The 227,487-nt window shown below is 69.6% G+C and carries 208 protein-coding genes, 4 tRNA genes and 2 pseudogenes (2 of these 214 only partly in view); 114 read left to right on the top strand and 100 right to left on the bottom strand.

The genetic code is table 11. The features are described from left to right. The 3 genes in view from BLT44_RS05520 to BLT44_RS05510 are tightly spaced (at most 35 nt apart) and all read left to right on the top strand, a layout consistent with a single transcriptional unit that may run on beyond the window. Positions 1–1,196 carry the 3' portion of an acyl-CoA carboxylase subunit beta gene (locus BLT44_RS05520; RefSeq protein ID WP_010157866.1) on the top strand. It extends 397 nt beyond the left edge of the window, so 1,196 of the gene's 1,593 nt are visible here — the last part of the coding sequence; its start codon lies beyond the left edge, outside the window; it ends in the stop codon at positions 1,194–1,196. Then, positions 1,193–1,609 (top strand): hypothetical protein, encoded by a 417-nt coding sequence (locus BLT44_RS15860; RefSeq protein ID WP_010157865.1) that lies wholly within the window; start codon positions 1,193–1,195, stop codon positions 1,607–1,609. Before BLT44_RS05520 ends, BLT44_RS15860 begins: the two co-directional genes overlap by 4 nt. A gap of 35 nt (positions 1,610–1,644) precedes the next feature. Then, positions 1,645–2,331 (top strand): NUDIX hydrolase, encoded by a 687-nt coding sequence (locus BLT44_RS05510; RefSeq protein ID WP_010157864.1) that lies wholly within the window; start codon positions 1,645–1,647, stop codon positions 2,329–2,331. A gap of 238 nt (positions 2,332–2,569) precedes the next feature. Here the strand turns inward: BLT44_RS05510 and BLT44_RS15570 are convergent, their stop codons facing one another. The 3 genes from BLT44_RS15570 to BLT44_RS05495 form a co-directional block, all read right to left on the bottom strand. Further along, entirely contained in the window at positions 2,570–3,661 is a 1,092-nt protein-coding gene (locus BLT44_RS15570; protein ID WP_155818991.1) for a hypothetical protein, read from the bottom strand. A 331-nt stretch (positions 3,662–3,992) separates the two neighbouring features. Further along, positions 3,993–4,631, bottom strand: a complete 639-nt coding sequence (locus tag BLT44_RS05500) for a class II aldolase/adducin family protein (RefSeq protein ID WP_010155058.1) — start codon at positions 4,629–4,631, stop codon at positions 3,993–3,995. After that, positions 4,624–6,243, bottom strand: a complete 1,620-nt coding sequence (locus BLT44_RS05495; RefSeq protein WP_010155060.1) for a deoxyguanosinetriphosphate triphosphohydrolase family protein — start codon at positions 6,241–6,243, stop codon at positions 4,624–4,626. Before BLT44_RS05495 ends, BLT44_RS05500 begins: the two co-directional genes overlap by 8 nt. Before the next feature lie 143 nt (positions 6,244–6,386). Here BLT44_RS05495 and BLT44_RS05490 point away from each other — a divergent pair, with 143 nt between their 5' ends. Continuing rightward, positions 6,387–6,941: a hypothetical protein gene (locus tag BLT44_RS05490; RefSeq protein ID WP_010155061.1), complete on the top strand. Its 555-nt coding sequence runs from the start codon at positions 6,387–6,389 to the stop codon at positions 6,939–6,941. 165 nt (positions 6,942–7,106) lie between these two features. Then, positions 7,107–7,844, top strand: coding sequence for a YceI family protein (locus BLT44_RS05485; protein WP_010155062.1), 738 nt, complete (start codon positions 7,107–7,109; stop codon positions 7,842–7,844). Positions 7,845–7,898: 54 nt separating this feature from the next. On the opposite strand, the gene BLT44_RS05480 is transcribed toward BLT44_RS05485, so the two are convergent. Continuing rightward, on the bottom strand, positions 7,899–9,092 hold the full coding sequence (locus BLT44_RS05480) for a RimK family alpha-L-glutamate ligase (protein WP_010155063.1): 1,194 nt from the start codon (positions 9,090–9,092) through the stop codon (positions 7,899–7,901). A gap of 25 nt (positions 9,093–9,117) precedes the next feature. Between BLT44_RS05480 and BLT44_RS05475 the strand changes: the two genes are divergently transcribed. Continuing rightward, positions 9,118–9,597, top strand: coding sequence for an ATP-dependent zinc protease family protein (locus tag BLT44_RS05475; protein ID WP_074689993.1), 480 nt, complete (start codon positions 9,118–9,120; stop codon positions 9,595–9,597). A 51-nt stretch (positions 9,598–9,648) separates the two neighbouring features. After that, entirely contained in the window at positions 9,649–10,743 is a 1,095-nt protein-coding gene (locus BLT44_RS05470; protein ID WP_010155065.1) for an N-formylglutamate amidohydrolase, read from the top strand. On the opposite strand, the gene BLT44_RS05465 is transcribed toward BLT44_RS05470, so the two are convergent. Then, positions 10,740–11,162: an META domain-containing protein gene (locus BLT44_RS05465; protein ID WP_081473284.1), complete on the bottom strand. Its 423-nt coding sequence runs from the start codon at positions 11,160–11,162 to the stop codon at positions 10,740–10,742. The genes BLT44_RS05470 and BLT44_RS05465 overlap by 4 nt on opposite strands. A 320-nt stretch (positions 11,163–11,482) precedes the next feature. Between BLT44_RS05465 and BLT44_RS05460 the strand changes: the two genes are divergently transcribed. From BLT44_RS05460 to BLT44_RS05450, 3 genes are all read left to right on the top strand, one after another. Further along, positions 11,483–13,642, top strand: a complete 2,160-nt coding sequence (locus BLT44_RS05460; RefSeq protein WP_143025995.1) for a S1 family peptidase — start codon at positions 11,483–11,485, stop codon at positions 13,640–13,642. A 630-nt stretch (positions 13,643–14,272) separates the two neighbouring features. Then, positions 14,273–15,688, top strand: coding sequence for a MalY/PatB family protein (locus tag BLT44_RS05455; RefSeq protein ID WP_010157780.1), 1,416 nt, complete (start codon positions 14,273–14,275; stop codon positions 15,686–15,688). After that, positions 15,685–17,067, top strand: a complete 1,383-nt coding sequence (locus BLT44_RS05450; protein ID WP_010157781.1) for an O-acetylhomoserine aminocarboxypropyltransferase/cysteine synthase family protein — start codon at positions 15,685–15,687, stop codon at positions 17,065–17,067. Before BLT44_RS05455 ends, BLT44_RS05450 begins: the two co-directional genes overlap by 4 nt. Positions 17,068–17,153: 86 nt before the next feature. Here the strand turns inward: BLT44_RS05450 and panB are convergent, their stop codons facing one another. From panB to BLT44_RS05420, 6 genes are read right to left on the bottom strand one after another with little or no spacing between them, the layout of a single operon-like run. Further along, a complete protein-coding gene (panB, locus tag BLT44_RS05445) occupies positions 17,154–18,002 on the bottom strand; it encodes a 3-methyl-2-oxobutanoate hydroxymethyltransferase (RefSeq protein ID WP_010157782.1) in 849 nt (282 codons plus the stop codon). A 1-nt stretch (position 18,003) separates the two neighbouring features. Further along, complete coding sequence (gene panC, locus BLT44_RS05440; protein WP_040505568.1) at positions 18,004–18,876, bottom strand: pantoate--beta-alanine ligase; 873 nt, start codon at positions 18,874–18,876, stop codon at positions 18,004–18,006. After that, positions 18,873–19,592: a DUF2520 domain-containing protein gene (locus BLT44_RS05435; protein ID WP_244887466.1), complete on the bottom strand. Its 720-nt coding sequence runs from the start codon at positions 19,590–19,592 to the stop codon at positions 18,873–18,875. The genes panC and BLT44_RS05435 overlap by 4 nt, the downstream gene beginning before the upstream one ends. A 14-nt stretch (positions 19,593–19,606) precedes the next feature. After that, entirely contained in the window at positions 19,607–20,794 is a 1,188-nt protein-coding gene (locus BLT44_RS05430) for a UDP-N-acetylmuramate dehydrogenase (RefSeq protein WP_010155069.1), read from the bottom strand. Continuing rightward, positions 20,794–21,219 carry a MaoC/PaaZ C-terminal domain-containing protein gene (locus tag BLT44_RS05425; RefSeq protein ID WP_010155070.1) on the bottom strand — a complete coding sequence of 142 codons (426 nt, stop codon included), beginning with the start codon at positions 21,217–21,219 and terminating at the stop codon, positions 20,794–20,796. Before BLT44_RS05425 ends, BLT44_RS05430 begins: the two co-directional genes overlap by 1 nt. Continuing rightward, positions 21,216–21,671 (bottom strand): FAS1-like dehydratase domain-containing protein, encoded by a 456-nt coding sequence (locus BLT44_RS05420; RefSeq protein WP_040504920.1) that lies wholly within the window; start codon positions 21,669–21,671, stop codon positions 21,216–21,218. The genes BLT44_RS05425 and BLT44_RS05420 overlap by 4 nt, the downstream gene beginning before the upstream one ends. Positions 21,672–21,792: 121 nt before the next feature. On the opposite strand from BLT44_RS05420, the gene BLT44_RS05415 reads away from it, so the two are divergent. Then, positions 21,793–23,559 carry an acetyl/propionyl/methylcrotonyl-CoA carboxylase subunit alpha gene (locus tag BLT44_RS05415; protein WP_010155073.1) on the top strand — a complete coding sequence of 589 codons (1,767 nt, stop codon included), beginning with the start codon at positions 21,793–21,795 and terminating at the stop codon, positions 23,557–23,559. A gap of 70 nt (positions 23,560–23,629) precedes the next feature. Then, positions 23,630–24,616 carry an LLM class flavin-dependent oxidoreductase gene (locus BLT44_RS05410; RefSeq protein ID WP_010155075.1) on the top strand — a complete coding sequence of 329 codons (987 nt, stop codon included), beginning with the start codon at positions 23,630–23,632 and terminating at the stop codon, positions 24,614–24,616. A gap of 227 nt (positions 24,617–24,843) precedes the next feature. Here BLT44_RS05410 and BLT44_RS05405 read toward each other — a convergent pair whose 3' ends face one another. The 6 genes from BLT44_RS05405 to BLT44_RS16110 form a co-directional block, all read right to left on the bottom strand. Further along, positions 24,844–25,959 (bottom strand): FUSC family protein, encoded by a 1,116-nt coding sequence (locus tag BLT44_RS05405; RefSeq protein WP_010155076.1) that lies wholly within the window; start codon positions 25,957–25,959, stop codon positions 24,844–24,846. Positions 25,960–26,048: 89 nt separating this feature from the next. Beyond that, positions 26,049–26,351, bottom strand: a complete 303-nt coding sequence (locus BLT44_RS05400; RefSeq protein WP_010155077.1) for a biopolymer transporter Tol — start codon at positions 26,349–26,351, stop codon at positions 26,049–26,051. Further along, positions 26,351–27,916 (bottom strand): MFS transporter, encoded by a 1,566-nt coding sequence (locus BLT44_RS05395; RefSeq protein WP_010155078.1) that lies wholly within the window; start codon positions 27,914–27,916, stop codon positions 26,351–26,353. Before BLT44_RS05395 ends, BLT44_RS05400 begins: the two co-directional genes overlap by 1 nt. Positions 27,917–28,078: 162 nt before the next feature. Beyond that, positions 28,079–28,576, bottom strand: a complete 498-nt coding sequence (locus tag BLT44_RS05390; RefSeq protein ID WP_010155079.1) for a MarR family winged helix-turn-helix transcriptional regulator — start codon at positions 28,574–28,576, stop codon at positions 28,079–28,081. Positions 28,577–28,639: 63 nt separating this feature from the next. Beyond that, positions 28,640–30,244 carry an SDR family oxidoreductase gene (locus BLT44_RS05385; RefSeq protein ID WP_010155080.1) on the bottom strand — a complete coding sequence of 535 codons (1,605 nt, stop codon included), beginning with the start codon at positions 30,242–30,244 and terminating at the stop codon, positions 28,640–28,642. After that, positions 30,150–31,181, bottom strand: coding sequence for an esterase/lipase family protein (locus tag BLT44_RS16110; RefSeq protein ID WP_331270900.1), 1,032 nt, complete (start codon positions 31,179–31,181; stop codon positions 30,150–30,152). The genes BLT44_RS05385 and BLT44_RS16110 overlap by 95 nt, the downstream gene beginning before the upstream one ends. 131 nt (positions 31,182–31,312) lie before the next feature. Here BLT44_RS16110 and BLT44_RS05375 point away from each other — a divergent pair, with 131 nt between their 5' ends. The 3 genes from BLT44_RS05375 (at position 31,313) to BLT44_RS05365 (ending at position 32,633) form a co-directional block, all read left to right on the top strand. After that, positions 31,313–31,552 (top strand): hypothetical protein, encoded by a 240-nt coding sequence (locus tag BLT44_RS05375; protein WP_010155082.1) that lies wholly within the window; start codon positions 31,313–31,315, stop codon positions 31,550–31,552. A gap of 10 nt (positions 31,553–31,562) precedes the next feature. Continuing rightward, complete coding sequence (locus BLT44_RS05370; protein ID WP_029608054.1) at positions 31,563–32,018, top strand: BLUF domain-containing protein; 456 nt, start codon at positions 31,563–31,565, stop codon at positions 32,016–32,018. Positions 32,019–32,138: 120 nt separating this feature from the next. Beyond that, positions 32,139–32,633 (top strand): MarR family winged helix-turn-helix transcriptional regulator, encoded by a 495-nt coding sequence (locus BLT44_RS05365; protein ID WP_010155085.1) that lies wholly within the window; start codon positions 32,139–32,141, stop codon positions 32,631–32,633. 105 nt (positions 32,634–32,738) lie between these two features. On the opposite strand, the gene BLT44_RS05360 is transcribed toward BLT44_RS05365, so the two are convergent. Together BLT44_RS05360 and BLT44_RS05355 are read right to left on the bottom strand one after the other, a co-directional pair. Next, entirely contained in the window at positions 32,739–32,957 is a 219-nt protein-coding gene (locus BLT44_RS05360; RefSeq protein WP_029608055.1) for a hypothetical protein, read from the bottom strand. A 331-nt stretch (positions 32,958–33,288) separates the two neighbouring features. Beyond that, on the bottom strand, positions 33,289–34,548 hold the full coding sequence (locus BLT44_RS05355; RefSeq protein ID WP_010155087.1) for a ferrochelatase: 1,260 nt from the start codon (positions 34,546–34,548) through the stop codon (positions 33,289–33,291). A gap of 202 nt (positions 34,549–34,750) precedes the next feature. Here BLT44_RS05355 and BLT44_RS05350 point away from each other — a divergent pair, with 202 nt between their 5' ends. Continuing rightward, on the top strand, positions 34,751–34,921 hold the full coding sequence (locus tag BLT44_RS05350; RefSeq protein ID WP_010155088.1) for a CsbD family protein: 171 nt from the start codon (positions 34,751–34,753) through the stop codon (positions 34,919–34,921). Between the two features lie 105 nt (positions 34,922–35,026). On the opposite strand, the gene BLT44_RS05345 is transcribed toward BLT44_RS05350, so the two are convergent. The 5 genes from BLT44_RS05345 to BLT44_RS05325 all read right to left on the bottom strand — a co-directional run bounded on the left by BLT44_RS05345 (position 35,027) and on the right by BLT44_RS05325 (position 43,030). Further along, complete coding sequence (locus tag BLT44_RS05345; RefSeq protein ID WP_074689989.1) at positions 35,027–36,421, bottom strand: aldehyde dehydrogenase family protein; 1,395 nt, start codon at positions 36,419–36,421, stop codon at positions 35,027–35,029. Positions 36,422–36,534: 113 nt separating this feature from the next. Beyond that, entirely contained in the window at positions 36,535–38,337 is a 1,803-nt protein-coding gene (locus BLT44_RS05340) for a thiamine pyrophosphate-requiring protein (RefSeq protein ID WP_176783271.1), read from the bottom strand. Then, positions 38,334–39,539: a baeRF2 domain-containing protein gene (locus BLT44_RS05335; RefSeq protein ID WP_143025993.1), complete on the bottom strand. Its 1,206-nt coding sequence runs from the start codon at positions 39,537–39,539 to the stop codon at positions 38,334–38,336. Before BLT44_RS05335 ends, BLT44_RS05340 begins: the two co-directional genes overlap by 4 nt. A gap of 153 nt (positions 39,540–39,692) precedes the next feature. Further along, positions 39,693–42,071: a glycoside hydrolase family 65 protein gene (locus BLT44_RS05330; RefSeq protein ID WP_074689985.1), complete on the bottom strand. Its 2,379-nt coding sequence runs from the start codon at positions 42,069–42,071 to the stop codon at positions 39,693–39,695. Beyond that, positions 42,068–43,030, bottom strand: a complete 963-nt coding sequence (locus BLT44_RS05325; protein WP_029608057.1) for a TIGR03885 family FMN-dependent LLM class oxidoreductase — start codon at positions 43,028–43,030, stop codon at positions 42,068–42,070. The genes BLT44_RS05330 and BLT44_RS05325 overlap by 4 nt, the downstream gene beginning before the upstream one ends. Before the next feature lie 354 nt (positions 43,031–43,384). Here BLT44_RS05325 and BLT44_RS05320 point away from each other — a divergent pair, with 354 nt between their 5' ends. After that, positions 43,385–44,026 (top strand): PepSY domain-containing protein, encoded by a 642-nt coding sequence (locus BLT44_RS05320; protein ID WP_010155096.1) that lies wholly within the window; start codon positions 43,385–43,387, stop codon positions 44,024–44,026. A gap of 190 nt (positions 44,027–44,216) precedes the next feature. On the opposite strand, the gene BLT44_RS05315 is transcribed toward BLT44_RS05320, so the two are convergent. Together BLT44_RS05315 and BLT44_RS05310 are read right to left on the bottom strand one after the other, a co-directional pair. Further along, a tRNA-Met gene (locus BLT44_RS05315) sits at positions 44,217–44,293 on the bottom strand. Positions 44,294–44,322: 29 nt separating this feature from the next. Further along, positions 44,323–44,394, bottom strand: a tRNA-Thr gene (locus BLT44_RS05310). Positions 44,395–44,524: 130 nt separating this feature from the next. Here BLT44_RS05310 and BLT44_RS05305 point away from each other — a divergent pair. Beyond that, positions 44,525–45,049, top strand: coding sequence for a hypothetical protein (locus BLT44_RS05305; protein ID WP_176783270.1), 525 nt, complete (start codon positions 44,525–44,527; stop codon positions 45,047–45,049). A gap of 198 nt (positions 45,050–45,247) precedes the next feature. Here the strand turns inward: BLT44_RS05305 and BLT44_RS05300 are convergent, their stop codons facing one another. The 4 genes from BLT44_RS05300 to BLT44_RS05285 all read right to left on the bottom strand — a co-directional run bounded on the left by BLT44_RS05300 (position 45,248) and on the right by BLT44_RS05285 (position 49,268). After that, the gene (locus BLT44_RS05300) at positions 45,248–46,093 is read right to left on the bottom strand and encodes a sugar phosphate isomerase/epimerase family protein (protein ID WP_010155097.1); all 846 of its coding nucleotides are present in this window, start codon (positions 46,091–46,093) and stop codon (positions 45,248–45,250) included. An 11-nt stretch (positions 46,094–46,104) separates the two neighbouring features. Further along, positions 46,105–46,989 carry a carbohydrate ABC transporter permease gene (locus BLT44_RS05295; protein ID WP_050803081.1) on the bottom strand — a complete coding sequence of 295 codons (885 nt, stop codon included), beginning with the start codon at positions 46,987–46,989 and terminating at the stop codon, positions 46,105–46,107. Next, positions 46,986–47,873 (bottom strand): carbohydrate ABC transporter permease, encoded by an 888-nt coding sequence (locus BLT44_RS05290; protein WP_010155099.1) that lies wholly within the window; start codon positions 47,871–47,873, stop codon positions 46,986–46,988. The genes BLT44_RS05295 and BLT44_RS05290 overlap by 4 nt, the downstream gene beginning before the upstream one ends. Before the next feature lie 69 nt (positions 47,874–47,942). Beyond that, positions 47,943–49,268, bottom strand: coding sequence for an ABC transporter substrate-binding protein (locus BLT44_RS05285; RefSeq protein WP_231291482.1), 1,326 nt, complete (start codon positions 49,266–49,268; stop codon positions 47,943–47,945). 293 nt (positions 49,269–49,561) lie between these two features. Between BLT44_RS05285 and BLT44_RS05280 the strand changes: the two genes are divergently transcribed. The 3 genes from BLT44_RS05280 (at position 49,562) to BLT44_RS05270 (ending at position 52,727) form a co-directional block, all read left to right on the top strand. After that, the gene (locus tag BLT44_RS05280) at positions 49,562–50,557 is read left to right on the top strand and encodes an SIS domain-containing protein (protein WP_010155102.1); all 996 of its coding nucleotides are present in this window, start codon (positions 49,562–49,564) and stop codon (positions 50,555–50,557) included. 120 nt (positions 50,558–50,677) lie between these two features. Then, on the top strand, positions 50,678–51,598 hold the full coding sequence (locus BLT44_RS05275) for a PfkB family carbohydrate kinase (protein ID WP_010155103.1): 921 nt from the start codon (positions 50,678–50,680) through the stop codon (positions 51,596–51,598). A 31-nt stretch (positions 51,599–51,629) separates the two neighbouring features. Further along, positions 51,630–52,727, top strand: coding sequence for a LacI family DNA-binding transcriptional regulator (locus BLT44_RS05270; protein ID WP_010155104.1), 1,098 nt, complete (start codon positions 51,630–51,632; stop codon positions 52,725–52,727). 55 nt (positions 52,728–52,782) lie between these two features. On the opposite strand, the gene BLT44_RS05265 is transcribed toward BLT44_RS05270, so the two are convergent. After that, the gene (locus tag BLT44_RS05265; protein ID WP_010155105.1) at positions 52,783–53,553 is read right to left on the bottom strand and encodes a GntR family transcriptional regulator; all 771 of its coding nucleotides are present in this window, start codon (positions 53,551–53,553) and stop codon (positions 52,783–52,785) included. Between the two features lie 141 nt (positions 53,554–53,694). Here BLT44_RS05265 and BLT44_RS05260 point away from each other — a divergent pair, with 141 nt between their 5' ends. Further along, on the top strand, positions 53,695–54,711 hold the full coding sequence (locus tag BLT44_RS05260) for an SIS domain-containing protein (RefSeq protein WP_010155106.1): 1,017 nt from the start codon (positions 53,695–53,697) through the stop codon (positions 54,709–54,711). Positions 54,712–54,868: 157 nt separating this feature from the next. On the opposite strand, the gene BLT44_RS05255 is transcribed toward BLT44_RS05260, so the two are convergent. Further along, positions 54,869–56,167, bottom strand: a complete 1,299-nt coding sequence (locus tag BLT44_RS05255; protein WP_231291588.1) for a nucleobase:cation symporter-2 family protein — start codon at positions 56,165–56,167, stop codon at positions 54,869–54,871. Positions 56,168–56,527: 360 nt separating this feature from the next. On the opposite strand from BLT44_RS05255, the gene BLT44_RS05250 reads away from it, so the two are divergent. From BLT44_RS05250 to BLT44_RS05205, 9 genes and pseudogenes are all read left to right on the top strand, one after another. Continuing rightward, complete coding sequence (locus tag BLT44_RS05250; RefSeq protein WP_074689983.1) at positions 56,528–58,696, top strand: glycosyltransferase; 2,169 nt, start codon at positions 56,528–56,530, stop codon at positions 58,694–58,696. After that, positions 58,693–59,997, top strand: coding sequence for a glycosyltransferase (locus BLT44_RS05245; RefSeq protein WP_010155109.1), 1,305 nt, complete (start codon positions 58,693–58,695; stop codon positions 59,995–59,997). The genes BLT44_RS05250 and BLT44_RS05245 overlap by 4 nt, the downstream gene beginning before the upstream one ends. A gap of 224 nt (positions 59,998–60,221) precedes the next feature. Then, a complete protein-coding gene (locus BLT44_RS05240; protein ID WP_010155110.1) occupies positions 60,222–60,821 on the top strand; it encodes a hypothetical protein in 600 nt (199 codons plus the stop codon). Between the two features lie 46 nt (positions 60,822–60,867). Then, a complete protein-coding gene (locus BLT44_RS05235) occupies positions 60,868–61,356 on the top strand; it encodes a hypothetical protein (protein ID WP_010155111.1) in 489 nt (162 codons plus the stop codon). Positions 61,357–61,959: 603 nt separating this feature from the next. After that, positions 61,960–63,213, top strand: a pseudogene (locus BLT44_RS05225) (IS3 family transposase). A 215-nt stretch (positions 63,214–63,428) separates the two neighbouring features. Next, on the top strand, positions 63,429–64,595 hold the full coding sequence (locus tag BLT44_RS05220; RefSeq protein ID WP_029608062.1) for a glutathione-independent formaldehyde dehydrogenase: 1,167 nt from the start codon (positions 63,429–63,431) through the stop codon (positions 64,593–64,595). 1 nt (position 64,596) lies between these two features. Then, on the top strand, positions 64,597–65,166 hold the full coding sequence (locus tag BLT44_RS05215; RefSeq protein ID WP_010155116.1) for a type 1 glutamine amidotransferase domain-containing protein: 570 nt from the start codon (positions 64,597–64,599) through the stop codon (positions 65,164–65,166). After that, a complete protein-coding gene (locus tag BLT44_RS05210) occupies positions 65,163–65,465 on the top strand; it encodes a putative quinol monooxygenase (protein ID WP_010155117.1) in 303 nt (100 codons plus the stop codon). The genes BLT44_RS05215 and BLT44_RS05210 overlap by 4 nt, the downstream gene beginning before the upstream one ends. 141 nt (positions 65,466–65,606) lie before the next feature. Continuing rightward, complete coding sequence (locus tag BLT44_RS05205; protein ID WP_176783269.1) at positions 65,607–66,737, top strand: NAD(P)/FAD-dependent oxidoreductase; 1,131 nt, start codon at positions 65,607–65,609, stop codon at positions 66,735–66,737. Between the two features lie 174 nt (positions 66,738–66,911). On the opposite strand, the gene BLT44_RS05200 is transcribed toward BLT44_RS05205, so the two are convergent. Continuing rightward, positions 66,912–69,572, bottom strand: coding sequence for an excinuclease ABC subunit UvrA (locus tag BLT44_RS05200; RefSeq protein ID WP_029608063.1), 2,661 nt, complete (start codon positions 69,570–69,572; stop codon positions 66,912–66,914). Between the two features lie 531 nt (positions 69,573–70,103). Here BLT44_RS05200 and BLT44_RS15195 point away from each other — a divergent pair. Then, entirely contained in the window at positions 70,104–70,769 is a 666-nt protein-coding gene (locus tag BLT44_RS15195) for a sigma factor-like helix-turn-helix DNA-binding protein (RefSeq protein WP_143025992.1), read from the top strand. Between the two features lie 209 nt (positions 70,770–70,978). Then, positions 70,979–72,097, top strand: a complete 1,119-nt coding sequence (locus tag BLT44_RS14895; protein ID WP_176783268.1) for a site-specific integrase — start codon at positions 70,979–70,981, stop codon at positions 72,095–72,097. Positions 72,098–72,243: 146 nt separating this feature from the next. Here the strand turns inward: BLT44_RS14895 and BLT44_RS05185 are convergent. The 3 genes from BLT44_RS05185 to serS all read right to left on the bottom strand — a co-directional run bounded on the left by BLT44_RS05185 (position 72,244) and on the right by serS (position 74,583). Beyond that, positions 72,244–72,331, bottom strand: a tRNA-Ser gene (locus BLT44_RS05185). Positions 72,332–72,434: 103 nt separating this feature from the next. Then, the gene (locus BLT44_RS05180; RefSeq protein WP_010155122.1) at positions 72,435–73,307 is read right to left on the bottom strand and encodes an HAD family hydrolase; all 873 of its coding nucleotides are present in this window, start codon (positions 73,305–73,307) and stop codon (positions 72,435–72,437) included. A 4-nt stretch (positions 73,308–73,311) separates the two neighbouring features. Then, on the bottom strand, positions 73,312–74,583 hold the full coding sequence (gene serS / locus BLT44_RS05175) for a serine--tRNA ligase (RefSeq protein ID WP_010155124.1): 1,272 nt from the start codon (positions 74,581–74,583) through the stop codon (positions 73,312–73,314). A gap of 58 nt (positions 74,584–74,641) precedes the next feature. Between serS and BLT44_RS15855 the strand changes: the two are divergent. Together BLT44_RS15855 and BLT44_RS05170 are read left to right on the top strand one after the other, a co-directional pair. Beyond that, positions 74,642–74,973, top strand: a pseudogene (locus BLT44_RS15855) (diacylglycerol/lipid kinase family protein); the annotation flags it as partial. Positions 74,974–75,096: 123 nt separating this feature from the next. Next, positions 75,097–75,639: a diacylglycerol/lipid kinase family protein gene (locus BLT44_RS05170; protein ID WP_331270921.1), complete on the top strand. Its 543-nt coding sequence runs from the start codon at positions 75,097–75,099 to the stop codon at positions 75,637–75,639. 58 nt (positions 75,640–75,697) lie between these two features. Here the strand turns inward: BLT44_RS05170 and pheA are convergent, their stop codons facing one another. The 7 genes from pheA to BLT44_RS05135 form a co-directional block, all read right to left on the bottom strand. After that, the gene (gene pheA / locus BLT44_RS05165) at positions 75,698–76,657 is read right to left on the bottom strand and encodes a prephenate dehydratase (RefSeq protein WP_010155125.1); all 960 of its coding nucleotides are present in this window, start codon (positions 76,655–76,657) and stop codon (positions 75,698–75,700) included. A gap of 29 nt (positions 76,658–76,686) precedes the next feature. Continuing rightward, positions 76,687–78,327 carry a phosphoglucomutase (alpha-D-glucose-1,6-bisphosphate-dependent) gene (pgm, locus tag BLT44_RS05160; RefSeq protein ID WP_010155126.1) on the bottom strand — a complete coding sequence of 547 codons (1,641 nt, stop codon included), beginning with the start codon at positions 78,325–78,327 and terminating at the stop codon, positions 76,687–76,689. A gap of 75 nt (positions 78,328–78,402) precedes the next feature. Further along, positions 78,403–78,786, bottom strand: coding sequence for a RidA family protein (locus BLT44_RS05155; protein ID WP_050803082.1), 384 nt, complete (start codon positions 78,784–78,786; stop codon positions 78,403–78,405). Beyond that, the gene (locus BLT44_RS05150) at positions 78,783–79,778 is read right to left on the bottom strand and encodes a dipeptidase (RefSeq protein WP_029608065.1); all 996 of its coding nucleotides are present in this window, start codon (positions 79,776–79,778) and stop codon (positions 78,783–78,785) included. The genes BLT44_RS05155 and BLT44_RS05150 overlap by 4 nt, the downstream gene beginning before the upstream one ends. After that, entirely contained in the window at positions 79,775–80,521 is a 747-nt protein-coding gene (locus BLT44_RS05145; protein ID WP_010155129.1) for a hypothetical protein, read from the bottom strand. Before BLT44_RS05145 ends, BLT44_RS05150 begins: the two co-directional genes overlap by 4 nt. Continuing rightward, positions 80,518–82,233 (bottom strand): hypothetical protein, encoded by a 1,716-nt coding sequence (locus BLT44_RS05140; RefSeq protein WP_010155130.1) that lies wholly within the window; start codon positions 82,231–82,233, stop codon positions 80,518–80,520. The genes BLT44_RS05145 and BLT44_RS05140 overlap by 4 nt, the downstream gene beginning before the upstream one ends. A gap of 26 nt (positions 82,234–82,259) precedes the next feature. Next, positions 82,260–83,018 (bottom strand): IclR family transcriptional regulator, encoded by a 759-nt coding sequence (locus BLT44_RS05135; RefSeq protein WP_010155131.1) that lies wholly within the window; start codon positions 83,016–83,018, stop codon positions 82,260–82,262. 315 nt (positions 83,019–83,333) lie between these two features. On the opposite strand from BLT44_RS05135, the gene BLT44_RS05130 reads away from it, so the two are divergent. The 6 genes from BLT44_RS05130 (at position 83,334) to BLT44_RS05105 (ending at position 89,629) form a co-directional block, all read left to right on the top strand. Further along, positions 83,334–84,935 carry an ABC transporter substrate-binding protein gene (locus BLT44_RS05130; protein WP_081473286.1) on the top strand — a complete coding sequence of 534 codons (1,602 nt, stop codon included), beginning with the start codon at positions 83,334–83,336 and terminating at the stop codon, positions 84,933–84,935. Between the two features lie 19 nt (positions 84,936–84,954). Continuing rightward, complete coding sequence (locus BLT44_RS05125) at positions 84,955–86,046, top strand: ABC transporter permease (RefSeq protein ID WP_231291488.1); 1,092 nt, start codon at positions 84,955–84,957, stop codon at positions 86,044–86,046. Further along, positions 86,043–86,924, top strand: coding sequence for an ABC transporter permease (locus BLT44_RS05120; RefSeq protein ID WP_010155135.1), 882 nt, complete (start codon positions 86,043–86,045; stop codon positions 86,922–86,924). The genes BLT44_RS05125 and BLT44_RS05120 overlap by 4 nt, the downstream gene beginning before the upstream one ends. Continuing rightward, on the top strand, positions 86,921–87,727 hold the full coding sequence (locus BLT44_RS05115) for an ABC transporter ATP-binding protein (RefSeq protein WP_010155136.1): 807 nt from the start codon (positions 86,921–86,923) through the stop codon (positions 87,725–87,727). The genes BLT44_RS05120 and BLT44_RS05115 overlap by 4 nt, the downstream gene beginning before the upstream one ends. Beyond that, a complete protein-coding gene (locus BLT44_RS05110) occupies positions 87,724–88,557 on the top strand; it encodes an ABC transporter ATP-binding protein (RefSeq protein ID WP_010155137.1) in 834 nt (277 codons plus the stop codon). Before BLT44_RS05115 ends, BLT44_RS05110 begins: the two co-directional genes overlap by 4 nt. Positions 88,558–88,840: 283 nt before the next feature. Further along, positions 88,841–89,629: an HAD-IIA family hydrolase gene (locus BLT44_RS05105; protein WP_010155138.1), complete on the top strand. Its 789-nt coding sequence runs from the start codon at positions 88,841–88,843 to the stop codon at positions 89,627–89,629. A 198-nt stretch (positions 89,630–89,827) separates the two neighbouring features. Here the strand turns inward: BLT44_RS05105 and BLT44_RS05100 are convergent, their stop codons facing one another. The 6 genes from BLT44_RS05100 to BLT44_RS05075 all read right to left on the bottom strand — a co-directional run bounded on the left by BLT44_RS05100 (position 89,828) and on the right by BLT44_RS05075 (position 96,803). Next, entirely contained in the window at positions 89,828–90,622 is a 795-nt protein-coding gene (locus BLT44_RS05100) for a FadR/GntR family transcriptional regulator (RefSeq protein WP_010155140.1), read from the bottom strand. Between the two features lie 81 nt (positions 90,623–90,703). Beyond that, positions 90,704–92,167, bottom strand: a complete 1,464-nt coding sequence (locus BLT44_RS05095; protein ID WP_010155141.1) for an APC family permease — start codon at positions 92,165–92,167, stop codon at positions 90,704–90,706. Positions 92,168–92,395: 228 nt separating this feature from the next. Further along, entirely contained in the window at positions 92,396–93,256 is an 861-nt protein-coding gene (locus BLT44_RS05090; protein WP_010155143.1) for a nitrilase-related carbon-nitrogen hydrolase, read from the bottom strand. A gap of 382 nt (positions 93,257–93,638) precedes the next feature. Then, complete coding sequence (locus BLT44_RS05085; protein ID WP_010155144.1) at positions 93,639–94,415, bottom strand: sulfite exporter TauE/SafE family protein; 777 nt, start codon at positions 94,413–94,415, stop codon at positions 93,639–93,641. A gap of 136 nt (positions 94,416–94,551) precedes the next feature. Next, positions 94,552–96,081, bottom strand: coding sequence for a gamma-glutamyltransferase family protein (locus tag BLT44_RS05080; protein ID WP_010155145.1), 1,530 nt, complete (start codon positions 96,079–96,081; stop codon positions 94,552–94,554). Continuing rightward, positions 96,078–96,803 (bottom strand): FadR/GntR family transcriptional regulator, encoded by a 726-nt coding sequence (locus BLT44_RS05075; protein WP_010155146.1) that lies wholly within the window; start codon positions 96,801–96,803, stop codon positions 96,078–96,080. The genes BLT44_RS05080 and BLT44_RS05075 overlap by 4 nt, the downstream gene beginning before the upstream one ends. 250 nt (positions 96,804–97,053) lie before the next feature. Between BLT44_RS05075 and BLT44_RS05070 the strand changes: the two genes are divergently transcribed. The 4 genes from BLT44_RS05070 to BLT44_RS05055 all read left to right on the top strand — a co-directional run bounded on the left by BLT44_RS05070 (position 97,054) and on the right by BLT44_RS05055 (position 101,447). Continuing rightward, positions 97,054–97,947 carry an ABC transporter substrate-binding protein gene (locus tag BLT44_RS05070; RefSeq protein ID WP_010155147.1) on the top strand — a complete coding sequence of 298 codons (894 nt, stop codon included), beginning with the start codon at positions 97,054–97,056 and terminating at the stop codon, positions 97,945–97,947. Positions 97,948–98,007: 60 nt separating this feature from the next. Then, positions 98,008–98,844 (top strand): amino acid ABC transporter permease, encoded by an 837-nt coding sequence (locus BLT44_RS05065; protein ID WP_010155148.1) that lies wholly within the window; start codon positions 98,008–98,010, stop codon positions 98,842–98,844. Further along, positions 98,841–99,647 carry an amino acid ABC transporter ATP-binding protein gene (locus BLT44_RS05060; RefSeq protein ID WP_010155149.1) on the top strand — a complete coding sequence of 269 codons (807 nt, stop codon included), beginning with the start codon at positions 98,841–98,843 and terminating at the stop codon, positions 99,645–99,647. The genes BLT44_RS05065 and BLT44_RS05060 overlap by 4 nt, the downstream gene beginning before the upstream one ends. A gap of 288 nt (positions 99,648–99,935) precedes the next feature. Next, positions 99,936–101,447: a peptide MFS transporter gene (locus BLT44_RS05055; protein ID WP_010155150.1), complete on the top strand. Its 1,512-nt coding sequence runs from the start codon at positions 99,936–99,938 to the stop codon at positions 101,445–101,447. A 53-nt stretch (positions 101,448–101,500) separates the two neighbouring features. On the opposite strand, the gene pyrE is transcribed toward BLT44_RS05055, so the two are convergent. From pyrE to lysA, 5 genes are all read right to left on the bottom strand, one after another. Continuing rightward, positions 101,501–102,055: an orotate phosphoribosyltransferase gene (gene pyrE, locus BLT44_RS05050; RefSeq protein WP_010155151.1), complete on the bottom strand. Its 555-nt coding sequence runs from the start codon at positions 102,053–102,055 to the stop codon at positions 101,501–101,503. 102 nt (positions 102,056–102,157) lie between these two features. Continuing rightward, complete coding sequence (locus BLT44_RS05045) at positions 102,158–102,976, bottom strand: amino acid ABC transporter ATP-binding protein (protein WP_010155152.1); 819 nt, start codon at positions 102,974–102,976, stop codon at positions 102,158–102,160. Then, complete coding sequence (locus BLT44_RS05040) at positions 102,973–103,962, bottom strand: amino acid ABC transporter permease (RefSeq protein WP_010155155.1); 990 nt, start codon at positions 103,960–103,962, stop codon at positions 102,973–102,975. Before BLT44_RS05040 ends, BLT44_RS05045 begins: the two co-directional genes overlap by 4 nt. Then, complete coding sequence (locus BLT44_RS05035) at positions 103,959–104,885, bottom strand: ABC transporter substrate-binding protein (RefSeq protein WP_010155156.1); 927 nt, start codon at positions 104,883–104,885, stop codon at positions 103,959–103,961. The genes BLT44_RS05040 and BLT44_RS05035 overlap by 4 nt, the downstream gene beginning before the upstream one ends. Positions 104,886–104,950: 65 nt before the next feature. After that, positions 104,951–106,249: a diaminopimelate decarboxylase gene (lysA, locus tag BLT44_RS05030; protein ID WP_010155158.1), complete on the bottom strand. Its 1,299-nt coding sequence runs from the start codon at positions 106,247–106,249 to the stop codon at positions 104,951–104,953. Positions 106,250–106,334: 85 nt separating this feature from the next. Here lysA and BLT44_RS05025 point away from each other — a divergent pair, with 85 nt between their 5' ends. Together BLT44_RS05025 and BLT44_RS05020 are read left to right on the top strand one after the other, a co-directional pair. Continuing rightward, positions 106,335–107,948, top strand: coding sequence for a PucR family transcriptional regulator (locus BLT44_RS05025; RefSeq protein ID WP_231291489.1), 1,614 nt, complete (start codon positions 106,335–106,337; stop codon positions 107,946–107,948). Continuing rightward, entirely contained in the window at positions 107,945–108,853 is a 909-nt protein-coding gene (locus BLT44_RS05020) for a Sir2 family NAD-dependent protein deacetylase (protein ID WP_010155160.1), read from the top strand. Before BLT44_RS05025 ends, BLT44_RS05020 begins: the two co-directional genes overlap by 4 nt. 156 nt (positions 108,854–109,009) lie before the next feature. Here the strand turns inward: BLT44_RS05020 and BLT44_RS05015 are convergent, their stop codons facing one another. The 3 genes from BLT44_RS05015 to BLT44_RS05005 all read right to left on the bottom strand — a co-directional run bounded on the left by BLT44_RS05015 (position 109,010) and on the right by BLT44_RS05005 (position 112,698). After that, positions 109,010–110,410, bottom strand: coding sequence for an FAD-dependent oxidoreductase (locus BLT44_RS05015; RefSeq protein WP_010155161.1), 1,401 nt, complete (start codon positions 110,408–110,410; stop codon positions 109,010–109,012). A 90-nt stretch (positions 110,411–110,500) separates the two neighbouring features. Then, positions 110,501–111,514 carry a polyprenyl synthetase family protein gene (locus tag BLT44_RS05010; protein ID WP_081473372.1) on the bottom strand — a complete coding sequence of 338 codons (1,014 nt, stop codon included), beginning with the start codon at positions 111,512–111,514 and terminating at the stop codon, positions 110,501–110,503. A gap of 41 nt (positions 111,515–111,555) precedes the next feature. Continuing rightward, positions 111,556–112,698 carry a class I SAM-dependent methyltransferase gene (locus BLT44_RS05005; protein ID WP_143025991.1) on the bottom strand — a complete coding sequence of 381 codons (1,143 nt, stop codon included), beginning with the start codon at positions 112,696–112,698 and terminating at the stop codon, positions 111,556–111,558. 107 nt (positions 112,699–112,805) lie between these two features. Between BLT44_RS05005 and BLT44_RS05000 the strand changes: the two genes are divergently transcribed. Continuing rightward, positions 112,806–114,131, top strand: coding sequence for an isochorismate synthase (locus tag BLT44_RS05000; RefSeq protein ID WP_010155164.1), 1,326 nt, complete (start codon positions 112,806–112,808; stop codon positions 114,129–114,131). Between the two features lie 32 nt (positions 114,132–114,163). Here the strand turns inward: BLT44_RS05000 and BLT44_RS04995 are convergent, their stop codons facing one another. The 3 genes from BLT44_RS04995 to BLT44_RS15775 form a co-directional block, all read right to left on the bottom strand. Beyond that, positions 114,164–115,036 carry a PPK2 family polyphosphate kinase gene (locus tag BLT44_RS04995; protein WP_010155165.1) on the bottom strand — a complete coding sequence of 291 codons (873 nt, stop codon included), beginning with the start codon at positions 115,034–115,036 and terminating at the stop codon, positions 114,164–114,166. 109 nt (positions 115,037–115,145) lie between these two features. Then, positions 115,146–116,975 carry a 2-succinyl-5-enolpyruvyl-6-hydroxy-3-cyclohexene-1-carboxylic-acid synthase gene (gene menD, locus BLT44_RS04990; RefSeq protein WP_010155167.1) on the bottom strand — a complete coding sequence of 610 codons (1,830 nt, stop codon included), beginning with the start codon at positions 116,973–116,975 and terminating at the stop codon, positions 115,146–115,148. Beyond that, a complete protein-coding gene (locus tag BLT44_RS15775) occupies positions 116,972–117,754 on the bottom strand; it encodes a PLD nuclease N-terminal domain-containing protein (RefSeq protein ID WP_218130074.1) in 783 nt (260 codons plus the stop codon). Before BLT44_RS15775 ends, menD begins: the two co-directional genes overlap by 4 nt. Before the next feature lie 85 nt (positions 117,755–117,839). On the opposite strand from BLT44_RS15775, the gene BLT44_RS04980 reads away from it, so the two are divergent. Then, positions 117,840–118,241: a DUF4229 domain-containing protein gene (locus tag BLT44_RS04980; RefSeq protein WP_010155169.1), complete on the top strand. Its 402-nt coding sequence runs from the start codon at positions 117,840–117,842 to the stop codon at positions 118,239–118,241. 182 nt (positions 118,242–118,423) lie between these two features. Here BLT44_RS04980 and BLT44_RS04975 read toward each other — a convergent pair whose 3' ends face one another. The 6 genes from BLT44_RS04975 to BLT44_RS04950 form a co-directional block, all read right to left on the bottom strand. Next, positions 118,424–120,253, bottom strand: coding sequence for an ABC transporter ATP-binding protein (locus tag BLT44_RS04975; RefSeq protein WP_010155170.1), 1,830 nt, complete (start codon positions 120,251–120,253; stop codon positions 118,424–118,426). After that, the gene (locus BLT44_RS04970; RefSeq protein WP_010155174.1) at positions 120,250–122,247 is read right to left on the bottom strand and encodes an ABC transporter ATP-binding protein; all 1,998 of its coding nucleotides are present in this window, start codon (positions 122,245–122,247) and stop codon (positions 120,250–120,252) included. Before BLT44_RS04970 ends, BLT44_RS04975 begins: the two co-directional genes overlap by 4 nt. A 291-nt stretch (positions 122,248–122,538) precedes the next feature. Beyond that, positions 122,539–123,495: a 1,4-dihydroxy-2-naphthoate polyprenyltransferase gene (locus tag BLT44_RS04965; RefSeq protein ID WP_010155175.1), complete on the bottom strand. Its 957-nt coding sequence runs from the start codon at positions 123,493–123,495 to the stop codon at positions 122,539–122,541. Continuing rightward, a complete protein-coding gene (locus tag BLT44_RS04960) occupies positions 123,492–124,751 on the bottom strand; it encodes an AMP-binding protein (RefSeq protein WP_143025990.1) in 1,260 nt (419 codons plus the stop codon). The genes BLT44_RS04965 and BLT44_RS04960 overlap by 4 nt, the downstream gene beginning before the upstream one ends. 287 nt (positions 124,752–125,038) lie before the next feature. Further along, positions 125,039–125,953: a 1,4-dihydroxy-2-naphthoyl-CoA synthase gene (locus BLT44_RS04955; protein ID WP_010155178.1), complete on the bottom strand. Its 915-nt coding sequence runs from the start codon at positions 125,951–125,953 to the stop codon at positions 125,039–125,041. Positions 125,954–125,957: 4 nt separating this feature from the next. After that, a complete protein-coding gene (locus BLT44_RS04950) occupies positions 125,958–127,427 on the bottom strand; it encodes a purine-cytosine permease family protein (RefSeq protein ID WP_010155179.1) in 1,470 nt (489 codons plus the stop codon). A gap of 219 nt (positions 127,428–127,646) precedes the next feature. Between BLT44_RS04950 and BLT44_RS04945 the strand changes: the two genes are divergently transcribed. Then, positions 127,647–128,657, top strand: coding sequence for an o-succinylbenzoate synthase (locus tag BLT44_RS04945; protein WP_074689979.1), 1,011 nt, complete (start codon positions 127,647–127,649; stop codon positions 128,655–128,657). A gap of 101 nt (positions 128,658–128,758) precedes the next feature. On the opposite strand, the gene BLT44_RS04940 is transcribed toward BLT44_RS04945, so the two are convergent. The 4 genes from BLT44_RS04940 to BLT44_RS04925 all read right to left on the bottom strand — a co-directional run bounded on the left by BLT44_RS04940 (position 128,759) and on the right by BLT44_RS04925 (position 135,484). Next, positions 128,759–129,958 carry a cobalamin-independent methionine synthase II family protein gene (locus BLT44_RS04940; RefSeq protein ID WP_058592742.1) on the bottom strand — a complete coding sequence of 400 codons (1,200 nt, stop codon included), beginning with the start codon at positions 129,956–129,958 and terminating at the stop codon, positions 128,759–128,761. A 109-nt stretch (positions 129,959–130,067) separates the two neighbouring features. Further along, positions 130,068–131,801: an AMP-binding protein gene (locus BLT44_RS04935; protein WP_029608073.1), complete on the bottom strand. Its 1,734-nt coding sequence runs from the start codon at positions 131,799–131,801 to the stop codon at positions 130,068–130,070. Positions 131,802–131,806: 5 nt separating this feature from the next. Then, positions 131,807–134,905 carry a DUF2207 domain-containing protein gene (locus BLT44_RS04930; protein WP_010155183.1) on the bottom strand — a complete coding sequence of 1,033 codons (3,099 nt, stop codon included), beginning with the start codon at positions 134,903–134,905 and terminating at the stop codon, positions 131,807–131,809. Positions 134,906–134,956: 51 nt separating this feature from the next. Then, positions 134,957–135,484 (bottom strand): adenine phosphoribosyltransferase, encoded by a 528-nt coding sequence (locus BLT44_RS04925; RefSeq protein ID WP_010155184.1) that lies wholly within the window; start codon positions 135,482–135,484, stop codon positions 134,957–134,959. A gap of 113 nt (positions 135,485–135,597) precedes the next feature. Here BLT44_RS04925 and BLT44_RS04920 point away from each other — a divergent pair. From BLT44_RS04920 to BLT44_RS04910, 3 genes are all read left to right on the top strand, one after another. After that, positions 135,598–135,674: transfer RNA gene (locus BLT44_RS04920), tRNA-Arg, on the top strand. Positions 135,675–135,755: 81 nt separating this feature from the next. Further along, on the top strand, positions 135,756–136,613 hold the full coding sequence (locus BLT44_RS04915; RefSeq protein WP_010155185.1) for a CPBP family intramembrane glutamic endopeptidase: 858 nt from the start codon (positions 135,756–135,758) through the stop codon (positions 136,611–136,613). Between the two features lie 97 nt (positions 136,614–136,710). Then, a complete protein-coding gene (locus tag BLT44_RS04910) occupies positions 136,711–137,271 on the top strand; it encodes a GNAT family N-acetyltransferase (RefSeq protein ID WP_010155186.1) in 561 nt (186 codons plus the stop codon). Here BLT44_RS04910 and BLT44_RS04905 read toward each other — a convergent pair. Then, positions 137,198–138,415 (bottom strand): MFS transporter, encoded by a 1,218-nt coding sequence (locus BLT44_RS04905; RefSeq protein ID WP_074689975.1) that lies wholly within the window; start codon positions 138,413–138,415, stop codon positions 137,198–137,200. The two genes, BLT44_RS04910 and BLT44_RS04905, sit on opposite strands and share 74 nt — an antisense overlap. 60 nt (positions 138,416–138,475) lie before the next feature. Here BLT44_RS04905 and BLT44_RS04900 point away from each other — a divergent pair, with 60 nt between their 5' ends. Both BLT44_RS04900 and BLT44_RS04895 read left to right on the top strand, forming a co-directional pair. Then, positions 138,476–139,060, top strand: coding sequence for a TetR/AcrR family transcriptional regulator (locus BLT44_RS04900; RefSeq protein ID WP_010155190.1), 585 nt, complete (start codon positions 138,476–138,478; stop codon positions 139,058–139,060). Between the two features lie 132 nt (positions 139,061–139,192). Then, on the top strand, positions 139,193–139,387 hold the full coding sequence (locus tag BLT44_RS04895; RefSeq protein WP_010155191.1) for a hypothetical protein: 195 nt from the start codon (positions 139,193–139,195) through the stop codon (positions 139,385–139,387). A gap of 64 nt (positions 139,388–139,451) precedes the next feature. On the opposite strand, the gene BLT44_RS04890 is transcribed toward BLT44_RS04895, so the two are convergent. Then, the gene (locus BLT44_RS04890) at positions 139,452–140,246 is read right to left on the bottom strand and encodes an SDR family NAD(P)-dependent oxidoreductase (RefSeq protein ID WP_010155192.1); all 795 of its coding nucleotides are present in this window, start codon (positions 140,244–140,246) and stop codon (positions 139,452–139,454) included. A 70-nt stretch (positions 140,247–140,316) separates the two neighbouring features. Here BLT44_RS04890 and nhaA point away from each other — a divergent pair, with 70 nt between their 5' ends. After that, positions 140,317–141,654 (top strand): Na+/H+ antiporter NhaA, encoded by a 1,338-nt coding sequence (gene nhaA / locus BLT44_RS04885; RefSeq protein ID WP_010155193.1) that lies wholly within the window; start codon positions 140,317–140,319, stop codon positions 141,652–141,654. Here the strand turns inward: nhaA and BLT44_RS04880 are convergent. The 5 genes from BLT44_RS04880 to BLT44_RS04860 form a co-directional block, all read right to left on the bottom strand. After that, positions 141,639–142,190 carry a DUF488 domain-containing protein gene (locus BLT44_RS04880; RefSeq protein WP_010155195.1) on the bottom strand — a complete coding sequence of 184 codons (552 nt, stop codon included), beginning with the start codon at positions 142,188–142,190 and terminating at the stop codon, positions 141,639–141,641. The two genes, nhaA and BLT44_RS04880, sit on opposite strands and share 16 nt — an antisense overlap. Beyond that, positions 142,177–143,025, bottom strand: coding sequence for an alpha/beta hydrolase (locus tag BLT44_RS04875; RefSeq protein ID WP_010155196.1), 849 nt, complete (start codon positions 143,023–143,025; stop codon positions 142,177–142,179). Before BLT44_RS04875 ends, BLT44_RS04880 begins: the two co-directional genes overlap by 14 nt. Further along, positions 143,025–143,825 (bottom strand): nitroreductase family protein, encoded by an 801-nt coding sequence (locus BLT44_RS04870; RefSeq protein WP_010155197.1) that lies wholly within the window; start codon positions 143,823–143,825, stop codon positions 143,025–143,027. The genes BLT44_RS04875 and BLT44_RS04870 overlap by 1 nt, the downstream gene beginning before the upstream one ends. 69 nt (positions 143,826–143,894) lie before the next feature. Continuing rightward, a complete protein-coding gene (locus tag BLT44_RS04865; protein ID WP_010155198.1) occupies positions 143,895–144,233 on the bottom strand; it encodes a hypothetical protein in 339 nt (112 codons plus the stop codon). A 30-nt stretch (positions 144,234–144,263) separates the two neighbouring features. Next, positions 144,264–144,593: a DUF7882 family protein gene (locus BLT44_RS04860; RefSeq protein ID WP_029608074.1), complete on the bottom strand. Its 330-nt coding sequence runs from the start codon at positions 144,591–144,593 to the stop codon at positions 144,264–144,266. A gap of 311 nt (positions 144,594–144,904) precedes the next feature. Between BLT44_RS04860 and BLT44_RS04855 the strand changes: the two genes are divergently transcribed. Further along, complete coding sequence (locus BLT44_RS04855; protein ID WP_010155200.1) at positions 144,905–145,264, top strand: hypothetical protein; 360 nt, start codon at positions 144,905–144,907, stop codon at positions 145,262–145,264. A 12-nt stretch (positions 145,265–145,276) separates the two neighbouring features. Here BLT44_RS04855 and BLT44_RS04850 read toward each other — a convergent pair whose 3' ends face one another. From BLT44_RS04850 to BLT44_RS04840, 3 genes are read right to left on the bottom strand one after another with little or no spacing between them, the layout of a single operon-like run. Continuing rightward, positions 145,277–146,182, bottom strand: coding sequence for an SMP-30/gluconolactonase/LRE family protein (locus tag BLT44_RS04850; RefSeq protein ID WP_010155201.1), 906 nt, complete (start codon positions 146,180–146,182; stop codon positions 145,277–145,279). Then, a complete protein-coding gene (locus BLT44_RS04845) occupies positions 146,179–147,075 on the bottom strand; it encodes an SDR family oxidoreductase (RefSeq protein WP_010155203.1) in 897 nt (298 codons plus the stop codon). The genes BLT44_RS04850 and BLT44_RS04845 overlap by 4 nt, the downstream gene beginning before the upstream one ends. Positions 147,076–147,125: 50 nt before the next feature. Next, the gene (locus tag BLT44_RS04840; RefSeq protein WP_050803084.1) at positions 147,126–148,970 is read right to left on the bottom strand and encodes a glycoside hydrolase family 15 protein; all 1,845 of its coding nucleotides are present in this window, start codon (positions 148,968–148,970) and stop codon (positions 147,126–147,128) included. Between the two features lie 68 nt (positions 148,971–149,038). Here BLT44_RS04840 and BLT44_RS04835 point away from each other — a divergent pair, with 68 nt between their 5' ends. The 6 genes from BLT44_RS04835 to BLT44_RS04810 all read left to right on the top strand — a co-directional run bounded on the left by BLT44_RS04835 (position 149,039) and on the right by BLT44_RS04810 (position 153,038). After that, a complete protein-coding gene (locus BLT44_RS04835) occupies positions 149,039–149,545 on the top strand; it encodes a metallophosphoesterase family protein (RefSeq protein ID WP_010155205.1) in 507 nt (168 codons plus the stop codon). 124 nt (positions 149,546–149,669) lie between these two features. Continuing rightward, positions 149,670–150,548 (top strand): hypothetical protein, encoded by an 879-nt coding sequence (locus tag BLT44_RS04830; RefSeq protein ID WP_010155206.1) that lies wholly within the window; start codon positions 149,670–149,672, stop codon positions 150,546–150,548. Beyond that, a complete protein-coding gene (locus BLT44_RS04825; protein ID WP_010155207.1) occupies positions 150,526–150,939 on the top strand; it encodes a phage holin family protein in 414 nt (137 codons plus the stop codon). The genes BLT44_RS04830 and BLT44_RS04825 overlap by 23 nt, the downstream gene beginning before the upstream one ends. Continuing rightward, a complete protein-coding gene (locus BLT44_RS04820; protein ID WP_010155208.1) occupies positions 150,936–151,532 on the top strand; it encodes a DUF3618 domain-containing protein in 597 nt (198 codons plus the stop codon). The genes BLT44_RS04825 and BLT44_RS04820 overlap by 4 nt, the downstream gene beginning before the upstream one ends. A 217-nt stretch (positions 151,533–151,749) precedes the next feature. Continuing rightward, entirely contained in the window at positions 151,750–152,313 is a 564-nt protein-coding gene (locus tag BLT44_RS04815) for a TspO/MBR family protein (RefSeq protein ID WP_010155209.1), read from the top strand. Positions 152,314–152,534: 221 nt separating this feature from the next. Then, positions 152,535–153,038, top strand: coding sequence for a CarD family transcriptional regulator (locus tag BLT44_RS04810; RefSeq protein ID WP_010155210.1), 504 nt, complete (start codon positions 152,535–152,537; stop codon positions 153,036–153,038). Positions 153,039–153,132: 94 nt separating this feature from the next. Here the strand turns inward: BLT44_RS04810 and BLT44_RS04805 are convergent, their stop codons facing one another. Beyond that, a complete protein-coding gene (locus tag BLT44_RS04805; protein ID WP_010155212.1) occupies positions 153,133–154,002 on the bottom strand; it encodes an SDR family oxidoreductase in 870 nt (289 codons plus the stop codon). A gap of 99 nt (positions 154,003–154,101) precedes the next feature. Between BLT44_RS04805 and BLT44_RS04800 the strand changes: the two genes are divergently transcribed. Next, positions 154,102–154,503 carry a winged helix-turn-helix transcriptional regulator gene (locus BLT44_RS04800; RefSeq protein WP_010155213.1) on the top strand — a complete coding sequence of 134 codons (402 nt, stop codon included), beginning with the start codon at positions 154,102–154,104 and terminating at the stop codon, positions 154,501–154,503. Between the two features lie 65 nt (positions 154,504–154,568). Here the strand turns inward: BLT44_RS04800 and BLT44_RS04795 are convergent, their stop codons facing one another. The 4 genes from BLT44_RS04795 to aztA form a co-directional block, all read right to left on the bottom strand. After that, a complete protein-coding gene (locus BLT44_RS04795; protein ID WP_010155214.1) occupies positions 154,569–155,408 on the bottom strand; it encodes an aldo/keto reductase in 840 nt (279 codons plus the stop codon). Between the two features lie 240 nt (positions 155,409–155,648). Continuing rightward, entirely contained in the window at positions 155,649–156,116 is a 468-nt protein-coding gene (locus BLT44_RS04790; protein ID WP_010155215.1) for a DoxX family protein, read from the bottom strand. Between the two features lie 338 nt (positions 156,117–156,454). After that, complete coding sequence (gene alr / locus BLT44_RS04785; protein ID WP_010155216.1) at positions 156,455–157,573, bottom strand: alanine racemase; 1,119 nt, start codon at positions 157,571–157,573, stop codon at positions 156,455–156,457. A 155-nt stretch (positions 157,574–157,728) separates the two neighbouring features. Continuing rightward, positions 157,729–158,430, bottom strand: coding sequence for a zinc ABC transporter ATP-binding protein AztA (aztA, locus tag BLT44_RS04780; RefSeq protein WP_010155217.1), 702 nt, complete (start codon positions 158,428–158,430; stop codon positions 157,729–157,731). A gap of 61 nt (positions 158,431–158,491) precedes the next feature. Between aztA and aztB the strand changes: the two genes are divergently transcribed. From aztB to aztD, 4 genes are read left to right on the top strand one after another with little or no spacing between them, the layout of a single operon-like run. Next, positions 158,492–159,421, top strand: a complete 930-nt coding sequence (gene aztB / locus BLT44_RS04775) for a zinc ABC transporter permease AztB (protein WP_176783267.1) — start codon at positions 158,492–158,494, stop codon at positions 159,419–159,421. Positions 159,422–159,429: 8 nt separating this feature from the next. Beyond that, on the top strand, positions 159,430–160,683 hold the full coding sequence (locus BLT44_RS04770; RefSeq protein WP_010155219.1) for a hypothetical protein: 1,254 nt from the start codon (positions 159,430–159,432) through the stop codon (positions 160,681–160,683). Then, complete coding sequence (gene aztC, locus BLT44_RS04765) at positions 160,680–161,648, top strand: zinc ABC transporter substrate-binding protein AztC (RefSeq protein WP_074689974.1); 969 nt, start codon at positions 160,680–160,682, stop codon at positions 161,646–161,648. Before BLT44_RS04770 ends, aztC begins: the two co-directional genes overlap by 4 nt. 29 nt (positions 161,649–161,677) lie before the next feature. Continuing rightward, positions 161,678–162,904, top strand: a complete 1,227-nt coding sequence (aztD, locus tag BLT44_RS04760; protein ID WP_010155221.1) for a zinc metallochaperone AztD — start codon at positions 161,678–161,680, stop codon at positions 162,902–162,904. 46 nt (positions 162,905–162,950) lie between these two features. On the opposite strand, the gene BLT44_RS04755 is transcribed toward aztD, so the two are convergent. Continuing rightward, on the bottom strand, positions 162,951–163,583 hold the full coding sequence (locus tag BLT44_RS04755; protein WP_010155222.1) for a MarR family winged helix-turn-helix transcriptional regulator: 633 nt from the start codon (positions 163,581–163,583) through the stop codon (positions 162,951–162,953). Positions 163,584–163,618: 35 nt separating this feature from the next. Between BLT44_RS04755 and BLT44_RS04750 the strand changes: the two genes are divergently transcribed. The 13 genes from BLT44_RS04750 (at position 163,619) to BLT44_RS04695 (ending at position 173,589) form a co-directional block, all read left to right on the top strand. After that, complete coding sequence (locus tag BLT44_RS04750; RefSeq protein WP_231291491.1) at positions 163,619–164,755, top strand: polyprenyl synthetase family protein; 1,137 nt, start codon at positions 163,619–163,621, stop codon at positions 164,753–164,755. 38 nt (positions 164,756–164,793) lie between these two features. Further along, on the top strand, positions 164,794–165,660 hold the full coding sequence (locus BLT44_RS04745; protein WP_010155224.1) for a phytoene/squalene synthase family protein: 867 nt from the start codon (positions 164,794–164,796) through the stop codon (positions 165,658–165,660). A 25-nt stretch (positions 165,661–165,685) separates the two neighbouring features. After that, a complete protein-coding gene (gene crtI / locus BLT44_RS04740) occupies positions 165,686–167,347 on the top strand; it encodes a phytoene desaturase family protein (protein WP_010155225.1) in 1,662 nt (553 codons plus the stop codon). A gap of 1 nt (position 167,348) precedes the next feature. Then, complete coding sequence (locus BLT44_RS04735; protein ID WP_010155226.1) at positions 167,349–167,696, top strand: lycopene cyclase domain-containing protein; 348 nt, start codon at positions 167,349–167,351, stop codon at positions 167,694–167,696. Beyond that, positions 167,693–168,052, top strand: coding sequence for a lycopene cyclase domain-containing protein (locus BLT44_RS04730; RefSeq protein ID WP_010155228.1), 360 nt, complete (start codon positions 167,693–167,695; stop codon positions 168,050–168,052). Before BLT44_RS04735 ends, BLT44_RS04730 begins: the two co-directional genes overlap by 4 nt. Further along, positions 168,039–168,935, top strand: a complete 897-nt coding sequence (locus tag BLT44_RS04725) for a prenyltransferase (protein WP_010155229.1) — start codon at positions 168,039–168,041, stop codon at positions 168,933–168,935. The genes BLT44_RS04730 and BLT44_RS04725 overlap by 14 nt, the downstream gene beginning before the upstream one ends. A 181-nt stretch (positions 168,936–169,116) precedes the next feature. After that, positions 169,117–170,310 (top strand): carboxylate-amine ligase, encoded by a 1,194-nt coding sequence (locus BLT44_RS04720; protein ID WP_010155230.1) that lies wholly within the window; start codon positions 169,117–169,119, stop codon positions 170,308–170,310. 85 nt (positions 170,311–170,395) lie between these two features. After that, positions 170,396–170,707, top strand: coding sequence for a hypothetical protein (locus BLT44_RS04715; protein ID WP_010155231.1), 312 nt, complete (start codon positions 170,396–170,398; stop codon positions 170,705–170,707). Between the two features lie 88 nt (positions 170,708–170,795). Further along, positions 170,796–171,050 carry a hypothetical protein gene (locus tag BLT44_RS04710; RefSeq protein WP_010155232.1) on the top strand — a complete coding sequence of 85 codons (255 nt, stop codon included), beginning with the start codon at positions 170,796–170,798 and terminating at the stop codon, positions 171,048–171,050. Between the two features lie 12 nt (positions 171,051–171,062). Further along, positions 171,063–171,362, top strand: coding sequence for a ribbon-helix-helix domain-containing protein (locus BLT44_RS04705; protein WP_010155233.1), 300 nt, complete (start codon positions 171,063–171,065; stop codon positions 171,360–171,362). 39 nt (positions 171,363–171,401) lie between these two features. Beyond that, the gene (locus tag BLT44_RS15190) at positions 171,402–171,617 is read left to right on the top strand and encodes a hypothetical protein (RefSeq protein ID WP_143025989.1); all 216 of its coding nucleotides are present in this window, start codon (positions 171,402–171,404) and stop codon (positions 171,615–171,617) included. A 258-nt stretch (positions 171,618–171,875) separates the two neighbouring features. Beyond that, positions 171,876–173,168 (top strand): MFS transporter, encoded by a 1,293-nt coding sequence (locus BLT44_RS04700; protein WP_074689972.1) that lies wholly within the window; start codon positions 171,876–171,878, stop codon positions 173,166–173,168. A gap of 88 nt (positions 173,169–173,256) precedes the next feature. Then, complete coding sequence (locus BLT44_RS04695) at positions 173,257–173,589, top strand: hypothetical protein (RefSeq protein ID WP_010155240.1); 333 nt, start codon at positions 173,257–173,259, stop codon at positions 173,587–173,589. On the opposite strand, the gene BLT44_RS04690 is transcribed toward BLT44_RS04695, so the two are convergent. The 3 genes from BLT44_RS04690 to BLT44_RS04680 all read right to left on the bottom strand — a co-directional run bounded on the left by BLT44_RS04690 (position 173,590) and on the right by BLT44_RS04680 (position 176,001). Then, positions 173,590–174,099, bottom strand: a complete 510-nt coding sequence (locus BLT44_RS04690) for a DUF6328 family protein (RefSeq protein ID WP_010155241.1) — start codon at positions 174,097–174,099, stop codon at positions 173,590–173,592. Beyond that, a complete protein-coding gene (locus tag BLT44_RS04685) occupies positions 174,032–174,958 on the bottom strand; it encodes an alpha/beta fold hydrolase (RefSeq protein WP_176783266.1) in 927 nt (308 codons plus the stop codon). Before BLT44_RS04685 ends, BLT44_RS04690 begins: the two co-directional genes overlap by 68 nt. Before the next feature lie 62 nt (positions 174,959–175,020). Further along, complete coding sequence (locus BLT44_RS04680) at positions 175,021–176,001, bottom strand: diacylglycerol/lipid kinase family protein (RefSeq protein WP_010155243.1); 981 nt, start codon at positions 175,999–176,001, stop codon at positions 175,021–175,023. Positions 176,002–176,137: 136 nt separating this feature from the next. On the opposite strand from BLT44_RS04680, the gene BLT44_RS04675 reads away from it, so the two are divergent. Together BLT44_RS04675 and BLT44_RS04670 are read left to right on the top strand one after the other, a co-directional pair. After that, positions 176,138–176,611 carry a transporter substrate-binding domain-containing protein gene (locus BLT44_RS04675; protein ID WP_010155244.1) on the top strand — a complete coding sequence of 158 codons (474 nt, stop codon included), beginning with the start codon at positions 176,138–176,140 and terminating at the stop codon, positions 176,609–176,611. After that, positions 176,608–177,606, top strand: a complete 999-nt coding sequence (locus BLT44_RS04670; protein ID WP_010155245.1) for a cation diffusion facilitator family transporter — start codon at positions 176,608–176,610, stop codon at positions 177,604–177,606. Before BLT44_RS04675 ends, BLT44_RS04670 begins: the two co-directional genes overlap by 4 nt. Before the next feature lie 14 nt (positions 177,607–177,620). Here BLT44_RS04670 and BLT44_RS04665 read toward each other — a convergent pair whose 3' ends face one another. Continuing rightward, positions 177,621–178,091 (bottom strand): PRC-barrel domain-containing protein, encoded by a 471-nt coding sequence (locus BLT44_RS04665; RefSeq protein WP_010155247.1) that lies wholly within the window; start codon positions 178,089–178,091, stop codon positions 177,621–177,623. A gap of 44 nt (positions 178,092–178,135) precedes the next feature. Beyond that, positions 178,136–178,819, bottom strand: coding sequence for a hypothetical protein (locus tag BLT44_RS04660; RefSeq protein WP_143025987.1), 684 nt, complete (start codon positions 178,817–178,819; stop codon positions 178,136–178,138). A 173-nt stretch (positions 178,820–178,992) separates the two neighbouring features. Here BLT44_RS04660 and BLT44_RS04655 point away from each other — a divergent pair, with 173 nt between their 5' ends. Beyond that, positions 178,993–179,658: a LysE family translocator gene (locus BLT44_RS04655; RefSeq protein ID WP_010155249.1), complete on the top strand. Its 666-nt coding sequence runs from the start codon at positions 178,993–178,995 to the stop codon at positions 179,656–179,658. A gap of 335 nt (positions 179,659–179,993) precedes the next feature. On the opposite strand, the gene BLT44_RS04645 is transcribed toward BLT44_RS04655, so the two are convergent. Next, positions 179,994–181,196: an ROK family transcriptional regulator gene (locus BLT44_RS04645; protein ID WP_074689968.1), complete on the bottom strand. Its 1,203-nt coding sequence runs from the start codon at positions 181,194–181,196 to the stop codon at positions 179,994–179,996. Positions 181,197–181,347: 151 nt separating this feature from the next. Between BLT44_RS04645 and BLT44_RS04640 the strand changes: the two genes are divergently transcribed. The 7 genes from BLT44_RS04640 to BLT44_RS04610 all read left to right on the top strand — a co-directional run bounded on the left by BLT44_RS04640 (position 181,348) and on the right by BLT44_RS04610 (position 189,326). Further along, a complete protein-coding gene (locus BLT44_RS04640; protein WP_010155251.1) occupies positions 181,348–182,235 on the top strand; it encodes an N-acetylglucosamine kinase in 888 nt (295 codons plus the stop codon). A gap of 28 nt (positions 182,236–182,263) precedes the next feature. Then, positions 182,264–183,565 carry an extracellular solute-binding protein gene (locus BLT44_RS04635; protein ID WP_010155252.1) on the top strand — a complete coding sequence of 434 codons (1,302 nt, stop codon included), beginning with the start codon at positions 182,264–182,266 and terminating at the stop codon, positions 183,563–183,565. A 156-nt stretch (positions 183,566–183,721) separates the two neighbouring features. Then, on the top strand, positions 183,722–184,492 hold the full coding sequence (locus BLT44_RS04630) for a carbohydrate ABC transporter permease (RefSeq protein ID WP_244887465.1): 771 nt from the start codon (positions 183,722–183,724) through the stop codon (positions 184,490–184,492). After that, positions 184,489–185,349 carry a carbohydrate ABC transporter permease gene (locus BLT44_RS04625; RefSeq protein WP_010155255.1) on the top strand — a complete coding sequence of 287 codons (861 nt, stop codon included), beginning with the start codon at positions 184,489–184,491 and terminating at the stop codon, positions 185,347–185,349. The genes BLT44_RS04630 and BLT44_RS04625 overlap by 4 nt, the downstream gene beginning before the upstream one ends. A 56-nt stretch (positions 185,350–185,405) precedes the next feature. Further along, a complete protein-coding gene (locus BLT44_RS04620) occupies positions 185,406–186,440 on the top strand; it encodes an SIS domain-containing protein (protein WP_010155256.1) in 1,035 nt (344 codons plus the stop codon). 19 nt (positions 186,441–186,459) lie between these two features. Then, entirely contained in the window at positions 186,460–187,566 is a 1,107-nt protein-coding gene (locus tag BLT44_RS04615) for an ABC transporter ATP-binding protein (protein WP_010155257.1), read from the top strand. A gap of 737 nt (positions 187,567–188,303) precedes the next feature. Next, positions 188,304–189,326, top strand: a complete 1,023-nt coding sequence (locus BLT44_RS04610; RefSeq protein ID WP_143025985.1) for a hypothetical protein — start codon at positions 188,304–188,306, stop codon at positions 189,324–189,326. Positions 189,327–189,357: 31 nt separating this feature from the next. Here BLT44_RS04610 and BLT44_RS15185 read toward each other — a convergent pair whose 3' ends face one another. Together BLT44_RS15185 and BLT44_RS15180 are read right to left on the bottom strand one after the other, a co-directional pair. After that, positions 189,358–189,819, bottom strand: a complete 462-nt coding sequence (locus BLT44_RS15185) for a zinc-binding metallopeptidase (RefSeq protein ID WP_143025984.1) — start codon at positions 189,817–189,819, stop codon at positions 189,358–189,360. Positions 189,820–189,862: 43 nt separating this feature from the next. Continuing rightward, on the bottom strand, positions 189,863–190,864 hold the full coding sequence (locus BLT44_RS15180; RefSeq protein ID WP_143025983.1) for a hypothetical protein: 1,002 nt from the start codon (positions 190,862–190,864) through the stop codon (positions 189,863–189,865). 60 nt (positions 190,865–190,924) lie between these two features. On the opposite strand from BLT44_RS15180, the gene BLT44_RS04600 reads away from it, so the two are divergent. The 8 genes from BLT44_RS04600 (at position 190,925) to BLT44_RS04575 (ending at position 201,222) form a co-directional block, all read left to right on the top strand. Then, a complete protein-coding gene (locus BLT44_RS04600; RefSeq protein ID WP_143025982.1) occupies positions 190,925–191,218 on the top strand; it encodes a hypothetical protein in 294 nt (97 codons plus the stop codon). 191 nt (positions 191,219–191,409) lie between these two features. After that, positions 191,410–192,567 (top strand): hypothetical protein, encoded by a 1,158-nt coding sequence (locus BLT44_RS15175; protein WP_143025981.1) that lies wholly within the window; start codon positions 191,410–191,412, stop codon positions 192,565–192,567. A gap of 337 nt (positions 192,568–192,904) precedes the next feature. Continuing rightward, positions 192,905–193,942, top strand: a complete 1,038-nt coding sequence (locus tag BLT44_RS04595) for a ParB N-terminal domain-containing protein (protein ID WP_074689966.1) — start codon at positions 192,905–192,907, stop codon at positions 193,940–193,942. Next, a complete protein-coding gene (locus tag BLT44_RS04590) occupies positions 193,935–194,720 on the top strand; it encodes a hypothetical protein (RefSeq protein ID WP_010155264.1) in 786 nt (261 codons plus the stop codon). The genes BLT44_RS04595 and BLT44_RS04590 overlap by 8 nt, the downstream gene beginning before the upstream one ends. Positions 194,721–194,722: 2 nt before the next feature. Next, positions 194,723–194,872 carry a hypothetical protein gene (locus BLT44_RS15565; protein WP_155818997.1) on the top strand — a complete coding sequence of 50 codons (150 nt, stop codon included), beginning with the start codon at positions 194,723–194,725 and terminating at the stop codon, positions 194,870–194,872. Further along, positions 194,872–195,675 (top strand): hypothetical protein, encoded by an 804-nt coding sequence (locus BLT44_RS04585; protein WP_010155265.1) that lies wholly within the window; start codon positions 194,872–194,874, stop codon positions 195,673–195,675. The genes BLT44_RS15565 and BLT44_RS04585 overlap by 1 nt, the downstream gene beginning before the upstream one ends. A 28-nt stretch (positions 195,676–195,703) precedes the next feature. Further along, entirely contained in the window at positions 195,704–197,686 is a 1,983-nt protein-coding gene (locus BLT44_RS04580; protein ID WP_010155266.1) for an S-layer homology domain-containing protein, read from the top strand. Between the two features lie 170 nt (positions 197,687–197,856). Continuing rightward, a complete protein-coding gene (locus BLT44_RS04575) occupies positions 197,857–201,222 on the top strand; it encodes a DUF7507 domain-containing protein (protein ID WP_081473293.1) in 3,366 nt (1,121 codons plus the stop codon). Between the two features lie 79 nt (positions 201,223–201,301). Here BLT44_RS04575 and BLT44_RS04570 read toward each other — a convergent pair whose 3' ends face one another. Then, complete coding sequence (locus BLT44_RS04570) at positions 201,302–201,967, bottom strand: DUF6349 family protein (RefSeq protein WP_010155268.1); 666 nt, start codon at positions 201,965–201,967, stop codon at positions 201,302–201,304. A gap of 112 nt (positions 201,968–202,079) precedes the next feature. After that, positions 202,080–202,394, bottom strand: coding sequence for a hypothetical protein (locus BLT44_RS04565; RefSeq protein WP_010155269.1), 315 nt, complete (start codon positions 202,392–202,394; stop codon positions 202,080–202,082). Positions 202,395–202,767: 373 nt separating this feature from the next. On the opposite strand from BLT44_RS04565, the gene BLT44_RS04560 reads away from it, so the two are divergent. From BLT44_RS04560 to BLT44_RS04550, 3 genes are read left to right on the top strand one after another with little or no spacing between them, the layout of a single operon-like run. After that, positions 202,768–203,310 (top strand): hypothetical protein, encoded by a 543-nt coding sequence (locus BLT44_RS04560; protein WP_231291494.1) that lies wholly within the window; start codon positions 202,768–202,770, stop codon positions 203,308–203,310. Further along, positions 203,307–204,170, top strand: coding sequence for a hypothetical protein (locus BLT44_RS04555; protein ID WP_010155271.1), 864 nt, complete (start codon positions 203,307–203,309; stop codon positions 204,168–204,170). Before BLT44_RS04560 ends, BLT44_RS04555 begins: the two co-directional genes overlap by 4 nt. Continuing rightward, a complete protein-coding gene (locus tag BLT44_RS04550) occupies positions 204,113–205,297 on the top strand; it encodes a M23 family metallopeptidase (RefSeq protein WP_244887464.1) in 1,185 nt (394 codons plus the stop codon). Before BLT44_RS04555 ends, BLT44_RS04550 begins: the two co-directional genes overlap by 58 nt. Positions 205,298–205,359: 62 nt before the next feature. Here BLT44_RS04550 and BLT44_RS04545 read toward each other — a convergent pair whose 3' ends face one another. Further along, the gene (locus tag BLT44_RS04545) at positions 205,360–205,860 is read right to left on the bottom strand and encodes a GNAT family N-acetyltransferase (protein ID WP_029608084.1); all 501 of its coding nucleotides are present in this window, start codon (positions 205,858–205,860) and stop codon (positions 205,360–205,362) included. Between the two features lie 153 nt (positions 205,861–206,013). Here BLT44_RS04545 and BLT44_RS04540 point away from each other — a divergent pair, with 153 nt between their 5' ends. Genes BLT44_RS04540 through BLT44_RS04515 form a run of 6 tightly spaced genes read left to right on the top strand, consistent with a single transcriptional unit; the run spans position 206,014 to position 213,069 of the window. After that, a complete protein-coding gene (locus BLT44_RS04540; protein ID WP_010155275.1) occupies positions 206,014–206,328 on the top strand; it encodes a hypothetical protein in 315 nt (104 codons plus the stop codon). A gap of 14 nt (positions 206,329–206,342) precedes the next feature. Continuing rightward, a complete protein-coding gene (locus BLT44_RS15560) occupies positions 206,343–207,737 on the top strand; it encodes a hypothetical protein (protein ID WP_010155276.1) in 1,395 nt (464 codons plus the stop codon). A gap of 6 nt (positions 207,738–207,743) precedes the next feature. Beyond that, positions 207,744–209,231: a PrgI family protein gene (locus tag BLT44_RS04530; protein WP_010155277.1), complete on the top strand. Its 1,488-nt coding sequence runs from the start codon at positions 207,744–207,746 to the stop codon at positions 209,229–209,231. After that, entirely contained in the window at positions 209,231–210,724 is a 1,494-nt protein-coding gene (locus BLT44_RS04525; RefSeq protein WP_231291496.1) for a P-loop NTPase family protein, read from the top strand. The genes BLT44_RS04530 and BLT44_RS04525 overlap by 1 nt, the downstream gene beginning before the upstream one ends. Beyond that, positions 210,721–211,209, top strand: coding sequence for a hypothetical protein (locus BLT44_RS04520; RefSeq protein ID WP_010155279.1), 489 nt, complete (start codon positions 210,721–210,723; stop codon positions 211,207–211,209). The genes BLT44_RS04525 and BLT44_RS04520 overlap by 4 nt, the downstream gene beginning before the upstream one ends. A 27-nt stretch (positions 211,210–211,236) precedes the next feature. After that, a complete protein-coding gene (locus BLT44_RS04515; protein ID WP_010155280.1) occupies positions 211,237–213,069 on the top strand; it encodes a TraM recognition domain-containing protein in 1,833 nt (610 codons plus the stop codon). Between the two features lie 484 nt (positions 213,070–213,553). On the opposite strand, the gene BLT44_RS04510 is transcribed toward BLT44_RS04515, so the two are convergent. Continuing rightward, positions 213,554–213,979, bottom strand: coding sequence for a hypothetical protein (locus BLT44_RS04510; protein ID WP_176783265.1), 426 nt, complete (start codon positions 213,977–213,979; stop codon positions 213,554–213,556). A 362-nt stretch (positions 213,980–214,341) separates the two neighbouring features. Between BLT44_RS04510 and BLT44_RS04505 the strand changes: the two genes are divergently transcribed. Next, complete coding sequence (locus tag BLT44_RS04505) at positions 214,342–215,118, top strand: hypothetical protein (RefSeq protein ID WP_010155283.1); 777 nt, start codon at positions 214,342–214,344, stop codon at positions 215,116–215,118. A gap of 66 nt (positions 215,119–215,184) precedes the next feature. Here the strand turns inward: BLT44_RS04505 and BLT44_RS04500 are convergent, their stop codons facing one another. Next, positions 215,185–215,808, bottom strand: a complete 624-nt coding sequence (locus tag BLT44_RS04500) for a hypothetical protein (protein ID WP_143025977.1) — start codon at positions 215,806–215,808, stop codon at positions 215,185–215,187. A gap of 150 nt (positions 215,809–215,958) precedes the next feature. Between BLT44_RS04500 and BLT44_RS04495 the strand changes: the two genes are divergently transcribed. The 5 genes from BLT44_RS04495 (at position 215,959) to BLT44_RS04475 (ending at position 224,400) form a co-directional block, all read left to right on the top strand. After that, a complete protein-coding gene (locus tag BLT44_RS04495) occupies positions 215,959–216,336 on the top strand; it encodes a hypothetical protein (protein WP_010155285.1) in 378 nt (125 codons plus the stop codon). A 216-nt stretch (positions 216,337–216,552) separates the two neighbouring features. After that, on the top strand, positions 216,553–217,170 hold the full coding sequence (locus BLT44_RS04490) for a hypothetical protein (RefSeq protein WP_010155286.1): 618 nt from the start codon (positions 216,553–216,555) through the stop codon (positions 217,168–217,170). Further along, positions 217,110–222,023, top strand: coding sequence for a DEAD/DEAH box helicase family protein (locus BLT44_RS04485; protein ID WP_143025976.1), 4,914 nt, complete (start codon positions 217,110–217,112; stop codon positions 222,021–222,023). The genes BLT44_RS04490 and BLT44_RS04485 overlap by 61 nt, the downstream gene beginning before the upstream one ends. Positions 222,024–222,179: 156 nt before the next feature. Next, positions 222,180–222,962: a cysteine hydrolase family protein gene (locus BLT44_RS04480; protein WP_010155288.1), complete on the top strand. Its 783-nt coding sequence runs from the start codon at positions 222,180–222,182 to the stop codon at positions 222,960–222,962. Between the two features lie 100 nt (positions 222,963–223,062). Beyond that, positions 223,063–224,400, top strand: coding sequence for a Fic family protein (locus BLT44_RS04475; RefSeq protein ID WP_010155289.1), 1,338 nt, complete (start codon positions 223,063–223,065; stop codon positions 224,398–224,400). A 3-nt stretch (positions 224,401–224,403) separates the two neighbouring features. Here BLT44_RS04475 and mobF read toward each other — a convergent pair whose 3' ends face one another. Further along, positions 224,404–227,487 carry the 3' portion of a MobF family relaxase gene (gene mobF, locus BLT44_RS04470; RefSeq protein ID WP_010155290.1) on the bottom strand. The gene runs 846 nt beyond the window's last position, so only the last 3,084 of its 3,930 coding nucleotides appear in the window; its start codon lies beyond the right edge, outside the window; it ends in the stop codon at positions 224,404–224,406.

The following is a 227,487-nucleotide window of genomic DNA, read 5'->3' as shown; positions in this document are numbered from 1 at the left end:
TCGGCATCCTCGACTCCGGCGGGGCGCGCATCCAGGAGGGCGTCGTCGCCCTCTCCAAGTACGCGAGCATCTTCCGCCTGAACACCATGTGCTCCGGTGTCATCCCGCAGATCTCCATCGTGATGGGCCCGTCGGCCGGCGGCGCCGTCTACTCCCCCGCACTCACCGACTTCGTCATCATGGTCGACAAGACGAGCCACATGTTCGTCACCGGCCCCGACGTCATCAAGACCGTCACCGGCGAAGAGGTCGGCTTCGAGGAGCTCGGCGGCGCCCTCACCCACAACAAGACCAGCGGCGTCTCGCACTACCTCGCGAGCGACGAGCACGACGCGCTCGACTACGCGCGGGCGCTCATCAGCTACCTCCCCGACAACAACCTGGCCGAAGCGCCGATCTACGACACCGACACGGCGCTCGAGATCACCGACGCGGACCGGCGCCTCAACACGCTGATCCCCGACAGCCCGAACCAGCCCTACGACATGCTCACCGTCATCGAGGCGATTCTCGACGGCGGCGACTTCCTCGAAGTCCAGCCGCTGTTCGCGCCGAACATGCTCATCGGGTTCGGTCGCGTCGAGGGCCGCACGGTCGGCATCGTCGCCAACCAGCCCAGCCAGATGGCGGGCACCCTCAACATCGACGCGAGCGAGAAGGCGGCCCGCTTCGTGCGGTTCTGCGACGCGTTCTCCATCCCGATCCTCACCCTCGTCGACGTGCCCGGCTACCTGCCCGGCACCGACCAGGAGTTCCAGGGCGTCATCCGCCGCGGCGCGAAGCTGCTCTACGCCTACGCCGAGGCCACCGTGCCGCTCGTCACCATCATCACCCGCAAAGCCTACGGCGGCGCGTACATCGTGATGGGGTCGAAGCAGATGGGCGCCGACTTCAACATCGCGTGGCCCACCGCCGAGATCGCCGTCATGGGCGGTGCGGGCGCCGTGAACATCCTCTACCGCAAGGAGCTCGCCGCAGCCGCAGAGCGCGGCGACGACGTCGAGGCGCTGCGCGCGGAGCTCACCGCCCAGTACACCGCCGACGTCACCTCCCCCTTCCTGGCGGCGGAGCGCGGCGAGCTCGACAACGTGCTCGAGCCGGCCGGCAGCCGCCTCGCGGTCATCAAGGCCCTCCGCGGCCTGCGCGGCAAGCGCACCGAGCAGCCCGCGAAGAAGCACGGCAACATCCCGCTGTGAGCGGGATGCGCCAGACCCCGAGCACCGGCCCCAGCACCCATCCGAGCACCGAACCGAGCACCGACCCCATCACCGAACCGAGCACCGAGAGCGAGCACACCGTGGCCAAGCACGCTGCACCGCCCGCCGACGCCGAGACGCGCGCCGGCGGGGCGATCCTGCCTCCCGACGCCGCCGCGCGCGACGCCGCGAAGCGCGAGACGGTCGTCGACGACGTGCTCCGCGGAGACGACATCCGCTTCATCACGCGGGGCGTCGACGACGCCGAGCGCGCTGCCGTCGTCGCCGTGCTCACCCAGGTGCGCACGGAGGAATCGGAGCAGGTCAAGCGAGTCGCACGTCGCGATCGCGAGCCGTGGGCGCGCTCCCAGCGCGTGCCCGACAGCATCTACGATCTGCTCGCAGACGCCTGAGCCGCCGGCGGCGCTCGGCTTGTAGGGTGTCGGGTATGCCCCGAACCGTCGCCGACGCCGAACGCGAGCTGCGAGCGCTCGCGAGCGGCCGCGCAGCCGTCGCGTTCACCCCGCAGGCGCCCCGCACCGACCGGCCGCTGCGGCGATCGGCCGTGCTGATCCTGTTCGGAGCCCTCGACCGGCACCCGGCCGAGCACGGCGCCCGAACGGTGCCGCCGCAGCTCGACGTGCTGCTCACGCGCCGCGCCGACGGCATGCGGCACCACGCGGGGCAGATCGCGTTCCCCGGAGGCGGCACCGAGCCGCACGATCGCGACGCCGCGCACACCGCACTGCGCGAGGCCGCGGAGGAGACGGGAGTCGAGCCGAGCGGCGTCGAGGTGCTCGGCTCCCTGCAGCCCGTGCACATTCCGGTGAGCAACAACCTCGTCACCCCGGTCGTCGGATGGTGGCGCCGTGCGAGCCCCGTCGCCGCCGACCACGCCGAATCGGTCGAGGTGTTCCGCGCGCCCGTCGCCGAGATGCTCGACCCCGCGGCCCGCGGCACCTCGGTGCTGCGGCACGGCGCCTCCACCTACCGGGGCGCCGCCTTCGCGCTCGGCCCCCACCTCGGCGGGCACCTCGTCTGGGGCTTCACCGGCATGACCCTCGCGAGCCTCTTCGACGAGCTCGGCTGGTCGGTGCCCTGGGATCCGCGACGGGAGTTCCCGGTCTCCCCGTAGCGGGCTGCCGGGCTGCGCGGCCCTGCCGCGTGCCGGGGCGCTGCCTGCTGGCTGGCCCGCCGCCCCGCCCGCTCGCTGGCCCGCCGCCCCCTCTCCTCCCGCCGAGCCCCTCCCTGCGCGCCGAGCCCCTCCCTGCGCGCCGAGGCCCTGCCTCGCGCACGCCCTTTCGGCAGGGACTCGGCGCTCGAGCAGGGCCTCGGCACGCGGGCAGCGGCTGAGCGCGTCAGCAGCACTCCGCTCACAGCCTGTCTCCTCCCCGGATCGCCATGACTCGTCCAGAGTTCCGCTCTGCCGCGACTCTCACGTTCGGCGATCGGTATTGACTACCTCCATGCACCATCCCGACCACGTGACCCGCGTCGCCACGGCGCTCGAGCACACCGACCACCAGCGCCACGGGATGCAGCGGCGAGCAGTTGCTGCGAAGTTTCGCTCCGGCGCGTGGCAGCGCGTCGGCAGAAACGGATGCGTCGAAGCGAGCACCTGGCAGCGGTGGTACGCGCAGGACCGTCATCTCGCGTCGGTACTCGTTGCTCACCGGGAGTCGCACGGTCACAGCCCACCGGTGTTCTCTCATGTGTCCGCGGCGGTACTGCTCGGTCTGCCGCTCTGGGGATTCCGCAACGATGCGGTCCACGTGATCGCGACGACCTCGCACGCCCGCAGCCGCACCCTCATCCGGCACCAGCTGCCGCTCGACGAGCGCGACATCGTCGAAGTCGACGGGATGCGGTGCACCGGGCCCGATCGCACCCTGATCGACCTTGCGGCCACCGAGAGCGAAGAGCTTCTCGTCGCGTACGCCGATGCGCACCTCCGTTCGCAGGCCCGCTCGGAACGGACGGTCGATGCAGCCGCCTGCAGCGCCTGGCGGGAGCACCTGCGCTCGCATACGCGCAATGCTCCCGGCGCGCGTGGCGTGCGTCGGCTGCGTCGCGTCATCGAATTCGCAGATGGACGCGCCGATTCTCCGCTCGAGAGCATCAGCCGCCTGCACTTCGATCGGCTCGGTATCGAAGTCGAACCGCAGTTCGCGGTGCCCGCGCCTGGCGGAGGCCGGTACTTCGTCGATTTCCGGTTGGTCGGGCTCGGCGTTCTCGGCGAATGCGACGGCGCGCAGAAGTACCTGGATCCTCGCATGCTCGGCGAACGGTCCCCCGGCGAAGCCGTGCTGCGCGAGAAACGCAGAGACGACTGGATCACGGGAAGCAGTGGAAGCCGAATGATCCACTGGGGGCACCGCGACACGAGCACCACCGAGCATTTCGCGGCGATGCTGCGCGCTTTCGGAGTGCCGCTGCCGCTCCGCCATCGGTGAGACATTGCGCACCGTTCGGTCCGCGCGCCGGAATCTCGCCGGCGCGCTGCACCCCTGCCGGTGCGCCTGCCAGTGCGCCTGGCGGTGCACCGAACCCCTGCCGATGCACCGAGACCCTACTGAGAACGCGCGCGTTCGGCAGGACCTCGGCGGGCGAGCAGGGTCTCGGCGGGCGAGCGGGAGCTCGCCGGGCGAACGGGCGGGCGGGGCCTCGGCGGGCGAACGGGCGGGCAGGGCCTCGGCCGGCAGGCGGGGGTTCGGCGAACGAACGGGCGGGCGGGGCCTCGGCGGGCGAACGGGCGGGCAGGGCCTCGGCCGGCGGGCCTTCCGCGGGCGGGCGAGCCTACGCGTGCGCCGCCGCGTCGTCGGGGAAGACCGTTCCGGTATCACCGAGCTGCACGGCCAGGGCGGTCGCCTGCGCCGCATCCTCGAGGTTGAGCGCGCGCCGGTACGCCATCTGCACGGTATCGGCGACGACGGAGCAACCGTGGTGCTGCATCACGACGCAGTCGTGGTCGCGCAGCGCCTCGGCGGCCGTATCGGCGAGCTCGTCGGTGCCGTTGTGGTAGAACGGCACGACCGCGATCTCCCCCAGATAGTAGGCGTGATCGAGGGTGAGCCTCCGGATCGGCGTGCCGATGCTCGCCAGCACCACCGCCGTGCGCGGGTGCAGGTGCAGCACGCACTCCGCATCGGGCCGGGCGCGGTACGCGCGGTGGTGCAGCTTCCATTCGCTCGAGGGTCGCGGCCCCGACGGGCGGGCGTCGCCCGTCTCCGCCGCGTCGACGGAGAGCACCGCGAAGTCGTCGGGCGTCAGGCGATCGAGCCACGTGCCCGACGCCGTCACCGCGAACTCGCGCTCCGAGATCCGCGCGGAGAGGTTGCCCGCACTCGCGAGCACCAGACCGCGCCCCACCGCATCGCGGCCCACCTCGATCAGCTCCGCGATCACGCGGTCTCGATGCCGCCCCTGCTCACTCACTCGTCACTCCTCCGGTCAACGCCCGATACGTCGTCACAGCCTGCTGGTCGCTCAAGGACGCCACGTAGTCGAGGATCGCCCGGCTGCGCCCCTGCCGCCGCAGCCCGGCGTCGCTGGTGTCGCCCATCAGCAGCTCGGGGCGCTCGCGGCGCACCGCGAACACGGCCTCCGTCGCGTCGTCGGCCCACTCGAGCAGGCGCCGGGGCGCGCGCCCCGCATCATCGGGGTCCGCCAGCCAGGCGTCGAACCCCAGGGCGAGCTGCTCCACCACGCGCGCCCGCCCCCGCTGCGGCTGCGCGAGCTCCGGCCGCTCGAGCACGAAGTGCGCGTGCACGAACTTCAGCACCATCACCTCGTGCCACGCCTGCGTGTTCAGGCGCACGTGGCCGCTGCGCACGTGCGGGCGCTCCTCCACCACGATCGACGTGCGCAGGTGGTCGATCCAGCGCCGCGTGAAGTCGGAGACCGACCGCTCGCTGTCGATGCCGCCGTCGTACGGGGCGGCCAGCAGGGTCTCCCCCACCTCCTCGCTCACCCGACGCACGGCGGTGCGGAACGCATCGCGATCCGCGATCCAGCCGTCTTTCGCGTGGAGTCGCCGCCAGAGCAATTCGAGCGACCGACCCGGGGTGCGCCACGCCGATCGCACGGCGTCGTCAGGCTCTCCGGCCAGTGCTCCTGCATGATCGAGCCAGGCTCGGAACTCGCCGGCGACCGACGACTGCTGCAGCACCCCCGCCCGCGTGAAGTCGTCGAGATCGTGCACCGCGTAGGCGATGTCGTCGGCGAGATCCATGACGGCGCACTCGACCGTCTGCACGCCGTCCGCGATATGCGGGAAGGGGGCGAGCGCCGTCTCCATCTCGACGACGTCGAGCGCGTACACCGAGAACTTCTCCGCGCCGTTCTCCGTATCGACCCCGACGCCGCGGGGGCGATCGGGTGCCGCGCGGTCATCGGTCGAGACCCCGACCCACGCCCCGCGCGTCCACGGGTACTTCAGCGTCGCCGCGCGCGTCGCCGCCGTGAGGTTCAAGCCCGGGAAGTCGCGCCCGAGCGTGTCGAGCTGCGTCAGAATGCGGAAGCTCTGCGCGTTGCCCTCGAACCCCTCGGCGAGGCCGAGCCGATCCCGCGCCACCCGGTCGAGCACCCGTTCGCCGAGATGCCCGAACGGCGGATGCCCGAGATCGTGGGCGTGCGCCGCCGCCTGCGCGACGATCGTGTCGCAGCCGCCGAGGCGGGCGATGATCGCGCCGACCCCGTCGTCCTCGGGGAGATCGCCGCGCACGAAGTCGGCGTGGCGGGCGGCGCGCCCGGCGAGCTGGGCCGCGATCACCCGCGCGACGGCGCTCACCTTGAGCGAGTGGGTGAGCCGGTTGTGCATGACCGGGCCCACGCCCGTCTGCGGCACCACCTGCGTCACATCGGAGAGCCGGGCGAAGTACGAGGAGAAGCGGATGCGCTCGAGGTCGACCCGGTACTCCTGCGGCTCGGGCGCCGACCCCGCGACGTCGGCGGGCCACTGCGAGTCGGCGATCCCGGCGGGCCGGTGCTGCGACGACACGTGCTCGACGTGGCGTCGCCCCTCGCGCCCCGCCCCCGATGCCTCCATGCCTCTTATTCAAGCATGCACCGCGCCGCTACACTGAGCGCAACGCGCAGCGCGGGGCGGCGCACGGCAGCGCGGGCAGCGCGGGCAGCGCGCGGCGCCCCTCCCCCGCGCAGTGCACCACGGCGAGCAGCGAAAGGCGGCCCATGAACGAGGCGAACCGCACCAGACCCGAGAGCGTGGCCGCGATCGAGCGGGCGTCGGGGCGCGAGTGGAGCGCCTGGGTGGCGCTCTTCGAAGCGCAGGGCGCGCCCACGCTGCAGCACCCCGCGATCGTGAAGATCGCCCGCGCCGCCCTCGCCGACGACCTCCGCAACCCCGACTGGTGGGCGCAGGCCATCGCGATCGCCTACGAGCAGCACGCCGGCATGCGGGTCCCCGGGCAGTCGTCGGCCGGAACCTTCCGCGTCAGCGCGAGCCGCACGCTGGCGACCGACCGCGACGCCGCGATCGAGGCGTGGGGCGCAGCGCACGGCTCCAGAACCGAGCACCTCGGCCACACCGTGTCGGCGACGCGCACGTCGCGCACCGAGAAGCGCAGCTTCCGACGATTCGACCTCGAGGGCGCGGGCCGGGTCGAGGTGTCGGCCACCCCGAAGGGCGACAAGACGACCCTCGCGGTCAGCCACGACGGCCTCGCCGACGGCGAGCGCATCGAGGAGTGGCGCGCGCACTGGAAGGCGCTGCTCGCGGCGCTCTGACGCGCACCGCTCCCAGCATCCTCCCGGCCTTCCCCGGGCGTCCTCCGGGCGCGCGCTGCCAGGGTGGACGTCAGAGGGTCGGGTTCACCGCAGCGGGCAGCCGCCGCGGTGGGGTTCGGCCGACCGCAGCGCGAAGCCCCTCCGCGCCGACCCCCGGGAGACACCGTGAAGCAGTCCCAGAAGATCCTCATCGGCGTCGGCGCGGGCGTCGTCGTGCTCGCCGTCGCCGCGGCCATCGCCGGGCCCGTGATCTACCGCGACCTGATCGCCGGGCCGGCGGCCGACGCGCCGTCGCTCGCCTCCGAGCCGTCGTCGCCCGGATCGCCCGATCAGACGGCGGAGAGCGACGCGGGGGTGGCGGAGCTCGACCCCCGCTTCCTCGTCGGCGGCTGGAGCGTGACCGACGGCTCGGAGGCCGGGTACCGCGTCGACGAGGTGCTGAACGGCACCGACGTCACCGTCACCGGGCGCACCGACGACGTGACGGGCACCTTCACGATCGACGACACCGGGCTCACGCTCACGGCCGCCGAGCTCACCGTCGACGTCGCCAGCATCGAGACCGACAGCGCGAACCGCGACGCCTACTTCCGCGATGAGGCGCTGCGCACCGACGAGTTCCCCGAGGCCGCGTTCGTGCTCGCCGAACCGGTGACGCTCGAGCGTGCTCCCGCCTCGGGCGACGTCGTGCAGACCGAGGCCACGGGCGAGCTCACCATCGCCGGCCAGACCCGCACCGTCACCGCCGCGATCGAGGTGCGCAGCGACGGCACCACCGCCGAGATCGCCGGCTCGATCCCCATCACCTTCTCCGACTTCGGCGTCGAGGCGCCCGACCTCGGGTTCGTGTCGGTGGAAGACAGCGGCGCCGTCGAGTTCCAGCTCACGGCGGCGAAGTCGTAGCCGTCGAGTTCCAGCTCGCAGCGGCGAAGTCGTAGCCGACTCGGATCGGAGCGCTCAGCCGTCGGCGAGCTCGCGCGCCGCCTTCGAGAGCTTGCGCACGCGCGCCCGGCGCCGCCGACGCTCGGGGAGCATCGAACGCATCTCCTCGAGCTTGCCGAAGCACAGCAGCCGATCCTCGGCCTCGAGCACGAGGCTCTTGCGCGGGTTCGGGATCACCTGCACGCCGCGGTGCAGCGTCAGCACCGTCACATCGCGCTCCCAGAGGCCGAGCTCGCCGAGCGTCTTGCCGACGTATTCCGATCCGTGCATGGTGAGCTCGGCGACCCCGTAGGCCGTCGAGACGCTCAGCCGCTGCCGCAGATCGATCTCGGGGAAGTTGACCTGGTTCGCGATGAAGTCGATGATCGCCCCGGCGATGTCGAGGCCCGTCGCGCTCTCGATGCCCTGCAGGCCCGGCGAGGAGTTGACCTCCATCACCAGCGGGCCCTCCTCGCCCTCGAGCATGTCGACGCCCGCCACGCGCAGCCCCATGATCTGGGCGGCCCGCACGGCGGTCTGCTCGTAGTCGGCGTCGAGCTCCACCGGCTCGACCGTTCCACCGCGGTGCACGTTCGAGCGGAACTCGTCTCCGCCGGCCGTGCGGCGCATCGCGGCCACCACGCGGTCGCCGATGACGAGGGCGCGCACGTCGCGACCTCGGCTCTCCGACACGAACCGCTGGATGAGCACGTTCTGCCGGGTGGAGTGCAGGGTCTCGATGATGGCCTCGGCGACCTTCACCTGCGGCGCGAGGATCACGCCGATGCCCTGCGTGCCCTCGAGCAGCTTGATCACGACCGGGGCGCCCCCGACGCTCTCGATCGCCGGGCGCACGTCGGCGCGGTTGCGCACGAACGCCGTAGCCGGCATCTCGATGTTGTGGCGCGACAGGATCTGGTTCGCGCGCAGCTTGTCGCGGGCGTTCGCGATGCCGTTCGACGTGTTCGGCGTGTACACGTCCATCTGCTCGAACTGGCGCACCACCGCCGTGCCGAAGTAGCTGATCGAGCTGCCGATGCGCGGCAGCACGGCGTCGTAGTCGCTGAGCTGCTTGCCGCGGTACAGCAGGTCGGGGGCCTCGCCCGCGAGGTCGATCGCAAAGCGCAGGGTGTTGAGCACGCGCACGGTGTGCCCGCGCTCGAGAGCGGCGGACTGCAGGCGCTGGGTGGAGTACGCCTGCGGGGCGCGCGAAAGAATCGCGAGTTTCATCGTGATTTCCTGCCAAAATAGATGCGTGACCGTACCCGACCATTCAAGCACTCTCACCGGGTGGCGTGAATGGGTGAAGCTGAATGGCATCGGCGTGCCGTGGATCAAGGCGAAGATCGACACCGGCGCCCAGACTTCGGCGATGCACGCGACCGACATGGTCGAGTTCGAACGCTCGGGCGCGCCGTGGGTGCGCTTCCTCGTGCAGCCCTGGCAGGCCACCGATGACGATGCCGTCGAGGTGGAGCTCCCGGTGCACGACCGGCGCACCGTGCGCAGCTCGTCGGGCCACGCCCAGCTGCGGCCCGTCGTGCTCATGACGATCTCGCTCGCGGGGCGCGAGATCGAGGCCGAGGTAACGCTGACGGATCGCGAGGAGATGGTCTTCCGCATGCTCATCGGCCGTGAGGCGCTGCGGCAGGGGTTCATCGTCGACTCGAACGCCTCCTTCCTCGGCGGCCGGCCCCCGCGCGGCACCCGGCGCCGCAACCGCGGCCGGGCGTGACGCCGCTGCACGCGTCTTCTCGGCCGGGCACCCGGCCAGTACGCTGGCTCCATGAGCGCGCATGATCTCGACCTGATCCCCGCCGGAACGGTCTTCGCCCCGTCCGAGGTCATCCACTACGCCGACCGCGACATGCGCGATCTCGCCGAGGCGATCTCGGACGCCGACGTGCTCGTGACCGTTCCGCACGCGGAGGCGGCGATCCCCGAGGAGCTCGCGGGGTTCCTCGCCCCGGGTCTCACCCGCCGTCTGCAGCGGGACTTCTCCGATGCCACCGCGGCACGGGTCATGCGCCGGTGGGCGCAGATCGATCCGCGCGTCGTCGCGGTCGTGAACCCGCATCCGCGCCTCGTGCGCGACCCCAACCGAGCGCGCCCCGACGACCTGCGCGACCAGCTGCGGCAGGCCTTCGATCGCGTGCGCGCCGCCGAGGGCGCCGGAGCCGCCGACCTCGACGGCGTCGACGCGATCCGGCCCGTCTCGTACTCGAACATCGCGATGCTCGACGCGCCCGCGACGCCCGAGCGGCTCGACGAGCTGGTCGGCGCGCTGACGTCGGTCGCCTCGCAGGGGCTCGACGTGTACGAGGCTATGCGCGAGGAGCTCACCGAGCTCTTCATCACGAAGGGGCTCGCGCACGGCGGCGCCTTCACGCGGCTCTCGTTCCACGACACCATGCACCTCGGAATGCGCCCCGACGGCTCCCTCGAACCCGAGGCGCCGGCGGGCGGCCCGCCCCGCGTCGTCACGCTCTCGAACGGCGGCGACGCGGAGGGCGAGCAGCGCACCGCCGACCAGCCGGTGACGATGCCCCCCGCCGATCTGCGCATGCTCGCAGACGCCCACCGTGCGGAATTCGAGCTCGTCGATCACGACGCCGTCGCGCTCAACCGGCCCTACCGCGGCGAGCACGAGATCTTCGCCGCCGCCGCACGATTCCGCGGCATCGCCGGTGACGCCGAGGCCGCGGGCTTCTCACCGGCGGCAGCGCAGGTCGAGTTCTCGCGCGCCTACCTCCTCGGGCCGCACGCGATCGGCGCGCTGCGCGATCCCGGGACCGACTGGGTCGACGAGGATCCGGAGCGCATCGACTTCTTCGCGTACGCCTGCAAGCGCGCGTGGGATGCGTTCCGGGATCGCGACTAAACCTGGCGCTGCAGCGTGCCGATCTCGTCGCCCGAGTCGTTGAACACCTGCAGCTCATCCCCCGAGAGCTGCACCTCGCTCACGCCGCGCAGCCAGTCGTCGACGCCGGGGCACGCCATCATCGTCGAGACGAAATTCTCGATGCGCACGCGATCGCCCTCGATCGTGTACGTCGACCCGATGCCATTGCACCCGTCGGTGCCCGACACCTTGCCCGATTCGTCGAACGTGAGCGTCGGCTTCCCCTGCTCATCCGAGAACCAGGTGCCCACCACATCGGCCTGCTCGATCATCTCCGCATCCCCCGTCTCTCCGTCGGTACCCGATCCGTCGGCGCTCAGCGAAGCGCACCCCACCAGCAGGGCAGCGCCGCCGACCACCGCGGCGATTCCCGCCGCCCACCTCATGCGTCGCTTCATCGCTCTCCCCCGTCGTCGCCGTCGTAGTACTGCATCGCTGCGAGCGCCCGTGCGGGCGTCTGACGCCATCGTAACGAGGGGAGATGCACACACGATCCAAATTTCTCGAATAGGCAGTGCATCGGGGTTTTCCGACGAAACGCCCGGCCGCCCAGGGGTCTCACCCCTTGCATGGTGCTAATTATCAGGTTACCGTTTTCCTGGCCTCTGGTGTCGCGCCGGGGTGTTCGCGTGTGGGTAACGAGAACACCATCGAACCGGCGTCGACGTGTACGGAATCAGAGGCCGATTTCAATCATTTGAACGCTAGGGGAAAACACGTGACACAACGTCGCCCAATCGCGCTCGGCGCGGCCGCGGTGCTCGGTCTCGGCAGTCTCTTCGTCGCCACGCCGGCGATGGCAGAAGACGGCACCGGTGCACAGCTCGACACCACTGCATCGGCAATGGTCGCTTACGACGTGATCAACGACAAGGTCGCCGGTGATCCGGCGATCGGTGTCGGCACCACGACCGACAACGAGCGCGTCGTATTCGTCAAGGACGACGAGAAGATCGGCGAGGGCGTGCTCGACAGCATCTCCGACAACGTCGACAAGGTCGTCGTCGTCGGCGAGATCACGAGCGATGCCCGCACCGACGTCGTCGCCGGCGCCGGGTACTACGGAGAGGTCGCAGGCCAGGAGGAGGGAACCGTCGGCAGCTGCTCCGTCGGCTTCACCGGCTTCGACGCGCAGGGCGATCCCGCCCTCATCACCGCCGGGCACTGCTCGAGCGACGGCGCCGTGACCCAGGTCGAGCTCTCCGACCCCTCGAACGACGTCACGAGCCCCAACACCGTGCAGCCCGACGGAAACGGCATCGCCGGCGCCTTCGGCTTCAGCCAGTTCGGCGGCCCGGGCCACACCCCCGGCGCGGAGAACGACCCCACCTCCACCGACATCGCCGTGATCGACATCACCAACGATGCGCTGAACCTGAAGCCCGAGGTCACCGACTGGACGACGGCTCTCGAGGACGACCTGTCGCTGAGCGCCACGCCGATCAAGTCGGTGGGGCTGCCCCAGTCGGGCACCGTCTCGAAGTCGGGCGCCACCACCGGCCTGACCAGCGGCTCCACGAAGCTCAACCTGCCGGTGCGCTACACCGACGGAACCTCGGGTGTCGAGGAGATGGAGATCCTCGACGGCTACATGCAGGTCTCCGACCGCTGGGTGCACGGCTTCATCGGCGGCGCACTCACCAGCCCCGGCGACTCGGGCGGCGCCGTCTTCCAGGGCGAGACCGCAGTCGGCGTCGTCAGCGGCGGCCCCAAGACGCCCCCGCCCGTCGGCGATGACTACGCCTGGTACACCCTGCTGCAGCCGGCCCTCGGCCTCACCGACGGCTACACCGTCGCGCTCGACATCGACGAGCCCGTCGTGAAGACCGACCTCTCGCAGGGCGTCGCCGGCGGAAGCGACATCGTCGTCACCGTTCCGAGCAACGCCGCCGAGCTCGCCATCAGCCAGGGCAACGCGGGCGACACCATCCCCGTCGAGGGCACCGAGGTCTCCTTCCCCGCACCGAACGAGCCGGGACAGTACACCCGCACGCTCACCGCGCTCAACGGCTTCAGCGCCTCCGAGCCCGTCGAGATCAACTTCGAGGTCGTGCTCGCCGCGCCCGTCGTGAACGACATCACTTCCGAGGAGTCGGCCGTCACGCTGACCGGCTCGGGCGTTCCCGGCGCCGAGGTCGCGATCACGCTGACCCCCGCCGCCGAGGGCGCCGAGCCCGTCTCGCTCACCGCCACGGTGAACGAGGACGGCACCTGGTCGGTTCCGACCGAGCTCGACTACGGCACCTACGCCGTCTCCGCCACGCAGACGTTCGAGGGTCAGACCTCGGCCGCCGGCACCGGCACCGTCTCCGTGGTTCCCGCGGCCCCCGCGATCACCTCGGTGAAGCCCGGCGCGACCTTTGAGGCCGCTGACGCTCCCTCCTCGATCTCGGGCACCGGCATCGAGGGCGCCACGGTCGTCGTGAAGCTCAACGGCGAAGAGGTCGGCACCGCGACCGCCGGTGGCGCAGCATCCGAGTCGGGCGTGGCGGCTGACGCCGCGGTCGTCGGCGCGGACGGCACCTGGACGCTCGACCTGGGCGCACAGCTCGGCGCGGGCGCCTACACTGTCGAGGCCACGCAGGCCATCAACGGTGCGACCTCGAGCCCGGCGAGCCTCGTGTTCAACGTCGCGGCTGCACCGGTCGCCCCGGTCGACCCGGTGGATCCGGGCAACCCCGGCAACCCGGCCGATCCCGCCAACCCGGCCAACCCGGCCGCACCCGGCCAGGGCGGCGCCGGCGGAGCCGAGCTCGTCAACACCGGTACCGGCTTCTCGATGCTGCCCTTCGGGCTCGCAGCACTCGGCATGCTGGTGCTCGGTGGCGGCGCGATCGTCTTCACCCAGCGTCGTCTGCAGGCCAGCGCTGCGGAGTAATCCGCACGCCGGCTGACTGCCGCATCGCACCGCACAGCGGGCCCCGATCTTCGGATCGGGGCCCGCTGTCGTTGTGCGGGGTGCTTCGGGTTCCGCCCGGGCCCCGTTCGTCGAGACCGTGCCCCTGTGCCGCAACCGGCCCATTCCGGCGAACGCGAGGGTTGCCGCCGAAACCGAGGGCTGCCGCCGAGCACGAGGGTTGCCGCGTGCCGCAACCATCCCCTCCCGTCCCGTGCCGCCGAGCACGAGGGTTGCCGGCGAAACCGAGGGATTCTGCGCCGCACAAACCCTCGCCTTCGGGCGGAACCCTCGCTTTCGGCGCGATCACGCGCGGGGCGGCGGAACACGGGGCGCGCGGGGCGCGGGGCGCAGCCGCCCCCTCCCGTCTCGTATCACTGAACCCGAGGGTTGCCGCCGAAACTGAGGGATTCTGCACCGCACGAACCCTCGCCCTGAGGCGGAACCCTCGCTTTCGGCGAGATCAGGCGCGGGGCGCGGGGCGCGGGCGGCGCGGGGCGGGGCGGGGCGGCGCGGCGCGGCGCGGCGGGCCGGGCGCACCCGCGGGCGCCAGATGACGGCCCGTTACCTCGCGGTTCGCGCCCGCCGACGCTCGCGCGAGACCATGGGGGCATGAGCGACGCAGACTGTGCACCGAGCCCGACAGCGCTCACTGCTCGCGCGCTCGCGCACGATCCCAGCACCGCCCAGCACCCCGACGCCGCCCAGCACCCCGACGCCGCCCAGCACCCCGGCACTGCACCGCAGGCCGAAGCGACCGCCGACCCGTCGGGCGTTCCGTTCACCGAGCTCGATCCGCGGGTGCTGCGCAAGCAGCGCACGAGCATCAAGTGGTCGCGCTTCGCGGAGGACGTGCTCCCGCTCTTCGTCGCCGAGATGGACTTCACGGTCGCGCCCGAGATCCGGCGCGCGCTGATCGAGCGCGTCGACGCGTCCGACATCGGGTACGTCGACGGCCCGGGCGAGCTCGCGGCCGCCTTCGCGGGCTTCGCGGCGGATCGCTGGGGCTGGCGCGTGCCGCACGACCGGGTGCACGTCGCCACCGATGTCGCGACGGCCGTGGTGGAGGCCCTCCGCGTGGGTCGGCCGCGCGGGGGCCGGCTCGCCCTCGCCACCCCCACGTATCCCGGGTTCTTCGAGATGCTCGAGGAGGTGCCGTTCGAGGTCGTCGAGATCCCGCTCGCCTCCGAGCCGGAGCCGGAGGCGGGGGCGCGGCTCGACCTCGCGGCGATCGAGCGGGAGTTCGCGAGCGAGCCGGGAATCGATGCGTTCGTGCTCTGCAACCCGCACAACCCGCACGGCCTCGTGCACTCCCCCGACGATCTCGCCGAGCTCGCCCGGCTCGCCGCCGCCCACGACGTCTTCGTGGTCTCCGACGAGATCCACGCGCCGCTCACCTTCTCGGGCGTCGCCTTCACGCCGTTCGCCCCGCTGGCGGCCGCGGCGGGCGCGCTCTCCGTGTCGGCGCTCTCCGCGAGCAAAGGGTGGAATCTGGCGGGTGCGAAGTGCGCGGTGCTCGTCGCCGCCGATGGGCGTGCCGACGAGCTGCTCCGCGGGCTTCCGCCCGAGACCGTCACCCGCGTGAGCATCCTCGGCCTGCACGCGAACACGGCGGCGTTCACGGGCGCCCGCGGGTGGCTCGACCGCGCGGTCGCTCAGATCGAGGCGAACGTCGAGCTGCTGGCCGACCTCGTCGCGCGCCGTCTCCCGGGCGTGCGAGTCGTGCGCCCCCGGGCCGGGTACCTCGTCTGGCTCGACTTCCGCGAGGCGGGGCTCGGGTCCGATCCGTACCTGCGCATCCTGCACGACGCCCGGGTCGCGCTCAACGACGGCTCCGCGTTCGGCGCCGGCGGTGCCGGCCACGTGCGCATCAACGGGGCCTGCGCGCCGCAGACCCTGCGCGAGGCGGTGGATCGCATCGCGTCGATCCTGCCCGCCGCCGAACGCCCTGCAGCACCGGCACCGGCACCGGCACCGCCCGCCGCGCCCGCCCCCACGCCCGTTCCCGACCCGGAGGCCTCCCGATGAGCGATTCGACCCCCGCACCCCGCCGCCCCGCAGCGGCGCCGCCGATCACGGACTGGGACGGCTTCGCGTTCGACACCCGGCAGGTGCACGCGGGCGAGTACCCCGACCTCAACACGGGCCTTCGCGTGCCGCCGATCGCGATGTCGGCGGGCTACGTGTTCGACGACTTCGACGACCAGGTCGATCGCTTCGCCGGCCGCTCGGTCGATCCCATCTACTCGCGCCAGGGCAACCCGACGAACTCCGTCGCCGAGGAGCGGCTCGCGTCGCTCGAGGGCGGAACGGGTGCGGTGGCGGTGTCGAGCGGGCAGGCGGCCATCTCGTCGGCGCTCTTCGCGCTCGCGCAGCAGGGCGACCACATCGTCTCGACGGCGTCCATCTACGGCGGCACCCGCATCCTCTTCGGGCGCAGCTTCAAGCGGTTCGGCATCTCCTTCGACTACGTGTGGGATGCGGACGACGACGCCGAGTGGGATCGCGCCATCCGGCCGAACACGAAGGCGATCTACACGGAGACGATCCCGAACCCGCGCAACGACGTCACCGATCTGCGCCGCATCGCCGCGGTCGCCGCCCGCCACCGTCTTCCGCTCGTCGTCGACAACACGGTCGGCACCCCCGCGCTCATCCGCCCCTTCGAGCACGGCGCCGACATCGTGGTGCACTCGACCACCAAGTTCCTCACCGGCCACGGCGCGGCCGTCGGGGGTGCGGTCGTCGACGGGGGCTCGTTCGACTGGGATGCGGCGGAGCGCGCCGGGCGCGCCTATCCACTCATCACGGCGTCGCCGCGACCCGGCCTGGGCTCGATGCTCGACCGGTTCGGTGCGGGCGCGTACGCGCGCACCGTGCGCGAAGCGGTGGTGAACGACATCGGCCCGTCGCTGTCGCCGTTCAACGGATTCCTGCTGCACCAGGGCATGGAGACGCTGTCGCTGCGCATGGAGCGCCACGTCGACACGTCGCTGGCGATCGCCGCCTGGCTCGAGCAGCAGCCCGAGGTGGAGTCGGTCGACTACGCAGGGCTCCCGTCGAACGAGCTGCACGACATCGCCGTGCGCGACTACGCGGGCCGCACGGGCTCCGTGTTCGGCGTCACGGTGCGCGGCGGCGTCGAGGGCGCCCGCGCCTGCGTCGACGGCCTGCGCGTGTTCTCGCGCATGACGGGCATCGGCGACACCCGCTCCATGGTGATCCACCCGCTGACGTCGACGCACGCGACCTTCCCCGACGAGATCAACGACCGACTCGGCATCACGCCGGGGCTGCTGCGCCTCTCCATCGGCCTGGAGGCGGTCGGCGATCTGCAGCGCGACCTGCGGGCGGGTCTGGATCGCGTCGCTGCGCTCGCCGAGCCCGCGGGCTCGCTCGCGCGCTGACCGCCGCTCGGCGGGAGCTCGGCGCGGCCCGGCGGGAGCACGGCGCGAGCTCTGCGCGGCTCAGCTCGGCGCGAGCGCGGCGCGGCTCAGCTCGACGCGAGCTCGGCGCGGGCGGCCTCCAGAGCTTCGGGGGTCGCCGCGTAGCGGTGCTCCGGGGCGGGGAACGCTCCGGAGCGCACCTCGTCCGCGTAGGCGGCGATCGCTGCGGCCGCGTCGTCGCCGATGCTCGCGTAGCGCTTCACGAACTTCGCCGTGCGCCCCTCGGTGATGCCGAGCAGGTCATGCGCCACAAGCACCTGCCCGTCGGCCTCGCCTGCGCCGATGCCGATGATGGGGATGCGCAGCTCTTCGCGCAGCAGCGCCGTGAGCTCGGCGGGCACGGCCTCGACGACGAGGCAGAACGCGCCGGCCTCCTGCACGCCGCGCGCCTCCCGCACGAGCCGCGCGGCGGTGGTCCCGGTGCGGCCCTGGGCTCGCAGCCCGCCGAGCGCGGTCGCCGTCTGCGGGGTGAGCCCCAGGTGCGCGACCACGGGGATGCCGGCCGCGACGATCGCGCGGATGCGGCTCAGCCGCGGCGCCGACCCGCCTTCGAGCTTGACCGCGTCGGCACCCGCCTCCTTCGCGAAGCGCACGGAGGTCTCGACGGCCTGCGCATCCGACACCTCGGTCGACCCGAAGGGCACATCGCACACGAGGAACGCCGTCTCGGTGCCGCGGCGCACGGCGCGGGCGAGCACGAGCATCTCGTCCGTCGTCACGGGAACGGTCGAGCCGTAGCCGAGCACGACCTGCGCGGCGGAGTCGCCGACGAGCACCATGTCGACCCCGGCTCGCTCGGCGGCGCGCGCTCCGGGGTAATCGTAGGCCGTGACCATCACGATCGGCTCGCGGCGCTCGCGCTTCTGCTCGAGTGCGGGAATCGTCACCTGCGGCATGTCAGTGCTCCTCGGTCGGGTCGGGCAGGGTCAGCAGCGCGTTGTCGATCAGGCGCACCGATCCGACCCGCGCCGCGATCGCGCAGAGCACCGGATCGGCGATCTCGCTCACGGGGCGAACGGTGCGCTCGTCGACGAACGCCACGTACTCGGGCGGGATGCCCGCAGCGGTGAGCACCGCCGCGGCGCGCGCGTGCAGCGCCTCGACGGAGGTCTCCCCCAGCGCGAGGGCCGCCTCGACCGCTTCGAGTGCGCGCGGGATCGCGGTCGCCCGCGAGCGCTCCTCGGCGCTCAGGCGCACGTTGCGGCTCGAGAGCGCGAGCCCGTCGCGGTCGCGCACGGTCGGGCACGCGACGATGCGGGTCGGGATGCCGAGATCCGCGACCATGCGGCGCACGACCATCACCTGCTGCGCGTCCTTCTGCCCGAAGTAGGCCGCATCCGCGTCGGAGACGAGCAGCAGCTTCGCGACGACCGTGGCGACGCCGTCGAAGTGCTCGGGCCCGCGGCCCGACGCCTCCAGCGTCTGCGTCAGCGGGCCGCCGACGTGCACCGTCGTCGCGAAGCCGTCGGGGTAGAGCTCGGCGGCGTCGGGGGCGAACAGCACGTCGACGCCGGCGGACTCGGCGAGCACCGCATCGGCCGCCTCCTGCCTCGGGTACCCGGCGAGATCGGCCGTCTCGGTGAACTGCTTCGGGTTCACGAAGATCGACATGACCACGACGTCCCCGTCGCGCCGCGCGGCGCGCACCAGCGAGAGGTGGCCGTCGTGCAGCGCCCCCATCGTCGGCACGATCCCGACCCGCTCCGCCCCGCGGGCGCGCGCCCGGCGCACCTCCTCGCGGAGCTCGCCCAACCTCCGTACGATCTTCATCCGACCCCCTCGGCCGTCGCGCCGCGCGATCCGATCAGCGCTCGGCTCGCCTCCACCATCGCATCGTACAATGCCGCGCTCGCCGCATCGCGCTCGACGAGCGCCTCGCGCTGCAGCTCGATCGTCGCGAGATCGCCGCGCACGACGGGGCCGGTCAGCGCGGCGGTCGGCCCGAGCCGCTCCCAGTTCGCGAGCGCTCCGCGCGCGAGCGGGGCCAGGGCCTCGCGCGGCACGCCCGCCGTCGCCGCGATCCGCTCGGCCGTCGCCTCGAGCACGACGAGGAAGTTCGCGGCGATCGACGCCGACGCGTGGTAGGCCGCGCGATCCTCGTCGCGAACGCGGAAGGTGCGCATGCCGAGGCGCGCCGCGACGCCGGTCGCCGCATCCAGCGCCGCCGCGGTCGAACCGTCGACCGCCGCCCAGGCGCCGTCGAAGCGGGCGGCGTCGTCAGCGGCGGAGAGCAGCGGGTGCAGGCTGCACGACTCGCGCGCGCCCACCGCCCCGAGCGACGTGATCCCCGAGAGGTGCCCCACGATCGGCCCGGGTGCGACGCGCGCGGCCGCGTCGGGGATGGCCGCGTCGGGCACTGCGAGGAGCACGAGGTCGGCCCCCGCCCCGTCGGCGCCCCGGCCGCCGATCGGCAGCACGTCTGCCCCCGCATCCCGCAGCGCGCGATCGATGGCCCGGCCCATGCGGCCGGCTCCGACGATCTGCATGCGCATCGCCGCGGCTACAGCTCGAGACCGTACAGGTTGGGCTCGGGGGCGAGGATCACCCCGAACTCCTGCTGCACGCGCTGCACGACGAACCGTGCGAGCTCCGCGACCTCGTCGGCGGTGGCGCCCCCCTGGTTCGTGATGGCGAGCGTGTGCTTCGACGAGATGGCGGCCCCCGAGCCGGGCAGCCTGAAGCCGCGCCGCACCCCGGCCTGGTCGATGAGCCACGCGGCGGAGAGCTTCACCATGCGCTCCGGCTCCGGCTCCGGCACGCGCACCGGGAGGCCCGCCTCGAGCTCGGCGAAGGTCGTGACGGCGTCCACCGGCTCCGGCACGGGTTGCGGAAACCGGGGGGCGCTCTCGGGCAGATCGCGGGCGAACCGCTCCGTCACGATGGGGTTCGTGAAGAAGGATCCGCAGCTCCAGCTGTCGCGATCCTCGGCGTCGAGCACCATGCCCTTCGAGGCGCGCAGCCGCAGCACCGATTCCCGCAGCTCCCGGATGGGCACCCGGTCGCCCGGCTCGACGCCGAGCGCGCCCGCGAGCTGCGCGTACGCGATGGGCTCGGAGAGCACCTCGGGGGCCGCGTGGCGCCCGCCCCGGCTCGGCTCGCCGACCGCGAGCACGATGTCGATCGACAGGACGACGCCCTCGAGCCCCTGCTTGATGGCCGAGTCGCGGTAGGCGAGGCCGAGCGCATCGGCGGGGATGCGTCGCGCGTGCCCCCGCTCGCGGTCGAGGAACTCGATCGAGTGCAGCACGTCCGACAGCTCCTGCCCGTACGCGCCGATGTTCTGCACCGGAGCCGCGCCCGCGAGGCCCGGTATGCCCGAGAGCGCTTCGACTCCCGACCAGCCGTTCTCGACGCAGGTGGCCACCAGATGATCCCAGTCGTGGCCGGCCTGCACGCGCAGGCGGATCCGCCCCTCGGGCAGCGCGTCGTCGGCGACCGGGGCGATGCCGGTGGTGCGCACGAGCAGCACCGTGCCGGGGAATCCCCGGTCGTTCATGACGGTGTTCGAGCCGCCGCCGAGCAGCATCCACGGCTCGTCGGTGTCCCAGAGCCCCTGCGCGTACGCGACGAGCTCGTCGGTCGCGTGCGCGACGAGCACCCGCTCCGCCGGCCCGCCCACGCGCATCGTCGTGAGGTCCGAGAACGGGGTGCCGTCGCCCGCGGGTTCGGGTCCGATCTCGGGGAGCATCAGGCGAACGCCGCCACGAGCTGCGCCTTGCCCAGCACGGTCGCGCCGTCGAACGTCACCTTCAGGTCGATGCGCGCCGTACGCGCATCGGCGTCGAGCGCGCCGATCGTCGCCGTCACCGTGACGCGCGCGCCCTCCGAGGCGTCGACCGGCACCGGGCGGGTGAAGCGGGACTGGAAGTCGCGCACGCTGCCCGCGGCGCCGAGCCAGTCGGTCGCGACCGAGCCCGCGACCCCCATCGTCAGCATGCCGTGGGCGAGCACGCCGGGCAGCCCGACCGAGACCGCGACGTCATCGCGGTAGTGGATCGGGTTGAAGTCGCCCGAGGCGCCCGCGTACCGCACGAGACGGTCGCGGGTGAGCACGAGATCCCGCTCGGCGACGACGTCGCCGGTGGCGAGTGATGCGAAATCGGGGGCGGTCATGCGTTCTCCTCCTCGGCAGCGCGCACCACGAGCGTCGAGATGGCCGTGACCACGTGCTCGCCCTGCGCATCGACGACATCGCTCGACGCGGTCACCATCGAGTGGCCGCCGAGCTGCTTGACGGCGGCGATGGTGAGCGTCGCGGTGAGCTCGTCGCCCGCCACGATCGGCCGCGTGTACGTGAACCGCTGATCGCCGTGCACGACGCGCGAGAAGTCGACCCCGGCCTCGTCGTCGGCGAGCAGCTGCGCGAGCGTCGCCTCCTGCACCACCACGGCGAAGGTGGGCGGCGCCACCACGTCGGCGAAGCCCGCGGCGCGCGCCGCCTCGGGATCGACGTGCAGCGGCGACGCGCTGAGCACGGCCCGCGCGAACTCCCGCACTTTCTCGCGCCCCACGAGATACGGAGCGGTCGACGGATACACCCGGCCTTGGATCTCTGGATTCACCACGCTGCCAGTGTACCGAGGGGCCCCTGCGACCGGCGTGCAGTTCGATTCGGGTAACGATTCGGGAAAAGGTTTGTGCGATATATCCAAGGCTGGGCCGCAGCGCTCGAATAGGCTGTACCTCATGTCGCGCATCCGTAAAGTGCTCATCGCCAACCGCGGTGAGATCGCCGTCCGTATCATCCGAGCCGCCGCAGACAGCGGAATCGCCTCGGTAGCCGTCTACGCAGACCAGGATCGGGACGCGATGCACGCCCAGCTCGCCGATGAGGCGTACGCGCTCGGCGGCACGACGAGCAGCGAGACGTACCTCGTCATCGAGAAGATCCTCGGCGTCGCCCGCCGCTCGGGCGCCGACGCGGTGCACCCCGGCTACGGCTTCCTGGCCGAGAACGCCGAGTTCGCCCGGGCCGTCATGGACGCCGGGATGACGTGGATCGGGCCCGGCCCCGACGCCATCGAGCGCCTCGGAGACAAGGTCTCGGCCCGTCACGTCGCCGAGAAGGTGGGCGCCCCGCTCGCCGCCGGCACGAGCGACCCGGTGCAGAACGCGGAGGAGGTGCTCGCCTTCGCCGACGAGGTCGGGCTGCCGATCGCCATCAAGGCGGCATTCGGCGGCGGCGGCCGCGGGCTCAAGGTCGCCTACGAGCGCGACGAGGTCGCCGAGCTCTTCGAATCGGCGACGCGCGAGGCCGTCGCCGCCTTCGGTCGCGGCGAGTGCTTCGTCGAGAAGTACCTGGAGAAGCCCCGCCACGTCGAGACCCAGTGCCTCGCCGACCAGCACGGCAACGTCGTCGTCGTGTCGACGCGCGACTGCTCGCTGCAGCGACGCCACCAGAAGCTGGTCGAGGAGGCGCCCGCGCCCTTCCTCACCGACGAGCAGAACGCGCAGCTGTACGCCGCGTCGAAGGCGATCCTCGCCGAGGTCGGCTACGTCGGCGCCGGCACCTGCGAGTTCCTCGTCGCGAAGGACGGCACCGTCTCCTTCCTCGAGGTGAACACGCGCCTGCAGGTCGAGCACCCCGTCTCCGAGGAGGTCACCGGCATCGACCTCGTGCGCGAGCAGTTCCGCATCGCCGAGGGCGGCGCGCTCGACTACGCCGACCCCGAGCCGCGCGGCCACTCCTTCGAGTTCCGTCTCAACGGCGAGGATCCGGGCAACGGATTCCTCCCGGCGCCCGGGCCCGTCGCACTGTTCAAGCCCGCCGCGGGCCCCGGCGTGCGCATCGACACCGGCGTCGCCTCGGGCGATGTCGTCTCCGGCGCGTTCGACTCGATGCTCGGCAAGCTGATCGTCACCGGCGCCACGCGCGAGGAGGCGCTCGAGCGCTCGCGTCGCGCACTCGACGAGTTCGAGATCCAGGGGCTGCCCACCGTGCTGCCGTTCCACCGCAAGATCGTGCGGGATCCCGCCTTCACCGCGCCCGACGGCGCGTTCGGCGTCTACACGCTCTGGATCGAGCGCGAGTTCGACAACGACATCGAGCCCTGGGAGGGCGAGGTGCCGCCCATCGGGCAGGACGACAAGCGCCGCAGCGTCACCGTCGAGGTCGAGGGCCGCCGCGTCGAGGTGACGATGCCCGCCACGCTCCTCCCGCTCGTCGACCAGGAGGTCACCCGCGGCCCCGCCCCGCGCCGCGCGAAGAGCGCCGGCATCGCAGCTGCGGCGGGCGACGGCGTCGCCGCGCCGATGCAGGCCACCGTCGTGAAGGTGTCGGTCGAGGAGGGCCAGGAGGTCGCCGAGGGCGATCTGCTGCTCGTGCTCGAGGCCATGAAGATGGAGCAGTCGATCTACGCGCACCGCTCGGGCGTGGTCGCGGGCGTCGACGCGCCCGTCGGGCAGACCGTGCCGAACGGGCACCTGCTGCTCTCCATCATCGACCCGGCCTGATTCCGCCGACGGCGTACCGGCCCCGCGCGCGCCGCGGAATAGCCGCCGATCGGGCGGGGTTGCACTCTCCATGACTGCAACCCCGCTCTCGATCCTGGATCTCGCGACCGTCGAGGCGGACGGCACCATCGCCGACGCCTTCCGTCACTCCGTCGACGTCGCGCGTCTCGCCGAATCGACCGGGTACCGCCGCATCTGGTACGCGGAGCACCACAACATGCCGTCGATCGCGTCGAGCGCCACCTCGGTGCTCATCGCCCACATCGCCTCGCAGACGTCGACCATCGGCCTCGGCGCCGGCGGCGTCATGCTGCCGAACCACTCGCCGCTCGTCATCGCCGAGCAGTTCGGCACCCTCGCCGAGCTGCATCCGGGCCGCATCCACCTCGGGCTCGGCCGCGCCCCCGGCACCGACGGCGCCACCTTCCGAGCGCTGCGCCGCACCTACGAGGCGGCCGACGCGTTTCCGAACGACGTGGCCGAGCTGCAGCGCTACCTCTCCGACGAGCTGCCGCGCACCGCGGTGAACGCCTACCCGGGGCGCGGCACGCGCGTGCCGCTCACGATTCTCGGGTCGAGCCTGTTCGGCGCGAGCCTGGCCGCGCAGTACGGTCTCCCCTACTCGTTCGCGTCCCACTTCGCCCCGCAGTCGCTCAAGGCGGCGATCGAGCACTACCGCTCCCACTACGTGCCGAGCGAGGCGCACCCCGAGCCGTACGCGAGTGCGGGCATCAACGTGGTCGCCGCCGGCACCGACGCCGAGGCCGAGACGCTCTTCGCGCGCGCCGAGGTCGATCGCGTGCGCCGCTTCCTCTCGCGCGGCCGGGATCGGGAGCTCACGTTCGACGAGGCCTCCCAGCTCGTCGACACCCCGGCCGGCCGGGAGATCCGCGGGATGATGCAGTACACCGCCATCGGCGGGGCTCGGCGCGTGCACGACGAGCTCGAGGCGTTCGCGAGGTTCGCCGACGTCGACGAGCTCGTGACCGTGCACATCGCGCCGACGCGCGCCGAGCAGCTCGAGTCGGTGCGGATCGCGGCGGCGCCCACCGCCTGAGCTCGGCGGCGCCCACCGCCGTCGCTCACCGTCGCCACCACCCGCCCGCACCGCCCCCGCACCGCCCCGCCGACCGGCGCCGGCCCCGCACCGTGCCCCGCCGACCGGCGCCCTGCGAGCGGGGTCGCTTCGGGAGGGTGTCGCGCGGCGAACGCACTGCGACACCCTCCCGAAGCGACCCCGCTGCGGGATGGGAGGCGGGGTGGGGGGTGGGGCGGGGCGGGGCTTCACGCCTCCGCGGCCTGCGCGTCGGCGATGCGCTCGTCGACGCGGCCGAGCATGCTGCGCAGCGCGAAGACGATTGTGCCGAAGCCCGATTCCGTCGCGGATCGCTCGAACACCTCGCCGACCTCCTGCACGGCGGCAGCGCAGCGCTCGCGCGTCTCCTCCACATCGACCCCGGTGTTCCAGGCGCGGATGTACTCCGCGAGCTCGCCCAGCGCCCGGCCGAGCGACTCGATCGACTCGTCGGGAATGGTCACCGCGACCGGCTGGTGCCAGATCGCGCCGCCGAGCGCGTCCGAGATGTCGGCGACGCGCAGCCCGATGTAGCGCAGCGCCTCGATGTCGGCGTCGTCGCTCGAGGCGTCGTACCGCCGCCACATGGCGCGCGGGTTGCCGCGGCCGCTCTCTTTCGCCTCGCGCACGAGCTCCTCCGCCTCGTCGACGGAGCGCTGCCGTCTGCGCGCCTCGTCCAGCCAGTCCGCGCGATCCGGCGGCCACTCGGTGGAGAGCACGGTGGCGAGATCCTCGATCGCCGAGGCGAAGTCGCTCTTCAGGTCGGCGATGCGGGAGCGGGCGTACCCGTACATGAGCGGCGGGATGAACACGAGGTTGACGAGCGTGCCGATGCCGAGACCGATGCCGAACTGCGCGATGTACCCCGCCGCGTACGAGTCGGGGTCGCCCGCGCCGATGATCACCACGAACACCGCGGCGATCGGCACGTAGACGCGCCCCTCGCCGAGCCGCCGCACGCCGGCGATCAGCATGCCCACGCCGGCGGCGAGGGGGGCGCGGACGTACCAGGGCGTGCCGCTCGCGACGAGCGCCCAGCCGATGCCGAGCCCGATGCCGATGCCCGCGATGAGCTCGATGCTCGTGCGCACGGAGCTCACCACCGTGGGCGCCACGCCGAGGAGGGCGCCGAGCGGCGCGTAGTACGCGTACTCGTTGAGCTCCCCGGGCAGCAGCCGGCCGATGAGCCAGGCCGCGGTCACGCCGATGGCGGCCTTCAGCGCGAGCAGCAGGCGGTACCGGGTGACCAGCGGTCGCACGCGGTTCATCCCGCGCCTGAGCACGACCGTCACGGGCGACGTCTCGTTCTGCTTCGCGTTCTCCACCCTCCGAGCCTGCCGCACCGGGGTTCACCCGTCACAGGCCCTTGGGCTCGCCCCGCGGACGTGGTAGCGGGGCCCGCTCAGGGGCCGGCTCAGCGGGCTGCGCCGGTGAGCCGGCGCAGCCGATCCTCGGCTCGGGCGATGCGATCGCTCTCGTCCATCTCCCACCACGCGGTGCCCCGCTCCCCGAGACCCTCCTTCGCCAGCTGCACGCGATCGCGCAGCGCGCGGCGCGCCGCGTCGTCGGGCGCGGTGCGGATGCGGGAGCGGGCGCTCCCGAGCTCCGACTTCAGCGGCGCGACGAGCCGGTCGGGCAGCTGCGGATCGGTGGCGCGCCACCGTCGGCCGTTGACGATGATGTAGCGGCCGTCGGGAGTGCGCTCGGGAGCCGGCATCAGGTCGATGCGGGATCGCGTCGCGTGGAGGCGTCGTCGTCGCCCGACTGCGTGCGCTCGGGGAACAGCTCGTCGAGGTCGAGATCGGGGTTCGTGTCCTGCGTCTCGACGAGCGCCTCCGCCTCCGCCGCGGTCTCGACGCTCGGCATCGCGCCGGGCAGCGGCCGACGCGCCGACTCCTTGAGCAGCACGATCGCGATGAAGCCCGCGACGGACGTGCCGATGACGTAGAACGCGGGGGCGAGCGACGAGCCGCTCGCCTGCACGAGCGACTCCATGATCACGGGCGCGGTGCCCGCGAAGAGCGCGACGGAGAGGTTGTAGGAGATGCCCATGCCGCCGTACCGCGACGAAGTCGGGAAGAGTGCCGGCAGCGACGATGCGAGGTTCGCCACGTAGAACGTCACCGGCACCGCGAGCAGGGCGAGGCCCAGCAGCGTCGACCAGATCTCGCCGTGCATCATGAACAGGAACGCGGGGATGGAGAGCACGATCGCGGTGATCGAGCCGATGAAGAGTACCTTTCGGCGCCCGATGCGGTCGGAGAGCTTGCCCGTGAGCGGGATGCAGGCCGCCATGCCGACGAGCACCGGCAGGGTGAGCAGGTTGCCGTGCACCGGGTCGTAGCCGAGCGTCTGCGTGAGGTAGGTCGGCATGTACGAGGTGAGCGCGTAGCCGACGGTGTTCGCGGCCGCGACGAGCACGAACGCGGTGAGCAGCTCGCGCCAGTACGCCCGCACGAGCGCGATGACGCCCTTCGGCGCCTCCGCCGAAGACTCGGCCTCCTCGGTGGCGCGCTCCGCGGCATCGCGGGCCTCCTGGAACGCCGGCGTGTCCTCGATCTTGAGGCGGAAGTAGATCGCGATGAGCCCGAGCGGCAGTGCGACGAGGAAGGGGATGCGCCAGGCGAAGCCCTCCATCGCCTCCTCGGAGAGGGTCAGCTGCAGGATCGACACGAACGCCGCGCCCATGGCGAAGCCCAGGTACGAGCCCATGTCGAGCAGTGATGCGTAGAAGCCGCGCTTGCGGTCGGGCGCGTACTCGGTGATGAAGGTGGTCGCCCCCGCGTACTCGCCGCCGGTCGAGAACCCCTGCGCGAGCTTCAGCACGATGAGCAGGATGGGCGCGAAGACGCCGATCACGGAGAAGTCGGGCAGCACGCCGATCAGGAAGGTCGCGGCCGCCATCATGATCAGGGTGAAGGCGAGCACCTTCTGCCGGCCCATGCGGTCGCCGAGCTGGCCGAGCACGATGCCGCCGAGCGGGCGGGCGACGAAGGTGACGGCGAAGACGCCGAGCGAGAAAAGCGCCTGCGCTCCGTCCGATGCGTCGGGCAGGAAGACCCGGCCGATGATGACGGCGAGGTAGCCGTAGATGCCGATGTCGTACCACTCCATGAGGTTGCCGACCACGGTGCCCGCGATGGCGCGCTTGAGCATCGGGCGGTCGACCACGTGCACATCGTCGACGGTGAGGCGGCGGGGCTCGCGCCGCTTCGGCTGGAACCGGGAGAGCCAGCCGCGCCAGAACGCGGCGGCGCGGTGCGGCTCGAGTGGTGAGGACATTCGGTGCTCCTTCGGATTCCGCATCGGTCGGAGGCGAATGCGAGACCACTGGGTCGGGGACTGGGGGTTGGGGGCTGAGCGGGGATGGGGGGGGCGGGTCGGACGGACGGGGCGCCGGCGGGCCGGGCGCGCGGGGCGGCGGATCGGTCGGGGCGGCGGAGGTCAGTCGAGCGCGTCGAGGGCGCGGGTGAGCCGCTCCAGCACGCGAGCGGCCGCTCCCGCCTCCTCCGCGTCGATGACGTCGATCTCGGAGACCAGCGCAGCGTGGTGCCGCATGAAGATCGCATCGACGTCGCTGAACGCCGCCTCCGTCGGGCGCAGGTGGTGCGCGCGCCGATCGGTGGGGTGCTCGACGCGCGCGACCAGCTGCCGCTTCACGAGACGGTCGACGACGTTGGTCACGTTCGCGCTCGACGTGCCGAGCATGCCGACGAGGTCTTTCGGCCCGAGGTCGCGGCCGTCGCGGTCGGCCTGCACGAGGTAGCGCAGCGCCCGCAGGTCGAGGCCGGAGAGCCCGGACCGGCCGAGGGATCGCGCCTCCTGCCTCTGCTCGGCTCGGCGCATGCGGAGGAGGGCGGCGGAGAGGCGCTGCCCCGCCTCGGTGGCCGGCCCTGCGGCGTACAGGTGCTCGGCCTCATTGGCGATGATGCTCTGCGGCATGGTCTCCCCCCTCCGGCGCGCTGCCACTGCAATACACGGTATTTTACACAACTCGTGTGCAATCTACTCGCCTGCAGACACCCCCGCCTCGGCGCGCGCCGCACGGACGGGGCGCTCCCCCTCGGCGAGCCCCACGATGCGGGCGACCATCCCGCTGAAGATCAGGCCGTGGAACGGCAGCATCGCGAGCCAGTACAGCCGCCCCGCGAGCCCGCGCGGGAAGAACACCGCGCGCTGCCGATAGATCGACCCCTGCGCGGTCGGCTCCACCGACAGTTCGAGCCAGGCGAGGCCCGGCACCCGCATCTCGGCGCGGAAGCGGAGCAGCCGGCCCGGCTCGATCGTCTCCACCCGCCACACGTCGACCGCGTCGCCGACGACGAGCCGCGTGCGCGAGCGCCGCCCGCGCTGCAGCCCGACGCCGCCCGTGATGCGGTCGTACCACCCGCGCAGCGCCCAGAGCCGCGGCGACGAGTACCACCCGGTCTCGCCGCCGATCTGCGTGATGACCGACCACACCGCCTCCGGCGACGCCGTCGTCTCGCGCTCCCGCTGATCGGTGAAGACGGTGCGGCCCGCCCACTCCGGGTCGCTCGGCAGCGGCTCGCTGGGGGCGGTCACGCGGGCGTCGACCCAGCTCGTCTCGACCCGGTCGAGCTCGATGCGCCCGAGCGCGAGCCGCACCGCCTCCCGGTACGACGTCAGCCCGTGCTCGGGCTTCGGCAGGAGCGCGTCGACATCGTGGTTCTGCATGACGCACCGGTGCTGCAGCGACTCGACGAGCGGGCGCGCGATCGAGGTCGGCACGGGAGTCACGAGGCCCACCCAGTGCGAGGCGAGCCGCGGCGTCAGCACCGGCAGCGACGCGATGCCGCGCTGCGGCAGCCCCGCCTCGACGGCGTACCCGTTCATCATCTGCCCGTACCGCAGCACATCGGGGCCGCCGATGTCGAGCGCGCGGTTCACGTCCTGCTCGACGCGGGCGGCGGCGAGCAGGTAGTGCAGCACGTCGCGCACCGCGATCGGCTGGATGAAGTTGCGCACCCACTTCGGCGCGGGCATGTAGGGCAGCACCTCGGTGAGATGCCGCACCATCTCGAACGACGCCGATCCCGATCCGATCACGACGCCGGCCTGCAGCTCGAGCGTCGGCACCCCCGAGGCGAGCAGGATCTCCCCCACCTCCGCGCGAGACGCGAGGTGCGGCGAGAGGCGCACCCCCTCGGGGTGCAGGCCGCCGAGGTAGACGATGCGCGACACCCCGGCGTCGCGCGCACGGGCGGCGACGTTCTCGGCGATCTCGCGATCCTTCTCGGCGAACTTCGCCCCGCTCGACATCGAGTGCACGAGGTACACGATGATGTCGACGTCGCGCACCGCGCGGGTCATCGCCTCGCGGTCGCTCGCGTCGCCCACCTCGATCTCGGTCTCATCCGACCACGGGTACGCGCGGATGCGCTCCTCGGAGCGCGAGAGCGTGCGCACCCGGTAGCCGGCGTTCAGCAGTCGCGGCATGAGTCGGCCGCCGAGGTAGCCGGTGGCGCCCAGTACGAGCACGCGCGGCATCGTTCCGTCATCGCGAGGGATCGCGCGGAGCGCCTCCTCCTGCCCCGTCGGCGCGCTGAGCCCCTCGTGGTTCTCCTCGGACCGATCTGCACTGCTGTTCATCCGCACCCCCGCAGGTTCCGCCCGGGGCACTGCACCCCGGCGCACCCCACCCATGATCCGCTGCTTCGCGCACAGCCGCGACGGTCTTGACATTGGCGAGAATGCGGAAGTGCCCGCCGGTGTCGACCGGCACGTTGCGCGCCCCGGCGAGTTCGCTGCCCTCGGGGATGTGCGGGTCGAACCGCGCGTAGACGGAGACGATGCGGCTGTTCGCGTCGGGCGCCTCGGCGAGGAGCACGATCGTCGGGTCGACGGGCGAGAAGGCCCGCAGCGTGCGCCCCAGCAGGTAGCGCGCGTACCGGGAGCCCCCGAAGGGCGCGGCGACGGCCACCATGCCGCGCACCCGCTCGGCCTGCCGCCCGAACGCCATCACGTGCTTGCCGATGAGGCCGCCCTTGCTGTGCGCGAGCAGCACGACGTCGGCGAGCCCGGCGGCGGCGAGGTAGTCGTCCACGATCCGGGCGCCCTCGACGACCGGAACGCGATTGTTGCGCAGCGGGTCGAGCACGTGCACCGGGTGCCCGTCGCGGTGGAGGCGGCGGATCAGCGGAAGCATGAACCGCCACGGCTCGTAGACGCCGGGGATCACGACGACGGGGCACCCCGACCCGCTCAGGAAGTCGCGCGGACCGGAGCGGTCCCAGAGCGCACGGGCCTGCCAGCGGAGCGCGTAGGCGTAGTCCGCGATCCACCACCCGAGGCGCCGCAGCAGCCCGCCCCGCCGGGGCCCGGCATGGAGCTGCGCCGCATCCGCGCTCTCCGGAGTTGCCGCTCTCGCGTTCGTCGTGTCCCCCGAACTCTCGGCGGCGCGGTGCCGCGCCCTGCCCGACGGCGCTGCGCCGCCCGGTGTGATGGTGCTCGTGAGCGACGGTATCGCGCTCGCGCGCGCGTCACAAGCCGGGTGCCGGAGTACGATCGCGACCCGACCGCGGAGCACGCCGCCGGTTCTCGCCCCTGTGCGCGGCGGGATGCCGCCGTTATGATGGCGGCAGACGCGTTCCGTCGTCTCCTCGCCGCCCATCGCGTTCTGTGCGACCTCGTGTCGATGGCATCTGTGAAAGGCAAGCAATGAGCGTCACTACGAGCGGTCTGCCGGGTGCGATCACCTGGGCGCGGATCGAGGACGACTTCTTCGTGGGGAGCCGCGATGGCGAATTCCTCGGGTTCATCGATGTCGAGTCGTCGGGCATGTATGTGGTCTGCAACCAGTTCTCGCGCCCCATCGGGCAGTTCGCGGAACTCGACGGCGCGATGGCGGCGCTGCGCGACGGCGCGGTGCCCGTGCTCGAGCAGGACGGAGCTGCGTGACGTGGACGGCATGACTGCGACGCCCGAAGCGGGCGCGGAGACGGTGCGTTCGGTGGTCTACACGAGCGTCGCCGCCCGCCCGTTCACCGACGACGAGCTCGACGCGCTGCTGCAGCAGGCGCGCGCCCGGAACGCAGCGCTGGGTATCACCGGCATGCTGTCGTACCGCGACGGCAGCTTCGTGCAGTTCCTCGAGGGCCCCGAGCCGCGGCTCGCGGAGCTCATGGCCGACATCTCGGCCGATGCGCGCCACACCGACGTGCGCGTGCTCATCGACGAGCCCATCGCGCAGCGGCAGTTCTCCAGTTGGACGATGGGATACCGGCGCATGCGCCCGACCGCGGGGCCGGTGCCCGAGGGGTTCCGCGACACGTTCACGGATCTGGAGCGGGGCGCCGACGATGCGACGACTGCGCGAGCCGCGCGCGAGCTCGTCTTCTGGTTCAAGGTGCGCACGGAGAGCTGAGGGCCGCGATCCCTACGGCGCGCGAACCGATTCTTGCGCATCCTGTACTTGTCGCGAACTGTATTAAAATCTGACCTAAACTGGTCGGGGGGCCAATCTCAGGCGCGGTAAGGAAGTGTTGTGAAGAACATCGTCAGCAGCGAAGAGGAGCACCTGTACTCCGCCGAGCCCATCACCGAGTCCGCCCGATCGCTCATCACCGCGATGCAGCAGCTCAGAGGGGCGCAGCAGCGCCAGGAGGCTCGCTCCCTCGACCACTCGGGGCTGCACAGTCAGGATCTGCGGGCGCTGCGCTACATCGTGCAGGCCGACCGCAGCGGGCAGCCGATCAGCCCCAAAGACCTCATCACCATGCTGAACACCTCGAGCGCGAACGTCACCAACGTCATCGATCGCCTGGTGAAGAAGTCGCTGGTGACGCGCGACCCGCACCCGACCGATCGCCGCGCGCGCTTCCTGAAGCCGACGGGAGTCGCGATCAACGAGGTCGATGCGGCGTTCGAGGAGCACCATGCGGCGCTGATCTCGGCGGCGAACAGCATCTCTCGTGCAGACGCCGAGACGACGAGTCGCGTGCTCGCCAGCCTCACGGCGGCGCTCAACGACGTCGCGTAGGGCGCGAACGCGCCCCGCACGACGGCGCTTCAGCGTGCCTGCACGTGAGCGCGTCCGCGCGTGAGCGTGCGCTTCCGCCCGTCGGCGCGTTCGCGTTTCAGTGCGTCAGCGGTCGAGCAGGCGCGGGCGGCGACCGGCGCGGCGGTCGAAGTGATTGCGCACCTCGAAGTGCGCGCGCACCGCGTCGGCCATCTCCTTGTCGAGCAGCCAGGGCTGGTGACTCGGGTGGTCGGGGTAGCGCAGGCGCAAGAACTTGCGGACTCGGTGCCCGGGGTGCACCCCCGGGTTGTGGCCGAGTTCTTCGGCGAGCTCGCTCGGGCTCATCGGGTACTGCAACGCTGGTCTCCCCTCGTGCGCGCGGCTCGCAGAGGTCTGCCGGTGCGCCATTGATCGGGCGCCGCGATCCCGAATTCCGGGTCCACGGACCGAAGTCGCCGTCACCGACTCCCCACGTAGCGTGACACATGGTAGGGCGCACGTCGCGCGACGCGCCGAGAAAGGTCAGAAGTTGACTTTAATTCTATCTTAAACGCCGTCCAAACTTGCGCCGATCGCCGACACGGCAGCGGATACGGCGGAGCGCCGCCGCACTCGCCTCAGCGAGCACGACGGCGCTCCTTCCCACGCACGATGGGCCGGCGCGGCGGCCGCGCGATCAGGGCTGCAGGCCCGCGATCGCCGGCTTGAACCCGAGGCGCGGGTTCTCGCAGCACCCCGGCCTGCACACGTCGAACCAGGGCCCGATCGAGGTGGCATTGGCGCGCTCGCTCGCGGGCCGGCCCTCGATGCGCTCCTGCACGAGATCGACGAGCGCCCCGACGAACGCGGGGTGCACTCCGGGAGTGGGCACGCGCGTGACCCAGAGGCCGCGCTCCGTCGCCGTCTCGGTCGCCTCCTCGTCGAGATCCCACATGACCTCCATGTGGTCGCTCACGAAGCCGAGCGGCACGATCACCACCGCGGATCGGCCCTCGAGCTCGCCGATCGCGTCGTTGATGTCGGGCTCGAGCCACGGCTGCGAGGGCGGGCCCGAGCGCGACTGGTACACGAGCTGCCAGGAGATCTCGGGTGCGGCCTGCTCGATGATCTCGGCCGCGGCGGCCAGGTGCTGCGCGGCGTACCCGCCGCCCTCGGTGTCGGCGAAGAGCCCCGCGCCCGAGAGCGCGGCATCCGCCGTCGGGATGCTGTGCGTCGTGAACATGATCTCGACCTGCTCGGCGCCGTGGCCGGCTGCGAGCGCCTGCGCGACGCCGGCGCGCACGCCCTCGACGAACGGCTGCAGGAATCCGGGGTGCGAGAAGAACTGACGCACCTTGTCGATGCTCAGGGTCTGCTGCAGACCGGCGCTCTCGAGAGCATCCGCCCAGTCCTCCCGGTACTGGCGGCACGAGGAGTACGACGAGTACGCACTGGTCGGGATCGCGAGCATCGTGCGCACCCCGTCGGCGGCGGCCTGCTCGAGCGCCTCGTCGAGGTAGGGCGCCCAGTTGCGATTGCCCCAGTAGACCGGCAGGTCGATGCCCGCCTCCTGGAGCCGGGCGCGGAGCGCCGCGAGCAGCTCGCGGTTGTGATCGTTGATGGGGCTGACGCCGCCGAAGTGGCGGTAGTGGTGCGCCACCTCCTCCAGACGCTCGTCGGGGATGCCGCGGCCGCGGGTCACGTTGCGCAGGAAGGGGAGCACGTCGTCCTGCCCCTCCGGCCCGCCGAACCCGGAGAGCAGGATCGCGTCGTAGGCGAAGGGCTCCGTCGTGTGCTCGGGCCCGTCTTGCGTCGCGGGAGTCGCATTCGGCACCCGCGCGCCCGGCGCGAAGTGCACCGAGGTGGCTGCGGCCGGCTTCGTCTCCCGGCGCCCCGTGGGCCGGTACCCGGCTGCCGTCGAGGTGCTTCCGCCTCCAGGTGCGTCAGTGCTGTTCATGTGGATTCCTCCCGTCAAACCTGCTCCCCTCAGCATAGATCTGATCTATGGCCGATCCTGGCAGCCGTCCCAGCCGCGCGCCGCGCCGACCCCGATTGCACTGTGAATTACACAGTTAGTGTGTTACAAAGTAATTGTTGGAACGTGATGACGGCATCGCGCTCGAGCTCGTGCTCGATCCAACCGACGAAAGGGGAACATCGTGGGACTCGACGACAAGATCAAGAACGCGGCCGAAGAATTCACGGGCAAGGCCAAGGAGACGGTCGGCAAGGCGACGGGCAACGAGAAGCTCGAGGCCGAGGGCCGCGCCGATCAGGCGAAGGCAGACCTCAAGCAGGCCGCCGAGAAGGGCAAGGACGCGCTGAAGTAGCCAGCCCGGCGATACGCACGACCGCGCCCCGAGCGGCGCACCCGACCCCGATGGGGAACCGGATGCACCGCTCGGGGCTCGATCGTCTCGGGAGGGCCCTCCGGCTCACTCCATGCCGGGAATGGCCTCCAGATGGGCCACCTTCATCGTCGACATCTCGTCGAGCAGCTCCGGCCCGTACCCGAACCCCGCGCCGCTCCGGCCGCGCGGCTGCGCCGCTCCGCCCGGTGCGCCGCCGAAGACGTGATTGATCTTGACGGTGCCCACCGCCAAGCGGTCGATCGCCTCGTGCGCGTGATCGAGCCGAGGGGTCAGCACCGACGCCGACAGCCCGTACTCGTCGGCGGACGCGCGCTCCAGCGCCTCCGCGAAGTCGGCGACGACCATCACGGGGGCGACCGGCCCGAACGTCTCCTCGCGCATCACCGTCATCTCGGGCGTGACGTCCACGAGCACCGTCGCCGGGTACGCGCTCCCCGCCCCCTCCGGCACGGCACCGCCCACGAGCGCCCGGGCGCCCCGATCCACCGCGGCCCGCACCTGGTCGTGCACGGACTCGCGCATCCGCTCATCGACGAGCGGCACCACGCGCCCCTCCGCCGTCCAGCGCTCCGCCTCTGCGGCGAGCGCGTCGATGAACGCCTCGGCCACATCCCGGTGCACGAAGATCCGCTCCACCGACGTGCAGATCTGGCCGCTGTTCGTGAAGGCGCCGATCGCCGCCTGCTCGGCGGCCCACTGCACGGGCACGCCCGCGTCGACGATGAGCGCGTCGTTGCCGCCGTTCTCGCGCACCAGGTGCGCGCCCGTGAGTGCGACGCTGCGCGCGATCCGCTCGCCCGCGTGCGTGGAACCCACGTGCGCGACGAGATCGATCTCCGTCGAGGCGACGAGCATCTCCCCCTCGCGGGCGCCGCCCGTCACCGTGGCGAGCACGCCGGCGGGCAGGTGCTCGCCGAGCACGGCCCCCAGCAGGGCACCCAGGTGCGGGCACCGCTCGCTCGGCTTGTGCACGACGGTGTTGCCCATCGCCAGCGCGGCGCCGATGAGACCGGCGCTCACCGCGACGGGATCGTTCCACGGCGTGACGATCGCGGCGACACCCCTCGGCTCGGGGCGCATGACGTCGAGCGCGGTTCCGGGCCCCAGCAGGCTGCGCCCGCGGTGCACCGGCGCGAGCTCGGAGTACTGCAGCAGCGTGTCGACGGCCGCCCGCACGCCCCCGAGGGCGCCCTCCAGGTCGCGGCCGGTCTCGCGATGGTGCAGATCGGCGACCTCGCCCTCGTGCTCGGCGAGGGCGCGCGCCGCCGCACGCAGCGCCTGGCCGCGCTGCGCCGGCGCCGTGGCGCGCCAGGCCGGGAAGGCCTCGCGGGCACCCTGCACGAGTGCGCGGATCTCCCGCTCGCTCGTGATCGCGGCGCTTCCGACGCTGGTGCCGTCGCTCGGGTTCGTGATGTGCAGTTCGCTCTCGCTGGTCGCGCTCGTGTTGCTCTGGTGCACGCAGGTCCCTTCCGTCGTCCGTCGCTGACTGTCTATCGGTCCGCCCGCCCCGGGCGCAGGAGGGTTGCGCCCGGTGATCGTTCGATGCAATGGGGCGGCGGCGCGGCCGCGCGTCACTCCCGCGGGCGCGCCGCGATCCGCTCGTACTCCTCGAGCAGACGCAGCGCCTCCTCGCCGCGCTCGCCCTCGGCGTGCAGGCCCTCCCGCATGGGGCTCAGCTTCTGCCGCGCCCCGGGGAACGGCGGCAGCAGCGGCACGTGCTGCGACACGATCGCCTCGACGACGACCGGCCGCTCGGCGGCGAACGCCTCGTCGAGCGCCGCGGGCAGCTGCTCGGCGGCGTCGACGCGGATGCCGTGCAGACCGAGCAGCTTCGCGTATTCGGCGTAGCCGAACTCGGGCAACCGCTGCGACGGCACGAACCGCGGCTGCGCCCCCATCTCGCGCTGCTCCCAGCTCACCTCGGCGAGATCGCGATTCTGCAGCACGAGCACGACGAACTGCGGGTTCACCCATGTGCTCCAGCGCTGCGCCACCGTGATGAGCTCGGCGTTGCCGAGCATCTGCATGGCGCCATCGCCGGCGAGCACCGCCACCGGGCGTTCCGAGTCCGACTCCTTCGCGGCGATCCCGTACGGCACCCCGCACCCCATGCTCGCCAGCGTGCTCGACAGGTGGGCCTGCAGCGAACCGGGCAGCCGGATCTGCCGCGCGTAGTGGTAGACGCAGCTGCCCACGTCGCTCGCGAGGCGCACCTCGGGCGCGAGCCTCGCACCGAACTCGCGCACCATGAGCTCCGGGTTCAGCGGCGGAGCGGCGACCTCGGAGCGCAGGCGGGCGGTGTCGCGCCACTCCTGCACGCTCCGCTCGACGCTCTCGCGCCACGGCGTCGCGCCGCGCGCGTCGAGCCGGGCGAGCAGCGCTTCGAGCGTGTCGCGGGCATCGCCGACGAGCCCCACCTCCACCGGGTAGCGGTTCGCGATCACCGCGGGATCGATGTCGATCTGCACCGCTCGGGCCTGGCCGGGTGCGGGGTAGAACTCCGTCCACGGATCGTTCGAGCCGACGATCAGCAGCGTGTCGCAGTGCTCCATCGCGTACGCGGACGCGTCGGTGCCGAGATGCCCCATCGTTCCGGCCGACAGGGGCAGCCGCTCGTCGACGTAGGGCTTGCCGAGCAGACTGGTGGTGAGCGCGGCGCCGAGGTGATCCGCGAGACGCTGCACCTCCGCGCGCGCATGCGCCACGCCGCGGCCGGCGAGGATCGCGATGCGCTCGCCCGCCGCGAGCACGTCGACCGCCGCATCGAGATCCTCGGAGAGCGGCCGCGGCACGCCCCGCGCGGCGAGCGGGGCCGTGACGACGTGGCCGTGCTCCTGACCGAGCTCCGGGGCCGGGGCGTCCTGCACGTCGTGCGGCAGGATCACGACGGTGGGCTGCTTCCGCGCCAGCGCGGAGCGGAAGGCGCGATCGAGCGCCAGATAGATCTGCTCGGGCGAGCTCACGAGCTGCACGAACGGCGCCGCGACATCGTGGAAGAGCGTCTGTAGATCCACCTCCTGCTGGTAGTCGGAGCCGAGCACGCTGCGGTGCTGCTGCGCGACCAGGGCGACGACCGGAACGCTGTCGAGCTTCGCGTCGTAGAGCCCGTTGAGCAGGTGGATAGCGCCGGGGCCCTGCGTCGACGTGACCACGCCGACGCCGCCCGTGTACTTCGCGTCGCCGACGGCCATGAACGCCGCGCTCTCCTCGTGCCTCGCCTGGACGAACCGCGGCGCCGCCGTGGCCCGGCCGAGCGCCCCGAGCAGCGGATTGTTGCCGTCGCCCGAGTATCCGTAGAGGCGCTCGACGCCCCACTTCGCCAACCGGTCGACGATCGCATCCGCCACCGTGCCCCGCTCCACTCCTCCGCTCATGCGAACGACCTCCCGTCTCCCTGCACCTGCGTATCTCCCGGGGCGCCGCGCTCCCAGCGCAGCAGCGCGAACGGAGGCTGCGCATCGCGCTCCTCCCGCGCCGCGTCGGGCGCCTGCGGTTCGTCCTCGCAGATGCGCACCCGCGCATCGGTGAGCACTGCGGCGCGCGCGAGAGCCTCGGCGAGCGGCTGGCGGGCGACCTCGCCCGCCGCGTCGAACGCCTCCCCGTCGGCCGCGATCCACGGCTCCGCATCGAGCGCGACGAGCGCGCCCGGCGCATCGGCGTCGTCGGCGTCGGCGGCGGCGGGCGCTGCGATCAGGCGCGCGTCGAGGAAGAGCTCGGCCACCTGCGCCTGCTGCAGCGCCGCGACGACGGCCTCGGCGCCGTCGGCCCGCAGGCGGCCGCCCTCCGCGTGCGAAGCGTCGATCGCCCCGGCGAGGTCGCGCGCGAGCGCGCCGTCGAGCGCCTGCTCGATCGCGTGCCGCAGCGCGGCATCCCCCGCACCGTCGGCGCGGGTGTTCGCGTCGACCTCGACCACGAGGCTCGCGCTCTCGGGGGCGAGCTGATCGCGGAGCAGCTGACGCGCCCGCACGTCGCCCGCCAGCGCGATGAACGCGGGCGCGGCTTCGCGCGTGAGGCGATCCACCACCTCGGCGACCTCGGACTGCGTGTGCTTCCAGATCTCCTCCGAGTGGCGCTGCCAGCGCGGCTGCGACCACCCGCCGGCCTGCACCTTCGGCAGCGCATCGGTGCGCCCCTCGACGCTCTCCGACGACTCCGCCTCGCGCTGCCCCGCGGTCTCGAGGCAGACGTCGGCGCCGTCGCGGGAGGTCTCGACGACGAGGTAGCGGAGCATGCGGCCCCGGTGCCGCAGCAGGGGCACGAGCACCGGGAGCGGGCCGTGCGCGAGCACCTCCGGACCGTGCCGTGGCCCCGCGAACTCCTCGTGCACGACGATGCGCCCGTCGCGCACCAGCAGGAAGCGCGTGGTCGGGTCGGCGGCTCCGTTGCGCTCGCGCAGCGCCTCGCGGATCACGGCCACGTCGCCCTCGGGGGCGCCCGCATCGGCCAGTCGACGCAGCGACCGCCCCTCCCGCGCCTCCTCCACCGACTGCGGCTCGTCGCTCGTTCCATCCGTATACGCCGTCGTCCACGGCCCGGGCGTCTGCAATGCGTTCCGGAGATCTCTTCCTGTGGTCATCGCGTGCGCTCTCCCCTCAGTCGTCGGATTCGTCCGCAGCGAAGCTGCACCTCCAATCTGGGGCGTGCGGGCCGAGCGCGCGACGGCCTTGAAGGCGGGCGCGCGGGCACCTACACTCCGAACCCGCCCGGTCGCGGAAGCCTCACCCGCCGGTCACTGCTCCCCGAGCGCCCGGCCGGCCGGGCGCGGCGCCCGGCTGCGCGGCTGCACGGGCGTCGCGCTCGCCGCCGGCTGCGCCGGGGTCGGCAGGCGCAGGGCGCGATCCGGCCCCAGCGCGACCTCCTCCCCGAAGTGCCGGAAGCGCACCGCGTCGCCCTCGCGCAGCCGGTACGTCGTCTCGGTCGGCGCGATCTCGAGCTCCACCACCGAGCCGTGCACGCGCACCGCGAACGTCAGGCGGCTCAGCCGCGAGGGGAGCCGCGGCGCGAACCCGAACCCCGAGGAGCTGTCGCGCAACCCGCCGAAACCGCAGACGAGCGCCAGCCAGACGCCGCCCAGCGCGGCCACGTGCAGCCCCTCCTCCGTGTTGCCGTGCAGGTCGTCGAGATCGAGCGTCGCCACCTCCGCGAGATAGTCGTACGCGAGGTCGAGATGCCCCACCTCCGCGGCCACCACCGCCTGGGCCGCTGCGGAGAGCGAGGAGTCGCGCACTGTGATCGCCTCGTAGTAGGCGAACGCGCGATCCTTCTCCGCGAACGTGAACGCCTCGTGCGCGAAGAACAGGGCGAGCACGAGATCGGCCTGCTTCACGACCTGCTTGCGGTACAGATCGAAGTAGGGGAAGTGGTCGTGCAGCAGGTACTGCTCGGGGTGCGTCGACTCGAAGTCCCACCGCGCCAGATCCGTGTAGCCCGCCGCCTGCGGGTGCACGCCCCGGGCCGAGTCGAACGGGATGTGCATCGCGTCGGCCGCCGCCTCCCAAGCCGAGACCTCCTCCGCCGCGATGCCGAGGCGATCGGCGACATCGGCATGGGCGCGAGCCGACGCCGCGGCGCCCCGCAGGTTCAGCTGCACCATGAGGTTGGTGTACACGTTGTCGTTCATCACGGCGGAGTACTCGTCGGGCCCCGTGACGCCGTCGATGTGGAAGGCGCCGCGCTCATCGCGGCGGCCGAGCGAGAGCCACAGGCGCGCCGTCTCCATCAGCATCTCGATACCGCACTCCCGCTCGAAATCGGTGTCGCCCGTCGCGCGCACGTACTGCGTCACGGCCACCGCGATGTCGGCGTTGACGTGGAACGCCGCCGTGCTGGCCGGCCAGTACCCCGAGCTCTCGCGGCCGTCGATCGTGCGCCAGGCGAACGCGGCGCCCTCGAGACGCAGCAGCTTCGCACGATCGCGGGCATGATCGAGCGTCGCGTAGCGCCAGCGCAGCGCCTGCTCCGCGGCGCGCGGCGATGTCGAGATGAGCACCGGCAGCACGAAGGCCTCGAAATCCCAGAACGTGTGCCCCTCGTAGCCCGACCCCGTGAGCCCCTTGCCCGGGATCGAGCGCAGCTCCAGCCGCGCCGAGGCCTGATGGGTCTGGAATAGCGCGAAGCGCACCGCCTGCTGCAGGCGCGGCTCCCCCTCGACGCGCACGTCGGCGGAGCTCCAGAACGCGTCGAGGTGTCGGCGCTGCGCGGCCGCGATGCCGCCCCAGCCGTCGCGCACCGCGGCCGCCACACCCGACACCGCCTGCTGCTGCAGCGCCGCGACCGAGGCCCGCCCCGACCACTCGTGACCAACGAACTTCACGAACTCGAGGGCCTCCCCCGCCCCCAGCGACGCCCGGATCGTGGTCCGGGCGACATCGCCCTCGGCGCGGGAGCTCACGGAGGCGCTCGGCCCATCGGGCGCGTCCTCCCCCATGAGCACGTGATCCATCGCCGTCGCGACCGTCAACCCGCTCTCCCGCGTGCGGTGCACGACGACGGCCGACGCCCCCGCCGCCTCGCCGGCGAGACCGACCAGCGGCCGCGCCAGCAGATCCTGCACCCGTGGATCGCCGTGCTCCGTCGGCAGCGGCTCGTTCGCGCGCACCTCCGACTCGACGACGACCTCGACGGGCGACGCCACCGCTCGCACCGAGTAGCGCACGGCCGCGATCGAGCGGTGCTCGAACGACACCAGCCGCGTGGAGCGGATCTCAACAGCATCCCCCGAGGGCGTCGTCCAGGTGAGGCTGCGCTGCAGCGTGCCGGCGCGGAAGTCGAGCCGCCGCACGTGGCCGTCGACCGCGCCGTGGCGCACCGTGAAGGGCTCGCCGTTCACCTGCAGCCTGATGATCTGCCCGTTCGGCACGTTGATCACGCTCTGGCCCGTCTCGGGGTAGCCGTAGCCGTCCTCCGCGTACGGCATCGGGTGTTCCTCGAACACGCCGTTCAGGTAGCTGCCCGCGAGCCCCCGCGGATCCCCCTCGTCGAGATTGCCGCGCCAGCCCACATGCCCGTTCGAGAGCCCGAACACCGACTCCTCGTGCGCGAGCTGCGCCGCATCCAGCCCGCCCGTGCTGAGGCCCCACGGTTCGACGTCGAATTTCGGTGCGGTCACAGGATCCTCCGGAGTTCGGGCAGCAGTTCGGCTTCGCACCGCCGCAGAAACGTCTGCTGGTCGGGGCCGACGTGGTGCAGGTAGACGTGATCGAAGCCGGCGGCGAGCTCCGCGATCCGCTCGGCCAGGTCGACCGCGGAATGGGAGATCACCACCTCGCGCCCGAGCGCCTCCTCCGACACCCGCGCGGCCGCCTCGTAGTCCTCGGGTTCGGGGAGCTCCCACATGAGCTCGCCCGGCACGGTGCTGTGCGCCCACTGATCCGCCGCTTCGCGCACCGCCTGCTCCGCCGTCTCGCCGAGGCTCACGTGCACCTGCAGGCGGGCACTGCCGGCGCCGCCCGCCGCACGGTACCGCTCGAGCATGGCCCGCGTCTCCTCGGGCGTGGATGCGACGGTGATCAGGCCGTCCGCCCACCCCGCGACCCACTCCGCCGTGTCGGCGCTCGCGGCCGCGCCGAGCAGCGGCACGCGCTCCGCGGGGCGGCTCCAGATGCGCGCCCGGTGCACGCTGACGAGACCCTCCGGCTCGTGCACCTGCTCACCGTCGAGCAGTCGGCGGATCACGTCGACGCACTCGCGCAATCGCCGCTGCCGCGCGGGCTTCTCTGGCCAGGGGTCGCCGGTGACGTGCTCGTTGAGCGCCTCTCCGCTGCCGAGGGACGCCCAGAAGCGGTTCGGGAACATCTCGGCGAGCGTCGCGATCGCCTGCGCCACGATGACCGGGTGGTAGCGCTGACCGACCGCATTCACAATGCCGAAGCTCAGCGAGGTGGTGGCGAGCGCCGCGCCCAGCCAGCTCCACGCGAACCCCGACTCGCCCTGCCGCCGCGTCCACGGCGCGAGGTGATCGGAGCACATCGCCGCCTCGAAGCCGGCCCGCTCGGCGAGCTGCACCGCCTCGAGCAGCTCGCTCGGAGCGTGCTGCTCGTGCGACGCGTGGTACCCGATCACCGTCATATCTCCGCCCCTCTCTCGCGCGTCGGCCCCGCGTGCGCGGTGCGACTCGTGCGCGCTGCGCGCCTCGTACGCATTGCGCACCTCGTGTGCATTGCGATCGAGGCTACCGATCGCGACCCCGCCGAACCATCGGCTTGCGCCCGGCGCCGCCGATTTCGTATGGGCCCCGCATGCGTATCGAGGCTCGATCCACTGCGCAACCCGGCCCGCACTACCTAAAAACGCTCGCTCGCATACGTAAAAACGCGGAAAGGCGCGTACGGACGCGGATCACGGCTCACAATTGCGGATGCGCAGGCACACGCGCAGCCCTGCACCCACCTCGTCACGACCGAATCAGGAATCGAGCCCCTCATGCACCGTCGACCATTCACGTCCGTCTCGATCGCCCTCGCGATCCCCGCCGTTCTCGCCGCCGGCCTCATGCTCACCGGCTGCGGCGACACCAGCGGCGACACGGCGCCCACCGAACCGACCGCCACGAGCGCGGCCCCCGATTCGACAGCGTCGCCCGGCGACTCGTCGTCGACCGCCGACGAGTCGCCGCAGACCACCCCGTCGCACCCCGACCTTCGGGAGTTCGTGCCCGACATCGCGCCGCAGGAGGCGGCGGACGCCGCGCTGCACGCCGCCCCCGGCGACCTGCAGTCGATCGAGCTCACCCCGCGCCGCTCGCGCCTCGTCTACCGCGTCGAGATCATCACCGCGACCGAGGAGGTCGACGTCGACGTCGACGCCGCAGACGGGTCGGTGCTCGACCAGCGCACCGAGCGCATTGAGCACGACGAGGTACCCGACCCCGCCATCTCGCTGTCCGACGTCGTGCCCGTCGCTGAGGCGATGGTCTCGGCGACCGCCGAGATCGACGAGCCGGTCGGCAGCTGGAAGCTCGGCTTCTCCGACGGCCGGCTCGTCTACCAGTTCGAGTTCGCGAGCACCGACCGCGAGGCCGTCGTCGACGCGTTCACCAGTCAGCTGGTCGACATCGACGACTGACCGCGGCGGCGGTGCGGCCGGGCGGCGGTGCGGCCGGGCGGCGGCTTTGCGACTGCGCCGCGGCGGCGCAGCGGTGCCGCGGTGCCGGTGCGGCCGCGCAGCGGCCGGACCCGCCGCCCGCCGGCCCGACCGCACGACCGGCCCCGAACGCGAAGAAACCCCCTCGCAGGAGGGGGTTTCTTCGTGACTCTGGTAGCTGAGGCGGGGCTCGATCCCGCGACCTCACGATTATGAGTCGTGCGCTCTAACCAGCTGAGCTACTCAGCCAAACCTGATCGGAAGACCAGCAGAGTCAGAGCCCCGAGCCAGGATTGAACTGGCGACCCCTTCCTTACCATGGAAGTGCTCTACCACTGAGCTATCGGGGCGCGGCCACCGTGCGATGACAACCGTTAGAGAATAGCACTGTTGACCGCCTAAAGTGAAATCTGGTGGGCGCGAATCGTGCGCCCGGGCGGGTCCGCAGCCGGAAGCGGGGCGGACGGATGAGGAGCAGGTGTGCGGAGCCCGATCGTGGTGGTCGTCGGAGTGGTGCTGGCGCTGTGGATGTCGGTCGGCCGCTGGCCGTTCGGCATCGGCGGCAGTCTGACCTGGTGGTACGTGCCGACGATCGGGTTCGTGTTCGCCGGGCTGCAGCTGTGGCTGGCGCACCGGCTGCGGGTGACGGCGGCGCGTGGGCGGCGCACGAGTCGCAGCACGATCGTCTCGCTGATCCTGGCATGGCTCAGCGCCGTCGGTTTCGGGCTGACGGTTCCGGATCGCGTGGGCGACGATCTCGTCTCCGTGCTGAGCCTGGCCTCGGGATCCGACTTCTCCGTGGAGATGTCGCTCGCGCTCTGCAACCCCCTCGGCATCCTCGCGTTCGCGCTCGCCATCGCCGCCCTCGCGTTCGCGTACGCCGACGCCCGCGATCCGAAGCCCGAGGAGGACGAACTCGCCGAGCGCTCAGATCTCGCCGAGCACTCAGAGCTCGCGGATCGCTCGGAACACTCAGATCTCGCCGAGCGCGAGCGTTTCGTCTGAGACCGAGGGAATCTTCGGCGCCGAATCCCTCGGTCTCGCGGCGACCCCTCGGTCTCGCCGCGTCGGGGCGTCGGCGCGGGCGTCGGGGCGTCGGCGCGGGCGTCGGGGCGTCGGCGCGGGCGTCGGGGCGGCGGGGCGTGCGGGCAGCGCCGGCAGCGCGCGGGCAGCGCGCCGGCAGCGCGCCGGCGCACGGGCGGATCAGCGCGCGGGCGACGGCAGCGCCGCCTCGATCGCGGCGAGCGACCGCGCGAGCGCGGGGCGGGGGTCCAGAGCGTAGCTCCCGTCGCCGAAGAGCTCGACCGTCATCCACCCCGGGTAGCCGTGCCGATCGAGGGAGGCGAGAATGCCCCGCAGATCGAGCGATCCGTCGCCCCAGGCGAGGTGGCCCGTGGGCGAGCCGTCGATGAGGTGCACGTGCCGCACCCGGTCGCCGAGCACGGCGAAGGTCTCGTCGACGGTCTCCCCCGCCGCCGACATCGCGACGGTGTCGAGCGCGACGCCCAGGTTCGACGCCCCGATGTCGGCGAGCGCCCGGGCGGCGTCGCGGGCCGTGTTCACGAGATTCGACTCCACGCGCTGCAGCGGTTCGAGCAGGCACTCGACCCCGAGCGCCGCCGCGCGGCCGGCGATCTCCCCGATCGCGTCGACCGACCGACGCCACGCCGCCTCGCGCGGCTCGCTCTCGAACCCTCGCCCGGGCGTCAGGAACAGCTTCGGCGAGCCGAGTTCGACGGCCAGCTCGGCCGCGCGACGGAACATCGCGATGCTCTCGGCGCGCAACCGGCGATCGGGCGAGGCGATGTTCACGGGGTACATCACCTGCTCGGGCGTGAAGCAGACGATGTCGAGCCCGCGCTCCGAAGCAGTACGGCGCACCCGGCGGGCGTCGTCGTCGCTCGCCCACGGCACGTGCAGGTGCGGGGCGATGCCCCACAGCTCGACGGCGGCGCGGCCGAGGGTCGCGAGGTCGTCGAAGCACCGCTCGAGCGGGTGGTGCTGATACGAGAAGTTGGATCCGGCGACCCGGGCGAGCTCGATCGTCATGGCGCGCCCCCTCACTTCCCGACCCCGTCGGCGAGGCCCTTCACGAAGTAGCGCTGGCAGACGAGGAAGAGCACGACGACCGGCACCGCCGCGATCACCATGCCCGCGAAGACCACGGGGTAGTCGGTGCCGTGCTTGCTCATGAGGCTCGTCAGGCCGACCGGCAGCGTCTGCGCACCGACGCTGCTCGTGAACACCATCGCGAAGAGGTACTCGTTCCACGCGAAGAGCACGTGCAGCAGCACCGTCGAGACGAGGATGGGCTTGCACATGGGCAGGATGATCCGCCAGAACGTCGTCCAGCGGCTCGCCCCGTCGATCTGGGCGGCCTCGTCGACCTCCATCGGCAGGTCGATCATGTACGAGCGGATCAGGAACGTGGTGAAGGGGATGCGGAACGCGGTGTAGAGCACCATCAGCGCCCAGAACGTGTTGTACAGCCCGAGCGCCTGGAACATCTTGACGAGGGGCACCAGCGCGACCGCCGGGGCGAGCATGAGCCCGCCGAGGATGATGCCCGACCAGAGCGCGCTGAACGGGATCCGCACCCGCGTGAGGCCGTACGCCGCCCAGGCGCTCACGAGCACCGTGGTGATCGTCGACACGACCGTGACGAGCAGGCTCGTCGTGAGGAAGTCGCTCACCCCGCGGTTCCACGCGTTCGCGTAGTTCTCCCAGCTCCACTGCTGCGGGAGCGCGAACGGGTTGCCGAAGAGCTCGGTGTTGGTCTTGAACCCGTTGAAGATCATCCACAGCAGCGGGTAGATCACGATCACGGCGAGCCCGATGAGGAACGACCAGGCGAAGACGCGCCCGATGATCCCGAGGAACCCCGCCTTGCCGATGCGCGGCCGCTGCGGGCGCACCGTCAGCAGCACTGCAGTCTCAGTACTCATACCTCGACCCTCCGTTTCCGCGTGTACCACAGCTGCGCGAGGCCGATGCCGAGCGAGAGCACGAAGATCACGACGGCGATCGCCGCCGCGTATCCGAAGTCGTTGCGCACGAACCCGTTGCGGTAGAGCCAGGTGCCGAGCACCTGCGTCGAGTTGTTCGGCCCGCCGCTCGTCATCACCATCACCTCGTTGAACACCTGGAACGCCCCCGAGATCGTGACGATCATCATGAGGCCCGACATCTCGCGGACGAGGGGCAGCGTGATCGTGAAGAAGCGGCGGAAGGGCCCCACGCCGTCGAGTTGGGCCGCCTCGTACAGCTCGGACGGGATGCGCTGGATCGCGACCGTGAAGAGGAGGGCGGAATAGCCGAACCCCTGCCACTGGCTCATCGCGATGATCCCGAGCATCGCCGTGCTCTCCTGCCCGAGCCACGGCTGGGCCAGGGCGTCGAGCCCGAAGAAGCCGAGCGCGCTGTTGAGCATGCCGATGTTCGGCTCGTAGATGAAGTAGAAGAGGAGGCCGGAGACGGTGATCGAGATCGCCGAGGGGATGAAGTAGATCACCCGCAGCGAATTGCGCACGCGTGCGTTTCTGACGCTCTCCACCATCGCGGCGATGACGAGGGCCCCGCCGACCTGGAAGACGATCGACATGAGCGCGTAGAGCAGGTTGTTGCCGAGCGAGCGCCAGAAGACCGGGTCGTGCAGCAGCTTCTCGAAGTTCTTCGCTCCGACGAACTCCTGGGTGCCGGAGTAGATGTCCCACTCGCTCGTCGCGAACCCGAAGTTCTGCACGAGCGGGAGGTAGACGAATGCGATGAGGATGAGGATCGCCGGAGCCAGCCACAGCAGCCCGCGGAGCGATGCGAGGCGCGTTTGCATATCAGGTCCTGTTCGTTCGGGATCGGGCGGGGCGGTCGAGCACTGCGGGCTCGACCGCCCCGTTCCTGATCACTGCGCCATCGAGTTCGCGTTCTGCACGCTGGCGAGAATCTCATCGGGGGTCGAGTCGCCGCTGATGAGCGCCTCGCCGCCGGCGAGCCAGGCGTCGGCGACCTCGGGAACGGTGACGGTGTCGAGCCACACCACCAGCTGCGATGCGTCGTTGACCTGCTCGATGCCGCTGAAGACGGCGGCGCTCGAGGTCTCCTCGGTCACGGCGCCCACCACGGTGCTCGGCTGCCCGTAGGGAGGTGACGAGAGCGTCTTTGCGTTGGCCTCCTCGGTCACGAACTGCATGAAGTCGACGGCGAGCGGCGCGCGCGGCGACTTGGCGTTGATGAGGTACCCCTCGGGGGATCCCTGGATCGCGTCGGCGTCGCCCTGGGCGCCCTCGGGCACCGGCAGCTTGAAGATGCCGAAGTTCTCGGGGGTGAGCTCGGCGCCCTCGGCGGTGACGGTGTCGAATTCGAGGATCTCCTGGTAGTACATGGCGGCACGGCCGCCCGAGAGCGCCTCCTGCGCGGTGGTGTAGAGCACGCCGTTGGTGCCGCGGCCGGAGTCGGTGCACTCGGAGACCAGCCGGTCGAACTGCTCGAGCGACTCGATGTAGCCGGGGTCGCTCCACTCCGCGGTCGCGGGGTCGAAGTCGGCGTGCAGCGTGTCGGCGGGCACGTTGTAGCCGAAGAGCTGCTGCAGGTAGTGCAGGGCGGGCCAGCCGTCTTTGTTGCCGAACGCGATGGGCTCGTAGCCGGCGTCGCGCAGCGGGCCGCAGGTGTCGATGAGCTCTTCGAACGTGGTCGGCACCTCGACGCCCGCCTCCGCGAACGCCGCGGTGTTGTAGCCCATGAACTTGCCGTTGTTGTAGAGCGGCACTCCGTAGTACTGGTCGCCGAACTTGAAGGCGTCGAGCGAGGCCTCGCCGAATGTCGCGCCCCATTCGGTGTCGGGCGCGATCACGTCGGTGAGGTCTGCGGCGAGCCCGCCCTCGACGAAGTTCTGCGCCCAGGTGCCGGCCCAGGTGAAGTAGATGTCGGGCAGCGCGCCCGAGGCCGTCAGCGTCTTCGTCTTGTCCTTGACCGACTGGTCGGTCTCCTGGATGAACTCGATCTCGACGTCGGGGTGGAGCTTCTGGTACTCCTCCGCGATGTCGAGGAAGTAGGGTTCGAGCGGTTCGCCGGCGAACTTGGTGAGCACGCTGAGCGTGCCCGAGTACTCGGGCTCGGCGGTGACGTCGACGGCTTCGCCGCCGCCTCCGCCGCCCGCGCAGCCGCTCAGCGCGATGGTCGCCGCTGCGGCCAGCACGATGACCGATCTTGTCTTCCGTTGCATATTCATGCCCTCCTCTTCGAGAGCGCCGCAGGTGCGCGACGGCCCGCCAGGTGTGGTGTTCGGCGCCGGGAGGCTGCGATTTCGCGAAGCCTGATACCGGTCCCACCTGCCTGAAAAGTATTGTGACCGAACGGGGGCGGCACCGCAAGGCCTGTCGCGAATCTCCTCCGTATTTGTAGGCGAAATCGACGATCGGACGCGATTCCGTATTGACGGCCGCGACGCAGCCGTGTCACGATACTCGGACGTGATACCGGTATCAGACCGGAGCACTCGACCGCCACGAAAGGACAATCACCATGCTCGGTTTCAACGAGGAAGAACTCCGCGAGCAGCTCAGCAGTGCGGTCGCGCTGCGCCCGCAGATCGAAGCGCTCGTCGATCAGCTCGAGAACATCGACAACGTGCTCCTCATCGGCTCGGGCGGCACCTACGCCCAGATGTGGCCGTACGAGTACCTCGCCCGCCGCCACTCGAAGCTCCCCGTGCGCGCCGCGATCTCCCGCGAGCTCATCGAATCGGGCGACGCCTGGCTCGGCACCGGCACCCTCGCCGTCTTCGCCTCCGCATCGGGCACCACCGAGGACGTGCTGCTCGCCATCGACTACGTCACGAGCAAGGGCGCCACCACCGTCGCCTTCACCGGCATCGCCGACTCCCCCATCGCGCAGAACGTCGACCACGCACTCGTCTGCGCCCCGAAGACGTGGCCCTTCGACCCGCAGCTGCTGCTGCTCGTCGGCCGCATCATGCACGCCCGCGGCGAGTTCGACGGCTACACCTCGCTCGCCGACGAGCTCGTGCACCTCCCCGACGCCGTGATCGAGGCCGCGAAGGCGACCGAGGATCAGGCGAGCGCCTTCGCGGAGGCGCACGCGGATTCCGACTACTACTTCCTCATCGGCGGCGGCCCGCTGTGGGGCCTCACCTACCTCTACTCGATGTGCGTGCTCGAGGAGATGCAGTGGCTCCGCACCACGCGCGTCAACGCCTCGGAGTTCTTCCACGGATCGCTCGAACTGCTCGAAGCCGACACTCCCGTGCTGATCTTCCAGGGGGAGGACGAGACGCGGCCCCTCACCGATCGCGCCGAAGCCTTCGCCAAGCGCATCTCGAACGACGTCACGGTGCTCGACAACCGCAACTACGAACTCGCCGGCTTCAGCCCCGAGAACCGCGCGCTCATCGCACCCATCGTGCTCGACATCGCGGTCGGCCGCTTCAGCAAGCACCTCGAGCGCGTGCGCAATCACTCGCTCGACCTCCGCCGCTACTACCGCGTCATGGAGTACTGAGCCCCCGAGCCCCGCAACGGCCGGGTGCTCGCGTCGCGCGACCGACGCGAGCATCCGGCCGCCCCTCCCCCGGTGCGCGACGCCCGTCGCGCACCGACTTCGCGCTTGAGAGGAACGCCCGTGAAGATCCTCGGCTTCGGCGACAACATCGTCGACCGCTTTCTCGACCGTCGACTCGACTACCCCGGCGGCAACGCGGTCAACGTCGCCGTCTACGCCCGCCGCCTCGGCGCGACCGCCGGATATCTGGGGGTCTTCGGCGACGATCCGCTCGCCGGCTTCCTGCGCGCGGCGGTGGCCGCGGCGGGCGTCGACGATGCGCACTGCGTCGTGCGACACGGCGAGACCGGCATCTCGACCCTCAACGTCGTCGACGGCGAGCGCGTCTTCCTCGAATGGAACGACGGCGGCATCACGGTGCGGGAGCCCATCGATCTCGACGACGGCCGCCTCGCCTACGCGGCGGGCTTCGACCTCGTGCACTCGAGCGTCTACTCGCGCACCGAACCCGAGCTGGCGCGGCTGCGGGAGACGGACGCACTCGTCAGCTTCGACTTCTCATCGGAGCCCGAGTTCCGCACCGATGCTTACCTCGCGCGCGTCGCCCCCCACCTCGACCTCGCCCTCCTCTCGTGCTCCGAGCAGAGCGTCGAGGAGACCCATCGCCTGCTCGACGCGGCGCTCGCCGCGGGCGCCGGCATCGCCCTCGCCACACGGGGAACGGACGGCGCCATCGCAACCGACGGCGCGCATCGCGTGCACGCCGACACCCTCCTCATCGCGGACCCCGCCTCGATCGTCGACACCATGGGGTGCGGCGACGCATTCGTCGCCGGGTTCGCCGTCGAGCTGCTCCGCCGCGGGTGGAGCCGCCGGCGCCGACCGGGCGCCGAAGACCTGCTCGCGGCGCTGAGCGCCGGCCACCGCTCGTCGCGCGAGCAGTGCTTCGTGGAATCCGCATTCGGCGGGGGCCGCGCGATCCCCGCAGACGAGCTGCGCCGGTACACCGCCCCCGAGGCGGCCGCCCCGCGCGGGCTCTAAACTGGAGGCTCCGGCATCGAGGAGGTAGACCGTGGGCAAGCCTCGCCCTTCCGCCCCGACCATCTCGGAGGTCGCAGCGGCCGCCGGAGTGGGGCGGGCCACCGCCGCCCGCACCCTCGGCGGGTACGGCTACGTCAGCGCCGAGATGCGGGATCGGGTGCTCGCCGCCGCCGATGAGCTCGGCTACCGCACCAACCAGCTCGCCCGGAGCGTGTCGACCGGGGTGAGCCACACGATCGGCGTCGTCGTCGCCGACATCTCGAACCCGTTCTTCGGCGGCGTCGCACTCGGCATCTCGGAGGTCGCCAGCGCGCGGGGATTCGACGCCCTGGTGCTCAGCACCGCGGAGCACCTCGATGAGGAGATCAGCGCCGTCAACGTGCTCGTCGACAAGCGCGTCGACGGCATCATCCTCTCCTCGGCCGCCTGCGCCGCCGACTCCACCGCGCACCTGCAGCTCCCGAACGAGCAGGGCATCCCCCTCGTCCTCCTCGACCGCCTCATCCCCGGGCTCGACCTCGACGCCGTCGTGATCGACAACCGCGCCGCGGCCCGCCACGCCACCTCCGAGCTCATCCGCGCCGGCCACACCCGCATCGGCTTCATCTGGGGTCCGCCCGTCGCGGGCCGCATCGAGTACCGGCGCGAACTCGTCGAGGCCGCGCGGCGCAACCTCTGGTCGGACGGCGAGCGCCTCGCGGGCTACCTCGACGCGCTCGACGATGCCGCGCTCCCCCTCGACCTCGACCACGTCATGCTCGGCGAGAAGACCGAGGCGCGCGCGTACGAGGCGGTCACTCGCATGATCGCGCTCGACGCGGCGCCGACGGCGTTCTTCTGCACGGAGACCGACGCGCTCACCGGAGCGCTGCACGCACTGCGCGACGCCGGGCTCTCGATTCCGCAGCAGGTCTCCATCATCGGCTTCGACGACAGCTCGTGGGCGGCCGTCATGAACCCGCCGCTGACCATGGTGCGGCAGCCCATGCTCGAACTCGGCAGGCAGGCGGCGGAGCTGCTGCTCAGCCGCATCGACGCCGCCGGCGAGGCGTCGCACGCCGTGCAGCGCGAACTCGCAGCCGAGTTCGTCGAGCGCGCCTCCGTCGCACCCGCCCCCGACCAGCGCTGAGGCGGCACGCTCGGCGCCGCCGCAGCGCCGCTGAGGCGGGGGCTCCGCGCCGCCGTCAGCGCTGTCGCAGCACGGTGAACGAGATCTCGCTGCCGCGGTGGTAGTCCTTCGCGTGCAGCACGCGTCGGCCGGTGATGCTGAGCCCCACTTCGGTGACGAGCAGCCACGGCCCCATGCCGGCGAGGTTGTGCGGCTCCTCCCACTCGGCCGGCAGATCCACCGCAGACACCGTGGCGAGCGCGGTCTGCACGTACTCGCCGTGCGCGGCGAGCGCGGCCGTCAGCGAGCCGCCCCAGTCGCGGTGCGCGATGGGGCCGGGGAGCAGCTCGCGCGGCACCGTGTTCTCGCTCACCACGAGCGGGCGGTCGTCGCCGAAGCGGATGCGGACGAGTCGGATGACGGGCGCGCCCACCTCGATCTCGAGGGCGGCGGCGGCCTCGGGCTCGGCGGCCGCCTCGGCGACGCTGAGCACGGCGCTGGTCACGCGGTACCCGCGCGCGGTGAGCACCTCGGTGATGCTCTCGTACTGCGTCATGGGCCGCTCGACGCGCAGCCCGCCCGTCGCGGAGAGGAAGCGCCCCTGCCCCTGCACCGCGACGACGAGGCCGCTCTGCTCAAGCTGGCGGAAGGCCTCGCGCACGGTGGACCGCGAGGTCTGCAGGCGCTCGGTCAGGGCGGCTTCGGTGGGCAGCCGGTCGCCCGGGCGCAGGTCGAGCTGTTCGACGATCGCGGTGATCCGCCTGCGCGCCCGGTCGACCGCGCTCTCGCGCCCCGCGGGGTCCGTGGATGTGTCAGACAGCGTTCCGCCTCCTGCGCCTCGATGCATACGCGCCTCTGCCCGGCCGGCGCTCCTGCCGCCCAGCATAGCGACGGTGCACCGATCGCCGGCAGAACCGGCCCTTGCACCGGGGTTGTCTGCTCTTTACGATAGTTGTCAGACAATGAGTGTCGCACACAGACAGGAGCAATGATGCTGAAGTTCGATCCCGAGGCGTACCTCGCCGTGCAGCGCGGGGCCGTGGCCCTCGCCCCCGCCCTCCGCGACACCGCCCGCTCCTGGCTCGACGCCGGCGGCGGCAACCTCTTCTTCATGGGGGCGGGCGGAGTCAACTTCCTCATGCTGCCGGCGGCGCGCCTGCTGCAGACCCGATCCTCCCTGCCCGTGCACATCGAGATGAGCGCAGAGATCGTCCACTCCGGCAGCGCGCACCTCGGGCCGCAGTCGCTCGCCGTCTTCCCCTCGGTCTCGGGCACCACCAAGGAGGCGCTCGCCGCAATCCGATTCGCGCAAACGCGGGGGGCCACCGTACTCGGCCTCACCGCAGACCCCGGCACGCCCGTCGCCGAGCTCGCCGACATCTCGTTCTCGAACCACTGCGCCGACCCGACCTCCAGCGAGAACTTCGGCCTGCAGTCGCTGCTCCTCGCACTCGGCGTCATGGATGCGAGAGGCGAGATCGACGACTACGAGGCCGTCGTCGCCGAGCTCGCCGCCCTGCCCGAACTGCTGGTCGACGCGAAGCGCGCATTCGAGCCGCGAGCGGAGGCGCTGGCGGCCGAGATCGCGGACGAGCAGCACCACATCATCACCGGCGCGGGCGGCTCGTGGTACGAGGCGATGTACTACGGCATGTGCATCCTCGAGGAGATGCAGTGGATCTGGACGCGCCCGGTGCACGCCTCCGACTTCTTCCACGGCACCCTCGAACTGCTCGAGGCCGACACGAGCGTGTTCATCCTCGCCGGCGAAGACGAGCAGCGGCCGCTCACCGATCGCGTCGAGCGCTTCGCCCGCACCGTCACCCGCAAGGTCCGCATCATCGACACCCGCGATTTCGCGCTCGCAGGCCTGAGCGACCGCGTGCGCGCCCTCGTCTCGCCGATCGTGCTGGCCGCGGTGCTCGAGCGGCTCAGCACGCACCTCGAGCGGGTGCGCGACCACGACCTCACGATTCGCAGGTACTACAAGAAGGGCGACTTCTGAGGCTGCGCGCGAACGCTCGCGCCCGGTCGGAGCACGTGTCGCCCGCGCCCCGATCGGCGTGACGGCGCCGACGCCGGCGCCGACGCCGACGCCGGCACGCCGAGACCGAGGGGTCGCCGCGAGACCGAGGGATTCGACGCCGATGATTCCCTCGGGTTCAGGCGAAACGCTCGCGCTCGGCGTGCCTGCGCCGGCGCCCGACCTCGGTGAAGAGCAGGTTGAGCACGACCGCGGTGATCGCCGCCGAACTGATGCCCGAGTGGAAGATGGTGCTGAACCAGGTGGGGAAGGCGTCGAAGAAGTCGGGCGCGACCACCGGGATGCAGCCGACCGCGAGCGAGGCGGCGACGATCAGGAAGTTGCCGGTGTTCTCGTAGTCCACCTTGCCGAGCGTGCGGATGCCGGAGGCCGCGACCGTGCCGAAGAGCAGGATGCCCGCGCCGCCGAGCACCGCCATCGGCAGCGTGGCGATCACGCGCCCGAGCACCGGCAGCAGGCCGAGCACCACGAGGATCGCTCCGCCGGTCGCCACGACGAAGCGGCTCTTCACGCCCGAGATCGCGACCAGCCCGACGTTCTGCGCGAAGGCGCTCTGCGTGAACGTGTTGAACACGGGCGCGACGGCACTCGACAGCATGTCGGCGCGCAGGCCGTCGGCGATGCGGCGGGAGTCGACCTTGGAGCCGGTGATCTGAGCCACGGCGAGCATGTCGGCGGTCGTCTCGGTGAGGATGACGAGCACGACGATGACCATCGCGATGATGCCGCTGATCTCGAACACGGGCAGCCCGAAGGCGAACGGGCTCGGAAACGCGAAGACGGCCCCGTCGCCCACGGACGAGAAATCGGTCTTGCCCGCGATGCCGGCGATCAGGGTGCCCAGCAGGAGCCCGAGCAGGATCGCCATTCGATTGATGCCGAAGGCTCGCACCCGCGAGAGCACGAGTGCGATGAGCAGCGTGGCGGCGGCGAGCGCGATGTTGCCGACACTGCCGTAGTCGTCGGCCGTCGCGGATCCGCCCATCGCCCACCGCGCCGCGACGGGGATGAGGGAGACCCCGATCGTGGTGATCACGACCCCGGTGACCACCGGGGGGAAGAACCGCACGATCCGGGCGAAGAAGGGGGCGATGAGCAGGCCGATGAGCGCGGCTCCGAGCACGGCGCCGAAGACGGCCGGCATTCCGCCGCCCCCGCCCACGATGGCGACGAGAGTGGCCACGGAGGCGAACGACGTGCCCTGCACGAGCGGCAGCTGACTGCCGAAGAACGGCAGACCGACCGACTGCAGGATGGTCGCGAGCCCGCCGACGAAGAGGCAGCTGGCGATGAGCACGCCGATCTCGGCGCTGCTCAGCCCCGCGGCGGTGCCGATGATCAGCGGCGGCGCGATGATGCCGCCGTACATGCTGAGCACGTGCTGCATGCCGTGGGCGAGGTTCTTCGACCAGTGCAGGCGCTCGTCCTCGGGCCGGGGCGCATCTGAGGCGGGTGCTGCGGCGCCCGGTGCTGCGGCGCCCGGTGCTGCGGCGCCCGGTGCTGCGGCGCCCGGTGCTGCGGCGCCCGGTGCTGCGGCGCCGGAGGTACGGGGATCGGTGCCGCGCCGGCTGCGGCCGCGCCGCGCCGCCCTGCGTTCGATTCGGGGGTTCACGGTCGTTGACTCAACTCTCGGTAGAGACCGATCGAAGGCGACCTCGCCGCTTGCCGACCCGTCGTGGGATGTTCCGCAGAAAGAATAACTCAGAACTTGTGTAAAACACATATATGCTTAAAAATTGAGAAACATCCGCAACGACCTCCAGATCGTAGGTGCCGCATGGCAGTCGCAGAGCAGGTGCGGGAGATGCTGCACACCGGTACGCTCACGCAGGTGATGCAGCACGAGGAGCGGCTCGCGCACGCCGCCGCGCACGACCCCGACGGTCTCGAAGCGTTGCGCGCCGCAATCGCGGGCGACGACCAGGCCGTGGCGATCGCGGCCGTGCACGCAGCCTCCCACGTCGACGACGAGCGCGCGTCCGATGTGCTCGACGCTGCGCTCCGCGACGCCCGCCCCTTCCTGCGGGAGCACTCAGCATGGGCCTTCGCGCGCCGACGCCCGCGCACCGCGGCGATCCCCCCGCTCGTCGACCTCGTCATCGCGGGGGGATTCGGCGGCATGATCGCCCAGCGCACCCTCGAGGCGTGGGGCGACGATGCGCCCGAAGCCGTCGTCGCGCACCTGAGCGAAGCACTGCGCACGCATACCGCCGCGCCCGTGCGCAGGCGGCTCACCGAGACACTCGGCCTGATCCGCGACCCGCGAGCACTGCCCCACCTCGACCGCGCGGCGCACGACCCGAGCGAGGAGGCAGTGGTGCGCGACGCCGCTCGCGACGCGCTCGACGACGCCCGCCACCGCGACGCCCGCGAGCGCGACGCCCGCGAGCGCGACGCCGTCGCGACGGCGGAGCCGGGCAGCGCGGCGGATACCGAGCTGACCATCGCCCAGCTGTTCCTCGGAGCCGACATCGACGCCGGTCTCCGCACCGTGGGCAGCGACAACAACGGCGGCATCGCCACGCTGCTCGTGCGCCTCGGCGACGCCCTCATCGGCGACGCCCCCAGCTGCGGCGGCCCCATCGGCGGTTCCATTGGCGGCGGCCGGAGCGACCGCAGCGGCGCCGCACCTGCGACCGTGGGCCGCGTGCTCACCCTCTCGCGCGGAGCCGACGTCGACTGCACCCCCGCCGCCACTGCCGCGGCCGACCAGCCGAGCCGGCACGCGTACGCGCCGATCCACCTGCCCGTCGCCGCCGCGAGCGTCGAAGACACGTGGTCGAACTTCGTCGCCGCACGCCGGGGCATCGCCCGCGCGCTCGTCGAGCACGGCCCGGTGCACGCCATCCACCTGCGCATGGCCGACGTCGGCACCTTCGCGGCGTGGGACGTGGCCAACGCGCTCGGCATCCCCGTGATCTTCACCGCCGCCCCCGACCCGCACGCGCTCATCGAATCGCTCGAGCACTCCGGGGTGCTCACGCGGCAGAACTTCGGCGAGCACGACGCGCGCGACCGCTACTGGTTCCGCGCCCGCCTGGTGCGCGACCTCGCCCGGCGCGCCGACCACACGGTGCTCATGCCGCGCGAGCGGCTGCGCGCCGACCTGCAGCGACTCGTCGGCATCGAGATCGACGACGCCGCGCAGTACACCCCGGTCGCCGAGGGCATCGACGTCGGCGTCATCGACGCGGCGGTCGACGAGGCCCGTGCCGTCGCGCAGGGCGCCGACCCCGAGCCCCTGCTCGCCGAACTCGCCGAGCTGCTCCGCGGGCTCCCGGCCCACCGCCGGGGGCTGCCCCTGCTCATCAGCGTGGGGCGGCTGCACCGCGTGAAGGGCATGTCGTCGATCGTCGAGGCGTGGGCCGACCCCGAGCTGCGCGAGCACTGCAATCTGCTGATCGTGGGCGGCAACCTCGCACGACCCTCCGCCGACGAGGCCGAGCAGATCGCGCGCATCGACGCCCTCGTGGATCCGGCCGAACGCGCGGCGCAGGGCCTGCTGCTCGTCGGCCACCGCCCCAACGAGACGGCGGCGCGCTGGGTCGCCGCAGCGCGCTTCGGCATCCCCGGGCTCGCAGCGCCCCACGGCGTCTACGTCTGCGGCAGCATGAAGGAGGAGTTCGGGCTGGCGATCCTCGAAGCCATGGCCGCGGGCGTCTTCGTCATCGCGCCCCTGCGCGGCGGCCCCGCCACGTACGTCGAATCGGGCCGCACCGGCGTGCTCGTCGACACCTCCGACGTCGGGCAGCTGCGTGCCGCGATCGCCACCGGCCTCGCCCGCGCCGCCGACGAGCCCGACGCCCGCGCCGCCGCATCGCGCGCCCTCGTCTCCGAACGGTTCTCCATCCACACCATGGCCCGCACCCTCGCCGGCATCTACCGCGCCGCGCACGGGCGCCGCCGCACCGCACCGCTCAGCACAGAATCGGATCAGCACGCATGACCCTGCTCATCATCAGCCCCGACTACGCGTCGCACCTCTACCCGCTGGCGTCGATCGGGCAGGTCTGGCGCGGCCACGGCCACCGCGTCGTCGTGGCCACCGGCCCGGCCACCGCGCACATCGTGGAGTCGTTCGGCTACGAGCAGGTGCCGCTCAGCCTGGGCAAGGGCTCCAACCCGGGCACCATCCGCGCCGAGCAGCAGCCCCGCGGCGAAGACGACGTGCTGCGCGGCTTCTTCGACGCGACGCGCGCGGGCATGGTCGAGACGCTCGCGTTCCAGGCGCGGGCCCGACTGCACGATCTCATGTGGCGCCCGGTCGACACGGCCCGGCGGGTGCTCGACATCGTGGCCGAGGTGCAGCCCGACGAGATCGTGGTGGATCACCTCGCGTTCAGCGCCCGACTCGCCCTGCGCGCGGGCGGCATCGACCACATCGACATGGTGCTCGGCCACCCCACCGCCCTGCCCCTGCCCGAGGCGGGAGAGCTGTACGGGTATCCGTCGGCGTGGCCCGCGGCCTTCGACCCGAGCGCCGAGCAGCTCGACGATCTGCGAGCGCTCTGCGCGCGCGTCAGCGCCTCGTTCACCGACGAGTGGAACCGCGCGCTCGCCGAGCTCGACCCCGCGACGCCGCCCACGACCGACGCGTTCGCGGAGCACGGCGACCACCTCGTCTACAACTACCCCGAGCAGCTGGTGCCCGAGTGGCGCCGCGCGATGCTGCCCCCGCACACCTGCATCGGCTCGTCGCTGCGCCCCGAGCAGGCCGACGACGCGGTGCGGCGCTGGCTCGACGCGGGCGAGACGCCGTTCGTGTACGTCAGCTTCGGCAGCTTCCTCTCGGTGCGCGCCGACGTGCTCCGCACGGTGGCCGATGCCCTGCGCGAGCTCGGCGTGCGGGCCGCGATCGCCCACGGGTCGTCGGATCGCGCGGCGCTCGGAGAGATTCCCGCCGACTGGCTCGTGCAGGAGTTCCTGCCGCAGGTGACGCTGCTCGAACGCGCCGCCGTCGCCGTGACGCACGGCGGCAACAACAGCGTGACCGAGGCGCTCTCGTTCGGCGCCCCGCTCGTCGTGCTCCCCTTCTCCACCGACCAGTTCGCCGGCGCCGAGGCGCTCGAACGGGCCGGCCTGGCCGTCGCGCTCGCACCGAACGAGGCGACGGCGGCCGAGGTGCGCGACGCGGTCGCGGCGATGCTCGAACGGCGCCCGGAGCGTCGCACCCTCGACGAAGCGCTCGCCGAGAGCCGGCGCAACGCCGAGGCGGCGTACGCCGCTCGGCAGCGGGTGCGCGCGTAGTCTCGCGCGCGGCGGCGCGTCGATGGGGTGGTGGTCGGTCGGTCGGGCCGCCCGATCCTCGTCGCGCCGGCGCGATCCTCGTCGCGCCGCTCGTCAGGGGTTCCGAGCCGGCCCGGCCCGGCGCGGCCCTGTCCCGCCCTGCGAGCGCACCGGCGCCGAGACGCTCCGGCCCACTGACTGGGAGCGGACCGGAGATGCGAGCCGCCTTCCGTTAGCTTCCCCTCATGCGCATCCACGTCGAACCCGGGCACCTCGCCGCGGAGGGCGCGCGCATCGATGCGGCGGCGGATGACGCCGATTCGGGGATCGAGCGGGCCGCGACACGCGTGGGGGAAGGGGACGCTGAAGATCTCCCGGTAACCCCCCACAATGTCGTGGTCATGCTCCGACCGGACGGCCGCGTATTCATCGAACCGTACTCACGCCCGATACAAGGCACCTGGACTCTGGACGGCATTCCTGAGGTGGTTCCCGATATCCAGGACGCAAAAGCTCTGGGCACGGCGATTCTCAATGCCCTGGAACGATCCTCCTGGCGCGTCATTCCCGAACCCGATCCGCGCGACGATCCGGTCGTTCGGGAGGTGCTGAAATGGGCCGGAGCGCGGAACTGGAAGCAATACACGAAAGGGTCGAAGGCCGTTTCCGTGTACGCCCGATACGCGGTCGGGCCGCCCACCTCGGCGAACATCTCCCCCAAGGAGCGGGAGCGAAGCGGCGCGTACGCTCCGATCGACGACGCGTACCGCGAAGGCGTGCACTTCGAGAGCGCAGAAGCACTCGGGCGACTGGTGCAGGAGGCGATGAAGGTCGCCCGTGCCTGACATCGCACGAAGCATCAATTCACCAAGCAAAGCAGAAAGGTGTCACATGGACGCCGGAAGTCTCCCCGTACACCCCCACAACGCCTCGATCATGCTCCGACCGGACGGCCGCGTGTTCATCGAAACGTATTCGCAGCCCCATACGGGAGCGTGGATTTCCGACGGCTTTCCCATCGTGCTGGCCGGCCTCGAGGGCCCGGTGGTTCTCGGGGAAGCCATTCTCGATGGGCTCGAACGATCGACATACGATGTGTACTCCGCGGATGAACTCCGCAGCCGGCCGACGCTCGACGAACTCTACGCATGGGCGGGCGTCCGGAACTGGAAGCAATACACGAAAGGGTCGAAGTCGGTTTCGGTGTATTCCCGATACGCGGTCGCGCCGCCCACCTCGGCGAATATCTCCCCCGAAGAGCGGGAGCGAAGCGGCGCGTGCGCTCCGATCGACGACGCGTACCGCGAAGGCGTGCGCTTTCAGAGCGCGGAGGAACTCGGGCGCCTGGTGCAGGAGGCGATGAACGACGCCCGAGCCTGACGCCCGGATGCGCCGCGCACGCGCCTCAGGCCTCGCGCGCAAGCCCGCAGAACGGGCCCGCCGCTCGGCGACGGGCCCGGGAAGATGGCGGAGGGTAGGGGATTTGAACCCCTGACTGGGGGTTACCCAGTGCTTGTTTTCAAGAGCAGTTGGCGCTCCCTCTACAGTCCGGTTTCACCTGGTTTTTTCCTCCGTACAGGATCCACCGACCAACGTGGACCAACCTATTGGCCTTTCACCTGTTGCCGTTTGTGAGAAGTTTGTGATCTGCCCGTGATGGACACGGACACTACAAACACCGAAAGGAAACTGTCAAGTGATTTCATGAGCTACAAACGCAATCTGCTGCAGCACCAAGCAGACCTCTCAGAGACGGAGAGCCAAAGTGGGCGCGCCCCTAACATGAGCAGCAGGCATCAAACCGTCTCGCCACGGTAGTACGCATCGCGCTGACTCAGGTCTTCGGTCACTTCCCCCTCACACACGTAATTTCGCTTCCTGGGAAGCGAGTACATCGAGCCGAAGTCCGAAGTATGAGTCTGATGCACGTGAACCGCTCTGAGTTTGTTGGAGGCTCTTGAGCTTGGAAACGAGGATGGAGTCATGGTGTCGAAGCAGGGATCTGGTGGGTCGACGGGGCGTAGGTATTCGCCGTAGGAGAAGGCGTCTTCGGTGCGGATGGTCAGGACGTTGCGCGCGGAGCTCGGAACCGATCACGGGACGGTGCGGCGCGTGGCGACGCAGCTCGGTTACGGGCTCGAGTCCGTCCGGAGTTGGGTCAAGCAAGCGGATGTTGATGACGGTCACGTTGCCGGGGTGACGGCGGGGGCCTGTCGGGTGCGAGAGCTGGAGCAAGAGGTTCGTGAGTTGCGGCGAGCCAACGAGATCTTGAAGAGAGCGGCGTCTTTCTTCGGGGCGGAGCTCGACCGCCAACATCGGAAGTAGTCGCGTTCATCGTCGCGAACAAGAACAACGTCATCGAGGGTCGCCCGCTCGGAGTCGAGCCCATCTGCAGCCTGTTGCGCGTAGCTCCGAGCACGTATTACGCCGCGAAAGATCGTGCTCCGTCAGCGCGGGCGATCAGCGACGCTGTCCTGATCCCTGAGCTTGTCGAAGTCCGGGAAGACAATTACCGCGTCTATGGGGTCCGGAAGCTCTGGAAGGCGGCTCGGCGCGCCGGGAGCGAGATCGGTCGGGACCAGACGGGCCGGTTTATGCGGGCGGTAGGTATCGAGGGGGCGATTCGGTCGAAGCGGGTGAAGACCACACGGCCCGATCCGACCTCGGCGCGGCATCCTGACCCGGTGAAGCGGGAGTTCACCGCGGTCGCGCCGAACCGGCTCTGTGTCACCGACCTGACGTTCGTGCCGGCCTGGGCCGGGGTCGCATACGTCTGCTTCATCATCGACGCGTTCAGCCGGATGATCGTGGGGTGGCGGTGCGCGTCACATATGCGTACTGAGATGGTCCTCGACACGATTGAGATGGCCCGCTAGTCGAGAGGCCGCCATCACGAGGGTTTGCGATGTCACAGCAACGTAGGGGCTCAATTCACGTCGATCCGCTACGGGAACGCCGCGCAGCGCGACACCATCGATTGGAACCGTCGGGGATTCGTATGACAACGCCCTGGCCGAGACGGTGAACGGCTACTACAAGACCGAACTGGTCCGCGGGCCCGGCAGATCCGGACCCTGGCGAACAGTCGAAGATCTCGAACTGGCGACCCTCGGCTGGGTGCACTGGCACAACACGCAACGCCTCCATGGCTACCTCGGCGGCGTCCCACCAGTCGAGTTCGATGAAGCGTTCCATGCTGGCCAAACAGCCGCCGATCGGCGGCTGGGAATCAAATAAAGTGAGTCTCCATCACACCCAGAGCGGTTCAAACGTGCTTTAGAACCTGGTTTCGGTGGACGTTTCAACGACAAGGAGTCGGGCGATCGTCAGGTAAACCTCCTTGACATGTGGCCTCTAGGAGCGTTGTGTGTATCCCGGAGGGACCGACATCGTTAGCGCCCCCCCCCCCCCCTGGAAGAACTATCGAGCAACACCAGCGGATCGGAGCAGACATGAAAGCAGTGGTGTACGAGGGACCCCGTCAGGTCAGCACGAAGGACGTCCCGGACGCGAAGATCGAGCGACCCACCGATGTCCTGGTCAGGGTAACGACGACGAACATCTGCGGCTCGGACCTCCACATGTACGAGGGGCGGACCTCCTTCGAAGCAGGCCGGACGTTCGGTCACGAGAACATGGGGGAGGTCATCGAAGTCGGTAGTGGCGTGGAGAAGGTCAGGGTCGGAGACCGGGTTGTGCTGCCGTTCAACATCTCGTGCGGGTTCTGTAAGAACTGCGAACGCGGTCTCACGAATTACTGCCTGACCACGCAGCCTGACCCGTCCGCCGCCGGTGCGGCATACGGATTTGCGGACATGGGCCCGTACGGCGGAGGCCAAGCGGAGCTGCTCCGGGTTCCCTTCGGCGACCACAACGCACTGCGCCTGGGTGAAGATGCGGAGGAGAAGGAGAACGACTACGTCATGCTCTCTGACATCTTCCCCACCGGCTACCACGCCACCGAGATGGCCGGCGTGATGCCCGGCGACAGCGTTGTGATCGCTGGGGCGGGTCCGGTCGGATTGATGGCCGCCCTGTCCGCGACGATCAAGGGCGCAGCAAAGGTGATGGTGGTCGATCGCCATCCTGACCGGCTCGCGCTGGCCGAGCAGATCGGTGCGATTGCCATCGACGACTCCAAGGTCGACCCCGTGCAGGCTGTGCTGGACGAGACGATGGGGCTCGGAGCTGACCGTGGTTGCGAATGCGTGGGCTACCAGGCCCACGATCCCCAGGGCAACGAGGACACCGCCGCCACGCTGAACATGCTCATCAACGCGGTGCGCTTCACCGGACGAATCGGCACCGTCGGCGTGTTCGTCCCCCAGGACCCCGGAGCCAAGGATGACCTCGCCAAGCAGGGAAAGGCGGCCATCGACTTCGGCACTCACTGGTTCAAGGGGCAGACCATGGGCAACGGTCAAGCCCCGGTCAAGCGGTACAACCGCCAGCTGCGAGACTTGATCGCCGCCGGCAAGGCCACCCCTTCCTGGATCGTCTCCCACGAAATCTCGCTGGACCAAGCCGCCGACGCCTACAGGAACTTCGACGCCAGGTCCAAGGGTTGGACCAAGGTCCTCATCAAGCCCGGCATGTCGACCGAGAAGAAGGCGAACTGATATGGCCGAGACGCTACAGAGCAAGAGAGTCGCCATCCTCGCCGCCGACGGAGTCGAACGCGTCGAGCTCGAGCAACCCCGCGAAGCACTGGAACGGGCCGGCGCTCAGACCGAGGTCCTCTCGATCCACGACGGCGAGATCAAGGCCCGTAAGAACGACCTGGATGAAGCGGGCACGTTCACCGTCGACGGGTTGATCGCCGACGCCTCGGTGGGCGACTACGACGCCCTGCTGCTTCCTGGCGGCACGGTGAACCCCGACCAACTCCGGGTCGACAAGGACGCCGTTTCCTTCGTCCGCGACTTCGTCGAAAGCGGCAAGCCCGTGGCGGCGATCTGTCACGGACCGTGGACGTTGATCGAGGCCGGCGTGGCAACCGGTCGCACCCTGGCGTCCTTCCCGAGCATCCGCACGGATCTGCGCAATGCCGGCGCGAACGTCGTCGACCAGGAGGTCGTGGTCGACAAGAATCTCATCACCAGCCGCTCGCCGGAGGACCTGTCGGCGTTCTCCGAAGCGATCGTGTCCCAACTCGCGGGCAGCACAACAAAGGAAGAGGAGACATCATGAGTGTGACCAAGGGATTACTGGTCAGGTTTGACGCGTTGCCCGGCAAGGAGGACGACGTGAAGGAGTTCCTTGACAGCGGCCGCGCGCTTGTTGAGGAAGAGCCGGCGACCACCGCGTGGTTCGCGATCCGTCTCGGCCCGTCCTCATTCGGGATCTTCGACGTGTTCCCCGATGACGCCGGCCGCGACGCGCACCTGTCCGGCGCAGTTGCGACCGCTCTCGGCGAGCAGACCGGCAAACTGTTCAGCGAACCGACGATCGAGAAGCTCGACGTTCTGGGGTCCAAACTCCCCGCCTGACACCACAGACCGGGAGAACTGGCCCAGAAATGAGGGGTCGCTGCGCGCGGTGACTTCGGGCTTACACAGCCCGCTGACGTCGTGGCAGCGGCCCCTTCTCTTGCGGCCTATCGCTAATCACCAACAGATCGGGGAACCGCGATGACAGGAACTGACGACGGCGTTGCCACGACGCGTTCACCCGAGGTAGCAGTGATCGGGGGCGGGATCGTCGGTCTGTCGACGGCGTACGCGCTGCGGGAGCAGGGCGTGCCGGTGCGCTTGTACGAGGCTGGTTTGCCCGGGACGGGTCAGTCCGCAGGCGAGTCGCGGATCTTCCGGCATGCCCACGACGACCCGCGACTCGTCGCTTTCGCGCGCGAAAGCCGCGGCGTATGGGATGAGTGGGCCGAACACTTCGACGCCGAGCTGGTCTCATCAGACGGTGTCCTGGCGATCGGAGACAGCGCCCTGGCGCGGCTGCGGGTGCTCGACCAGGTCGGCGGCGTGGAAGCGCACGAGATCGACGCGGCCGAGGTCGCCCAGCGGATGCCGCTGCTCGCTGGGTACTCGGGGCCAGCGGTGCTCGACGAGTCGGGCGGCGCGATCCGCACCCGCGCCGCGATCACGGCACTCACGGGTGCCCTCGCAGATGCGGTCACCACCGGTGAGGTCATCTCCATCGACACCCGCGCCGACGGGACGGTCGAGGTGCGCAGCGTCACCGACCGGGCTGTCTACTCCAAGGTGGTCGTGTGCGCCGGCCGCGAAACCGCCCGCCTGGCACGCAGCGTCGGCCTGTCGCTGCCGGTTCGCCTTGCCGCACACGTCAGGCTGACTTTCGACGTGAAAGCCGCCGCCCCGGCACGAGTCGCGTGCCTGCAGGACAGCAGCGGCGTCTTCGGCGAAGTCGGCGTCTACGCGACGCCGCTACCGGGCAACAGCAACTATTCGGTCGGACTCAGCGACACCGTCGGCGTCCGCGACGACGGAACTTTCATCGACCCGGCGGCGATTCGATCGTTGGACGAACGCGCACGCGAATACGTGACACGGGCGCTGCCCGGTCTCCACCCAGAGCCGCGCGAATTCCTTCACTGCTGGGTGACCGACCTCCCGTGGAGTGAGGACGGCATGGCCGTGTGGGAGGCAGGCTCTGTCCTTTTTGTGGCCGGTCACAATTTGTTCAAGCAGGCACCTGCGCTGGGTCGCGCTCTTGCCTGGGCTGCGACCGGCGGCGGTCTCCGCGCCGAGCTCACGCCCGAAGCGCGCCTCGGCGAGGCCCAGAGCTAGGGCGTGTCTCCCAATCGCGGGCGGGGGGGGTGAGCCGCGATTCTGGCCGGCAAACTGTTCATCGATCCCACGATCGAGAAGTTGGACGTCCTGGCCTCTAAGCTCCCCGCCTGAGACTACGACCTCGTCGAGTGTGTCGCTGTGCGATGTTCAGATCGCACAGCGACACACTCGTCACATTGGGGTCACGTTGGGGCCTGCCTGCAGTGCGGCGGCAAGGTAGCCCGCGGAAGCACCGACGCCCTTGTCCGCGACGTAGGCGGGCGTACCGGCGGCAACCACGGTCCCGCCGGCGTCGCCCGCGCCGGGTCCAAGATCGATCACGTGATCGGCCATCGCGACAACGCGCATGTCCAGCTCCGCGGCGACGACCGTGTTGCCCGCATCGACCAGCGTCTGCAGATGCGCGATCAGACGATCCGTGTCGGCGCAGTGGAGCCCGGACGTTGGCTCGTCCAATACGTACAGCGTGTCCCCACGCTGCGCACGCTGCAACTCGGTCGCCAGCTTGACTCGCTGGGCCTCACCCCCCGAGAGTTCCGTTGCCGGTTGACCCAGTCGGAGGTAATCGAGTCCAACGTCCGACAAAGCGGCCAGCGATCGCGTGATCTCCTCATCGCCCACGAAGAACAGGTTCGCCTCCTCGACGCTCATCGACAACACGTCAGCGATCGTGCGCTCCCGCCACGTGATCTCGAGCGTTGACGCCTTGTATCGGGTGCCGTGGCAGTCGGGGCATTCGGCGTACACGGAAGGCAGGAAGAGGAGCTCGACCATCACCGATCCCTCGCCCTCGCAGGTCGGGCAGCGCCCACCGGCGACATTGAAGGAGAATCGGCCGGGCTTGTACCCGCGGGAACGAGCTTCCGGGGTATCTGCGAATCGACGACGGACATGGTCGAACAGCCCGGTGTAGGTGGCGACGTTCGACCGCGGCGTCCGGCCGATGGGCCGCTGGTCGATGACGATCAGCCGGCGTACACCGGTGACGGGCCCGGCGACGCGTCCATCGAGACGTTCCGGCGCATCCGCGAGCAGTGACTCGTCGCTGACCGGCTCGTCATCGGCCGGGACGGCCTGGCCAAGGCGATCGCCAAGCAGCGACGGAAGCGCCTGGCTGACCAGACTCGACTTGCCGGACCCGGACACGCCCGTAACCGCGGTGAAGACACCCAACGGGATATCGACCGTGAGGTCGTGCAGGTTGTTCCGCGTCACGTTCTCCAGGCGCAGCCAGCTGCGTGCCTCACGGGGTGTGCGAAGAGGGAGACCGCGGCCGCCGAATAGGTATCCGCGTGTCACCGACTCCGTGATATCGGCGAGCCCGTCGGGCGGGCCGCTGTAGAGCACTCGGCCGCCGTGTTCACCGGCACCGGGGCCGATGTCGACCAGCCAGTCCGCGTGCCGCATCACAGCCACGGAGTGTTCGACGATAAACAGGCTGTTCCCGCGCCCCTTGAGCCCATCCAGGATCCCGAGGAGCGCCGTCACATCCTGCGGATGCAGCCCCGCCGATGGTTCGTCGAGGACGTAGACCACCCCGAACAGATCAGAGCTGAGTTGTGTCGCGAGCCGTATCCGCTGTAGCTCACCACCAGACAGCGTCGGCGTCGTCCGACTCAATGAAAGGTAGCCCAGCCCCAAATCGACCAGTGGACGAAGCCGCTGCAGCACCCCTGATGCGAGCTGGACCGCAGCGGCACGCTTCTCTGGCGCGGGACGCACTGTGGGTCGCACATCCGACGCCGAGGCCTGCGGCGACTCGCCACCAGCGATTCGCTCTTCCCGTGCGGCTCGTGGAGAGACCGCCCCAGAAGAAGCGGCCTCCTGCTCCTCCGTGCGTGCGATGACACCCGAGAGCGTCGTGACAAGTTCCCGAAGCGGCAGTTGGGAGAACTCGGCGATGTCGAATCCTTCGAACGTGACGGACAGCGCCTCGGGCTTCAGCCGTTTGCCATGACAGACCGGGCAGATCGCAGCGGTGAGGAACTGCGCGACGCGCCGCTTCATCGATGCGCTCTTTGTGTTCGCGAACGTGTCCAGAATGTACCGACGAGCCCCGACGAACGTGCCCGAGTAGCTCGGCTCCGCACCTGCTTCGATCGCAGCTTTGGACTCGGAGAGGGTGAGCCGGGAGTGGACCGGAACGAACGGGGTCTCGTCGGTGTATAGGATCCAGTCCCGGTCCTTTCGCGGCAGGTCCTGCCACGGCACATCGACATCGTAACCGAGAGCAACCAGTACATCGCGCAGCTGATGACCGTGCCACGCGGTCGGCCAGGAAGCGATGGCGCGTTCGCGGATGGTGAGCGATGGATCCGGGACCATCTGCTGCTCGCTCACCGTGTACACGCGGCCGATGCCGTGGCACTCCGAGCAGGCTCCTTGGACCGTGTTCGCGGAGAAGTCATCCGAATACAACATCGGCTGCCCATCCGGGTAGTCCCCCGCTCTCGAGTACAGCATTCGTATCAAGCTCGACAACGTGGTGATGCTGCCCACGGTCGATCGTGCGTTGCCGGCACCGCGCTGCTGCTGCAGCGCAACGGCAGGCGGCATCCCCGTGATCGAGTCGACATCGGGCACTCCCGCCTGATCGATCAGACGGCGGGCGTACGGTGCCACCGACTCTAAATAGCGTCGTTGCGACTCGGCGTAGAGCGTCCCGAACGCCAGCGAGGACTTTCCCGATCCAGACACCCCGGTGAACACGACCGTTGCATCGCGCGGTACAGAGAGACTGACATCCTGCAGATTATGTTCGCGGGCCCCGAGAACGCGAACATCGGGCTGCACGGAGACCTTCGTCGGCACGATCGCAGAGGGTTCAACCACGGTTGAAGCTTAGCCGAAGACGGAAGGGTGGATGGCCTTCGGCCGTCGGAAAGGTCTCTCGCACCAACAAGGGAATGGAGTGCGGCTGTAAGGCACGCCCCATACCAGTCGCCAAAAGCGGCAAGGCAATAGAGACGCTCAGTAGGTGGCCCCAACTTCACACGTCGCACTTCTCAGTTCCGGCGAAACGGTCGCCTTCTTAACAGAGCCAGTCAGGTGCGCGTAGCGAGGATAGCGCCATGCGATCGGCATAGTCGGTCCGGTCCGGTTCAGCGTGGGTGACCATAAGCCCTGCCGCCCCGCCTCAGAGGTTAATAGATTGATAGGCAAGTAGCACCCCGTGGTGACCGCGTGCTCGAACGGAACCAACTTTGAGCAGGTAAAGAACCCCATTACCGGCTCGCCATCCGGCGGGATACAACGAGCGAACTCGGTGAGCGCAGCGCCGATGCGCGGTGGCTCGGTATGGATGAGTGAATAACATGCGAGAACTCCGCCCAGCGAACCATCGTCAAGGCTCGGGGATTCAGCTTGGCACACCCGGAATTGAGCTCCTATATAAAGTATTGCGCCATTGATCTGAACTCAGTCACCGGATCGGCGCCTCCTGCATCCAATCAGAGCTCGGAAAAATACTGCTTCCGCTGCCCGGGTCGCCGCCAGATTCTTGACATCGCCGTCGAGCGTCTCCCGGACGCCGAGCCCGTAGCGCTCACAGGCGAGCGGCTCGGGAAGTTGCCCCTGCGAGCGCTCGCGGCATTCGCGATCTCGCAGAGGCACGATTCCGGTCCGAGGTCAATGAAACTCTTTCCGGCCCTGGCCGCGCTCGGCCAAGCTAACCCCGACAGCTCAGACCTGACGCGCCAGGTTGAGCGCGCCGCGGGCGTCTGGATGCGGCTACGCGACGAAGGCACCCGCCCATTGCGCAGCCGCGCAGCCGAAGAACTGAATGTGTCGGTTGCTACGCTCGACCGGCACCTGCGGCGGGCGCGCGAGCTGAACTTGATCGCGACCCCAGAGCGCCCGAGCCCGGAGGAATTGGCCCGGCTCAGGCGGGAGGGCCTCGCAGCCAAAGATATCGCGGAGCGGTTCGAGCGGAGCGTCGCGACCGTCAACTCATGGATCTATCGCGCACGGCAGGAACGCCCGGACCTCGATTTGTCACGGGCGGCATCTGCGCAACGAGAGGATAGCTGAATGGCCGGTAGACGCCACACGATCCCGGCAGGGATCGACGCTATAAAGCAATGCCCGAGCTGCGGCGAGCGCCGCGGCAACAGGCGCGAAGGATGGACCCCGATCCACGAAGGCGAGCGCGTCGTCGGGTTCGCCTGCCCCAGGTGCCCGCATGGGGCGAACCCACCCGCCGAGTCGAGGCGAAGCAAGGCGCACGGTTTCGGGCCGTCGTGGACGCGACACCGCGGGGGGCGTTGCAGCGGCGACAGCTCACCAAGACGTTCGGCAGCGTCGAGGCTGCCCGCGCATGGGTCTCCGAGGTGCGCGCCGCAGTCGCCGAAAGGGGCGCACGCGAGCGCGACGAAACCGTTGCCGAGCTATGCGAGCGATGGCTACGGTCTCGCACCGACGTGCGCGAGGTCACCGTGAACGGCTACCGAGATCAACTCGCGCCCGTACTCAGAGCCATAAGGTCGCGTGCAGCCGTTGACCTCCGCCCCCGAGATATTCGCGCTCTGATCGAGCATCTCGCGACGAGCGGACGCAAGCGGGATAACGGACCGCTATCGCCCCGGTCGATCCGAGCGGCTCTGGGTGCGCTCTCACAGGCGCTCGATTTCGGCGTCGCCGACGAGACCCTGACACGGAACGTGACGAAGGGTGTACGGCCACCGCGGCAGACAACGAAGGTCGGCGAGTCCCTGGAGCACTGGCCGACGACTGGCCGGGGCACTGAGGCCCGATGCGAGGCCCTGGAGCAGTTCCGGGCGCACACAGCAGATGATCGACTCGGTGGGGCATGGTGGTTGTCATCGCTCGGTCTCACCCGCGCCGATATCTGCGGGCTGCGTTGGAGCGACGTGGACATGGAGGCCGGTACGGTAACGGTCCGTCAGGGACGTGTGGCTCTCGGGTCAAGCAATTATGCGGTCGATGATCCGAAGTCTCCGCAGCGCCGCCGCACGCTGCCGGTCGAGGAGGTGCTGCCGGGAACTGTGGGGCTTCTCCGTCGCATGAGGCGACGGCAGGCCGAGGACCGACTGCGGGCCGGTTCGGCGTGGAGGGAGACCGGTCTCGTGCTCGTGGACGAGGTTGGCACCCCACTCCGACCAGACACCTACAGCGAAAGGTTCCGGCAGCTCTGCGCATCCGCGTCTATGCCGAAGATCCACCTCCACTCGCTCCGCCATACGAACGCGTTTTTGTTCATCGCGGCGGGGGTGGCACCGACCGATGCCGCGGCCTGGCTCGGCCATACCGTCGAGACCTTCTTGGGCGCGTACCTGCCTGAAGGTGGAGCAAGCGGCATCGCGGCGGTAGCGGCGAAGGTGGGGAAGCGTTCGGAGTGAGAGTCAGATGTACCGGAGGCGGCGGCGGGCAAGGTCTAGACGCTGCATTCCTCGGGTTGTGATTGATTTTGTGAGAGGCAGAATGAAAGCCCCGAACCTGGGTCTAGACGGGTTCGGGGCTTTCGGCCTCTGATCTTGGGTTTCAGCGGAGGGTAGGGGATTTGAACCCCTGAGACGGGGTTACCGCCTGCTTGTTTTCAAGACAAGTTCCTTCGGCCGCTCGGACAACCCTCCGCGCACGAGCTTAGCAAACGGGGCACGGGCGAACCGACGTCGGCGCGGGCGAACCGACGGCGCGGCTGGCGCAGGCAGCCCCCGGGATCCGCGCTCCGATCCGCTACCCGAGCACCGGGAACCGGTCGCGCAGCGCGGTCAGCAGCCCGCCCTCGTCGATCGTTCCCGTCACGCGACTCGCGACGGCCCGCACATCGTCGACGGCCTGCCCCATCGCGACCGCATCGCCGCGCTTCGCCGCCCACTGCAGCATCTCGATGTCATTGCGACCGTCGCCCGCGGCGAAGACGCGCGATCCGTCGATGCCGAGGTGCGATGCGACCACCTCGAGCGCGCTCGCCTTCGTCACCCCGTGCGGGGCGATGTCGAGCCACGAGGTGCTGCCGACGGCGTACGAGACGTGGGTGAGGCCGAGCGTGCTCACCACGTCGAGGAACTCCTCGAGCCGGTGGTCGGGCGACACGACGACGACGCGCGACGCCTGCACGCCGAGCAGCTGCTCGAACGGCACGCGCCGCTGCCGCGCGGGCAGGGTGCCCGTGGGGATGTCGTCGGTGTAGAGGAACCCGCCGTCGGCGAGCTCGACGGCGAAGCGCGCCGTGACGAGCTGGGTGCGGATCTTCCGCAGCGCGTCGCTCGGGTCGAAGGCCTCCACGAACTCGCGGCGGTACGCGCGGTGGGCGAGCGGGTCGCGGCGCAGCGTGACCGCCCCGTTGGCCGAGACGACCCACTCGGGACGGATCCCGAGCCGCTCCACGATGGGCAGCGTGGCGTCGACGGAGCGGCCGGTCGCGATGACGACCTCGTGCCCCATCTCGTGCAGGGCGAGGATCGCGTCGGCCAGTTCGGGGTCGATGTGCCCGCCGTCCGCGTCGTCGCCGGCGCCCTCGCCGAAGCCGTGGCTGAGCACGGTGCCGTCGATGTCGAGCGCGATGAGGTGCCGCTCGGCCACGGGGATGCGGGTGGAGGCGCTCACCGGCTCACGCCCCCGCGATCGGGGTGAGCACGTCGAGCCCGCCGAGGTAGGGGCGCAGCGCCTCGGGCACGATCACGCTGCCGTCGGCCTGCTGGTGCGTCTCGAGGATGGCGACGATCCACCGCGTGGTGGCGAGCGTGCCGTTCAGCGTCGCGACGGCGGCGGTCTTGCCGCTCTCGGTGCGGTAGCGCGTCGAGAGGCGTCGCGACTGGTAGGTGGTGCAGTTGCTCGTCGACGTCAGCTCCCGGTAGGCGTCCTGCGTCGGCACCCACGCCTCGATGTCGAACTTGCGCGCCGCGCTCGACCCGAGGTCGCCGGCGGCGACGTCGATGACGCGGTAGTGCAGGCCGAGGGCCTGGAGGATCTCCTCCTGCCAACCGACGAGGCGCTCGTGCTCGGCCTCCGCCTCGGCCGGGTCGGTGTAGACGAACATCTCGAGCTTGTTGAACTGGTGCACGCGGAGGATGCCGCGGGTGTCCTTGCCGTGCGAGCCGGCCTCGCTGCGGTAGCACGTCGACCATCCCGCGTAGCGGATCGGGCCGCCCGCGACGTCGATGATCTCGTCGGCGTGGTAGCCGGCGAGGGCCACCTCGCTGGTGCCGGTGAGGAAGAGATCCTGCGCGGGCAGGTGGTAGACCTCGTCGGCGTGCTCGCCCAGGAACCCGGTACCCTGCATGATCTCGGGCTTGACCAGGGTGGGCGTGATGAGCGGGGTGAAGCCGTGGTGCAGCGCCCGGTCGAGCGCCAGGTTCATGAGCGCCAGCTCGAGACGTGCGCCCACGCCGCGGAGGAAGTAGAAGCGCGCTCCCGACACCTTGGCGCCGCGCTCCATGTCGATCGCGCCGAGCATCTCGCCCAGTTCGAGGTGATCGCGGGGCTCGAAGTCGAAGTCGGGCCGCTCGCCGACCTCGCGCAGCGTGACGAAGTTCTCCTCGCCGCCCGACGGCACGCCCTCGATCACGAGGTTCTCGATGCGCAGCGACACGGCCTCGAACTCGGCCTCCGCCGCCTTCGCGCGGGCATCGGCCGCCTTCACCGAGGCGGCGAGCTGCTGCGCCCGCTTGATCAGCTCCGGCTTCTCCTCCTTCGAGGCCGCCTTCACCTGCTTGCCGAACTCGTTCTGCTCGGCGCGCAGCGACTCGAACTCGCCGAGGGCCGCGCGGCGACTCGCGTCTGCGGCGAGCGCCTCGTCGACCACCGCCTCGTCGTTTCCTCTGGCGCGCTGCGAGCGCTTCACGGCTTCGGGATCGTTGCGGAGGAGGACTGGATCGATCACGCGCTCCAGCTTACCCGCGCCCAGGCTGCGGCGGGCCGCCCGGCGTTACGCTGGTCGCATGCCAGGCACCCGGTCGCATCACATCCCGTGGGCCGCGGTCGTGTACCAGCCGTTCAAGACGGACCTGCCGGCGCTCCGCGCGGCCGTCGCGCAGCACGAGCGCGCGGCCGCGTGGGGGGCGACGCGCTGGTACGAGACGGCGGCCGAAGACGCGGGGGTGACGGCCGCCCGCCGGGCGATCGCCGACGGTGCGAACGTCGTGCTCGCGAGCGGGGGCGACGGCACGATCCGGGCCGTGGCCGAGGCGCTCAGGGGCAGCGGGACCCCGTCGCCATCGTGCCGCAGGGCACCGGCAACCTGCTCGCGAGAAACCTGGGCGCACCGCTGAACCGGCTCGACGAGGTCGTGCGCGCGGCGTTCACCGGCCGCAACCGCGCCATCGACCTCGGCATCGTGCGCATCGTGCGCGCAGACGAATCGGAGAGCGAGCACGTCTTCCTCGTGCTCGCGGGAATGGGCCTCGACGCGCGCGCCATCTCGGCCACGAAGGCGACGCTCAAGAAGCGGCTCGGGTGGCTCGCCTACGTGGACGCCGGGGTGCGCACCATGATCTCCGACCGCCCGCTGCAGATCCACTACTCCGTCGACCGCTCGCCCGTGCAGCCGCTCTCGGTCTACACGGTCATGATCGGCAACTGCGGGCTGATGCCCGGCGGCGTCCTGCTCATCCCCGACGCCCGCCTCGACGACGGCAAACTCGACGTCGTCGCCCTGCACCCGCTCGGCCGATTCGCCTGGCTGCGCATCTGGCGCAAGATCGGGTGGGAGAACGGGGTGCTGCGCCGCACGCGGGCCGGGCGCCGCATCATCGACCTCGTGCGCGACACGCGCAGCGTCTCGTACCTGCGCGCCGAGCGGTACGCGCTGGCCGTGGCGAAGCCCGAGCCGGTGCAGCTCGACGGCGACGACTTCGGGGTCGCCCTCGCCGTGAGCGGCGACGTGGACCCGGGCGCCCTCGTCGTGCGCGTGCTGCCCGAATGGCGGGCGCGGGCGTAGCTCGGGCTCGGGCGTAGCTCGGGCTCGGGCGAAGCTCGGGCGCAGCGGCGGGAGGGCGTTACGCGTCCCCGTCGCGCGTGCCCTCGATGACGCCGCGCAGCCAGTCGCGGGCGTCGCGGAACGTGTCGTCGTCGTGCAGATCTCGGATCGTGGCCGCCACGCGGTCGGCCCGCGGATACGAGCCGAGGAACACGACCTTGGGGCTGAACCGCTTCACCCCGAGCAGCGCATCGGCGACCCGCTCGTCCTTCACGTGCCCCTCGGCGTCGATCACGAAGCGGTAGCGCCCCATCCGATCGCCGATCGGGCGCGACGCGAGCAGGGTGAGGTTCACGCCGCGCGCGGCGAACTGCTCGAGCAGGTCGAGCAGCGCACCCGGCCTGTCTTCGGGCAGCTCGACCATGAGCGACGTCTTGTCGGCGCCGGTCGGCTCCCCCACCGGCACGCTGCGGCTCACCAGCACGAACCGGGTCACGGCGTCGGGGTTCTCGGCGATGCCTTCGGCGAGCACCTCGACGTCGTAGTGCGCCTCGATGCCGGGCGGCGCGATGGCGGCGTCGATGCCCTTGGCCGGGTCGAAGAGATCGGCTGCCGCCTGCACGTTCGACGTGGCGACGAGGTGCCGGTGGGTGGGCGCCGCCCCGTCGAGCCAGGCGCGGCACTGGGCGTACGCGACGGGGTGACCCGACACCACGTTCACGTCGGCGAGCGCCGTGCCCGGTCGCGCCACGAGCACGAAGCGCACGGGCACGAGGTACTCGCCGATGATGCGCAGGCCGGGCATCGTGGCGAGCGCGTCCTGCGCGACCGTCACTCCGCCGTCGATCGAGTTCTCGATGGCGATCATCGCGGCGTCGCTCGCGCCCGAGACCACATCGCCGAGCGCCTCCCCGAGGTTCTCGACGGGGCGCCACTCCTGCCCCTCCGCCTCGGGCACCTGCCGCAGCGCCGCCTCGGTGAAGGTTCCCGCAGGCCCCAGGTAGGAGTACCGACGGGGGGCGGGCGAGGCGTGCGACATGCCTCTTAGCGTACCGGCGCGGCAGCCCGTCAGTCGGCGAGCACGCGCCCGACGAGCGCCTGCGCCGCCGCCTGCACCTCGGCGAGGTGCTCGGGGCCGCGGAACGACTCGGCGTAGATCTTCATCACGTCTTCGGTGCCCGACGGCCGCGCCGCGAACCATGCGTGCTCGGTCTGCACCTTGAGCCCGCCGATGGGCGCCCCGTTGCCGGGCGCCTCGGTGAGGATCGCGGTGATGGGATCCCCCGCCAGCTCCGTGTCGTCGACGTCGTCGGGCGAGAGCGCGCCGAGCCGCGCCTTCTGCGCGGGCGTCGCGGCGGCGTCGACGCGCGCGTACGCGGGGTCGCCGAAGCGGGCGGTGAGCTCGCGGTATCGCTCGGAGGGCGACTGGCCCGTGACGGCCTGGATCTCGGCGGCGAGCAGGGCGAGCAGGATCCCGTCCTTGTCGGTGCTCCACGCGCTGCCGTCGCGGCAGAGGAAGGACGCCCCGGCGCTCTCCTCGCCGCCGAACACGACGCTGCCGTCGGCGAGGCCGGGCACGAACCACTTGAAGCCCACGGGCACCTCGAGCAGTTCGCGGCCGTGCGAGGCGACGACGCGGTCGATGATGCCCGACGAGACGAGCGTCTTGCCGATGCCGGCGGCGGGCGACCAGTCGGGCCGGTGCGCGAGCAGGTAGTCGATCGCGACCGCGAGGTAGTGGTTCGGGTTCATCAGCCCGTCGGCGGTGACGATGCCGTGCCGGTCGGCGTCGGCGTCGTTGCCCGCGATGATCGCGAACGGGCCCCGGTGCGCGTCGACCGTCGACATGACGTGCGCCGACGACGGATCCATGCGAATCCTCCCGTCCCAGTCGAGGTGCATGAACCCCCACCGCGGGTCGACGCCGGGGCCGAGCACGGTGAGCTCGATGCCGAGCCGGTCGCGGATCGCCGCCCAGTACGCGACGCTCGCCCCGCCCAGCGGGTGCACCGCCAGCGGCACGCGCGCGGCGCGGATCGCGTCGAGGTCGATCGCCTCGCCGAGGGTGTCGACGTACGCGTTCAAGAAGTCGAAGCGCTCGACCGACCGCACGGCCGCCTCGTCGGCGCGCGCGATGACGGCCCCCGATTCGAGCAGCGCGTTCGCGCGGTCGGCGATCCAGCCCGTCGCGTCGCCGCCCGCCGGGCCGCCGTGGGGCGGGTTGTACTTGAAGCCGCCGTCGCTCGGCGGGTTGTGGCTCGGCGTCACCACGATGCCGTCGGCGCGGCCCGGGTCATCGGCGTCGCGGCCGCGGTTGTGGCGCAGGATCGCGTGGCTGAGCGCGGGCGTCGGCACGAAGGCGGCGTCGCCCTCGCCGGCCGCCGCGAGCACGCGCACGCCCGCCGCGATCAGCACCTCGATGGCGGTGCGCTCGGCCGGGGCGGAGAGCGCGTGCGTGTCGGCGCCGATGAAGAGCGGCCCGGTGATGCCCTGCGCGGCGCGGTACTCGGCGATGGCGGCGCTGATCGCCGCGATGTGGGCCTCATTGAAGGAGCCGTTCAGCGCGGAGCCCCGGTGCCCCGACGTGCCGAAGACGACGCGCTGGGCGTCGACCGACGGGTCGGGAACGATCTCCGCGTACGCCTCGAGCAGCGCGTCGAGGTCGATCAGGTCTTCGGGGCGTGCAGCGGCACCGGCTCGTTCGTGCATGGTTCCAGTGTGCCATTCGCCTGCCGACCGTGGGCCGGGCTTGACGCGCGCGCTTCGCTCCCCGCCCCGCCGCCGTCAGCCCCGCGGCACGGCGGCGATCGCCGTCAGCTCCACCAGCATCGTCGGGCGGGCAAGTTCGGCGACGCCGACGGCGCACCGCACCGGCACGCGCTCGCCGAAGCGCCGCGCGTAGACCTCGTTGAACGCGGGGCGGTGCTCCGCGAGGTCGCGCAGGTAGATGGTGAGATGCGCGATGTCGGCCAGGCCGGCGCCCACGGCGGCGAGATCCGCCTCCAGTGCGTCGATCACGGCCTCCGACTGGGCGGTGATGCCCTCCACGAGCCGGCCCTCCGCGTCGAGCGGAATCACCGTCGTGTACGCGGTCTCCCCGATCACGGTCACGCTCGACGAGAGCGCCCCGTGCGACTCCGCGGGCACGCGCCGCACGCCCGCGCTCATGCGCTCGCCCCGGCGGGCGCGAAGCCCGCGTCGTACATCCGCTTCCAGTTGCCGTAGAACACCTGATCCGCCTCCTCTGCGGTGAGCAGGCCGCGCTCGGCGATCCGGTCGCGCACCTCCCCGAATTTGTGGAAATCGAAGTCGTCGATCCACGCCGCCGGCGGCGGCGCGACGTCGGGCCGCGATGCGCCGTGCTGCACCTTCCGGCTCCAGCGCCCGTTGCGCATCCACGCGAGGTTGCCGGGCGGCGAGTTCGGATCGAGGTCCGACCCGTACGCGACGTGGTCGATGCCGAGCATCTCGACGTGCCGGGCGACGAGCTCGGCCGAGCCGTCGAGGGTCGCGGCGTACTCGCCCGCGATGTTGTTGTAGGTGCACACGCCGAGCACACCGCCGTGCGCGACGAGCGCGCGCAGCACGTCGTCGCCCTTGTTGCGGGGGTGGTCGTAGACGGAGCGGGCGTTCGCGTGGTTGATCGCGACGGGCCGGCCCGAGGCCTCGATGGCGTCGAGCGACGTGCGCTCCCCCACGTGCGAGAGGTCGACGATCATGCCCACCCGGTTCATCTCCTCCACGACCTCGTGCCCGAAGCGCGAGAGCCCCGTGTCGACGGGTTCGTAGCAGGAGGATCCGATGGCGTTCTGGATGTTGTACGTCAGCTGCACGATGCGCACGCCGAGGTTCCAGAAGTGCTCGACGAAGCCGATGCGGTCGTTGAAGAGCGACGAGTTCTGCGTGCCGAGCACGATCGCGACGCGATCCGACGCCACCGCCGCGTCGATGTCGGCGCCGCTGCGGGCGATGAGCGCGACGTCGGCGTGCTCGCGCACCGCGTCGTTCCAGCCGGTGAGCACGTCCATCGTCTCGAGCGCGTCCTCCCAGAACGACGCGGTGATGGTCACCGCCCGCACTCCGCCGTCGCGCAGCCGCTCGAGCGCGTCGCGGTCGTAGCGCCCGCACTGCAGGCCGTCGATCACGGGCGCCCCGCTCATGCGAGCACCGCCCGCTCGGGGTCGTTCTCGTCGCGGCGCAGGTGCAGGTACGTCTCCTCGCTGACCTCGCCGATCAGATCGCCGTTCTCGTCGTAGAGCTGCGATCCCGCGTGCCGTCGCGACAGCTCGGAGTCGGGCGTGAGGGCCTCGTTCGACTCGTGGAAGAGGCGCCAGAACTGATCGGCATCCATCACGTACCCCTCGAGCAGAATGCGGCGCATCGCCGGCCCGGCCGCCGACTCGGCGGGGCGCACGGGGGTGCGCTCGATGCGGCGCGGGGCGAGGATCGCGCGGTCGCCCGCATCGCCCTCCGCGTCTTCCGCGGCGTCGTCGCCCGCCGGCGGCTCGATCTCGAACGCCACACCGCGCACCGCCGCGTACTCGCCGAGGGCCGCCGCGATCCCGACTCCTGGAGTGCCGACGACGTGCACCCGCGCGACGCCGTCGACGGCGGCGAGCGACAGCTCGTCGATCAGGGCGGGGGCGAGCAGGATCGCGGGCGTTCCGCGCCCGTCGAGCACGATCCCGTCGCCGTCGCGGCGCACGTCGAAGCTCGTGCGGGCGCCGGCGTACCGGTCGCGCACCCGCTCCATCTCGGTCACGGCGTCGGCGCCCTCGGCCTGCGCCGCCATGATGGCGTCGCGGATGGCGTTGACGGCGTAGGCCGGGCAGGAGCGCGCGTGCAGGTAGCGGCCGACCATGTGGCGCATCTCTCGTGCGGATGCCCGCATCTGGGTGGTCATCGAGCGGCTCCGATCGTGGTCGCGGGCATCTGGGGGTAGCGGGTCTCGAGGGCGAGGCCCTCGTTGAGGTCGGCGGCGGTCGGGGCGCCGAGGTAGATGAGTCCGAGCACGTTGCGGTCGTCGCCCTCGTCGACGGTGCGCAGCAGGCCGTGCACCGCCGAGTTCATGAAGCGCACGATCGAGACGGGCACGAAGTCGGCACCGAGCATGTTCATGTGCGGCGAGTGGTAGCGGAAGTCGCGGAGCGACTGGATGCGTTCGACGGTCGCCCGGAGCTCGGGGTGCTCGCGCAGCAGCCCGCCGACGTGCTCGTGGGGCGTCGCCCGCAGCGCGGCGTCGAGGGCTTGCACGTCGCTCGGCAGGTCGAGCGCCCAGTTGCGCCCGCCGTCCACCTCCGACGCCGGTCCGCGCCGGGGCTCCTCCGCGTCGGCCGACTTGTACCAGACGTACTCGCGCGCGCCGGGCGCCGCCATGTCGATGCTCAACGCCCAGCGGTAGTCGCGCTCGATGGTCGCCCGCAGCTCGGCGAGGGGCATGTCGGCCTCGGCGACGAACTGCTCCGAGCGGATGCCGCCCTCGATCGCCTCCACGATGCGCTCGTACGGGAGCAGCTCGAGCAGGTTGGCGGCGACGAGCTCCCAGGCCTCGTCGCCGATGGCGCCGTCGAGCCGGTTCAGCAGCTCGGCGCCCGTGGTCGCCCCGCGGGCCACGAGCTCGTCGAGCGCGTCGATCGCCGTCGCCAGCTGCTCGGAGACCCGGTGCGGGTCGTCGAAGCGCGCGTAGACGTACGGATCGACGCGGGTGAACTCGGCCGCGCGCTCGAGCAGCGCCCGGTACTGCTCCGTCTCCTCGGCGTGCTGCAGCAGGGGCAACTGCGTGGCCTCGGCGAGCAGCGTCTGCCGCTGCTCGAGCCAGGTGCCGATGAGCATGGGGTGGGTGTTGACGAAGAACAGCAGCCCGAGCGCGGAGCCGTTGCCGATGCCGATCATGCGCCGCACCTCGCGGTCGAGCGGCACGGCCTCGGGGTCGCGGTGCTTCGCCATCGCCTCGACGAGGTCGGCGGCGAACTCGCGCATGATGAATGCGGAGAGCAGCTGCGCGTGCAGCGGCAGCCGCAGCGGATGGTCGTGCTCGAGGGTGAGGAAGGAGCGCGTGAGGAAGGTGCCGTTGCCGTCGAGACCGGTGTTGCGCATGAGGTACCCGACCTCCCAGAGCGCGCGGGTGTCGGGCTGGCGGCCGTCGGCGAGCGCCTGCACGGCGTGGTCGAACGCGCGGAAGCTGCGGTTCGACCGGGCCCAGGTGAGCGTACCCGGCACGGCGCGGCCCGCGTAGAGCTTCGGCAGCTCGGCACGGGTGACGGCGCGATCCTCCGCCGTCGTGGGCCCCTCGATGAGGGCGCCCATCATGTCCCAGTTCTGGCCGGTGATGCGACCGGTGCGGCCGTCGAGCGTGGGTTCGAAGCTGAACACCGCGAAGTCGAAGACGCGACCCTCGCCGGCGTGCACGCGGTACAGCGCCTCGCCGTCCGCCCGTTCGTCGATGTCGAAGTGCACGAGTTCGAAGGTCCACGATTCCCGCTGCATCTTCTCGAGCAGGCTGCGCCCCGCCGAGATCCGGCTCGCGGGCAGCGACTGCAGGCGGGTCGGCTGCAGCAGCAGATCGGGGTCGAGGATCCGTCGAGGGACCTCGGCGATCGGGGGCGTGGGGGACATCGGCACTCCTTCGTGGTGGGGGTGGTTCAGGTGAGGAGGATTCCCGCGCTCTGCACGGTCAGATCCTCGATGGCGCGGGCGCCCGCTTCGAGGGTCGAGATCACGTGATCCGGCTTCGTGCGGCCGTGCGGCCAGTGCGCGGAGAGGGCGAAGCGCACCCGGCCGGGTGCGCGGCCGACGGGCACGGCGACAATCTCGATGGGATCGAACTCGTCGTCGACGAGCATCGCGTAGCCGGCGCTGCGCACCCGGGCGCGCTCGGCCGCGGAGGGGAGCTCCACGTTCGCGCGGCGGAAGCGCTCGACCTCTTCGTCGGGGAGGTAGCTCGCGAGCACCGAGCCGAGGGCGCTGCCGGCGATGCCGAAGCGCTGCCCGTGCTCGAGCGATACGTGCACGTTGCGCGGCGGCAGCCCGCGGCCGACGATGGTGACCGAGTCGCCGTCGAGGGTGCCGAGCGAGGTGCCCTCGCCGAGCTCGCCCGCGAGACGCGTGAGCTCCTCGGCGATGCGCTGATCGACGCTCGCGTGCCGCAGTGCGGCCTGGGCCACCCGCACCGGCGAGAACGTCAGCGAATAGGCGCCCTGCGAGTCGGTCTGCAGCCAGCCGGCCGCCACGAGGGTGACGAGCTGCCGGTGCACCATCGAGCGCGAGCCGCCCGCGCGGCGGGCGATCTCCGAGACGCCGAACGGCGCGCTCGTCTTCGCGATCTCCTCGAGCAGGCGCAGCATCTTGAGATTCGAGGTCAGCGGAGCGGTGCCGCCGGTTCCCGGAACGCTCTCAGCCATGATTTCTCCATTCGTCTGTCAACACATATGTGACAGAACCGCGCATTGAATGACATGAAGTTAGCCAGTCTCGTGCGATTCGTCAACTTCCAATTTCCCGGCTTCCTGCTCGCCGACTCACGGAGAACCCAACGTTACGATTCGAAGTTTTCTCTTGACGGCGACGTACCGACCGGTAATATCGCTCTCACTGCCTCGCAAAATCGAAGCAGTTGTCACGATATGGTTGACACTAGTTTGGACAACGAGGTCTGACAAGCCCTCACGCCGAATCGGTGCAGCTCAAGGCAACCCGACACCGAAAGGAATCGCGTCATGGCACCGAAGCCAATGCGAAGAGCAGTGGGGGCATGCGCTCTCCTGCTGACCGGAGCTCTCGCCGTCACCGGCTGCTCGAGCAGCACCCAGGGGGGCGGAGGAGCCGCACCCGAGAAGACCGGCACCCTCGTGATCGACCAGGCCTTCACCGCCCAGTCGATCGACCCGGCCACCATCTTCCAGGTCACCGACGCGATCACCGCGAGCGGCCTGTACCAGACCCTCTTCACCTACATCGACAACGTCGCCGACCCGCAGCCGCTGCTCGCCGAATCGATCACCGCGAACGACGCGGCGACCGAGTTCACGATCACCCTGCGCGACGACGCGACGTTCGCGAACGGCAACCCCGTCACCGCGGCCGACGTCGTCTTCTCGCTGAACCGCCTCAAGCACCTCGCCGCGAGCCCCGCCTACCGCATGGAGGGCATCACCGTCGCCGAGGTCGACGAGCGCACCGTGCAGCTCACCACCGAGAACCCCGCACCCTACATCGAGCACACCCTCACCGCACCGCCCCTCGCGATCGTCGACGACGAAGCCGTACGCGCAGCCGGAGGCACCGACGCCGAAGACGCCGCCGACGCCGACACTGCGGGCCAGTTCTTCACCCAGCCCGCCAACGGAGCCGGCAGCGGACCCTACGCGCTCGAGAGCTACGACACCAACGCGCAGATCGTGCTCGTCAAGAACGAGAACTACTGGGGCGAAGCGCCCGCCTACGACCGCATCGTGATCCGCAACGTGAACAACGCCCAGCAGCAGAAGGCGAACATCGAGGGCGGCGACAGCCAGATCGCACTCGACATCCCCGGCCGCATCGCCGAGGGCATGGAGTCCGAGGCGCTGCAGGTGCAGTCCTCCTCATCGCCCGAGGTGCTGTACCTCGCGCTCTCCCAGAAGGAGGGCGCAGCCACCGCCGATCCCGACATCGTCGAGGCCATCAAGACCGGCATCGACTACGAAGCGCTGCGCACGCTCGTCGGCGCCGGCGCGAAAGAGGCGACCGGCATCATCCCCTCCATGATGATCGGCGCCCTCCCCGAAGGCGAAGGCCCCGAGTCGGATCCGGAGGCCGCGAAGCAGCTGCTCGCCGATGCCGGGAAGACGGGCACCGAGGTGACGCTCGACTACGCCAACGACTACACCCGACTCGCCGGCATCGACTACAACACCCTCGCCCAGGGCCTCCAGACGCAGCTCGAGGCCATCGGCCTGAAGGTGACCCTGAACCCGACGCCCACGTCGACCTCGCTGCAGCGCTACGTCGACGGCGAGACCGAGATGGCGCTGTGGTCGTGGCCGCCCGACACGGCCGACGCCTCCGACGAACTCGTCTTCGCCCCCGGCGGGCTCATCGGCGAGCGCGTGCACTGGCCGGCCGAGGCCGCCCCCGAGACCGCCGAGCTCGCCGAGGCGGCGCGCGTCGCCACCGGCGACGACCGCGAGGCCGCCTTCACCGCGTGGAACGAGTCGATGAACGAGGAGGCGCCGTTCGCCTTCCTGCTCGAGCCCTCCTTCTTCCTCGTCGCGTCGACGAGCGTCGAGCACGTCAGCCACGACCCGCTCGCCGCCATCAACCTCTCCCAGATCGACTAGACGCACGGGACATCGCATCGTGACTCACACCCTTTCCGAGACCGGGGCGGACGTGCAGGCGCCCGCCCCGGCGCCGGGCGGAGGCGGAGGCGGAGGCTACTTCCGCTTCGTGCTGCGCCGTCTCGGCACCTCGCTCGTCACCCTGTTCGGCATCACGCTCGTCTCCTTCGGGCTCGGCGTGCTGGTGCCGCTGCGCCCCGAGACCGCGAACCTCAGCCAGCAGGCGCTCTCGAACCCGGAGGCGGTCGCCGCGTTCCGCGAGAAGTTCGGGCTCGACCTGCCCATCTGGGAGCAGTACCTGCGCTACCTCGGCGGGCTCTTCCGCGGCGACCTCGGCATCTCGCAGCAGACCGGCCAGCCGATCGCCGCCGACCTCGCCAAGTACGCGCCGGCGACGCTGGAGCTCGTGCTGTGGGCCACCGTGCTCTCCGTGCTCATCGGCGTCTCGCTCGGCATCGTCGCCGCCTACGCGCGCAACCGCTGGCCCGACCACCTCGCCCGCGTCGTCTCGCTCATCGGCGTCAGCCTCCCCACCTACTGGCTCGCCCTCATCGGGTCGAGCTTCTTCTTCCGCCAGCTCGGCTGGCTCCCCGGCAGCGGCAGGCTCGACGCCTCCGCGACGCCCCCGCCGCGCGTCACCGGCTTCATGACCGTCGACACCCTGCTCGCCGGCGACGTGCACGCGTGGGGCTCCGCCGTCGCGCACCTCATCCTCCCCGCCATGATCCTCGCGCTCTCGAACCTCGGCATGGTGCTCCGCTTCACCCGCAGCGCAGTGCTCGACGGGCTCAACACCGACGCCGTGAAGGCGGCGCGCGTGAAGGGCCTCCCGGGCCGCCGCGTGCTCATGCGCTACGCGGTGCGCAGCGCCTCGAGCCCCATCATCACCGTGACCGCGCTCTCCTTCGGGTTCCTGCTCGCCGCCACCGTCTACGTCGAGCAGATCTTCGCGTGGGGCGGCCTCGGCCAGTACGCCTACCGCTCGGCGACGAACCTCGACGTCACCGCCATCACCGGCATCTCCGTCGTGATCGCCGTGATCTTCCTCGCCGTGAACTTCATCGCCGACCTGCTCGCGTCGGCCTTCGACCCGAGGATCCGACTCCAATGACCCGCACCGACGTCATCTCCATGATCGCCGCCCCCGAACGCGCGCGGCGACGCATCCCGGCAGGGCTCCGCACGCCCTCGGTGATCGCCGCGGCCGCCGTGCTGATCGCCTGGCTCGCGGTGATCCTCATCGCCGCGCTCACCCCGCAGGATCCGCTCGCCACCGTCGGGCCCGCCCTCGCACCGCCCGACTCCACGGCGCTGCTCGGCACCGACGCGCTCGGCCGCGACAACCTCAGCAGAACCCTCGCCGCAGCGCGCACGTCGATCCCGAACGGCCTCATGATCGTGGCCGCGGCCGCCCTCATCGGCACCGCGATCGGCCTCGTCGCCGGGTTCTTCGGCGGCTGGATCGACGAGATCCTCATGCGCGTCGCCGACCTCGTCTTCGCGTTCCCCGGCATCATCCTCGCGATGGCGATCGCCGCGGCCCTCGGCCCGAGCGTGCAGAACGCCGTGATCGCCGCCGCGATCAGCTGGTGGCCGGCCTACGCCCGGGCCGTGCGCTCCATCGTGCTCGCCCTCCGCGAATCCGAGTTCGTGCTCTCGAACCGCCTCTCCGGCATCGGCCCCTTCCGCTCGATCGTCGTCGACCTGCTCCCCGCGGTGAGCGGTTCCGTGCTCGTGCTCGCGATGCTCGACATCGGCTCCGCGATCCTCTTCCTCGCCGGCCTCTCCTTCCTCGGGCTCGGCGCCGTGCCGCCGACACCCGAATGGGGCTCCATGATCTCGGGCGCCGTGCAGTACTTCGACCAGTGGTGGCTCGCCGTCGCCCCCGGCCTCGCGATCGTCTCGGTCGTGCTCGCCTTCAACATCATCGGCGACGCGATCCGCGACAACCTCGAACCCCGCCTGAACGAGAACGGAGCCGGGTCATGACCCTCCTGCACGTCGACCATCTCACGGTCGCCCGCGCCAGCGGCGCCGGATCCCCGCTCGTCGACGGGGTCTCGTTCACGGTCGAGGCCGGCGAAGTGGTCGGCGTCGTCGGCGAGAGCGGATCGGGCAAGACCCTCACCGGGCTCGCGCTGCTCGGACTGCTGCCCGACGGGCTCGCCGCCTCCGGCTCCATCCGCTTCGACGGGCGCGAACTGCTCACCCAGACGAAATCGGAGTGGGAGCGCACGCGCGGCACCGACATCGCCATGGTGCTGCAGGATCCGTCATCGAGCCTGCACCCCATGCTGAAGCTCGGCGAGCAGCTCACCGACCACGTGCGCCAGCACCTCGGGCTCTCGAAGCCGGCCGCCGAGGCGCGCGCCATCGAGCTGATGGAGCGCGTCCACCTGCGGGAGCCCAAGCGCCTGCTCGGGCAGTACCCGCATCAGCTCTCCGGCGGCATGAAGCAGCGCGTCTCCATCGCCATCGCGCTCGCGTGCGACCCGAAGCTGCTCATCGCCGACGAGCCCACCACCGCGCTCGACGCGAACATCCGCACCGGCATCATCGCGCTCCTCAACGAGCTGCGCCGCGAGTCGGGCATGGGCATCATCTTCGTCACCCACGACCTCGCGATGCTGAGCACCATCGCGGATCGCCTCAACGTGTTCCGCACCGGGGAGATCGTCGAGGCGGGCGACTCCGACCGCATCTTCCGGTCACCCCAGCACCCCTACACGCGGGTACTGCTCGACGCGGTGCCGCAGGTGCCGTGGCCCCTTCCCGAGGAGGTTCTCTCATGACCGCACGCCCAGTCGCCGCGGGTGCACCCGATGCTCAGCCGCTCATCGAGGCGACCGACGCCGTCGTCAGCTACCGCGTCAAGGGCAAAGGGCGGTTCGTCGCCGTGCACGGCGTCGACCTCGACGTGCGCCCCGGCGAGATCGTCGGCATCGTCGGCGAGAGCGGCTGCGGCAAGTCGTCGCTCGCGCGGGCGCTCGTCGGCATCAACAAGCTGTCGGGCGGCAGCATCCGCTTCCTGGGCGAGAACGTCACGCCGCTGCCGATCCGACGGCGCCCCGCGCGCCTCGTGCCGCTGCAGATGGTGTTCCAGGATCCCTACGCCTCCCTCAACCCGCGCCGCCGCATCGACCAGCAGCTCGCCGAGGTGTGGAACGCGGCGGCCCGCGCCCGCGGCGACGCGCTCGGGGCGGAGGCGCGCCTCGCCGACATCACCGATGTGCTCGAACGGGTCGGCCTCGACCCGGCGCTGCGCACCCGCTACCCGCACGCGCTCTCCGGCGGCCAGCGGCAGCGCATCGCGATCGCGAAGGCGCTGCTCGCGAAACCGCAGGTGATCGTCGCCGACGAGCCGATCTCCGCACTCGACGCCTCGTCGCAGAAGCACGTCGGCGAGCTCCTGCGCCGCCTCGTCGACGAGCTGCAGATCGGCATGGTCATCATCTCGCACGATCTCGCCGTCGTCGCGACCATCGCCGACCGCACCGCCGTGATGCGCGCCGGCGTCTTCGTCGAGCAGGGCCCGACCGAACGGGTCTGGACGGCGCCCGAGCACCCGTACACGCGCGAACTGCTCGGAGCCGTGCCCGCGCTCGTCGGCCGAGAGGGGTAGCGCTCGGCGATCCCTCCCGCGGTCCGCTCCGGTCCTCTCCGGCCCCGGTCCGATCCCGCCCCGATCCCGCGCCCGCCCCGTTCCCGCGCCCGCCCCGTTCCGCCTCTCCGTCCGCCGAGAGGCGACAGAACGTCCGTCTCAGGAGCGCTCTGACGCGGACTCTCCGTCGCATTTCTCCTCGGCGGGCGGAGCGGGGTGGAGCGGGAGCCGGAGCCGACGCGGGCCGGGACGCGGGCGGGGCGGGTGAAACGGCACGTTCACACGCGCGGGCTACGCTGAACGCATGACCCAGAACGAACCGCACCCTCGCCGCGCCGAGATCGAATGCTGGCTCACCGACATGGACGGCGTTCTCGTTCATGAGAACCGCGCGATTCCGGGCGCGGCCGATCTCATCGCGCGTTGGCGCGAGCAGGAGATCCCCTACCTCGTGCTCACCAACAACTCGATCTTCACCGCCCGAGACCTGAGCGCGCGGCTCGCGGCCTCCGGCATCTCCGTGCCCGAGGAGCGCATCTGGACGAGCGCACTCGCCACCGCGGCCTTCTTGAAGCAGCAGCAGCCGGGCGGCTCGGCGTTCGTGATCGGCGAGGCCGGGATCCTGACCGCCATGCACGACGCCGGCTACGTGATGACCGAGTCGAACCCCGACTTCGTGGTCGTCGGCGAGACCCGCAACTACTCGTTCGAGGCGATCACGAAGGCGATCCGGCTCATCAGCAAGGGGGCGCGATTCATCTCGACCAACCCCGACGCGACCGGTCCGAGCCCCGAGGGCCCGCTGCCCGCGACGGGCGCGATCAACGCGCTCATCACGGAGGCGACCGGCAAGCACCCGTACATCATCGGCAAGCCCAACCCGATGATGTTCCGCTCGGCGCTCAACCAGATCGGCGCGCACTCGCACAACACCGGCATGATCGGCGACCGCATGGACACCGATGTGGTGGCGGGCATCGAGGCGGGCCTCCACACGGTGCTCGTCATGACCGGCATCTCCGATCGCGCCGAGATCGAGCGCTTCCCCTTCCGCCCCGACGAGGTGCTGGGCTCGGTCGCGGATCTGCTGTAGTCGGCGCCGCGCGCCGTTCGCCGCTGCCGCGCGCCGCTTCGCTCCGCTCGCCGCTCCCCGGCCCACCCCGCAGCGGGGTCGATTCGGGAGGGTGTCGCGATCCCTCACGGCCACGACACCCTCCGAAAGCGACCCCGCTGCGCGCGGGGGGGGGCGAGGGGGGGGCGAGGGGCGAGGGGGCGGGGGCCGGGCGGCGGATCACCCGGCGTCGGTCAGCCCCACGTACATCGAGTGGTGCAGGCCCTGCACGTGGGCGGCGGTCAGCCGTGCCGCGGCGCCCGCGTCCCCGCGCTCGAGCGCGTCCACGATCTGCTCGTGCTCGCGGTTGCTGTCGCGCAGCAGCCCCATGCTGTACGGCAGGAAGTAGGGGTCGAGGTCGGCGTTCACGCGCGCCGCGAGCGATTCGGCGAGCGGAGCGCCGGCCGCCGCGACCACTCCCCGATGAAACGCGCGGTCGAGATTGCGGAACTCCGCCCAGCTCTGGGTCTCCGCCATACGCTCCACCAGCGCGCGCAGCTCCCCCACATCCTGCGGCGTGCACGCGTGAGCGGCGAGCGCCGCGAACCCCGCCTCGAGCACGGCCCGTTCGTCGATGAGGGTGTGCACGTGGGAGTCGTCGTCGAGGAACGACTGCACTGGCGCATCGTCGACACTCCGAGCGTCGCCGACCCGCCGCGCGCGCCGCTGCGCACCCCGTTCGACCCCGCGCACGTAGCTGCCGCCGTAGCGCCCCGCCTTCCGCACGATCACGCCCTCGTCCTGCAGCAGCGCGAGGCCGCGGCTCACCGACGTCGTGCTCACGCCGAACGACTCGGCCATCTCGTCCGCGGGAGGCAGGCGCTCGTCGGGCTGCAGCAGGCCCAGGTCGATCGCCATCGTGATGCGCGCGCGCACCGTGTCGATCGCGCTCAGGCGCGCGATCGCCGCCACACGCGGCGCCCGCAGGGGGTCGGCGCGATCCGGCACCTCCTCGCGCGGCTTCGCACCAGTCATCCCATCAGCTTAGATGACCGCCGGAGCACCCGATCCGGCACCCGCGCCCCGCGCCACGACCCGCGCCGCGACCCGCCCCGCTCACTCGCGCGACTCCGCCTCCAGCACCCGGTCGAGCTGGATGTCGACGGTGCGCCCGCCGTCCTTCCGATTCACGATCGCCCCCGCGACCAGCGCCGCGGGCGGGATGAGCGCGAGCACGATGCTCACGGCCAGACTGCCGCCCGTCACCATCGTGAAGTTCGAGAGCACCAGCCACGCGGCGAGGCAGAGGGCGGCGACCGCGACGACCGGCAGCACCGTGCCCGTCCAGATGCTCTTCCGCAGTCGCGGATTGCGCACGAAGAACACGACGACCGCGACAGTGGTGAGCAGCATCATCATGACCATGCCGATCGTCGCGACGCCGGCCATGTATCCGAACACCTCGACGAGCGGATCGAGACCGATCACCACGAACAGCCCGATGATCACGAGAGCCGTGACGCTCTGCACCAGCGACGAGAGCGCGGGGCTCTGATGCCTGCGGTGCACCCGGCCGAGCGGCGCCGGCATGGAGCCGATCTTCGCGAGCGCGAACTGGTAGCGGGCCACGATGTTGTGGAAGCTCAGCACGCACGCGAACAGGCTGGTGATGAGGAGGATCTGCATGACGTTGCGCGTGAGCGAACCGGCGAAATCCCCCGCGGTGTCGAGCAGCATGTTCTTCGACCCGAAGAGGGTCTGCTGCGCCACCTCGGTGACGTTGCTCGCCCCCGCCGCCACCACGAGCACCCACACCGAGAGGGTGTAGAAGACGCCGATGATCGCGACCGCGAGGTAGGTCGCGCGCGGAATCGTGCGACTCGGGTCGCGCGCCTCATCGCGGTAGATCGCGGTCGATTCGAACCCGATGAAACCGGTGAGGGCGAAGAGGATCGCCACCCCGATGCCCGATGTGAGGAAGACCTGCGGGTCGAACGACTGCGGGGCGAGGCCCTCCGGGCCGCCGTTCACGAGCACGGCGACGTTGACGATCATCATCACGAGGATCTCGAGCAGCAGCGCGACCCCGAGCACTTTCGACGACAGATCGATGTGGCGGTAGCCGAGCAGCCCGACGACGACGAGCGCGAGCACCGCGAAGACCGACCAGTGGATCTCGGGGCCGCCGTAGTAGCGCACGAGGTCCATGACCGCCCAGCCCATGTAGCCGTAGATGCCGGCCTGGATCGCCGTGTACGCGATGAGGGCGACGTACGCCGTCCCCATGCCGAGGCGGCTTCCGAGACCCACCGTGACGTAGCTGAAGAACGCCCCCGCCTCCTTCACGAACGGGGTCATGGCGACGAAGCCGACGGCGAAGAGCAGCAGCACGATCGACGCGATCAGGAAGCCGACGGGAGCGCCGGCGCCGTTGCCCTGGCCGATGGCGAGGGGTGCGTTGCCACCGATCACGGTGAGCGGCGCCGCGGCGGCGATCACCATGAACGCGATGCTGCCGGTGCCGAGATTGCCCGAGAGGCGTGCCCGCTGCGGGGCGTCGGGAGTTGTGGGATGTGCCATGGAACTTCCTCGTTCGGTGGGATGTGCTGGGGCCGGGGCGGCGGTGCGCTTCGGTGCGATTCGGGTGGGTTTGGGCGGGATCGGTGGGTTTCGCTGAACTCGGGTGGGTTTGGGCGGGATCGGTGGGTTTCGCCGAATTCGGTAGGTCTCGGTGGGATCGATGGGTTTCGGCGCGTTCGGTGGGTTCCAGCGCGTTCGGTGGGTTTCAGCGCGCGATGACCCGTTGCGTCAGGTGCGCTCGTCGGAGCGAAACAGCGCCGTGCGCACCTCGTCGAGGTAGGGGTTCTGCCGACGGGCCCGCTCGCGCGCAGTGCGGTCGACGTCACCGAAGATGAGCGCCTCGCCGGAGGGGTCCGCCTGCGCGACGTGCACGCCGAACGGGTCAGCGATGACGCTGCGACCCACGTAACGCAGCTCCCCGTCGGGGCCGTGCTGATTGGCGTAGGCGACGTACACCGAGTTCTCCCACGCTCGCACCCGGATGACGTGCTCGTTGACGAACCCGTACGGCTCCATCTGCGCGGTGGGCACGGCGACGAGGTCGGCACCCGCGAGCGCCGCAGCGCGCACGGTTTCGGGGAACTCGACGTCGAAGCAGATGAGGATCGCGATGCGGTGCCCGCGGAACTCGGCGATCGTGAGCGGTGCGTCGCCGGCGACGAAGAGATCCCGGTCGAGTTCGCCGAAGAGCTGGATCTTGCGGTGACGGGCGAGCACCTCGCCCGTGTCGTCGATGAACCAGGCCGCGTTCGCGACGGGCGGGCCGGGATCGGCGTTGGCGGGGGTGGTTTCAGTGGGGTCGGCTTCCGCAGGATCGAGCAGCTCGGGTCCGCCCGCGATGATCGCGATGCGATGGCGTTCCGCGATCCGGCGCACGCGCTCCAGCGGTTGGCGTGCAGCGATCCCGGCCATGGATTCGCCGATGTTGTACCCGCTCACGTACATCTCGGGCGTGATCAGCAGGTGCGCGCCGTCCGCAGCGGCCCGAGCGGCGACGGCGTCGAGCGCGGCGAGATTCGCATCGACGTCGCGCGGCGTGCTCGCGGCCTGCCACACTGCGACGGCGAGGGGGTGAACGGCATCGGTCATGCGTTCATTCAAGCACAATTATGCCCAAATGAAACAATTAAAACGTCGGGATCGCGTGAGCGCCGCCTGCATCTTCGGGATCCGATGCGAGCGGGGTCACTTTCGGCGCGTGTCGCGCCGTCAACACGCACCGAAGGTGACCCGGCTGCGGAGAAGATGGGCGCGCGGCGATCGGGCGGCGGATCGCCGCCACCCTTCCCGCCGCGCACGCCGCAGCGGGGTCGCTTCGGGAGGGTGTCGCAACTCCGCACGACGCCGACACCCTCCGGAAGCGACCCCGCTCGCAGGAGGGGCGGGTAACGCCGCGGGCCGAACGGGCCGGGCGGCGGGCAGGGCGGGCGGGCCCGGCCCGCGGCCCGGCCCGGCCCGGAGCCCCGCCCCGCTACTTCTTCGCGCGGAGCTTGCGCACCAGCATCTGCACGAGGATGAAGACGAGGTACAGCGAGAACGCCACATTGCCCCAGAACGGGTCGACCAGCACCGCGAAGAGGTTGCCGACGGGCACGAAGACGCACGCGCCGAGCCCGACGATCGCGGCGGCGCGCAGGTCGACGTTCTGCCTGCGGAAGTTGCCGATGGTGCCCGAGATCGAGCCCGGGATCATCATCAGCAGCGAGGTGCCCTTCGCGATGAGGTCGCTCGCGCTGAAGAAGAACATGAGCACGGGCACGACGACGACGCCGCCGCCGACGCCGAGCAGCCCCGAGAGCACACCGGTGATGAAGCCGGTCACGATGAGCAGGATCACCGTGAGCGCATTGATCTCGATCTCGTCGCCGCGCTGCGGCACCACGAACCAGAGGCTCACGATGACGATCGCGAGGAAGACCATGAACCCCCACTGGATAGCGCCGACCGGCAGCTTCGCGAGCAGCGCGGCGCCGACCTGCGCGCCGATCACGATGCCGATGGCGAGGCAGGCGCCCGCGATCCAGTCGACGTGCCCCTGCAGCCCGTACGTCGTGGCTCCGACGATGGCGGTGGGCAGGATCGCCGCGACCGACGTGCCCGCGGAGAGCTTCTGGGGCATGCTCAGCCAGAGCGCGAGGGCCGGCACGATGATCGTGCCGCCGCCGATTCCGAAGAGCCCGGAGAGGATGCCGCCGGCGACGCCGACGAGGAGGAGCGGGAGGAACCCGGGGCGGACGATCTGGTTCATGTGCTGCTTTCTCACTGGAGCTCGGGGAGTGCTACGGATGGGGCGCGCCGGCGTCACCGGCGAAGGTCGTGACGGGCGCGGAGGTCGTGACGGGCGCGTGGGGTGCGAAGGGCGCGATGATGCGCGCGGGTGCGGGTCACACGACGATCGCGGATCCGTCGGATCGCGGGTCGCTCGCGGCGTCGACCCCGCTCGCGGCGAGACGGATCAGGTTCGAGTGACCGAGATCCTCGTCGGCGGGCGGTACCACCTTCAGCGGGAACCCGGCTGCGGCGATCGCCTCGTGCACGGCGGCGGGCACGTCCTCCTCGATGGTCACGCGCACGACGCCGTCGGCGCCGGGCTCGTCGACGATCCAGCGGGGGGCGTGGGTGGCGGCCTCGGGGGCGGCGCCGGCGAGGGAGCGCACGAGGAGCTGGGTGTGGATCTGCGGCTGCGCCGATCCTCCCATCGTCGCGGGCACCCAGGCGAGTTCGTCGTCGCGGAGCACGAGCACGGGCATGAGGGTGTGGCGGGGTCGCTTGCCCGGCGCGAAGGAGTTGGGGTGCGCGGGGTCGAGCGAGAAGGAGGTGCCGCGGTTCTGGAAGAGGATGCCGGTCTCGGGTTCGAGCACGGCGGCGCCGAAGCCGAAGTAGACGGAGTTGATGAGCGAGATCGCCCAGCCGTCGGCGCTGACGGCGCTGAGCCCCACGGTGTCGCCGCTCGGCTTGGCCTCGCGCACGGGCGGGTGGGCGGGGGGCGCGGCCGCGATCAGCTCGTCGCCGGTGGCGCCGCCGAATGCGGGGTCGGCGAGCGATGCGGCGCGCACGGCGTTGCTCGCGCGGAACGACCGGGCGAGGTCGCCGGCGCCGGCGCCCAGGGGATCCGCGATGCCCGCTTCGATGTCGCGGAGGGCGCGCAGCAGCATGAAGCCGGAGGTGTTCGGAGGCCCCGTGAGCACGCGGTGGCCCTGGAAGGATCCCTCGAGCGGTTCGCCCCACTGGGCGGAGTACGCGGCCGTGTCGTCGAGGGTGATGCGCGATCCGAGGCGCTGCAGCCCGTCGACCCACTGCTGCGCGAGTTCGCCCTCGTAGAATTCGGCCGACCCTCCCGCGGCGAGCCGCTTGAGCGATGCGGCGAGCGCGGGCTGCACGAAGGGGGCGCCCTCGACGAGCGGGAGGCCCTGGTCGAAGAACACGCCGTGGCATCCGGGATCGAGTTCGAGCACCTCGCGGTTCTCGACGATGGCGGCCGCGACGGATCGCGCGGTCGGCACCCCCTGCTCGGCGTGGCGCGTCGCCGCTTCGAGGTGCTGCTCCCACCGCCGCGTGGCCCCGTACTCGTGGAGGGCGTTCCACCCGCAGATGCCGCCCGGCACGGTGACGGTGTCGATGCCGCGCACCGGCAGCAGGTCGCCGTAGCGCTCGCGCAGAACGTCGATCGACTGCCCGGCCGGAGCGGTGCCGGTGGCGTTCAAGAATCGCACCTCGCCCTCGGGGTTGCGCACGAGCGCGACGAGGTCGCCGCCGAGGGCGACGTTGTTGGGGTACACGACGCAGAGGGTCGCGGCTGCGGCGATCGCCGCGTCGATGGCGTTGCCTCCGGCGCGCAGCACCTCGGCGCCGGCCTCGGTGGCGAGGTGGTGCGAAGTCGAGATGGCGCCGCGGGCGGCGGGTGCGGTCGTCATGCGGGGAGTTCCTCCTGGGTCGTCGCGGCGTTCGCGATCTGGTTGCTGATGTCGAGTACGTGTGCGCGGGCCTCGTCTTCGGCGAGGGCGGCGTTGCCGCTCGCGATCGCTTCGAAGATGCGGCGGTGCGCGATGCTCGACGCCTGCCTGCGGGCGCGCGTCTGGTAGCGGCTCGCCCGGCTGGGGGCGATGCGCTGGGCGATCTGCTCGTTGATGAGCGCGAGCAGCGGGTTGTGCGCGTACTGGGCGATGGCCTGGTGGAAGGCGCGGTCGAGCTCGGCGTACCGCTCCTTCGTGACGTCGACCTCCATGGCCTCGACGAGTTCGCGCAGTTGGGCGATGTCGCGGTCGGTCGCGCGCGTGGCGGTGATGCGGGCGATGGGCGGCTCGACGATGGCGCGGAGCTCCATGATGTCGTGCAGCTCGGGCTGCAGGGCGGCGAGTTCGCCGAGGGCGCCGTCTGCGATCCCGGCGCGCTCGCCGGGGCTGAGCACGATCGTGCCGCGCCCCGGCCTCCGGTCGATGAGGCCGCGGTTCTCGAGTTCGCGCAGGGCCTCCCGGATCGAGACGCGGGAGACGCCGAAGTGGTCGGCGAGTTCGCGTTCGGGCGGCAGGCGCTCACCCGGTTCGAGCTTGCCGTCGAGGATGAGCCGCTCGATGTCGACGGAGAGTCGATCCGGCAGCGACAGCGTTGTCGCCCGACCGATGTCGTTCCAATCCACTACGCCTCCATCGTGGTCTCGGGCTGCAGTTCGCGCCCTCGTGATGCTATACCGACCGCGCCGGCCGGGTTCTGTTTCGGTTGCGTTTCGGCTCGGCCTGCCCGTTGACGCGGGGCCGGGTGCCGATGTATGTTCCATTCAGTTCGGCAGTTGGTCTGACCAACAGCTGATCGCAGCATACACCCGACACTCTCGGAGTATGCAACGTTTCTCCCGGCGCCAGCCGGGATCACCGAACGGAGAAATCATCGTGGCTTTCCCCCAATCAGCACGGCGCTTCGCGCCCGCGCTGGCGCTCACCGCAGCGGCCGGCCTCATGCTGTCGCTCGCAGCATGCACCGTCACCTCGAACGACTCCGGCGACGACGGCGGCTCGGGCGACACGAGCGCCGCGGAGGCGACGCTCGCACCGCCGACCATCATCAAGGAGGGCACGCTGACCGTCTGCACCGGCGACAGCGCGCCCAACATCTACTACGACGAGAACAACGAGCTGCAGGGCGTCGAGATCGACATCGCCAACGCGCTCGCCGACAAGCTCGGCGTCACCACGACGCTCGGCGAGTACGCCTTCGCCGGCCTCATCCCGGCGCTGCAGGCGAAGCAGTGCGACGTCATCATGGGGTCGCTCTACATCAAGCCCGAGCGCGAGGAGATCGCGAACTTCGTGCCCTACCTCTACTCGGGCACCGCGGTCGCCGTGAACAAGGAGAACCCGAAGAAGGTCACCGGCTTCGACGACTCCCTCTGCGGCACGAAGGTCGTCGGCATCACGGGCGCGACGGGCGCCGCCTCGGCGCAGGAGAAGTCGGACGAGTGCGCCGCGAACGGCGAGGAGCCGCTCGCGATCACGCTCGTCGATGAGGCGACCAGCGCACTGCAGCAGGTGCTCGCCGGCCAGGCCGACGCGTTCATCGACACCACCGAGATCATGAGCTACTACGAGCAGCAGTCGGACGGCGACCTCGTGGCCGTCGGCGAACCGTTCGGCAAGATCCGCATCGGCGCGGCCACGCTGAAGGAGAACACCGAGCTGAACGACGCCCTCGACGAGGCCTTCGCCGCCATGGTCGAAGACGGCACCTACGCCGACATCCTCGCCGAGTGGGGCGTCGAGAGCAACGACATCACCCAGCCCGAGTAACCCGTCGTCTGCGGCGGCCCGCGCGGCCGCCGCAGACAGCGGCGACAGGAAAGACACTTCATGAAATTCGACTGGGACTACTTCTGGCAGAGCCTCTTCACGCCCAGTGAAAGCTTCCTCAACGGGCTCGCGCTCACCATCGTCATCTCGATCGCGGCGATGGCGCTCGCGCTCATCCTCGGCCTCCTCATCGCGCTCATGGGCCGCAGCCGGTTCGTGCCGCTGCGCATCTTCGCGAGCCTCTACATCTGGATCGTGCGCGGCACCCCGCTGCTCGTCCAACTCGTCATCATCTACACCGGGTTCGCGGCCGCGAACCTCTTCCGATTCGAAGACCTGACGCTGGGGCTCCGCCTCGAAGACGTCACCGTCGGCATCCTCATCAAGGGCGCCGTGCAGGCCGCCATCGTCGCCCTCATGCTCAACGAGAGCGCCTACATCTCGGAGATCGTGCGCGGCGGCCTCGAGTCGATCGAGAAGGGGCAGACCGAGGCGGCGCTGTCGCTCGGCATGACCCCCCTCGCCTCCATGCGGTGGATCATCGTGCCCCAGGCGATCCGCGTCATGGTGCCGCCGCTCGGCAACTCGTTCAACGGCCTGATGAAGAGCACCTCGATCCTCTCCATCATCGGCGTGGCCGAGATGTTCCAGGTGGGCAGCTCGATGAGCGCGGCCACCTTCAAGGTGTTCGAGATCTACATCGTCGTCGCGCTGTACTACCTGCTGCTCACCACGGTGTGGACGATCATCCAGACCTTCATCGAGAACTGGCTCAACGCGAAGGCCGGCCTGCCCAAGGCCGAATCCGTCTGGAAGCGCCTGTTCGGCTTCCGCAGCAAGCGGGATCGCGTCGCCCCGAAGAGCCCGATCGCCGACCTGGAAGGAGTCGCGGCATGAACGCGCTCAGCGAGTACACCGCCCCGGTATCGGTCTCCGACGGCCCGATCGTGCGCACCGTCGAGGTGAACAAGTGGTTCGGGGATCGGCACATCCTCACCGATGTGTCGCTCGAGATCGAACGCGGCGAAGTCGTCGTGCTGGTCGGCCCGTCGGGCGCCGGCAAGACCACCTTCCTGCGCACGCTCAACCGCCTCGAGCCGATCGACAGCGGCGAGATCTACGTCGACGGGCAGCGCATCGGCGAGCGGGTGCGCGACGACGGCAAGGTCACCGAGATCTCGGCGAAGGCGCTCGCCGCGCAGCGGGCCGACATCGGCTTCGTCTTCCAGCACTTCAACCTGTTTCCGCACATGACGGTGCTCGAGAACATCTGGCACTCGCCGGTGCGGGTGAAGGGCGAGAAGAAGGCGGAGGCGGTCGCCTACGCGCGGGAGCTGCTCGACCGCGTCGGCCTCTCCGACAAGGCCGACGTGCGGCCCCGCTCGCTTTCGGGCGGGCAGCAGCAGCGCGTCGCGATCGCGCGCGCCCTCGCGATGCGCCCGGCGCTCATGCTGTTCGACGAGCCGACGAGCGCGCTCGACCCCGAGATGGTGGGCGAGGTGCTGCAGGTGATGCAGGATCTCGCGAAGGCGGGCATGACGATGATCATCGTGAGCCACGAGATGGGCTTCACCCGCGAGGTGGCGGATCGGCTCATCGTCATGGACGCGGGCGCCATCATCGAGCAGGGCGACCCCGAGCTCGTCTTCACGAACCCGAAGCACGAGCGCACCCGGCAGTTCCTGTCGAAGGTGCTCTGACTCCGGCACTCACGGGCCCCTGCCTCCACCGCACCGGTGGGGGCAGGGGCCCGTTCGCGTCTTCCCGCGGGGGGGGGCGCTGCGGCGCTGGGGCGCTGCGGCGCTGCGGCGTTTTGACACGTCCCGCGACCACCACTACCATTTGAATGTCGATCAGTTGGTCTGACCAACTGCCCTATGAAGTCGCGGTTCGCCCGGTGCGCAACCGCGAGGCCGCGGCGGCCCGCTGATCTGCACGACGCATCTGATGTGCCCGCGGTGATGCGCGCACGCGACCCAGGAATACCAATGGCGAAATCCTCCCCCGACGTTCCCCCGACCGGCGGAACCCAGATCGCGACCGAGCGCATCGGCGTGACCCGCGCACTCGGCGTCGTCGCCGACGAGGCGAAGCCCAGCGGCCTGATCACGCTGTCCGCGGCCGAGATGTGGGAGCGCTTCAGCTTCTACGGCCTCCAGGTGCTGCTCGCCTACTACCTGTACTACTCCGTCACCGACGGGGGCCTCGGTCTGCCGCAGCCCGTCGCCCTCGGCATCGCCGGAGCCTACGGCGGCCTCGTCTACATCGCGCAGATCGTCGGCGCCTGGATCGCCGACCGCGTGCTCGCCCCCCGGTACGTGGTGCTCATCGGCGGCAGCGCGATCCTCGCGGGCCACGTCATGCTCGCCGTCGTACCGGGCCTCCTCGGCCTCGTGATCGGCCTCGCGCTCATCGTCATCGGCACCGGCGGCCTGAAGGTCAACACCACGATGATGGTCGGCGCGCTCTACCCGAAGGGCGGAGCGAAGCGCGACGCCGGCTACTCCATCTACTACATGGGCATCACGATCGGCGCGTTCTTCGGGCCGCTGCTCACCGGGTGGCTGCACCAGGAGTGGGGCTTCCACATCGCCTTCGGCGCCGCGGCCGTCGGCATGGCGGTGGGCCTCACCCAGTACGCCATCGGCATGCGCAAGCTGCCCGCCAGCACGGCGGTCGTGCCCAACCCGCTCCCCCCGGCGCACCGCCTCCGGTGGGCGATCGCGGCCGCCGCCGGCATCGCGCTCGTCGCCCTGGTCGTCGCCACCGGAATGGTGCGCGCCGACAACATCAGCAACGCGGTCGCCCTCGTCGTGGTCGCCGCCGCGGTCGCCATCTTCGCCATGCTGCTGACGAACCGGCAGGTGACCCCCGCCGAGCGTCGCTCCGTGCTCCGGTACCTCCCCGTCTTCCTGATGAGCCTCGTCTTCTGGACACTGCTCTTCCAGCTCTTCACGGCGTTCGCGGTCTTCGCGGATACGAAGATCCAACTCACGGCCGGCTCCGTCACCATTCCGCCCACGCTCATCGTCACACTCGAGAGCCTCGCCGTCGCCGGCATCACCGCCCTGCTCGCGGTGCTGTGGACGCGCAGCCGGGCCTCCCGCATGCAGCCGGTGAGCAAGCTCATCACCGGCGTCGTCGCCATGGCGCTCGGCGCCGCGCTCATCGTTCCCTTCAGCCTCGGCGCCGGCCAGTCGATGCCGCTGCTCGCCGCGATCCCGGTCATGCTGCTGTTCGCATTCGGCGAAGCGCTGTTCGCGCCGTCCGCACTGTCATTCACCGCCGAGCTCGCACCGCGCGCCGCCAACGCGCAGATGACGGCCCTCTACTTCCTCACCATGGCGGGCGGATCGACCCTCTCCGGCTGGGTGTCGGGCCTCTACCAGCCGGGCTCCGAGGGTCAGTACTTCAGCATCGTCGCCGTGGCGTCGCTCATAGTCATCGCGCTGCTCGGCGTCGCCTACCGGCTCCTCGACTCGCGGTTGCGGGTCGGCTGAAGGGGGCGGCGCGGGGCCGGCGGGGGCGGCGCCGCGCCGGCCGGCGCGCGCCGCTACTGCGGGTCGAGCCCCAGGTCGTCGAGGCCGATCGCGTAGCGGTACTCGAAGCCGGCCGCCTCGATGCGCTCCTTGGCGGGCGCCTGGCGATCCACGACCACCGCCACCGCGGCGATCTCGGCGCCGACCTTCTGCAGCGCCTCGATCGCTTTCAGCGGCGATCCGCCGGTGGTCGAGGTGTCTTCGACGACGATCACGCGCTTGCCTGCGAGATCGGGCCCCTCGACCTGGCGGCCCCGCCCGTGATCCTTCGGCTCCTTGCGCACCACGAACGAGTCGTACACCTTGCCCTGAGCGACGCCCTGGTGCATGATCGCCGACGCGATCGGATCGGCGCCCATCGTCAGGCCGCCGACGGCCACGACCCCGTCGATGTCGTCGATGAGATCGAGCATGACCTGCCCGATCAGCGGAGCGGCCCGGTGATCGAGGCTCAGCTTGCGCAGGTCGATGTAATACGTCGCCTTCTTGCCGCTCGTGAGGGTGAAGTCGCCGTGGAAGACGGCCTCGCTCGTGATGAGGTCGATGAGCTGTTCGCGCGCACTGGTCATGCAGCCGATTCTACCGGCGGGGTCGGAGCCGCCCGGCGAACGACGCGAACGGCGCGAACGAAGCGAACGAAACGAAGGACGCGAACGATGCGACGGGCGGCTTCACCTCACGCTCTCCAAGAAGTTGCGCGTGCGCTGGCGCTGCGGACGATCGATGACGTCGCCGGCAGGTCCGGCCTCGACGATCACACCGCCGTCCATGAACGCCACCTGGTCGGCGACGCCCCGGGCGAACCCGATCTCGTGCGTCACCACGATCATCGTCATCCCGTCATCGGCGAGCCCGCGCATCACGTCGAGCACGTCTCCGACGAGCTCTGGGTCGAGAGCGCTCGTCGGCTCGTCGAACAGCATGAGTTTGGGATCCATGGCCAGCGCACGCGCGATTGCGACGCGCTGCTGCTGACCGCCCGACAGCTGCGCCGGATAGTGGTCGGCGAAGTCGGCAAGGCCCACCCGGTCGAGCAGGTCGCGCGCGCGCTGCCGCGCCGTCGCCCTCGATCGCCCAGCGACGCCGATGGGCGCTTCGCACACGTTCTCGACCGCCGTCATATGGGGGAACAGATTGAACCGCTGGAACACCATCCCGATGCTGCGCCGCTGGCGAGCGATCTGCCGGGGACTCATCTCGTGGGTCTTCGCCCCGGACTGCCGATAGCCGATGAGGTCGCCGTCGACGAGAATGCGACCGCCATCGATCGTCTCGAGGTGGTTCACGCACCGCAGCAGCGTCGATTTCCCCGACCCCGAGGGCCCGAGCAGCACGGTGACGGTGCCCGCAGGAACGGCGAGCGACACATCCCGGAGCACCTGGTGCGCCCCGAAGCTCTTGCGCACGCGCCGAATCTCGACGAGCGCGTTCCCGACCTCCTGCTCCAGCTCCGGCCCGTGAGTCTCCACTCGCACATTGTTCGCGGTCATCTCTCGACCACCTCCACCTTCGTCGTCGCAGGGGCGGGCTCGGGCCCGGGTCTGCGGGAATCGATCATCGCCCGAACGCGCTGGAACGGAGTCGGGGGCAGCGCCCGGGTAGCCCCTCGCCCGAAGCGGCGCTCGAGGTAGTACTGCGGAACCGAGAGCACGCTCGTCATGAAGAGGTACCACGCGCTGACCACGATGAGCAGCTCGACCTGCTTCAGATTCGACGAGGAGATCACCGACGCCTGCGTGTACAGCTCCATCACCGCGATCACCGACAGGAGCGACGTGTTCTTCAGCATGGAGATCAGTTCGTTCCCCATCGGAGGGATGATGACGCGCATGGCCTGCGGCAGCAGGACGCGGCGGAACGTGTAGAGCGGCGACATGCCGAGCGAGTAGGCGGCCTCGCGCTGCCCCTCGTCCACCGACATCATTCCGGCGCGCACGATCTCCGACGAATACGCGGCCTGGTTGAGGGTCAGTGCGAGCAGTCCGGCGATGAACGGCGTCACCAGAGAATTCGTGTCGACGGACCAGAAGACGACGTCGGTGAACGGCACGCCGAGGGCGATCCGGTCGAAGAGCAATCCGAGGTATCCCCAGAGCACGATCTGCACGAGGACGGGCGTTCCGCGAAACGCCCAGACGTACAACCAGGCGACGCTCGAGAGCACCGGGTTCGACGCGAGCCGCATCGCGGCGATCACGATGGCGAGCACTGTGGACACCACCATCGATATCACGGTGATGACGATGGTGAGCCAGACCCCCTCGAGGATCCGCTGGTCGAAGAGGAACTCGCCCACCGTGCCGAAGTCGAGATTCGGGTTCGTCGCGATCACGTAGCAGAATGCCGCGAGCACGATGAGCACGACGACGGCGCTGATCCACCGCCACGGACGTCGCAGCGGGATCGCCTCGACGTCGTCCTCGGTCGAGGGTACCGGCACGGTCACTCCCTCGCGGACGGAAGCTTGAACGGTCATGAGGCATCAGCTCCCTGATTGACCTCTGCAGATTCCACTGCGTATGCGCCGATGCTGTTCCGTTCGAGCACCTCCTGGTAGGTGCCTTCGTCGATGAGGGCTTGCAGCGCCTGCCGCACGGCCTCGATGAGCTCGGTATCGTCTTTCAGCACCCCGATGCCGCTGTAGACGGGGTTGAACCCGGCAGGGTTCTCGGGGTCGCGTACGATCTCGAAGGCCTCCCCGTCATCGGTGGTGGCGACGACGTACTCCGCGACGACTGCGTCGGCGGTGTACGCCTGGCTCTTTCCGGCCCGCAGCGCGGTCTGGGCATCGAGATCGCTCGGAAGCTCCATGACGTCGACGTCGCAGTCCATGGCGCGGAGCAGATCACCCTGCACCGTGGCCTTCTGCACCGACACGGTCTTCCCGCAGAGGTCGCGCTGCGTGGTGATGCCTTCGGGATTGCCCTTCTGCACGGCGATGGCGAAGCCTCCGTGCGTGTAGTCGATGAAGCTCAGCGTCTCCTGCCGCTCGGGGGTGTCGTTCATGCCGCTCATGATGATGTCGTTCTTGTTCGCCTGCAACGACGGGATCACGGAGTCGAATGCCTGCTTGTTCAGCGAGACGTCGATGCCGAGCTTCTGGCCGAGCAGACGACCGAGCTCGGGGTCGAAACCGATCTCGCGATTGTTCTCGTCGTACATCGCCATGGGTGGGAACGGGATGTCGACGGCGATGTTGATGACGCCGGCGTCGACGATGTCCTCGGGAAGCAGCTCGCCGAGGGCGGCGTCCGCCGTCGTCGTGATCTCGTCACCCGTCGGCAGGCTCGACGAGGCCGTTTCGTTCGCCGCATCGGCGGAGCCGGATCCCGAACAGCCGGAGAGTGCGAGAGTCGCAACGGCTGCGGTGGCGAGCAGGGCAAGTGGGTACTTCGTCATGAGCAGATCCTTCGTCGTTGAGAGGTGTCGTGAGTGCCGGGGCGCGGCGGGTGCGGGGCGTCCCGCTACAGGGCAGCAGGGGCATGGAGAGCGAGCAGATCGTCGTACGTCTCGCGCCGAGCGACGAGACGCGCTTCGCCTTCGCGCACGAAGACGATCGCGGGTTTGAGGGCGCCGTTGTAGTTGTTGGCCATCGTGTATGCATACGCACCGGTCGTCGCCATGGCGACCAGGTCGCCGACGCGGGCGGCGGGGAAGTCGGCGCCGTCGACCAGCAGATCACCCGACTCGCACTGACGCCCGACGAGCTGGACGCGTTCGGTCCAGGCTTCGTCGAGCCGATCGGCGATGACCGCCTCGTATCGCTGATGCGTGAGCGCGACGTCGAGCTGGTCGGCCATCCCTCCATCCACGGCGACGAACACGTCGCCGGTCCGCTTGACCGAGACGACGCGATAGAGCGTGATGCCTGCGCGAGCGACGACCGAACGTCCGGGCTCGATCATGAGGCGGGCGGATTCCGGCAGGTGGTCGCGTGCGGCCGCAACGATGGCGTCGAGATACGCCTCGACGCTCGGCGCCTCCTCGTCGTAGGTGTATTTGACCCCCAGGCCTCCGCCCACGTCGTAGGTGTCGAACGTTCCCGCCGAGGAGATCTTCTCCACCGCTTCGGCGAACTGCCGCGTGTTGAGGATCTGCGATCCGATGTGCAGGTGCACGCCTTCGAATTCCATGAAGGGGTGGGCGCGCATGCGCTCGATGGCGGCGTGCGCCTGCCGCATCGGCAGACCGAACTTCGAGCGCTCTCCGCCCGTGGCCTGCGAAGCATGAGTGTCTGCGTCGACTCCGGGGATGACCCGGAGCAGGAGCTTCTGGGGCCGCGTCAGCAATCGCTCGAGGCGATCGAGTTCGTCGCAGTTGTCGACGATGATCGTGCCGATTCCGGCATCGAGCGCCATCTGCAGCTCTGCATCGGTCTTCGCGTTTCCGTGGAAGTGGAGACGTTCCGGGGCGACCCCGGCGGCGAGCGCGAGCCGCAGCTCGCCGCCGCCGGCGATGTCGACCGACATGCCCTCCTCCTGAGCGACGCGATACATGCCGACGACGGGAAGCGATTTCGATGCGAAGAGCACCTCCGCGTTGGGCCATCGCCTCTGCAGGCCGTCGACGAAGCGGCGGATCTGTCTGCGCAGCCCGGTCTCGTCGATGACGTGGAGCGGGGTGCCGTAGCGTTCCGCCAGGGTCGTGACGGGCACGCCCCCGATCGAGAGCACTCCGTCGGCTGTCACGGATGACTCCTCCGGGAGCACCTCCCGCAGTTCACTCAGACGGGTGCCCTGGGGAGCGGGCGGCATGGTGTGCATAAGGGGCCTCCGTTGGCGTCGTTGCGTGTCCAGGTTAGGCTTCGAGACGGCCGAGAGCTTTGTGGTTCTGGCATATATTTGGAGCGTGGATACGCAGATTTCTCCAATCCCTGTTTCCGATGGAGTGCCGCTCGCCGAGTTGCTCGCTCTGTTCGAGCCGGGGATCGCGACGCCGCTCGGCGCGCGCGATCTGCAGCACCTAGTGCGCGGCGCCGAGTTCTACGACGCCCGTGACGCCATTCCCGACGAAGCAGGGCTGCTCCTCCTCGTACCCGCGCCGCAGCAGCTGTCGGTGCAGCACATCGCAGACCTCGCGAACCTGGCGGCGCGCCACGCGGCAGCCGGCATCGTCGTCAAGTGCAGCGACGACCACGTTGCCGCGCTCGAGCTGCTCGCCGAACGCGTCGGCATCCCCTGCATCCGCATCGCGGACCAGGTGAGCTGGCGCCTGTTCGACTCATTGCTCGCTCAAGCGCTCGGCGAGCGGCGCCACCGCGACGACGCGCACCGGGATCGCGGCTTGGAGCCGTTGTTCGCTCTCGCCAACGAGCTCGCGGAGTATTTCGGCGGTTCGGTCGCCATCGAGGATCTCGGGCGCCGCATCATCGCCTACTCATCGGTACCGGGGCAGCTCATCGACCGGCTCCGCACCCAGGGAATCCTCACCCGCGAAGTGCCCGATTCCCCCTTCAACGACGACCAGTACCGCACCGTGCTGCGCTCAGAGGACCCGATCAAGTATCCGCGTCTCGGCGACGAGGAGCCGCGGGTGGCCTTCGCGATACGTGCGGGGGCGCTCCCGCTCGGCACGATCTGGGCAATCGACTCGAGCGGTCTCCCCGAGCTCACCGCGGAGCAGGGCGCGAGGATCCGCGAGGCCGCTTCACTGGCTGCTGCGCACCTCCTCAGCGACATCCACGCGCGACGCACGACGCACATCCCCCGCGAGGCCAGGCTCCGCACGCTCCTCGACGGCAGCGACGTCACGGGTTCCGAACTCGCAGAACTCGGGCATCCCGAGGAGCGCGGCAGCGAGCTCATCGTCTTCTCCCCCGCGAAAGATGCGCGGCAGACCACGCTCGCGCAACTGCGGTCGACGGTGCAGCGCCATCTCGCCCTGCATCGCCCGGAGTCGGTGACGGTCGCGCGCGGGGATCGCGTGTACGCGCTCGTCGCGCGTCAGCCGCTCCTCCCCGCGACGCACCTCGTCGAACCGCTGCTTCCCGTCATCGACCGGCTCGTCGGGCCCGGCACGCTCGTCTCCCTGCCCGGCGCCGCGTATCGCTCGGGCGAAGTCGCCGCGCTGCGACAGCTCGCCGATCGCCTGCTCGACACGGCCGAACGACATGGCGGGATCATCTCCCGACGCATCGTCACGGTCGACGCCGTGCGAACGCTGCTCATTCTCGAACGCGTCGAAGCGGTATTCCTCTCAGAACCCGAACTGCTCACCCCGGGGCTCGTCGCCCTGGAGGCGGAACAGGCACTCCTCGTCGAGACGCTGGAGGCCTGGTGCGCGAATCTCGGCAATGTCGCCCGCACCGCCCGCGCCCTCTCCGTGCACGAGAACACCGTGCGATACCGTATGCGTCAGATCGAGGAACAGCACGGCATCGACCTCTCCAACGCCGACGTGCTCCTCACCACGTGGCTCCAGCTTCGCGCACGTCGAATCGCGGGAAAGAAGAACCCCAGATGAACGATCACTCAGCCCGACACCGCTCGTCCGAGGCGCGGCCCCGCAGGGCGGCGGTTGCGAGCGACCCGTCCGGGAGCCGTTCGGCCGAACTCGAGCGGCTCGCGGCACTCTTCGGGGCCGCCCCGCTCGCGGTGCTCACGGGTGCCGGCATCAGCACCGATTCGGGTATCCCCGACTACCGCGGTGCGGGCACGCCGCCGCGCACGCCGATGAGCATCGCGCAGTTCATGGAGGACCCGGCGTACCGTCGCCGCTTCTGGGCCGGTGCGCGCGTGGGCGCGCTGCGGGCCGCCGGCGTCGCCCCGAACTCCGGTCACCTCGCGCTCGCCCGATTCGAGGCCGCGGGGCTCACGAACGGCGTGATCACGCAGAACGTCGACAATCTGCATCGGCGGGCGGGATCCCGGAGCGTCGTCGAGCTGCACGGCAACGGGAACGTGATCCGGTGCACGGAGCACGATCACCGCTTCACGCGCGATCAGGTGCTGGGCTGGTTCGACGACCTCAACCCGGGCTTCGCCGCGCGCAACGCCGGTGCCGAGATCGCCCCCGACGGCGATGCCCTCGTGAGCGAGACCGCCACCGTCGAGGCTCCGAGCTGCCCGGAGTGCGGGTCGATCCTGCGCCCCGACGTCGTGTACTTCGGCGAGCTCGTGCCCCGGCCCGTGTTCGAGACCGCGGAGGCGCTCGTCGCGGCCGCGGGCGGTCTGCTGCTGATCGGCACCTCGCTCGCGGTGAACACGGGCATCCGCCTGGTACACCGCGCGCAGCTGCGCGGCATCCCGATCGCGGTGATCAACCGCGGGCCGACCGCGATCGATGCGCGCGAGTCGGTGACGGTGCGCATCGACGCCGGTGCGGCCGAGACACTCGCCGCGCTCGAGCGGATACTCGGCTCCTCCTGAAATGCGACACGAACTCCGCTTGAGCCGCGCTGAGGAGCGGACTTTCTGTCGCCGATCCTGCACGCGTGCGCTCAGGCGAGCTCGCGCGGGCTCAGACGAGCACGACCGGGCTCGCCGAGCACGCGTGCGCTCGCGCGGGCTCGCAGCGAGCCCGCGCTACTCGCCGCGGGAGATGCGCGTCATCTCGTCGCGCGGCACCACCTTGATGCGCGCGCGGCCGTGGGGCTCGCCCAGGCCGAGCTCGTGCGCGTCGAGCCGGTGCCAGCCCTCGATGGTCGTGTACGGAACGCCGCGCTCGTCGAGCAGCGCGGGGATCGCGAGCGGGTCGGTCTCGTCGGGGGTCCACAGCGCGTCGCGATCCTCGAGCAGGCACTCGAGCGTCTCCATGGCATCCGACTTGGTGTGTCCGATGAGGCCGACGGGCCCGCGCTTGATCCACCCGGTCGCGTAGACGCCCGCGATCTGCTGGCCCTCGAGGTCGAGCACCCGCCCCTGCGCGTTCGGGATCACGCCCTTCGCGTCGTCGAACGGAATCTCGTCGAGGGGCGATCCGAAGTACCCGACCGCGCGGTACAGCGACTGGATCGGGATGATCTCGAACTCCCCCGTGTCGACGATGCCGCCCTGCCCGTCGGGCGCGGTGCGCTCGACCTTGAGCCCGGCGACGCGGCCCGCCTCGACGACGACCTCGACGGGCTTCGACCAGAAGTGGAGGTGGAGTTGGCGCGATGCGGGCTCGACCTCGCCGGCTTCGCGCGCGCGCTGCTCGTCGCGCCACTTGTCCATGATGCGGGTCATCACGATGACCTGCTTGTTCTTCATCAGGGTCTCGTCGGCGAACGCGTCGTCGTGCGCGAAGTCGCGCTCGTCGATCACCATGTCGACGTCGCGCACCTCGCCGAGTTCGCGCAGTTCGAGCGGCGTGAACTTCACGTACTTCGGGCCGCGTCGGCCGAAGAGGTGCAGCTCCTCGATGGGGTTCGCCTCGAGCCCCTCGTGCACGTTCTGCGGAATCTCGGTGGGCAGCAGGTCCTCGGCGTGCTTGATGAGCATGCGCGACACGTCGAGCGCGACGTTGCCGTTGCCGATGACGCCGACCGAGCGGGCTTCGAGCGGCCACGTGCGGGGCACGTCGGGGTGCCCGTCGAACCAGCTCACGAAGTCGGCGGCGCCGTACGAGCCCTCGGCGTCGATGCCCGGGATCTGCAGCGCGGCGTCGCGGATCGCGCCGGTCGAGAAGATCACCGCGTGATAGTGCCGCTTGAGGTCGTCGAGCTTCAGATCCTGCCCGTACCGCACGTTGCCGAAGTAGCGGATGGAGTCGTCGCCCGTCTCCCCCGAGCTCGCCCGGTCGAGCACGTCGCGCAGTGCGGTGATGATGCCCTTGATGCGGGGGTGGTCGGGCGAGACGCCGTAGCGCACCAGCCCGTACGGCGCGGGAAGCTGCTCGAAGAGGTCGATCTCGACCGCGAAATCGCGTTCCGCCTTCAGCAGCAGATCTGCGGCGTAGATACCCGCCGGTCCGGCTCCCACGATCGCCAGTCGCATCTTGCTCATCGCTCGGTTCTTCCTTCCATTCCCCCGCCGCTGTGATCCGCGGGGGTTCGCGCGTGGGTGGTGTCGTGTCGCGGCGCTCGGCGCCGCGGGTCAGCCTTCGCGGTTGACGATCGAGTCGGCCATGCGCTCGAGTGCGCGCTTCACCGACGACTTCGGCAGCGGGTCGAGGGCGCGCACCGCGTCCTCCGCCCAGCGGTGCGCGGTCGCCTCGGTCTCGCGGGTGACGGGGTGCGTCTGCAGCGCCTGCACCTCGGGATCGAGCAGCGACGGATCGGCGCCGCCCCGAATCTCGGCGACGCCCGCCTCGATGCGTGCGAGCAGCGCGGCGTCGTCGGCGTCGCCGGAGGCGGCGCGATCCTGCAGCAGCAGGTACGGCAGCGTCACCACGCCGGCGCGCAGATCGGTGCCCGCCCGCTTGCCGGTCTGCTCCTTCTTCGGCGAGAGGTCGATGACGTCGTCGATGAGCTGGAAGGCCACGCCGATGCGCTCCCCGTACTCCGTCACGGGGTCGGCGAACTCGGCGGGCGCGTTGCCGAACATCACGCCCATGCGCGCCGCGGTCGAGATGAGCGCGCCGGTCTTGTCGGCGAGCACCTGGATGTAGTGCGCCTTCGGGTCGTCGCCCGGCTGCGCGCCGACCGTCTCGTGGAGCTGCCCCAGGCACAGGCGCTCGAAGGTGCGCGCCTGCAGCAGGATCGCCTCCTCGCCCATGCCCGACACCAGCGATGACGCGCGGGCGAAGAGCAGGTCTCCGGCGAGGATCGCGACGGAGTTCGACCAGACGGTCTGAGCCGCGTCGACGCCGCGCCGCAGCTTCGCGTCGTCCATCACGTCGTCGTGGTACAGCGAGGCGAGGTGCGTCATCTCGACGGCCTCCGCCGCCCGGCGCACCAACTCGTTCGGGCCGGTGCCGAGCTCGCTGGTGAGCAGCGTCAGCAGGGGCCGGATCCGCTTGCCCCCCGCGCCCATCAGGTAACGGGCGGGTGCATCGGCGACCGGCGAGGCGAAGCGGAGGTGCTCGAGCAGCTCGGACTCGACGAGCTCGAGCTGCTGCTGGATCTCCTTCGCATGCCTGCGGTCGGCCGCGCCGCGGAAGAGGCGCATGGGGAGCGCCTGCGTTGCCGTGTCTTCGGCGATGGGACGACTCACGGGGTGTCTCCAGGTCGAGGGGTGGTGTCGTTCGGCGCCTCGGGGGCGGGCTGCTGGGGCGCCGCGGGTTTCTGGGGCGCAGGCTTCTTGGGAGCAGGCTTCGCCGCGGCAGGCTGCGCGGCAGCTGCGGGCTTCTTGGGCGCCGCCTTCGCGGCAGCGGGCTTCGCGGGGGCCGGCTTCACGGCAGCTGCGGGCTCCTTGGGCGCCGCCTTCGGGGCAGCGGGCTTCTTCGCGGCTGCGGGCTTCTTCGGCGTCGCGGCTGCGGGCTTCTTGGGCGCCGCCTTCGCGGGAGCGGGCTTCTTCGCGGCTGCGGGATTCTTCGGTGCCGCGGCCTGCTTCGCTGCTGCGGGCTGCTTCGCTGCGGCGGGCTGCTTCGCCGCCGCCGGCTCAGCCGCAGCGGGCTGCTGCGGCGCAGCGGCCTGCGGCGTCTCGCGCGGCACGAAGCCGCGGTGCAGTGCGACGATGCCGAACGTCAGGTTGCGGTAGACGACGCGCTCGAATCCGGCCTCCCGCATCCATGCGGCGAGCTCGGCCTGATCGGGCCACGCCTCGATCGATTCGTTCAGGTAGCGGTACGCCGCGGCTGCATCGCGGTTGATGGCACCGGCGACGCGAGGCAGCACGTGGCGGCCGTAGAACGCGTACGGCCCGCGCACGAGCGCGGAGGGCGGCGTCGAGAACTCGGCGATCACGACGCGGCCGCCGGGCTTTACCACCCGGCGCATCTCGCGCAGCGCCGCCTTCGGGTCGTTGACGTTGCGCAGCCCGTACGAGATGGTCGCTGCGTCGAACGAGTCGTCGGCGAACGGCAGCTGCGTGGCATCGGCCCACTGGAACTCGATGAGATCGTTGCCCGCGTGGCGCTTGCGCCCCTCGGCGAGCATGCCCTCGGAGAAGTCTGCGGCGACGACGTGGGCGCCGTGCGCGGCGATCGCGGCCGACGACGTTCCGGTGCCCGCCGCGAGGTCGAGCACGCGCATGCCCTTGCGCGGGGCGATCGCTTTCGTCGTCGCGACGCGCCACAACCGGTCGTTGCCGACGGTGAGCACGTCGTTGATGAGGTCGTATCGCGGCGAGACCTCATCGAACATTGCTGAGACGTCTGCGGCGTGCTTGGTCGCGGTATCGGGTCGGGTCACGCTCCCATCGTATCTCGAACGGCTATGCGCCTCCTGGGGCGCGGCTCGCGGCGATCGCGGGCCCGCCCGAGCGGAGCGCGCCCAGCCGGGAGGAGTAGATTGGCACTGTGACGAGCACTCCCCCGGCGCCCCGCCTGCGCGCGACGACCCGGCCCCTGGAGCAGGCTCCCGACCTCCTCTCCCTGGCCGACCCGAGCGCGCCGCTGATCTGGACGCGCGGCGACCGCGGCTGCGTCGGCATCGGCGAGGTGCTGCGCCTCACGTTCTCCGGGCCGAGACGGTTCTCGGACGCCGCTGAGGCGTGGCGCCGGATCGCCGCGGCCGCGACCATCGACGACCCGGTCGGCATGCCCGGCTCGGGCCTGGTCGCCCTCGGGTCGTTCGCGTTCGCCGACGGCAGCGCCGCCGAGAGCGTGCTCATCGTGCCGCGCGTGCTGGTCGCCCGCCATCGCGGTCAGGCGTGGATCACCGAGATCGTCGAGATGACGGAGAACGGTGAGACCGCGGAGAACGGTGAGACCGTGAAGACCGAGGCCGCCCGGTTCGCCGTGCCCGCCGCCCCCGCTTCGGGCGACTGGGAGGGGGCGGCGCTGCACGACCGCGAGCTCGACGGCGGCGGCGACTCGGTGGCGGCGTACCTCGCCGGCGTGCGCGAGGCGGGCGCCCGCATCGCGCACGGCGCGTTCGAGAAGATCGTCATCGCGCGCCAGCTCGCAGGCCGGCTGCCCGGCGGCGCCGACCTGCGCGTGCCGCTCGCACGGCTCGCGGAGCAGTACCTCGACTGCTGGACGTTCGCCGTCGACGGCCTCATCGGGGCGAGCCCCGAGACCCTGATCCGATCGACGAGCGGCGCCGTGTCGGCACGAGTGCTCGCCGGAACCCGCGGACGGCATCGGGAGGACGCGGCTCGTGACGCGCGCGCCCGCGACGAGCTCCTCACGAGCGCGAAGGAGCAGCACGAGCACGCCTTCGCCGTGCAGAGCGTCGTCACGGCGCTCTCGCCGCACGTGCGCGAGCTGCGCACCAGTGAAGAGCCCTTCCCGCTCCGACTGCCGAACGTGTGGCATCTCGCCACCGACCTCGGCGCCGCGCTGGGCGAGCAGAGCTCCTCGATCGAGCTCGTCGGCGCCCTCCACCCGACCGCGGCCGTCGCGGGCACCCCGACATCGGCCGCCGTCGCGGCGATCGCCGAACTCGAACCGTTCGACCGCGGCCGGTACTCCGGCGCGGTCGGGTGGATCGACGCCGCCGGGGATGGGGAATGGGTGATCGCCCTGCGCTGCGCGCAGCTCGGCGAGCCGGATGCGGAGACGGGCGCGCGGTCGATCGTGGCGAGCGCCGGCGGCGGTATCGTCGCCGGCTCCGATCCGACTCACGAACTCGGAGAGACGGTGTCGAAGTTCCGTCCCATCACCGAGGCGTTCGCCGCCTGAGCCTCAGCGCCGGCCGCCCGGCTCGCCGCCCGCTACGCGGGCCAGCGCAGGTCGAGGGAGTCGACCACCCGCTGCCGCTCGGCGGCGACGTCGAAGTCGGGGTGCGGCCAGTGCGGACTGAGCCCTGCGAGCTCCGAGATCACGATGCGCTGCACGGCCGCGCGGGCGTACCACTTCGCGTTCGCCGGCACCACGAACCACGGCGCCGCATCGGAGTGGGTGCGCTCGATCGCGGTCTGGAAGGCGTCCATGTAGGCGGGCCAGTGGAGGCGCTCGTCGACGTCTCCCGGGTTGTACTTCCAGTGCTTCTCGGGGTCGTCGAGCCGTGACAGCAGCCGCTCCGCCTGCTCCTCGGGCGAGATGTGCAGCATGATCTTCACGACGCGCACGCCGTCTGCGGTGATCCTCGCCTCGAAGTCGTTGATCGCACCATACCTGCGCTCGATCTCCTCGGGCGGGGCGAAGCCGCGCACCTTCTGGATGAGCACGTCCTCGTAGTGCGAGCGGTCGAAGACCCCGATGACGCCCGGCTCGGGCACCCGTCGCTCCACGCGCCACAGGAAGTCGTGCGCGCGCTCCTCCTCGGTCGGCGACTTGAACGCGGTCAACGCGAGACCGTACGGCTCGGTCTGCCCGAAGACGTGATTGACGATGCCGCCCTTGCCCGCGGCGTCCATCGCCTGCAGCACGACGAGCAGCCGATCCTTCGCCCCGAGACGGCTCTGCGCGAACAGCTTCTCCTGCAGCACGCGCAGCTCCTGAGCGGCGCGCTCCAGCTCCGCGAGACCGGCGTGCTTCCGCGCCGCGGTGCCGGGCGTCGCCGACGGGTCGACCTCGCTCAGCCGGAAGCCGGGGCGCACGCGCAGCAGTTCGCCCACCTCATCGGTCCAGAACGCCTGCGTCATGGTGCCTCCTCACGTCGCCTCGCCTCCCACTGTAGGGGGCGCGGCGCCGGCGCACGAGCGCCCCGCGCGAGAACCCGGTGCACGCGCCCGCGCACGAGCGCCCCGCGCCTCAGTCGACCAGCGGAACCTCGACGATCATCGGCCCGGAGACCGGTTCGGTGAGCAGCCGCTCCAGTTCGCTGCGCGTCTCCACACGGCGGTGCTCCCACCGGTACGCCGCCGCGAGCGCGCCGACGTCGGCCCGCTGCGGGGTCCGCATGACGCGCGCGAACGCGTCCGGATCAGCGGTCTCCGCGACTTCCAGACCGTCGAAGATGGTGCCCCCGCCGTCGTTCGCGACGAACAGCTGCAGGCGCGGGCGGCGCTCACCCTCCAGCAGCAGCAGCGATCCGGCATCGTGCAGCAGCGCGAGATCGCCGATGAGCACCCGGGTCGTGCCGGCCGCCCGTGCCGGATCCTCGGCGTGCTGACTCGCCACCGCGATGCCGAGCGCCGTCGCCACCGTGCCGTCGATGCCCGCGAGCCCCCGGTTCGCGTGCACGCTCACGCGGCGGGCGGGGGCCAGCGCATCGAGCACCCGCACGAGCCGGGAGGCCGCGATCACCAGCCGGTCGTGCGGCCACGTGCCGCGCCAAACGCTCTCGGCGAGCATCTCGCGCGAGATCGGCTCGCGCATGGTCGCCACCTCGGAGCGGGCGTACGCGTTGCGCTCTTTGTAGCCGGGGGCCAGCGCGGCCTCGAGGTCGGGTTCGTGCACCGTCGTCCGGTCGCGCTGCAGCGCACGATCGGCCACCACCCACGCCCCGAGCCAGCGGCGCAGCGCCCGCGGATCGTGATCCGGAGCTACCCGCGCCGCAGACACGACGCGCGCATCGCGACTCGGATCGACGTACTCGGCACCCGAGGCGTGATGCGGATCGACGACGATCACGTCGACGTCGTCTCGGCGCAGCAGCCGGGGGATCTGGCGGGTCAGAGTCGGGTGCCCGAATACGATGGCACGCTCGGCGAGGCCGCCGATCTGCGGGTCGTCGATCAGGGTCGCGTACCCGGCGATCGCCTCGCGCCCGAACCGGGCGCCGCTCACGACCTCGGCGAGCAGCGGCAGGCCGGCAGCCCGCGCGAACTCCTCGGCCTCCGATCCGGCGCCCGCGCCCGCGATCACGACGGCGAGGCTGTCGCCCGAGTGCACGTAGCTGTCGTCGGGGGCGGGCTGCGCATCGGATTGCATCGCCGGTGCGTTCAGCGCGCGCCCCTGCTCCGCAGCTGCAGCGGCCACCGCCTCGCGCCCGCGCTCCGCAGCCTCGGCGGCCGCCGCCGCGAACCCCTCCGCGATCATCCGCTCGAATCCCGCCGCTCCCGAGAGCGGATCGCGGAACGAGAGATTCAGCTGCACCGGCCCGGCCGGCCCGCCGCCGAACGCACCGAGCGCCGCAGCGAGCCCCCGAGCCGCGAGCGATGCGGGATCGCGCAGCCCGTCGCGCACGAGATCGCCGCCCGCGAATTCGGGTGCGGGCACGTCGACCGACCACCGGGCGGCGTGCCCGAACAGGTCGGCCTGACGCGTCGCCTGGTTGCTGCGGATGCCGCGGAGCTCCTCGGGCCGGTCGGCGGTGAGCAGCAGCATCGGCACCCGCCCCTCGTGCGCTTCGAGCACCGCCGGCATGAGGTTCGCCACCGCCGTGCCGCTCGTCACGATCACGGGCGCCGGCATGCCCGTTTCACGTGCAACGCCGAGTGCGAAGAACCCGGCCGAGCGCTCGTCGAGCTTCACGTGGAGGCGCACCGCATCGGCCTCCTGCGCGGCGGCCGCGGCGAGGGCGAGCGCCTGCGACCGCGACCCCGGGCACACCACCACGTCGCGCACGCCGCGGCGCACGAGCTCGGCGAGCAGCTCGACCGCGAAGACCGATGCGGCTGCGGGCTGCGCCGCGCTCACGGCTTCGCGTCGCCGTCGGAACGGGTTCCGCGCTCCTCGGCGCCGCGGGGCTCGGAACGCCCCTGCTGCGTCGCGTCGGCGTCGGGGGCGTCGTCGGCAGCAGCTCCGTCGTCCGCAGCGGGGCGCGAGCCGGTGTCGGCGGCGCGGGCGCTGCCGGCGGCGTCGGGCCGGGCGGCGCCGGTGCCGGCGGCCTCCGCTGCGGTGTCGGCAGCCTCTGCTGCGGTGTCGGCGGCGCCGGCTGCGGTGTCGGCGGCGCCCGGAGACGCGTCCTGCGCGGTGTCGGCGTTCGGTGCAGCGTCAGCGCCAGAGTCAGAGTCAGAGTCAGCGTTAGTCGCACGGTCGGCGTTCAGCGCGGTCTGAGCGTTCGCCGCATCGTCGGCGCCGGTCGCGGCGTCGGCGCCGGTCGCGGCGTCGGCGCTCCTCGCGGCGTCGCGCCGCCCCGCGCGCTCCTCGCCCGGGAACGTCTCGTCGTCGAGTTCGCGCAGGCGATCCTCGAGGTCCCGCATGTGCGCATCGAGATCCGAGCTCGACAGTCGCGTACCCGAGAAGCGGGGGTCGTCATCGGGGGCGACCCGCCGTGCCGTCTGCGCGTTCGCGGCGCCCTTGCCGATGAAGAACCACAGCAGCGCGCCGATGACGGGCAGCACCGCGATGATCGCGATCCACACCGGCTTGTTCACCCCGCGCGCACGCGATCCGCTGGTCATCGCGGCGTCGACCAGCGCGTACAGCGTCAGTGCCACAGCGATGACGACTCCGATTATCACGAACCGCACCATGCTCTCAATCGTACTCGCAAGCACTCGTGCAACCCTGGGGCTTGCGCGGAGCCGCGGCCCAGGTGCCGCCGGTACACTCGAGCGGGTGAACAACCCCCGCACCGCTTGGATCGTGTACATCGTACTGCGCCTGCTGTTCTTCGCAGTGCCGTTCGCGGTGCTCTACGCCATCGGCCTGACGCCCTGGATCGCGGCGGTGTTCGCGGCCCTGATCGGCGTCGCGCTCTCCGTCATCTTCCTGGCGCGCACGCGCTCCACCGCATCCGAGAGCATCTACGAGTGGCGCAACCGCCGCCGCACGGCCGACGACATCGTCGAGGACGAGGCCGTGGATGCGGGTGCAGCGGGCGCAGCAGGGGCATCGGCCGGTGCAGGTGCGGCGGGTGCAGCGCCGGATGCGGAGCCGAGTGCGCTCCCGCAGACCTCCGCGCCGGATGCCGAAACGCGCACCGCGTCCGCAACGGATCGGCGCTCAGCCGACTCCTAGCCCGCGGCAGCGCGTTTCGCGCGGCATTCCGCCTGCCGGCCGCATCCCGGCCCGCTCTTCGGTGAGAGATTCGGCGTCGGTGAGAACCTTTCGCGCGAATTCGCCTCACCGAAGCCGAATCTCTCACCGAAGCAGCGCCGCACGCCGCACGCCGCGCGCCGCGCGCCGCGGAGGCGGTCCCGTCACACCTGCGTCGACTCCCAGCTGCGGTAGAGCCGCGCGTACCGGCCGCCGAGGGTGACCAGCTCCTCGGGAGAGCCGTCCTCCACCACGCGGCCGTGCTCCATCACCAGCACCCGGTCCGCGATCGCGACCGTCGACAGGCGGTGCGCGATGATGATGGCCGTCCGATCTGCGAGCAGGCGCTGCAGCGCGCTCTGCACGAGACGCTCGCTCGGCAGGTCGAGCGACGCGGTCGCCTCATCGAGGATGAGCACGGTGGGGTCGGCGAGGAACGCGCGCGCGAACGAGATCAGCTGGCGCTGGCCCGCCGATACCCGGCCGCCGCGCTTGTTCACGTCGGTCTCGAACCCGTCGGGGAGCGACTCGATGAACGCCTCCGCTCCCACCGCTCGCGCGGCCGCGCGAATCTCCGCCGCGGTCGCATCGGGTCGCCCGAGCGCGATGTTCTCGGCGACGGTGCCGCTGAAGAGGTACGCCTCCTGCGTCACCATGACGATCGCGCGGCGCAGATCGGCGGGGTCGAGCCGGCGCAGATCGACGCCGTCGAGCCGCACCGCGCCCTCGGTCGGGTCGTAGAACCTCGCGAGCAGCTTCGCGAGCGTCGACTTGCCCGCACCCGTCGTTCCGACGAGCGCCACCGTCTGGCCCGCGGGCAGCTCCAGATCGCAGTCGTCGATCACGGTGCGCGCCCCCGCACCGGCGGTTCCGTATGCGAAGGTGACGTGATCGAACGTGAGCGCGCCGCGCGGGCGCTCGAGACGCACGGGGTCGGCCGGATCCTGCACCGTCGGCTCCTCCTCGAGCACGCCCGAGACCTTCTCGAGCGCGGCCGTCGCCGACTGGTACGAGTTGAGGAACATCGCGACGTCTTCGAGCGGGCCGAAGAAGTTGCGCACGTAGAGCACCGCGGCGATGAGCACGCCGATCGCGAGCTCGCCCGCGCTCACCCGCAGCGCGCCCCAGAGCAGCACCGCGGCCACGGTCACGTTCGCGAGCAGGATCAGGCCGGGGTCGAGCACTCCGAAGAGGCGCAGCACGCGCAGGTTCGCGCCGCGGTACTCGTCCGAGATCGCGCTGAAGTCGGCATCGCCGCGGCGCTCGCGACGGAACGCCTGCACCGCGCGGATGCCCGTCATCGTCTCCACGAACTGCACGATGAGGCGGGCGCTCACGACGCGCGTCGAGCGGAACCCCTTCTGCGACTCCACCACGAACCAGCGCATGAGGATCGCGAGCGGAACGCCCATGCACAGCAGGATCAGGCCGCTCCTCCAGTCGAGCAGGAACAGCATGATGAGCGTGAACGCGCCGATCAGCACCGCGTCGACGAGCTCGTTGAGGCTCCCGTCGAGCAGCTCCTGGATCGATTCCAGGTCGCTCGTCTGGCGGGAGATGATGCGCCCCGACGTATACCCCTCGTGGAACTCGAGGCTGAGCCGCTGCGTGTGGCGGAAGATGCGGGTGCGCAACTCGAGCATCACCGCCTGCGTGAGCCGGGCGATGAGCACGACGTACCAGCCGACCAGCAGCGACCCCAGGCCGCCGGTGAGCACGAACGCCGCGGTGACGCCGGCTGCGGGCAGCCAGTCGCCGCGGTCGAGCGCGGCCGGGAGCGCGACGTCGATGCCGTACGCGATCAGGGAGGGTCCGATCGCGCGCATCACCGACGACACGATCACCACCGCCGCGGTCAGCGCGATGAGCCGGCGCAGCGGGCGCAGGATCGAGCCGAGCAGCCGCAGCGAGCGCCGCCGAATCGCTCGGCTCTCCTCCCGCGTGTAGACGTTGCGGTCCTCGCCGCTCGTGCCGTGCACGCTCTCGGGGCTCACGGTCGCACCTCCTCGGTATGCTCTGCGGCGGGGCCGCCGGCGGTCGTCGTCTCGGCGGCGGGGCCGCCTGGTGGCATCGTCCCGGCGGCGGGGCCGCGGGCGGCGTCCCCGTCCGCGGCGTCCTCGTCTGCGGGTCCGACGAGCGCCTCGCGCTCGATGCCCGCGATCAGGTGCCGGTAGTGGGGGCTCGTGCGCAGCAGCTCGGAGTGGGTGCCGACCGCATCGATGCGCCCGTCGCGCAGCACCGCAACCCGGTCGGCGAGCGCGACGGTGGACGGCCGGTGCGCGACGACGAGGGCGGTCGTGCCCACGAGCACGCGGCGCAGCGCCGCCTCCACGAGCGCCTCCGTGGCGACGTCGAGCGCCGAGAGCGGGTCGTCGAGCACCAGCACGTCGGGCGCCGCCGCCACCACGCGAGCGAGGGCGAGGCGCTGACGCTGCCCGCCCGAGAGGCTGAACCCCTCCTCCCCCACCTCGGTGTCGACGCCCTGCGGCAGGTCGAAGACGAACCCGGCCTGGGCGACCGCCAGCGCGTCGTGCAGCACGCGCTCGGCGTCGGGCCCGTTCGGATCGAGATCCTCCCGCCCCAGCAGCACGTTCTCGCGCACCGAGGCCGAGAACAGGATGGGCTCCTCGAACGCCACGCCGATCCTGCGACGCAGGTCTCCGAGCGCGAGGTCGCGCACATCGACGCCGTCGAGCACGATCGACCCGCCGGTCACGTCGAACAGCCGGGTCGGCAGCGTCGTGAGCGTCGTCTTGCCGCTTCCGGTGGCTCCGACGATCGCGAGCGTCTCCCCCGGCCGCAGCACGAGGTCGAGGCCGTCGATGAGGTCGGTCTCGTCGGGGCGGGCGTCGGGGTACCGGAAGTGCACGTCGCGGAACTCGAGCGCACCGCGGCCGTGCTCGATCGTCAGCGGATGCTGCGGCTCGCGCACGGTCTGCTCGGCGTCGAACACCTCGAAGACGCGGTCGGTCGCCGTGCGCGTGTCGATCAGGAAGGAGACGAGGAACCCGAGCGATCCCATGGGCCACCGCAGCGCCGCCGCCATCGCGAAGAACGCGACGAGCTCCCCCGTCGAGAGCAGGTCGTGCGCCGCGAGCCAGACGCCCGTGATGAAGCACGCCCCCATCGCGAGGATCGGCACGAGCTCGTACCAGAACCAGAGCCCGCCGACCTCGCGCGCCTTCCGCATCTCGGTCTCGCGCAGCGTCTCGGCGCTGCGCCTGAACTGCGAGAGCGCGTGGCCGCCGCGGCCGAACGCCTTGAGCACGCGGATGCCGTGCACGCTCTCCTCCACCGCTGTCGCGAGGTCGCCCGTCTGATCCTGGCTGCGCCGCGACAGCACGCCGTAGCGCTGCTCGAAGCGGTAGCCGACGACCCAGATCGGAAGCGAGCACACGATGAAGGCGACGCCGAGCGCCCAGTGCCAGCGGAAGAGCAGGGCCATGCCGATCACGATCGTGAGCAGGTTCACGACGAGCAGGATCAGGCCGAACGCCAACCAGCGGCGGATCGAGCTGATGTCCTGCATCATGCGGCTGAGCAGCTGGCCCGACTGCCACCGGTCGTGGAAGGCGACCGGCAGGCGCTGCAGGCGCTCGAAGAACGACTGCCGCACCGCGTACTCGATCGCGGCCGAGGGCGCGAGCACCATGCGCCGGCGCAGGAACACGAGCAGCGCCTCGAGCACGCCGAGCAGCAGCACGCCGAGGGTGGCCCAGAGGATGCGAGCGCGGTCGCCGGAGGCGATGGGCCCGTCGACCGCCCACTCGAGCACGAGCGGGATGATGAGGCTGGCGACGGCTGCGCCGAGACCGAGGAACAGCCCGGTGATCAGCCTGGGGAGCGCCGGGCGGGCGAAGGGGAGGAGTCGCGCGAGCGCGCGCACGGTGCTGACGGGCGCGTCGGCGGTTCGCGCGGGATCGTGCGCTGGGTCGTCGTGGGCGGGGTCATTCGAGGGGCGCGGGGAAGCGGCGGTGTGGTTCATCATGCCTGACGTGCGTCGGCGCCCGGGGGCGGCAGCCCGAGAGGCGGGCGGCGCGGGGCGCGAGAAGAGGGAGTGCGGAGGTCTGGAGCTGGGAGGCGGCGGCCCGCGATCGGGCCGCGGCGGCTACTCGCCCGGCTGCGGAGCGCCGGAAAGTCGCGATGCCGATGACGTGCCGATGATTGCCATGGGGCGCTCCTCTCCGGGTTCAGGGTTTCCGGGCCTCAGCTTATCCAGGCGGCGCGCTCGCGCACAAGCACCGCGTCGTGCGGTCCGAGATCCTCCCCGCTCGGCGACTCAGAACGCGAACGCGATGCCCAGCAGCACGCCGTACGCCAGCGCCGCGAGGCTCGTGAGCTGCAGCACGAGAATCAGCTCGCGCGGCGTCTTCGCGGTCAGCGTGATCACCGACGCGGGAACGGCGATGAGCAGCACGAACCAGACGAGGATCATGCCGGGCTGGGCCACCGCGTAGAGCGCCGGCACGGCGAAGGGCAGCAGCACGCACACCACGTAGAGGATGCGCGACGCCCGATCCCCGATGCGCACCGCGAGAGTGCGCTTGCCCGCCAGCCGATCCGTCGGAATATCGCGCAGATTGTTCACCACGAGCACGGCGACGGCGAAGAACCCCACCCCGGCGCCCGCGATCCAGGGCTCCTGCACCTCGATGTCCGTCTGCAGCCACACCGTGCCGACCGTCGCGACGATCCCGAAGAACACGAACACCACGACCTCGCCCAGGCCCGCATACCCGTAGGGGCGCTTGCCCCCCGTGTAGAACCAGGCCGCCACGATCGCGACCGCGCCGAGCGCGAGGAACCACCAGCGCCCGCTGAGCACCACCGCGACGAGGCCCGCCACGGCGGCGAGCCCGAAGAATACGAGCGCGAGCGCGAGCACCCGCTTCGGGTTCACCAGCCCCGAACCGGTGAGGCGGGCCGGGCCCACGCGGAACTCGTCGGTGCCCCGCACCCCGTCGGAGTAGTCGTTCGCGTAGTTCACCCCGATCTGCAGAAACACGGCGACGGCGAGCGCCAGCAGGCTCAACGTCAGCGAGAAGCCCTGCACCATGTACGCGATGCCGCTGCCCGCAGCGACGGGCGCAACGGCGAGCGGAAGCGTGCGCAGGCGCGCGCCGCCCACCCAGTTGCGCCACGTGATGCGCGGCGCAGCGCCCGCCGCAGCCTGCCGCTCAGCAGCCGCCCGGGCCGCCGGATTGCCCGAGCGCCGTCGATCCCTCGCCTGATTCACGACTCATCCTTCTCTCGACGCGCACCCGCGTCGCCCGTCACCGCAGCGCCCGCGCGCCGCACCTCATCGGAACTCGACCGCAACCGGCCCATCCACGCCTCGATCGCCGCGTGATCGGGCTTGCCGCCCGCAAGCCGCGGCACCTCGTCCATCTCGGTCACCCACTCCGGCGCCGCAGCCGGACCGAGCGACGCGCGCAGCACCTCCCGCACCCGATCGAAGGCGAGACGCTCACCCGCGGCACCCCGATCGAGGTCGACGACGAGCGACACCCGCTCCCCCCACTCGGGGTGCGGAGCGCCGAGCGCCACCGCGCCGGCCCAGCCGGGCTGCTCGCGCACCACGCGCTCCACCTCGTCGAGCGACACGTTGACGCCTCCCGAGACGATCACCCGGTCGAGGCGCCCCGTCACCGTGAGCATGCCGCCGAGCAGCTCGCCCGAATCACCCGTGCGATACCAGCGCACCGGGGCCCCGTCGCGACCCGTCTCGGTGATGAACACCCGATCGGTGAGCTCGGGATCGCCGACGTAGCCCAGCGCGAGCGAGGAACCCGCCAGTTGCACCTCTCCGCCGCGGATGCGCACGCGAGTATCGCCGATCTCGACGCCGTCGTACACGCAGCCGCCCGCCGTCTCCGTCATGCCGTAACTGCGCCGCAGCGCCACACCGAGCTCGTGCGCGCGACTGCGCAGCGATACGCTCATCGTCTGGCCGCCCACGAGCACCGCGTCGAAGCGGCGCAGCACGTCGGCGGCGGCGCGATCCCGCTCGGCGAGATCGATCAGCCGCGCGAACTGCACCGGCACCAGCGAGACGAAGCGCCGCTCGGCGTCGAGGGCCTCCGCCCGATCGAGGAACGCGGCCGCGTCGAACCGCCCGTCGAAGAACACGGGCTGCGTGCCGGCGAGCTCGCTGCGCACCAGCATCTGCAAGCCCGAGATGAGCTGCGTCGGCAGCGCCACCAGCCACTGCCCGTGCCCGCCGAACCGCTCAGCCGTCGCCTCGGCGCTCGCGCGCAGTGCATCGGCCGAGAGCGCGACCGCCTTCGGCCGACCGCTCGATCCCGACGTGCGCACCACCACCGCGGTGCCCTCGGGAAGCTCCTGCTGCTGCAGCACGGCGACCTCGTCGGCGTCGGCCCCGGGCGCCAGCGGAACCACCGGAGCGCCGCCGTGCAGCGCATCGGCGAGGGCGGCGGTCAACCAGGCTCGATCTTCGGTCGGAATCGCGCGGAGTCGGTGGGGCGAAGTCACCCGTCCAGGGTACTCCGCGCCGCCGTGCACAGGCCGCGCGCCGTGCGAGCGGTCGCGTTCGGCCCGCCCGCCGTGCTCGGAACCGCCCGCCGTGCGAGCGGGGTCACTTTCGGAGCGTGTCGGAGCGGTGAGACGCCGCAACACCCTCCGAAAGTGACCCCGCTCCGGTTTGGGGCGGGCGGCGGACGGCGGCGGACGGCGGGGCGGCGGGGCGGCGGGGCGGCGGGGCGGCGGGGCGGACGACGGACGGCGGGGGCGGCACCGCCGCCCGCCCGCCGCACCGCCGCTCAGTAGTAGTAGGGGTACGGGGACCAGTCGGGGTCGCGCTTCTCGAGGAACGAATCGCGGCCCTCGACCGCCTCGTCGGTGCCGTAGGCGAGGCGCGTCGTCTCCCCGGCGAAGAGCTGCTGGCCGACGATTCCGTCGTCGACGGCGTTCATCGCGTACTTGAGCATGCGGATCGCGGTCGGCGACTTGCCGAGGATCGTCCGCGCCCAGGCGATTCCGGTGCGTTCGAGCTCCTCGTGCGGCACGACCGCGTTCACGGCGCCGATCTCACGGGCGCGGTCGGCCGAGTACTCCTCGGCGAGGAAGAAGATCTCGCGCGCGAACTTCTGGCCGACCTGCTTCGCGAAGTAGGCGCTGCCGTAGCCGGCGTCGAACGATCCCACGTCGGCGTCGGTCTGCTTGAACTTGGCGTGCTCGCGGCTCGCGATGGTGAGGTCGCAGACGACGTTGAGCGAGTGGCCGCCGCCGGCCGCCCACCCGGGCACGAGCGCGATGACGACCTTCGGCATGAAGCGGATCAACCGCTGCACCTCGAGGATGTGCAGGCGCCCGGCTCGAGCGGCCGCCTCCGGCCCCACCCCGGTCTCGTCATCGGAGTACTGGTAGCCGTCGCGGCCGCGGATGCGCTGATCGCCGCCCGAGCAGAACGCCCAGCCGCCGTCTTTGGGGCTCGGTCCGTTGCCGGTGAGCAGCACGACGCCGACCCGGGGATTCACCCGGGCGCGTTCGAGCGCGTCGGCGAGCTCGTCGACGGTGCGGGGCCGGAACGCATTGCGCACCTCGGGGCGGTCGAACGCCACGCGCGCGATGCGCCCGTCGCGGCTCAGGTGCGACGTGATGTCGGTGTAGCGGTCGGCGCCGGGGGCGACCTCCCACTCGGCGGGGTCGAAGAGCTCGGATACCTGCTGCGTCATGCCCCTAGCCTAGGGCGCGGCTCGTGGAGGGGGCCGGGTCGCCGGGTTGATCCGCGGGACGCTCCGTGATGAGCCGGTCGGGCACGTACTGCGTGCGGCGCGCCCACGGGGTGTACACGGCGAAGGTCACCACGATCGCGACGAGCCACGAGAGGTCGGCACCTCCGAGCGCCTGCGCGACGGGGCCGGTGTAGAGCGCCTGACTCATGAAGGGCACCTGCGCCAGCACGCCGATGCCGTAGCTCGTGATCGCGACCCAGTTGAAGGCGCGGTAGGGCCCGTCGGCGTCGTAGAGGGCCGGGATGTCGACGCGCTCCTTCGAGATCAGGTAGTAGTCGACGAGGTTGATCACGCTCCACGGGATGAAGACGGTGAGCAGCGCGAGCACGAAGTTCTTGAACACCGAGAGGAACCCCACCTCGTTGGCGATGAGTGCGACGACGGTGGCGAACACGGTGAAGCCCACGATGATGCCGGTGCGCATGGTCTGCGACACGCGCCGGTGGCTGGTCCATCCGGTGATGATCGTGAGGATGCACATGAAGCCGCCGTACGCGTTCAGGGAGTTGACTGAGAGCTTGTTCACGACGATGACGACGTAGATGAGGATCGCGACGAGCCCGCCTCCGGCGATCTCGCCGAGGCTGCCGATCTGGCTGGCGAGGAATGCGTCGGTTCCGAGGGCTCCGGCGATGAGCACGCCGAGGGTCATCGCGATCTGGGCGCCGATCACGGAGCCGAGGAAGGTGCTCCAGAACGTGGCCCGCACCGAGGTGCGCTGCGGCAGATAGCGCGAGTAGTCGGCGACGTAGGGTGCGAAGGTCATCTGCCAGCCTGCGGCGAGCGCGATGGCGAGGATGAACGACGCCCAGGTGAAGTCGACCTGGCCGAAGGCGGACTGCACGTCGTACCCCGCGAAGAGGCGGATGGCGACGTAGCCGAAGCCGATGAGGCCGACGACGGATGCGATGCGGCCGATCATGTGGATGAGCCGGTAGCCGACGACGGCGACGCAGGTCGTCATGAGCCCGAACAGCACCATGCCCCAGACGGGCGCATTCCAGCCGAAGATGAGGTTGAGGGCCTGCCCGCAGAGCACGACGCTCGTCATCTGGAATCCGAGGTACATGAGGATCGTGAGCACGAGGGGCAGTGCGGCCCCCTTGACGCCGAACTGCACGCGGCTGGAGATCATCTGCGGCAGGCCGAGGCGCGGCCCCTGCGCCGAGTGCAGCGCCATCGTGATGCCACCGATGACGTTGCCGATGAACAGGCCGACGATGGCCGCCATGGCCTCGGCGCCGAATGTGATGGCGATCGCGCCGTCGACGACCGCGGTGATCTGCAGGTTCACGCCGAACCAGAGCGAGAACTGGTTGCCGACCCGCCCGTGGCGCTCCGCGTCGGGAACGCGCTCGATGGTGCGGATCTCGCGAGTCATGAGGCTCTCGGAGCCGGGAGTTTCGGTCTGCATCGTCCGTGTCTCGTTTCGTCGTCGCATCGGTGCGGGTACTGCGGTTCGGCCAGCGTATGCACCGTGCGCGGCTCGGCGGAGGGCGCGCTCGCAGCCCGTGTCCGGGATCTCAGAACGTCGGATCGGAGCCGTGCGCAGCGATGAGGGCGGGGCGAGCGCGGTCCTGCGCCGCGGCGCGCACGGGGGCGCGCCCGAAGCCCGACGTGGCAGGATCGAGGCATGACGCCCGCCCGCCCGCCCGCCCTCGACGAGATCATCGCCGCCGCGCACGTCGTCGCGATCCCGACCCGCACCCGCTTCCGCGGCATCTCGGTGCGGGAGGCCGTCGTGTTCGACGCCCCCGAGGGCGCGAGCGAGTTCTCGCCGTTCGTCGAGTACGACGACGCGGAGGCGGCGCCGTGGCTCGCGGCGGCCCTCGACTTCGGGTGGCGTGAGCAGCCGGCCGCTCGGCGCGAGCGCATCGAGGTGAACGCGACGGTTCCGGCGGTGCGAGCGGATGAGGTCGAGGCGATCCTCGTCCGATTCCCCGGCTGCACGACCGCGAAGGTGAAGGTCGCGGAGCGCGGACAGAGCCTCGCCGACGACATCGCGCGAGTTCGGGCGGTGCGCGAGGCGCTCGGACCGGAGGGTCGCGTGCGCGTCGATGCGAACGGGGGCTGGTCGGTCGACGAGGCGGTTGCGGCGCTCGCGCAGCTCGCCGCCTGCGATCTCGACTACGCGGAGCAGCCGAGCGCGAGCGTCGGCGAGCTGGTCGCGGTGCGCGAGCGGATCGGGGAGCTGGGCGTCGAGGTGCGCATCGCAGCCGATGAGAGCGTGCGCAAGGCCGAGGATCCGCTGGCCGTCGCCCGAGCCGGCGCCGCCGACCTGCTCATCGTCAAGGCGCAGCCGCTCGGCGGCGTGCGCAGAGCGCTCTCGATCGTCGAGCAGGCCGGGCTGCCGGTCGTCGTCTCGAGCGCGCTCGACACCTCCGCGGGCATCGCGATGGGGCTGCAGCTCGCGGCGGCCCTCCCCACCGACCTGCTCGCCGGCGCGTGCGGGCTCGGCACGGTCGCGCTGCTCGACGGCGACGTCACCGCGTCGCCGCTCGTGCCCGAGTGCGGCTCGATCCCCGTGCGACGACCCGCGCTCGATGCGGCGCTGCTCGAACACCACCGAGCGTCGCCGGATCGCGTGGAGTGGTGGCGCGAGCGCCTCGCCCGCACCTACGCGCTGCTCCGCTCAGACGGCTGATCAGAGCCCCGAACACGCGGGGCCGCCGCGGGAGCGCCCCGCCCGTGAGCGCCCCGCCCGTGAGCGCCCCGCCCCGGGAGCGCCCCGCCCGGCGCCGCCGCTCAGGCGAGCTTCGCCGCGCGGCGCGCGCCCTCGCCGAGCGCCTCGAGCTTCGCCCACGCGATCTGCGGGTGCACGCGCCCGCCGAGGCCGCAGTCGGTCGACGCGATGACGCGATCCGCTCCGACGACGTTCGTGAAGCGCTGGATGCGCTGAGCGACGAGGTCGGGGTGCTCGACGAGGTTCGTCGAGTGACCCACCACGCCGGGCACGAGAATCAGGTCGTCGGGAATGATGCTCCGGTTCTCCTCCCACACCGCCCACTCGTGCTCGTGACGGGCGTTCGCAGCCTCGAAGGAGATCTGGCCGACGTTGGCGCCGAGCACGGTCTTCAGAATGTGCTTCAGCTCGATGTCGGTGGTGTGGGGGCCGTGCCACGAGCCCCAGCAGAGGTGCAGACGGATCTGCTCCTTCGGCAGGCCCGCGATCGCCTCGTTGATCGCGTCGATGCGGATCTGCGTGAACGCGAGGTAGTCCTCGACCGAGGGCTCCGGGTTGATCTGATCCCAGTTCTCGGCGAGCGACGGATCGTCGAGCTGCACGATCAGGCCCGCGTCGGTGATGGCCCGGTACTCCTCGCGCAGCGCCGCGACCCACGCATCGATGTGCGCCTGCTCCGTGGGGTAGAAGTCGTTCTGGATGCGCGCGGCCGAGCCCGGCGCGATCGCCGTGATGAACCCCTGCTCGCCCGGCTGGAGGGCGGCCCGCAGGTTGCGGGTGTCGGTCTCGACGAGGTCGTGGCCCGTGTAGGTGATCGCATCGGTGGTGGTGGGGAAGGGCGTCGCGTTCGTGCCCGTGCTGATGCCGTCCTGGTACGCCTCGGAGAAGCGGACCCAGTCGCGGCGGTCGGGGAACGAGGTCAGCTGGATGTTGCCGGGCGTCGAGCGCACCGGCTCCTGCGTGAAGATGTTGCGCTCGGTGACGGTGAGCCCCGAGGTGCGCTGGAACGAGTACGTCCACCAGGCGCCGTAGTCGACCGCGTTCGACATCGCCTTGCCGAACTCGCCGTCGCCCGGCTGTGTGATGCCGAGGTCGCGCTGGCGCGCCACAACGTCGCGCACGGCCTCCGCGACGAGCGCGTCGAACTCGGGCGTCGACTGCAGGGTCAGGCCGTCGTCGGCGAAGGTGCGTGCGGCGTTCGCCTCGATGAGGGCCTGCGTGCGGGGCAGGCTCCCCGCGGTGGTGGTTTCGATCTGCGTCATACCTCGAAACTATCCGGCAGCATCGCCGGCACGGCAATTGCGTGACGCCGCGTGACGGCGGATCGGCCGCGAGCGTGCGGGGCGCCGCCCGCGCGCCGATCCGCACCGCTCAGCCCTTGAGGCCCGGGAAATCCTCTTCGCGCCACTCGGTCGCGATGCGCTCGCCGGCCGCGTGCGCCGCCTCCTCGCGCTGACGGAGCTCGATGCGGCGGATCTTGCCCGAGGTGGTCTTCGGCAGCTCGAAGAACTCGACGCGGCGCACCCGCATGTACGGGGGAAGCGCGCCGCGGGCGTGGGCGAGCACCGCACGGGCGGTCGCCTCGCCCGCCTCGACGCCCGACGCGAGCGACACGTACGCCTTGGTGACGTTGAGCCGGGTGTCGTCGGGGGCCCCGACGACGGCGGCCTCGGCGACGAACGCGTGCTCGATGAGCGCGCTCTCGACCTCGAAGGGCGACACCTTGAAGTCGCTCGACTTGAAGATGTCATCGGTGCGGCCGACGAAGGTGAGCACGCCGTCCTCCCCCCGCTGCGCCACGTCGCCGGTGTGGAAGAGCCCGTCGCGCGTGGCGCGGGCGGTGGCCGCCGCATCGCCGTAGTACCCCGGCATGAGGTTGACGGGGCGCTCCGGTTCGAGTCGCAGGCAGATCTCGCCCTCGTCGGCCTCGTCGCCCGTCGTCGGGTCGATGAGCACCGCCGAGACGCCGGGCAGCGCCCGCCCCATCGCGCCCGGCACGATGGGGTCGCCGGGCAGGTTGCCGATGAGCGCGGTCGTCTCGGTCTGGCCGTATCCGTCGCGGATCTCGAGACCCCACCAGTCGCGGATGCGGGCGATCACCTCGGGGTTCAGGGGCTCGCCCGCCGAGACGATCTCGCGCAGCGCGCGCGGCTTGCGGGTCAGCTCGCTCTGGATGAGCATGCGCCACACCGTGGGAGGCGCGCAGAACGTGCTGACGCCCGCGCGGTCGAGCTCGGAGACGAGGAACTCGGCGTCGAAGCGGGCGTAGTTCGCGACGAAGACGGTCGCCCCGACGTGCCACGGCCCGAAGAAGCTCGACCAGGCGTGCTTCGCCCAGCCCGGGGCGCTGATCACGAGGTGCGTATCGCCGGGGCGCACGCCGAGCCAGGAGAGCGTGGTGAGGTGCCCCAGCGGGTAGCTGGTGTGCGAGTGCACGACGATCTTCGGCAGGCTCGTGGTGCCCGAGGTGAAGTACAGCAGCGCCGCGTCATCGCTCGACGTGGTCTTCGCGACGGGGGCGAGCGATCCCGCCGACGACTCCTCGTACCGGGTCCAGTCGTACAGGCGGGCGCGCTGATCGGCCGTGGCCGCGTCGAAGCCGACCCCGACGCCGCGGTAGTCGCCCGGCACCTCGCCGAACTTCATCGCATCCTCGGCGGCGGCGAACACCCACCGAACCGTGCCGCGCTCGACGCGGTCGACGAGCTCGTGGGGGCCGAGCACCACCGACGTGGGCAGCAGCACGACGCCGAGCTTCATCGCGGCGAGCATGATCTCCCACAGCTCGACGCGGTTGCCCAGCATCAGCATCGCGACGTCGCCCCGCTTCGCGCCGATGCCGCGGAACCAGTTCGCGACCTGATCCGAGCGCTGCTTGAGCTGCGCGAACGAGCGCTTCAGCTCGCTCCCGTCCTCCTCGACGATCCACAGCGCCGTCGTGTCGTTGCCCTCGGCCAGCACGTCGAACACGTCGTGCGCCCAGTTGAACGCGTCGCCGACGTCGGGCCACGCGAACTCGGTGCGCTGGCGCTCCGGCTCCCCGGCGAGGGCGAGCAGCTGATCCCGGGCGGCGAGGAACGCGGCCGTGGCGTCGATTTCGGTCATGCCCACTATTCTGCTCCGTTCCGGCCTCGCGGCGGCATGCGGCGCGCGACGAGGACCGCCTGGGTGATCACGGCCGTCAGCATGAGCGCGCCGAGCGCGATCGCCCCGCCGCCCCTGACGTCGTCCCCCGCCATCGGCAGCACCACCCAGCAGAACACCACGCACTGCGCCACCGCGAGGAGCGGCACCGTCAGCCACGACGTGACGCGCAGGCTCGCGCTGGCCCCGCGCCGCGCCCGCGCCGCGAACGCGATGACGCCGACCGATGCCGCGACCACGGCGCCCAGCATGCCGAAGAGCACGACGAACGGCAGGTTGACCTCCCGGTCGTACTGCGCGAACGCCCCCTCCTCGACGTGCGCGAAGGTGCCCGGCGAGAAGTGCAGCAGCGCACCCAGGTCGCCGTTCAGATCGAGCGCGTACGCGTCGAGCGACTCGTTGATGTCGGCATCGACCGTCCAGTCGCCCGCGGGCGCGCCCGTCGTGAAGTCCTCCGCCACGCGGGACTCCACGCGGTCGGCGTCGATCTCGACGACGAGCGCCCCGTCGGCCCGCTCCCGCTCCGACCCGATGCGCAGCTCGTAGTGCGTGCGATCCTCGAGCTCGGGCTCGTCCGTGTAGAAGCTCTGCTCGGCGACCCAGGGCTTGGCGACGTTGCCCCGCTCCAATGGAATGCGCGTGCGATCCGGATCGGAATCGAGCCACCCCGCGTCCGTCAGCTCCTCGACGAGGTCAGGGGCGACGGTGAGCTGCACGCGGAGCGGGCGCACGGGCAGCTTCGCGCCGAAGTAGTCGCCGGGCTCGGCGTAGTACTCGTGCTCCCAGTGCGACAGCCATGCCGCCCACCGCACCTGCTGCCCCGCGTCGAAGCCCGGCGCATCCACCGCCGCGCTGCGCAGGGAGTAGGCGATCTCCATCTCGTGCTCGCCCGAGAGCACCTCGGAGAACTGCGTGAGCATCGCGAGGCTGCGCGTCTCGGGCTGCGGCAGCTCCGTGTGCGGGGCGGGCTCGCCGTCGATCGTGACGGATCGCAGGTCGAACCCGAGCGACTGGCCGAGACGCTCGGTCGGCCACTCCTTCGCGAACTGCGGCACCTTCGAAGACGAGTCGTCGAACACCACGTCGAGCCGCTCGACGACGTCGAGCCGCGCCGCTCCGTCGTCGCCGCGGGTCAGCTCGGCCGATATGTCGAAGCCGGAGACCTCGGTGTAGAGCGTTCCGGGCAGGTCGTGCGACCAGGTGACGAAGTCGTTGTCGACGCGGTACGGCGACGGCTGCGTCGAGACCATGACGATCGATCCCGCGAGCACCGCCGCGGCCGCCGTCAGCCCGAGCAGGGCGGGGGCGCTCACGAAGTGCTCCGTGCGCCAGCCGCGCACGACCCCGCGATCACCGGTCTCCGCCGCCGCCTGCCCGATGATCGCCCGGCCGGCGCGGCGCGGGCGCTCGAAGAGCAGCGCGTACGGCAGCAGCGGGTCGTCGAGCGGCCCGCGGTCGAGCAGCCGCGTGGTGCGCGCCCAGACGTCGATGCCCTTCAGCTGCTGCATCGTGCGGGCGCCCGCGCGGGTGAGCGGGCGGGGCCGCGACACCGCGATGTTCGACAGGATCGCCAGCGCGGTCGAGACGAGCACGAAGACGGCCGGCCACCAGACGACGGCGAGGATCACCTGGTGCGAGAGCTGGCGCAGCAGCCCCCACTGCAGCAGCATGATCGCGATGGGAGCCACCGTGAAGAAGTCGCGCACATAGCTGTCGGGCACCCACCGGAGGCCCTCCCGCACCGCCGCGTCGCTGTTGCCCCACGACCCGGTACGCCGCAGCACGGTCGGCGTATTGCCCGCGGTGCCGGCCCGGCGCGCGGCGCGGGCGAGGCGGCGCAGCCATGCCTCTCGGCGGTCGCCCGATCCGCGCGGCGCCTGCTCGAGCTCGGCGATCAGCTCGACGTGGCGGCGCCTGCCCATGAGCTCGGCGGCGAGCATCGGCGGCAGCCCCTCGGGCGGTTCGCTGCGCGGCAGGAACCACGGATCGCCGGCGCTGTCGGCCCACACGACGCGCCGCGCGGCGAACGCGAAGAGCGTGAGCACGGCGAGCAGCACCAGCGGCAGCAGCGGGCCGTAGGTCTGCACCCAGAAGAGCGCGGTGGTGTCGGGCTGCGCGAAGGTGCCCGGCTCGAACGTGGCGCTCACGTAGAGGTCGGCGTTCGGCGGCAGCGCGTCGTCGTTCGAGAACGCGTAGCGCACCCCGTCGGCGCTCTCCCCCTCGGGGGTCAGCCATTCGGTGCCGCTGATGAGCAGCCACCCCACGTACGCCTGCGGCGCCCGCACGAGCGCATCGTCGAGCTCGGGGGCGAGCGTGAGCGAGACGTCGATGCCCTGCGTGGCCTGCGGCCAGGTCGGGGCGAACAGCGGCCAGTCGAAGCTGTCGACGGCGCGGTCGGTCGCCTCGTCGACGTCGCTGACGACGAGGTCGTGCAGCTCGTAGGTGATGGCGATCTGCTGCGTGCCCGAGAGCGGCTCCCCGTCGCTGCGGGAGAGCCGCAGCTCGGTGGTGGTCGGGGCGTCGCGCACGTCGACCTCGGCCTCGGCGCCGTCGATGGTGGCGCTCGTGAGCGCGACGCCCACGTCGTGGCCGTGGTACTCGCTCAGCAGCGTGCGCGCGACGCTCGACTCGGGCCCGTTGCGGAACTCGGCGTCGAAGCGCTCGCTCACCGTCGCGACGAAGCCGCCTTCCGCGTCGCGGTCGACGACGTACGCGATGCTCGCGTCTCGGGCGATCCAGTCGACGTCGTCGATCTCGGCCGACGCGATGACGTCGTCGAAGTCGAGCGGTTCGTTGATGACCGGCCCCACCATGAGGAACACCCCGACGAGGGCGACGAGCGCCCAGAAGGCGCGGATCGCGTTCCGCAGCGACGCGTCGCCGCGCGCCCGGAGGCGCTGCTCGACCCACTGCAGCACGCGGGCGAGCCAGCGGAACAGCGGGGTGTGGCCGGGCTGCGGATCGGGGATGCGGCCCGACGCGAGCAGCTCGGGGTCGCTCCCCGCGAGATCGAAGAAGTCGGGGGCCGGAAGCCGCCGGCTGCTGCGCTTCGGCGCCCGGCTCATGCGGCGGAGCCGCTCATGCTGCGAGGTCTCATCGAACCGTGGCCGCGGGCGTCAGCTGCGGAACACCGTGTGCAGCGCCGCGTCGCCCACGGTCTCGCGCCCGCCGAGCCCGTCGATCTCGAAGAGCACCGACGTGCCCGCTGCGACGTACCCCAGGCGCTCGATGAGCTCGTGCGCGGCGGCGAGGGTGCCGCCGGTCGCCAGCACATCGTCGATGAGCAGCACGCGGGTGCCCGGCGCGAAGTCGTCGTGCGCCTCGACCTCGGCGGTGCCGTACTCGAGCTGGTAGCCGACGCTGGCGGCCGGCCGCGGCAGCTTGCCCGCCTTGCGCACGGGCATGAGCGCGGTGCCGCTGGCGTACGCCGCGGCGCTCGCGAGCAGGAAGCCGCGGGCCTCGAGCCCCGCCACGACGTCGAAGGCGCCGCTGAACGGCTCGATCAGGGCGTCGACGGTCGCGCGCAGCGCGGCGGCGTCGCCGAGGAGCGGCGTGATGTCGCGGAAGAGGACGCCCGGCGACGGGTAGTTGGCGATCTCGCGGATCAGTGCTTCCGCGCGGGCGAGTTCTGGGCTCAGTGACACGCGTTCCAGGGTACCGCGCACCCGCGACACGCGCGGCCGTCGGGTGTCGCGGCGCCCTGATTTTCCTTTTGCCGGGGTCTCGTGTAGTCTCTTTCGAGTTGGGAAACCAACGGGCGCCCCTAGCTCAGCTGGATAGAGCATCTGACTACGGATCAGAAGGTCAGGGGTTCGAATCCCTTGGGGCGCACCAGTTGTTCAGAACCCCGTCGCGGTCGCGGCGGGGTTCTGCTGTTTCCGCGCGCAGACGCCGTCGACCTGGCACGATGGATACATGCGTACTCAGAGCCGCCTCGGCACGGCCGTCCTGCTCGCGTGCGGCGCGCTCGGCGCCGTGTCGCTGGTGACCGTGCTCGTCGCCCTCCCGGGCGGGGCGCCCGTCTCGCGGGATCCGGGGGCCCCGACGGTTCCGTGGTGGGTGACGCTGCTACCGGCTGCCGCGGGCATCGCGCTCACCCTCGCGATTCCGCCCCGTGCGGCGCCGCAGCCGGCGATCGGCACGTCGCCCGCGCGACTCGCATCGTCGCTCTGGGCGCTGCTGGCGATCGCCGCGCTCTTCCCCGCGCTCGTGCTCGCACTCGACATCGGCGGCTCCCCCGCGTACCTCCTCGTGAAGTTCCTGCTGATCACCGTCGCGGCCGCCGCGGTGGTGGCGACGATCAAGGGCGTGCGCATCGACCGCGCGCCGGGGTCGTGGCGATGGTGGGCCCCGGCGCTCGTGATCGTCGTGTGGACCGCGCTCTCGCAGGTCGCGCCGTGGAACCCCTCGGCATCGGCGCCCGACGTCGACCCCGCGTACTTCGCCGTCGCCGCGCTGCTCACCGCCCTCACGGCCGGTGTCGGGGAGGAGCTGTTCTACCGGAGGTGGCTGCAGACCCGCCTCGAGGCCGCGCTCGGCGCCTGGCCGGGCATCGCGCTCACCGCCCTGCTCTTCGCGCTCATGCACGTCGGCTCGCACGGCAGCGGCGACGTGCTGCTCGACCTCGCACGCGTCGTCGTCGTGCAGGGCTCGTTCGGGCTCCTCGTCGGCATCATGTGGTGGCGGTACCGCAACCTGACCGCGATCATCGCGGTGCACCTCATCGTCAACGGCTGGGGTGCGGTCGCGCTCCTCCTCCGGATGCTCGCATGAGCCCGCGAGCCGGTGAACCGGCGAATCGGCGAGCCGGCGTGAAGATGCGACGATGAGACGTTCGCCCCTCCCTGATCGACCCCCGAAGGAGCCCACGATGGAACCGGCTGTCCGGCGCGCCCGCGCCGACGACCTCGACGCGGCGGCCCGCACCCTGGCAGCGGCGTTCGCGGCGTACCCGTGGACCCGGTTCGTGATTCCCGAGACCGACTACGCGGCGCGGCTGCTCGAACTGCAGTCGCTGTACCTCGGGTACGCGCACCGGCACGGCGTCGTCGGGGTGACACACGACCGCGCGGGGGTCATCGCCCTCGTACCGCCGGCCGCGCCCGATCCCGATGCGCAGACCGTGGAGCGGATCGTCGCGCTGCACGGGGAGCGGATCAGCAGGATCGAGGCCCCCGAGCCGAGCGGGCGCGCGTGGCGGCTCGAGACGCTCGGCGTCGCTCCCGAGCTGCAGGGGCGGGGCCTCGCCTCGGCGCTGCTCCGCTTCGCGCTCGACGCGGTAGACGACGTCGGGGGCGCGGAGATCGCGCTCACCACCTCAGACCCCCGCAATGTGCGCCTCTACGAACGGCACGGGTTCACGGTCGAGGAGCACGTCGAGCGCCCGGAGCGCCCTCCGATCTGGAGCATGCGGGCCGCCCTGAGCGGGTGAGCCGCTCAGCGCCGAGCAGCCCGGAGGCGCCGGCGATCGCGGCGGCGACGGCGAACGCCGCGGCGGGTCCGACCGATTCGAGGATCGCGCCCACCGCCGCCGCACCAGCGGCCTGGCCGAGCATGAACACCACGAACAGCACGGCGGTGCCGGTGGCCGCCCGCGCGCCGTCGATCTGCGTCGTCCATTCGATGAGCGCACCGGTCGCGGTGACGTACCCCCAGCCGAAGACCAGGCACGCGGCGCCGCACAGCACGAGCTCGCCGGGCAGCAGCCCGAGCAGTGCGGTCGCGACCGCCGCCGGGATCGTCGAGAGCGCCCAGAGGGAGCCCGGCCGGAGTCGCCGGGCGAGCGGGGCCGTGCCGATCACCGCGGCGCCGCCGACGCCGAGCAGCACCCAGGCGAGCAGTGAGCTCGACTCCGGTGCACCGGCCGCGACGAGCACGGCCCGCCCGTAGTTCCAGATCGCGGCCGCGCCGAAGCCGAAGCCGGCGGCCGCGACGAGGGGCGCGCGATGCGCGACCCACCAGCTCAGCGGCGGCGCGCGATGGGCGGCCGCAGACTCCGTTCCCGCCGGCCGGTCGAGCGCGAGCACCGCGACGGCGGCGATCGCCGTCGCGGCGCCGGCCACGATCCAGGCGAGTCTCCAGTCGGGCGCGAGCGCCCACGCGCTGGATCCGGCCGCGACCAGGCCGGGGCCCGTGCCCGCGTTCACCACAGCCTGCATCGTCGCGCGCGACGGCTCGGGCGCCGACCGGTGGATGATGCGCACGAGCGCCGGGGAGGCGAATCCGGCGCCCGCCGAGCTCGCAATCGCCGCCGCGACGAAGACTCCCGAGTGCTGGGCGAGCGCGATGCCGATCGCGCCGCACCCGGCGGTGAGGCCGGCGGCGACCACGAGCGCGCGAGGCAGGCGGTCGCCGACGAGGAATCCGATGCCCGCGCCGAGGCCGTAGACCACCGAGGCCGCCGCGGAGACCAGTCCGAGATCGGCCGTGTCGAGGCCGAACTCCGCACCCATCTCGGGCAGGTGCAGCCCGAATGCGAGCCTCACGAGGCCGTACGTCGCCGCGATCAGCGCCGTGCCGGCGGCGGTGAGGGCGACGGCGCGAGCGGCGTGCCACGAGACCGAGCGATGCTGCATCGACGCATCACCCCCAAACAATAACGAGCGTTTCACTTTGCGCTCGTCTAGAGTATAGCCATGCCGCTCAGGCCGACGACGGAACGCCGCATTCTCGACGCCGCGGAAGACCTGTTCTTCACCCGCGGGATCGCCGCGACCCCCATCGACGCGGTCACCGCACGTGCGGGCGTCTCCCCCGCCACCCTCTACCGCGGCTACCCGAGCAAGGACGCGCTGCTGGCCGCCGTGCTCGAGCGGCGGCACCGCGCCTGGATCGCGGTCTGGGAGGATGCGATCGCGCAGGCCCCCGACGACATCGGCCGACTGCTCGCGATCTTCGACGCGCTCGAGGTGTTCCGCGAGCAGCCGCACGGGTCGCGCTGGTGCGCGTTCCTCGCCGCCTCGGCCGAGTACGCCTCCGCCCCGCCCGAGGTCGCCCGCGCCGTGAGCACCGACACCGAGGGCATGCGGAGCCGCCTCGCCGAACTCGCCGCACCGATCGCGGGGGGTCGCGCGCCCGACCTGGCCGAGCAGCTGCTGCTCATCGTCACGGGCGACCTCGCGATGCGCCTGCGCGAACCGGGCGGCGCGTCGGGCCGGGGATCGGGCGTCGCGCGCGGCGCGGCGGCGGCGATCATCGAGCATCGCTCCGGCGGCGCCTGACGGCCGCGCGCGCCGCTAGACACATGCGGCACCCCTGATGCCAGGGGCTTGCGCAGTGACGTGCACGCTCGGACGATGGAGGTACTGCGCGGCGGATCCCTCGCCGCACGGTGCGAACCGGAAGGAGCACGCATGGCCGACCACGCCACAGACGATCAGCTGCCCGGCGACGAGGAGTCGCAGGACGTCACCGAGAACGCGAAGACCCACGACGACATCGCGGAGCACCCGGGATCGAACGAGGTCTCGCACGAGCACGCCGATGCCGTCGCCGACGAGTGGGGCGAGGACTCGTTCCCCGGAAGCGACCCGCCCGCGCACTACTGAGCGACTCGCTGCACGTCTGCGGGGGCCGGCGGAATCCGTCGGCCCCCGCAGTCGTGCGCGCGGCCTACTCGGAGAGCGGGCCGCCCCGATCCTCCATGATCGAATTGCCCCCGTCGACGACGATCACCTGGCCCGTCACGTACGACGCATCGGGTCGCGCGAGCCACGCGATCGCGCTCGCCACCTCCTCGGGACGCCCCGAGCGGCCCACCGGCGTCGCATCGCCCATGCGCAGCTCGTGCGGCGTCGACGAGCCCGTCGCGATCCACCCCGGCGCCACCGCGTTCACCGTGACGCCATCCGCGGCGAGATCCACCGCCGCCGCCCGCGTGAGCCCGACCGCGCCCGCCTTCGCCGCGTGATACGCGACGTCGCCCGCGTAGGCGGTGACCGGGCCGGAGAGCGACGAGACGTTGATGACGCGCCCCGCACCGCTCCCCACCAGCGCCGGCGTCGCCGCGCGCGTCACATACAGCATCGTGTCGAGGTTGCGGCGCAGCGCGGAGCCCCACTGATCGTTCGAGATCTCGCCGATGCCGGCCGGCTGCTCGGGATCGCCGATCGACGTCATCCCGGCGTTGTTGACCAGCACGTCGAGCCGCCCGAACGCCTCGACCACGACCGCGACCGCGCGATCCGCCTCGGCGGCGTCCGTGAGATCCGCCACCACCGTCACCACCTCGCAGCCCCCGCGGCGGAGCTCGGCCGCGCGCTCCTCGATGCGGGCCGACGTCGCGGCGATGCCGAGACGGTACCCCGCCTCCGCCAGCGCGCGAGCGGCGGCGAACCCGATCCCGGTCTCACTCCCCGCGCCCGTGACCAGCGCGACCCGGGATGCTGACTCGTCGACGATGGGCATGCGGCCTCCTTCTCCAGCGCGAACGGGGCCCTGCAGCCGCACCGCTCGCAGATTAGTATGAAGACTCATCATGTCGCATTCACCCGAGCAGCACGAGCCGACCTTCCCCGCATACGGCAGCTACCGCGAAGCCGGCCGCATCACCGCGCTGCTGCGCAAGGAGACCGTCGGCGGCATGCTGCTCGTCGGCGCCGCGATCATCGCGATCATCTGGGCGAACTCGCCGTGGGCCGACGCGTACGCGGCGCTGCGCGACTTCGAGATCGGGTACGAGCCCTGGCATCTCAGGCTGAGCCTCGGCACCTGGGCGTCGGACGGCCTGCTCGCGATCTTCTTCTTCCTCGTCGGGCTTGAACTCAAACGCGAATTCGTCGAGGGCGACCTGCGGAGCTTCCGCTCCGCCATCGTCCCCATCACCGCCGCAGCCGGCGGCGTGCTCGTGCCGGCGCTCATCTACACCGCGATCGCCGCACAGCGGCCCGAGCTGCATCACGGGTGGGCGATCCCGACCGCCACCGACATCGCCTTCGCCGTCGCCGTGCTCGCCATCATCGGCTCCCACCTGCCGCCCGCGCTGCGCATCTTCCTCCTCACCCTCGCCGTCGTCGACGACCTGCTCGCGATCAGCATCATCGCGATCTTCTACACCGAGCGCATCGAGATCGTCCCGCTCCTGCTCGCACTCGCCGTCATCGCGCTCTACGCCGTCGTCGCGCAGCGGTTCCGCCGGTTCTTCAGCCGCCGCGCCGCCGCCGCGTGGTGCATCCTGCTCCCAGTCGGAGCGGTCGCCTGGGCCCTGATGCACGCCTCGGGCATCCACGCCACGATCGCGGGCGTGCTCCTCGGCTTCGCGATCCCCGTGCTGCACCGGAAGAGCCTCCGCGACGAGGCCGCCGGCGCACCCGGGCTCGCCGAGGAGTTCGAGCACCGGTTCCGGCCGATCTCCGCCGGGTTCGCGGTTCCCGTCTTCGCGTTCCTCGCCGCCGGCGTGCCCCTCGGCGGAGTGGATGGGCTGCGGGAGGCGTTCACGCATCCGCTCACCTACGCGATCATCATCGCGCTCGTGGGGGGCAAGCCGATCGGCATCCTCGCCTCGACCTGGCTGACCACGAAGGTGCTGCGCGCCCGGCTCGACCCCGAACTGCGCTGGATCGACATGGTCGGCGTCGGCCTGCTCGCCGGCATCGGCTTCACCGTGTCGCTGCTCGTCGCCGAGCTCACCTTCGCGCCCGAGGCACCCGAGCACGACATCGCGAAGGTCGCGATCCTCAGCGCATCCGTCATCGCCGCCGTGCTCGCCTCCCTGCTGCTCGGCTCGCGCAACCGCCGCTACCGGCGCATCGCACTGCGCGACTCCGTCGACGCCGACGACGACGGCATCCCCGACGTGTATCAGTCGGCCGGGTAGCTGACCGCCCCGTCTCCCGCCAGCCGGGCGCCCGGTGTGAGGTCGGCGGGCTGCACCCGGCCGTCGGGCATGAGGTGCGCCACTCGCACGCCCTGCGCGACCAGATGGTCCGCGACGATTCTGCGGTGGCAGCGCCACCAGACGGCCTCGGCGCACATGAGGGCCGGAGGCGCGTCGGCGCTCGCGAGCTCGCGCACGCGCCTCAGGCCGTCGCGGAATTCGCCCGTCATGGCGTAGTCGGCGTAGCGATGGAAGCTCGCGTTGCGCCAGAAGCCGTTCACCTCGGGGTCTGTGGCCGTCGACGCCGAGCGCAGCCCGCCCAGGCGCTCCTCCCGCTCGTAACCGATGCCCGCGCTGCGCAGGGAATCGGCGAGCGCATCGGCGTCGAACTGCGGAAACCGGCGGGAGCCCGGCAGCTTCCGGATGTCGATGACGCGCGCCACCCCGGCCTCGCGGAGCAGCTCGACGAACCGCTCGATCGAGTGGGTCGAATGGCCGACGGTCAGCACCTGCGGGCGGGCATCATCGACGGGCACCGGCAACCGCCTCCTCCCGATCCCCGCCCTCGGCCCCGTCTCCGCCCTCGTCGCCGTCTCCATTCGACGCGAGCGCGAAGAAGCCATCGAGTGCCGCGGCGATCTCGTCGCGCGCCCGCTCGTTCGACACGGTCGGCGTGCCGTCGCCCGACTGCTCGCCGTAGGCGCCGAACTGCGCGTGCACCCCGCCCTCGATCGTCGCGAACACCGCGCCCTTCGGCAGATCGTCGCGCGACGCCTCGATCTTCTCGGGCGTCGCGAGCCCGTCGTTCGTCGCCGACAGTGACAGCACCGCGAGGTCGTCGCGCTGCGCGAGCGCGTCGTCCGCGCAGTACGAGGCGAAGAGCACGAGCGCGTCCACCGCCTCGGGCTCGGCGTCGGCGACGCGGCACGCCTGCACGCCCCCCATGCTGTGCCCGCCGACCGCCCACGCGTCGACCTCGGGAGCGAGGTCCGTGAACTCGCTCAGCGGGCGCGTCTCGAGCAGCGGCAGGTTCAGGAACGACTGCACGATGACGACCGTGCGCCCCTGCGCCGCGGTCTCCCGGAAGGTCGCCGCGTACGCCTCGGGCTCCACCTTCGCCCCCGCGAAGAAGACGAGCCCCTGCTCCCCCGCCCCGCTCGCCGGCGTCAGCACGACCGCGCCGTCGCGCTCGGCCAGCACCACCCGGTCGTCCTGCTCCACGTCGCCGAGCGCGTCGGGCTGCGCCGCATACGTCGCGTTCGCCCAGATCACGAACGCCGCGACGGCGATCACCAGCACGCCCGCGAGCACCGCTCCGGCGATGCCCAGCACGCGGAGCGGCCGCACCCGCCCCCGCTCCTCCCGCGCCATCAGGGCGTCTCCTCGTCCCAGCCCTGCTGCGGCGTGCGGCACGACTCCCGATACACGAACTGCGACGGCGGGCGGCGCTCGCGGCTCGACCAGTCGATCTTCGGCCGCCGCTGATCCTGCGGCACGTACCCGAGCCGGTAGAGCGCCATCAGCTCCAGATGGTCGGGAACGTCGAGCAGCTGCGACAGCCGCGCCCACTGCTCCGGCGCCTCCATCGGGAAGGAGATGAACTGGATGCCCATCCCGAGCTCCACCGTCGTCAACCAGATGTTCTCGACCGCGGCGCCCATGCTGAACTGGCAGTAGAAGTCGGCGAGCGGATGCGCGCCGCGCTCCTCCCGGTCGAGCATCACGCCGAAGATCAGCGGCGATCCGGCCACCAGCTTGCGATTCTCCTCGCCGAGCGTCTGCGGCACCCTGAGCATGCGCATCATCGCGAGCCCCGACGCCGAGAACACGGCGCGCGTGAAGGGGCGGAGAGGCGCGGGCAGCTTGTCGAAGTACATGCCGGAGCGGTGCTCCACCATCTCCTCCGCGCTGAACCTGAAATGGCGCTTGTACCGCGTGAAGAACGACCCCTCGCCGATGACGGCCGTCATCGACTCTCCGCTCACCCGGGCGATCGTCTCGATCGTGTCGCGATCCTCGATCACCACGAAGCGCCAGGGCTGGCTGTTGAACTGCGACGGCGCCGAGGCCGCCGCGGCGATGAGCAGCCGCTGGTGCTCCTCCGACACCGGATCGGGGAGGAACGGCCCGTTCGTCGTTCTCCGGTTGAACAGCACATCGCGAAACTCCATGCTCGCCTTCCTCTCACTCCTGCAGACACCCGGCGCGGACCCCGGTCTTCCCACCGGCGCCGACCCGGGTCAGAAGACCGCCGCCGCCCACAGCAGCAGCGCGATCGCGAAGCACGGCGCCGCCACGAGGCCGATGACGATGTGCGTGCTCGGGCTCCGCCGCACGGGCCGCCCGAAGAACGGCAGCGCCGCGAGTGGCACCAGGGCGACGATCAGCGCGGCGCCGCGGGCGGGGTGATCGGGGAACGATGTCGCCGCCGCGATCGCGGTGAGGGCGAGCGCCACGAGGAACACGCGGCCGTGCCAAGCCCGCGGCACCCGGCGGCCGCGCAGGCTCGCCGTGCCGATGCCGACGTTCGCGGCGTACGCGAGGGCGGCGAGGACGGTCCACGGCAACTCTGCGAGCATGCACCCTCCCCCCGTTCGCGGCCGGCGCCGTCAGACCAGGTCGGGGTTGTTCTTCGCGTACGCCTCGGCCTCTTCCTCGCTGATCACGATCAGCCCGCGCGGAGTGTTCGACAGCGCGTTCAAGGCCTTCAACCACGTCAGGTTGAGCTCCGCCCGCTTGCTCCCCGAGAACCGGAACGCGACGGTCACGTACGGCGACAGCCACACCGACACCCGGCCGCTGCCCTGCTCGGGGGTGCGGGTCCAGCTGAGGAAGAAGCTCTCCTGCTTCGTCAGCTTCTGCCCGATCACCGTCTTCAAGTGGGTGAGCACCCGATCCTCGAACTCGTAATCATTTCCGCCATGAATGAGAAAACCCATGGAAGCAGCATGGCACATCCGCGTGGATTCGGGCAGACTTCCGCGGGCGGGGGTTCGCTGGGGTGCGTGCGGGGTCCGCGGCGGGTCCGTGCCCGTCCGCGCCGCAGCGAGCGCGAGGGTTTCGCGCGAGCACGAGGGCTTCCGAGGCTCCGAACCCCTCGCGCTCGGAGCAAACCCTCGGTTTCGCGCAGATGAAGCAGATGGAGCAGATGGAGACGTCGCGCCGCCCGCACCGCGCCCCCGTATACCCGGCGATCCCCGAAAAACGCAACCGTCTCACGTTGCGAGTAATCGCGTGCGATGGTTACTGCATGAGAACGATCACCTACGCCGGAGAAACCGTCACCACCACGGACGACGTCGCCGAGGCGCTGGTCAAACTCACGGCCGCCGTCGCGAAGAACGGACGCGCGGAGGCGGTGCGGATCCCCATCGTCACGGAGGATCACGCCCGGGTCGGCACCGCCGATCTCGTCATCGGCGTCGGCAACGACGTGCTCTCGCTGCCCCTCGAGTGGGATCGCGATGAGCAGCCCGACTTCTCGCAGCAGGCCGACGAGCTGCGCACGCACCCGAGCTACCCGCAGCCCATCACCGGCGGCCCGCTCCTCGACGAGGAGATGCAGGCCACCGGTTGGGACTTCGAGCTCGACGGATTCGACCGGAGCTGACCCGCGGGCGGTTCAGCCGCCGGAGCGACCCGACCCGAACACGGGCACCGGGCGGCCCCGCGCCCCGCCGTCGCACACGAAGATCGCCCCCGAGTCGGGCGCCGCGCGCAGCTGCTCCTCCGTGAGATTCTCGCGGGCGGTGCCGATGAGCACGCGATCGAGACCGGGGCCCGCGAACGCGACCGAGGTCACGTTGGGCACCGGCACCGCGATCTCCTCGAGCAGCGCGCCATCGCTCGACCATCGGGCCACCGCGCTCTCGCCGTAGAGGCCGTTCCAGAACGTCCCGTCCTCCGCCAGCGCCAGCCCGTCGCTCGTGCGCCCGGAGACGAACGGCTCGAGCTCGCCGAGCAGCCCTTCGGGGCCGTACGCGCCCCGGTAGACCGTCGACGTCGATGTGTCGGTCACGTACATCGTGCGCCCGTCGTCAGACCACTCCATCCCGTTCGTGATGCCGAAGCCTCCGCGCAGCACCGCCGCCTCGCCATCCGCCGACACCGACCACAGATCGGCGTCGGGGGTGTCGCCGATGACGCTCAGGCCGCCCACGACGAACCGCCCGTACGGGTCCACCTTGCCCTCGTTCAGCCGCATGCCGGCGCGGCGGTGGCGCAGGCGCGCCACCTCGTCGACGATCGCGCCGGAGGCGTCGAGCAGCACCACGGAGCTTTCGAGCGCGGCGACGTACCCGCCCTCCGCACCCGGCACCTCCGCGGGCTGCACCGCCGAGAGCGGCGGGGGCAGGTGGACCACGCGATCCTCACTGCCGTCCGCCGCTCCGTCGAACCGCCCGCGGTGCAGCAGCCCCGCGACGATGTCGACCCACACCACCTCTTCCGTTCGCGCGTCCCACCAGATGCTCTCGACGAGGATCCCCGGGGTCGAGCGGAACAGGCGCATCTCGCGATCCACGATCACGGGGTGGGCATGCCGCCGTTGACGTTGAGGGTCTCGCCCGCGACGTAGCTCGACTCCGCCGACGCCAGGAAGACGTAGGCGGGCGCCAGCTCGGCGGGCTGACCCATGCGCCCGAGCGGGGTCTCGGCGCCGAACTCCTCGATCTTCTCCTGCGGCTGGCCGTCGCTCGGCTGCAGCGGCGTCCAGATCGGGCCGGGGGCGACGGCGTTCACGCGGATGCCCTGCGGGGCGAGCTGCGCGGCGAGCCCCTTGGTGAACGCATTGATCGTCGCCTTCGTCGATGCGTAGTCGACGAGGATCGCCGCGGGCGAGTACGCCTGGATCGACGTGGTGTTGATGATGGCCGAACCCGGTGCGAGGTGCGGGAGGGCGGCCTTCGTGATCCAGAACATCGCGTACACGTTCGTCTTGAACGTGTCGTCGAACTGCTCGTCGGTGAGGTCGGTCAGCGACTCCTGGTAGACCTGCTTGCCGCCGTTGTTCACGACGATGTCGAGGCCCCCGAGCTGTGACACGGCGTCGTCGACCAGCGAGCGGCAGTAGGCCGCGTCGCGCAGGTCGCCGGGGAGCTTCGCGACGGTGACGCCCGCCTCGCGCAGGATGCCGGCGATGCGCTCCGCGTCGGTCTCCTCCTCGGGCAGGTAGGAGATCGCGACGTCGGCCCCCTCGCGCGCGAACGCGATGGCGGTGGCGGCCCCGATGCCCGAGTCGCCGCCGGTGATGAGCGCCTTGCGGCCCGCGAGCCGGCCGGTGCCGCGGTAGCTCTCCTCGCCGAGATCAGCCTTCGGGGTGAGATCCGCATCGAGCCCGGGTTCGGGCATGTGCTGCTTCTGCGGCTTGATGTCGGCGTAGAGCTCGGCAGGGTTGACGAAGGTGTACTGGTCGCGTGACATGGTGTGTCCTCTCACTCGTATTCCTGTTGGGGTCTGGTGCGCGCCGGCCGTCAGCGGCCGTCGAGCAGGTCTGCGGCGACGACGTCGCGAATGGTCATCACGGCGCCGAGGAACGCGAGGTGGCTGAGCGCCTGCGGGGTGTTGCCCCAGGCGGATCCGGTGGCGGCGTCGATCATCTCGGCGTAGATGCCGACGTCGTTCGCGTGGCCGACCAGGGCGTCCATCAGCTCGAGCGCCTCCTCGTGGCGGCCGACGCAGGCGAGCGCCTCGACGCGCCAGAAGGCGCACGCCACGAACGTGTGCTCCTCGCGCTCGGCACCGCTGTAGCGGTACAGCAGCGGGCCCGCACCGAGCTCCGCGGTGAGCGCGTCGATCGTGGCCGACATGCGCTCGCCCCGGTCGAAGCCGGTCGGGGCGTGCAGCAGCACGGAGGCGTCGAGCTCGTCGCCGCCCGCGTAGAAGAGGTAGGAGCGGCGCTCCTCCGACCACCCGTGCGCGTCGATCCACTGACGGATGCGGTCGCGCTCGGCCCGCCAGCGCTCGGCGGATCCGGGGATCGATCCCGCCTCAGCGAGCGCCGCCGCGTCGTCGAGCGCCTTCCAGCAGCCCATCTTCGACGAGATGTAGTGCCGATCGGTGCCGAGCTCCCACATGCCCGAATCGGGGTTTCGCCACAGATCGCAGGTGCGGTCGGCGACCCCCGCGAGCATGCGGGCGGTATCGACGTCGAGCACGTTGCCGGCGTCGACGTACGTGCGGCAGATCGCGATGAGGTCGCCGTAGACCCCGAGCTGCAGCTGCCCGCTCGCGGGGTTGCCCGACACGACCGGCCCGATGCCCCGCCACCCCCGCACGTGGTAGGCGTGAGGTTCGGGCACGAGCTCCCCGTCGAGCGTGTACATGACGTGCAGCTCGGGCCCCCGCTTCCGGATCATCTGCAGCATCCACGAGAGGGCAGCCTGCGTCTCCTCGCGCAGCCCGAACCTCACGAGCGCCTGCGCGGTGTAGGCGAGATCGCGCACCCAGGCGAGGCGGTAGTCCCAGTTCTTGCCGCCCTCCGGGTTCTCGGGCAGCGAGGTGGTCGCCGCCGCCGCGATCGCCCCCGTGGGGCTGTAGATGAGGAGCTTGAGCGCGAGCGCGTTGCGCTGCATCGCCTCGGCGTACGGCCCGTCGTAGGAGAAGACGCGCGACCAGTGGCACCAGTTCTCGACGGTGCGGTCGATGCCGGCGTCGACGTTCTCGGGGGTCGGGAAGTGGAGGGGCTCGTCGTGCGTGGCGGCGAGGGCGACGAGGTGCCGCGATCCGGCTCGGGCCGCGAACGCACCCGCGAGCTCGGGGCCCTGCTCGCCGTCGACCTCGGGATCGGCCGGGCCGTGGTCCATGCCGACGACGGTGAAGGCGGTGGCGCCGCTGCGCACCACGTGCCCGTGCGCGGTGGGCTCGACCCACGGCGCCGCCGTCTGCAGCGACGTGCCGGGTCGCACGGCCCAGCGCATCGGCACCGTGCCCGACAGGCCGTCGACGCGACGCGCGAGCTCCGCCCACGGCAGCCGGCCCGCGACGCCCGACACGAGGGCGTCGGTCACGCGCACGGCGCCCTCCGCGGTGGTGAACGTCGTCTCGAGCACGTTCGTGTTCGGCACGTAGCGGCGCTCGGCTCGGTACTGCGATTCGGGCAGATCGGGCGCCAGCGTGAAGGAGCCACCCGTCTCGTCGTCGAGCAGGTGCGCGAACACCGGAACATTCGTGAGGTTCGGCAGCGGGAGCCAGTCGATGCGCCCGTTCAGTCCGATCAGCGCCACCGTGCGGCCGTCGCCGATCGGGGCGTACGACTCAATGGCGCGGGCCACAGGTGCCTGCCACGATGGTCGCGATCCCGAAGTGCATGCTGCCATGGTCGAACGCGGCCCCGGATCCCGGCAGTGCCTTGCGTGGTGCCCGCCCACCGCGATATGAGTGTGGCATGACGACCCGCCTGCTCATCATCGCCGACACGCACCTGCCGAAGCGGGCGAAGCGCCTGCCCTCCGCCGTGCTCGCGGCGGCGGCCGAAGCCGATCTCGTGATCCACGCCGGCGACTGGGTCGACGCGGCGACGCTCGACCTGCTCGACGCGCGGTCGCGGCGACTCGTCGGCGTGTGGGGCAACAACGACGAGCCGGAGCTGCGCGCCCGGCTCCCCGAGGTCGCGCGCGTGCGCGTCGAACAGCTCGACTTCGCGGTGGTGCACGAGACGGGCGCCGCGGCGGGGCGGGAGCGCCGAGCCGACGCGGCCTTCCCCGACGCAGACGTGCTCGTCTTCGGGCACTCGCACATCCCCTGGCACACGGTGTCGCCCGCCGGCATGCACCTCATCAACCCCGGTTCCCCGACCGATCGCCGCCGTCAGCCGGAGTGCACGATGATGACCGCCGTGGTCGACGGCGCCGACCTCTCCGTCGAATTGATGCCCGTCGACCGGAACGCCTGAGTCGATATGACCACCCCGCGCGGATGGCACATGATCGCCGACCGTGCAAGGCCCGTTTCCTTCCGCACCCCTTCGACTACAAACGGTGTCACACCGGCAACGATCCGGCGTGGAAGGAGAGAACATGTCCCATGAGAATGAGCTCCTCGGGAGCGGCAACGCGAATCCGAATCGCACCCCATCGTCCGGCACGGTCGACACCGCGAAGGAGGAGGCCGGAGCACTCGCGCACACGGTGCAGGAGAACGCGAGCAACGTCGCCCACACCGCGAAGGACGAGGCGGGCAACGTCGTCGAAGAGGCGTCGATGCAGTTCCACGAGCTCGTCGCGCAGACGACGCGCGAGCTGAGCGACGAGGCCTCGAAGCAGCAGTCGCGCCTCGCGACCGGTCTGCAGCGCGCGGGGGACGACCTCGACGCGATGGCGTCGAGCGCCTCGGGCGGCGGCGTCGCCCCCGATCTCGTCCGTCAGACCTCCGAGAAGGTCGCCCGCATCGGGGATTGGCTCGAGAGCCGCGAACCCCGCGAGGTGCTCGACGAGGTCAAGTCGTTCGCGCGCCGTCGGCCCGGAGCCTTCATCGGCATCGCCGCCGTCGCGGGCGTGGTAGCCGGCCGGCTCACCCGCGCCCTCGCATCGAGCGCCCACGACCAGCAGTCGAGCGGATCCGGCGTCTCGGCCACGGGGTCCAGCACCACGGGGTCCAGCCCCGCCGCTCCGGTCTCGCGGCCCGCGGTCCCGGTGACGACGCCGGCGGCGCCGGCCTCGAGCCCCGCAGCCCCGGTCGTTCCCCCGGCGGCACCGCCCGCACCGGTCGCTCCGGCCTCCGGGCAGCCGATCCCGCCCGCGCCCGCCGCACCCGAATCGCCGCTTCCCGGCGTCGTGCCCGGCGCACCCGGCTCGGCACCCGGCACCACCCCTGGCCCGAACCCCGGGCTGACAGGCGGATCCCGCCACGGCGACATCACGGGAGGAGGCGCAGATGGCCGACCCAACCCCCTCTGAAGAACGCGCCGCGAACGAATCGCTCGGTGACCTGCTGAGCGAGGTGACGGGAGACCTCTCGACGCTCATGCGCCAGGAGCTCGCACTCGCCAAGGCGGAGCTGCGGGAGTCGGCGAAGAACACCGGCCGCGGTGCGGGCATGCTCGGCGGCGCGGCCTACGCCGGCAGCATGGTCGTGCTCTTCCTCTCCATCGCCCTCTGGGCCGCGCTGGCGACACTCGTCGGCGGCGGCTGGTCCGGGCTGATCGTCGCCGTCATCTGGGCGATCATCGCCGCCGTGCTGTTCGTCGTCGGCAAAGCGCAGCTGAAGAAGGTGAAGGGCGCCCCGCAGACGATGGAGACCCTTCAGGAATTCATTCCGACACTCAAGAGAAATGAGGAGAACCGATGAACGAGTCACCTGACGCCATCCGCGCCGAGATCGAGCGCACCCGCCGGTCGCTGGGGGCCGACACCGACGCCCTCGTCGACAAGGTCACGCCCGGCAAGATCGTGGACCGCCAGAAGGACAAGGTGCGCTCCAAGTTCGGCTCGTTCAAGGAGCGCGTGATGGGCGTGGCTGACGACGCCAGCGGCTCGGCCTCGGATGTCGCGGGGCGCGCGAGCGACGCCGCATCGCGTGCGGGCGACGCCGCGCACGACGCCGCGCACACGGTGAAGGCGAAGGCCGAGGGCAACCCCCTCGCCGTCGGGCTCATCGCGTTCGGCGTCGGGCTGGTCGCGGCCTCGCTGATCCCGAGCTCGGAGAAGGAGAAGGAGCTCTCGCAGACGCTTCGCGAGGAGGCGCAGCCCCTCGTCGACGAGGCGACCGCCGCAGCCAAGTCGGTCGCTTCGAACCTGCAGGAGCCGGCCGCCGAGGCCGCGCAGGCCGTGAAGGAGAGCGCGACTGAGGCCGTCGATCACGTGAAGAGCGAGGCGACGTCGGCTTCGGACGACGTGCAGTCGCGTGCCGAGGAGGCGCGAGACAACATCTCCGGCCAGTAGACGCCGGTGCCGGGAGGAGATCCGGCGCCGATGCCGTGCACGCAGAGTCGTGCAGGCATCGGCGCCGGATCTTCTCTCGTTCTCGGGCGCTCCTCCGCCCCCAACCCGCCCGCAACCCGCCCGCAACCCCCTGGCGCCCGGTCGCCGCAGACGGCAGAGTGGCGAGCAATCGGCCGCACCGGCCGGCTGCCCGATGCACGGAAGGGGTCACCCGCATATGCACACGCGCACGCACACGGATGTGGACGAGCAGGTCGTCGCCCGGGCGAAGGGCCCGACGACGCTGCGGCAGGTGATCGCCGCCGTCCTCTTCCTCCTGATCGTCGCCGCGGTCGCCTTCGGCGGATCGCTCGCCTCGACCGGCAACGTCGACGGCTGGTACGCCGAGGCCGAGAAGGTGCCGTGGGACCCGCCGAACGCCGTCTTCGGGCCCGTGTGGACGGCCCTGTACGCGCTCATCGCCCTCGCGGGCTTCCTCATCTGGCGGGCCGGCTTCCGCATGGGCGGGCCGAACGCCGCGCGCTCCGCGCTCGCGCTCTTCGTGGTGCAGATGGTGCTGAACGCGCTGTGGACGCCCATCTTCTTCGCCGGGCTCCCCGTGATCGGCGACGCCGCCTGGTGGATCGCCGCCGTGGTCATCATCGCCCTCATCGTCGTCGTGATCGCGCTCGCCGTGTCGGCGGCGAAATGGTCGCGGATCGCCAGCTGGGTGATGGTGCCCTACCTGCTGTGGCTGTGCTTCGCGAGCACCCTCAACATCGGCATCATCGCGCTGAACTGAGGCGTGCTGCGGAACGCCCCCGCCTCCACGCTCGGGGGTGCGGGGGCATCATACTGCCTTCGATTGGGCAAATCGGCCGGAATCGGCTAAAATTAGTATGAAGTGCAAGTTCGAGGGCGTGAGCAGACCGCTGGCGGCGGCGTCCGCTCCCCTCAAACTCGTCCAGACGGTGCGGCATCCAGCCCACGCGTCGGCACACGACATTGCCTGAGGAGATCACTATGCAGCAGTCTCACGTCGTGGGACACACCCTCGTGTACCCGCACCACGGTGCGGTGACGATCACTGCGATCGATGTGAAGAAGATCGGCGGCGTCGAGCGCACATGGCTCACCCTGCAGCCCCTGCTCAACGAGCTCTCCATTCAGATCCCGGCCGACCAGCTGAGCGAGATCGGCGTGCGCGAGCTCATCGACCGCGACGGCATCGAGTCGCTCATCCAGATCCTCCAGGAGGAGTTCACCGAGGAGCCGGGCAACTGGTCGCGCCGCTTCAAGGCCAACGGCGAGAAGCTCGCCTCCGGCAGCGTGCACCGCGTCGGCGAGGTCGTGCGCGACCTGTGGCGCCGCAGCCAGGGCGCGAAGCTCTCCACCGGCGAGAAGGCCATGTACCAGCGCGCGAGCGGCATCCTCGTCACCGAGTTCGCCCTCGCACGCGGCATCTCGGAGACCGAGGCGTACGAAGAGGTCGAGCGCATCCTCGCGGGCGAGAAGATCACGGTCTGAGCGATCGGCTCCGGCGATGATGCCGCCGGAGCCGTCGACCTGCCGAAGCGGGCCGCGCACGTCATTCGTGCGCGGCCCGCTTCGCGTTTCCGCGTCAGCTTCCGGTCGCCGCGCCCCGCGCAGCGCGCAGCACGTCGACCAGCGGCGTCGGCTCACGGCCGATCAACTCGGCGAGCGTCGGATCGTCGACATCGAGGTCGCCCTCCGCGATCCCCGCGTCGAGTCCGGTCAGGAAGCCGACGGTGCCCGCGTCGAGGCCGGCGCCCTCGAGCGCGGCGCGCAGCTCGTCCGCCGACACGTCGCGATGCACCACGGTGCGCCCCAGCGCCTCGCCCATCGCGACAGCGATGTCGTCGTAGGCGAGCGGACGCCCCGCCAGCTCGTAGACCTTGCCGATGTGCGCGTCGTCGATCAGCGCCACCGCTGCGACCTCCGCATAATCCGCCCGCGCGGCGGCGGCGACCCGGCCTCCCCGCGTCGCCGACAGCAGCACCCCCGTCTCGCCGTTCTGATCGAGATTCGCGACGTAGTTCTCGGCGTACCAGTTGTTGCGGAGGATCGTCGCGGGCAGCCCGGACGCCGCGATGGCGCGCTCGGTCGCGAGGTGCTCGGGTGCGAGCGCCAGCGAGCTGCCCTCCACCTTCGCGAGGCTCGTGTAGACGAGCTGCTCGACCCCCGCGCGCCTCGCCGCATCGACCACGGTCTGATGCTGTGCGGCGCGCTTGCCGACCTCGCTCCCCGAGATGAGCAGCACACGGTCGACCCCGGCGAACGCCGCGTCGACCGACGCCGCGTCGTCGTAGTCGAGCGGCACGACCGCGACGCCCCGCTCGGCGAGGTCGGCGGCCTTCGCCGGAGTACGCGCGCCGGCGACGATCTGCTCGGGCGCGACTCCGCGGGCCAGCAGTGCGTCGACCACGAGGTGCCCGAGGGCGCCGCTCGCTGCAGTCACGAGAAGAGTCATGAGGTGTCCTTTCGTCGGAGGTTTCGGGGAGTGCAGCGATCCGCCCCTCGCGTGCATTCCCGGGCGCGGGTACCCACTTTCGGGTAAGGTACTTCCCTGATGGTGAGTTATGCGCAATTGCGCGAAACCGGCGCATTCGCGCGAGACTGCTCCACGCGCGTCGTGCTCGACCACGTGATGAGTCGATGGGGAGTACTGGTGCTCTGCACCCTCTCCGACGGCACCCACCGATGGGGCGAGCTGCGCCGCGAGGTCGAGGGCATCAGCGAGAAGATGCTCGCCTCCACCCTGCGGCAACTCGTCGCCGACGGCATCGTGCACCGCGAATCGCTGCCGACCGTGCCGCCCCACGTCGAATACCGCCTCACCGAGCGCGGCCGCGAGCTCATGGATCGCATGCTGCCGCTCATCGAGTGGATCGCGGTGCGCGCCGACGAGATCGTCGGCCGAGCCCCCGGCGCCGGCGACGGCGCTCCGTCAACGGAACCCGCTCGGCGCTGAACGCCGGGCGCCCGCCCGGCGCTGATCGCCGGGCCCCCGCCCGGCGCGGGTCGCCGCAGAACCGATCACATCTCTTCGTGCGTCGCGGGATCCGCATCGAATAGACGACCATCGGGGCGCCCCAGAGCGGTGATGGCCTCCACCTCGGCGTCGTCGAGCCGCACCTCGGCCGCCGCAAGATTCTCCCGCTGCCGCTCCAACCGCTGCGAACGCGGGATCGACACCACCCCGCGGGCCACGTGCCACGCCAGCACCACCTGCACCGGCGTGCAGCCGTGCGACTCCGCCAGCTGCCGCACCACGGGCTCCTGCAGCACCGCACCCGCGCGCCCGATCGGGCTCCACGCCTGCGTGATGATGCCGAGCTCGCGATGCGCCTCGACCGCCTCCACCTGCGGGAAGTACGGGTGCACCTCCAACTGGTTCACGACCGGGCGCACCCCCGTCTCGCGCTCGATCCGCTCGAGATGATCGAGGAGGAAGTTCGAGACGCCGATCTGCTCGACCACTCCCCGCTCGCGCGCGTCGACGAGCCCCTGCCAGGCGTCGACGTACTGCCCCTGCGACGGGTTCGGCCAGTGGATCAGATGCAGGCCGATCGCATCGACGCCGAGGCGCGAACGGCTCTCCTCTACGCTCGTGCGATGATCCGGCGCTCCGTGATGCCGGCCGGGCAGCTTCGACGTGACGATGACGCCCTCAGCCGCGTCGCCCGCGAGGCGCAACCCCCGGCCGACCGACCCCTCGTTCTCGTAGTTGACCGCCGTGTCGAGCAGCCGGTAACCGGCGCGCACCGTCGCGGCGACCGCATCGGCGCCGGCATCGCCGTTCAACCGGTAGGTTCCCAGCCCGATCGGCGGCAGCGCGAATCCGTTGTGCGCGGTGAACGATGCGTGCCCTGCCATGATGCTCCTCCATTGGTCGCTTGCGGAACTCCTGTCTACCACGGCCACGGCGGTGCCGGCCCGCCCGGCCGGTGCCGCGCCGCGCCCTTCTGCGAGCGGGGTCGCTTCGGGAGTGTGTTGCAGTGCTGTTGAGGAGAGACACGCTCCCGAAGTGACCCCGCTCCGGGTTGTGCCGGGAGGTGCCGGGGTGGATGGCCGTACGAGCGGGACGGCGAGGCGCGGCGGTCGGCGCGCGGAGCGTTACGCGAGCCAGGCCGGAGCCCGACCGCGGAGCAGCGGCCGGTCGAGGGAGAGCGATCCCGCACCCGTCAGCGCGATGCCGAGCGCGCCCGCCCCCAGCACTGCGACGAACTCCCAGCCGCCCTCCGCGACCCAGAATCCCGCCGCAGCGTGCACGAGCACGAGGGCCACCACCATGTCGACGGCGAGCAGCGCCGCGACCGGACGCGTGAGCAGCCCGAGGATGAGCAGCACGCCGCCCGCGAACTCGAGCACGGCGACGAGCGGCGCGGTGATGTCGGGCAGCGGCGCGCCCATCTCGCCGAACGATGCGACGGTGCCCGGGATCGTGTACTCGAACAGCTTCTGCGCGCCGTGCATGAGGAAGACCGCACCGAGCGCGATGCGGATGATCAGCAGCCCCCACGTGGTCGCTGCGGGTGTCGCCGTCGCTGCGGCGTTGGTGCGGGGAGTGCGGGTGCGTGGCATGTGACGGTCTCGCTTTCGCTGTCGTGGATCAACCGGGTGCCAGATTAGGAGCACGCGCGAACGCGAAGCTGAAGAAGTGCGAACTCTGCGGAAGCCTCATCCGCAGATCTGGTATCCGCCCTCCTTTACCGCGGACCGCGCCCGCCCGCCGCCGCCCGCCCGCCGACCGCGCCCATTCTGCGAGCGGGGTCGCTTTGGGAGGGTGTCGCGTCGCCGTTGAGGAGCGACACACTCCCGAAGTGACCCCGCTCCGGATGAGGGACGTGAGGGACAGCGGAGCGGAGCGGTGCGCGGAGCGGAGCGGAGCGGAGCGCGGCGGAGCGCGCGGCGCGGCGCCGTCAGCGGGCGGGGAGGTAGCTGCGGGGCACCCGCGACCCGATGCTCGTGAGGATCTCCCACGGGATCGTGCCGGCGGCGTGCGCCCACTCGCGCGCGTTCGGGCGCCAGCCCTGCGCCGGCCCGAACAGCACCACCTCGTCGCCCTCGGCGACACCGGCGGCGTCGGGGCCGAGGTCGACGACGAACTGGTCCATGCAGACGCGCCCCACGCTCGGGAAGCGCCGATCGCCGATCGCCACGTCGAACCTGCCCGACATGATGCGCGGCACGCCGTCGGCGTACCCGAGCGGCACGAGGCCGAGGGTGGTGTCGCGCTCCGCGATCCAGGTGTGCCCGTACGACACCCCGTCGCCGGCGCGCACCCGCTTCATCAGGGCGAGCGGCGCCCGCAGCGTCATGGCGGGGACGAGCGACGAGTCGGGCTGCTCGAACGGCGTGTATCCGTACATCGCGAGGCCGGGACGCAGCGCGTCGAGGTGCAGGTCGGGCCGGGCGAGCGCCGTGCCCGAATTGCCGAGGTGCATCTGCTCGACCGGGATGCCGTGCCGGTCGAACGCGGCGCGCGCCGCCAGCAGGCGCTCGAGCTGCAGGCTGTTCTGCGGGTGCTCGGGCACGTCGGCGTGGGAGAGGTGGCTGAACAGCCCGTGCACGCGCACCGCGCCCTCGGCGCGCAGGCGCCCGAGCTGACGCAGCACCTCGGGCAGCTCGGCCTCGGTGACGCCGTTGCGGCTGAGCCCCGTGTCGACCTTGACGTGCACCTCGACCGGCCGGCCGACCTCGCGCGCGGCGGATGCGATCGCCGCGAGCTGACGCTCCGAGTTCACGCCGAGTCGCACGTCGCGCGCGATCGCCGCGGCGTACCCGCTCGTCGACAACCAGGCGAGGATCGGGGCGGTGACCCCTCCGTCTCGCAGCGCGAGGGCCTCGGGGATCGTCGCGACCCCCAGTGAACCGGCGCCCGCGGCGACGGCGGCGTGCGCGACCGGGAGGGCGCCGTGCCCGTATCCGTCGGCCTTCACGACCGCCATGAGCTCGGAGTGCGGCGCGAGCGCGGAGAGGACCCGGATGTTGGATGCGATGGCGTCGAGATCGATCTCGGCTACGGGTTCGGTGATCATCTGAGCGGCAACCACCCTTCCTTCGTCCACCGCTGCGCGCGCAACGCAGCGTACGGAACAGTCTAGGCGGCGCTCCGCGCGGCTCCTGTCAGCATCCCCGCACGGCCGCCAGCGCACGGCCGCCGCGCGCACGCCGCACTCGCCAGGCACGCGGCTCACGCCACGCGCACGCCCTCCTCGATACGCACCACGCGGTCGGCGCGCGCGATGGCGGCGTCGTCGTGGGTGACGCAGGCGACCACGGCCCCGCGGTCGGCCTCCGCGGCGAGGATCGCATGCGTGCGCTCGCGGCTCTCGGCGTCGAGCCCGGAGGCGGGCTCGTCGAGGAGGAAGATCTGCGCGCGGCGGGCGATGCCCTGCGCGAGCAGCACGCGCTGGCGCTGGCCGCCCGAGAGCGCGGCGAACGGACGATCGGCGAGCTCGTGCAGCGCGACGCGCTCGAGCGCTTCGACCGCTCTCCGCCTCGCTTCGGCACGACTCGCGCTGCGCCGCTGCCAGGTGCCCATCGCGACGACCTCGCGAACGGTGACGGGCAGGGCGTCGGGCGCGGCGATGCGCTGCACGACGAGCGCGAGCGATCCGGATCGCTCGACGCTTCCCGCCGTCGGCCGCCGCACGCCGGCGAGTACTTCGAGCAGTGTCGACTTGCCCGCACCGTTCGGGCCGGCGATCACCGTGACGACGCCCGGTTCGAGCGTGATGTCGACGCCGTGGAGCACGGGAGCGCCGTCGAAGGCGAAGCGGAGGCCGCTGCCGCGCACGAGGGGGCGCGCCCGCCCGGCGGCGCGCGAGGGCTCGGACCTGCTGGCATGGGGATGCTGGGTGAGCGGGCCGGAGCCCGCGATCGAGGAGGACATGCCGCAAGCCTATCTGATTTTGATAATGATTCTCGTTTATGCGTAGGATGTGCGAGTGCCTATGCTCCTCGAACCCTTCACCGCCGACTTCGTGCTGCGCGCCCTCATCGGAGGCGCGCTGGTCGCCCTCGTCTGCGGTGTGGTCGGCACCTGGGTGGTGATCCGCGGCATGGCGTTCCTCGGCGAGGCCCTGGGGCACGGCATGCTCCCCGGCGTCGCTCTGGCGACCGTGATCGGCCTGCCGACGACGTTCGGCGCCGCCGCGAGCGCGATCGCGATGAGCGTGCTCATCGGCTGGGTGCAGCGCCGCGGGCGCCTCTCCTACGACACCAGCATCGGCCTGCTCTTCGTCGCGATGCTCTCGCTGGGCGTGATCATCGTGTCGCACTCCCGCAGCTTCGCCACCGACGCGACCGTCATGCTCTTCGGCGACATCCTCGCGATCACCCCGGCCGACCTCTGGCTGCTCGCCGGTGCGTCCGCGGTCACGATCGGCGTCGCCGCCGGCTTCCACCGCCGCTTCGTGGCGGCGGCATTCGATCAGCGCATCGCCGCGACCCTCGGCCTGAAGCCGCAGTTCGCCCAGGTGGCGCTCGTCGGCCTCGTCACCCTCGCGGTCGTCAGCTCGTACCAGGCCGTCGGCTCACTGCTCGTCGTCGGACTCCTGCTCGCTCCCGCAGTGGCGGCGGCCCCGTGGACGCGCAGCATCGCGACGCGCATGGTGCTCGCGAGCGCGGTCGGTGCGCTCGCGGTCTGCATCGGCCTGCTCGCCTCCTGGCACCTCGGCACCGCGGCGGGCGCGTCGATCGCGGCCGGCGCCATCGCGCTCGCCGCACTCTCGGGCCTGCTCGCGCGCGCCACGGCCCGCTTGCGGCGCGCCCCGCACGCGGTCGCCGACGCCGCCCCCGCCGACGCCGCCGGCGCAACGCACACCGTCGGCGCACCGCCGCCCACGGCCCCCGCACTCCACCACCCCGCTCCGCTCCCGTGAAAGGCACGATGTTCTCGCATTCCCACCGCCCAACCCGCACCGCCGCACTGGCCGGGGTCGCCGCGCTCGGCATCCTGCTCGCCGGCTGCAGCGCGTCGCCCTCCGACGCCCCTGCGCCCGATGACGCCGCCTCCGCCTCCGACGACTCCGGCGCCGGTCACGCCAAGATCGAGGGCGCGGTCGAGGCCCCCGAACCGCCGCTGCACCTCGTGTCGATCGACGCAGGCGGCTCCGTGTCGCTCCTCGATCTGCTCGACGGCGCCGAGACCGAACTCGACCCGGTGCGCGCCCCCGAAGCCGTGACCACGGACGGGCGCTACGCGTTCGTCGCCGACGATCAGGGCGTCGACATCGTCGACAGCGGTGCGTGGACGTGGGATCACGTCGACCACTTCCACTACTACCGCGCGACCCCCGCGCTGCCGGGCTCGGTCGCGGGCTCGGGCGTCGCGACCGTCGCGACCGGCATGCTCTCGACCGCGGGCGGCACCGGCGTCTTCTTCCCCGAATCGGGCGAAGCCGTGCTGCTCGACAACGCGGCGCTCTCGCAGGGCGAGATCCGCGAGACGCTGCGGCTCGAGGTCGCACCGCACGACGGGATCATCGCACCCCTCGGCACCGGCGCCCTCGTCTCCGAGGCGGGTGCGGGCGGCGACGTCGCGCGGCTGCGCGCGGTCGACGCGGAGGGATCCGAGGTCGATGCCATCGCCTGCGCCGACGCGTCGGGCACCATCACGACCCGACTCGCCCTCGTGGTGGGCTGCGCCGACGGCGCGGTGCTGGCGACCTCGTCGGAGGGCGCGACCGAGCTGACGCAGGTGCCGTACCCCGAGGGGGCCGCCCCGGCCGCGACCGAGTTCTCGGCGCGCAAGGGCCGCCCGACCGTCGCGGGTCTCGGGGACGGGAGCGGGGTGTGGCTGCTCGACACGCGCGAGCGGTCGTGGCGCTGGATCGCGATGCCCGAGCGCCCCGCGGCGGCGACCGCGGTGGACGACGAGTCGGAGCACCTCGTGACGCTGACATCGGATGGCAGGGTGCACGTCTTCGACGGGAGCGGGGCCGAGGTCGCGGCGACGGATCCGCTCGTCTCCGACGCCGACCACGGCGGCCGGGCGTCGCTCACCGTCGACGCGCAGCGCGCCTACGTGAACGACCCCGCGACCGGCGCCGTGCACGAGATCGACTACGCCGACGGCGCCCGGGTCGCCCGCACCCTCGAACCCGGCACGGCCGCCGACTTCGTCGTGGAGACCGGCCGATGAGCGCGCGGCGCACGAGACTCGCCGCCGCTCTCGCCCTGGCTGCGGGCGCTCTCGCATCGATCGCGCTGGCCGGGTGCGCGTCGCCCGGCCAGGGCGGGGCGGCGGGCGCGACCGGCGCGGACGGCGGGGCGGATCGCCCGCAGATCGTCGTCACCACCAACATCCTCGGCGACGTGGTGGGCGAAGTGGTGGGCGATGAGGCGGAGGTGACGACCCTCATGCGCCCCAACGCCGACCCCCACTCGTTCGAGATCTCGGCGCAGGAGGCCGCGATGCTCGGCGACGCAGACCTCATCGTCTCGAGCGGCCTCGGGCTGGAGGAGGGGCTCCAGCAGCACCTCGATCGGGCCGCCGACTCGGGCGCCCCCCTGCTCGTAGCGGGCGACGCCGTCGTGTCGCTGCCCTACGCGAGCGGAGACGCGGCCGGCGCCCCCGACCCGCACTTCTGGACCGACCCCGCCACGATGGTGGACGTGGTCGACGCCGTCGAGCAGGCGGTCGGGGGGATCGACGGCGTGGACCGGGAACGGCTCGCCGAGCACGCCGCGGAGTACCGCGGTGAGCTCGAGTCGCTCGACGCCGAGATGACGGAGGCGTTCGCGGCGATCCCGGCGGAGCGGCGGGCGCTCGTCACGAACCATCACGTGTTCGGCTACCTCGCGGATCGCTACGGCTTCCGCATCATCGGCGCGGCGATCCCGGGCGGCACGACGCTCGCCGCCCCGAGCGCGGCCGACCTGCAGGAGCTCAGCGACGCGATCACGGAGGCGGGCGTCTCCACGATCTTCGCGGAGTCGTCGCAGCCCGATCGCCTGGTGCAGGTGCTCGCGAGCGAGGCCGATATCGACGTGCGCGTCGCAGAGCTCTTCACCGAGTCGCTGACGGGCCCCGGCGAGGGCGCAGAGACCTACCTCGAGATGATGCGCGCGAACACCGCGCGCATCTCCGAGGGACTGACGCAGTAACACCCATCGAAAGAAAGCAGGACACCACTATGACCCGACGACACCTCCGATACGGCGCCCCCGCGGCGCTGCTCGGGCTCGCACTGCTCGCGAGCGGGTGCTCCTCGAACACGGCGGGCGACGCCGCGGCCGGCGACTCCTCCTCCGACTCCGCGAGCGAAGAGCACGCGCACTCCGACGAGCAGCGCGTCGCCGTCTCGTACGCGGGCGGCATCGCCGTGCTCGACGCCGAGACCCTCGAACTCGTCGACGAGCTCGAGAGCGAGGAGTTCACCCGCTTGAACGCCGCCGGCGACGGCCGGCACGTCTTCGTCACCACCTCGCAGGGCTTCGAACTGCTCGACACGGCCGAGCCGGCGCTCACCGGGCTCGTCGTTCCCGCCTCGGCCGCGGGCCACGTCGTGCGGCACGCGGGCAAGACGGTGCTCTACGACGACGGCGCGGGCGAGACCACCGTGTTCGACACCCACGATCTCGCGCACGTCGACGGCGAGCTGCCCGAGGCCGTCACCCACACGGCTGAGCACGCGCACCACGGCGTCTCGATCGAGCTCGAGGACGGCACGCTCGTGACGACCGTGGGCGACGAGACCTCGCGCTCGGGCGCCGTCGCCCTGCACGCGCACGACGACCACTGGGACGAGGTGACGTCGAGCGATCAGTGCCCCGGGATCCACGGTGAGGGCACCGCGGCCGACGAGGCCGTCGTCTTCGGGTGCGAGGACGGCGCGCTGCTCTACTCGGACGGCGCGTTCACGAAGCTCGACGCCCCCGACGCGTACGGTCGCATGGGCAACGCCTTCGTCTCGGAGACGAGCCCGATCGTCGTCGGCGACTACAAGTCGGACCCGGATGCCGAGGGCTACCTGCTCGGCTCCGTCGCGCTGATCGACACCGTCGCCGAGAAGCTGGAGGTCGTCGACCTGCCCGAGAACGTGAGGTACACCTTCCGCGACGTGACGCGCGGACCGGACGACCTCGCCTACATCCTGTCGACCGACGGGTCGATCCACGTGCTGGATCCCGAGACCGGCGACCTGGTCGACGAGTTCCCGGTGATCGACGCCTGGGAGGGTCCGGCCGAGTGGCAGGACGCCCACCCGGCGCTGGTCGGCACGGGCGGCGACACCGCGTACGTGACGGAGCCCGCGGCGAACTCGGTGCACGCGGTGGATCTGCGCACCGGCGAGATCACGGCGACGGCCGAGCTCGATCACACCCCCAACGAGTTCGCCGTCGCGCTCGGCGAGCACTGAGCACGGCGAGCACTGAGCTCGAGCACTCGGCACGGAGGGCGCCGCATCACCGGGATGCGGCGCCCTCCGCGTCGTCGTGCGCGGAGGCCTCGCCCGCCTGCGCCCACGCGAGCCCGCTGACGTCGATCTCGGCGGTCATGTCGCGCAGGAAGCGCTCGACGATCTCGCGCTCCTGCGGCGCGAGGCGGGCGGCGGCGTTGAAGCGGTTCGCCTGCTGCTGGCCGACGGTGCGCATGGCGGCGTCGCGCGTCTCGGGGGTGATGCGGATCACGAGGGCCCGCCGGTCGTCGGGGTGCCGTTCGCGCGAGATGTGGCCGCCGCGTTCGAGCCGGTCGAGCAGCTTCGTGGTCGACGCGCTCGAGATGCCGAGGTGCGCGGCGATGGCGCCGGGGGTGGGCAGTACGTCGGTGTTGCCGGCGACGATGAGGAAGTGCAGGGCGCGCATGTCGACGCTGCTCAGCCGCATGTACTTGAGCGACGCCTCCGACAGGCGCTCCTCGGCCGCGCGCAGCGTTCTCAGCGCCTCCATGAGGCGGGCGATCTGCCTCAGGTCGGCGTCGTCGTGCCCGGAGCGGTCGACGAGCTCGGATCTCGGGTCCGAGTGGTCGAGGCGATACAGCGCCGAGGGGTCGGCTGCCGCCGACACGTCGGTCTCCGCACCCCGCTTGTTTTTCGTCACAGCAGAATATTATCCTGAAGTTGATCACTTTCCAGGTGAGTAATCAAGATTTCTACACGAGCGGGGATGACGTGGACGAGCTACGCGAGAAGCGCACGGCGCCCGGCACCCACGCGCCGCCGGATGCGGCGGAGCGCGTGTCGCTCGCGATCTCGGAGGCCTTCGACCGTCGCACGCGCGCCGCGGAGGCGTACCACCCGGTCTTCGCGCAGCTCTGGAAGATCTGCGGCGAGCGCGTCGCCGGCGGCAAGCGCATCCGACCCCGGCTGATGCTCGACATGCTCACCGCGCTCAGCGACGACGCCGTGCCCGAGGCCGCTGTCGAGATCGCCGCCGCCATCGAGCTGCTGCACGCCTCGTTCCTGCTGCACGACGATGTGTTCGACGGGGATCTGACCCGCCGCGGCTCGCTGAACCTCGTCGGTCTGCTCGCGACCGACGAGCAGACCGACGCCGCGCCGTCGCCGCAGCGCCTCCACTGGGCGCGCAGCTGCGGCATCCTCATGGGCGATCTGCTGCTCGCCGAGGTGCATCAGATCTTCGCCCGCGTCGACGTCGACCCCGAGTCGCGCACGCGCCTCCTCGACCTGCTCGCGCACGCGATCACCGAGTCGGTGGTCGGCGAGCAGCTCGACATCGGGCTGGAGGACGGCGCCGTGGTGGCCGACACCGCCACCGTGCTCGAGATGTGCCGCCTCAAGACCGCGACCTACACGTTCGAGCTGCCCCTCCGGGCCGCCGCCATCCTGGCGGGCTCCGCCTCCCCCGCGGCCGAGAGCGCGCTCGCGACCGCGGGGGCCCACCTCGGTCTCGCGTTCCAGCTGCAGGACGACCTGCTCTCGACCTTCGGCGATCCCGCGGCCCACGGCAAGGACGCGTTCTCGGATCTGCGGGAGGGCAAGGAGACCGCCGTGATCTCGGCGGCGCGGATGACGAGCGCGTGGCCCGAGATCGAGCCCGCGTTCGGCACCGGCACGCTCACCGGCGACGCGGGCGAGCGGATGCGCGGCCTGCTGCGCGACTGCGGCGCGGAGGCGTTCGTGCACGGACTCATCGACGATCAGATGCGCGCCCTCCACGAGACGCTCGCCGACCCCGCCTCCGGGCTGCCCGACGCCGCGCGCGACACGCTCGTCGCACTCGCCGGCCGCCTCGACGGGCGCCGCTCGTGAGGGCCCGCTCCCCCCTCGACCGCTACTCCCGGTCGGCCATGCGCGCCTCGGCGGTCGTGATCCGCAGCTACTCGACCTCGTTCGGGGCCGCCACCCGGCTGCTCGGCAGGCGCCACCGGGGGCACGTGCGCAACGTCTACGCCCTGGTGCGCGTCGCCGACGAGCTCGTCGACGGCGTGACCGAGGGCGCGGGGCTCACGCCCGCCGAGCAGGCGGACGCACTCGAACGCCTCGAGGCCGAGGTGGCGCGAGCCATCCGCTCCGGCTACTCGAGCGACCTCATCGTGCACGCCTTCGCCCAGACCGCGCGCGCCGCCCGCATCGACGCGACGCTGATCGCACCTTTCTTCGCGTCGATGCGCGCCGACCTGCCGCCGCGCGATGCGAGCGAGGGCGCCGACGCCGCCGGGCTGCGCGGGTTCGACGCCGAGCAGCACGGGGCCTACGTCTACGGGTCGGCCGAGGTGGTGGGGCTGATGTGCCTGCGCATCTTCACCCGGCACCGCTCGCTCGACGCCCTCGAGCAGCACCGCCTCGAACGGGGCGCCCGCAGCCTCGGCGCGGCGTTCCAGAACGTCAACTTCCTGCGCGACCTCGCCGACGACACCGACCGTCTCGGCCGCAGCTATCTCGGCACGCAGCAGCGACTCACCGACGCCGATCGCATCGACTGGGTGCGGCGCATCGAGGCGGAGCTCGCCGACGCGCGCGCCGTGCTCCCCCTGCTGCCGAAAGACGCGCGCTCGGCCGTGCGCTGCGCGCTGAACCTCTTCGCCGAGCTGACTCGCCGCATCTCGCGCACGACGGTCGACGACTTGTACGCTCGCAGGGTGCGCGTGCCCGACTGGCGGAAGGCCGGGATCATCGCGCGATCCATCGCCCGCACCGCGGCAGAAGCACGATGAGCGGCACACCGAGAACGGGGCACCGATGAACGACGCACGCCACAGCCCGCAGGCCCGTGCCACCGGGCGCACCGTCATCGTCGGCGCCGGCATCGCCGGCCTCGCGACCGCGGCGCTCCTCGCCCGGGAGGGGCACGACGTGACGGTGCTCGAACGGGGAGGCCGCGTCGGCGGCCGCGCCGGCTCGCTCGCCCGCGACGGCTTCCGCTTCGACACCGGCCCGTCGTGGTACCTCATGCCCGGCGTCTTCGACCACTTCTTCGAGCTGCTCGGCACCTCGACGGAGGAGCAGCTCGATCTGCGACTGCTCGATCCGGGCTACCGCGTCTTCAGCGAACCCGCCCCCGGCCAGGCCCCGCCCGAGCCCGTCACCATTCCCGCCGGCCGGGCCGCTGCGCGGGCCGTGTTCGAGCGCCTGGAACCGCAGAGCGGGCCCGCCTTCGACGCCTATCTCGACTCGGCCGCCGAGACGACGGAGATGGCGGAGCGCTACTTCCTGTACAACCCGTTCACGCGCCTGCGCGCGCTCGCCGTCGGCCCCGTGCTGCGCGCACTGCCCCGACTGGCACGGCTGCTCGGCACCTCCCTGCGATCCTTCGTCGCGCAGCGCTTCCGCCACCCCGTGCTGCGCCAGGTGCTCGGCTACCCCGCGGTCTTCCTCGGCACGAACCCGAAGGACGCGCCGGCCATGTACCACCTGATGAGCGCGCTCGACCTCGACGACGGCGTGCGATACCCCATGGGCGGGTTCGCCGCCCTCGTCGACCGTCTCGCCGCCCTCGCCGAGCAGGCGGGCGCGCGCGTCGTGCTCGACGCCGACGTCACCGAGATCGAGGTGGGCGCCGGATCGCGGCGACCCGATCGGCCCGCCGCCGACCGCGGGGCCGGCTTCACGTCGACGGCGCGCGCCGTGCGCTGGCGGAGCGCCGACGGCGAGCACCATCGACTGCCCGCCGACGTCGTCGTGTCGACCGCCGACCTGCACCACACGGAGACGCGACTGCTGCCCGAAGCGGCCCGCAGCTACCCCGAGAACTGGTGGTCGAAGCAGATCAGCGGCCCCGGCGCGGTGCTCGTGCTCCTCGGCGTGCGCGGCGCGCTGCCCGAGCTGCCCCACCACTCGCTCTTCTTCACGCGCGACTGGGATCGCAACTTCTCCGACATCTTCGACGAGCCCCGGCGCGTTCCCGACCCCGCTTCGTCGTACGTCTGCAAGCCGAGCGAGACCGACCCGGGCGTCGCGCCGAGCGACCACGAGAACCTCTTCGTGCTCGTGCCCGTGCCGGCCGACCCGGGCATCGGACGCGGCGGAGCGGACGGCGGCGGCGATGCCGAGGTCGAACGCGTCGCCGACGCGGCGATCGACCAGATCAGCGACTGGGCCGGCATTCCCGACCTGCGCGAGCGGATCGTGGTGCGCGAGACGATCGGCCCCCGCGATTTCGCCGACGACTACCACTCGTGGAGCGGCGGGATGCTGGGGCCGGCGCACGTGCTGCGGCAGAGCGCGCTGTTCCGCGCGCAGAACCGGTCGAAGCGCGTCGACAACCTCTACTACGCCGGCGCGACCACCGCGCCCGGGGTCGGCATCCCGATGTGCCTCATCAGCGCCGAGCTGGTGCTGAAGCGCATCCGCGGCGATCACTCCCCCGGCCCGCTGCCGACGCCGACGCCGGAACGAGGGTGAGATGGGGGTCGTCTACCTCGCGTGCCTGCTGGGCGCCAGCGCGTGCATGCTGCTGCTCGACGCCCGGTTCCGGCTCTTCTTCTGGCGCGACTGGAGGGCGGCCGCGGTCGTGACCGTCGCGGGCGTGCTCTTCCTCCTCGCCTGGGACCTCGTCGGGATCATGACCGGCGTCTTCGAGATGGGTGCGAGCGCGGGCATGACCGGCATCCTCATCGCGCACGAGCTGCCCATCGAGGAGCCGGTCTTCCTCGCCTTCCTCGTGCTGTGCACGATGGTGATCTTCACCGGCGCGACGCGCCTCCTCGAACGGCGCGCGGCGCGGCGCGGCGCGGCGGCGGAGGGGCGATGACCTACCTCCTCATCAGCATCCCCTTCCTCTCGGCGGCGCTCATCGGCGCACTCGCCCTCACCCCGTGGCGCGACCCGCACCTCGCCCGGCGCCAATGGGCCGCGACCGGCATCGCCATCGTCGTGCTCGCGATCCTCACCGCCGTCTTCGACTCCCTCATGATCGCCGCCGACCTGTTCTCGTACGGGCACGGGCACACCCTCGGGCCGACCGTCGGCCTCATGCCTGTGGAAGACTTCAGCTACCCCGTCGCTGCGGCACTCCTCGCCCCGGCGCTGTGGACCCGCCTGACAGCGCGGCGACCTTCGGCCGACGCCCCGAACCTCCGAGAGGACGCCCCAGATGCGCGCGCGTGAGCACTCCGGCTGGAACGCCCATCTGCTGCGCGAGGCGTTCGTCGCCTCGCGGCCGGTGAGCTGGATCAACACCGCGTACCCGTTCGCGGCGGCGATGCTGCTGACCACGCGCGAGGTCGACTGGCTGCTCGTCGTGGGCGCGCTGTACTACCTGATCCCGTACAACCTCGCCATGTACGGCATCAACGACGTCTTCGACTACGCCTCCGACATCAACAACCCGCGCAAGGGCGGCATCGAGGGCGCGCTGCTCGCCCCGAAGTACCACCGCCCGATGCTCTGGCTCGCGGTGCTCACGAACGCGCCCTTCCTCGTCGTGCTCGCCATCGCGGGCGGGCCGGGCTCGTGGCTCGCCCTCGCCGTGAGCACCTTCGCGGTCGTCGCCTACTCGGCGCCCGTGCTGCGATTCAAGGAGCGCCCGTTCCTCGACTCCGCGACGTCGAGCACCCACTTCGTGAGCCCCGCGATCGTCGGCCTCACCGCGGCGGGCGCGCAGTTCACGCCCGAGCTCTGGCTGATCCTGATCGCCTTCTTCTGCTGGGGCATGGCGGCCCACGCCTTCGGAGCGGTGCAGGATGTGATTCCGGATCGTGAGGCCCGCATCGGCTCCATCGCCACCGTGCTCGGCGCCGCATCGACCGTGCGCCTCGCGCTCGCACTCTGGGCGCTCGCCGGCGCGCTCATGCTCTTCACCCCCTTCCCCGGGTCGCTCGCCGCCGCCGTCGCCATCCCCTACCTCGTGAACTGCGCGCCGTACGCCCGCGTCTCGGATGCAGACTCGGGGCGCACGAACCGCGCCTGGCGGCGCTTCATCTGGCTGAACTACGCTTCGGGAGCCGCCGTCACCATGATCCTGATCGGGTGGTGGCTGCGCACCGCGTAGCCCGCTCGACGCGGGGGCGGATCGGGCCCGCACCGCCGCACCTGCCCCGCCTGCGCCCGCGTGCACTACGCCGACCGTTTCGTCAAGGGCTTATCGCTTCGCGGCGCCCCCTCTTACGCTGATGCATGCAGGAGCCGCTCTGCGGGGTTCCCCTGCCGCGGCAGTTCAGAAGGAGAATGGCATGCGTATCTCATCCGAGGACGACCGCGATCGCGAAGCCCTTCGCACCGTAGGGGTCGAGGAGGAGCTGCTGCTCGTCGATCCGCGCACGGGCCGCCCCGCTCCGGCAGTGGAACTCGTGCTCGCCGCCGCCGCGTCCGCCGACGTCGCCGCCCTCGTACCCGAAGCAGCGCAGATCACGCATCTGGAGCGCGAGAGCAAGCGCGAGCAGCTCGAAGTCATCTCGATTCCGCACACCACGCTCGACGACCTCGTGCAGAGCGTCGCCGCCGGCCGCAAGCTCGCCGACGTCGCCGCCCAGCAGCTCGGGCTGCGCGCCGCCGCCATGGCCACGAGCGCCACGGCGGGAACGACGCACCTCACCGTCGCCGGCCGGTACACCGATATGGAGGACCGGTTCCAGAACCTGATGCGCGAGCAGCTGACCTGCGGCCTGCACGTGCACGTCGGCGTGAGCGACGACAGCGAGGGCGTCGCCGTACTCGACCGCATCCGCCCCTGGCTGCCGCTCGTGCTCGCCCTCAGCGCGAACTCGCCCATGTGGAACGGCGCCGACAGCGGATACGCCAGCCAGCGCTACCAGGTGTGGAGCCGCTGGCCGACGGCGGGCCCGTACGACACGTTCGGCTCGCCCGCGAACTACCACCGCGCCGTCGACGAGCTCCTCGCGACCGACGTGCTCGTCGACGACGGCATGATCTACTTCGACGCGCGATTGAGCGCCCGCTACCCGACCATCGAGGTGCGCGTCGCAGACGTCTGCCTCGACGCAGCGCACTCCGTGGCGATCGCCGGAATCATCCGCGCCCTCGTCGACACGGCCGCGCACGAGTGGCGCGCCGGCTTCTCGCCCGATCCGCTCCCGACGCCCGTGCTGCGTCTCGCGATGTGGTCGGCGAGCCGTCACGGGGTCACGGGGCCGCTGCTGAACCCGATTCTCGGTCAGCCCTCCGATCCCGACGTGGCCGTCGACGCCCTGCTCGCCCACATCGCCCCCGCGCTCGCCGCCTCGGGAGACCTCGGCCGCGTGACGGCGATGATCGAGGACGTCTTCGCGAACGGCACCGGCGCCGAGCGGCAGCGCCGCGCGCTGCGCTCCCGCCGAAGCGCGCGAGCGCTGGTCGAGGAGGCCATCGAGCGGACGCACCGCTCCATCGGCCCGACGTCGACGGTGCGGGATCCGCTCCCGATCTGACCCGCACCCCGCCCCGGCCTCCCGCGTCTCGACCCGGCCCCCGGCTGTTTCCATCCCCCTTCCACCCTCGCACAAGGAGCTCACCGTGACCGCGCCGCGCCGCGCTCGACCCGCGTCACCCTCGTCCGATCCCGTCGCCGCCGCCTCCGCGGTGTCCCTCTCGCGAGCGGCCCGCTCGCACCCGGTGATCCCGGTATCGGCCGAGCCGGAGGCGCCGCAGCCGCATCCGCTGCGGCTCGCCGGTCTCGCCGCGCTCTTCGGCCTCGGTCGACGCCGCTCCGCGCCCGCTGCGAGCACGCTGCCCGACGACGACCCGTACGCGGCGTACCTGCGGTGGGCGACGAGTGGAGCCGCCCCGGCCCCCGACCAGGACGCTCAGGAGACCGCCGCCGCATAGTCGCGCCGAAGTTCTCGCCGGAGCGGGGACATCCGTTGCAGCCCTCGCCGTTTCGTAATACACTTGTGTACTACGAAAGGCGGTGTGCATGGCGATTATCGTTCACCCGCGGATCTCGACGAAACGACCTCACATTCGCGAAGAGGACGTGATGACAGCGTTTGCAGCGTCGATCCGTCACATGCCGCGGTTGGACACGGACCCCACTCAGTGGATTGGCGCCGGGTATGACAGCAATGGTCGCCTGCTGGAGTATGTGGGAGTGGCGACCGGCGCAGACTCCTGGCTGATATTCCACGCCATGCCGCTCACCACCAAGGTCCGGCGCGAACTCAATCTCTAGGAGGCGATCAAGATGGCAAAGCATCTTCAGAACACCGACACGGTGTATACAGCGTCGAACGGCACCACGTTCACGGAAGCCGATATCGAGCGCTGGGCGATGGACGCGGAGGCCGGATTTCCCGATGCGGACTTCGGCCCCCCGACAGCGGGGAGGCCCACCGGCAGGCCCCGGTCGGTCGGAGAGAGTGCCCCTGCGCGGCCCTACAGCGTGCGACTCGACGAGCACCGAATCGCCAAGCTCAAAAGGATCGCCAAGGACCGGCACAAGAACACCTCGGAGTTGATGCGGGACTTGATCGACGCGCTGTAATCCGGTCGGCGGGAGCCTGGTGGCCGGCTGCTCTTCGACGTGAGCGCAGCGCCTCGATTCGACGGCGTCGTCGAGACATGCGTTGAGGAGCCGAACCTCATGGGAGGGTTCTGGTCAGCCTCGCCGTACACGGGTCGGCATGAGACGTTCGCGTACCCGGAGGAACGTTTGATCCTCGACCGCTACACGATCACCACGGCGATTGAGACGAGGGTGTTCTGGAACTGGACGCACTGCCTCACCCCCACTCGGTAGCAAGCGAGTTGCAGTCCGCGGGCTTCGAGGACCCAGCGTTCTTCGGAGATGTCGCGGGGGCGCCGTTCGACGCGCAGGCGGCAGCGTTCGCGGTCCTCGCCCGGCGCCGATAGGAGATTGCCCGCGCGGGAGACCGGGCTGTGATACCGCCGCATAGTCGCGCCCACCCGGCGCGATATGGTGGATGACGCCGAAGCGGCGAGGCGGCGTTCTCCTCCCGACGGCCGAGCGCCGGGCGCTCCGGATCGGGAGGGGATCATGACGCAGACCGTCGCCGCCCCGCCCGCCGCCGTGCCCGTGCGCGCGTGGGTCGTGCTCGCGCTCGGCCTGCTCGCGCAGGCCGCGGGCACCCTGCTCGTCAGCGCCCCCGTGTATCTGATCCCGCTGCTCCACCTGCAGCTGGGCCTGCCGCTCGCGGCCGTCGGGGCGCTCACCGCGGCGCCCACGCTCGGCATGGTGCTCACCCTCGTGCTCTGGGGCGCCGCCGCCGATCGCTTCGGCGAACGCTGGGTGATCGCGGGCGGGCTCGCCCTCACGACCGCTGCCGCCGCGGCCGCCGCCATCACCGCTGCTGCGACCGACGCCCTCGTGCCCCTGGGCATCGCCCTCTTCTTCGGCGGAGCCGCCTCCGCGAGCACGAACGCCGCGAGCGGCCGGGTCGTCGTGGGCTGGTTCCCGCGCCACCGCCGCGGCCTCGCGATGGGCGTGCGTCAGATGTCGCAGCCGCTCGGCGTGGCCGCCGCCGCGGTGACCGTGCCGCCCCTCGCCTCGGCGGCGCAGACGAGCGGAGTGTTCGTCGCCATCAGCGCGCTGCTCGCCGTGCTCACCGCCGCGTGCGCCATCGGCATCCGCAACCCTCCGCGCCCGCAGATCTCCCGCGCCGCCCCCGCGCCCGCCGGCACGGGCACTGCCGCCACCGACACCGCCGCAGCGGGCTCGGCCGCGCGCCCGGCGGCACCGCCGAACCCCTACCGCACGAGCGCGTTCCTCGCCCGCATCCATGCCGTGTCGGTGCTGCTCGTGGTGCCGCAGTTCGCCCTCGCCACCTTCGGCATGGTGTGGCTGATCGCGGGGCTCGGGTGGACCCCCGCGGCTGCCGGACTGCTCATGGGCGCCTCCCAGTTCGTCGGCGCGCTCGGCCGCATCGTCGTCGGCGCGCTGAGCGACCGCGTCGGCGACCGCGTGCGGGTGCTGCGTCGGGTGGCCGTCGCCGGCGTGATCGTCATGGTGCTGCTCGCGCTCATCGCCCTCGCGCACGGCGCGATCCCGGCCGGGTTCGCCGTCGGGGGCGTCGTGCTGGTGCTCGCCACCGTCGTGAGCGTCGCCGACAACGGCCTCGCGTACACCTCAGTCGCGGAGGCCGCGGGCAGCGCGTGGGCGGGCCGTGCGCTCGGGGTGCAGAACACCGGGCAGTTCATCGCGGCCTCCGCCGTGGGGCCCGGCATCGGCGCGGCCATCGCGCTCCTCGGGTACCCGCTCGTGTTCGGACTCATCGCGCTCGCACCGCTCATCGCCATCCCGCTGATTCCGCGAGAAGACCGCCACGGCTGAGCGCGTACCAGCCCCGCACCGCGACGACAACCCCGCTCCGCCCGCGGGCGACCTCGCGTACCGTCGCACGGGAAGGAGGTCGACCATCATGACATCGAAAGACGCCGCACACCCGACCGCAGAATCGCCCGACTCCGTCGAGAAGTCGGTGCCCGAGGCCGCCGATCGCGTGGGCCAGACGGGCCCCGACGCGGCCGATCCGCCGCGCGCCGGCGATCCCGGCCCGCTCGACAGCACCAACGGCAAGCCCGACAGCGACGCGCAGCTCGACGGGGAGACCGCGAACCCCGGATCGGACGAGCTCGACGACGACGAGGGCGCCGACGCGTTCGAGACGCAGCAGCAGGCCGACGTCAACAGCCGCGACGAGGGCGCCGAGCGCGACGACCTCGATCACATCTCGGTCGACACCCCCGACTGATCACTCGTCGTCGCCCGGGCCCCTCGGGTCGGGGCCGCTGCCGCGCCGGAAGACGAGGCGCGGCAGCACGCCCCACAGGCCGATCACAACGACCGTGCCGATCGTCAGCGTGACGAAACCGGCGGTGCGCCCCATCGCCACGTCGAACACGAGCCCCGTCACGCCCGCCGCGAGGAGGGCGAGCACGACGAGATCGGTCGACAGCATGCGCCCGCCGAGACGCACGATCTCGGGCTTGCGCCCCTTGCCGAAGAATGTGCGGTGCAGCGTGACGGGGGCGAGGCCGAGCACTGCGGCGACCCCGGCGAGACCCACGAGCACGAGGTAGAGCGTCAGCTGGAACCCGTCGAGATCCTGGAACCGCGGCTGGAACGCCAGGGCCAGCAGGAACCCGCCGAGGATCTGCGTGCCGGTCTGCGCGACGCGCAGCTCCTGCAGGATCTCATTCCAGTTGCGATCCGCACGCTCGTTCGTCGTCTCGGAGCGGCCGTCGCCGTTCACATCGGTCATACGCAGACTGTACGGTCTCTCTCGGCCGACGCGCCACCTCCCCTGCGGCGCCGCGCGGGTCGGCGGCGGATCCCGCACCCGTCAGCCCGTTCTCGGCCGCGAACGCGCGCACCGCGTCCGCGACCTCTCGCGGGGCGGAGGCGTGCACCGCATGGGCCCGGCCGGGCACGGTGACGAGAGCCCCGCGCGGCGCCGAACGGCCGAGCTCGTGCGACCAGCGCGGCCCGGCCACGCGGTCCCGCGCGCCGCGCATCACCAGCACCGGCACGCCCAGCTGCGCCACCGCGGTCTCGATGCGGTAGCGGCGCATCCGCACCGCCTGACGGAGGAAGGTGCGCGGGCCGCACCGGAGGTACGCGGCGCACGCGAGCGCATTCACGCGAGGCGGTTCCGCGCACGCGTCGACCAGCAGCGCGACGAGCTGCGCGCGGAGCGAACGGTGCGCCCGGTCGACCACCGGCCCGATCAGCACCACCGCGGCGACGAGGTCGGGCCGCTGGCGCGCGAGCTCCGCAGCCCACTGCGCCCCCATCGAGTGGCCGATCAGCACGTTCGGCGGCCCGCCCAGCGCATCGAGCACGGCCCCCAGCGCGGCGGCCATCGTCGGTAAGTCGGGCGCCGCGCGCGGTTTCGGGGCCGACCCGAACCCCGGCAGGTCGATCGACCGCACCTCGGCGGCGCGAGCGAGGTCGTCGTGCAGCTGCGCGAAGTAGCGGTGCGAGAGCCCGATGCCGTGGAGGAGCACGTAGCGCACCCGCGGCGGCTCCGCAGTCGGGGCGCTCGGGGCGCGCGGTGCCGCGCCCGGCTCGTTCCCGCCGAACACCGAGAACGTCAGGTCGCCGACGGCGAGACGGCGCACGCGCGATCCCGCACCGGAGCGCACCCGCGGACGCGGGCGCCTCCCCGCGCGCACGGCTGCGCCTACCGGTCGTCTGCCGGAACGCGCACCGTGAGCGCTCCCGGCTCGATCCAGGCGTTGAACGCGACCGCCTTGCCGAAGCCGTCGCCGTCGAGTTCGATCTCCTCGGGGCGCGTGAGCCGTGCGACGAAGCGCTTGCCGGTGCGGTACTTGAGGTCGCCGTCGTCCTTCTGCTCGCCGACCAGGGCCCGGCCCGACTTGGTGCGGCGCATGATGCCGTTGACCCACGCGATCTTCGCCCAGACGCGCAGCCAGCCGAAGACGTTGCCCGGCCTGATGAGCAAGATGTCGAACTGGCCGTCGTCGATGACCGCTTCGGGCAGCAGCAGGATGTTGGCGGGCAGAGACCCGCAGTTGCCGATGATCACCGTGTGCGCCGTCGCCCGCTTCGTGCGCCCGTCGTCGAGGCTGTAGCGGAAGTGCAACTCGTTCGGGTCTCGGAGCGATTTCACGATGGCGCCGAGGTACGCGAGCCACCCGGCGCGCTTCTTCAGGTCGTCATCGGTGTTCTTGATCATCTTCGCGTCGATGCCCATGCCCGCCATCACCACGAAGACGTGCCGCTCGCGGGCTCCGCCCTCGCGCTCGAGGTCGATGACGCCGAGGTCGATCGGCCGGTTCGTCCCGGTGAACGCCGAGGTGACCGATCCGGGCATGTCGTTCAGGGTGAGGTCGAGATTGCGGGCCAGCAGGTTGCCGGTGCCCGAGGGGAGGAGTGCCAGAGGGATCTCGGAGCCGCGCAGCCCCTCGGCGACGGCGCGCACCGTGCCGTCGCCCCCGGCCGCGATCACGAGATCGACGCCGGCGCGCTTCGCCTCCTCCGTCATCCCCTGCCCGGCGTCTTCAGCGGTGGTCTCCAGCCACAGCGGCTCCGCCCACTCCGCCTCCACGGCGGCTCGGGTGATCTCCTTCCGCAGCACGTCGACATCGACCTTGATGGGGTTGTAGATGACGGCTGCGGTGCGCTGACGACTTTCGCTCATCTGCTCATCGTACGAGGTCTGCGGCCGGAGCCGGAAGCCCTCCCCGCAACGATCGGCATCTGCCCGCATCGCGCCGCGAAGTCAAGGCGTCGGCCGGGAGTTGAGCACGCGATCGCTTTCTCCCTATGGTCAGGGTATGCGTAGATTCCGAAGTCTGCTCGCGATCACCTGCCTGGCGCTGCTCACGGGGTGCTCCTCGTCGATCCCCGCCGATCCCGAGGGCACCCTCGAGCGCGTCACCGGCGGCACCCTGCGCGTCGGCGTGTCCGAGAGCCCGCCCTGGGTCGAGACGACGGGGCACGGCGAACCCGCGGGAACCGAGCCCGACCTCGTCAGGGAGTTCGCGGAGCGCCTCGGCGCCGAGCCCGAGTGGACGGAGGACGGGGAGGAGCACCTCATGGAGGCCCTCGAGCGCGGCGAGCTCGACATGGTCATCGGCGGATTCACCGATACGACCCCCTGGGCCGACTTCGGGGCCGTCACCGTGCCGTACGCCGCGGAGGAGCGCGACGTCGCGCGCAAGAAGCACGTGATGATCGTGCGCATGGGCGAGAACGCGTTCCTCGTCGCACTCGAACGATTCCTGCTCGCGGAGGGGGCCTCGGCATGACCACGCACTTCGGGCGCACCGAGCTGCCCCCCGCTCAGGCCTCGGCGCTGCGGCGCGCGATCCGCTTCGAGTGGTACACCCTGATCTTCCTCGCCATCGCCATCACCCTGGTCTTCCTCGTCATGGGCAGCTCCCAGGCCATGAAGGCCGCCTGGATCGAGGATCTCCTGTCGCTCGCTCCGCCCATCGCGTTCCTCGTCGCGGTGCGCATCGTGAACAAGCGCCCCACCGAGAAGTACCCGTACGGCTTCCACCGCAGCGTCGGCGTGGCGCACCTCGTCGCCGGAGTCGCGCTCTTCGCCATGGGCGCCTTCCTCATCGTCGACTCGATCTCCGGGCTCATCACCGCCGAGCACCCGCCCATCGGCACGATCGTGCTCCTCGGCCACCCCGTGTGGCTCGGCTGGCTCATGATGATCGTGATGGCGCTGACCATTCCGCTGCCCATCTACTTCGGCCGCGTGAAGATGCGGCTGGCGCGGGAGCTGCACGACAAGGTGCTGTACGCCGACGCCGACATGAACAAGGCCGACTGGATGACGGCGGTCGGGTCGATCGTCGGCGTCGCCGGCATCGGCATCGGGCTCTGGTGGGCCGACGCCGCCGCCGCGCTGTTCATCGCCGCCAGCATCGTCTGGGACGGCATGAAGAACCTCCGCGCCGCCATCACCGACCTGATGGACACGCGGGCGACCACGTTCGACGACGGCGAGCCGCACCCGGTGTCGCAGCAGATCGACGACTACCTCCGCGACCTGCCCTGGGTGGAGGAGGCGGGATCGCGCGTGCGGGATCAGGGGCACGTCTTCCACGTCGAGTCGTTCGTCGTGCCCCGCCTCGGCGAATCGCCGACCGTGCGGCAGCTGATGGAGGCCCGCGACGGCTGCATCGAGCTGGACTGGAAGGTGGAGGACATCGTGCTCGTGCCCATCGACGAGCTGCCCGAAGAGGTGTGCGGGGCGCGCGACACCCGTCAGTCGGAGCGGAACGAGTAGGCGCGCCCGACCATTCAGCGGACGGCGCCCGCTCCACCGCGCTCAGGCGCGGCGCCGCGATCCTCCGCCGTGCGTCCGCGATCCTCCGCGACGCCGTGCTTGCGCAGGCGCACCCGCCCCGTCACCACCCCCGCGTCGGCGGCGTGCTCGGCGTTGCCATCCCGCTCGCGGTCGTCGTCGCCGTCGTAGTACTGCCACAGGCGCTCGTGCTCCTCGTCCGAGAGCACGCCGTCCGCGTCGATGCGCGGCGCATCCTTCACGGCGGACCGGTCGTACGCCACGCGTACCGCCTCGCCGTCGAAGGTTGCGCCGCGCAGCGGCACGAACGACTCCGACGTGCCGAACAGGCCGGTCGCCACGCTCACGAACAGCGGCTCACCGCGATCCGGGCCGACGAACACCTGCTTGACGGTGCCGATCTTTTCGCCTGAGACGTCGAAGACCTTCGCGTCGAACAGGCTGTTGATGGAGGTGGGGTCGATCATGGTCGTGCCTTTCGTTCTCGTGAGCTGCTGGAGGGGCGCGGAGCTCAGCGCCCCAGGCCGGTGCGGTCGACGCGGCGGTGGAAGCGCATGCCCGACAGGCCGCCGAGAATCGCTCCGCCCAGGCTGACGAGCGCGACGACGACGGCGGTGACGATGCCCGTCGCGGTGAGCGTCCCCTCGTCGATCGGAATCCGGGGGAACCCGTTCAGATTCCCGAGCACGTTGAACTGGGAGCCGGCGATGGCCGTGATGATGGCCACGACGATGGCGATCACGATGGCCCACACCCAGACGGCGACGCCCTGCTTCGCCCCCGAGAAGCGCGCCATGCGACCGGCGACGTACCCGCCGCAGAAGTACGCGACGAAGAGGATCACGGCGAGCACGATGGCGCCGACGATGCCCACCGTGTCGGCGTTCGAGGCGAGGTCGTCGGCGGCGCTCTGCACGTCGCCCTCCGCCGCGCCCAGGCCGACGCCGGCGCCGATCGCGCTCAGGATCGCGGTGAGCAGCACGGCCGTGCCCATCGCCGTCAGCCAGCCGAAGAACGCAGAGCCCCACTTGATTCCGCCGTACTCCTCCTTCTCCCGGTCGAGCACCACTTCGCGCCGCGTGGGGCCGCGCTCGGCGGCGACAGCGGCCGCGTCGGCTGCGTGGTCGGGGCCGCCTTCCGGGGTGCGATCGCGGGCGCGGTCGGGGCTGTGATCGGGGGTGTGCTCAGTGTTCATGTCCATGCTCCTCGCCTCGAAGTGGGTGCCGATCCGCCCGCCGGATGCGGGGCGGGCGGGTGCGTTCCTCCAGGTTCCGCGATCCCCTCCCGGCGCGCGCGGGGGTTGACCTCGTGCGCCGCCCTGTGGTGGCCCGTTTGGAGGGTGCGCGCGCCGGGTCGTACTCTGGGCGGGTGAACACGACCCAGGCGCTTCTCGGATTCGCGGCCGTTGCGGCGGTGCTCACCGTCATTCCCGGCCTCGACACGACGCTCGTGCTGCGCTCGGCACTTGTGCGCGGGCGACGACAGGCCGCGGCGACGGCGTTCGGCTTCGCCTCGGGGGCGCTCGTCTGGGGCGCGGCCGCCGCGCTCGGCGCCGCCGCACTGCTCGACGCATCTCGCGTCGCGTACCAGATCGTCGCCATCGGCGGCGCGGCCTACATGGCTGTTCTCGGCATCCGCATGATCGTGCAGAGCTTCCGGGGAGCGCCTGCCGCGGACCCCATCTCCGCGGGCACCGTCGCCGCCGGCCCCGTCGCCGCGAGCGGTGGAACGCACTCCGTGCGGCGCGCCTACCTCACCGGGGCGTGGACGAACCTGCTCAACCCGAAGATCGGCGTCTTCTACATCGCGACCATCCCCCAGTTCATCCCCGCCGGCGCATCGACGCTGGGAATGGGGCTGCTGCTCGCGGGCGTGCACGCCGCGATGAGTCTCGTGTGGCTGGCCGTCATCGTTCTCGGCGAGAAGTACGCGCGGCGGTGGCTCGCCCGGGCACGATCGCTGCGCATCATCGACCGCGTCGCCGGCACCGTGCTCGTCGGCTTCGGCGCGAAGCTCGCGCTCGAGCAGCGCTGATCGCCTGAGATCGGTCAGTCGCAGACGGCCGCCACTGCCTCGATTTCCACGAGCTGGTCGTCGTATCCGAGGACGGTCACTCCGAAAGGCGTCCTCGGAACATTGTGCGCGTCGTCCCGTCGTCATCCAGCTGGCGCGAGCCCGCGAGAAAGATCAACCTGGCATCAGCCGGGGGGGGTCGCCGCAGAGGCGTACTCGGCGGCGTCGGAGAGAGAGGAGGAACGGATCAGCCTAACGGCATTGGGCTTGGCAGGCCGTTCTCTGCATCTGGGGAGATTTCTCCACTGCTCTTGACGATCAGGGCGGCGCGTGGCCAGCGCCCCGTGCCGCAGGGTTCACACGGAACGGGAGATCCTCACGGGACCGGGGACCGCACGCAGGGCCGTCTCCGCCACGCCGAGCAGAACAGCATCTGCCCCGAGCGACGCCGTTCGAATTTCGGGAACGAATTGAATTCTCCCTTCCAGCCGTTTCCGAAGGCCGGGAATCACGAGATCCGCGCGTTCATCCAAGCCCTCCCCCAGGACAACGACGTCTGGGTCGAGAATGCTGACGAGGGCGGCGACACCGCGAGCAAGCATATCGAGCACCATCGAGGCCACCGGCGCCGCCCGCTGATCCCCTGCGGATTCCCTCGCGACGATCTCGGCTGCGGTCAACGGATGCGCGGCATCGATGCCCACGTCGTGCGCTGCGCCGGTCACCGCGACAGGATCGATCTTGCTCTCGAGTTCGCCGCGCCCCTGCGGCGGTGTCGTCAGGGAGTCCGAATCGATGAGCAGGTAGCCGACCTCTCCGGCCGCGAATCGAGCGCCGCGAACCAGCTCCCCGTTGGCGACGATTCCGGATCCGAGGCCCCGGTCGAGCACCAAGGCGACGAACTGGCGGCTGAATCGCCCCACCCCCCGGTACAGCTCTCCGAGCGCCAGCGCATTCGCATCGTTCTCCACGACGACGCGAACTTCGTGCTCGCCGACCAACTCGGTGAGCGTCGCCTCCGGCCAGTATCGCGGGTTCAGGCCTGTGACCGTTCCATTCGGACTCGCGATGCCCCCAACCGAGACGCCGACCACATGGAGAGGGATGTCGAGGGCGGTGCAGCGTTCAGCGAGCCGAGCGATCATGCGGTGGAGCGCACGAGGCCCCCCGTCCGGCCCCGGGGCATCGAACTCTTGCTCGAAACGCTCGATGATCTCGCCGTTGAACCCGACGAGGGCGCCTGTGATCCCCTCGCGCCGGACCTGCACCGCCCCCGAGACCAAGGCGGTCGGTACGACGTCGAAAAGCACAGCAGGCCGACCGCCGGTGGATTCCTCGGTACCCGCTTGCGCGACGAAACCGTGCTCGATCAGGCCCTTCAGTACACGATTCACGGTCGCCGCGCTGAGTCCGGTGAGCTCACTCAGTTGCATCTTCGAGAGCGCTCCGCGCTGGCGCAACGCTTCGACGAGCGCCCCTTGATTGGACGCCGCGATCACGCTGGTACTCGCCGGCCACTCCTGGATACCGGCAGGCGGCGTTGCAAGGTCGTCGTACATGGCCGTCAGTTTACGGCCAGGCGCGCTCGCCGACCCGGGCGTCGAGCGAGCGCGACGGCCGCGAATCTCTGCAACTTGACGCGTTCGCGGCGCGACGGTAGATTCGGGCCATCTTCTTTTCACTCTGACAGATAAGTAACTTTAGGCAGCAATGAAGCTCATCGGCATCGACATCGGCGGCACCCACACACGGGTGCGCGTCGCGGACTCCGCGTCGACGGAGGTTGCCGACACGAGACTCCCGACGGCGGGCTGGCTCGGACCTGCCGGGCTCCGTGATCCGGAGGGGGCCGGGATTCTGCTCTCCCACGCGCGCGCATTGGGGGCCGATCAGCACGCCGCACTGACCGTGGGCGCGCACGGCTGCGATTCCGAAGCGCAGATACAGGCCTTCAGAGCGGCACTGGAATTACATCATCTCGGACCGCTCCTGGTGCTCAACGACGCCCTGCTCGTAGGACCGGCGGCCGGCTACACCGATGCCGTCGGCATCATCGCCGGTACCGGCTCCATCGTGGTCGGTCGCACGCCGAACGGGGAGCACCTGACTGCGGGCGGCTATGGATGGATGATCGGAGACCCGGGGAGCGCCCCGGGCATCGCTCGCGAGTCGATGCGCGCCGTGCAGCGCGAGCACGATACCGGCAAACGCCCCGGCCTCCTCGCGCGCCGGCTCATGGAGCACTTCGCGGCTTCCACCGTCGACGATCTCTCTCTCGTCTTCACGCACAGCGCGACGATGCACCGCTGGGCGGAGGCCGCTCCCGTGATCTTCGCCGCCGCATCCGACGGCTCACGTCTCGCGCGCCGGGTCATCGGAACTGCGGCCGACGAGCTGGCGACGAGCGTCGGAGATGTGCTCGGGCGTCACGCTCGAGCAGACGCCATCGTCGCCGCGGGCGGCGTCGTCACCGCGCAGCCGCTCCTGCAGAGCGAGCTCGGACGAGCCCTGACAGACCAGGGGATCGACCTGCCCTTCGTGGTGCTGCACGACGAACCCGTGGCCGGAGCCATAGCTCTGGCTCGAACCCTCATCTGACCTACATCGAGAATCAAAGGAGAAATTCATGAAAGGCAAGAACCTCAAGCGAGTGCAACGGAGCCTCATCGCTGGTGTCGCAGCCGCAGGTCTCACGTTGAGCGGCTGCAGCGTCACCGGTGGCGGCGGCGGTGGCGACGCGGGCGACGGAACCGGCGAGATCAACGCGCTCTTCATGAAGCAGGCCGGGTATTCCGAAGATGACTACAAGCAGATCATCACCGATTTCGAAGAGCAGAACGGGGGCGATATCACCGTCAACCCCACCTTCGTGTCGTACGAAGCCCTGCACGACAAGATCGTCACCTCGGCCCCCGCCGGGACATACGACGTCGTCTTGATCGATGTGATCTGGCCCGCGGAGTTCGCGTCGAAGGGGATCATCGCGGACCTCGGGGATAAGTTCCCCGGCGCGGCCGAGGACGAACTTCTGTCGGGGGTGATTCCGACGGCCGCGTACCAGGACAAGTTCTACGGCGTGCCGAACGGCCCGTCGACGAAGCTCTTCTTCTACAACGAGGAGATGATCGCCGAAGTGGGCGCCACGCCGGAGGACCTGGAGACCTGGGACGGCGTACTCGCGACGGCCGAGAAGATCAAAGAGGCGGGAATCAGCGAGTATCCGATCGCATGGAGCTGGGCGCAGGCCGAGGCCCTCATCTGCGATTACGCACAGCTGCTCGGAGCGTTCGACGGAGAGTTCACGAATGACGATGGTGAACTGATCATCAACAATGCGCAGGGAGTCGCCGCCCTCGAGTGGATGAAGCAGACCATCGACGACGGACTCACGAACCCCGCCTCCACCACGTTCCTCGAGGACGACGTGTCGAAGGCGCTCGCCCAGGGCGAGACCGCGTTCGGTCTGAACTGGGACTCGACCATGCGAGATCTCCAGGATCCGGAGATCTCCACGATCGCCGACGCTGCGGGCGTCCTGGCGACGCCGCAAGGCCCGAGCGGTGCTCGGCCCGGCGTCAACGGCGCCATGGCGTACTCAGTCACGGCCACTTCGAAGAACCAGGATGCTGCGTGGGAGTTCATCGACTACATGACGAGCGAGGAGACGCAGGAGGAATACGTCAACTCATCGCAGCCGAGCTGGAAGGCCAGCTACGAGAAGCCGGAAGTCATCGACGTCAATCCTGAAGTCTTCGCAGTGTCGGAAGAGGCCTACGCCGACTCCATCCTGCGCCCCGCGGTACCGAACTACTCGACCGTCTCGCAGATCATTCAGGTCGAGCTGCAAAACGCGCTTCTCGGTAAGAAGACACCGCAGGAAGCCCTCGATGACGCCGTCGAGGCTGCGAACGCAGAGTTGGAGGACTGAGACCTCATGGCAGTATCGACCGCATCGGCGCCACGCGGGAAGCGGCGCGACAGCGAGAGGCGACTCGCCTTCTGGTTGTTGCTCCCCGCAATCCTCGCCGTATTCGGCGTCATCCTGTATCCGCTGGGCCGCACGCTGCTCATCTCGCTCTTCGAGGTGACCTCCGCCGTTGCGGTCGATACTCCCTTCGTCGGCCTCGGCAACTACATCGAGGCCCTGAGTGCGAACGGCTTCTGGGGCGCGCTCGGGCGCACACTCTATTTCACGCTCGTCTCGACCTCGATCGAGCTGGTGTTCGGACTCGGGATCGCATTTCTCCTGAACGCGAAGATCCGCGGTCGCTGGATCCTCCGCGCACTGGTCGTTCTGCCATGGGCCGTGCCGACCATCGTGAACGCTGCTATGTGGAAAGGCATCTACAACGCGCAGTACGGCGCACTCAACGGCGTGCTCAGCCACCTCGGTGTGATCGACAGCTACCAGGCCTGGCTCTCCGATCCGACGACCGCACTGAACCTCGTCATCATCGCCGACGCATGGAAGACGACGCCGCTCGTGGCCATCTTCCTCCTGGCCGGTCTGACCTCGATTCCCAGTGAACTGACCGAGGCGGCGAAAGTCGACCGCGCGGGAGCCTTCCGCCGGTTCTTCTCCATCACGCTCCCTCTGCTGCTGCCCTCCGTCGCTCTGGTACTCGTGCTGCGCACCGTGGAAGCAGTGAAGGTTTTCGACATCATCTACGCGATGACTCGAGGAGGGCCCGCGAACGGCACCCAGACCATCTCGTACTACACCTACGTCACCGCGTTCTCGGAGCAGAACTACGGCCTCGGGTCTGCAATCTCGTTCCTCGTTCTCATCATCATCCTCGTGCTGACCACGGCCTACCTTCGAATGCTGCGCCGATCGGAAATGAGCACCCTATGAAACAGCACCACAATCGTCGAATCCTCGGTCAGGCGCTCACGTACCTCGCGGCTCTCATCGTCGCGGTGGGGTGCATCGCGCCGCTCGGCTGGTTGGCGATCGCGAGCATCTCCACGCAGGCGGACATCGTCGCGAAACCCATGCGCTGGTGGCCCAGCGAACTGCATCTCGACCGGTATCAGGAGATACTCTTCGACCCCACATCATCTGTGGGCGCCTCATTCCGTGCGGCCTTCATGAACTCCCTCGTCGTCGGCGTCGCCACAGTGGTCATCTCAATGGTCGTCGGCATCTTCGGCGCCTACGCGTTCGCCCGCCTGAAGTTTCCATTCCGCCGCGGGTTCCTCGTGCTGTTCCTGACGACGTACATGCTGCCGCAGATCTCACTCCTGATCCCGCTCTACATGATTCTGAATTCGCTCGGAATGCTGGATACGACGATCGGACTGATCCTGGTGGATTGCTCGCTCGTCATTCCGTTCACGCTGTGGATCTTGAGCAACTACTTCATGACCGTGCCGGCGGACCTCGAAGACGCGGCGCGCATCGACGGCACCAGCCGTCTCGGTGCGCTGTTCCGCATCATCCTTCCCTCGGCGAAACCCGGCCTCTTCGCAGCCGTGATGTTCGCGTTCCTCCTCGCGTGGGACGAATTCATGTACGCCCTCATCTTCACCTCGTCCGACGCGTCGAAGACCATCCCCGTTGCGATCTCAGAGTTCGCAGGACGGTACACGACCGATTTCGGCCTGGTGGCCGCCGGCGGAGTGATCGCGGCCATCCCGCCGCTGGTCATTGCACTGATCTTCCAGCGTCAGATCGTCAGTGGTCTGGCTGCGGGCGCAGTAAAGGGCTGACGTCCCGACCTCCTCTTGTTCCTCTCGCCGTTTCGCATTCCACCTCAGGAGAACCCATGTCCGATCGCATTCCCTTCCACCAGGCCATTCACCAGCAGCCGGAGCTCCTCACGGTCGCAGCCCCGGCGATCGCCGCATCGCTGGCCGCCGCCGAGCTTCCGCGCTGGAACGCCGGCGACACGGTTGCTGTACTCGCCATGGGCGCGTCGAGCAATTCCGGCCACGCTCTGGTGGCCGCCCTCGCACAGCAGGGGGTTCGAGGTGTGAATCTCACCGCATCTGAGGTCGCTGCCTACCCGGGCGACTTCGAGCCGGGCGACCATTACCTCCTCGTTTCGGAATCCGGGCGCAGCCCGGAACCCATCGCGGCGGCGCGCGGTCGCGGGTCGGGGCGGCGCGTCGCGATCACCAACTTTCCCGAAGCAGCGATCTCTGAGGTGAGCGACTTCGTCGTCGGATACGGCGGTATCGATGATTCCCCCGTCTACACCTCCGGCTACCTCTCGACGCTTCTGGCCTACTCGGCCATCATGCAGGCGGCCGGACTCGAGAGCGACCTCGAAGTCGATGGTGCTTCGCGACTCGTCGCGAAGCTCCTCAGCGCCCACCGAGATCACGCCGAGTCGCTCGCACCGATCTTCGACGGTATCGCCGCAGTCGACCTCATCGGTCGCGGACCAAGCGTCTCGTCCGCCGCTCAGGGCGCCCTCATGCTGCGCGAAGCCGTTCGGCTCCCGGCGACCGGCTGGGAGACGTTCCAGTTCGTGCACGGGCCCCACGAGGTCATCGACTCGAAGAACATGCTCGTCACCATCGGCGACGGGCGCGAGCTCGAAGTCGTGCTGCAGATGGCCGACGCCGGGGCACGCGTACTGGTGATCACGGGCGCGGGCGACGAGCGGGTCGCCGACCTCGCACACGAGAACGTGACGGTCGTGCGGGTGCAGCACACCGCCCCCGGCCTCGCTCGGGTGTTCGAGGAGACCGTCATCCTGCAGCTCGTCGTCGACGCTGTCGGGCGCCGCCGGGGCATTCCCGTCGAAGGCACGCGCTACGAGCAGAACGACACGAAGCTCCCGATCACCGAATAACCGCGGAAGGAACCCCACCTTGGCAAACGTCACCTACGACAACGTCACCCTGTCATACCCAGGCACCGACCGTCCGGCGGTGCAGAATCTGAATCTCGAGATCGCCGATGGAGAGTTCCTCGTGCTGGTCGGCCCCTCCGGCTGCGGAAAATCCACTGCGCTCCGCATGCTCGCCGGCCTCGAGGAGATCTCCGACGGACGTATCCTCATCGGCGAAGCTGAGGTCACGCATCTGTCGCCGAAGGATCGGGACATCGCCATGGTGTTCCAGAACTACGCCCTCTACCCGCACATGACGGTCGCGGAGAACATGGGTTTCGCGCTCAAGATCGCGAAAGTCGGAAAAGAGGAGCGCCGGCAGCGCGTCGAGGCCGTTGCCGAGCAACTCGATCTCACCGAGTATCTCGACCGCAAGCCGAAGGCGCTCTCCGGAGGACAGCGTCAGCGGGTCGCGATGGGCCGAGCGATCGTCCGAGAACCTCAGGTCTTCCTCATGGACGAACCCCTGTCGAACCTCGACGCGAAGCTTCGCGTGCAGACCCGCACGCGCATCGCGGCCCTGCAGCGCGAGCTCGGAGTCACGACCGTCTACGTGACGCACGATCAGACGGAGGCTCTCACCATGGGCGACCGAATCGCCGTGATGAAGCTCGGGGTGCTGCAGCAGGTGGGAACCCCGCGAGAGCTGCTGGACACTCCTGTGAACACCTTCGTCGCCGGTTTCATCGGCTCGCCTGCCATGAATCTGTTCACCGCACAGGTAGGCGCCGATGGGATCGGGTTCGGCGACCTCGTCGTCCCCATCTCTCGAGAGGCCCGGTCCCGCCTCTCGTCGGGCACGGTCACCGTCGGGGTGCGGCCCGAGGATTTCGCCGTCTCCACAACCGGAGCTGCCGGGCTCTCAGTGCGCGCGAAACTCGTCGAGGAGCTCGGCGCGGACGGTTACCTGTACGGGGAGACGTCGCTCGATGACGAGAGCACCGAACTCGTCGTCCGCGTCGACGGGCGCGACCATCCGCAGATCGGCGATGTGGTGACCGTCGCTCCGGTTGCCCCGTCCCGCGTCCACCTGTTCGATCACACGACCGGCGAGCGAATCGACTCGGCCCGCACAGTGCTGCCCTGACCCATGGCACTGCGCGTCGTGATCCGGGAGGTGGAGCCGGAGTACCGAGGCAGCCTCGACGCAGGCCGATCGAGCTGCCCGCGTGAAACCGTCCGTCGGCGCTCGACCACAACGGTGCTCGTGAACGGGATGCGCTCGCTATCTCTGTGCTGGACGAAGCCCCCCCCAACAGAGCGGTGACCGCAAAGGCTCGTGATGCGTGCGCGCCGAGCATTCACGACGGAGAGAGCCCCCGACCGAACACGAGAACCCCCGGCAGGATCGCTCCTGACGGGGGTTCTCGGTGTTGTTCGACTGGCGGAGACGGGGGGATTTGAAACCTAGTAGCAGTCCTCGTCCAGCCTTGTTCAAGCACTTAACCCTCGTTTTTAGGGCACTTTATAGTTTCTCGAGCGATGTTCGGGACAGGCTAATGTCGCACGGTTGTTGCCATTCTGTTGCCAGATCCTGCGCCGAGAGAGGGGACGAGAAGAGCACACCGGCGCCTCGACCGAAGTCGGCAACACTTGAAACTTCCAGTAGCGCACCGTCGACAGGTAATCGCGCACTTCCCGTCATGGGCGCCCATATGCATCAATAGTGCGATCCCGCGCACTATGACACTTGACCTTTGTTCACTGACGGTTCGGTTTTTATCTGGCAACGTATCGGCAATTCGGATGGAGCCGAGCGACACTCACGGTTGCCGGCACCTCTAAGATGTCTGTGGAATCTTTTTAAGACAAGGGGAATTCCATATGGAACAGATTATTCATCCTTCAAGTTTGGCATTTTTTGCGCTCGCGATCTCGTTCTTGGTACGTATACGTAGCGCAATCCGGGTGCCCACAGCTCGCCTTACTTGGCTTGCTTCTGGGGTTGGCGCCGTCGCGCTGCTCTGCTGTGGAACGCTGATCTCCATGCCAATACTCGATGGGTGGCTTGGCGGTACGAACTTCCTCAGCTTGCTGCAGAACGTTGCCGCTGCGGTCGCTTTCTGGCTGGTAGCTCAAGCCGTAGTGAGTCAGGTTGACTTCCCGCTTCATAAGCTCTTCCGCTGGCCACTGTACATCGGGTTTCTCTCCTTCGTCGTCGCATTCTTCTTCATCGAGCGCGGCGCTACGGTACAGGATTTCATGCTCGAACATGCCGATCAGATCGCGGGTTTCCTCTACTCGAGCTTGTATCTGGCGCTCATCGCGGGGATCTGTTTGCACCTCGTCTCAAAGATCTGGCGAACCGGCGCTCAGAGCTTTGCCACGATGCATCTCGGTGGGGCCTTCGTGACGATCGGGTGCGTGCTCCAGATCCTGGCGCTCGCGTCTATCTGCTTCAGCTGGCTGCCGGAAGGGGCGAGCGGCCCCGTTTACACACTCGCGCTGACCAGCTTCAGCGGTGGTGTTGTTCTGATGGCCGGCAATATGGCCAGCCTTGCGCTGCTACGGCTGCGGAGCACGAGCCGGGTAAAGCACTCGATCAAGTCACTCGAATCGATCTTGCGTCGGAAGGATTTGGAAGTTCCCGCGCGCCCGGTGATGACTACGACCTGGTTGAATGGTGAAACCGCACTGAACCATCTCTATAGGAGCGTGATCGCCGTGAATGACCATGTGCATGCCGACGGGTCAGCATTGAACGATGACGAGAAGAGGCGCGTTGAGCGCGCCTCTCACCTGGTTTCTCGCAAAATGTTCACTAAGCCACGGAAGGCGCGTGGGCGTCTTCCGCGTTGGGAGCTGAACTTCATGAAATGGGCGACTAAGGGGTCGAAGTCGAACTGATTCTCTTAATCGTGCGCATCGTATTCGGGTGTTACTCGAAGACGGCGCGCACGTTGCTTTTGGTGCCGGCAATGACGACGCGGGAGAGGGCGTAGGCGATCTCCTCGGCCAGGTCCTCATCGTCGTTGTGACGGAACCCTCGGGCTCGGGCTCGTTGGATCTGGCCACCAAGGGAAGCGGAGCCGATGGCCGTGCTGTCGATGAAGTCGAGGACGCCGCATGTGGTGTGGTCAGCGATGATGTGACCAAACTCATGGAATATCGAGTGGGCTTGATAGATCTCCGGATCGTCAGCTCGGTAGAAGACGTGGCTTGCGTGCTCCATCTCAACCCAAAGCCCCGTGATGTCGCGAAGTTCTGAGTCGCTGGTGGGATGAAGAACGACGTCCTTTTGGTGAACCTGCGAGACACGTTCTCGAATGTCAGCGATTCCTGCTCCGGGTGGGCATTCCAGGCTCTCTACGAGCCGTTCTGCTTTCTGCTGAGTGTTCATGCCGCCATTCACCTCCTGATAACTGAGTGCGGACGTAACGACGTTACTTGGGTAAACGACCTATGAGATTCGCGATCTCACGAAGCGTTTCGGCAGAGAGCCTGGTACCTCTTGCCGCGATGTTCTTGACACCCGCTTTGGCAGCAACTCGCGCCAGAGCAGCCTCAGCCTCAACACGTGCAGTGACTTCCTCATCATCGACAGTGAGGTAATCCAAGGGAGCACCAAGCGCATCCGCGATCGCGACGATAACCTTGCGATCGGGCGCCGTCGTTCCTTCCAGAACTGTGTCCCATTCCGCGCGATCAATAGTGACGCGTCTCTTCATCGCCCTATCGCGAACGGCTTCATATCCTGACCCTTCATCCATCCCTTTGAGCTCTAGGAGAGCACGCAGGCGGCGACTGGTCTCGTTGGACGAGAGTGCGGAGCAGGGGGATTCGCCACGGCTGAACGTTTCGGTCCTAACTACTTCGTCGTCATCCTCGGGGTAAAGATCGATTCGAGCTTCAGCACGGTCGACGAGTTCGGCTATAGGTAAGTCGATCGCCTTGCAGACGTTGTAGGCGAAGTGGACCGGGATGACTTTCTTCCCGCTCAGCCATTCCCCGGCGACTGCAGGCGCCTTGCCGAGTCGGAGGGCGATTTGTCGCACCGAGATGTCGCGCGCGGCGAGTTGCGTCCGTAGCTCGGCCGAGATGCACTGAATAAACCGCACGCCGCGCGTTCGGAGCTCGTCAGGGGTGAGGGTGGAGGGCTCTGTGCGTTCAAGGTTTCCGGAAACCAAAGAAGGTTCTGACTTCTTGAGCCGCCGTTCGGCGAGCTTGAACAGGCTGCTGGGCTTTATGCCAGTCACGAGGCAGGCCGAGTACACAAACGCGAACGGGATCTTGTTCCGCCCGTTGAGCCATTGGGTGAGTGTTCGAGTTCCGATTTGAAGCATGCCTGCGAGAGCCGACCCAGAAATGCTCAGCCCTCGCAGCTGCCATTTCTGCTCGGCTGCAAGAGCTTCGGCAAAGCTCGCACCAGGCTCGTCAACATTCACATCGGAAGAATACTTGACGTCATTCGGTGTATATATGTATTGTTCCAACTAGCGTTCCAGATGGAACAGGCGTTGGAGGAAAAAGTGATTATCCTGGAGACAAAGCCGGCCCCCGTCGCTGGCGAGATCGCAGCTCTCGTTGTCGCGGCCCTCGAAGAGGCGGGGTATTCGCAGCGCGGCGCGGCCGATGCAACGAATCTCGCGGCTTCCTCGTTCCATCGCAAGCTGCAGGGGGACGAGAAGTACGAGTTCACGATGACTCAATTGCTGCGGATCGCAGCGCTCATCGGACTACCTCCGGCTTCGTTTCTGCCAGAGGCGTTTCGGTCGCCTTGCTCGTGCAGCATCGCGTAACCCAGAAACGAATCTGGCCCCTGGTGCGGGAACACCAGAGGCCAGCGAATTCCTTGAAAGGAACTCCGATTCATGTCTCACGATTTTGACACCTGCGCGCGCGCTGTGGTCACGCCTGGAAGCGAATTCACAGCACGCGAGAATAGCCAGCCTCCCAGCGCGGCTCTGGCCCTGCTTGAGGGGTGGACGCGATGAGTAACACTCCGATCGTCCGGCAACGGATGCGTTTCGAGGACCAGTACGGGACGCACCGCAACTGGTGGGTGCGAGATCCTCGCGTTACCGGCTTGCCGATCGCCCTGTTTCTGTACATGCAGTCACATGCAGAGAACTTCGAAGTCACACCCGCCAAAGCGAAGCGCGATCTGGGCCTCACCGACTACGCGTGGAAGACCGCGAAGAACACCCTCCGTCGTTACGGGTTCTTCCTCGAGGTGCGTGACCGGTGGCCGGCTGGCTCGGTTGCTCCGATGATGCGTGATGGGTCCCCGATACTCGACCGAAAGGGGCAGCCTCGTTACACGGATCTGACCGGCAACCTCCGGGTACGTGTCTTCACACAAGACCCTGACGAGAACGTTGATCTTGGACCTGACGGCGGCGTGATCGAAGTCGACGAGCCGTACGAGCTGTGGCTCGAAAAGCAGAATGAGCTGCTTTCGAGGGCCGGAGCACAGAGGCCGGTTGAGCCCACTTTCACCGCCCCACGAATTTCACATAGCGGTGACGGCACCGCCCCACGAAATTCGCACCCCGGTGAAGAACACCAGGTCAGCACCGCCCCACGAGATTCGCATAGCGGTGTACCGGTCGACGAAATTCGCACCACCCCTATAAAGGAAGAAGAAAACCAAGGTTGGTTGGTTGGTTCTCAATCTTCAATTCGACCAACCAACCAGACCACGCGCGACGCTGAGATTGACGCTGAGCTCGAAGCACTCGCTCCCGGTTGTGGCCTCACGCTCGCAGCGGTAGAGCGCGAGATTCAGGGCCGAGTGGACCTTGCTGGTGTGGACGTCGTTCAGGCCACACGAGACACGCTGCTGCGAGCCAGTGGCCGCGTGAATAAGCCTGCAAGCTACATCGCGTCTGTCATCGTCCGCTACCCAGAAAAGTGGGCGGTAGGCGGCGACGGTACCGCACCCTTTGATCCCGCTCCGGCGGCCGACGCGTTCGCTTCCGAATCGCCTGTTGCCGCATGTCTTCGTGGTGAGCACTGGTGGGGCAGTGAGCGTCTTCGTGAAATCGAACGCTCGCATTGCCCGGACTGCGGAGAACCACGCCGGAACGTCGATCCCGCATTCGCCGCACTCGAAGCCGGGCTGCTCGCAATTGGGAGTGATCACTGATGGGCCGGGTATGGCGTCGCGAGGTCGTCGCGATCAGGTGTGAGGTTCGGTCCTGTGCGGTAACCGATCCGATGTTTCCTGCCGTTTCCCACGAGACCACGTGGCACGATCATGCCTCTCAGCTGACTTGGATGGTGTCGCGAGGCTGGTCGATCGTCCTCACACCCAAGTTCCGGACGTACTGCCCGGAGCACGCCCAACGGGCACGCGACTGCACCTGTCGCACGCATCCGTCTCGCCGGCATCTCTGTGTGGTTCACGCACCGGAAGCCGCCGAACTGATCTGGGACGCAGATCAGACCCCCCTCGAAGTCTCCTCATTTCTGAAGGTTGCATCATGAATCACGCATTCCTCCCTGACACAGTCACGATCTCTAATGAGATTCTGGATCCCTGCTCGGTCATCGTGATGGAGCGGCAACGAGAGATCGATCCGGATCACGTCGAGATCCTCCGTTCCTCGGTGCAGACTCTCGGGGTACAGCTTGTTCCGGCGCTGGTATCTCGACGGCCCGGTGGTGAGCTCGTGCTCGTCGACGGCCGCCATCGTCTTGAGGCCGCCAAGGAAGACAGCTTGGGCCTTCGGGCTGAGGTGTATGAAGGGCTCACAAGAGAGCAGGAGCAGCTGCTCGAACTTGAATCGAATCGTGCTCGCAAGAATCTCTCGGCCGCGGAGGCCCTTGATGCGTGGGAGACGTTCGATCTTCCGATGTACGAACTTCGCGCGAAGGAGAAGCAGGCGGCGGGTGGTCTGGCGTCCCTTCAAGCTCGAGGCGTCATCGACAATGCGCCAGTTACCGACGCCCTCGGTAACTGGCAGCAAAAGGCGCCCGTCTCCATCGCGCAGGCAGCGAAAGAAGCAACCGGGCACGACATCAACTGGCTCAGAAATATCGCCGCAGTCCGCGATCTCGCGCACGCTGAGGACGTGCCCGAAGAGGTTCGCGCGGTCGCGCAGCGCGGCTACGAGAAGCTCAAGACGTCGACGGCCAAGGTTGGCCCGGTTGTCAAAGAGGTGCAGAAGGTTCACGAAGCCGTACTCCGGCAGGCAGAGGATCCACAAGTGCTTCTGGAGCGAAACGCTGAAGAACGACTCGACGAGATGGTCCGGCACACAACCTTGTTGCAGGAGAGGCTCGAGAACAGCGATTTCCGGGACGTTCTCACTCTCGCCGCACAGAAGGACCAGATGGGGCGTGAGTCGCTCCGTGCGGTGCGTATGGCTCTCGTGAACGCGCTCTCCACAGTCGTTGTGGTCGAGTGCACGGTTGACGGCTCGCCGTCGCAAAGCCTTCAGCGCATCGGCGGCGAAGTAACACACTTGCTTTCATCGCAGTCGATGCGTCAGCTCGGGTTGGAGGTTCGTCGTGGCTAAGGTCGAGAAGTTCTCCAACTGGCGGACACGGGCGATCTTCACGGAGATCGCAGATTCCGGCGTCGACGCGTTCGAGACCGCTGAGGGCGCGGCCTTCATCGAGCAGTTGCACGCCTACCAGGTCGCTCAGCTGCGTGAAGCGGCACGGGACTGGGGGTACGCCATCTCCGCCGAAGAGACGGTGCAGATCATCATCGCGAACCTGTTGTCCACTCGGAAGAACCCCGAACGTTGCCCGGCCCGCTACATCGCGGCCGCAGCGGAGCCCTGGGCGTATTTCCATACGACCGCCATTGGGTGGCTGCAGAAGGAGTGGGGCATTCGCGGAGCCCCACTCGAGCACGTCGGCTACGCCGAGTACACGAACCTCTGCACCACCGATGGTGACGCGCACGGCCTCACCCCGCTTGAAGACGTCGTGGATCTCACCTTCGGAATCGTCGCTCAGGTGATCGACTCGCGCCACCACAGCGCGGTACGCGAGCTGCTGTACTGGATCGCCGCGAACCCGCCGCAGCGGCTCTCCTACGATGTCGACGACCGCGTTGCCGCCCACCGTCTCTGCCCGTCACTCTCGATCGAGCAAGTCATCGCAGTGATCAAGATCGCGCGCGGCTCGCGACCGAATACCGCAGCGACCAGCCTGATGGGGCAGTTCCTGCTGGACGATTCGTTCCGCGTCTCAGAATCTGGCTCCCACTACCGGGCGCTCACGTCTTTCAAGAACGCCTTCCGGGCCGGGGAAACCGGCTCCAGGATGCTCACGGATTGGGTTTGACCATGAACGAATACACGGAGTATCCCGTGCTGATGTGGATGCTTACGATCGCTCTCCTGAGCGTCGTCTTGCTCGGGGCAGTGATACCGCTTGTTGCCGGCCTGACTTCGCTGCAGGTGAAGCGTGACTCGCGCAAGGCAGGGAATGTCTGATGGCGAAGAAACCGAACCGCACCTGGGCGATGGTGATGTCGCTGGGCATCCCGCTCGCAATCGTGGGCGTCTCAGCGATGGCGATCTCGTACGCCACCCTGATCGATGTCGCCCGTGTGAACGGGCTCCCACTGCCTGAACTGTTTCCGGTCGTGGTTGACGTTGGCACCGTGGCCACCATGATCGCTGCTGCACAGTTTCGGATGCGTGGCGTCCCCGGCCGTTGGCTCGCGTACACCACCTTCATTCTGCTGTCCGGCGTTTCTATCGTGGCAAACGCTACGCATGCGTGGCGTGCGGCAGACCTGACCCTCACCAGCCCGTGGGCCGCCGCGATCCTGGCATCCACCCCACCGACAGCACTCCTCGCCATAACTCATCTCGTGATGATGCTCATCCCGGATGAGAAAGAACGCGCCAAGCTCCAGGCCAAGCGTGAGCGCATGGAAACGATCGCCTCGAAGCCACTCACGCCGCAGCGGCCCGCTGAGGTAGCTCAGACGCCATTGGCGCGTGCCGCGGTGGCCCCGTCACAGCCAGCGCCCGCGTCGCCTCCTGCTGTAGTGCCTGAGCACGCCACGTTGCGGCTCGTCGACGCCGAGATTCCGGAGGACGAGGTGCGTACCCGCGTGCTCGAGTACGTGAAGTCCGAAGGTAAGCGGCCCACTGGGAAGCTCGTCGGAGAATGGCTGGGCGATAAGACCCCGAAGACGGGTCAGCGATTCATCAAGAGGCTGGAAGAGGACGGCGCGTTCGATGATGAGCCAGCACGAGCTGCCGCCCATGTCGTAGGCGTTCAGTAGGCTCGAAGCAAGGACACAGGAGACCACCATGAAGACCTCACGCACCCTCGCTTCATTCGCCACCGCGTTCATAACCGCAGCGCTCGTGGCCGGCGTGGTCACCCCAGCCGCAGCGGCCCCAGTCCCGGTTGGACCCGTCACGGCCGAAGCCGCGACGGCGGCCACTGGTGGCACGAAGCACTTCCCTGATGTGCCGAAGTCGCACAAGTTCTACAAGCCGATCACCTGGATGTACAACGTTGGACTCACCACTGGCATCAAGCAGGGAAACGGAGCGGTCTACGACGGGTACAGCCGCCTCTCTCGTGAAGCGATGGCAGCGTTCTTGTACCGGGAGGCGGGAAGCCCCTCGTTCAAGATGCCGCGGAAGAAGTTCATCGACGTCCCCAGCGGCCACAAGTTCTACAAGCAGATCATGTGGATGTATGCCGTGGGCCTAACCACCGGCGTGAAAACCCCTCAGGGGATCGCATTCCAGCCGAAGGCGCAGCTCTCTCGTGAAGCGATGGCAGCATTCATGTATCGGAAAGCGGGAAAGCCCTCGATCAAGGGTGCGCGCGGATTCTCTGACGTTCCCAAATCGCACAAGTTCTACACCGCGATCACGTGGATGAAGAAGGCCGGCCTCTCAACCGGCATTAAACAGCCCAACGGCACGGTCGTCTACGGTCCGCAACAGCGCATCAGCCGTGAAGCAATGGCAGCGTTTCTGTACCGGGAGGCCGGTAACCCAGCGGTGATCGAGTCCGGCAAGCTGACGCTCTCTGGCACTGCGGCGGTCGGAAAGACGTTGACTGCGAAGCCCAACGGGTGGGCGCCGGCCTCCGTCACGTACAGCTACCAGTGGCTCGCTGGCGGCAAGAACCTCCGCGGCGCGACCGACGCGAAGCTGCCGCTGACTGCGTCGACTGAGGGCAAGCAGGTGTCCGTCCGGGTGACAGCGTCCGTGAAGGGCGCACCGTCAGTGACGATGACTTCCGGGAGCCAGACGATCGCCCCGAAGGGCCTCGAACCGATCGCGGGAACCACACCCACGATCCACGGTGTCGTACAGGTCGGCCAAACCGTCACTGCCGAACCCGGAGCATGGACAATCGAACCGACGCTCACGTGGCTCGCCGACGGCAAACCGGTCGGCACCGGAAACACGCTCACATTGACGCCTGAACATGCGGGCAAGAAGCTTTCGGTGGAGGCAACCGCGGCCGCGCAGGGCTACCAGACCGCCACACTCACCAGCCGAACCTTCCCAGTCGCACTCGCCCAGATCACTGGCACCGCACCCACCATTGAAGGACCGATCCGTTCCGCGGAGACCGTCACCGCAAACATCGGTGAATGGTCCGTCGCGCCCAAGCTCTACTGGGTGATGGACATCGACAAGTACCTTGCGAACGGTGGAAATCTCGATCCTGACGACTTCGATTTCGTTGGCAGCATGTACGGATGCGACACCACATGTTCGATGGCTAAAGTCGGCTCGACGATCACGCTCCTTGCCGTAGCAGACGCGCCAGGTCACGAACGCCTCACCCTCCTCAGCCCGACATACACGGTAGATGGCATGGATACCGCAGTGGTTGAGCAGGAGATCCATAGGTTGATCAACGAGTATCGCGCTTCGCAGGGGTTGCAGCAGCTCGTGTGGGATGACCGCCTTGCGCTCGGCGCTCGCACCTGGGTGCAGCACCTCAACGACATCGATAAGCTCTCGCACTCGACCGTGGAATGGCGCAATCAGTGGGCCGCGACCACCTGGGGCACGGGCGAGAACATCTTCCGCACGTGTGGCACGTCATTCAGTACCGCCGTTCATGAAGCCGAGACTGCCTATCGCCAATGGCTCGCCTCGCCAAGTCACCTCCGTAACATCAACACCTCCAGCTGGGACACCACCGGGATCGGTGTCGACGTGCGGAAGTACGAGGGCACCGAAACTACGCCGTGGGGCACAACAAGGCCCACGACAACTTGGTGTGTGACGTCGTCGCAGATCTTCGAGAACCGGTAACCCTTCCTTCAAGGGCGGGCCCCGTTCAGCGCAAGCTGAGCGGGGCCTTTTTGCGCCCCAAGGGGGTGAAGAACGGCAACTGCGCGCAGTCCTGCGTCTACTGATCGGACACGACCTGCTATCCGAGGGCCGAGTCTGCCTAGGCAACGGATACGAACTGGAGGTAGTCGATGCTGTCGACACTCAAGACGCGCGGTGGGGGCCGCGTGCATCGAAACAAGGAACGAGCAAGACGTTTGATCGCGACGCTCGCAGCGGGGCTGGTGCTGGCATTGGGGATGCCACTCGCAGCGACCACCGTCGCAGCGCCTGCGCAGGCGGATACTGGCAACACGAACGCGGCGGTCTTGGGGCAGGGGGCGCGCCCGTTCTACGTGTATGTCAAAGCTGGTGAGTACCTCTACGTGAAGACTGACCAGAAGACTGATTACATCCGTGACAACGAGGGCAAGGACCACGCCTGGGAACCGATCGGAAACACGTTCGGTCCGGCGAAATCGGACGGGATCTGGCAGGTCTATCTCGCCACCGGCAATCCCGCAAACCCGGTGGGGTCGTGGGACATCGAGCCGCGCACGAGCACGTCTGCCTCGAGCGGCGTGCAGGGGCGCGTGTGGACGAATCAGTACTACATCCGCCAGAACGACGGGGTGAACGCCACCAAGGTGAACCTCAACTACTGGATGATGAATGACACCGGCTACCTCTACCAGGTCGAGATGCGCGGCTTCCGGGGCATGAACTCCACCATCGCGGCAAACTCGGTTGGCAACAAGAAGTCTGCGACCAATTGCAGCTCGGCCTATCGTTCGGTCGACACCTGGTCGGGCCTCGAATCCACGCTCGATTGTGGCGACCGCTACCGCATCTTCTTCTCGAAGCCCGCAGCGGATCTTCCCGCTACGGCGAAGGCTGGGAACCGCACGATGTACGTTGCTCCCCAGCCACTGACCAAAGAGGAACTCAACCAGTCCGAACTCACCTATGATCCCAGCGCAGCGTCGCAGGGGAACTTCGCGGGAACCTTCACTTCAAAAATCACCGAACGTTTCCAGGGCAACTACAAGCTCCAGATCGACACCGACGGCAACGACTCGTTCACCGATGCCAAAGACGTAACCATCGACCTCGCAGCAGACGGCTCAGGCACGTACAAGTACGTCTGGGACGGCAAGGACCAGGATGGGAAGCTCGTTCCGTCGTCCGGCAAGAAAATGAACGCGCGCATCCTCTTCGACAAGGTCGGTGAGATGCACATCGTGCAGCGCGACGTCGAAGGCCGCGATGGAATCCGAGTGACGTTGCGAAACGGTGACCGTGAGAATGTTGGTGACACCACGCTTTCTTGGGATGATCGAGCTCTTTCGACCAAGAACCGAGAGTCGGTCACGCCCAACCGTGACGGGCGGGCAGGTGTCGATTCATCGGGATTCGTGCATGGATGGGAATACTCGTACTCCTGCCATGAGGTCGACGAGGACTGTGGCGCATGGGGCAACAACCGCGCAATCGAGGACTGGGTCTCGCAAAAGGTTTCAGCGTTCGCAGAGGTGCAGGCATTCGGCGGCGACCCGTCGATCGCGATCGAGAAGACCGCAGATCGTACGTCCTACAAAGCCGCAGGCGAGGTTGTGACCTACAACTTCCACGTAACCAATACCGGAAACCTCGACCTCGAAAACGTTGCCGTCAACGAGACCGAGTTCTCCGGTGCAGGGCAGATGTCGGCCGTGACGTGTCCTACGACGACGCTCCTGGCTGGCGCAGCGATGGACTGCACGGCGACGTACACCGTGCAACAGGAAGACCTCGAGCGCGGCACGATCACGAACGCGGCGATCTCGACCGGCAACCCCCCAGGCGAAGAACCCGTCACCTCACCTCCCGATGACGTGGAGATCCCCGCAACGGATCTCCCCGCGATTTCTCTTCTGAAGGAGATCTCGAACCAGCAGGCCGAGAGCGTCGAGTGGGGGCCGGCGTCACAGTTCCAGGTCGACCAGAGCCTCGACTACCGGTTCACAGTGACGAACACGGGCAACCTGACCCTGAACGACGTCACGGTGTCCGAGACCGTGTTCACGGGGTCCGGGGACCTTACTGACGTGGTGTGCCCGGTCACGACGCTCGCACCGGGTGAGTCGACGATCTGCACGGCGACGTACACGCCGACATCTCAGGCAGACGTCGACCAGGGCACCATCGACAACACGGCGATCGCGACCGGTAACGCGGTCCGCAACGAAGGAGTGACGTCTGACCCGTCGTCGGCCATTGCTGTCGCACCGCACACGCCCGCGCTGCACCTGGTGAAGCTCGCCGACAAGCAGAACTACGTCGCTGGCGACCTCATCACGTATTCGTTCCAGGTATCGAACGTTGGAAACGTCACGATGAAGGACATCGTGGTCAACGAGACCGAGTTCACCGGCTCCGGCGAGCTTTCGCCGGTTGTGTGCCCCGTGACGGAGCTCGCTCCCGGCGCAAACACGATCTGCACCGCCACGTACACGGCGACGCAGGAGGATCTGGACCGAGGAACGATCGAGAACGCGGCAACATCCACGGGCACCCCACCCGATGGGCCGGACGTGACCACGCCCCCGAGCGAGGTCGAGATCCCGGGCGTGCAGGAGCCGCACCTCACTCTCGTGAAGACCGCGGACCAGGAGAGCTACGTCGCTGGTGACCTCATCAACTACTCGTTCGAGGTCACGAACTCGGGCAACGTCACCATGAAGAACATCTCCGTGGAGGAACTCGCGTTCTCCGGCGACGGGGAGCTTTCCGCGGTGACCTGCCCCGCCGACGTCGTGCTCGCACCGCGTGAGTCGACGATTTGCACGGCCAGCTACACCACCACTCAAGCGGATCTGGACCGAGGCACGATCGAGAACGCCGCGATCGCTCACGGCACTGATCCGAAGGAAGCACCGGTCGATTCCAACGATGACGACGTGAATGTGCCTGGGGCACAAAACCCGAAGCTGGTGCTGGATAAGTCGGTCGACAAGCAGACGTTCACGGAAGGCACCGAGCTCACCTATTCGTTCACGGTCACGAACACTGGCAACGCCACCACCTACAACGTGGGTGTGGTCGAGGTCGCATTCAACGGCACCGGCAAGCTGGGCGATGTGGTGTGCCCGGCAGAGGAAGTGCAGGCCCTCGCGCCTGGCGCATCTGTGACGTGCACGGCAACGTACACGGCGACGCTTGAGGACCGTGGCAACCTGGATCTTCTGCGCAACGTCGCCGTGGCCACGGGGAACCCGGGCGATCCGGGCAACCCGCCTCTCCAGTCGAACGAAGATGACGCGGTCACCACCCCCGAGCCCTTCCCCGAGGTTCCGGCTCCTGCAGCGCCCGCAGCGCCGCTCGCGGTCACGGGTGGGGACGGGCCGTCGCCTGCGCTCGTCGGTGGCGGTGCGCTGCTTCTGATAGCTGCTGCTGGGGTGTTCACGTTCGCCGCGTTGCAGCGTCGCCGCCAGGCCGCAGCAGCATCGGAAGCGGGTGACGCCACACTCGTGAGCTAGAGAGAAACTCCAGGGTAAACAGGGCAGCGGCCCTGGCCAGATTCGTCCTGGCCAGGGCCGCTGCCCTTGTGTCCCCCGGTTAGTCGTTTCCGGGCCGCAGCACCGAGTCCGACAGGCTGTATCCGCCCCAGGGAGAACCGCCCGGGACATGGCGGGTGCCGTACGTGTTCCGTTCGCTGATGATCGGGAAGCCGGAAGCTTGCCACGCGGCTGGGTAGTACTCCTCGAGCCAGCTCTGGAGACGTGCGAGCTTCGTGCGTTCGCCTCCGTGTTCTGCGAGCTTCTTCGGGACGACGGGGAGATCTCGCCAGCCGGGAAGGACGTGGTCATGCCACGCTTCGACGGCCGCGTTCTCACTGTTGCTGATTGTGTGCCAGCGGCACCGGCTGCAGATGAACTGGTAGATGAGGTCGTTCGGGAGTTCCCCGTCTGCGTGGTCGTGCTCTGGCCCGCCGAAGCGGCCACCGTCGCACCGGGCGTCGGCCTGGAACGATGCGTGCTGGTGGGCTCCGATGCTGATCTCTTCGCCTCTGCGGTACTTGTCGCTGTGCCACATGTGGCTGTAGGGCACGCACCCGAAGCTTCCGTTTTCGAACTGCCACCGCTCCCACGCCGCGTCGAGTTCTGCAGGGGTCCGGTACTGCTCGTGGTACCGGAGCGGTGCCCCGTCCCAGGTGGGCACGGTTTCGACGGCGGCCTGGTGGATGAGGGCGTCGATGTCGAAGCTGAGTTGTGCGGTGCTCATTCGTGGGTGCCTTTCTTGGCGAGTGCGGGGAGAATCCAGAGGCGGTAGCCGGCGATGGCCCAGAGCGTCGGGATCAGGATGATCGCGAGCGGGAGCGGTATCTCGTCGGGGATCATCGGGTGCTGCCGTCCGCGTAGGTGGCGGTGAGGCCGAACTGATGCATGAGTTGCTCGATGAGTGCGGCGGCTGTGGCGTGCTCGTCGTCGCCACTGTGCCCGGATCGTGCGTCTTCCCACGCTGCGTGTGCGAGCTGGTGTGTGAGGCAGATGGTTCGCACCTGCTGGGTGTTCCCGTAGTCGAGTCCCACCTTGTAGATCGCGTCCCCGACGTGAGTGACCAGTTCGTCTGTATCTGTGATTTCGTCGAAGCCCCATAGCCCCATCACGCGTGCTCCGAGTGCTGCGAGTTGCATCGTGTAGTCGCTCATTGTCTGCTCCTTGTTCTTGATCCCTCCCTCACGTTTTTTTGCCGTGAAGGCACGTATGTGCCTGCGGAGGTGTGCAGCTCGGAGGGGGTGCGGAGCGTCGATCCCGCATGGCGCAGACATGCGAGAGTGCTGCGGCAAGCTCAGCCGCGGAGCGGATGTGCGACCGTGCCCCTGGAGAGCGGAACGGCCGTATGCTGCCGAAGGCTTCATGGCAAAAAGCGGGCGTAGCCCGAAAGGAAACGATGCCGGCCTCTGTGCCGGCATCCGCCCGGAGCACCCCGGAGGGGTGGTCGTTCCTGCGCAGCGGCTTGTGCGCACCTGCACGCTTCTGCAGGTATGAGCCGATCTGATTTCAGCCTGCAGGTGATCCCACATGGTGCGTGAGCGCGGTGCACGTCCGGAAACCCCTACGGCTCCCCCGCTGCCGCTGCCGGAGCGCGGCGTGCCGGAACTTCCGATCGATTGGATGGCTCTCGACGCTGTCGCGCAGAGCAAAACTCTCCGGAGCGTGCTCGGGGTGTGGGTGCCGAAGATCGTGTGCGAGTTCGGCCTCAGCGAGCAGGTGGTGCCGCGGTGCTGGTATCGGCACTCCGCCATGATTCATGAGCTGTTGGCGCTGTTCCAGTATCGGCAGCAGCAGCAGTTCAACATGGAGCTCGGCCCGCCGGCGTCTGCAGCGATCGATTTCCAGTACCAGTTCAGTCTCTGGCTGCAGCGCATGCGCTCCCTCACCGGCGACGCCGGCTGCACAGCTTCGAAGCACCTGCCGCAGCTCCGTCCGTCTTGGGCGGACTCGTCGACCACGGACTTTGCGATGTGGTCGGTGGATCTGGACGAGTTCGCTCGGGAGCTGGTGGCGTTCGCTGAACCTGACGTGTCGGAATCATCTGCCCTCGAAAACGGAGAAGAGTCATGAGCAATTTGCAGACCAATTGGAAGAAGTGGAAGCCGAAGCTCGTCGCGGCCGGTGCTGCGGGTTTCGTGGTTGCGGTCGTGGCGGTGCTGATCGGCATCATCATCGGCCCGGGGGACACCGCGGAGACGCGTCCGTCGCGTAACAGTTCGCAGCCGACCGACAGCGAGAAACCAGCCCCCGAGCAAGATGCGGAGGAAGCTGCTGGGGAGCTGGCGGCGGCACCGTCGCTGGGAGATGACGGGTTCGCGTCGATGGAAGTCACCACAGATCCGCGTGTCGCTGCGGCGTCTGCAGCACAGGTGCTGATGTCGGCGGATACGAAGAAGATCGAGTGGGTCGAGAATTTCCGCAAGGAATCCCTCTCACGAGTCATGCGGCCAAGCCCTGAATACGTCGGCCCGGGTGACGGCCTCCAGGTGAAGGCATTCGGCGGTGACACCTACTACGGTGACGAGCTGATCGACCGCGCCCCGGAGATGCTCGCGACGGAGAAGTACTCCCCTGACGGGTGGTGGTGGCTGCTCGGTGACACGCAGAGCTTCGGCGGGTTCGCCTCCTACGGGGCGAGCCTCACGTCGCGGGCGATCGAGGTGTACGACCAGGAAGAGATGGAGGAGTACTCCGGTGGGTCGTACTGGACGAAGCCGTCCGATCAGATCACCGTCGACATCGACCCAGAAGCGTCGTTCGAGCTGTACTGGGTGCGGGTAGAGACCGCGACTGATGCCGGCGAAGGGGCAACCACGCAGCGCTACCCGGTGGCGCTTGCGGTGTACTGCGACCCTCCCGCTGCGGGTGGGGTGTGTGGTGTGACTTCGCTGATGACGCGGTACCCGGACGGCTGGAAGACGAGCTACTGATGGCTGCACCCATCGCCGCGAAAGTCGCGATACAGGTTGTTCAGTCAAAGACTGGGCGGCGCATCATTGCGGGCGTTCTCGCCCTGATCCTGCTGATCGTGATGCTGCCGGCGATCCTCATCGGCGGCGCAGCGATGGCGATCGCTATCGGAACCGGGGAATCCGGGACGTGCACCACGGGTGAAGCTGTCGGAGGGTTCTCCAGTGAGCAGCTCGGGAACGCGGCGGCGATCCGCGCGGCCGCAGCGGAGATGGAGGTCCCCGATTCGGGTGTGAAGATCGCGATCATGGTGTCGCTCGTGGAGTCGAACCTGCTGAATCTGGCGAATACGGGCGTCCCTGAGTCGATGTTGCTTCCGAACCAGGGCATGGGGTCTGACCATGACTCGGTCGGCATCATGCAGCAGCGCCCGTCCTCTGGGTGGGGCACTCCGGCCGAGCTGATGAAACCTGAGTTCGCCGCTCGTGCGTTCTTCGGCGGGCCGAGCGGCCCGAACGGTGGGAGCCCGCGCGGGTTGCTCGACATTGCCGGCTGGGAGTCGATGGGGCTGGGAGTCGCCGCGCAGACGGTGCAGGTCAGCGCGTTCCCGGACCGGTATCAGGAGCGCTCGGCGGACGCCGACGCGGTACTCGCGGCATTGGGCGACACGACGACCATCTGTGAGGGCGGCGACGGCGGCACTCCCCCGCAAGTGGTGGGCGGCTGGGCGAACCCCATAGGGATGCAGACCTGGGCGACCTACCCCAACCACGCCGGGGGTGCGATGGACGTGCACGTCGGCACCGGCACCCCCGTGTACGCGCCCGCAGCCGGGAAGGTCTTTGACCTCTCCGAAGGGTGCGGAGGGATGGTCATCGGCATCCAACACGACGTGCAATACACGACCGCGTTCGCACACATGTCCTCATTCGCCGTCGCCGCAGGAGAGCAGGTCAAAGCCGGTCAGCTCATCGGATACTCCGGCGCTTCGGGATCGTGCGTCAACGGCGCCCATCTGCACTTCGAGGTTCGTGTGGGGCCGAACCCGACGAGTTGGGGGTCGTTCACGCCCGCCTACAAGTTCATGCGCGAGCAAGGGATCACGATGGGGCCCTGCACGGGAGGGTGCGACCTGTACCCGATGTGAGACGAAAATGGGTGGCTTCCAGGAGTCGTCGCATCGCGAATTTCTCCGATCCGGCGATTTACCTACACGGTTTGAACCATACAGATCAGCTGGTCCCTGTCTTCCCATGAACTGGTATCAGTGAATCCGACCTTCTTGTAGAGAGCAATCGCGTTCGAGCGCCACTTCCAAACCGAGAGCTGAATTACCTCAGCGTTGACGCGGACGGCATGATTTCGCGCCTCCGTGAGTAGAGAGGTGGCGATGTGCCGACCGCGATAGTTTTCGTCCGTCCACAGGCGCTTGATCTCTAAGCTTTGGTCGCCTCGAGTCGTGATTACGAGACAGCCTGCAGCGTGACCCTCGTACCGTGCTACTAGAACGGTGTCGCCGCTAAACGTCCTTTGAGGATCTGTCAGCTCGAAACGGTATTTCTCGGGAAGTGCGTCAACGGACCCGACCGGGTTGCCCTTCTCCGACTCTGTCCGGAGGTGGTAGTCCGTCAACAAGGTCGTTAGCTCGGCGCAGTCCCGCGGGTTCGCCGCGTTCCATTGGGTCACGGTGACGCTGCGCTGATCGGACATGAATCAATAGTCCCATGAGGCTGGAAGCAAACACATGCGGCCGCGGCGATGAGCTTGGCGAGGCGTTCAGGGCACGGTCCTTCTTCGTGCCTGCCGGGTGCGCGGTCCCTTTCTTCTACGAGGCGAACCACCAACCTCGAAAGGACACATCCCATGTCTCTCCCCTCCCTCTCGGCGATCGCCGACACGACCGTACGTAAGGTGCTCGAAGTACCCGATATCAACGCAGACTTCAGCACCGGCCCCGCACGGGCCGGAATGACGCTCGTGAACCAGATCCTCGCCGTTGGCACGATCGTCGGCATCGTCGCATTCATCGCGGCCGCGTGCCTGCTCATGTTTGCCGGCCTGGACAGCCGCAACAAGACGCGTGCGTGGGTGGCGCTTGCTGTCGCCGGCATCGGGGCTGCGGTGCTGGGGTCGATCGTCGCGATGATGACCTTCTTCGGCAACATCAACCTGTTCTAAGCGCGGATCTCATCGTGTACGTGCTGGAAGACCAGATCGAGCTCGGCTGCACGCCGGGTCTCGATTACCCCATCTGCGTCAGCGCAGAATCGACCGCGCGCGGCATGGGCACCTTCATCGGGTGGCTCGCACAGACCGTGCTGGGTTCACAGGAGTTCGCCCCCGGCACGACGCTGTGGGATAACGCGATCGGTGAAGCCTCGAACTGGTTCGCGATCGCGATCGTCGTGATGCTCATCACGGGCATCGTTGGGGTGTCGACTGGCATGTTGTCGATGAAAGGCCGCCGCTTATGGGTGTCCGTGCTGAGTATTGCCGCCGCGATCCCGTCCACGTTCCTCTCCCTCGCGCTCGGCGGCGAGCTGCTCGCGATCAGTGACCAGCTCAGCGAGCTCGCGCTTAAACGCATCGGCGGTGAGGACGGGTTCGAGAACCTGTTCCGCACCGTCGTGCAGGGCGGCACCGGCTCAGACGTGGGCGGGGCAGCGCTCACGCTGACGGGTCTGAGCTCGGCCGTTCCGATGATTCTGATGCTGATCGGTATCCTCCTCGGGCTGCTGCTGATGTCGTTCGCGCTCGCGTTCCGCAATCTGGGGTTGATGGTACTCATCGCGTTCTCCCCGCTCGCGTTCATGGCGGTGCCGATGCGAGGCGGTTGGGGTATCGCGAAGAAGTGGGCGATGGCGGGTATCGCGTTGCTGCTCGCTAAACCCCTCATGTTTGGGATCCTGGCGATGCTGCTGAAAACGTCGGACGGGATGGCATTGTTCTCGCCGCAGACGTTGACGGTGATGACGGGCCTGTTCGTCGTGTCGTTCATGCCGATGATGTCGTACTCGTTCTTCGCGTTCCTCGGCTCGGGCAACGAGAACATGGCCGGCCAAGGCATGGCCGGCCAAGCCGGTCAGAAAGCTTCCGCCCCGGTGCAGCGGGCAGCGGGGGCGGCCTCGAGCAAGATCGGGGCCGGCGCTGCAGGAGCGGCAGGTGCGGTATTCAAGACGTCCAAGAGCACGACGTCGACCAGCTCACAGGCGTCAAGCTCCCCTATCAGCTCGAAGGGGCAGCAGGGCGATGCTGCCGGCAAGAGCGACGCTTCGGCCGCCGCCAAGAACGGCGCTGCGACGGGTGGCGGTGCTACTCCGGCTGGCACCCCCAACGGGGGCGGCGGGGCCCGCGGTGGGAATGCCCCCAGCGGCGGTGCCCCTGGCGGCGGTGCCCCTGGCGGTGCTGGCGGCGGCAGGAGCGGTGCACCAGCCCCCGCGGGAGGCGGTGGTGGGGCTCCGGTGAACGCGAGTGGCAGCTCCAGCACTCGGTCGCCTCAGGTTCCGTCCGCACCCGCACCTTCCGCGCCCGGGGGCGGCAGTACGCCGCAGCCGAAACCGGGAACGCCCGCAACTCCGAAGTGGTGATAGCTCATGGCTCACGAAGAACTGGCGACGGTGCGCTTCTCGCGCCGCGCCTCCCAGGGCGTCGTCCTGGGTATCGACAAACCCGGCATCTGGTCGCTCGGGATCGCGATCGCCCCAGTGCTGGCAACCGTCGTCACCCAAGGGCCGTTCAACGCGATGTTCGTCGCCCTCCTGATGTCACCGCTCGCGATCACCGGACTGATCAAGCGGCACGGGATCGCGCTCACACTGTGGCTCGTCTGGGCGACACGTTTTCGACTGAGAAAGATGATGGGACGAACAATGTTCAAGCGTCGCGTGAAGCGGGCGGAACCGATTATTCGCGGTGAGCTGCAGCTTCCAGGGCTCGAAGATCGCTTCCAGATCTGGGAATCCCCTACGGGGATCGCCGTCGTCTGGGACAAAGCCCGGCAAACCGCGTCGATCACGTGCATGGTGACCTCCCCCGGTATGGCGCGTCACCGCACTCAGGTGATGACCGCGCATGACCGGGAGCACCTCACTGCTGCGCTGATGAGCGTCGCGGGGTCGTGGACGCGGCGCCGCCAGATCATGCGCGTCTCGATGCAGGAGCGCACCCGACCAGGCACGATCGTTCGTGAGCAGCGCACCTTCGATGCGCTGGGTGCGAGCGGGGAGCTCGCTGAGTCGTATCAGGAAGCGCTCACCCGCGTAGCTGAGGAGAGCGTGCTGCACCCGCAGTCGATCACGCTCACCATCGACGCGGGCGGCGGCGCGGGGCGTGCGGCCGCGAAAGACCTCGGCGGCGGCAAGGCCGGGATTCTCGGCATGGTCGAGCAGGAGATCGCCGCGACGACGGAATCGCTGCGCGTCGCGGGCTTCACGAAAGTGGTGTGGACCTCCCCCCGGGAGTGGGGGGCGTGGGGGCGCGGCATCGTCGACCCCGTCGCGGAAGGCAAGATCGACATTCGATTGGGGACCGCGTTCGAGGGCATCGCCCCCGAACTTGCCGGCCCGATGTCGTGCGTCGATGAGAAGAATCATGTCGAGACCGATTCCGCGTTCCACCGCGTGTACTGGATCGCTGAATATCCGCGCCTGGAAACGCTGCCGGGGTTCATGGGCGAGGTCGCGAGCGCGGAGACGTCCGCGGGGATCCCGGTGCGGCACACGCTGCAGATCGTCGGCACCCCCGTTCCGATCGAACAGGCCCTCAAGGGCATCCGTAAACAGCGAGAGTCGTGGAAGCAGAACGCCGCACTGAAAGCTCGGCGCGGCAACGATGTGACGATCGCGGACAATTCCGACTGGCAGAACCTCGACGCACGCGAGCAGGACCTCATCAACGGACAGGGCGAACTGGCCTGGACCGGGTTCGTGGTCGTGTCGGCGCTGAGCCATGACGCGCTTCTTCGCAGCTGCACGTCGATGGAGCTCGCAGGCAGCACCGCGTCGATCGAACTTGTCCCCCTCACCTATCAGCAGGCCGCAGCGCTCATGACCGTGGCGTACCCGGCCGGAACGGGAATGTGATGAATCAGCATCAGCAGTTGGCGTTCATCCCTCAGAAGCTCTCACGGAAAGAACGCCGCATTCTCAAAGAAATGCACACCGTCGGCCAAGACGAAGCGACGGCCGCCGTCGACGTGGAAGAAGCACCGTACCTGTCCCGTATCGGGCGTCTCGTGCGCGGCCATGCTTCCGACATGAAACTCCCCCGGCACACGGGTACGGGGTGGGAGTGGGCGTCGCTGAACCCGTTCCCGTTCTCCGACGTGCCCGTCGTCGCGGGCCCGGTGATCGGGCTCGAGCGCACTTCTGGCGGGCAGCCGTTCTCTTTCCACGCCTGGCACATGTACAACGACGACATCATCACCTCCCCCAACGTGCTGTTCAAGGGCGGTATCGGGCGCGGCAAGAGCTACTTCATGAAACGCATGGTCGCACTCGGCGTGCTGTTCGGTGTGACCTCGATCAACACCAGCGATGTGAAGGGCGAGCACGGGGTGGTAGCTGAAGCGCTCGGTGGCCAGTGGTATCGGGTCGGCGCGTTCGGCACCGATGTGCGGTTGAATCCGTTTGAGAAGGGTGAGCGGCACTTCAAAGAGACCGAGATCGAGCACAACCAGCGCATCCATGCTTCCCGGCAGCTGGTCGCCCAGCAGCTCGCGGGCCTCCTTCTCGAGGATGAGGACCCGCTCACCGCGATCGAGAAGTCGATCCTGGCGTGGGCGTTGGAAGAAGTGGTTCGGGAAACCAACGACCATCCCACGATCCGGAAGGTCGTGCAGAAAATCGACGACGCCGACGCCCTCAAGGCCGCCCGCGATAACCGGTTCGAGCGCGGTGAGGAACGACGGCTCAGGTTCTTGTTCGATCCGATGCTCACCGGCAATCTCGCCGGCATGTTCGAAGACGAAGGGACGGTCGAATTCAACCCGGATTCGCCGTACACGGTGTTCGACACGTACGCAATGCAGAAGCGCGGAGATCTCGCGCTCGCCCTCACCCAGACGATCACGAATTCGTGGGTGATGAACGTGGTGTCCAATAAGTCCGCAGGTCGCATGATCCAAGTCATCCGCGAGGAAGGGTGGCGCGATATGAAGACGCTGCAGGGCCTCGAAGCGCACGAGCTGCAGTTGAAGCTCTCCCGCGAGTACGGCATCTCCCTGATGATGGCCGTGCACGAGGATGGCGATTTCGATTCGGTCGGCACGCAGGGATCGAAAGAGCGTGAGCTCGCGCAGAAACTGCTGCGCCAATACGCCGTCTCGTTCACGTTCCACCAGGGCGATAAGACACGCAGACGGGCGGTGGAATCGGGAAACCTCACCCCCGGTGAGGCTGCGATGCTCGCGAGCTTCTCGGGCCAGCAGGGCATGTGCCTGTTGCAGGCGGATGAGCGCTCATTCGTGATCGACGGCCGCTCGACGTCGACGGCGTGGGAGCGCACCTTGTTCGATACCGACCGGGCGATGCGCGCCCGTGAGGCACAGCACGAAACCCTGGGGGTCGCCGCATGAACACCGACAACGGAGTGGACTCACTCGTCGACGAATCCCTCACCCTGTTCGCTGAATGCGATCCGGGGATCACGGATCCCTACCTGGAGGAAGCGTGGGCGTTGCTCGTGGATCTCGTGCAGATGGCCGGCGCCAGGCTCATGGAGCACCGCTTCGGCGGGCTCATCAGCGCCGCCGACGAAGTGGCGCTGTATCTCGGACAGCTCGAACGCGTGTCGCAGGTCGCCCGTGAGGCACCGTTTCAGGTTCCCGCGATCGCGTTGCGACCGTTGAAAGCGGCGGGCCGGTTCGTGGAGCACTCCCCGCACCGTGACGAGGTGTGCCAGCTGCTGCTCGCGATGCCGCACATCATCGCCGGCTACGCGTCGTACCTCACCCGCACCGCGGGCCGCCCGGCTCGTCCCGCGCTGGACGTGCTGGATCTCGCCGTGCGTGCGGGAAGCGTCTACCGGGACAGCCTCACCCGCGCTGTTCCAGCACTTTGAAGCATCGTCACTGAAAGGTCTCCCCTGATGAGTTCTCCAGATCGCGTCGCTCCCGCGTCCGAGTTCGGCCGCGTCGTTCGCATGATGGGTGTGTGGCAGCGCGTCGTCGTGTTCATCATGCTCCCCGCGATGCTGCTCGGCGTCGTGCAGGCGATCACGCAGGCGATCGTGCTCGCGATCAACGGCAACCGCGACTTCCAGGTGCTCGGCGTGCTGCAGTACGTCGCACAGTGGGGACGCGCAAACCCTGCTGAAGCGTACGGAATGGCCGGGTCGGTGGTGCTGCATTGGGCGGTCGCCGTACTGCTGCTGGGCGTGTTCGGTACTGCAGCCGGTGCGATCGTGTGGTGGGGCATGAAGCGCCGCAAGAACCCGCAACTGCGTGCCGGCCTCGCCTCGGAGAAAGACGTGCAGCGGGAGTTGGGAACGAAGCAGCTCGTGGAGCAGCGTGGCCCGAAGCTGCGCCCGTCGCTTGCCGGGAAGCTCATCAAGCCCGAGTGGGTGGGGTACTGGCTCGGCCAGTTCCGGGGGATGGATGTGTGGTCGCGTGTGGAGGACGCGATCATTCTCATTGGCCCGTCGCGTTCGGGTAAAGGGTTCCGGTTCTTGCTGCGAATGATCTTGGATGCGCCCGGCGCGGTCATCACCACGAGTGTGCGCTTGGACAACGCGAAGATCACGATGCGGGCGCGTGAGCGTGCCGGCTCCCCCACTCTGATCTGGGCTCCGGGTGTCGAAGGCGGGAAGGAGACCGGCCGCACCCTGAAATGGGATCCCGTGGCCGGCTGCGTCGACGAGGAAACGCTTGTGCGTCGCATGAATGCGCTGATCCCTGCTGGGGCGTTCGGCGGGTCGACGTCCAACGGTGGTCATTGGGATGCGCTCGGCAAGCAGCTCGCGGGGCACCTGTTCCACGCGGCCGCGTGCGGCGGTGTCGGCGTTGACGAGATCTGGGGGTGGGTGATGTCCCCCACGATGGCGCAGGAGGCGGCCCGCATGATCCGGGAGCACCCTGAAGGGATGCCTGAGCACGCCGATCATCTCGAATACGTGCTCGGCATGCCCGCGGAGCAGCGCGCGACGAGCTGGGGAGTTCTCCCCACGGTGCTCGCGTTCATGGGGTCGCGTGCGGCGCGCTGGTGGATGAAACCCGACGAAGAAGAAACCGTCGACCTGGTCGATTTCATCCTGCGCCGCGGCTCGGTGTTCATCGTGGGCGACAAGATGGCAGCCCCCGAGTACACGCGCATGAACGATGGCCTGCTGGCCGAATTCGACTACATCACGAAGGGCATCGCGGCCGCGTCCCCCGGCTCCCGTCTCGATCCTCCGGTGTCGTATGTGCTCGATGAGGCCGGCAACATCGAGTACCAAGGCATGTACGAGATCATCACCGCGGGTGGCGGGTATGGGCGCGTGGTCGTTGCCACGTTCCAGTCGAAGAATCAGCTCGAGCAGTTCGGCGACAACCAGGTCGGGGCGACGCTCTGGGATGCGGCGCCGACGAAGATCATCCTTCCCGGCGGCGGCGACACGAAAGCGCTCGAAGAGATCTCGAACCTGATCGGGGATGTGTGGGTGGAGCGGCAGTCGCAGACGCTCGGAAGCGGTGACCCGTCCGCGCAGTACAGCACCGAGCAGCGGGCGGCGTTCTCGAAGAAGGAGATCCGCGAAATGGATCTCGACTACGCGTTCGTGTTCTACCGCAACCTCTCCCCCGTTGTGATCCGCACGAAGCCGTTCACGGAGCACCCCCGATTCGCTGAATGCATGAAGGACGCGGAGCAGGTCGACGCATCGTTCCGGGAAACATCGCGCTACACGGAGCAGATCGCAGAACACGCGAACGCACGTGCGTGAATTGAGCCCATGGGCGCGACAGTCGCAGGGACGCAACGCGCACCGCGCGTTCTACGCCGACTACATCACATCCGCGAAGTGGTATAGCCGGCGAGCGCGATGGGCACTGGAGGAGAGTACTCGGATTGCTCCAGCACTGATCCTGTGCCGGGGCAGGTGCGGGAACGCATGGAACGTGGACCGGGATGACCTGCATCACTGCGTTTACGACCGTCTCGGAGACGAGGCCCACGAGGATCTGTGGCCGATGTGTCGAAGTTGTCACACGAGGCTGCACGAGTTGCTCGATTCGTCCCGCTCGTGGCGGAAGCTGCCTAAGCGGCAAGCGAACCGGCAGGCGCTCGCGATCCTCGCAGGCCGGAACGAGCCGCCATCGCCAAGATCGTTGACGGTCTATCTGTAAATAGTGCGGGGACGCTGCATATCGCAACGGCCCCGCACTATTAGCTAGTTCTCAGTCGTGATCCTTGCAGACCACATGCATCTACTCAGTCACCTGAGCGTGCTGTGTTCGAGCGCGGGAGTCCCGCACCCATGTCACGATGACGGTCAGGAGCGCGATCACTCCAGCCACGGGCAGCAGGTGCATCCCAATGAAGAAGATTCCGCCAGCGCCGATATTGGTTTCTCCGCCCCAACCGGTCTTGATGATGATCAGACCGGCTAGCAGGGAGACTCCGATCAGGAGGAAAGCAGCTGAAAGCCAGGCTGCAGCGTTCTTCTCGTAGCTGACGAACCAGGTACCTGAGACTCCTGTGATAGTTGCGATCAGCGCGAGAATCCCTCCCCAGATTGGAGCGGGGAGACCTGAGTTCAGACTGCTGATGAAGGCCCATCCGGAGATTCCGAACGCGATGGCAGCAACCAACAGCAGTAGGCGGCCCATCTGGAGAGTTACCGGTCGTTTCAACTGCCGTTCCAATCATTGGTTTTCCCGCTGACTACCCCGTAGTACGCGGAAGCTGCCCCGAAACGCGACGTCTTCACGGTCGTCGATTCGTAGAACTTGTTTCCGCAATTCTGGCGGAGGTGAGAGTTCAATGTGGAGTTCGCGTTCCTGCATCACAGATTGGTGCGCTTCCAACGGTCTCTGGAGGCCGAGGCTGTCAAACCACGGCCATGTCTCCCAGCGGTCCGAATGCAAGTGCCTGTGAACGGGGCGAAGTTGCACTTGGTGCATCCGCAAAGCCTGATTTATGCTGCGCTGGCGGCGCTATCTACGGGGTGAGGCGGACGATCCGACGCTCGCCCATCATGGAATGGAGACCAATCATGATCCTGGTCAAGGCGAACTTGGGAGATCTGAGCGAAGCGCGGTACTTCGAAGCGACCGAAGACAAGCCCCGCGCGCTGTACGTCGGTGTCGTTGAGCAGCAGCGAGTGCAGAACGAGGCTGGCGACTGGGAGGACGGCGACAAGGTCTGGTACCAGGCCCGGTTCAAAGGCGCAGACGCTGACTGGGTGCGGGACACCCTGCGAAACGGTGACCCGGTGCTGTTGTGGGGTAACGTCCGCGACAGCACGCGGGAAGTGGACGGGAAGACTCTCGAGTCGAAGGAACTGTTCGTTGATGCGGTGTCGATTAACCCGCGATTGCGGAAAGTGACGATCGACCGTCCAGTGCGTCAGCAACAGACGCAACAGGCGTCTCAGGCTGCCACGCACGCCGTCGACGCGGAGGTAGACGGGCGGGCGAGAGCCGCAGCGCGGGCGACGGTCGTGAGCCGGTTGCACGACGTCGTGGGCAAGCGGTACATCGACGGCGCTGTGGCCGACCAGGTCGTGGCTGCCTGGGACGATCCCGCGCTGCCGGTGCCGGAGCTCGGGCAGGCAACGGTGAGCGCGCTGCGTGCCGGGGGTGCGAACGAGGCGGTCGTGGCCTATGTTTCGAGCGTCGCTGACGAGTATGCCGGTGGTGGGCACGTGATGAGCTGGAATGAAGCTGCGGCGGCCGCGAACCCTGCGCCGCCTGCGAACGATACTTGGACGCTGGTGAATCAGGCGCGACGTGACGTCGCAGCAGGTGCGTCGCAATCACCTGGAATGTAGTCACGTCCAGACATCGAGAGGGGCCGGCGCAAAAGCGCCGGCCCCTCTTTTCGTGTGCCCGACCGGCTATTCGCGGTCTCGGGTGATTGCAGTGAAGATCAGAGTGAGCACGCCGATGGCGATGGGAGTCAGTATCGTCACGGCCGCCGAAACCGGGAAGAACACCGCCCAAATCCCGCTCATCTCGCCCTGAATCGGTACGAACAGGGCGAGCAAGTTATTGAGTAGCACGATGACGATCTGGGCGGCAAACATGATCGCGGGAACCCACTTCCACTTACCGAAGCTTTGCAGCGATCGCGCCGCGGCAACTGCGCTGATCAGAGCGGCAGAAATTCCGATGACGATTGCAAAAGGTGACGCTGCAGTGAGCCAGAGCGGAGCGCTGCCTTCGCCATCGAAGACCGTTGAAAGGACGAGCATTCCCCAGACAAAGGACCAGGCCGCGTAGAAGAGTGCGCAGTATGCCGCAAACCGGCTACGGCCGAGCGGGCCCCGTGATGCCAGACCAGTAATCGCCAACACGGCATATCCAGCGCTGATCAGAGTGAGAGAGGAAATCTCACCCCAGACGGTCATCCAAGGGGCGGCCAGGTTACACACGGCCCCCGCCAAGATCAACGCGCCAGCGGCGAGAAGCCGCTGATCCATCGCCTGCTTTTTCGGTCTCGTGACTGTGGTGTCGATCATGAGTGAGCCCTCCCCCATCGTCATTGATTCGGACTGCTACTGGCATCCTCGCACGAGAGCGGGGTTGGCACAGATCATGCCAACCCCGCTCTCGTGTGTGCGCTGCCCGTCCCTTCTTGAGGTACCAGTACCTGATCGAGAGGACAGAGTATGGATACCCAAGCGACTGACCGAAGCGTGGCCGCGGAACTCGAACACCTCGAGTTCTGGCAACGCGTTGACGAGCTGCGAGCGGCAGGACGTATCTGCGCTCGCACTGAGCTGCAGCTGCAGAAGATGGCCGAGGATTCGAGCAACATTCATGATTTCAAGGCGCGGCTTCGCTCTGGCGGACCCCATTTGATGGACGCCACGGAGCAGCGGTATCTGACGTCAGCGGTGGATACGCCGGAAGGGCGCCGGCCGGAGTCGTGGGCGGAGTCCTCGGCATATGTGCGCGCCTTCGGCTCGGATCAGTACCAGGGCACCGCTGCGGTGCAGCAGCAGGAGCGTGATCGCCAGGTGGAGGTGACTCGCGTCATCTCCTGACCGGCCAATCGCACAGAGGGGGCCGCGCTTTGGGAGCGCGGCCCCCTCTGGCGGTTGTGGGACTGCGCGTGTCTGGGCTTCAAGGGGCATGAAGCCGAGAGACGTCGAAGGTGGGGGCCAGAATGGCACGTAGGAAGCAGCGGGTACCGGATACCCAGATGGTGTTCGACCTGTGGGGCGAATTTGAGACAGCAGCAGCGACGGAAGGAACAGCATATGCACGATCAGGAGAGCCTCGCGAAACTGCAGCAGTCGTGGCCGGAGACGACGGACTATTTGCGGCGGGTTGGTCAGGTCAACAACGATCTGGCAGTGCTGAGGGAGATCTCGCAACGGGACGAGTACGAGGCGTCTCTGACGTGGCTGGATCATCTCGCGGTGGGCGTGGAGGATCTGACGAGTCGGCCGAACGCGGCGATAGTGATGCGGTTCCTCTTCGCACGGCAGATCGTGATTCGCAGCGCGGCGGAGGTTCCGGAGTATCGGGAGCTGCAGGAGGCGTTCGACCAGGAGCAGACGGAGGAGTACGGGGAGGATTCGTCGAGCAGGGAGCACCTGTTGGAGAGCCCGACGTCGACGTTCTGGGAGTCCCTGGATCAGAAGATGTGGAGCCTTCACGAGCTGCACGTGAAGCTGGCGCTCTGGGCGTTGGAGACGGCGACGAGCCACGGCTACGAGGGGCCGTCGTTGACGTTGACGCAGGCGGTGATTCTGCTGAACGTGTGCCGGTTCCTGGAGCAGGAGCCGGAGCAGTCTCCCGGGTGGGCGGCGGAGTGTCTGCGGTCCGCACTCTCCAGCGACTTCTTCGAGAAGGCCGCGAACCCAACAACGTAGAGCTCGATGAGTTGCGCCGCTTCCCCGGGTGGGGTGCGACGCCGGAACTGTTCGACCCGAACTCGAACAAGTACGCCGCCGATCGTGAAGCGCTGCAGGAGATGTGGGGCGACACGGAGTGGGGTGCCGCGCGGCGTACAGTCCTGAACGCGCACTACACGCACCCCGACTATGTCAGAGCGATGTGGGACGCGGCAGACCGGCTCGGAGTGTCTGCCGACGCGCAGGTGCTGGAGCCCGGATGCGGCACCGGCAACTTCATCGGCCAAGCGCGCCCGGGCCAGCAGGTGACCGGTGTGGAGCTCGACCCGACGACGGCCGGGGTTGCGCGGCTGTTGCACCCGGGAGCGACAGTGCGAAACGAGTCGTTCGGTGACACGTTCCTCGATCACGACGGCTACGATCTGACGATCGGGAACGTGCCGTTCGGGCAGACGAAGCTCTACGATCCGGCGTACAACGAGGCGAAACTCAGCCTCCACAATCACTTCATCGTGAAGTCGCTGCGGCAGACCAAGCCGGGCGGCATTGTCATGGTGATGTCGTCACGGTGGACGATGGATGGGAAGACGGAGCGAGCGCGCCGCGAGATCGCGAAGTACGGGGAGCTGCTCGGCGCGGTCCGTATGCCGCGCGGAGCGCACGGCGAGATCGCCGGCACTGACGCGACGATCGACGTGCTCGTGTTCCGGCGCCACCTGGGCGAAGCGCCCGAGAGTGAGCCTGCATGGTTGCGCGCGGTCGACGTCGACGGGGCAGCCGGGGCCGCGGCGATCAACTCCTACTTCGAGGATCACCCCGAGATGGTGCTGGGCGAGCTCGGCACCCGGCTCGGTCAGTTCGGGCCGGAGCTCACAGTGACCGCGGCCGACGTGTCCGCTGCGGCCGTGGCTCCAGCCCTGCGACGGTCGCTCGACCGCATCGTGGATGACGCGATCGCGAACGGTCAGGCGTGGGAGGCGACCGGCAAGGTCGTGGCGGATCGGCCTGTCGCTCGGATCGTGCAAGATCCCGATCAGGTGATCGGGCATATCGGCTTCGACGAGGAAACGGGGCTTCTCACGCAGGTGGGCCTCGACGGGCCCGAACCGGTGACCGTACCGAAGAATGCGGTGGCGGAGCTCCAGCACCTCGTGCGTCTGCGGGACGCCGCGGTGAGGGTGCTGGAGGCAGAGGCGTCGACCAGGGAAGACACTCCGGAGATCGGTCGACATCGTGCTGCGCTGAACGGCGTCTATGACCGGTATGTGGAGAAATACGGGCCAGTGAACCGGGTGTCGGTGACGGTGAAAGAACGGGTCGGGAAAGACCCGAGCATCATCCGCCGATATCCGGCTGCGGTTCGGGCGCTGCGGCAAGATCCGCACTTCGCGACGGTCGTCGCGCTCGAGCGATACAACGAGGACACCGGGGAAGCGCGCAAGGCGACGGTGTTCACGGAACGCGTGGTCGGTGCGGTGACCGAGGTGCACCGCGTCGACTCCCCCGAAGACGCGATCCGCGTCTCCCTCGACCGGATCGGGCACGTCGACGTGCCGCTCGTTTCGGAGCTGCTCGACGTCGACGAGGCGTCCGTGCCGGAACGTCTGGGCGATCTGGTGTTCCTCAACCCCGACGATCTGGAGACGTATATCCCAGCCGGTGAGTTCCTGTCCGGGAACGTGCGGCAGAAGCGCAAGGAGATGCGCGAGCTCGCGGCCGCCGATGCGATGTTCCAACGGCATCTCGACGCGTTGGAGCAGGTCATTCCCGAGGAAGTGGGGCCTGCGGAGATTGACGTGAAGTTCGGGGCCGGCTGGGTGCCCGTCGACGACGTGTCGATGTTCCTGGAGCACGAGCTGAAGAAGGAAGTCAAAGCGATCGAGAGGATCGACGGCGAGTGGAAATATGCGCTCGTGGGAAAGCCCGCGGCCACGGCGGAGAGCCGGTGGGGGGTGTCCGGTGATCATGTGAACCTCACCGCGACGGATGTGTTCAAGCGAGTCCTCAACGGCAAGTCACTCGAGGTGACGTACCGGCCCGATAAAGATGGGCCGATGTTCGTGGACCAGGTCGCCACGGAAACGTTGCAGGAGCGTGCTGGGGAGCTTCACGAGTCGTTCCAGGACTGGCTCTGGCAGGACGGTGAGCGTGTGGAGCGCCTGCAGGAGCGCTACAACGATCTCTACAACGGGATCGTGCTGCGCTCCTATGACGGTGTCGAGCTGACGTTCCCGGGGAAGGCAGCGACGTTCGAGCCGCGCCCGCACCAGCACGCGGCGGTGGCACGCATGCTCGCTGAACCGGCGACGGGCCTCTTCCATGAGGTGGGAGCTGGAAAGACCGCTGAGATGGTGCTCGGCGTGAAGGAGCTCAAGCGGCTCGGCATGGTGAACAAGCCCGCGATCATCGTCCCGAATCAGATGCTGGAGCAGTTCACGCGCGAGTACAAGCAGATCTACCCGCGGGCGAAAGTGCTCGCTGCCGGCAGCGAGGATATTCAGTCGTCGGGCACGAAGAACGGGAGGAAGCTGTTCGTCGCGCGAGCCCGGACGGGTGACTGGGACGCGGTGATTCTCACGCACTCCGCATTCGAACGGATTGGGTTGGGCAAGGCGCAAGAGGCGTACGCCGCGCAGCGCCTGCACGAGATGCAGGAGATCCACGAGGCGAAACTGAACTCGCAATTGTCGGAGAAATCCGTGAAGGGGCTGGAGAAGGCTCTCGCAGATCAGGAGCAGCTTCTGAAGCGGATGCTCGATATTGGCCATGACGAGGGAGTGTCGTGGGAGGAAACGGGCATCGATTATCTGTGCATCGATGAGGCGCACAAGTTCAAGAATCTCACCGTCATCTCGAAGGTCGCGGATCTGTCGAAGCCGGCCGGTTCCAAGCGTGCGACGGATCTCGATATGAAGCTCTGGTACTACCGGGAGCATCTCGGGCAGTCGCGGGTGGCGACGCTTGCGACGGCGACGCCGCTGCCGAATTCGATGATCGAGATGTACGTGATGATGCGGTACATGCGGCCAGACTTGCTGCGCGAAGCACAGGTCTACACTGCGGACGACTGGGCCAGGCAGTTCACCGAGCAGGTCACGGCCGTCGAAGCGAAACCCGATGGTGGCGGGTTCCAGGTGAAGACGCGCACGACGAAGTTCCGCAACGTGCCGGAGCTGCTGCGGATGTGGCATGTACCGGGCGATGTGAAAACGCAGGCGGACCTGGCACTGCCAGTCCCCGAGCTCGTCATCAACTGCGACGGAAAACGGGCGCCGGAGATGATCGTGGTTCCGGCCACCCGCGCGCAGGAGGCCGGCATGGCTGATCTGATCGTGCGCGGCGAAGCCGTGCGCAACGGTGCGGTCGAACCAACCGAGGACAACATGCTGAAGATCACTGCGAACGGTCGGGCGCTCGCGATGGATGCGCGTCTGATGGATGAGCCTGGGCCAGAAGATGACGAGCGCACGAAGCTCGACGTCGTAGCGGAGCAGGTATTTAGGATCTGGGACGAGAACAAGGATCGCGAGTACCTCGACGAATGGGGCGAGATCTCCTCCACTCCCGGCGCCCTGCAGATCGTGTTTGCTGATCTGGGGACCCCGGCCGCTGACGGGCGGTGGGATGCGTACAACGAGTTGCGGGACCAGCTAGTCGCGCGAGGTGTGCCTGCGTCTCAGGTGCGCTTCATTCATGAGGCGAGCAACGACCAGGCGAAGGCCGAGCTGTTCCAGCAGGCCCGCGACGGCCGCGTGCAGGTACTGGTCGGGTCGACCGAGAAGATGGGCGTCGGCACGAACGTGCAAGCGCGCGCGATCGCGCTGCATCACGTCGATGCCCCGTGGCGGCCGGCGGACGTTACCCAGCGTGAGGGGAGGGAGATTCGTCAGGGCAACCAGAACCCAGAGGTCCATCTGCTCCGGTATGCGACGGAGGGGTCGTTCGATTCGTACATGTGGGGCACGCTCGCCCGGAAGGCTGCCTTTATCGAGCAGGTGCTCACCGGCAGGCTCGACGTGCGCGAGGTCGATAACTCGACCGAGATGGCGTTGCAGTTCGCGGAGATGCAGGCGATCACCGCGGGAGACATGCGCATTTTGGAGGTCGCGAACCTCCGAAACGAGACGCAGAAGCTCGCCCGGCAGCAGCGTGGCCACCAACGCAAGATCGGCGCGATCGAGGTTCGACAGAAAATGCTGGAGCAGCAGGTCGGCGTGTTCGAGCACGATCTCCAGGTGCTACGGGCTCTGGCGCCGAAGGTGGTTGAGACGCGCGGGGATGCGTTCTCGGGGCGGGTGAAGCCGTCGAGCTGGGCGGAGTCACCCATGTACCGGGACCGGAAGGAGTTTGGGGCAGCGTTTCGCACCACGCTCGAGCGCGCTCGAGCGGCAGTGCCGTACTTCGGGACGAACAACGCCGGCTACCCGGCACCGTTGAAGTTCACCGTGTCCGTTGGCGGCCTCGACTGGGAAGCACGGCTCCGATGGAATCCGAAGGCGAGCAACGATCCTATCGTGGAGTTCCACGCGGGACGTACGATCCACGCGCTGCAGTACAAGATGCTGTGGTCGCGTGCGATGGACGGCGAGGTCAGCATGGTCTCTCAGGGGTTCGAGTCTCACGCTCGGATGGTCCCCGATGAGATCTGCCAGCACGAGGACGTTCTGGTGTCGGCCCGGGGCGAGGTTCGGGAGCTGGAGGTGATGAGTGCGGAGAAGTGGCCCAGAAAGGACGAGCTGGATCAGAAGCAGATGCGGCTCGCTGCGATCATCACTGAGCTCGAACGGGAAGCCGCGGGACCCAAAGACAACGCGCCTGCCCCACCGCAACACACCGTGGAGCGAACAGTGAGTAGCGGGCACACGATGTAGCTGCCGGAGGGCCAAAAGCGGCGACCTTGCGTCATTTCGATGATGCGAGGTCGCCGCTTTCGCGTGCGGTCACGCGCGTGGACGTCCACGCTGATGGGGCAAAGGCTGGGAACATAGCTGTTGTCGTTGCACCCGTTGTCGAGAGGATCGTCCGTCATGAGTAGTTCCGAGCCACGGGCCACGGCCGAAGAGGTCAACGCGCTCGTCGAGAACTACTACGGCACGCTCGGTGCAGCCGGGTACGCCGAACCGTTGCCGCTGCATCCCGCCGATACCGCCCTCGTGCTCGTCGACATTCAGCAGCACCTCTCGACCCGCTCGATCCGCGCCTCACTCAAGCACGCCGGGGTGTACGACGAGAGCGCCGAACCGGTGCTGGCCGCGATCAACGCGGACCTGCAGGTCGCGCTCCGGAACATCAGCCAGGTGCTCGCGAAGTGCCGCGAGGTCGGCATTCGCCCCATCCATGTGGGCATTCAGTCGTACCTGCCGGACTCAGCCGACGCCGGGATGCTGCACAAAGCTGCCGGCATGTTGTACGCCCCCGGCTCCTACGATTCCCAGTTCCTTCCAGAAGCTGCGCCGCTCGACGGGGAGATCGTTCTGACGAAAACTTGCTCCGGCATCCACGTGGGAACGCACATCGACCAGGTGCTCCGAAATCTCGGTGTGCAGAACGTCATCGTGACGGGTTTCTACACGGACCAGTGCGTAAGCGCTTCGGTGCGAGATCTCACGGATCTTGGCTACCGGGTCAGCTTGGTTGATGACGCGATGGGGGCGATGAGTCCCGAGCGGCATCAGAACGCGCTACAGAGCATCCGGAAGCTGTACGCGAATTCTGAGAGCACTGAAGAGATCCTCCCCCGCCTCGACCAGGTCGCGGCGAAGCTGACGAAGAAGAAGCGCGGCTGGCTGTCTGGCCGGCACGGCAGGTGACCTGCCTGCTTTCGTAAAGTTGCATCAACACGCGTTCGATGAAACGTTAAGCGCGTAAAGTTGCATTAACCGGTGCAGCGGGCAACTTTAAGGGGTCACAATGGGCGAATACGTCGAGCGCCAATGGGCGCCGTCCTCAACGTTCGGCCTGTCCCGGCGAGAACAGACCGGCGGCACGTACCTCGCGTTCGTACCCGGCGTCCTGGGGGCACAGGGGCCGCCGATCAGTGCGAGCACGTTCTCGGTTGTCGCCGACGCGCAGAGCACGGTGTCGCGTGCGGACGGCATCATCGGTGAGTCCGAGCTGTACCTCAATCACCTGCTGCTGCGATCTGAGAGCATCGCATCCTCCCTCATCGAGGGTCATGTCATCTCCGCGAAGAAGCTCGCCCTTGCAGACGTGCTCGGCCGTGGGAAAGAGAACGCCGTCGCGGTCCTGCAGAATCTTCGCGCGATGGAATACGCGATTGACGTCGTCGCAGAAAAATGGGACATCGAGCTTGAAGATCTGGTGCAGCTACAGCAGACGATCACGCCGGATCTTGAGCGTGGCTTCCGCACGCAACAGAATTGGATCGGTGGGGGCTACTCCCCGCTCACTGCATCGTTCGTGCCGCCGCCCGAGTCCGAAGTGGTGCCACTGTTGGACGATCTGCTCGCGTATGTGAATCAGAGCGAACATCCTCCACTGCTGAAGGCCGCGATCGCTCATGCTCAGTTTGAGACGATCCACCCGTTCATCGACGGGAACGGACGCACGGGTCGTGCGCTCATCCACGCGATCTTGAAGCGGGACGGTATCACCGATCGCGCCGTGCTCCCGATCAGCACGGTCTTCTCGACAGCGAAGGATCACTACATTGCGGGGCTCACGGCGTTCCGCGAAGAACCACCGAACGTGGACCTCTGGGTGCAGGAGTTCTGCCAGTCGGCCGTGCGCGCTGCGGGAAACGTCGTGCTGCTGAAGGAGCGGGCAGACGAGTTGGACGAGCTACTCCGGGAGCGCCATCATGCGTGGCGTTCCGGGCAGGGTATCCCCGCAGCGCCGCGCGCCGATGCGACAGTGGAACGAGTACGGCGAGATCTTGCATCCCAGCCCGTACTCACAGTGGCCGCGACGGCTGAGCGATACGGGGTGTCCCGGCCCGCCGCGGAGCGGGCGCTGACGGAACTTGCAGACGCCGGGGTGCTGAGCGTCAGCAAGAACCACCGCGGAGTGCGAGCCGCATTCGTCTCCGACGAGCACTTGCACCTGGTGACTCTGGCAGAGCGCAGCAACAAAGCAGGCGGCTGGGACACCGCGGACGAGGCGACCGCTTCACGGCTGGCACTGCCAGAGTCCACACTGCGGTGGCCACCAGGCGACCCGGTGTTTCACACCCAGAGCCGAAGCGGGGACTACGGAAACCCGCAGTCCCCGTCGGGCCTGGGCTACTAGCGCTCAGTAGCCCAGGACAGGCGCACTCGGCAGCACGTCCGGGCCTTGCTGTGCGGGCACGTAGCTTCCCTCAGTTCGAGGTGCAGGGGCGACTCTGAGTGCCGCTGCGGCGATCTGGCGATCGCGTTCCCGATTGCGCGCGTGGGCGTGCTCGCGGCCGAGCGGTTCGTCGGTGGCGACGCCGTACAGGTCACGGAAGCATGCGACAGTGACGGCGCGCCTGCGCCATTCTGATTCGGCGCCAGGGAGCTGCTCTCCGAGCGCTTCGAGCCACGGCTCCTTGTCCGCGATCGCGCGGTCGACGACGAGTTCTGCCCGGAGCTGCATCGCGAGCTCACGATCCCTCAGAGCCTTTCCAAAGTCGGGATCTCCAAAGTCCGGAGCCGGTTCGATGAGGCCGGCGATATGGTGCACCGTGTTCACGCTGCGGAGATGATCTGGTGCGTCGAGCGCGTCGGGGTCGATGCGGTACTCGGAGCGCAGCAGGTGAGCGAGCCGTGCGGAGACATCTCGAGTACTCCCCCGGTCCATGCGCTCGAGCGCCCCGCGCACCGCGTCTTCGAGGGTGGTGTCGGCCGCGCCCTCCAACGCGGTGAGCATCCGCCCGAGACGGAGGTTCGAACGGGTCTCTTCTGAGTCGATGCCGAAGGGGGCCAGCAGAGGCGCGAATCGGGCGTAGGCGTCGTGTTCGCGCAGATCTTCCAGGTGCGTGTTGAGGCGGTAGTGCAGCACTGCGAGCACGTCGCGTGCGCCGTCGAGGTCCCGGGTTGCGAGCAGTTCCGTGATCGTGCCGGGCACGTCGTGGCCGCGCGTTTCCAGGCGTCGGAGGTTCACAAGTACCGGCCCGAGATACGGGGAGTCTGGCGATTCCGGGTCGACCAGGTGCAGGTTCGCGAGCCCGGGGAGGTATTCGCGTTCGAGCTGGTCGGCGGTGAGGGTCTGGTACTCGGCCGCGAGTTGCCGGATCGAGCCGATGCGTTCGGCTTCTTCTCGGAGCGTGTCGTGGGCGGCGATGTCGCCGCCCTGTTTCGTGACGACGTGTTCGAGGGTTTCCCGCCAGGTGCGCGTCATTCCGAGCGCGCCGGGGTCGCCCATGTCGCCGTTCTCGTCGACGACGACATACGCCTTGTTCGAGCGCTTCCCGCGCGTCATCGCGACGTAGAACGTCTCCCGGGAGGCGCTGGAATCGACGATGGTGTGGGCGGTGTCGACGGTGCGGCCCTGGGAGCGGTGCGCGGTGGTCGCGTATGCGAGCTGCACGTGATCCCGGCAGTAGTCGGCGGGCAGGGTGACGTACTCGTCGCCGGCGACGGCGACGATGTCGCCCGTGTCCGGGTTGATGCCGGCGACGACCCATTCGTCGTTGTTTTTCACCCACCGGTCGTGATCGGTGCGGAGGGTTCTCGCGTTCTGACGCGTCACGATCCGATCGCCCGGGGATGCGACACCAGAGGCGATCACCGTTTCCTGCGTCGCGTCGACGTCGCCTTGTTCGATGCGCCAGGTGCGTGCGATGGTGTTGAGGCGCTCCACCATCTCGTTCGTGGGGGCGATCAGGAGCGACACGAGCCGGTCGCCGGAATCGTCCAGTGTCGCCTCGTCCGTTCGCCAGGCGTCGACGGCCTGGTCGATGATCGTTTCATCGAGGCCCGCGAAGACGCGGTCGTGTTCGATGTAGGCGTCGAGGCCGGCGGTTTTCCCGAGCCGGAGGAGTTTGGAGGCGTCCGCTTCCCAGTCGGCGGTGAAGCGGTGGAGGTTCACGAGCTCGGCGACGTCCTGCCGGTCGGAGGCGAGGAGCCCGAACGCGCCGCCGGCATCGACTGCGGCGAGCTGCGCCCAGTCCCCCACGAGCAGCAGCTTCGCGCCGGCCGCTTGGACCTGTGCGCGGATCGCGTCGAGTGCGAGCGTGCCCCCGATGGAGGCTTCGTCAACGATGATGAGTTCGCCTGGCTGGAGTCGGTAGTCGATGCCGTCTTTGGTGTCGGTGCCGCGTGCGGTTTCGTGGAGCCATTTCGCGGTGTTCTCGGTCTGGATGCCGAGTGATTCTGCGAGCACTTCGGCCGCGCGGGCGGTCGGGGCGAGACCGCGCACAGTGCCGGCGCCGTGCGTGAGTTCCCAGAGCTCGCGGAGCTTTTCAAGGCTCGTGGTCTTGCCGGCACCTGCGGGCCCGACGAGGACGTCGACCTGGCGGCCGCTGGTGACAATGTTCTCCACGGCGGCCGCCTGGTCACTGGAAAGAACGCGCCTTTCAGTCCCTGTCGGCAGGGAGATGTGGGTATCGACGATCGCTTGCTCGATGCGTGGGCCTTGCAGGGATCGGCCGGCTTCGAGGAGGCGACCTTCTGCATCCCACACTTCGCGAGTCGTGAAGAGGTCCCGCGCTTCGGGATGGAACATGTCCTGCCCGTCCGCGGTTCGGAACCGATACGGGGTGTGCAGGTGGTTCTTGGGTGTGAGCGGGATGGCTTGGGAGAGGACGAGATCAACGACTCGGTGCACGGCCTGGTCGCGGTCTTCGGGAGAGCGAAAACGCCACCCGGCGATCGCACGCAGTGCCGCGGTCTCGGCGTTGCGTCTCCCCCACGTCGACCGTGCGCTAGCGAGGGTGTGCAGCACGAATTCGGCGGCGTCTCGGGCAGCGTCGTCGTCGACGTCGTCGTGCCGGAATGACCACAGTGGGAGGTCCGCCTTGCGCGGCGCCGCTGTATCCAACAGTCGATCTGCGAACAGGAACGAGTCCCCGATGTGCGACTTGGCTCGCTCCCGCCAGTTCTGGGTGAGCTCTCGAAGCGATCGTGCTTTCTTCGCCGCACGGGTGGCGAACGTCGCATATTGGCGCATCTTGATGACGGCTCGGTCGCTGGGCTGTTTGCAGTGCTCCTTGACGTACTTTGCCACCAGTCGATCCTTCTCTTTTCGGATCGCATGTGATCGTGTCGAGTATTCCTCCACGAGAGTTTTCGGCACCCCGTCGATTTGCCACTTCACCGATCCGGGATTGGTGCCGGCGTCGATCGAGAACTGCTGCCGTGCTGCCGGCGTATCGGGTCGCTGCGATTCGACCAACCATTCCCGGTACTGCTCGGG

This window comes from Leucobacter chromiiresistens (genome assembly GCF_900102345.1).
In the GTDB taxonomy this organism is placed as follows: domain Bacteria; phylum Actinomycetota; class Actinomycetes; order Actinomycetales; family Microbacteriaceae; genus Leucobacter; species Leucobacter chromiiresistens.
The sequence above is the reverse complement of the archived record's forward strand: the minus strand, read 5'-3'. Positions and strand labels throughout refer to the sequence as shown.

Bases quoted from the DNA above. Each gene is read 5' to 3' on its own strand.
- BLT44_RS05510 (WP_010157864.1), top strand. From the start codon at position 1,645: ATGCCCCGAACCGTCGCCGACGCCGAACGCGAGCTGCGAGCGCTCGCG.
- BLT44_RS05495 (WP_010155060.1), bottom strand. From the start codon at position 6,243: ATGGAGGCATCGGGGGCGGGGCGCGAGGGGCGACGCCACGTCGAGCAC.
- BLT44_RS05490 (WP_010155061.1), top strand. From the start codon at position 6,387: ATGAACGAGGCGAACCGCACCAGACCCGAGAGCGTGGCCGCGATCGAG.
- BLT44_RS05480 (WP_010155063.1), bottom strand. From the start codon at position 9,092: ATGAAACTCGCGATTCTTTCGCGCGCCCCGCAGGCGTACTCCACCCAG.
- BLT44_RS05470 (WP_010155065.1), top strand. From the start codon at position 9,649: ATGAGCGCGCATGATCTCGACCTGATCCCCGCCGGAACGGTCTTCGCC.
- BLT44_RS05465 (WP_081473284.1), bottom strand. From the start codon at position 11,162: ATGAAGCGACGCATGAGGTGGGCGGCGGGAATCGCCGCGGTGGTCGGC.
- BLT44_RS05455 (WP_010157780.1), top strand. From the start codon at position 14,273: ATGAGCGACGCAGACTGTGCACCGAGCCCGACAGCGCTCACTGCTCGC.
- BLT44_RS05450 (WP_010157781.1), top strand. From the start codon at position 15,685: ATGAGCGATTCGACCCCCGCACCCCGCCGCCCCGCAGCGGCGCCGCCG.
- panB (WP_010157782.1), bottom strand. From the start codon at position 18,002: ATGCCGCAGGTGACGATTCCCGCACTCGAGCAGAAGCGCGAGCGCCGC.
- panC (WP_040505568.1), bottom strand. From the start codon at position 18,876: ATGAAGATCGTACGGAGGTTGGGCGAGCTCCGCGAGGAGGTGCGCCGG.
- BLT44_RS05435 (WP_244887466.1), bottom strand. From the start codon at position 19,592: ATGCAGATCGTCGGAGCCGGCCGCATGGGCCGGGCCATCGATCGCGCG.
- BLT44_RS05430 (WP_010155069.1), bottom strand. From the start codon at position 20,794: ATGCTCCCCGAGATCGGACCCGAACCCGCGGGCGACGGCACCCCGTTC.
- BLT44_RS05425 (WP_010155070.1), bottom strand. From the start codon at position 21,219: ATGACCGCCCCCGATTTCGCATCACTCGCCACCGGCGACGTCGTCGCC.
- BLT44_RS05415 (WP_010155073.1), top strand. From the start codon at position 21,793: ATGTCGCGCATCCGTAAAGTGCTCATCGCCAACCGCGGTGAGATCGCC.
- BLT44_RS05410 (WP_010155075.1), top strand. From the start codon at position 23,630: ATGACTGCAACCCCGCTCTCGATCCTGGATCTCGCGACCGTCGAGGCG.
- BLT44_RS05400 (WP_010155077.1), bottom strand. From the start codon at position 26,351: ATGCCGGCTCCCGAGCGCACTCCCGACGGCCGCTACATCATCGTCAAC.
- BLT44_RS05395 (WP_010155078.1), bottom strand. From the start codon at position 27,916: ATGTCCTCACCACTCGAGCCGCACCGCGCCGCCGCGTTCTGGCGCGGC.
- BLT44_RS05390 (WP_010155079.1), bottom strand. From the start codon at position 28,576: ATGCCGCAGAGCATCATCGCCAATGAGGCCGAGCACCTGTACGCCGCA.
- BLT44_RS05385 (WP_010155080.1), bottom strand. From the start codon at position 30,244: ATGAACAGCAGTGCAGATCGGTCCGAGGAGAACCACGAGGGGCTCAGC.
- BLT44_RS05375 (WP_010155082.1), top strand. From the start codon at position 31,313: ATGAGCGTCACTACGAGCGGTCTGCCGGGTGCGATCACCTGGGCGCGG.
- BLT44_RS05370 (WP_029608054.1), top strand. From the start codon at position 31,563: ATGACTGCGACGCCCGAAGCGGGCGCGGAGACGGTGCGTTCGGTGGTC.
- BLT44_RS05360 (WP_029608055.1), bottom strand. From the start codon at position 32,957: ATGAGCCCGAGCGAGCTCGCCGAAGAACTCGGCCACAACCCGGGGGTG.
- BLT44_RS05355 (WP_010155087.1), bottom strand. From the start codon at position 34,548: ATGAACAGCACTGACGCACCTGGAGGCGGAAGCACCTCGACGGCAGCC.
- BLT44_RS05340 (WP_176783271.1), bottom strand. From the start codon at position 38,337: ATGAGCGGAGGAGTGGAGCGGGGCACGGTGGCGGATGCGATCGTCGAC.
- BLT44_RS05335 (WP_143025993.1), bottom strand. From the start codon at position 39,539: ATGACCACAGGAAGAGATCTCCGGAACGCATTGCAGACGCCCGGGCCG.
- BLT44_RS05325 (WP_029608057.1), bottom strand. From the start codon at position 43,030: ATGACGGTGATCGGGTACCACGCGTCGCACGAGCAGCACGCTCCGAGC.
- BLT44_RS05320 (WP_010155096.1), top strand. From the start codon at position 43,385: ATGCACCGTCGACCATTCACGTCCGTCTCGATCGCCCTCGCGATCCCC.
- BLT44_RS05300 (WP_010155097.1), bottom strand. From the start codon at position 46,093: ATGACGATCGAGCTCGCCCGGGTCGCCGGATCCAACTTCTCGTATCAG.
- BLT44_RS05295 (WP_050803081.1), bottom strand. From the start codon at position 46,989: ATGAGTACTGAGACTGCAGTGCTGCTGACGGTGCGCCCGCAGCGGCCG.
- BLT44_RS05290 (WP_010155099.1), bottom strand. From the start codon at position 47,873: ATGCAAACGCGCCTCGCATCGCTCCGCGGGCTGCTGTGGCTGGCTCCG.
- BLT44_RS05285 (WP_231291482.1), bottom strand. From the start codon at position 49,268: ATGAATATGCAACGGAAGACAAGATCGGTCATCGTGCTGGCCGCAGCG.
- BLT44_RS05280 (WP_010155102.1), top strand. From the start codon at position 49,562: ATGCTCGGTTTCAACGAGGAAGAACTCCGCGAGCAGCTCAGCAGTGCG.
- BLT44_RS05265 (WP_010155105.1), bottom strand. From the start codon at position 53,553: ATGCATCGAGGCGCAGGAGGCGGAACGCTGTCTGACACATCCACGGAC.
- BLT44_RS05260 (WP_010155106.1), top strand. From the start codon at position 53,695: ATGATGCTGAAGTTCGATCCCGAGGCGTACCTCGCCGTGCAGCGCGGG.
- BLT44_RS05250 (WP_074689983.1), top strand. From the start codon at position 56,528: ATGGCAGTCGCAGAGCAGGTGCGGGAGATGCTGCACACCGGTACGCTC.
- BLT44_RS05245 (WP_010155109.1), top strand. From the start codon at position 58,693: ATGACCCTGCTCATCATCAGCCCCGACTACGCGTCGCACCTCTACCCG.
- BLT44_RS05240 (WP_010155110.1), top strand. From the start codon at position 60,222: ATGCGCATCCACGTCGAACCCGGGCACCTCGCCGCGGAGGGCGCGCGC.
- BLT44_RS05235 (WP_010155111.1), top strand. From the start codon at position 60,868: ATGGACGCCGGAAGTCTCCCCGTACACCCCCACAACGCCTCGATCATG.
- BLT44_RS05220 (WP_029608062.1), top strand. From the start codon at position 63,429: ATGAAAGCAGTGGTGTACGAGGGACCCCGTCAGGTCAGCACGAAGGAC.
- BLT44_RS05215 (WP_010155116.1), top strand. From the start codon at position 64,597: ATGGCCGAGACGCTACAGAGCAAGAGAGTCGCCATCCTCGCCGCCGAC.
- BLT44_RS05210 (WP_010155117.1), top strand. From the start codon at position 65,163: ATGAGTGTGACCAAGGGATTACTGGTCAGGTTTGACGCGTTGCCCGGC.
- BLT44_RS05205 (WP_176783269.1), top strand. From the start codon at position 65,607: ATGACAGGAACTGACGACGGCGTTGCCACGACGCGTTCACCCGAGGTA.
- BLT44_RS05170 (WP_331270921.1), top strand. From the start codon at position 75,097: ATGGGCCTCGACGCGCGCGCCATCTCGGCCACGAAGGCGACGCTCAAG.
- pheA (WP_010155125.1), bottom strand. From the start codon at position 76,657: ATGTCGCACGCCTCGCCCGCCCCCCGTCGGTACTCCTACCTGGGGCCT.
- pgm (WP_010155126.1), bottom strand. From the start codon at position 78,327: ATGCACGAACGAGCCGGTGCCGCTGCACGCCCCGAAGACCTGATCGAC.
- BLT44_RS05155 (WP_050803082.1), bottom strand. From the start codon at position 78,786: ATGAGCGCGGGCGTGCGGCGCGTGCCCGCGGAGTCGCACGGGGCGCTC.
- BLT44_RS05150 (WP_029608065.1), bottom strand. From the start codon at position 79,778: ATGAGCGGGGCGCCCGTGATCGACGGCCTGCAGTGCGGGCGCTACGAC.
- BLT44_RS05145 (WP_010155129.1), bottom strand. From the start codon at position 80,521: ATGACCACCCAGATGCGGGCATCCGCACGAGAGATGCGCCACATGGTC.
- BLT44_RS05140 (WP_010155130.1), bottom strand. From the start codon at position 82,233: ATGTCCCCCACGCCCCCGATCGCCGAGGTCCCTCGACGGATCCTCGAC.
- BLT44_RS05135 (WP_010155131.1), bottom strand. From the start codon at position 83,018: ATGGCTGAGAGCGTTCCGGGAACCGGCGGCACCGCTCCGCTGACCTCG.
- BLT44_RS05130 (WP_081473286.1), top strand. From the start codon at position 83,334: ATGGCACCGAAGCCAATGCGAAGAGCAGTGGGGGCATGCGCTCTCCTG.
- BLT44_RS05120 (WP_010155135.1), top strand. From the start codon at position 86,043: ATGACCCGCACCGACGTCATCTCCATGATCGCCGCCCCCGAACGCGCG.
- BLT44_RS05115 (WP_010155136.1), top strand. From the start codon at position 86,921: ATGACCCTCCTGCACGTCGACCATCTCACGGTCGCCCGCGCCAGCGGC.
- BLT44_RS05110 (WP_010155137.1), top strand. From the start codon at position 87,724: ATGACCGCACGCCCAGTCGCCGCGGGTGCACCCGATGCTCAGCCGCTC.
- BLT44_RS05105 (WP_010155138.1), top strand. From the start codon at position 88,841: ATGACCCAGAACGAACCGCACCCTCGCCGCGCCGAGATCGAATGCTGG.
- BLT44_RS05100 (WP_010155140.1), bottom strand. From the start codon at position 90,622: ATGACTGGTGCGAAGCCGCGCGAGGAGGTGCCGGATCGCGCCGACCCC.
- BLT44_RS05095 (WP_010155141.1), bottom strand. From the start codon at position 92,167: ATGGCACATCCCACAACTCCCGACGCCCCGCAGCGGGCACGCCTCTCG.
- BLT44_RS05090 (WP_010155143.1), bottom strand. From the start codon at position 93,256: ATGACCGATGCCGTTCACCCCCTCGCCGTCGCAGTGTGGCAGGCCGCG.
- BLT44_RS05085 (WP_010155144.1), bottom strand. From the start codon at position 94,415: ATGAACCAGATCGTCCGCCCCGGGTTCCTCCCGCTCCTCCTCGTCGGC.
- BLT44_RS05080 (WP_010155145.1), bottom strand. From the start codon at position 96,081: ATGACGACCGCACCCGCCGCCCGCGGCGCCATCTCGACTTCGCACCAC.
- BLT44_RS05065 (WP_010155148.1), top strand. From the start codon at position 98,008: ATGAAATTCGACTGGGACTACTTCTGGCAGAGCCTCTTCACGCCCAGT.
- BLT44_RS05060 (WP_010155149.1), top strand. From the start codon at position 98,841: ATGAACGCGCTCAGCGAGTACACCGCCCCGGTATCGGTCTCCGACGGC.
- BLT44_RS05055 (WP_010155150.1), top strand. From the start codon at position 99,936: ATGGCGAAATCCTCCCCCGACGTTCCCCCGACCGGCGGAACCCAGATC.
- pyrE (WP_010155151.1), bottom strand. From the start codon at position 102,055: ATGACCAGTGCGCGCGAACAGCTCATCGACCTCATCACGAGCGAGGCC.
- BLT44_RS05045 (WP_010155152.1), bottom strand. From the start codon at position 102,976: ATGACCGCGAACAATGTGCGAGTGGAGACTCACGGGCCGGAGCTGGAG.
- BLT44_RS05040 (WP_010155155.1), bottom strand. From the start codon at position 103,962: ATGACCGTTCAAGCTTCCGTCCGCGAGGGAGTGACCGTGCCGGTACCC.
- BLT44_RS05035 (WP_010155156.1), bottom strand. From the start codon at position 104,885: ATGACGAAGTACCCACTTGCCCTGCTCGCCACCGCAGCCGTTGCGACT.
- lysA (WP_010155158.1), bottom strand. From the start codon at position 106,249: ATGCACACCATGCCGCCCGCTCCCCAGGGCACCCGTCTGAGTGAACTG.
- BLT44_RS05020 (WP_010155160.1), top strand. From the start codon at position 107,945: ATGAACGATCACTCAGCCCGACACCGCTCGTCCGAGGCGCGGCCCCGC.
- BLT44_RS05015 (WP_010155161.1), bottom strand. From the start codon at position 110,410: ATGAGCAAGATGCGACTGGCGATCGTGGGAGCCGGACCGGCGGGTATC.
- BLT44_RS05010 (WP_081473372.1), bottom strand. From the start codon at position 111,514: ATGCGCCTCTTCCGCGGCGCGGCCGACCGCAGGCATGCGAAGGAGATC.
- BLT44_RS04995 (WP_010155165.1), bottom strand. From the start codon at position 115,036: ATGACGCAGGCGTTCTGGACCGATGAGGTGGGCGAACTGCTGCGCGTG.
- BLT44_RS15775 (WP_218130074.1), bottom strand. From the start codon at position 117,754: ATGGTGCGGTTCGTGATAATCGGAGTCGTCATCGCTGTGGCACTGACG.
- BLT44_RS04970 (WP_010155174.1), bottom strand. From the start codon at position 122,247: ATGATGAACCACACCGCCGCTTCCCCGCGCCCCTCGAATGACCCCGCC.
- BLT44_RS04955 (WP_010155178.1), bottom strand. From the start codon at position 125,953: ATGACGCAGCAGGTATCCGAGCTCTTCGACCCCGCCGAGTGGGAGGTC.
- BLT44_RS04950 (WP_010155179.1), bottom strand. From the start codon at position 127,427: ATGCAGACCGAAACTCCCGGCTCCGAGAGCCTCATGACTCGCGAGATC.
- BLT44_RS04945 (WP_074689979.1), top strand. From the start codon at position 127,647: ATGACGCCCGCCCGCCCGCCCGCCCTCGACGAGATCATCGCCGCCGCG.
- BLT44_RS04940 (WP_058592742.1), bottom strand. From the start codon at position 129,958: ATGACGCAGATCGAAACCACCACCGCGGGGAGCCTGCCCCGCACGCAG.
- BLT44_RS04935 (WP_029608073.1), bottom strand. From the start codon at position 131,801: ATGACCGAAATCGACGCCACGGCCGCGTTCCTCGCCGCCCGGGATCAG.
- BLT44_RS04930 (WP_010155183.1), bottom strand. From the start codon at position 134,905: ATGAGCCGGGCGCCGAAGCGCAGCAGCCGGCGGCTTCCGGCCCCCGAC.
- BLT44_RS04915 (WP_010155185.1), top strand. From the start codon at position 135,756: ATGCGTACTCAGAGCCGCCTCGGCACGGCCGTCCTGCTCGCGTGCGGC.
- BLT44_RS04910 (WP_010155186.1), top strand. From the start codon at position 136,711: ATGGAACCGGCTGTCCGGCGCGCCCGCGCCGACGACCTCGACGCGGCG.
- BLT44_RS04905 (WP_074689975.1), bottom strand. From the start codon at position 138,415: ATGCAGCATCGCTCGGTCTCGTGGCACGCCGCTCGCGCCGTCGCCCTC.
- BLT44_RS04900 (WP_010155190.1), top strand. From the start codon at position 138,476: ATGCCGCTCAGGCCGACGACGGAACGCCGCATTCTCGACGCCGCGGAA.
- BLT44_RS04895 (WP_010155191.1), top strand. From the start codon at position 139,193: ATGGCCGACCACGCCACAGACGATCAGCTGCCCGGCGACGAGGAGTCG.
- BLT44_RS04890 (WP_010155192.1), bottom strand. From the start codon at position 140,246: ATGCCCATCGTCGACGAGTCAGCATCCCGGGTCGCGCTGGTCACGGGC.
- nhaA (WP_010155193.1), top strand. From the start codon at position 140,317: ATGTCGCATTCACCCGAGCAGCACGAGCCGACCTTCCCCGCATACGGC.
- BLT44_RS04875 (WP_010155196.1), bottom strand. From the start codon at position 143,025: ATGGCGCGGGAGGAGCGGGGGCGGGTGCGGCCGCTCCGCGTGCTGGGC.
- BLT44_RS04870 (WP_010155197.1), bottom strand. From the start codon at position 143,825: ATGGAGTTTCGCGATGTGCTGTTCAACCGGAGAACGACGAACGGGCCG.
- BLT44_RS04865 (WP_010155198.1), bottom strand. From the start codon at position 144,233: ATGCTCGCAGAGTTGCCGTGGACCGTCCTCGCCGCCCTCGCGTACGCC.
- BLT44_RS04860 (WP_029608074.1), bottom strand. From the start codon at position 144,593: ATGGGTTTTCTCATTCATGGCGGAAATGATTACGAGTTCGAGGATCGG.
- BLT44_RS04855 (WP_010155200.1), top strand. From the start codon at position 144,905: ATGAGAACGATCACCTACGCCGGAGAAACCGTCACCACCACGGACGAC.
- BLT44_RS04845 (WP_010155203.1), bottom strand. From the start codon at position 147,075: ATGTCACGCGACCAGTACACCTTCGTCAACCCTGCCGAGCTCTACGCC.
- BLT44_RS04840 (WP_050803084.1), bottom strand. From the start codon at position 148,970: ATGGCAGCATGCACTTCGGGATCGCGACCATCGTGGCAGGCACCTGTG.
- BLT44_RS04835 (WP_010155205.1), top strand. From the start codon at position 149,039: ATGACGACCCGCCTGCTCATCATCGCCGACACGCACCTGCCGAAGCGG.
- BLT44_RS04830 (WP_010155206.1), top strand. From the start codon at position 149,670: ATGTCCCATGAGAATGAGCTCCTCGGGAGCGGCAACGCGAATCCGAAT.
- BLT44_RS04825 (WP_010155207.1), top strand. From the start codon at position 150,526: ATGGCCGACCCAACCCCCTCTGAAGAACGCGCCGCGAACGAATCGCTC.
- BLT44_RS04820 (WP_010155208.1), top strand. From the start codon at position 150,936: ATGAACGAGTCACCTGACGCCATCCGCGCCGAGATCGAGCGCACCCGC.
- BLT44_RS04815 (WP_010155209.1), top strand. From the start codon at position 151,750: ATGCACACGCGCACGCACACGGATGTGGACGAGCAGGTCGTCGCCCGG.
- BLT44_RS04810 (WP_010155210.1), top strand. From the start codon at position 152,535: ATGCAGCAGTCTCACGTCGTGGGACACACCCTCGTGTACCCGCACCAC.
- BLT44_RS04805 (WP_010155212.1), bottom strand. From the start codon at position 154,002: ATGACTCTTCTCGTGACTGCAGCGAGCGGCGCCCTCGGGCACCTCGTG.
- BLT44_RS04800 (WP_010155213.1), top strand. From the start codon at position 154,102: ATGGTGAGTTATGCGCAATTGCGCGAAACCGGCGCATTCGCGCGAGAC.
- BLT44_RS04795 (WP_010155214.1), bottom strand. From the start codon at position 155,408: ATGGCAGGGCACGCATCGTTCACCGCGCACAACGGATTCGCGCTGCCG.
- BLT44_RS04790 (WP_010155215.1), bottom strand. From the start codon at position 156,116: ATGCCACGCACCCGCACTCCCCGCACCAACGCCGCAGCGACGGCGACA.
- alr (WP_010155216.1), bottom strand. From the start codon at position 157,573: ATGATCACCGAACCCGTAGCCGAGATCGATCTCGACGCCATCGCATCC.
- aztA (WP_010155217.1), bottom strand. From the start codon at position 158,430: ATGTCCTCCTCGATCGCGGGCTCCGGCCCGCTCACCCAGCATCCCCAT.
- aztB (WP_176783267.1), top strand. From the start codon at position 158,492: ATGCTCCTCGAACCCTTCACCGCCGACTTCGTGCTGCGCGCCCTCATC.
- BLT44_RS04770 (WP_010155219.1), top strand. From the start codon at position 159,430: ATGTTCTCGCATTCCCACCGCCCAACCCGCACCGCCGCACTGGCCGGG.
- aztC (WP_074689974.1), top strand. From the start codon at position 160,680: ATGAGCGCGCGGCGCACGAGACTCGCCGCCGCTCTCGCCCTGGCTGCG.
- aztD (WP_010155221.1), top strand. From the start codon at position 161,678: ATGACCCGACGACACCTCCGATACGGCGCCCCCGCGGCGCTGCTCGGG.
- BLT44_RS04745 (WP_010155224.1), top strand. From the start codon at position 164,794: ATGCGCGCCTCGGCGGTCGTGATCCGCAGCTACTCGACCTCGTTCGGG.
- crtI (WP_010155225.1), top strand. From the start codon at position 165,686: ATGAACGACGCACGCCACAGCCCGCAGGCCCGTGCCACCGGGCGCACC.
- BLT44_RS04735 (WP_010155226.1), top strand. From the start codon at position 167,349: ATGGGGGTCGTCTACCTCGCGTGCCTGCTGGGCGCCAGCGCGTGCATG.
- BLT44_RS04730 (WP_010155228.1), top strand. From the start codon at position 167,693: ATGACCTACCTCCTCATCAGCATCCCCTTCCTCTCGGCGGCGCTCATC.
- BLT44_RS04725 (WP_010155229.1), top strand. From the start codon at position 168,039: ATGCGCGCGCGTGAGCACTCCGGCTGGAACGCCCATCTGCTGCGCGAG.
- BLT44_RS04720 (WP_010155230.1), top strand. From the start codon at position 169,117: ATGCGTATCTCATCCGAGGACGACCGCGATCGCGAAGCCCTTCGCACC.
- BLT44_RS04710 (WP_010155232.1), top strand. From the start codon at position 170,796: ATGGCGATTATCGTTCACCCGCGGATCTCGACGAAACGACCTCACATT.
- BLT44_RS04705 (WP_010155233.1), top strand. From the start codon at position 171,063: ATGGCAAAGCATCTTCAGAACACCGACACGGTGTATACAGCGTCGAAC.
- BLT44_RS04700 (WP_074689972.1), top strand. From the start codon at position 171,876: ATGACGCAGACCGTCGCCGCCCCGCCCGCCGCCGTGCCCGTGCGCGCG.
- BLT44_RS04695 (WP_010155240.1), top strand. From the start codon at position 173,257: ATGACATCGAAAGACGCCGCACACCCGACCGCAGAATCGCCCGACTCC.
- BLT44_RS04690 (WP_010155241.1), bottom strand. From the start codon at position 174,099: ATGACCGATGTGAACGGCGACGGCCGCTCCGAGACGACGAACGAGCGT.
- BLT44_RS04680 (WP_010155243.1), bottom strand. From the start codon at position 176,001: ATGAGCGAAAGTCGTCAGCGCACCGCAGCCGTCATCTACAACCCCATC.
- BLT44_RS04675 (WP_010155244.1), top strand. From the start codon at position 176,138: ATGCGTAGATTCCGAAGTCTGCTCGCGATCACCTGCCTGGCGCTGCTC.
- BLT44_RS04670 (WP_010155245.1), top strand. From the start codon at position 176,608: ATGACCACGCACTTCGGGCGCACCGAGCTGCCCCCCGCTCAGGCCTCG.
- BLT44_RS04665 (WP_010155247.1), bottom strand. From the start codon at position 178,091: ATGATCGACCCCACCTCCATCAACAGCCTGTTCGACGCGAAGGTCTTC.
- BLT44_RS04660 (WP_143025987.1), bottom strand. From the start codon at position 178,819: ATGAACACTGAGCACACCCCCGATCACAGCCCCGACCGCGCCCGCGAT.
- BLT44_RS04645 (WP_074689968.1), bottom strand. From the start codon at position 181,196: ATGTACGACGACCTTGCAACGCCGCCTGCCGGTATCCAGGAGTGGCCG.
- BLT44_RS04640 (WP_010155251.1), top strand. From the start codon at position 181,348: ATGAAGCTCATCGGCATCGACATCGGCGGCACCCACACACGGGTGCGC.
- BLT44_RS04635 (WP_010155252.1), top strand. From the start codon at position 182,264: ATGAAAGGCAAGAACCTCAAGCGAGTGCAACGGAGCCTCATCGCTGGT.
- BLT44_RS04625 (WP_010155255.1), top strand. From the start codon at position 184,489: ATGAAACAGCACCACAATCGTCGAATCCTCGGTCAGGCGCTCACGTAC.
- BLT44_RS04620 (WP_010155256.1), top strand. From the start codon at position 185,406: ATGTCCGATCGCATTCCCTTCCACCAGGCCATTCACCAGCAGCCGGAG.
- BLT44_RS04610 (WP_143025985.1), top strand. From the start codon at position 188,304: ATGGAACAGATTATTCATCCTTCAAGTTTGGCATTTTTTGCGCTCGCG.
- BLT44_RS15185 (WP_143025984.1), bottom strand. From the start codon at position 189,819: ATGAACACTCAGCAGAAAGCAGAACGGCTCGTAGAGAGCCTGGAATGC.
- BLT44_RS04600 (WP_143025982.1), top strand. From the start codon at position 190,925: ATGGAACAGGCGTTGGAGGAAAAAGTGATTATCCTGGAGACAAAGCCG.
- BLT44_RS15175 (WP_143025981.1), top strand. From the start codon at position 191,410: ATGAGTAACACTCCGATCGTCCGGCAACGGATGCGTTTCGAGGACCAG.
- BLT44_RS04595 (WP_074689966.1), top strand. From the start codon at position 192,905: ATGAATCACGCATTCCTCCCTGACACAGTCACGATCTCTAATGAGATT.
- BLT44_RS15565 (WP_155818997.1), top strand. From the start codon at position 194,723: ATGAACGAATACACGGAGTATCCCGTGCTGATGTGGATGCTTACGATC.
- BLT44_RS04585 (WP_010155265.1), top strand. From the start codon at position 194,872: ATGGCGAAGAAACCGAACCGCACCTGGGCGATGGTGATGTCGCTGGGC.
- BLT44_RS04580 (WP_010155266.1), top strand. From the start codon at position 195,704: ATGAAGACCTCACGCACCCTCGCTTCATTCGCCACCGCGTTCATAACC.
- BLT44_RS04575 (WP_081473293.1), top strand. From the start codon at position 197,857: ATGCTGTCGACACTCAAGACGCGCGGTGGGGGCCGCGTGCATCGAAAC.
- BLT44_RS04570 (WP_010155268.1), bottom strand. From the start codon at position 201,967: ATGAGCACCGCACAACTCAGCTTCGACATCGACGCCCTCATCCACCAG.
- BLT44_RS04565 (WP_010155269.1), bottom strand. From the start codon at position 202,394: ATGAGCGACTACACGATGCAACTCGCAGCACTCGGAGCACGCGTGATG.
- BLT44_RS04560 (WP_231291494.1), top strand. From the start codon at position 202,768: ATGGTGCGTGAGCGCGGTGCACGTCCGGAAACCCCTACGGCTCCCCCG.
- BLT44_RS04555 (WP_010155271.1), top strand. From the start codon at position 203,307: ATGAGCAATTTGCAGACCAATTGGAAGAAGTGGAAGCCGAAGCTCGTC.
- BLT44_RS04545 (WP_029608084.1), bottom strand. From the start codon at position 205,860: ATGTCCGATCAGCGCAGCGTCACCGTGACCCAATGGAACGCGGCGAAC.
- BLT44_RS04540 (WP_010155275.1), top strand. From the start codon at position 206,014: ATGTCTCTCCCCTCCCTCTCGGCGATCGCCGACACGACCGTACGTAAG.
- BLT44_RS04530 (WP_010155277.1), top strand. From the start codon at position 207,744: ATGGCTCACGAAGAACTGGCGACGGTGCGCTTCTCGCGCCGCGCCTCC.
- BLT44_RS04525 (WP_231291496.1), top strand. From the start codon at position 209,231: ATGAATCAGCATCAGCAGTTGGCGTTCATCCCTCAGAAGCTCTCACGG.
- BLT44_RS04520 (WP_010155279.1), top strand. From the start codon at position 210,721: ATGAACACCGACAACGGAGTGGACTCACTCGTCGACGAATCCCTCACC.
- BLT44_RS04515 (WP_010155280.1), top strand. From the start codon at position 211,237: ATGAGTTCTCCAGATCGCGTCGCTCCCGCGTCCGAGTTCGGCCGCGTC.
- BLT44_RS04505 (WP_010155283.1), top strand. From the start codon at position 214,342: ATGATCCTGGTCAAGGCGAACTTGGGAGATCTGAGCGAAGCGCGGTAC.
- BLT44_RS04500 (WP_143025977.1), bottom strand. From the start codon at position 215,808: ATGATCGACACCACAGTCACGAGACCGAAAAAGCAGGCGATGGATCAG.
- BLT44_RS04495 (WP_010155285.1), top strand. From the start codon at position 215,959: ATGGATACCCAAGCGACTGACCGAAGCGTGGCCGCGGAACTCGAACAC.
- BLT44_RS04490 (WP_010155286.1), top strand. From the start codon at position 216,553: ATGCACGATCAGGAGAGCCTCGCGAAACTGCAGCAGTCGTGGCCGGAG.
- BLT44_RS04480 (WP_010155288.1), top strand. From the start codon at position 222,180: ATGAGTAGTTCCGAGCCACGGGCCACGGCCGAAGAGGTCAACGCGCTC.
- BLT44_RS04475 (WP_010155289.1), top strand. From the start codon at position 223,063: ATGGGCGAATACGTCGAGCGCCAATGGGCGCCGTCCTCAACGTTCGGC.